The 225478-nt window shown below is 73.5% G+C and carries 218 protein-coding genes, 3 tRNA genes and 1 riboswitch (2 of these 222 cut by a window edge); of the genes, 139 read left to right on the top strand and 82 right to left on the bottom strand.

What is annotated here, in order from left to right:
* Positions 1 to 81, top strand: the end of a protein-coding gene (locus C1N71_RS10975; protein WP_137756436.1) for a cold-shock protein. 303 nt of this gene lie to the left of the window's left edge; 81 of the gene's 384 nt are visible here — the last part of the coding sequence; its start codon lies off the left edge, out of view; its stop codon occupies positions 79 to 81.
* Positions 81 to 599 carry a DUF3027 domain-containing protein gene (locus C1N71_RS10970; RefSeq protein WP_137756435.1) on the top strand — a complete coding sequence of 173 codons (519 nt, stop codon included), beginning with the start codon at positions 81 to 83 and terminating at the stop codon, positions 597 to 599. Before C1N71_RS10975 ends, C1N71_RS10970 begins: the two co-directional genes overlap by 1 nt.
* A gap of 40 nt (positions 600 to 639) precedes the next feature.
* On the opposite strand, the gene serC is transcribed toward C1N71_RS10970, so the two are convergent.
* Complete coding sequence (serC, locus tag C1N71_RS10965) at positions 640 to 1743, bottom strand: phosphoserine transaminase (protein WP_137756434.1); 1104 nt, start codon at positions 1741 to 1743, stop codon at positions 640 to 642.
* An 89-nt stretch (positions 1744 to 1832) separates the two neighbouring features.
* Here serC and C1N71_RS10960 point away from each other — a divergent pair, with 89 nt between their 5' ends.
* From C1N71_RS10960 to C1N71_RS10945, 4 genes are all read left to right on the top strand, one after another.
* Positions 1833 to 2507, top strand: coding sequence for a metal-dependent transcriptional regulator (locus tag C1N71_RS10960; RefSeq protein ID WP_137756433.1), 675 nt, complete (start codon positions 1833 to 1835; stop codon positions 2505 to 2507).
* A 166-nt stretch (positions 2508 to 2673) separates the two neighbouring features.
* A complete protein-coding gene (locus tag C1N71_RS10955; protein ID WP_175414191.1) occupies positions 2674 to 3453 on the top strand; it encodes a C40 family peptidase in 780 nt (259 codons plus the stop codon).
* 116 nt (positions 3454 to 3569) lie between these two features.
* Complete coding sequence (locus tag C1N71_RS10950; protein WP_217495991.1) at positions 3570 to 4337, top strand: NlpC/P60 family protein; 768 nt, start codon at positions 3570 to 3572, stop codon at positions 4335 to 4337.
* Between the two features lie 104 nt (positions 4338 to 4441).
* Positions 4442 to 4513, top strand: a tRNA-Arg gene (locus tag C1N71_RS10945).
* 34 nt (positions 4514 to 4547) lie between these two features.
* Here the strand turns inward: C1N71_RS10945 and C1N71_RS10940 are convergent.
* Entirely contained in the window at positions 4548 to 5909 is a 1362-nt protein-coding gene (locus C1N71_RS10940) for a sn-glycerol-1-phosphate dehydrogenase (RefSeq protein WP_137756431.1), read from the bottom strand.
* Between the two features lie 141 nt (positions 5910 to 6050).
* On the opposite strand from C1N71_RS10940, the gene C1N71_RS10935 reads away from it, so the two are divergent.
* From C1N71_RS10935 to C1N71_RS10920, 4 genes are all read left to right on the top strand, one after another.
* The gene (locus tag C1N71_RS10935) at positions 6051 to 7091 is read left to right on the top strand and encodes a lipid II:glycine glycyltransferase FemX (RefSeq protein ID WP_137756430.1); all 1041 of its coding nucleotides are present in this window, start codon (positions 6051 to 6053) and stop codon (positions 7089 to 7091) included.
* 99 nt (positions 7092 to 7190) lie between these two features.
* On the top strand, positions 7191 to 11078 hold the full coding sequence (locus C1N71_RS10930) for a DEAD/DEAH box helicase (RefSeq protein WP_137756429.1): 3888 nt from the start codon (positions 7191 to 7193) through the stop codon (positions 11076 to 11078).
* Positions 11075 to 11287, top strand: coding sequence for a hypothetical protein (locus C1N71_RS10925; RefSeq protein ID WP_137756428.1), 213 nt, complete (start codon positions 11075 to 11077; stop codon positions 11285 to 11287). Before C1N71_RS10930 ends, C1N71_RS10925 begins: the two co-directional genes overlap by 4 nt.
* Before the next feature lie 53 nt (positions 11288 to 11340).
* A complete protein-coding gene (locus C1N71_RS10920; protein WP_137756427.1) occupies positions 11341 to 12360 on the top strand; it encodes an LLM class flavin-dependent oxidoreductase in 1020 nt (339 codons plus the stop codon).
* A 144-nt stretch (positions 12361 to 12504) separates the two neighbouring features.
* Here the strand turns inward: C1N71_RS10920 and mscL are convergent, their stop codons facing one another.
* Genes mscL through C1N71_RS10905 form a run of 3 tightly spaced genes read right to left on the bottom strand, consistent with a single transcriptional unit; the run spans position 12505 to position 13846 of the window.
* Positions 12505 to 12906, bottom strand: coding sequence for a large conductance mechanosensitive channel protein MscL (gene mscL, locus C1N71_RS10915; RefSeq protein ID WP_368074096.1), 402 nt, complete (start codon positions 12904 to 12906; stop codon positions 12505 to 12507).
* A gap of 39 nt (positions 12907 to 12945) precedes the next feature.
* Entirely contained in the window at positions 12946 to 13260 is a 315-nt protein-coding gene (locus C1N71_RS10910; RefSeq protein ID WP_137756425.1) for an FmdB family zinc ribbon protein, read from the bottom strand.
* Positions 13261 to 13273: 13 nt separating this feature from the next.
* Positions 13274 to 13846 (bottom strand): 5-formyltetrahydrofolate cyclo-ligase, encoded by a 573-nt coding sequence (locus C1N71_RS10905; RefSeq protein ID WP_137756424.1) that lies wholly within the window; start codon positions 13844 to 13846, stop codon positions 13274 to 13276.
* A gap of 86 nt (positions 13847 to 13932) precedes the next feature.
* Here C1N71_RS10905 and C1N71_RS10900 point away from each other — a divergent pair, with 86 nt between their 5' ends.
* From C1N71_RS10900 to C1N71_RS10875, 6 genes are all read left to right on the top strand, one after another.
* The gene (locus tag C1N71_RS10900) at positions 13933 to 14520 is read left to right on the top strand and encodes a GNAT family N-acetyltransferase (RefSeq protein ID WP_254678165.1); all 588 of its coding nucleotides are present in this window, start codon (positions 13933 to 13935) and stop codon (positions 14518 to 14520) included.
* 68 nt (positions 14521 to 14588) lie between these two features.
* Positions 14589 to 15557, top strand: coding sequence for a hypothetical protein (locus C1N71_RS10895; RefSeq protein WP_137756422.1), 969 nt, complete (start codon positions 14589 to 14591; stop codon positions 15555 to 15557).
* A 57-nt stretch (positions 15558 to 15614) separates the two neighbouring features.
* Positions 15615 to 15690, top strand: a tRNA-Ala gene (locus C1N71_RS10890).
* Positions 15691 to 15782: 92 nt separating this feature from the next.
* Positions 15783 to 16676, top strand: coding sequence for a UTP--glucose-1-phosphate uridylyltransferase GalU (gene galU, locus C1N71_RS10885; protein ID WP_175414190.1), 894 nt, complete (start codon positions 15783 to 15785; stop codon positions 16674 to 16676).
* Between the two features lie 79 nt (positions 16677 to 16755).
* The gene (locus tag C1N71_RS10880; RefSeq protein ID WP_137756420.1) at positions 16756 to 17403 is read left to right on the top strand and encodes an arsenate reductase/protein-tyrosine-phosphatase family protein; all 648 of its coding nucleotides are present in this window, start codon (positions 16756 to 16758) and stop codon (positions 17401 to 17403) included.
* 49 nt (positions 17404 to 17452) lie between these two features.
* Entirely contained in the window at positions 17453 to 19066 is a 1614-nt protein-coding gene (locus C1N71_RS10875) for a polysaccharide biosynthesis tyrosine autokinase (RefSeq protein WP_137756419.1), read from the top strand.
* A gap of 7 nt (positions 19067 to 19073) precedes the next feature.
* Here C1N71_RS10875 and C1N71_RS10870 read toward each other — a convergent pair whose 3' ends face one another.
* From C1N71_RS10870 to C1N71_RS10820, 11 genes are read right to left on the bottom strand one after another with little or no spacing between them, the layout of a single operon-like run.
* The gene (locus C1N71_RS10870; protein ID WP_137756418.1) at positions 19074 to 20264 is read right to left on the bottom strand and encodes a glycosyltransferase family 4 protein; all 1191 of its coding nucleotides are present in this window, start codon (positions 20262 to 20264) and stop codon (positions 19074 to 19076) included.
* The gene (locus C1N71_RS10865; RefSeq protein WP_137756417.1) at positions 20222 to 21478 is read right to left on the bottom strand and encodes a hypothetical protein; all 1257 of its coding nucleotides are present in this window, start codon (positions 21476 to 21478) and stop codon (positions 20222 to 20224) included. Before C1N71_RS10865 ends, C1N71_RS10870 begins: the two co-directional genes overlap by 43 nt.
* Positions 21475 to 22605, bottom strand: coding sequence for a non-hydrolyzing UDP-N-acetylglucosamine 2-epimerase (gene wecB, locus C1N71_RS10860; RefSeq protein ID WP_137756416.1), 1131 nt, complete (start codon positions 22603 to 22605; stop codon positions 21475 to 21477). Before wecB ends, C1N71_RS10865 begins: the two co-directional genes overlap by 4 nt.
* Entirely contained in the window at positions 22602 to 23690 is a 1089-nt protein-coding gene (locus C1N71_RS10855; RefSeq protein ID WP_137756415.1) for a polysaccharide biosynthesis C-terminal domain-containing protein, read from the bottom strand. Before C1N71_RS10855 ends, wecB begins: the two co-directional genes overlap by 4 nt.
* Positions 23690 to 24733 carry a polysaccharide biosynthesis protein gene (locus tag C1N71_RS10850; protein ID WP_137756414.1) on the bottom strand — a complete coding sequence of 348 codons (1044 nt, stop codon included), beginning with the start codon at positions 24731 to 24733 and terminating at the stop codon, positions 23690 to 23692. The genes C1N71_RS10855 and C1N71_RS10850 overlap by 1 nt, the downstream gene beginning before the upstream one ends.
* Positions 24730 to 26085, bottom strand: a complete 1356-nt coding sequence (locus C1N71_RS10845; RefSeq protein ID WP_137756413.1) for a glycosyltransferase family 4 protein — start codon at positions 26083 to 26085, stop codon at positions 24730 to 24732. The genes C1N71_RS10850 and C1N71_RS10845 overlap by 4 nt, the downstream gene beginning before the upstream one ends.
* The gene (locus tag C1N71_RS10840) at positions 26082 to 26747 is read right to left on the bottom strand and encodes a sugar transferase (protein WP_137756412.1); all 666 of its coding nucleotides are present in this window, start codon (positions 26745 to 26747) and stop codon (positions 26082 to 26084) included. Before C1N71_RS10840 ends, C1N71_RS10845 begins: the two co-directional genes overlap by 4 nt.
* Positions 26744 to 28891 (bottom strand): aminotransferase class I/II-fold pyridoxal phosphate-dependent enzyme, encoded by a 2148-nt coding sequence (locus C1N71_RS15515; RefSeq protein WP_217495990.1) that lies wholly within the window; start codon positions 28889 to 28891, stop codon positions 26744 to 26746. The genes C1N71_RS10840 and C1N71_RS15515 overlap by 4 nt, the downstream gene beginning before the upstream one ends.
* On the bottom strand, positions 28888 to 30867 hold the full coding sequence (locus C1N71_RS10830) for a polysaccharide biosynthesis protein (RefSeq protein WP_137756411.1): 1980 nt from the start codon (positions 30865 to 30867) through the stop codon (positions 28888 to 28890). Before C1N71_RS10830 ends, C1N71_RS15515 begins: the two co-directional genes overlap by 4 nt.
* 11 nt (positions 30868 to 30878) lie before the next feature.
* Positions 30879 to 31856 carry an LCP family protein gene (locus tag C1N71_RS10825; RefSeq protein WP_137756410.1) on the bottom strand — a complete coding sequence of 326 codons (978 nt, stop codon included), beginning with the start codon at positions 31854 to 31856 and terminating at the stop codon, positions 30879 to 30881.
* A complete protein-coding gene (locus C1N71_RS10820; protein ID WP_137756409.1) occupies positions 31853 to 32995 on the bottom strand; it encodes a GNAT family N-acetyltransferase in 1143 nt (380 codons plus the stop codon). The genes C1N71_RS10825 and C1N71_RS10820 overlap by 4 nt, the downstream gene beginning before the upstream one ends.
* Before the next feature lie 381 nt (positions 32996 to 33376).
* On the opposite strand from C1N71_RS10820, the gene C1N71_RS10815 reads away from it, so the two are divergent.
* Positions 33377 to 33721: a histone-like nucleoid-structuring protein Lsr2 gene (locus tag C1N71_RS10815; protein ID WP_137756408.1), complete on the top strand. Its 345-nt coding sequence runs from the start codon at positions 33377 to 33379 to the stop codon at positions 33719 to 33721.
* 19 nt (positions 33722 to 33740) lie between these two features.
* Here the strand turns inward: C1N71_RS10815 and C1N71_RS10810 are convergent, their stop codons facing one another.
* From C1N71_RS10810 to C1N71_RS10775, 8 genes are all read right to left on the bottom strand, one after another.
* Positions 33741 to 35009, bottom strand: coding sequence for a maltokinase N-terminal cap-like domain-containing protein (locus C1N71_RS10810; RefSeq protein WP_137756407.1), 1269 nt, complete (start codon positions 35007 to 35009; stop codon positions 33741 to 33743).
* 53 nt (positions 35010 to 35062) lie between these two features.
* The gene (locus tag C1N71_RS10805) at positions 35063 to 36322 is read right to left on the bottom strand and encodes a hypothetical protein (protein ID WP_137756406.1); all 1260 of its coding nucleotides are present in this window, start codon (positions 36320 to 36322) and stop codon (positions 35063 to 35065) included.
* 4 nt (positions 36323 to 36326) lie between these two features.
* Entirely contained in the window at positions 36327 to 37214 is an 888-nt protein-coding gene (locus tag C1N71_RS10800; protein WP_137756405.1) for a DUF4349 domain-containing protein, read from the bottom strand.
* A 74-nt stretch (positions 37215 to 37288) separates the two neighbouring features.
* Positions 37289 to 38248, bottom strand: a complete 960-nt coding sequence (locus tag C1N71_RS10795; protein WP_137756404.1) for a TetR/AcrR family transcriptional regulator — start codon at positions 38246 to 38248, stop codon at positions 37289 to 37291.
* Positions 38245 to 39060: an aldo/keto reductase gene (locus tag C1N71_RS10790; RefSeq protein WP_137756403.1), complete on the bottom strand. Its 816-nt coding sequence runs from the start codon at positions 39058 to 39060 to the stop codon at positions 38245 to 38247. Before C1N71_RS10790 ends, C1N71_RS10795 begins: the two co-directional genes overlap by 4 nt.
* 59 nt (positions 39061 to 39119) lie before the next feature.
* Entirely contained in the window at positions 39120 to 40322 is a 1203-nt protein-coding gene (locus C1N71_RS10785) for an MFS transporter (RefSeq protein ID WP_137756402.1), read from the bottom strand.
* 154 nt (positions 40323 to 40476) lie between these two features.
* Positions 40477 to 41214 carry an SDR family NAD(P)-dependent oxidoreductase gene (locus C1N71_RS10780; protein ID WP_137756401.1) on the bottom strand — a complete coding sequence of 246 codons (738 nt, stop codon included), beginning with the start codon at positions 41212 to 41214 and terminating at the stop codon, positions 40477 to 40479.
* A gap of 39 nt (positions 41215 to 41253) precedes the next feature.
* Positions 41254 to 42423: a thiolase family protein gene (locus C1N71_RS10775; RefSeq protein WP_441297054.1), complete on the bottom strand. Its 1170-nt coding sequence runs from the start codon at positions 42421 to 42423 to the stop codon at positions 41254 to 41256.
* A 146-nt stretch (positions 42424 to 42569) separates the two neighbouring features.
* Between C1N71_RS10775 and C1N71_RS10770 the strand changes: the two genes are divergently transcribed.
* A complete protein-coding gene (locus C1N71_RS10770) occupies positions 42570 to 44345 on the top strand; it encodes a carboxylesterase family protein (RefSeq protein ID WP_254677984.1) in 1776 nt (591 codons plus the stop codon).
* 62 nt (positions 44346 to 44407) lie between these two features.
* Here C1N71_RS10770 and hrpA read toward each other — a convergent pair whose 3' ends face one another.
* The gene (gene hrpA / locus C1N71_RS10765) at positions 44408 to 48145 is read right to left on the bottom strand and encodes an ATP-dependent RNA helicase HrpA (RefSeq protein ID WP_137756399.1); all 3738 of its coding nucleotides are present in this window, start codon (positions 48143 to 48145) and stop codon (positions 44408 to 44410) included.
* Positions 48146 to 48192: 47 nt separating this feature from the next.
* Here hrpA and C1N71_RS10760 point away from each other — a divergent pair, with 47 nt between their 5' ends.
* A complete protein-coding gene (locus C1N71_RS10760; protein WP_137756398.1) occupies positions 48193 to 48783 on the top strand; it encodes a hypothetical protein in 591 nt (196 codons plus the stop codon).
* A gap of 6 nt (positions 48784 to 48789) precedes the next feature.
* Here C1N71_RS10760 and C1N71_RS10755 read toward each other — a convergent pair whose 3' ends face one another.
* Positions 48790 to 48975 (bottom strand): hypothetical protein, encoded by a 186-nt coding sequence (locus C1N71_RS10755; protein ID WP_137756397.1) that lies wholly within the window; start codon positions 48973 to 48975, stop codon positions 48790 to 48792.
* A 57-nt stretch (positions 48976 to 49032) separates the two neighbouring features.
* Positions 49033 to 49470 (bottom strand): SRPBCC family protein, encoded by a 438-nt coding sequence (locus C1N71_RS10750; protein WP_175414189.1) that lies wholly within the window; start codon positions 49468 to 49470, stop codon positions 49033 to 49035.
* A 102-nt stretch (positions 49471 to 49572) separates the two neighbouring features.
* On the opposite strand from C1N71_RS10750, the gene C1N71_RS10745 reads away from it, so the two are divergent.
* Together C1N71_RS10745 and C1N71_RS10740 are read left to right on the top strand one after the other, a co-directional pair.
* A complete protein-coding gene (locus C1N71_RS10745) occupies positions 49573 to 50058 on the top strand; it encodes a GNAT family N-acetyltransferase (RefSeq protein ID WP_137756395.1) in 486 nt (161 codons plus the stop codon).
* Positions 50059 to 50167: 109 nt separating this feature from the next.
* Entirely contained in the window at positions 50168 to 51859 is a 1692-nt protein-coding gene (locus tag C1N71_RS10740; protein ID WP_137756394.1) for an ABC-F family ATP-binding cassette domain-containing protein, read from the top strand.
* Positions 51860 to 51869: 10 nt separating this feature from the next.
* Here C1N71_RS10740 and C1N71_RS10735 read toward each other — a convergent pair whose 3' ends face one another.
* Both C1N71_RS10735 and C1N71_RS10730 read right to left on the bottom strand, forming a co-directional pair.
* A complete protein-coding gene (locus tag C1N71_RS10735) occupies positions 51870 to 52526 on the bottom strand; it encodes a response regulator (protein WP_217495988.1) in 657 nt (218 codons plus the stop codon).
* The gene (locus C1N71_RS10730; protein ID WP_137756393.1) at positions 52523 to 53644 is read right to left on the bottom strand and encodes a sensor histidine kinase; all 1122 of its coding nucleotides are present in this window, start codon (positions 53642 to 53644) and stop codon (positions 52523 to 52525) included. Before C1N71_RS10730 ends, C1N71_RS10735 begins: the two co-directional genes overlap by 4 nt.
* Positions 53645 to 53756: 112 nt before the next feature.
* On the opposite strand from C1N71_RS10730, the gene C1N71_RS10725 reads away from it, so the two are divergent.
* Together C1N71_RS10725 and C1N71_RS10720 are read left to right on the top strand one after the other, a co-directional pair.
* Complete coding sequence (locus tag C1N71_RS10725) at positions 53757 to 54524, top strand: ABC transporter ATP-binding protein (protein ID WP_137756392.1); 768 nt, start codon at positions 53757 to 53759, stop codon at positions 54522 to 54524.
* Entirely contained in the window at positions 54521 to 55267 is a 747-nt protein-coding gene (locus tag C1N71_RS10720; RefSeq protein WP_137756391.1) for an ABC transporter permease, read from the top strand. Before C1N71_RS10725 ends, C1N71_RS10720 begins: the two co-directional genes overlap by 4 nt.
* Before the next feature lie 15 nt (positions 55268 to 55282).
* Here C1N71_RS10720 and C1N71_RS10715 read toward each other — a convergent pair whose 3' ends face one another.
* Complete coding sequence (locus tag C1N71_RS10715; RefSeq protein WP_137756390.1) at positions 55283 to 55630, bottom strand: hypothetical protein; 348 nt, start codon at positions 55628 to 55630, stop codon at positions 55283 to 55285.
* A 100-nt stretch (positions 55631 to 55730) separates the two neighbouring features.
* Here C1N71_RS10715 and C1N71_RS10710 point away from each other — a divergent pair, with 100 nt between their 5' ends.
* A complete protein-coding gene (locus C1N71_RS10710; protein ID WP_137756389.1) occupies positions 55731 to 57491 on the top strand; it encodes a DEAD/DEAH box helicase in 1761 nt (586 codons plus the stop codon).
* Positions 57492 to 57512: 21 nt separating this feature from the next.
* Here C1N71_RS10710 and C1N71_RS10705 read toward each other — a convergent pair whose 3' ends face one another.
* Entirely contained in the window at positions 57513 to 58196 is a 684-nt protein-coding gene (locus tag C1N71_RS10705; RefSeq protein WP_137756388.1) for a hypothetical protein, read from the bottom strand.
* 190 nt (positions 58197 to 58386) lie between these two features.
* Here C1N71_RS10705 and C1N71_RS10700 point away from each other — a divergent pair, with 190 nt between their 5' ends.
* The 4 genes from C1N71_RS10700 (at position 58387) to C1N71_RS10685 (ending at position 61197) form a co-directional block, all read left to right on the top strand.
* On the top strand, positions 58387 to 58674 hold the full coding sequence (locus tag C1N71_RS10700) for a DUF1540 domain-containing protein (RefSeq protein ID WP_137756387.1): 288 nt from the start codon (positions 58387 to 58389) through the stop codon (positions 58672 to 58674).
* An 85-nt stretch (positions 58675 to 58759) separates the two neighbouring features.
* A complete protein-coding gene (locus C1N71_RS10695) occupies positions 58760 to 59392 on the top strand; it encodes a hypothetical protein (protein ID WP_137756386.1) in 633 nt (210 codons plus the stop codon).
* A gap of 1 nt (position 59393) precedes the next feature.
* Positions 59394 to 60266 carry an alpha/beta hydrolase family protein gene (locus C1N71_RS10690; protein WP_217495987.1) on the top strand — a complete coding sequence of 291 codons (873 nt, stop codon included), beginning with the start codon at positions 59394 to 59396 and terminating at the stop codon, positions 60264 to 60266.
* A gap of 100 nt (positions 60267 to 60366) precedes the next feature.
* Positions 60367 to 61197 (top strand): aldo/keto reductase, encoded by an 831-nt coding sequence (locus C1N71_RS10685; RefSeq protein ID WP_137756385.1) that lies wholly within the window; start codon positions 60367 to 60369, stop codon positions 61195 to 61197.
* A gap of 60 nt (positions 61198 to 61257) precedes the next feature.
* Here the strand turns inward: C1N71_RS10685 and C1N71_RS10680 are convergent, their stop codons facing one another.
* Complete coding sequence (locus C1N71_RS10680; RefSeq protein ID WP_137756384.1) at positions 61258 to 61923, bottom strand: alpha/beta hydrolase family protein; 666 nt, start codon at positions 61921 to 61923, stop codon at positions 61258 to 61260.
* A gap of 55 nt (positions 61924 to 61978) precedes the next feature.
* Positions 61979 to 63544: a dolichyl-phosphate-mannose--protein mannosyltransferase gene (locus C1N71_RS10675; RefSeq protein ID WP_137756383.1), complete on the bottom strand. Its 1566-nt coding sequence runs from the start codon at positions 63542 to 63544 to the stop codon at positions 61979 to 61981.
* Between the two features lie 368 nt (positions 63545 to 63912).
* Between C1N71_RS10675 and rsmI the strand changes: the two genes are divergently transcribed.
* The 4 genes from rsmI to C1N71_RS10655 all read left to right on the top strand — a co-directional run bounded on the left by rsmI (position 63913) and on the right by C1N71_RS10655 (position 67288).
* Positions 63913 to 64761, top strand: coding sequence for a 16S rRNA (cytidine(1402)-2'-O)-methyltransferase (gene rsmI, locus C1N71_RS10670; protein ID WP_137756382.1), 849 nt, complete (start codon positions 63913 to 63915; stop codon positions 64759 to 64761).
* 10 nt (positions 64762 to 64771) lie between these two features.
* A complete protein-coding gene (gene metG / locus C1N71_RS10665; RefSeq protein WP_137756381.1) occupies positions 64772 to 66310 on the top strand; it encodes a methionine--tRNA ligase in 1539 nt (512 codons plus the stop codon).
* Positions 66307 to 66747: a gamma-glutamylcyclotransferase family protein gene (locus C1N71_RS10660; protein ID WP_254677983.1), complete on the top strand. Its 441-nt coding sequence runs from the start codon at positions 66307 to 66309 to the stop codon at positions 66745 to 66747. Before metG ends, C1N71_RS10660 begins: the two co-directional genes overlap by 4 nt.
* A 73-nt stretch (positions 66748 to 66820) precedes the next feature.
* Positions 66821 to 67288, top strand: coding sequence for an SRPBCC domain-containing protein (locus tag C1N71_RS10655; protein WP_137756380.1), 468 nt, complete (start codon positions 66821 to 66823; stop codon positions 67286 to 67288).
* 26 nt (positions 67289 to 67314) lie between these two features.
* Here C1N71_RS10655 and C1N71_RS10650 read toward each other — a convergent pair whose 3' ends face one another.
* Both C1N71_RS10650 and C1N71_RS10645 read right to left on the bottom strand, forming a co-directional pair.
* Positions 67315 to 67692 carry a hypothetical protein gene (locus C1N71_RS10650; protein ID WP_137756379.1) on the bottom strand — a complete coding sequence of 126 codons (378 nt, stop codon included), beginning with the start codon at positions 67690 to 67692 and terminating at the stop codon, positions 67315 to 67317.
* Complete coding sequence (locus C1N71_RS10645) at positions 67692 to 68219, bottom strand: hypothetical protein (RefSeq protein ID WP_137756378.1); 528 nt, start codon at positions 68217 to 68219, stop codon at positions 67692 to 67694. Before C1N71_RS10645 ends, C1N71_RS10650 begins: the two co-directional genes overlap by 1 nt.
* A 240-nt stretch (positions 68220 to 68459) precedes the next feature.
* Between C1N71_RS10645 and C1N71_RS10640 the strand changes: the two genes are divergently transcribed.
* From C1N71_RS10640 to C1N71_RS10620, 5 genes are all read left to right on the top strand, one after another.
* Positions 68460 to 69284 (top strand): TatD family hydrolase, encoded by an 825-nt coding sequence (locus C1N71_RS10640; protein WP_137757308.1) that lies wholly within the window; start codon positions 68460 to 68462, stop codon positions 69282 to 69284.
* Entirely contained in the window at positions 69281 to 70114 is an 834-nt protein-coding gene (rsmA, locus tag C1N71_RS10635) for a 16S rRNA (adenine(1518)-N(6)/adenine(1519)-N(6))-dimethyltransferase RsmA (protein WP_441297053.1), read from the top strand. Before C1N71_RS10640 ends, rsmA begins: the two co-directional genes overlap by 4 nt.
* 82 nt (positions 70115 to 70196) lie before the next feature.
* Positions 70197 to 71117, top strand: coding sequence for a 4-(cytidine 5'-diphospho)-2-C-methyl-D-erythritol kinase (locus tag C1N71_RS10630; RefSeq protein ID WP_137756376.1), 921 nt, complete (start codon positions 70197 to 70199; stop codon positions 71115 to 71117).
* A 28-nt stretch (positions 71118 to 71145) separates the two neighbouring features.
* The gene (locus C1N71_RS10625; protein ID WP_137756375.1) at positions 71146 to 71418 is read left to right on the top strand and encodes a DUF3467 domain-containing protein; all 273 of its coding nucleotides are present in this window, start codon (positions 71146 to 71148) and stop codon (positions 71416 to 71418) included.
* A 44-nt stretch (positions 71419 to 71462) separates the two neighbouring features.
* Positions 71463 to 73259, top strand: coding sequence for an ABC-F family ATP-binding cassette domain-containing protein (locus C1N71_RS10620; RefSeq protein WP_137756374.1), 1797 nt, complete (start codon positions 71463 to 71465; stop codon positions 73257 to 73259).
* 6 nt (positions 73260 to 73265) lie between these two features.
* On the opposite strand, the gene C1N71_RS10615 is transcribed toward C1N71_RS10620, so the two are convergent.
* The gene (locus C1N71_RS10615) at positions 73266 to 73832 is read right to left on the bottom strand and encodes an ArsR/SmtB family transcription factor (protein ID WP_137756373.1); all 567 of its coding nucleotides are present in this window, start codon (positions 73830 to 73832) and stop codon (positions 73266 to 73268) included.
* Between the two features lie 66 nt (positions 73833 to 73898).
* On the opposite strand from C1N71_RS10615, the gene C1N71_RS10610 reads away from it, so the two are divergent.
* The 8 genes from C1N71_RS10610 to C1N71_RS10575 all read left to right on the top strand — a co-directional run bounded on the left by C1N71_RS10610 (position 73899) and on the right by C1N71_RS10575 (position 84253).
* Positions 73899 to 75164, top strand: coding sequence for an MFS transporter (locus tag C1N71_RS10610; RefSeq protein WP_137756372.1), 1266 nt, complete (start codon positions 73899 to 73901; stop codon positions 75162 to 75164).
* Between the two features lie 49 nt (positions 75165 to 75213).
* Positions 75214 to 75894, top strand: a complete 681-nt coding sequence (gene mtrA / locus C1N71_RS10605; RefSeq protein WP_137756371.1) for an MtrAB system response regulator MtrA — start codon at positions 75214 to 75216, stop codon at positions 75892 to 75894.
* Between the two features lie 10 nt (positions 75895 to 75904).
* Positions 75905 to 77509: an MtrAB system histidine kinase MtrB gene (gene mtrB / locus C1N71_RS10600; protein ID WP_137756370.1), complete on the top strand. Its 1605-nt coding sequence runs from the start codon at positions 75905 to 75907 to the stop codon at positions 77507 to 77509.
* Between the two features lie 135 nt (positions 77510 to 77644).
* Positions 77645 to 79306, top strand: a complete 1662-nt coding sequence (locus tag C1N71_RS10595) for an LpqB family beta-propeller domain-containing protein (protein WP_137756369.1) — start codon at positions 77645 to 77647, stop codon at positions 79304 to 79306.
* Positions 79307 to 79411: 105 nt separating this feature from the next.
* Positions 79412 to 80035, top strand: coding sequence for a ComF family protein (locus C1N71_RS10590; protein ID WP_137756368.1), 624 nt, complete (start codon positions 79412 to 79414; stop codon positions 80033 to 80035).
* 112 nt (positions 80036 to 80147) lie between these two features.
* Positions 80148 to 80783, top strand: a complete 636-nt coding sequence (gene hpf / locus C1N71_RS10585) for a ribosome hibernation-promoting factor, HPF/YfiA family (RefSeq protein ID WP_137756367.1) — start codon at positions 80148 to 80150, stop codon at positions 80781 to 80783.
* 127 nt (positions 80784 to 80910) lie between these two features.
* Positions 80911 to 83775: a preprotein translocase subunit SecA gene (gene secA, locus C1N71_RS10580; RefSeq protein WP_137756366.1), complete on the top strand. Its 2865-nt coding sequence runs from the start codon at positions 80911 to 80913 to the stop codon at positions 83773 to 83775.
* Position 83776: 1 nt separating this feature from the next.
* Positions 83777 to 84253, top strand: a complete 477-nt coding sequence (locus C1N71_RS10575) for an FBP domain-containing protein (RefSeq protein WP_137756365.1) — start codon at positions 83777 to 83779, stop codon at positions 84251 to 84253.
* Positions 84254 to 84301: 48 nt separating this feature from the next.
* Here the strand turns inward: C1N71_RS10575 and C1N71_RS10570 are convergent, their stop codons facing one another.
* Both C1N71_RS10570 and trhA read right to left on the bottom strand, forming a co-directional pair.
* Complete coding sequence (locus tag C1N71_RS10570) at positions 84302 to 85405, bottom strand: trypsin-like serine peptidase (RefSeq protein ID WP_137756364.1); 1104 nt, start codon at positions 85403 to 85405, stop codon at positions 84302 to 84304.
* Between the two features lie 113 nt (positions 85406 to 85518).
* On the bottom strand, positions 85519 to 86265 hold the full coding sequence (gene trhA / locus C1N71_RS10565) for a PAQR family membrane homeostasis protein TrhA (protein WP_137756363.1): 747 nt from the start codon (positions 86263 to 86265) through the stop codon (positions 85519 to 85521).
* Positions 86266 to 86337: 72 nt separating this feature from the next.
* On the opposite strand from trhA, the gene uppS reads away from it, so the two are divergent.
* Entirely contained in the window at positions 86338 to 87111 is a 774-nt protein-coding gene (gene uppS / locus C1N71_RS10560) for a polyprenyl diphosphate synthase (RefSeq protein WP_137756362.1), read from the top strand.
* A gap of 197 nt (positions 87112 to 87308) precedes the next feature.
* Here uppS and C1N71_RS10555 read toward each other — a convergent pair whose 3' ends face one another.
* Positions 87309 to 88679: an HNH endonuclease signature motif containing protein gene (locus C1N71_RS10555; RefSeq protein WP_175414188.1), complete on the bottom strand. Its 1371-nt coding sequence runs from the start codon at positions 88677 to 88679 to the stop codon at positions 87309 to 87311.
* Between the two features lie 983 nt (positions 88680 to 89662).
* Here C1N71_RS10555 and C1N71_RS10550 point away from each other — a divergent pair.
* The 9 genes from C1N71_RS10550 to C1N71_RS10510 all read left to right on the top strand — a co-directional run bounded on the left by C1N71_RS10550 (position 89663) and on the right by C1N71_RS10510 (position 98611).
* On the top strand, positions 89663 to 90988 hold the full coding sequence (locus C1N71_RS10550) for a PhoH family protein (RefSeq protein ID WP_254677982.1): 1326 nt from the start codon (positions 89663 to 89665) through the stop codon (positions 90986 to 90988).
* Between the two features lie 130 nt (positions 90989 to 91118).
* Positions 91119 to 91673: a prepilin peptidase gene (locus tag C1N71_RS10545; protein ID WP_137756360.1), complete on the top strand. Its 555-nt coding sequence runs from the start codon at positions 91119 to 91121 to the stop codon at positions 91671 to 91673.
* Between the two features lie 188 nt (positions 91674 to 91861).
* A complete protein-coding gene (locus C1N71_RS10540; protein WP_137756359.1) occupies positions 91862 to 92761 on the top strand; it encodes a MetQ/NlpA family ABC transporter substrate-binding protein in 900 nt (299 codons plus the stop codon).
* 66 nt (positions 92762 to 92827) lie between these two features.
* Entirely contained in the window at positions 92828 to 93859 is a 1032-nt protein-coding gene (locus tag C1N71_RS10535) for a methionine ABC transporter ATP-binding protein (RefSeq protein ID WP_137756358.1), read from the top strand.
* The gene (locus C1N71_RS10530; RefSeq protein WP_137756357.1) at positions 93856 to 94527 is read left to right on the top strand and encodes a methionine ABC transporter permease; all 672 of its coding nucleotides are present in this window, start codon (positions 93856 to 93858) and stop codon (positions 94525 to 94527) included. Before C1N71_RS10535 ends, C1N71_RS10530 begins: the two co-directional genes overlap by 4 nt.
* A gap of 35 nt (positions 94528 to 94562) precedes the next feature.
* Positions 94563 to 94952, top strand: a complete 390-nt coding sequence (locus tag C1N71_RS10525; protein WP_137756356.1) for a hypothetical protein — start codon at positions 94563 to 94565, stop codon at positions 94950 to 94952.
* An 80-nt stretch (positions 94953 to 95032) separates the two neighbouring features.
* The gene (locus C1N71_RS10520) at positions 95033 to 97267 is read left to right on the top strand and encodes a carbon starvation CstA family protein (RefSeq protein WP_137756355.1); all 2235 of its coding nucleotides are present in this window, start codon (positions 95033 to 95035) and stop codon (positions 97265 to 97267) included.
* Positions 97267 to 97479: a CstA-like transporter-associated (seleno)protein gene (locus C1N71_RS10515; protein ID WP_137756354.1), complete on the top strand. Its 213-nt coding sequence runs from the start codon at positions 97267 to 97269 to the stop codon at positions 97477 to 97479. The genes C1N71_RS10520 and C1N71_RS10515 overlap by 1 nt, the downstream gene beginning before the upstream one ends.
* Positions 97480 to 97573: 94 nt before the next feature.
* Positions 97574 to 98611: a hypothetical protein gene (locus C1N71_RS10510; RefSeq protein ID WP_137756353.1), complete on the top strand. Its 1038-nt coding sequence runs from the start codon at positions 97574 to 97576 to the stop codon at positions 98609 to 98611.
* 22 nt (positions 98612 to 98633) lie between these two features.
* On the opposite strand, the gene C1N71_RS10505 is transcribed toward C1N71_RS10510, so the two are convergent.
* The 6 genes from C1N71_RS10505 to C1N71_RS10480 all read right to left on the bottom strand — a co-directional run bounded on the left by C1N71_RS10505 (position 98634) and on the right by C1N71_RS10480 (position 106081).
* The gene (locus C1N71_RS10505; RefSeq protein ID WP_137756352.1) at positions 98634 to 100958 is read right to left on the bottom strand and encodes a PhoX family protein; all 2325 of its coding nucleotides are present in this window, start codon (positions 100956 to 100958) and stop codon (positions 98634 to 98636) included.
* Between the two features lie 146 nt (positions 100959 to 101104).
* Entirely contained in the window at positions 101105 to 101602 is a 498-nt protein-coding gene (locus tag C1N71_RS10500) for a tetratricopeptide repeat protein (protein WP_254677981.1), read from the bottom strand.
* A complete protein-coding gene (locus tag C1N71_RS10495; protein ID WP_137756351.1) occupies positions 101599 to 103671 on the bottom strand; it encodes a prolyl oligopeptidase family serine peptidase in 2073 nt (690 codons plus the stop codon). The genes C1N71_RS10500 and C1N71_RS10495 overlap by 4 nt, the downstream gene beginning before the upstream one ends.
* An 86-nt stretch (positions 103672 to 103757) precedes the next feature.
* Positions 103758 to 105155 (bottom strand): class II fumarate hydratase, encoded by a 1398-nt coding sequence (locus C1N71_RS10490; protein ID WP_137756350.1) that lies wholly within the window; start codon positions 105153 to 105155, stop codon positions 103758 to 103760.
* A gap of 66 nt (positions 105156 to 105221) precedes the next feature.
* On the bottom strand, positions 105222 to 105848 hold the full coding sequence (locus tag C1N71_RS10485) for a DUF4245 domain-containing protein (RefSeq protein ID WP_137756349.1): 627 nt from the start codon (positions 105846 to 105848) through the stop codon (positions 105222 to 105224).
* Complete coding sequence (locus C1N71_RS10480; RefSeq protein ID WP_254677980.1) at positions 105845 to 106081, bottom strand: exodeoxyribonuclease VII small subunit; 237 nt, start codon at positions 106079 to 106081, stop codon at positions 105845 to 105847. Before C1N71_RS10480 ends, C1N71_RS10485 begins: the two co-directional genes overlap by 4 nt.
* Positions 106082 to 106178: 97 nt before the next feature.
* Here C1N71_RS10480 and argE point away from each other — a divergent pair, with 97 nt between their 5' ends.
* Both argE and C1N71_RS10470 read left to right on the top strand, forming a co-directional pair.
* A complete protein-coding gene (gene argE / locus C1N71_RS10475; RefSeq protein WP_254677979.1) occupies positions 106179 to 107348 on the top strand; it encodes an acetylornithine deacetylase in 1170 nt (389 codons plus the stop codon).
* Between the two features lie 32 nt (positions 107349 to 107380).
* On the top strand, positions 107381 to 108667 hold the full coding sequence (locus C1N71_RS10470; RefSeq protein WP_137756347.1) for an MFS transporter: 1287 nt from the start codon (positions 107381 to 107383) through the stop codon (positions 108665 to 108667).
* A gap of 168 nt (positions 108668 to 108835) precedes the next feature.
* Here the strand turns inward: C1N71_RS10470 and xseA are convergent, their stop codons facing one another.
* Positions 108836 to 110050, bottom strand: coding sequence for an exodeoxyribonuclease VII large subunit (xseA, locus tag C1N71_RS10465; protein WP_137756346.1), 1215 nt, complete (start codon positions 110048 to 110050; stop codon positions 108836 to 108838).
* A 296-nt stretch (positions 110051 to 110346) separates the two neighbouring features.
* Between xseA and C1N71_RS10460 the strand changes: the two genes are divergently transcribed.
* The 3 genes from C1N71_RS10460 (at position 110347) to C1N71_RS10450 (ending at position 111709) form a co-directional block, all read left to right on the top strand.
* Entirely contained in the window at positions 110347 to 110682 is a 336-nt protein-coding gene (locus C1N71_RS10460) for a hypothetical protein (protein WP_137756345.1), read from the top strand.
* A 101-nt stretch (positions 110683 to 110783) separates the two neighbouring features.
* Positions 110784 to 111143, top strand: a complete 360-nt coding sequence (locus C1N71_RS10455) for a DUF2834 domain-containing protein (protein ID WP_137756344.1) — start codon at positions 110784 to 110786, stop codon at positions 111141 to 111143.
* A 50-nt stretch (positions 111144 to 111193) separates the two neighbouring features.
* Entirely contained in the window at positions 111194 to 111709 is a 516-nt protein-coding gene (locus C1N71_RS10450; RefSeq protein WP_137756343.1) for a hypothetical protein, read from the top strand.
* 60 nt (positions 111710 to 111769) lie between these two features.
* Here the strand turns inward: C1N71_RS10450 and fbaA are convergent, their stop codons facing one another.
* Positions 111770 to 112798 (bottom strand): class II fructose-bisphosphate aldolase, encoded by a 1029-nt coding sequence (fbaA, locus tag C1N71_RS10445; protein ID WP_137756342.1) that lies wholly within the window; start codon positions 112796 to 112798, stop codon positions 111770 to 111772.
* A gap of 125 nt (positions 112799 to 112923) precedes the next feature.
* On the opposite strand from fbaA, the gene C1N71_RS10440 reads away from it, so the two are divergent.
* From C1N71_RS10440 to C1N71_RS10425, 4 genes are read left to right on the top strand one after another with little or no spacing between them, the layout of a single operon-like run.
* Positions 112924 to 114660, top strand: a complete 1737-nt coding sequence (locus tag C1N71_RS10440; protein WP_137756341.1) for a dihydroxyacetone kinase family protein — start codon at positions 112924 to 112926, stop codon at positions 114658 to 114660.
* Positions 114657 to 115115 (top strand): ribose-5-phosphate isomerase, encoded by a 459-nt coding sequence (locus tag C1N71_RS10435; RefSeq protein WP_137756340.1) that lies wholly within the window; start codon positions 114657 to 114659, stop codon positions 115113 to 115115. Before C1N71_RS10440 ends, C1N71_RS10435 begins: the two co-directional genes overlap by 4 nt.
* 2 nt (positions 115116 to 115117) lie before the next feature.
* Complete coding sequence (locus tag C1N71_RS10430; RefSeq protein WP_137756339.1) at positions 115118 to 115885, top strand: triose-phosphate isomerase family protein; 768 nt, start codon at positions 115118 to 115120, stop codon at positions 115883 to 115885.
* Positions 115882 to 116571 (top strand): GntR family transcriptional regulator, encoded by a 690-nt coding sequence (locus tag C1N71_RS10425; RefSeq protein WP_137756338.1) that lies wholly within the window; start codon positions 115882 to 115884, stop codon positions 116569 to 116571. The genes C1N71_RS10430 and C1N71_RS10425 overlap by 4 nt, the downstream gene beginning before the upstream one ends.
* A 38-nt stretch (positions 116572 to 116609) precedes the next feature.
* Here the strand turns inward: C1N71_RS10425 and C1N71_RS10420 are convergent, their stop codons facing one another.
* From C1N71_RS10420 to C1N71_RS10410, 3 genes are read right to left on the bottom strand one after another with little or no spacing between them, the layout of a single operon-like run.
* A complete protein-coding gene (locus C1N71_RS10420; RefSeq protein WP_137756337.1) occupies positions 116610 to 117320 on the bottom strand; it encodes a cyclase family protein in 711 nt (236 codons plus the stop codon).
* Positions 117317 to 118255 (bottom strand): amidohydrolase family protein, encoded by a 939-nt coding sequence (locus C1N71_RS10415; protein ID WP_137756336.1) that lies wholly within the window; start codon positions 118253 to 118255, stop codon positions 117317 to 117319. Before C1N71_RS10415 ends, C1N71_RS10420 begins: the two co-directional genes overlap by 4 nt.
* A complete protein-coding gene (locus tag C1N71_RS10410; protein ID WP_175414187.1) occupies positions 118252 to 119520 on the bottom strand; it encodes an MFS transporter in 1269 nt (422 codons plus the stop codon). Before C1N71_RS10410 ends, C1N71_RS10415 begins: the two co-directional genes overlap by 4 nt.
* Positions 119521 to 119682: 162 nt before the next feature.
* Between C1N71_RS10410 and C1N71_RS10405 the strand changes: the two genes are divergently transcribed.
* The 20 genes from C1N71_RS10405 to C1N71_RS10310 all read left to right on the top strand — a co-directional run bounded on the left by C1N71_RS10405 (position 119683) and on the right by C1N71_RS10310 (position 137305).
* On the top strand, positions 119683 to 120672 hold the full coding sequence (locus C1N71_RS10405) for a 4-hydroxythreonine-4-phosphate dehydrogenase PdxA (RefSeq protein ID WP_137756334.1): 990 nt from the start codon (positions 119683 to 119685) through the stop codon (positions 120670 to 120672).
* A gap of 71 nt (positions 120673 to 120743) precedes the next feature.
* Positions 120744 to 121703 (top strand): tripartite tricarboxylate transporter substrate binding protein, encoded by a 960-nt coding sequence (locus tag C1N71_RS10400; RefSeq protein WP_137756333.1) that lies wholly within the window; start codon positions 120744 to 120746, stop codon positions 121701 to 121703.
* Positions 121700 to 122275, top strand: a complete 576-nt coding sequence (locus C1N71_RS10395; protein ID WP_137756332.1) for a tripartite tricarboxylate transporter TctB family protein — start codon at positions 121700 to 121702, stop codon at positions 122273 to 122275. The genes C1N71_RS10400 and C1N71_RS10395 overlap by 4 nt, the downstream gene beginning before the upstream one ends.
* Positions 122275 to 123786: a tripartite tricarboxylate transporter permease gene (locus tag C1N71_RS10390; RefSeq protein WP_137756331.1), complete on the top strand. Its 1512-nt coding sequence runs from the start codon at positions 122275 to 122277 to the stop codon at positions 123784 to 123786. Before C1N71_RS10395 ends, C1N71_RS10390 begins: the two co-directional genes overlap by 1 nt.
* 68 nt (positions 123787 to 123854) lie before the next feature.
* Positions 123855 to 124811 (top strand): sugar phosphate isomerase/epimerase family protein, encoded by a 957-nt coding sequence (locus C1N71_RS10385; protein WP_137756330.1) that lies wholly within the window; start codon positions 123855 to 123857, stop codon positions 124809 to 124811.
* Positions 124808 to 125788, top strand: coding sequence for a 3-hydroxyacyl-CoA dehydrogenase family protein (locus C1N71_RS10380; RefSeq protein ID WP_137756329.1), 981 nt, complete (start codon positions 124808 to 124810; stop codon positions 125786 to 125788). Before C1N71_RS10385 ends, C1N71_RS10380 begins: the two co-directional genes overlap by 4 nt.
* Positions 125785 to 126552 (top strand): SDR family NAD(P)-dependent oxidoreductase, encoded by a 768-nt coding sequence (locus C1N71_RS10375; protein WP_137756328.1) that lies wholly within the window; start codon positions 125785 to 125787, stop codon positions 126550 to 126552. Before C1N71_RS10380 ends, C1N71_RS10375 begins: the two co-directional genes overlap by 4 nt.
* A 152-nt stretch (positions 126553 to 126704) precedes the next feature.
* The gene (locus tag C1N71_RS10370) at positions 126705 to 128069 is read left to right on the top strand and encodes an MFS transporter (RefSeq protein ID WP_137756327.1); all 1365 of its coding nucleotides are present in this window, start codon (positions 126705 to 126707) and stop codon (positions 128067 to 128069) included.
* 185 nt (positions 128070 to 128254) lie between these two features.
* Positions 128255 to 129253: a class II fructose-bisphosphatase gene (gene glpX / locus C1N71_RS10365; protein ID WP_254677978.1), complete on the top strand. Its 999-nt coding sequence runs from the start codon at positions 128255 to 128257 to the stop codon at positions 129251 to 129253.
* 156 nt (positions 129254 to 129409) lie between these two features.
* Positions 129410 to 130036, top strand: coding sequence for a SipW-dependent-type signal peptide-containing protein (locus tag C1N71_RS10360; protein WP_137756326.1), 627 nt, complete (start codon positions 129410 to 129412; stop codon positions 130034 to 130036).
* Positions 130037 to 130043: 7 nt separating this feature from the next.
* Complete coding sequence (locus C1N71_RS15005) at positions 130044 to 130706, top strand: SipW-dependent-type signal peptide-containing protein (protein WP_175414186.1); 663 nt, start codon at positions 130044 to 130046, stop codon at positions 130704 to 130706.
* Positions 130706 to 131299, top strand: a complete 594-nt coding sequence (locus C1N71_RS10350; protein WP_137756325.1) for a hypothetical protein — start codon at positions 130706 to 130708, stop codon at positions 131297 to 131299. Before C1N71_RS15005 ends, C1N71_RS10350 begins: the two co-directional genes overlap by 1 nt.
* Positions 131296 to 131784, top strand: a complete 489-nt coding sequence (locus C1N71_RS10345) for a hypothetical protein (RefSeq protein WP_137756324.1) — start codon at positions 131296 to 131298, stop codon at positions 131782 to 131784. The genes C1N71_RS10350 and C1N71_RS10345 overlap by 4 nt, the downstream gene beginning before the upstream one ends.
* Positions 131781 to 132383 (top strand): signal peptidase I, encoded by a 603-nt coding sequence (locus tag C1N71_RS10340; protein WP_137756323.1) that lies wholly within the window; start codon positions 131781 to 131783, stop codon positions 132381 to 132383. The genes C1N71_RS10345 and C1N71_RS10340 overlap by 4 nt, the downstream gene beginning before the upstream one ends.
* A gap of 176 nt (positions 132384 to 132559) precedes the next feature.
* Positions 132560 to 133171 (top strand): TetR/AcrR family transcriptional regulator, encoded by a 612-nt coding sequence (locus C1N71_RS10335; RefSeq protein WP_137756322.1) that lies wholly within the window; start codon positions 132560 to 132562, stop codon positions 133169 to 133171.
* Positions 133168 to 133914, top strand: coding sequence for a 3-hydroxybutyrate dehydrogenase (locus C1N71_RS10330; protein WP_137756321.1), 747 nt, complete (start codon positions 133168 to 133170; stop codon positions 133912 to 133914). Before C1N71_RS10335 ends, C1N71_RS10330 begins: the two co-directional genes overlap by 4 nt.
* Positions 133899 to 134807 carry an alpha/beta fold hydrolase gene (locus tag C1N71_RS10325; protein ID WP_137756320.1) on the top strand — a complete coding sequence of 303 codons (909 nt, stop codon included), beginning with the start codon at positions 133899 to 133901 and terminating at the stop codon, positions 134805 to 134807. Before C1N71_RS10330 ends, C1N71_RS10325 begins: the two co-directional genes overlap by 16 nt.
* On the top strand, positions 134804 to 135574 hold the full coding sequence (locus C1N71_RS10320) for a CoA transferase subunit A (protein ID WP_137756319.1): 771 nt from the start codon (positions 134804 to 134806) through the stop codon (positions 135572 to 135574). The genes C1N71_RS10325 and C1N71_RS10320 overlap by 4 nt, the downstream gene beginning before the upstream one ends.
* A gap of 1 nt (position 135575) precedes the next feature.
* A complete protein-coding gene (locus C1N71_RS10315; RefSeq protein WP_175414184.1) occupies positions 135576 to 136205 on the top strand; it encodes a CoA transferase subunit B in 630 nt (209 codons plus the stop codon).
* On the top strand, positions 136202 to 137305 hold the full coding sequence (locus C1N71_RS10310; protein WP_137756318.1) for an alpha/beta fold hydrolase: 1104 nt from the start codon (positions 136202 to 136204) through the stop codon (positions 137303 to 137305). Before C1N71_RS10315 ends, C1N71_RS10310 begins: the two co-directional genes overlap by 4 nt.
* Positions 137306 to 137619: 314 nt before the next feature.
* Here C1N71_RS10310 and rmuC read toward each other — a convergent pair whose 3' ends face one another.
* The 3 genes from rmuC to C1N71_RS10295 all read right to left on the bottom strand — a co-directional run bounded on the left by rmuC (position 137620) and on the right by C1N71_RS10295 (position 140896).
* Positions 137620 to 139206 (bottom strand): DNA recombination protein RmuC, encoded by a 1587-nt coding sequence (gene rmuC, locus C1N71_RS10305; protein WP_137756317.1) that lies wholly within the window; start codon positions 139204 to 139206, stop codon positions 137620 to 137622.
* A gap of 413 nt (positions 139207 to 139619) precedes the next feature.
* Positions 139620 to 140240, bottom strand: a complete 621-nt coding sequence (locus tag C1N71_RS10300; protein ID WP_137756316.1) for an exonuclease domain-containing protein — start codon at positions 140238 to 140240, stop codon at positions 139620 to 139622.
* Positions 140241 to 140410: 170 nt separating this feature from the next.
* Entirely contained in the window at positions 140411 to 140896 is a 486-nt protein-coding gene (locus C1N71_RS10295) for a DUF3515 domain-containing protein (RefSeq protein WP_137756315.1), read from the bottom strand.
* A 23-nt stretch (positions 140897 to 140919) separates the two neighbouring features.
* Between C1N71_RS10295 and thiL the strand changes: the two genes are divergently transcribed.
* On the top strand, positions 140920 to 141915 hold the full coding sequence (gene thiL, locus C1N71_RS10290; RefSeq protein WP_137756314.1) for a thiamine-phosphate kinase: 996 nt from the start codon (positions 140920 to 140922) through the stop codon (positions 141913 to 141915).
* Between the two features lie 64 nt (positions 141916 to 141979).
* Entirely contained in the window at positions 141980 to 142645 is a 666-nt protein-coding gene (locus C1N71_RS10285) for a hypothetical protein (RefSeq protein WP_137756313.1), read from the top strand.
* A 223-nt stretch (positions 142646 to 142868) separates the two neighbouring features.
* On the opposite strand, the gene rsmD is transcribed toward C1N71_RS10285, so the two are convergent.
* Entirely contained in the window at positions 142869 to 143438 is a 570-nt protein-coding gene (rsmD, locus tag C1N71_RS10280) for a 16S rRNA (guanine(966)-N(2))-methyltransferase RsmD (RefSeq protein WP_137756312.1), read from the bottom strand.
* A gap of 164 nt (positions 143439 to 143602) precedes the next feature.
* Here rsmD and C1N71_RS10275 point away from each other — a divergent pair, with 164 nt between their 5' ends.
* The 6 genes from C1N71_RS10275 (at position 143603) to C1N71_RS15465 (ending at position 151687) form a co-directional block, all read left to right on the top strand.
* Complete coding sequence (locus C1N71_RS10275) at positions 143603 to 145804, top strand: ATP-dependent DNA helicase RecG (protein WP_368074095.1); 2202 nt, start codon at positions 143603 to 143605, stop codon at positions 145802 to 145804.
* 165 nt (positions 145805 to 145969) lie between these two features.
* Entirely contained in the window at positions 145970 to 146452 is a 483-nt protein-coding gene (gene coaD / locus C1N71_RS10270; protein WP_137756311.1) for a pantetheine-phosphate adenylyltransferase, read from the top strand.
* A 10-nt stretch (positions 146453 to 146462) separates the two neighbouring features.
* The gene (gene cofE / locus C1N71_RS10265; RefSeq protein ID WP_137756310.1) at positions 146463 to 147302 is read left to right on the top strand and encodes a coenzyme F420-0:L-glutamate ligase; all 840 of its coding nucleotides are present in this window, start codon (positions 146463 to 146465) and stop codon (positions 147300 to 147302) included.
* A 91-nt stretch (positions 147303 to 147393) separates the two neighbouring features.
* Complete coding sequence (locus C1N71_RS10260) at positions 147394 to 148323, top strand: AAA family ATPase (RefSeq protein ID WP_137756309.1); 930 nt, start codon at positions 147394 to 147396, stop codon at positions 148321 to 148323.
* Positions 148323 to 149393, top strand: a complete 1071-nt coding sequence (locus C1N71_RS10255) for a DUF58 domain-containing protein (RefSeq protein ID WP_254677977.1) — start codon at positions 148323 to 148325, stop codon at positions 149391 to 149393. The genes C1N71_RS10260 and C1N71_RS10255 overlap by 1 nt, the downstream gene beginning before the upstream one ends.
* Positions 149390 to 151687 carry a transglutaminase-like domain-containing protein gene (locus tag C1N71_RS15465; protein WP_175414183.1) on the top strand — a complete coding sequence of 766 codons (2298 nt, stop codon included), beginning with the start codon at positions 149390 to 149392 and terminating at the stop codon, positions 151685 to 151687. The genes C1N71_RS10255 and C1N71_RS15465 overlap by 4 nt, the downstream gene beginning before the upstream one ends.
* A 1423-nt stretch (positions 151688 to 153110) precedes the next feature.
* On the opposite strand, the gene C1N71_RS10245 is transcribed toward C1N71_RS15465, so the two are convergent.
* The 5 genes from C1N71_RS10245 to C1N71_RS10225 all read right to left on the bottom strand — a co-directional run bounded on the left by C1N71_RS10245 (position 153111) and on the right by C1N71_RS10225 (position 157381).
* Entirely contained in the window at positions 153111 to 153401 is a 291-nt protein-coding gene (locus C1N71_RS10245; protein ID WP_137756306.1) for a GIY-YIG nuclease family protein, read from the bottom strand.
* Positions 153402 to 153761: 360 nt separating this feature from the next.
* A complete protein-coding gene (locus C1N71_RS10240) occupies positions 153762 to 154550 on the bottom strand; it encodes an ABC transporter ATP-binding protein (protein ID WP_137756305.1) in 789 nt (262 codons plus the stop codon).
* Positions 154547 to 155563, bottom strand: a complete 1017-nt coding sequence (locus C1N71_RS10235; RefSeq protein WP_137756304.1) for a putative F420-0 ABC transporter permease subunit — start codon at positions 155561 to 155563, stop codon at positions 154547 to 154549. Before C1N71_RS10235 ends, C1N71_RS10240 begins: the two co-directional genes overlap by 4 nt.
* Positions 155564 to 155591: 28 nt before the next feature.
* Complete coding sequence (locus C1N71_RS10230; protein WP_137756303.1) at positions 155592 to 156569, bottom strand: putative F420-0 ABC transporter substrate-binding protein; 978 nt, start codon at positions 156567 to 156569, stop codon at positions 155592 to 155594.
* A gap of 146 nt (positions 156570 to 156715) precedes the next feature.
* Positions 156716 to 157381 (bottom strand): hypothetical protein, encoded by a 666-nt coding sequence (locus tag C1N71_RS10225; RefSeq protein WP_137756302.1) that lies wholly within the window; start codon positions 157379 to 157381, stop codon positions 156716 to 156718.
* A gap of 160 nt (positions 157382 to 157541) precedes the next feature.
* On the opposite strand from C1N71_RS10225, the gene C1N71_RS10220 reads away from it, so the two are divergent.
* The 11 genes from C1N71_RS10220 to C1N71_RS10170 all read left to right on the top strand — a co-directional run bounded on the left by C1N71_RS10220 (position 157542) and on the right by C1N71_RS10170 (position 167825).
* Entirely contained in the window at positions 157542 to 158390 is an 849-nt protein-coding gene (locus C1N71_RS10220) for a nitrilase-related carbon-nitrogen hydrolase (protein ID WP_137756301.1), read from the top strand.
* Between the two features lie 10 nt (positions 158391 to 158400).
* Positions 158401 to 159837, top strand: coding sequence for a dihydropyrimidinase (hydA, locus tag C1N71_RS10215; protein WP_137756300.1), 1437 nt, complete (start codon positions 158401 to 158403; stop codon positions 159835 to 159837).
* Between the two features lie 9 nt (positions 159838 to 159846).
* Positions 159847 to 160863 (top strand): TIGR03842 family LLM class F420-dependent oxidoreductase, encoded by a 1017-nt coding sequence (locus C1N71_RS10210; protein ID WP_137756299.1) that lies wholly within the window; start codon positions 159847 to 159849, stop codon positions 160861 to 160863.
* Positions 160860 to 161723, top strand: coding sequence for an ABC transporter permease (locus C1N71_RS10205; protein ID WP_137756298.1), 864 nt, complete (start codon positions 160860 to 160862; stop codon positions 161721 to 161723). The genes C1N71_RS10210 and C1N71_RS10205 overlap by 4 nt, the downstream gene beginning before the upstream one ends.
* The gene (locus C1N71_RS10200; RefSeq protein WP_137756297.1) at positions 161720 to 162529 is read left to right on the top strand and encodes an ABC transporter ATP-binding protein; all 810 of its coding nucleotides are present in this window, start codon (positions 161720 to 161722) and stop codon (positions 162527 to 162529) included. The genes C1N71_RS10205 and C1N71_RS10200 overlap by 4 nt, the downstream gene beginning before the upstream one ends.
* A complete protein-coding gene (locus C1N71_RS10195; RefSeq protein WP_137756296.1) occupies positions 162526 to 163287 on the top strand; it encodes an ABC transporter permease in 762 nt (253 codons plus the stop codon). The genes C1N71_RS10200 and C1N71_RS10195 overlap by 4 nt, the downstream gene beginning before the upstream one ends.
* 9 nt (positions 163288 to 163296) lie before the next feature.
* Positions 163297 to 164442 carry an ABC transporter substrate-binding protein gene (locus tag C1N71_RS10190; protein ID WP_137756295.1) on the top strand — a complete coding sequence of 382 codons (1146 nt, stop codon included), beginning with the start codon at positions 163297 to 163299 and terminating at the stop codon, positions 164440 to 164442.
* Between the two features lie 98 nt (positions 164443 to 164540).
* The gene (locus tag C1N71_RS10185; protein WP_254678161.1) at positions 164541 to 165860 is read left to right on the top strand and encodes an aspartate aminotransferase family protein; all 1320 of its coding nucleotides are present in this window, start codon (positions 164541 to 164543) and stop codon (positions 165858 to 165860) included.
* Positions 165857 to 166567, top strand: a complete 711-nt coding sequence (locus tag C1N71_RS10180; RefSeq protein ID WP_175414181.1) for a Type 1 glutamine amidotransferase-like domain-containing protein — start codon at positions 165857 to 165859, stop codon at positions 166565 to 166567. The genes C1N71_RS10185 and C1N71_RS10180 overlap by 4 nt, the downstream gene beginning before the upstream one ends.
* Complete coding sequence (locus tag C1N71_RS10175) at positions 166564 to 167238, top strand: uracil-DNA glycosylase (RefSeq protein ID WP_137756292.1); 675 nt, start codon at positions 166564 to 166566, stop codon at positions 167236 to 167238. The genes C1N71_RS10180 and C1N71_RS10175 overlap by 4 nt, the downstream gene beginning before the upstream one ends.
* Before the next feature lie 2 nt (positions 167239 to 167240).
* Positions 167241 to 167825: a GNAT family N-acetyltransferase gene (locus C1N71_RS10170; protein WP_137756291.1), complete on the top strand. Its 585-nt coding sequence runs from the start codon at positions 167241 to 167243 to the stop codon at positions 167823 to 167825.
* 524 nt (positions 167826 to 168349) lie between these two features.
* On the opposite strand, the gene C1N71_RS10165 is transcribed toward C1N71_RS10170, so the two are convergent.
* The 4 genes from C1N71_RS10165 to C1N71_RS10150 are packed head-to-tail and all read right to left on the bottom strand — an operon-like array spanning position 168350 to position 172027.
* On the bottom strand, positions 168350 to 169000 hold the full coding sequence (locus C1N71_RS10165) for a response regulator transcription factor (protein ID WP_137756290.1): 651 nt from the start codon (positions 168998 to 169000) through the stop codon (positions 168350 to 168352).
* Positions 168997 to 170253, bottom strand: a complete 1257-nt coding sequence (locus C1N71_RS10160; RefSeq protein ID WP_137756289.1) for a sensor histidine kinase — start codon at positions 170251 to 170253, stop codon at positions 168997 to 168999. The genes C1N71_RS10165 and C1N71_RS10160 overlap by 4 nt, the downstream gene beginning before the upstream one ends.
* An 11-nt stretch (positions 170254 to 170264) precedes the next feature.
* Positions 170265 to 171116, bottom strand: coding sequence for an ABC transporter permease (locus C1N71_RS10155; RefSeq protein ID WP_137756288.1), 852 nt, complete (start codon positions 171114 to 171116; stop codon positions 170265 to 170267).
* Complete coding sequence (locus tag C1N71_RS10150; RefSeq protein WP_137756287.1) at positions 171113 to 172027, bottom strand: ATP-binding cassette domain-containing protein; 915 nt, start codon at positions 172025 to 172027, stop codon at positions 171113 to 171115. The genes C1N71_RS10155 and C1N71_RS10150 overlap by 4 nt, the downstream gene beginning before the upstream one ends.
* Positions 172028 to 172191: 164 nt before the next feature.
* Here C1N71_RS10150 and C1N71_RS10145 point away from each other — a divergent pair, with 164 nt between their 5' ends.
* The 4 genes from C1N71_RS10145 to C1N71_RS10130 all read left to right on the top strand — a co-directional run bounded on the left by C1N71_RS10145 (position 172192) and on the right by C1N71_RS10130 (position 175300).
* Positions 172192 to 172590, top strand: coding sequence for a hypothetical protein (locus tag C1N71_RS10145; protein ID WP_137756286.1), 399 nt, complete (start codon positions 172192 to 172194; stop codon positions 172588 to 172590).
* Positions 172591 to 173143: 553 nt separating this feature from the next.
* Positions 173144 to 174568 carry an amidase gene (locus C1N71_RS10140; protein ID WP_137756285.1) on the top strand — a complete coding sequence of 475 codons (1425 nt, stop codon included), beginning with the start codon at positions 173144 to 173146 and terminating at the stop codon, positions 174566 to 174568.
* Positions 174569 to 174614: 46 nt separating this feature from the next.
* Positions 174615 to 174914, top strand: a complete 300-nt coding sequence (locus tag C1N71_RS10135; protein ID WP_137756284.1) for an ArsR/SmtB family transcription factor — start codon at positions 174615 to 174617, stop codon at positions 174912 to 174914.
* Positions 174911 to 175300: a VOC family protein gene (locus tag C1N71_RS10130; RefSeq protein WP_137756283.1), complete on the top strand. Its 390-nt coding sequence runs from the start codon at positions 174911 to 174913 to the stop codon at positions 175298 to 175300. The genes C1N71_RS10135 and C1N71_RS10130 overlap by 4 nt, the downstream gene beginning before the upstream one ends.
* Here C1N71_RS10130 and C1N71_RS10125 read toward each other — a convergent pair.
* Positions 175297 to 175752 carry a hypothetical protein gene (locus C1N71_RS10125; protein WP_137756282.1) on the bottom strand — a complete coding sequence of 152 codons (456 nt, stop codon included), beginning with the start codon at positions 175750 to 175752 and terminating at the stop codon, positions 175297 to 175299. The two genes, C1N71_RS10130 and C1N71_RS10125, sit on opposite strands and share 4 nt — an antisense overlap.
* Before the next feature lie 48 nt (positions 175753 to 175800).
* Between C1N71_RS10125 and C1N71_RS10120 the strand changes: the two genes are divergently transcribed.
* Both C1N71_RS10120 and C1N71_RS10115 read left to right on the top strand, forming a co-directional pair.
* The gene (locus tag C1N71_RS10120; RefSeq protein ID WP_137756281.1) at positions 175801 to 176316 is read left to right on the top strand and encodes an AAA family ATPase; all 516 of its coding nucleotides are present in this window, start codon (positions 175801 to 175803) and stop codon (positions 176314 to 176316) included.
* A 43-nt stretch (positions 176317 to 176359) separates the two neighbouring features.
* Complete coding sequence (locus C1N71_RS10115; RefSeq protein WP_175414180.1) at positions 176360 to 177556, top strand: glycosyltransferase; 1197 nt, start codon at positions 176360 to 176362, stop codon at positions 177554 to 177556.
* 745 nt (positions 177557 to 178301) lie between these two features.
* Here the strand turns inward: C1N71_RS10115 and C1N71_RS10110 are convergent.
* The 5 genes from C1N71_RS10110 to C1N71_RS10090 form a co-directional block, all read right to left on the bottom strand.
* A complete protein-coding gene (locus tag C1N71_RS10110) occupies positions 178302 to 179087 on the bottom strand; it encodes a PspA/IM30 family protein (RefSeq protein ID WP_137756279.1) in 786 nt (261 codons plus the stop codon).
* Positions 179088 to 179158: 71 nt separating this feature from the next.
* Positions 179159 to 181225 (bottom strand): TPM domain-containing protein, encoded by a 2067-nt coding sequence (locus C1N71_RS15460; protein WP_137756278.1) that lies wholly within the window; start codon positions 181223 to 181225, stop codon positions 179159 to 179161.
* Between the two features lie 105 nt (positions 181226 to 181330).
* The gene (locus C1N71_RS10100) at positions 181331 to 182053 is read right to left on the bottom strand and encodes a hypothetical protein (protein WP_137756277.1); all 723 of its coding nucleotides are present in this window, start codon (positions 182051 to 182053) and stop codon (positions 181331 to 181333) included.
* Positions 182050 to 182559, bottom strand: coding sequence for a sigma-70 family RNA polymerase sigma factor (locus C1N71_RS10095; protein WP_137756276.1), 510 nt, complete (start codon positions 182557 to 182559; stop codon positions 182050 to 182052). The genes C1N71_RS10100 and C1N71_RS10095 overlap by 4 nt, the downstream gene beginning before the upstream one ends.
* Positions 182560 to 182570: 11 nt before the next feature.
* Positions 182571 to 183254, bottom strand: a complete 684-nt coding sequence (locus C1N71_RS10090) for an FMN-binding negative transcriptional regulator (RefSeq protein WP_175414179.1) — start codon at positions 183252 to 183254, stop codon at positions 182571 to 182573.
* A 90-nt stretch (positions 183255 to 183344) separates the two neighbouring features.
* Here C1N71_RS10090 and C1N71_RS10085 point away from each other — a divergent pair, with 90 nt between their 5' ends.
* The gene (locus tag C1N71_RS10085) at positions 183345 to 183737 is read left to right on the top strand and encodes a single-stranded DNA-binding protein (protein WP_175414178.1); all 393 of its coding nucleotides are present in this window, start codon (positions 183345 to 183347) and stop codon (positions 183735 to 183737) included.
* A 178-nt stretch (positions 183738 to 183915) separates the two neighbouring features.
* Here C1N71_RS10085 and C1N71_RS10080 read toward each other — a convergent pair whose 3' ends face one another.
* Complete coding sequence (locus tag C1N71_RS10080) at positions 183916 to 185802, bottom strand: phosphoenolpyruvate carboxykinase (GTP) (protein ID WP_137756274.1); 1887 nt, start codon at positions 185800 to 185802, stop codon at positions 183916 to 183918.
* 83 nt (positions 185803 to 185885) lie between these two features.
* On the opposite strand from C1N71_RS10080, the gene C1N71_RS10075 reads away from it, so the two are divergent.
* Both C1N71_RS10075 and C1N71_RS10070 read left to right on the top strand, forming a co-directional pair.
* Positions 185886 to 187346 carry a helix-turn-helix domain-containing protein gene (locus C1N71_RS10075; protein ID WP_254677976.1) on the top strand — a complete coding sequence of 487 codons (1461 nt, stop codon included), beginning with the start codon at positions 185886 to 185888 and terminating at the stop codon, positions 187344 to 187346.
* 3 nt (positions 187347 to 187349) lie between these two features.
* On the top strand, positions 187350 to 187973 hold the full coding sequence (locus C1N71_RS10070) for an arsenate-mycothiol transferase ArsC (RefSeq protein ID WP_137756272.1): 624 nt from the start codon (positions 187350 to 187352) through the stop codon (positions 187971 to 187973).
* Positions 187974 to 188247: 274 nt separating this feature from the next.
* Here C1N71_RS10070 and C1N71_RS10065 read toward each other — a convergent pair whose 3' ends face one another.
* From C1N71_RS10065 to C1N71_RS10055, 3 genes are read right to left on the bottom strand one after another with little or no spacing between them, the layout of a single operon-like run.
* The gene (locus tag C1N71_RS10065) at positions 188248 to 190428 is read right to left on the bottom strand and encodes a heavy metal translocating P-type ATPase (protein WP_137756271.1); all 2181 of its coding nucleotides are present in this window, start codon (positions 190426 to 190428) and stop codon (positions 188248 to 188250) included.
* Positions 190428 to 190751: a heavy-metal-associated domain-containing protein gene (locus tag C1N71_RS15345; RefSeq protein WP_254677975.1), complete on the bottom strand. Its 324-nt coding sequence runs from the start codon at positions 190749 to 190751 to the stop codon at positions 190428 to 190430. The genes C1N71_RS10065 and C1N71_RS15345 overlap by 1 nt, the downstream gene beginning before the upstream one ends.
* 17 nt (positions 190752 to 190768) lie before the next feature.
* The gene (locus C1N71_RS10055; protein ID WP_137756270.1) at positions 190769 to 191062 is read right to left on the bottom strand and encodes a metal-sensitive transcriptional regulator; all 294 of its coding nucleotides are present in this window, start codon (positions 191060 to 191062) and stop codon (positions 190769 to 190771) included.
* A gap of 101 nt (positions 191063 to 191163) precedes the next feature.
* Here C1N71_RS10055 and C1N71_RS10050 point away from each other — a divergent pair, with 101 nt between their 5' ends.
* From C1N71_RS10050 to C1N71_RS10040, 3 genes are read left to right on the top strand one after another with little or no spacing between them, the layout of a single operon-like run.
* The gene (locus C1N71_RS10050; protein ID WP_137756269.1) at positions 191164 to 192444 is read left to right on the top strand and encodes an acyltransferase family protein; all 1281 of its coding nucleotides are present in this window, start codon (positions 191164 to 191166) and stop codon (positions 192442 to 192444) included.
* Positions 192445 to 192494: 50 nt separating this feature from the next.
* Complete coding sequence (locus tag C1N71_RS10045) at positions 192495 to 193901, top strand: NAD(P)/FAD-dependent oxidoreductase (protein WP_137756268.1); 1407 nt, start codon at positions 192495 to 192497, stop codon at positions 193899 to 193901.
* On the top strand, positions 193898 to 194224 hold the full coding sequence (locus tag C1N71_RS10040) for a cupin domain-containing protein (protein ID WP_137756267.1): 327 nt from the start codon (positions 193898 to 193900) through the stop codon (positions 194222 to 194224). The genes C1N71_RS10045 and C1N71_RS10040 overlap by 4 nt, the downstream gene beginning before the upstream one ends.
* Here the strand turns inward: C1N71_RS10040 and C1N71_RS10035 are convergent.
* Positions 194212 to 194856, bottom strand: a complete 645-nt coding sequence (locus tag C1N71_RS10035; RefSeq protein ID WP_137756266.1) for a DNA-3-methyladenine glycosylase — start codon at positions 194854 to 194856, stop codon at positions 194212 to 194214. The two genes, C1N71_RS10040 and C1N71_RS10035, sit on opposite strands and share 13 nt — an antisense overlap.
* Entirely contained in the window at positions 194853 to 195548 is a 696-nt protein-coding gene (locus C1N71_RS10030; protein ID WP_137756265.1) for a TetR/AcrR family transcriptional regulator, read from the bottom strand. The genes C1N71_RS10035 and C1N71_RS10030 overlap by 4 nt, the downstream gene beginning before the upstream one ends.
* Positions 195549 to 195672: 124 nt before the next feature.
* Here C1N71_RS10030 and C1N71_RS10025 point away from each other — a divergent pair, with 124 nt between their 5' ends.
* Positions 195673 to 196908, top strand: coding sequence for an MFS transporter (locus C1N71_RS10025; RefSeq protein WP_137756264.1), 1236 nt, complete (start codon positions 195673 to 195675; stop codon positions 196906 to 196908).
* A 321-nt stretch (positions 196909 to 197229) separates the two neighbouring features.
* Here C1N71_RS10025 and C1N71_RS10020 read toward each other — a convergent pair.
* Positions 197230 to 197302: transfer RNA gene (locus C1N71_RS10020), tRNA-Arg, on the bottom strand.
* A gap of 74 nt (positions 197303 to 197376) precedes the next feature.
* Here C1N71_RS10020 and C1N71_RS10015 point away from each other — a divergent pair.
* A complete protein-coding gene (locus tag C1N71_RS10015) occupies positions 197377 to 198183 on the top strand; it encodes a transglutaminase-like domain-containing protein (protein ID WP_175414177.1) in 807 nt (268 codons plus the stop codon).
* Positions 198184 to 198186: 3 nt separating this feature from the next.
* Here C1N71_RS10015 and C1N71_RS10010 read toward each other — a convergent pair whose 3' ends face one another.
* On the bottom strand, positions 198187 to 198738 hold the full coding sequence (locus tag C1N71_RS10010) for a hypothetical protein (protein WP_137756262.1): 552 nt from the start codon (positions 198736 to 198738) through the stop codon (positions 198187 to 198189).
* 22 nt (positions 198739 to 198760) lie between these two features.
* Between C1N71_RS10010 and argS the strand changes: the two genes are divergently transcribed.
* From argS to C1N71_RS09955, 11 genes are all read left to right on the top strand, one after another.
* Entirely contained in the window at positions 198761 to 200410 is a 1650-nt protein-coding gene (argS, locus tag C1N71_RS10005) for an arginine--tRNA ligase (protein ID WP_137756261.1), read from the top strand.
* A 4-nt stretch (positions 200411 to 200414) separates the two neighbouring features.
* Positions 200415 to 201173 carry an LmeA family phospholipid-binding protein gene (locus C1N71_RS10000; protein WP_137756260.1) on the top strand — a complete coding sequence of 253 codons (759 nt, stop codon included), beginning with the start codon at positions 200415 to 200417 and terminating at the stop codon, positions 201171 to 201173.
* A gap of 173 nt (positions 201174 to 201346) precedes the next feature.
* Positions 201347 to 202696, top strand: a complete 1350-nt coding sequence (gene lysA / locus C1N71_RS09995; protein WP_137756259.1) for a diaminopimelate decarboxylase — start codon at positions 201347 to 201349, stop codon at positions 202694 to 202696.
* A complete protein-coding gene (locus C1N71_RS09990) occupies positions 202693 to 203994 on the top strand; it encodes a homoserine dehydrogenase (RefSeq protein WP_137756258.1) in 1302 nt (433 codons plus the stop codon). The genes lysA and C1N71_RS09990 overlap by 4 nt, the downstream gene beginning before the upstream one ends.
* Positions 203995 to 204011: 17 nt before the next feature.
* Positions 204012 to 205082 carry a threonine synthase gene (thrC, locus tag C1N71_RS09985; RefSeq protein ID WP_137756257.1) on the top strand — a complete coding sequence of 357 codons (1071 nt, stop codon included), beginning with the start codon at positions 204012 to 204014 and terminating at the stop codon, positions 205080 to 205082.
* Positions 205079 to 205996 carry a homoserine kinase gene (gene thrB / locus C1N71_RS09980; protein WP_137756256.1) on the top strand — a complete coding sequence of 306 codons (918 nt, stop codon included), beginning with the start codon at positions 205079 to 205081 and terminating at the stop codon, positions 205994 to 205996. The genes thrC and thrB overlap by 4 nt, the downstream gene beginning before the upstream one ends.
* Before the next feature lie 150 nt (positions 205997 to 206146).
* Complete coding sequence (gene rho, locus C1N71_RS09975; RefSeq protein WP_137756255.1) at positions 206147 to 208117, top strand: transcription termination factor Rho; 1971 nt, start codon at positions 206147 to 206149, stop codon at positions 208115 to 208117.
* A gap of 5 nt (positions 208118 to 208122) precedes the next feature.
* Positions 208123 to 209202, top strand: coding sequence for a peptide chain release factor 1 (gene prfA, locus C1N71_RS09970; RefSeq protein WP_137756254.1), 1080 nt, complete (start codon positions 208123 to 208125; stop codon positions 209200 to 209202).
* A gap of 33 nt (positions 209203 to 209235) precedes the next feature.
* A complete protein-coding gene (locus C1N71_RS09965; RefSeq protein WP_137756253.1) occupies positions 209236 to 209682 on the top strand; it encodes a GNAT family N-acetyltransferase in 447 nt (148 codons plus the stop codon).
* Positions 209683 to 209717: 35 nt separating this feature from the next.
* Positions 209718 to 209782, top strand: a riboswitch (guanidine-III (ykkC-III) riboswitch).
* A 13-nt stretch (positions 209783 to 209795) separates the two neighbouring features.
* On the top strand, positions 209796 to 210110 hold the full coding sequence (locus C1N71_RS09960; protein WP_137756252.1) for a DMT family transporter: 315 nt from the start codon (positions 209796 to 209798) through the stop codon (positions 210108 to 210110).
* Positions 210111 to 210112: 2 nt separating this feature from the next.
* The gene (locus C1N71_RS09955) at positions 210113 to 210475 is read left to right on the top strand and encodes a DMT family transporter (RefSeq protein WP_137756251.1); all 363 of its coding nucleotides are present in this window, start codon (positions 210113 to 210115) and stop codon (positions 210473 to 210475) included.
* A gap of 3 nt (positions 210476 to 210478) precedes the next feature.
* On the opposite strand, the gene C1N71_RS09950 is transcribed toward C1N71_RS09955, so the two are convergent.
* The gene (locus C1N71_RS09950; protein WP_137756250.1) at positions 210479 to 211291 is read right to left on the bottom strand and encodes an SDR family NAD(P)-dependent oxidoreductase; all 813 of its coding nucleotides are present in this window, start codon (positions 211289 to 211291) and stop codon (positions 210479 to 210481) included.
* Between the two features lie 72 nt (positions 211292 to 211363).
* Here C1N71_RS09950 and C1N71_RS09945 point away from each other — a divergent pair, with 72 nt between their 5' ends.
* The 6 genes from C1N71_RS09945 (at position 211364) to C1N71_RS09920 (ending at position 217881) form a co-directional block, all read left to right on the top strand.
* Positions 211364 to 211963 (top strand): TetR family transcriptional regulator, encoded by a 600-nt coding sequence (locus C1N71_RS09945; RefSeq protein ID WP_137756249.1) that lies wholly within the window; start codon positions 211364 to 211366, stop codon positions 211961 to 211963.
* A 164-nt stretch (positions 211964 to 212127) separates the two neighbouring features.
* Positions 212128 to 213180: an extracellular solute-binding protein gene (locus C1N71_RS09940; protein ID WP_137756248.1), complete on the top strand. Its 1053-nt coding sequence runs from the start codon at positions 212128 to 212130 to the stop codon at positions 213178 to 213180.
* A gap of 67 nt (positions 213181 to 213247) precedes the next feature.
* Positions 213248 to 214240, top strand: coding sequence for an ABC transporter ATP-binding protein (locus C1N71_RS09935; protein ID WP_137756247.1), 993 nt, complete (start codon positions 213248 to 213250; stop codon positions 214238 to 214240).
* On the top strand, positions 214237 to 216015 hold the full coding sequence (locus tag C1N71_RS09930) for an ABC transporter permease (protein ID WP_254677974.1): 1779 nt from the start codon (positions 214237 to 214239) through the stop codon (positions 216013 to 216015). The genes C1N71_RS09935 and C1N71_RS09930 overlap by 4 nt, the downstream gene beginning before the upstream one ends.
* The gene (locus C1N71_RS09925; protein ID WP_137756246.1) at positions 216008 to 217003 is read left to right on the top strand and encodes a LacI family DNA-binding transcriptional regulator; all 996 of its coding nucleotides are present in this window, start codon (positions 216008 to 216010) and stop codon (positions 217001 to 217003) included. The genes C1N71_RS09930 and C1N71_RS09925 overlap by 8 nt, the downstream gene beginning before the upstream one ends.
* Positions 217000 to 217881, top strand: a complete 882-nt coding sequence (locus tag C1N71_RS09920) for a phosphodiesterase (RefSeq protein WP_137756245.1) — start codon at positions 217000 to 217002, stop codon at positions 217879 to 217881. The genes C1N71_RS09925 and C1N71_RS09920 overlap by 4 nt, the downstream gene beginning before the upstream one ends.
* A 2-nt stretch (positions 217882 to 217883) precedes the next feature.
* On the opposite strand, the gene C1N71_RS09915 is transcribed toward C1N71_RS09920, so the two are convergent.
* Genes C1N71_RS09915 through C1N71_RS09905 form a run of 3 tightly spaced genes read right to left on the bottom strand, consistent with a single transcriptional unit; the run spans position 217884 to position 221499 of the window.
* A complete protein-coding gene (locus tag C1N71_RS09915; protein WP_137756244.1) occupies positions 217884 to 218801 on the bottom strand; it encodes a hydroxymethylglutaryl-CoA lyase in 918 nt (305 codons plus the stop codon).
* Positions 218798 to 219997 (bottom strand): CaiB/BaiF CoA transferase family protein, encoded by a 1200-nt coding sequence (locus tag C1N71_RS09910; RefSeq protein WP_254677973.1) that lies wholly within the window; start codon positions 219995 to 219997, stop codon positions 218798 to 218800. Before C1N71_RS09910 ends, C1N71_RS09915 begins: the two co-directional genes overlap by 4 nt.
* Positions 219998 to 220035: 38 nt before the next feature.
* Entirely contained in the window at positions 220036 to 221499 is a 1464-nt protein-coding gene (locus tag C1N71_RS09905) for a GntP family permease (RefSeq protein ID WP_137756242.1), read from the bottom strand.
* Positions 221500 to 221618: 119 nt separating this feature from the next.
* Between C1N71_RS09905 and C1N71_RS09900 the strand changes: the two genes are divergently transcribed.
* The 4 genes from C1N71_RS09900 to C1N71_RS09885 are packed head-to-tail and all read left to right on the top strand — an operon-like array spanning position 221619 to position 224439.
* Positions 221619 to 222377 (top strand): IclR family transcriptional regulator, encoded by a 759-nt coding sequence (locus C1N71_RS09900; protein ID WP_137756241.1) that lies wholly within the window; start codon positions 221619 to 221621, stop codon positions 222375 to 222377.
* Between the two features lie 29 nt (positions 222378 to 222406).
* Positions 222407 to 223105 carry an MSMEG_4193 family putative phosphomutase gene (locus C1N71_RS09895; protein ID WP_137756240.1) on the top strand — a complete coding sequence of 233 codons (699 nt, stop codon included), beginning with the start codon at positions 222407 to 222409 and terminating at the stop codon, positions 223103 to 223105.
* Between the two features lie 9 nt (positions 223106 to 223114).
* A complete protein-coding gene (locus C1N71_RS09890; RefSeq protein WP_137756239.1) occupies positions 223115 to 223675 on the top strand; it encodes a DUF3090 family protein in 561 nt (186 codons plus the stop codon).
* Positions 223675 to 224439 (top strand): SCO1664 family protein, encoded by a 765-nt coding sequence (locus C1N71_RS09885; RefSeq protein WP_137757298.1) that lies wholly within the window; start codon positions 223675 to 223677, stop codon positions 224437 to 224439. Before C1N71_RS09890 ends, C1N71_RS09885 begins: the two co-directional genes overlap by 1 nt.
* 517 nt (positions 224440 to 224956) lie before the next feature.
* Here the strand turns inward: C1N71_RS09885 and C1N71_RS09880 are convergent.
* Positions 224957 to 225424, bottom strand: a complete 468-nt coding sequence (locus tag C1N71_RS09880) for a hypothetical protein (RefSeq protein ID WP_137756238.1) — start codon at positions 225422 to 225424, stop codon at positions 224957 to 224959.
* 46 nt (positions 225425 to 225470) lie between these two features.
* Between C1N71_RS09880 and C1N71_RS09875 the strand changes: the two genes are divergently transcribed.
* Positions 225471 to 225478, top strand: the 5' end (the start) of a protein-coding gene (locus tag C1N71_RS09875) for an AAA family ATPase (protein ID WP_137756237.1). The gene runs 460 nt beyond the window's last position; only the first 8 of its 468 coding nucleotides appear in the window; it begins with the start codon at positions 225471 to 225473; its stop codon lies beyond the right edge, outside the window.

The following is a 225478-nucleotide window of genomic DNA, read 5'->3' as shown; positions in this document are numbered from 1 at the left end:
CACGGGCGCTACCCGAGCTCGGAGCAGGCGCGCAAGGTCGCGACCGTCCTGCGCCGCGTCGCCGACGACCTGGAGGCGTGATGACGACGGTGCCGAGCGCGGATGCGCTGCGTCTGGCGGAGGCGGCGCTCGACGAGGTCGCGCCCGTCGGCGCGGTCGGCGAGGTCGTCGACGCCGTCGACGAGCACGGCGTGCTCGCGCTGCGCTACCGCTCGCAGCTCTCGGGCTACCCCGACTGGCTGTGGACCGTGACGCTCGCGACGGACGACGAGGGTGCGCAGACGGTCCTCGAGGTCGCGCTGCTGCCCGGCGAGGGCTCGCTCGTCGCGCCCGACTGGGTGCCGTGGGCCGACCGTCTCGCCGAGTACCTCGCGGCCAAGGAGGCCGCTGGGGACGACGATGCCGAGGACGAGGCGGATGCCGACGGATCGGACGACGACGAGTCGGACGACGACGCCGAGGACGAGGACGACGACGAGGAGGGCTTCGGCGACTTCGACGAGCGCGACCTCGTGAGCGACGACGCCGACGATGACGGTCTGGACGTCGACCAGCACGCGGCGTCGGACGGCGACGGCGAGGAGGCGCCGGGCCGCTGACGCGCCCTGCGTCCCGGCCTGAGGCGGGGCCGCGAGCCGGTCAGCGCTCGATGCGCTCGAGCACGTGGTCGAGGCATGCGACGAGCGCCTCGACGTCGGCGGGATCGATGCTCGCGAAGGTCGCGACGCGGATCTGATTGCGGCCGAGCTTGCGGTACGGCTCGGTGTCGACGATGCCGTTGGCGCGCAGCGCCCTCGTCACGGCCGTGGCGTCGACGGACTCGTCGAAGTCGATCGTGACGACGACCTGCGAGCGGTGCTCGGGGTCGGCGACGAACGGCTGGGCATCGGCGCGACCCTCCGCCCATGCGTAGAGCGTGTCCGACGACGTGCGCGTCCGCGCGGCCATGGCGGTCAGGCCCCCCTGCTCGAGCATCCAGCCCAGCTGCTCGTCGAGCAGCACGAGCGTGGCGATCGCCGGGGTGTTCAGCGTCTGCTCGAGCCGGGAGTTGTCGAGCGCCTGCTTGAGGCTGAGCGAGTCCGGCACGTAGCGGTCGGAGGCCGCGATCGACTCGATGCGCTCGATGGCGGCGGGCGAGACGAGCGCGAGCCAGAGGCCGCCGTCCGAGCCGAGGTTCTTCTGCGGCGCGAAGTAGTAGACGTCCGCCGCGCTCGCGTCGAGGTCGATGCCGCCCGCGGCGCTCGTCGCGTCGACGACCGTCAGGCCGTGCTCGGCGCGCACGACGGGGTGCATGACGCCCGTCGAGGTCTCGTTGTGGGGATACGCGACGACGTCGACGCCGCCCACGGGCTCGAGGGTGGGCCGACCGCCTGCGGGCGCGCTCGCGACGCTCGGCGCCTCGAGCCAGGGCGTGCTCACGGCCTTCGCGAACTTCGCGCCGAACTCGCCGAAGGCGAGGTGGTGCGAGCGGCGCTCGATCAGGCCGAACGCCGCTGCGTCCCAGAAGGCGGTCGAGCCGCCGTTGCCGAGGATCACCTCGTAGCCGTCGGGTGCCGAGAGGAGGTCGGCGATGCGCGAGCGCACCGACGCGACGAGACCCCGCACCGGCGCCTGGCGGTGGCTCGTGCCGAGCAGCCCGGAGGCCGCGAGCGCCTCGACCTGGGCGGGCCGCACCTTGGCGGGGCCGCACCCGAAGCGTCCGTCGGCGGGCAGCAGGGAGGCGGGGATCACGAGGTCGCTCACCGGCTCAGTCTACGAGCGCTCGTCGCGTCGCTCGCGTGCAGCCGCGCTCACTAGGGTTGGGAGCATCCGCGCGGGAGAGGAGGTGCCGCATGACCGATCTCGTCGATACCACCGAGATGTACCTGCGCACGATCCTCGACCTCGAGGAGGAGGGGTTCGTGCCGATGCGCGCCCGCATCTCCGAGCGCATCGGCCACTCCGGACCGACCGTCTCGCAGACGGTCGCACGCATGGAGCGCGACGGCCTCGTCGTGGTCGCCGAGGACCGGCACCTGCGGCTGACGGAGGAGGGCCGCGCGCTCGCGATCCGCGTGCTGCGCAAGCACCGCCTCGCCGAGCGACTGCTCACCGACGTCATCGGCCTCGACTGGACGCTCGCCCACGACGAGGCGTGCCGGTGGGAGCACGTCATGAGCGAGCAGGTGGAGCGGCGCCTGCTCGACGTCCTCGATCGGCCGACGGAGTCGCCGTACGGCACCCCCATCCCGGGCCTCGACGAGCTCGGCCTCGAGCGCGCCGACGCGTTCCTCGACGGCGTGCGACGCGCGACCGAGGTCGAGGGGGCGTACGTGGTGCGCCGGCTCGGCGAGCCCATCCAGTTCGAGATCGCGACCCTCGAGCGCCTGCGGGACGCGGGCCTCGTGCCCGGTGCGGCCGTGACGATCGGCGCGGCGGACCGCGGCCGGGCCTTCGCGGTCGACGGCGGCGGCGAGGTGGCGCTGCCGACCGAGCTCGCGCAGCACGTGTACGTCGCAGCCCGCTGAGCCGCGACGGCCGTCGCGGTCAGGGTCCGTCCGAGCGGCGTCCAGGGTTCCATACGAGCCTGAGCCCCACCGCGTGGGGAAGATGACAATCGTGCAACGGTGTCGTACGGTGGCACGAGCACCGCAGCGCCCTCGTGGCGCCCCGACGAGCAGGAACCCTCACCGCATGCAGCACCGCACGACCAGCACCGAGATCGTCGCGCAGCCGACGCCGCGCCCCGGGACCGGAGCCCGTCGCTCGCTCGCCAAGCGCCTCGGCGTCGGCGCCGTCGCCATCGCCCTCCTCGGCACCGTCGCGCTCCCCGCGGCAGCGCTGCAGCAGGCGCAGGCGCAGCCGGCGACCATCGACGGCTCGATCGCCGAGATCCTCGCGCAGTCGCAGCAGACCCTCGAGGTGCAGCAGTCGCCGCTCGTGGAGGAGATCGCGCAGAACGGCCTCGCCGCCACGACGCCCGAGGAGCTCGCGCAGGCGCAGGCCGCCGCGGCCGCCGCCGAGGCCGAGCGTCAGGAGGCGGCGCAGGCCGCCGCTGCCGCCGCCAGCGCGACGGCAGCGAGCCCCGCAGCCTCCGCCGCGTCGACCTCGTCCGTCCCCTCCGCGGCGTCCGGCTCGATCGTCGGCATCGCGCAGTCGCAGCTCGGCGTCCCGTACGTGTGGGGCGGCGCCAGCCCGTCCGAGGGCTTCGACTGCTCCGGCTTCACCCAGTGGGTGTACGGCCAGGTCGGCGTGTACCTGCCGCACTCCGATCGCGGCCAGCTCGGCTACGGCACCCCCGTGTCCGTCTCGAGCATCCAGCCGGGCGACCTCGTCATCTGGGGCGGCCACACGGCGATCTACGTGGGCGGCGACCAGATCATCCACGCCGCGACGGCGGGCAAGCCCGTGAAGTACTCGAGCTTCTCGGCCATGGTCGCCGCGATGGGCACGCCGCAGGTGCGCCGCTTCTAAACCGAGACCGCGACCGATGTCCCGAGCGCGGTAGCGCTGGAACGTAACGTTTTGGTAACATCGGTCAGTCATGCTGCCGGACAGGCGCATGCCGTAGGACCCCAGGAGACTGATTCGTGACCCGAAGCACCGAGATCGCCGAGACCGTCGTCGGCACGACCGACGAGACCACCGAGGCGAACCGGGCCTCCCGCGCCACCCGCATCCGCCGCATCGGCGTCGCCGGCGTCGCCGTCGCCCTCGTCATGCCGCTCGCGCTGCCTGCCTTCGCCAGCACGCAGGGTGAGACGCAGGAGCCCGGCTTCGCCGCCTCCGCCGTCGACGAGCAGTCGGTGACCGCGACGTCGACCGCCGGCTCGCCGGAGCAGGAGGCGGAGCGACAGGAGCTGTACGCGACGACGCCCGCCGAGCTCGCGCAGCTGCAGGCCGACCTGCAGGCGCAGGCCGATGCCGCAGCAGCCGCGGAGGCGGAGGCCCAGGCCGAGGCGGCCGCCCAGCAGCAGGCGGCGTCCGGCTCCGCGACGGCCAATGCCGGTGCAGCGGTGCCGATCGGAGCCGGGGGCAGTGCCGTCGCCAGCGCTGCCCTCGCGCAGATCGGCGAGATCCAGACCTGCACGCAGCTCGTCGCCGACTCGCTGGCCGCGGTCGGCATCCCCTACACGGGCATGGGCAACCTCTTCAACCTCGGCCCCACCATCCCGGGCTCGCAGGCGACGCCTGGCGACATCGTCTACTACTCGAACGGCGGCTTCGGCTCGGCGCACGTCGCCGTGTACATCGGCAACGGCCAGGCGGTGCACGGTGGCTGGAACGGCAATCAGACGGTCGTCTCCGGCGTGAACATCCCCGGCGCATCGGCCCCCGTCTTCATCGACATCGGCTGACGCTCGACGCATCGATCGACGCCCGCGACCGCATCCGGTCGCGGGCGTCGTCGCATGCGCGGGCTTCGCTAGGCTGGGTGTCGCGTCGCGCGATGCGCGACCCGGCCTCTGTAGCTCAATGGAAGAGCAGCTCCGTCCTAAGGAGAGGGTTGGGGGTTCGAGTCCCTCCAGGGGCACCGCAGCGCCTCGGGGCGGCGTCCTCGACGCGGCTCAGCGCGAGGGATGCGGGCGACGGCCCCAGAATCCGTCCGGTGCGAAGAGCGCGTCGACGCAGCGCTCGAGCAGGCCCGCCTCGTGGAGCGCGTCGAGCAGCGTCCACCGGCTGCGGATGCGCATCGCCCGCACGTACGTCGCGCGGAACCGCTGGGGGTCGAGCCCGATCTGCGCGGGATGCGTGACGGCGCCGACGGCGTCGAGCAGTCGCTCGACGTCGCTCGCGGGCAGCAGCTGCGCCCGCAGGAGCTCGGCGACGTCGGGCCAGCCATCGCGCAGGGTCTCCAGTCGATGCCGCAGCACGTCGGGCGCCGGATGCTTCGCACGCGACTGCTCGAGCGCCGCCGTCAGCAGGGCCGGCGAGAAGCCCTCGGCCAGGATGCGCGCCTCCACCTCGGGCCACGAGGGGAACGCGCCGAGGGCCGCGTCGACGTCGAGGCGTGCGAGGTCGTGCCGCAGCGCCTCCTCGTAGAGCGCCGTGAGCATCACGGTGCCGAGCCCGACCTTGAGGCCGTGGGGGAGCGGCGGGTCGTCGTGCATGCCGAGCCCCTCCATCTCCCACAGGTGCGAGCACTGGTGCCCCGCGCCCGACGCCGGCCGCGACGAGGCGTACGCCTGCATCGCGAGGCCCGACGCCACGAGGCCCTCGACGAGGCCCGCGATCGCCGCTGGATCCCCGGCGCGCATGCCGTGGGGATCGGCGAGCGCGCCGCGCAGGGGGTCCTGCACGAGCGCCCACACGTCGGCGTCGATCGGCTCGACGCCGACGGCGTCGGCGAGGATCCAGTCGGCCCCGCCGGGCAGCTTCTCCACGAGGTCGCCCACGCCCGACGCGAGCATCCGCGCCGGCGCGGCTGCGAGCACGTCGAGGTCGGCGACGACGGCGATCGGCGCGGGGCAGGCGATGGTCTGCTTGTAGCCGTCGCGCACGATCGAGGCGCCGAAGGCTGCGTAGCCGTCCATCGATGGGGCGGTGGCCACGCACGCGTAGGGGCGGCCCAGCTCGTGCGACGCGAGCTTCACGACGTCGCCGAGCGTGCCCGCGCCGACGACGACGGCGACGGCGTCGACGGCGCGCAGGCCCTCGCGCACGTGCTCGACCGTGTCCCACGACGCGTACGGGGGAGGCGCCGCGGGCAGGACGAGCGGCTCGGCGAGCGCCACGCCCGACGCGCGCAGCGACGCGGTCGTCGCCTCCCCGGCCGCCGCCCACGTCGTGCCGTCGGCGACGACGATCGCCGCACGCCCCGGCAGCAGGTCGGACACGATCGGACCGACGCGGTCGAGCGCGCCCTCGCCGATCGCGATCGCGCGCGTGTCGGTCGCACGCGCCACCGCGTGCTCGAGGGGCGTGGCCATCGGCGTCCTCCGTCCGCGCGTCGTCGGCGCTCGATGCCACCCTGGCACGCCGCGCATGCCCGGTAGCCTTGACCAGCGTCGCCGTGCCCACGGCGACCGCGGCCGCCGTCGCCCGGCCGCGGCACTCGACCAGAGGATCGCATGACCGTCATCGAGCCCGCCGAGGCACGCACGCAGGACGCCGAGGCGTGGGACGCCGAGGTGCTCGCAGCCCAGGAGCGCGCGCACTACATGCAGTCGTCGGCGTGGGCGCGCACCCGCGAGGGGACGCCGTGGCGCGCGCTGCGCGACCGCATCCCGGTCGACGGCGGCGAGTACCCGGTGCAGCTGTTCGCCAGGAAGGCGCCGCTCGCCGGCACGATCTACCACGCGGCACGCATCGCCGGCGTGACGCCGAGCCACGTCGCGGCCCTCACCGAGCGCGCCCGGTCGTACCCGAAGGGTGTCTTCGCCGTGAAGGCCGAGGTCTTCCAGCCGTACGACCAGGCGCTCGTCGACGCGTTCGAGGCGGCCGGCTGGGTGCGCTCCGTCTCCAGCCAGTACGAGCACGCCGTCATGGTCGACCTCTCCGGCTCGCTCGACGAGGTGGCCGCGCGCTTCAAGAAGCGCGCACGCAACTCCTATCGCTCCGCCGCGAAGCAGGGCGTGACGATCGACGAGGTGCCGATGACGCCGGCGTCGACCTCGCGCATGCACACCCTCATCGACGAGGTTCGCACCCGCACGGGCGGCTACTTCCGCCCGCACTCGTACTTCCAGCGCATCTGGGACGTCTACCAGGACGAGGGGCAGGGGCGCTTCTTCTTCGCGATGCACGAGGGGGAGTCGGTGGCGAGCGCCTTCGTCATCCGCTTCGGCGACACCGCCTGGTACAAGGACGCGGGCTCGCTGCGCGAGAACCCGAAGCTCTTCGCGCCGTACGCGATGCAGTGGGCGATCATGCAGCGCCTCCACGAGGAGGGCGTCACGGGCTACGAGCTCGCGAACATCCCCGACCCCGACGAGTGGGAGTCGAGCGACATTCGCGGACTCTACGTCTTCAAGACCGCATGGGCGCCCGAGCCCGTGCGGTACATGCCGTCGTTCGAGCTGCCGCTGAACGGCCGCCATGCGCTGTGGCAGCGCGCCGGTCGGTACCTGCGCGCGCTGTACACGCGGCGCACGAAGGACGCCTGGTACTGACGCCCGCGCTCGCCGGATGCGCGGCGCCCGCGGGCCCGATGCATCGACACCCCGGGCGCATGCCGCGGATCGGAGGCTCGGCGCTCCTATCGTGAGGACGTGCGGCGAGAGAACCAGGATGCGAGCGGGCGCGGCGACGACGCCGCCGACCGCGCAGCGCACGCCGAGCAGCCCTTCTGGACGACCGAGCAGGACGCCGTCCTGGCGGACGACGACGTGCGCGTCGACGCCGACGCGCCGGCGCCCGCGCCGCAGCACGCCGGGGACGAGCTGGTCGGAGCCTCCGCCCCCGCGCCGGCAGCGGCTCCCGTGGCCGCACCCGTGACCGCCACCGCGACCGCCGAGGACGCGGCCGAGCAGCCGACCGCGGGCGTAGCGCCGAGCGAGGCCGCGCCGCCGACGGGACAGGGCGCGCGCCGCCGCGACTGGCAGTCGTGGCGCCTCGAGGTCGAGCGCATCGGCGGCCGCTCGCCGCTGGCGTCGTTCGTCGACACCACCGCCACGCGCATCGAGCTCTCGACGACGCACCCCGGCGGCCTCGCCCAGTTCATCACGGGGCGGCCCACGGCGCTGTCGAGCCTCATCCGCGACGACCTCGCGCTGCGCGCCGCTCGCAACGCAGCGGCGGCCATCGCGTCGAAGGGCATCGACCTCGCCGCCTCGCGCAGCATCGACGCCGTGCACCTCGGCATCGGGATCGCTCGCTTCGCCTCCGAGCACGGCGAGATCCACGGCCCCGTGCTGCTGCGCCCTCTCGTCGTGCGGCGGCGCGGTCGCGACTTCGAGCTGCAGCTGCAGGGCAGGCCGTTCCTCAACCCGCGCCTCGCGCACGTGCTGCGCACCGAGCACGGCGTCGAGCTCGACGAGCACGCGCTCGTCGCCCTCGCCGACCACGAGGGCACCTTCACGCCGAACCCCGTGCTCGACCGCATCCGCCTCGCCTCGGCGCACGTGCCCGGGTTCCAGGTGCTGCCGCGCCTCGTCGTGTCGACCTTCGCCGAGGTCGGCCCCGCCATGGCCACCGACCTCCGCCCCATGCCGCACACGGTGCTCGACGCCGTCGCCGGCGACGAGGCCGCCCGCTGGCGGCTGCGCGAGGGACGCTCGGCCGTGTCGCGGCTGCCGCTCGACGAGCGCGCGCCGCAGGCGGACCGGCTCGTGCTCGACGCGGATGCCGAGCAGGATGCGGTGGTCGGCGAGATCGTCGCGGGCAACTCCATCGTCGTCGAGGCGCTGCCCGGCTCGGGCGTGACGCAGACGGTCGTCAACGCGATCGGCGCGCTCGTCGACGAGGATCGCCGCGTGCTCGTCGTGAGCCCGCGGCGCGCGACGACGCAGGGCATCGTCGACCGGCTCGCCGCGACGGGACTTCCGGGCCTCGCCGTGCGCACGCAGACGCTGCGCCGCGACCTCATCGCCGCCATCACGCGCAGCGAGCAGGCCGAGCGGCCGGACACGACCGAGATCGACGACGCGCTCGAGCGGCTGCGCAAGGTGCTGCTCGACTACCGCGGCGCGCTGCGACGCGTCGACGACGACCTCGGCGTCTCGGTGCTCGACTGCTTGAAGGAGCTCTCGCGCCTGGCGATGCTGCCGACGCCGCCGCAGACGCAGGCGCGCCTGTCCGCGGACACCGTGCGCCGGCTCGCGCAGGACCGCCCGCGCACCGCGGCGACGATGGTGCAGGCCGCCGAGCTCGGGCAGTTCCGATTCGGTCCGGAGGACACGCCCTGGTACGGCGCCAACTTCACGAACGACGGCGACGCCGCCGCCGCGCGCGCCGACGCCGAGCGGCTCGCGCACGGCGCGCTCGCCGCGCTCGTCGCCGAGGGCCGCACGGTGCTCGGCGGCACGAAGCTGCGCCCCTTCGCCTCCGTCGCCGAGCTCGGCGGGCAGCTGCGGCTCCTCGCCGACATCCGCGACACGCTCGACCGCTTCGTGCCCTCGGTCTTCGACCGGCCCCTCGGCGAGCTCATCACCGCGACGGGCCCCAGGCGCGAGGCCAACGCCGCGCTCGGCGGCATGCAGCGTCGACGCCTGCGCAAGCACGCGCTCGAGTACGTGCGCGCCGGCGCGACGATCCCCGACCTCCACGCGGCGCTCGAGGGCGTGCAGCGCCAGCGCAAGCAGTGGACGCGCTGGGCGCCCGACGGTGCCGTGCCGAGCGTGCCGACGGGCCTCGGCGCGCTCGAGGCGCTGCACCGCGACGCACTGACGGCGCTCGAGCGCATCGACGCCGCGCTCGTCGGCACGGATGCGCCGAGCCTCGTCGACCTGCCGCTCGACGCCCTGCAGGAGCGCCTCGACGAGCTCGCGGCACCCTCGGAGGCCCTCGACAGCATCCAGGAGCGTGCCGCGCTCATGTCGACGCTCGCCGAGCTCGAGCTCGAGCCGCTCGTCGCCGACCTCGCCACGCGGCACGTCGAGCACGTCGAGGTCGCGCACGAGCTCGACCTCGCGTGGTGGCAGTCGGCGCTCGAGCTGCTGCTGCAGCGCGAGCGCGCGCTGCTGCGCGGCAACACGACCGTGCTCGAGCGGCTCGAGTCGGACTTCGCCCTGGTCGACGAGGCGCACGTCGACGCCGCCGCTGCCCGACTGGCGTGGCAGCTCGCGCAGTCGTGGCGCCTCGCGATCGCCGACCATCCCGACGAGGCGGAGGCGCTCCGCTCGATGCTGCGCGGCGGCGGGCTCGACCCGGCGACCCTCCAGGGGCGAGCGCCGCACGTGTCGCGGACGATCGCGCCCGTGTGGCTCGCGAGCCCCTACGACGTGCACCGCATCGCCCGCTCCATCCCGTTCGACGTCGTCGTCGTGCTCGACGCGGGCGCCGTGACGCTCGCCGAGGTCGTCGGAGCCATGACGCGCGCGCCGCAGGTCGTCGCGATCGGCGACCCGGCGACGCAGATCCCGTCGCCCTTCGACGTCGGCATCTCGGCCCTCGGCGTCCGACCCTCGATGGAGCTCGGCAGCCCCGACGAGCTGCACGGCGAGTCGGCGCTCGCGCGCCTCGCCGAGGTCCTGCCCGTGCATCGCCTGACGCGCACGTACCGCACCGGCGGCGCGGACCTCATCGAGGCCGTCTCGCGGCGCTTCTACGACGGCGCCATCGAGACGCTGCCGTGGGCGGGCACGTTCCTCGGCCACGCATCCCTCACGGTCTCGACCGTGCAGGACGCGTTCGGCCTGCCCGACCAGCGATCCGCGCTCGTCGAGAGCCCCGATGCCGAGGTCGAGCGCGTCATCGCCCTCGTCACGCACCACGCGCGGTCGCGCCCGCACGAGTCCCTCATGGTCGTGACGGGCAACGAGCGGCACGAGGTGCGCGTGCAGCAGGCGGTCGTGCAGGCACTCGGGCAGCCCGGCGCCTTCGCCGACTTCGTCGTCGCCGAGCGCGACGAGCCCTTCGTCGTCGCGGACGTCGCCCACGCGAACGCGCTGAGCCGCGACCGCGTCATCTTCTCCGTGGGCTACGCGCGGACCCGCTACGGTCGCGCCATCGACCTCGGCCGGCTCGCGCAGCCCGGCGGGGACCGCATGCTCGCCGTCGCCATGACGCGCGCGCGCAAGGCGATGACGCTCGTGGCGGCGTTCCAGGCGTCCGACCTCGACGACCAGCAGCTCGAGCACGGCGCCGCGGTGCTGCGCGACGTGCTGCTCGAGGCCGAGCGCCCGCACGTGACGCGGTCGACGCGCGGCGGCGATCCGCTGCTCGTCGATCTCGCGCGGCGTCTCGAGGCGCGCGGCCTGCGGACGTCCGTCGACCACGCCGGCCTGCCGCTCGTCGTCGCCAACGGCGGCGTCTGCGCCGCGATCGAGACGGACCACGACGACGACCGACCGCTGCGGGAGAGCCTGCGCGTGCGGCCGGAGCACCTGCGACGCCTCGGCTGGCACACCATGCGCGTGCACGCGTTCGAGCTGTTCACCGATCCCGACGCCGTGGCTGGCCGCATCGCCGAGCTCGTCGGCGCCGACGCCGACGCGTGAGCGAGGCCAGCACGGGCGAGGAGCCTCGCATCCGCGAGGACGGGCTCGTGGAGGACGCGGCGACCGAGCCGCTCGTCGTGCGTCGCCGCGGCCGACGCGTGTCGACGGGACCGGTCGACGGCGCCTCGCGCGAGCCGGCGCCCGAGCCGCGGCAGTCGACCGAGAACGACGACCGCCTGCGCGGCGACCGGCCGCCGCACTGGGGCTGAACGCCGTCGGCGGACGTGGGCGACCGCTACGGATTCCGGAGTAGGCTGGAGTCGTGCGACGCTTCGGCACCCTCTCCTTCGGCCACTACGGACCCCTCGGCGGCGGCCGCGAGCTGACCGCGCAGGACACCCTGCTGCAGGCGATCGACCTCGCCGTGGCCATGGACGAGCTCGGCGTCGACGTCACGGCGATGCGCGTGCATCACTTCGCGCGCCAGCACGCGGCACCCATGCCCCTGCTCTCGGCGATCGCGGCGCGCACGCAGCGCATCCACGTCGGCACGGGCGTCGTCGACATGCGCTACGAGAACCCGCTCTACCTCGCGGAGGAGGCGGCGGCGCTCGATCTCATCGCCGGCGGCAGGCTCATGCTCGGCATCTCGCGCGGGAGCCCCGAGACGGTCGTGCGCGGCTACGAGCACTTCGGCTACCACGGTGACGACGAGCGCGGCGCCGACCTCGCCGCGCGGCACCTCGAGACGTTCCTCGCCGCCATCGAGGGCGAGCCGATCGCCGAGCGCGACCCCGACAGCCCCTTCGGCGGCGGCCGCGGCAGGCAGCGCATCGAGCCGCACTCGCCGACGCTGCGCGGCAACGTGTGGTGGGGCGCGGGGTCGACCGAGACGGCGATCCGCACCGGCACCCAGGGCATGCACCTCATGTCCTCGACCCTGCTGACGGAGGATCGGGGCATGCCGTTCGGCGACCTGCAGGCGGAGCAGCTCGCCGCCTTCCGCGCGGCATGGCGGGCCGCCGGGCACGCAGGGGAGGGACGCACGTCGGTGAGCCGCTCGATCTTCCCGATCACGTCGCAGCAGGAGGCCCTCATGTTCGGCGGCGCCGCCGGCCGGGATCAGGTCGGCGTCATCGACGGCTTCCGCTCGACGTTCGGCAAGACCTACGCCGCCGAGCCCGACGTGCTGATCGAGCAGCTGCGCGCCGACCGCGCCGTGATGGAGTCGGACACGCTGCTGCTGACCATCCCGTCGCAGCTGGGCGTCGCCGCGAACCTGCGCATCGTCGAGTCGTTCGCGCGGCACGTCGCGCCGGCGCTCGGGTGGCACGCCGGCTGACCGGCCCGCGACGGGCGTCCTGACGCGCGGAGCCCGGGCGCTGGCTCGTGTCTCGTGACGCGTGCTCGCGTTCGCTCGCGCTCCTCGACCGACTGGTGCGATGCGCAGCCGGCGCCGAGCTGCTGCTGCGTCGCCGGCGGCGGGCTACTGCTGCGTGGTCGCCGGGGGCGCGGTGCGCGCCTGCTGGCGCAGCAGCTCGCGGATGTCCTGCAGCACGTCGACGTCGGTCTCCTTCGCGGCCTCCTCCGTCGTGCCGCGGCGCTTCGCCTGACGCTCCTTGAACTTCGCCATCGGCATGACCATGGCGAAGTAGACGACCGCGGCGATGATGAGGAAGTTGATGATCGCCCCGATGACGAGGCCGATCTTGAAGATGCCGAGCTCGACGTCCGAGAAGTCGCTCTGCCCGGCGATCGCCGCGATGAGCGGATTGATGAGCCCCTCGACGATCTGGGTCACGATGTTCGTGAACGCGGTGCCGATGACGACCGCGACCGCCAGCTCCACGACGTTGCCGCGGAGGATGAACTCCTTGAATCCCTGCACGATGCCTGTCCCTTCGTGATGCGTCCGGTAGACGCGGTGTCAGCTGGAGGCGGTCGAGCTCGACGACGAGGTGGAGGGGCTGCTCGTCGACGACGGCTTCGCCTCCTTGGCCGTGCTCGAGGACGATCCCGAGTCGGAGCCGCCGCCGGAGCCGCCGCTCGCGGCGCCCGTCGTGCCGGCGCGCGAGTCGGTGCGGTAGAAGCCCGAGCCCTTGAACGTGACGCCGATGGCGTCGAAGCGCTTGCGCAGGCGGCCCCCGCACGTCTCGCAGACGGTGAGGGCGTCGTCGGTGAACGACTGGCGCACCTCGATGGCGGTGCCGCAGGCGGTGCACTGGTAGGCGTAGACGGGCATGGCGTGGTCCTTGTCAGAAGGTGCGTCGGCCGGACGGCGAGAGGATGCCGTCGACGGGCTGGTCGTGCGCCTCGGCGGGCACGGCATCCAGGATCTCATCGTCGTGGACGAGCGCGTACACCGGCGGCCTGCGGCCGAGCGCGCCGAGCGCCTTGTCGAAGTAGCCGCGGCCCCATCCCATGCGCATGCCGCGCGCGTCGACGGCGGATGCGGGCGCGAGGATGACGTCGACGTCGCACAGCACGGTGGGCGGCAGCACCTCGCCGGTCGGCTCCGGGAGCCCGAACGCGCCCTCGACGATCGCCTCGCCCTGCTCCGCCCAGTCGAGCAGCCCGTCCTGTCGTGCGATCGGCAGCAGCACGCGGACGCCGTGGTCGCGCGCCCACGCGAGGATGGCATCCGTGCCCGGCTCGTCGGGCAGCGAGAGGTAGGCGGCGACGTCGCGCGCGCCGAGCTCCTCGAGCAGCGCGATGGCGGCGTCCGCGATCGCCGCGTCGTCGGCGCGACGCTCCTCGTCGCTGCGCGCGCGGCGGGATGCGCGCACGCGCTCGCGGATCGCCCGCTTCTCGCCCACCACGTCCACCATCCGCCCATCGTAGGCATAGGCTCGGGCGCGTGATCGGCAGCACGCCTCGGCTCGAGGACGACGGCGTCGTCATCCGCGGCATCCGGATGCGCGATGCGCGTGCGCTCGAGCGCGAGCTCGTCGACAATCGGGCGTGGCTGCAGCGCTGGGAGGCGACGCTGCCGGGGCGCGCGCCGACGGGTCGGTTCGACACGCGCTCGAGCATCCGCAGCCTGCTCGACTCGGAGCGCGAGGGCACGGGCATCCCCTTCGTCATCGAGGTCGACGGCGAGCTCGCGGGGCAGCTGAACGTATCGGGCATCGCCGGCGGCGCGCTGTCGAGCGCGACGCTCGGCTACTGGGTGTCGGAGCGCTTCGCTGGGCGCGGGGTGACGCCGACGGCGGTGGCGCTCGCGACCGACCACTGCATGGTGGGGCTCGGCCTGCACCGGATGGAGATCTGCATCCGACCCGAGAACGTCGCGTCGCTGCGCGTGGTCGAGAAGCTGGGGTTCCGCTACGAGGGCCTGCGCGTGCGCTACATCCACATCGACGGCGACTGGCGCGACCACCTGTGCTTCGCGCTCGTGCGCGAGGAGCTCGCCGAGACGGTGCTCGCGCGCTGGCGCGGCGGTCGCGTGCCGCCGTTCGACCGCTCCGTCTACCCCGTGCCGGTGGGTCCGCAGCAGAGCTGATCGAGTCGCGTGCGCGACGCGCGGCGCGGCGCGCGGCCCATCGCGCATGCCGGTCGTACCGTCGTCGCATGCAGCTCGCGGGACTCGGCACCACCGTCGTGTTCGCGCTCGCCGCGCTCGTCTGGATCGCGTACCTCGTGCCCGTCTGGGTACGTCGCCGCGAGTACCTCGCGACCGAGCGCAACGCCGTGCGCCTGCAGCAGACGCTGCGCATCATGGCGGAGACCGCGCAGGCGCCGCCCGAGGTCGAGATCGCCGCGACGGCGCGCGAGATCGCCAGGCAGCAGCGCGTGCTGGCGAAGGAGGCGCGCCTGCAGCAGGCGATCGCGCGCGCGGAGGCGGTCGCGAAGGCGCGCGAGCTCGACGAGCAGATCAAGCGCGTCGAGCGCGAGGTGCGCGCGGCGGTCGCGGGCAGCGTCTCGCGCCGGCAGCGGCTGCGTCGCACGCGCCTGGCCTGCACGCTCATGCTCGTCGCGTCGATCGCCGTCGGCGTCGCGGGCGCGCTGCTGCCGCAGGCGACGCTGCTGCTCGCGTTCGCCGGCGTCGTCGCGACGCTCGCCGTCGGCGGGCTCGTCGCCGTGAATCGCACGAACGCGACGATCCGCGACGTCGCGCAGACCATGGAGCACGAGCCGCTCGTCGACGAGCGCCGCGCCGCGGCATCGCTCGAGTCGGAGCTCGCGTCCCGCGCGTGGACGCCGGTGCCCGTGCCGGCGCAGCGCCCCGGCCGTGCGCCGATCGACGTGCTGCGCGACCATGCCAGGCGGATCGTCGCGGAGGGCGAGGGCGCGACGATCACCCCGATCGGCGCGTCGTTCGAGCAGCTCGTCACCGGCGAGGTCGAGGTCGAGGAGCGCACTGGGAGCGTCGTCGCCGCGTCGACGACGGCCGAGCCCGAGCGCCTCGCCGCCGCGGCCGCCGAGCCGGCGCACGTGCCCGTCCCCGCGCCGCCGTCGCGCTTCGCCGCCATGGGGCGCGTCGACGACGACGAGGCCGGCTTCGACGTCGCCGCCGCGTTCCGACGCCGCGTCGGCTGACGACCCGCGGGCGATTTCGTCGTCGCCCGCATCTGGGGCTATGCTCGTCCATGGTCCGGGCCCGTGGCGCAGTTGGTAGCGCGTCTCGTTCGCAATGAGAAGGTCGGGGGTTCGATTCCCCCCGGGTCCACCATCCGAAGGCCTCCGCGATGCGGGGGCCTTCGTCGTGCCGCCCCGGTGGCGATGCGGCACGGGCGCGTCATGCCGGGTGGATACGATGCGGCCATGCACCGCGTGACCAAGGCCGTCCTCCCTGCAGCCGGCCTCGGCACCAGGTTCCTGCCGGCGACGAAGGCCCTGCCGAAGGAGATGCTGCCGGTCGTCGACCGGCCGGCGATCCAGTACGTCGTGACGGAGGCGGTCGAGGCCGGGCTGCACGACGTGCTCATGGTCACCGGACGCAACAAGAACGCGCTCGAGAACCACTTCGACCGCGCCACCGAGCTCGAGGCGACGCTCATCGCCAAGGGCGACGTCGACCGGCTCGCGGAGGTGCGGCAGTCGACGGGCCTCGCCCAGATGCACTACGTGCGCCAGGGCGATCCGCTCGGCCTCGGCCACGCGGTGCTGCGCGCGCGCTCGCACGTCGGCGGGCAGTCGTTCGCCGTGCTGCTCGGCGACGACATCATCGACGCCGCGACGCCGCTGCTGCAGCGCATGCTCGAGGTGCACGCCATCCACGGCATGAGCGTCGTCGCACTCATGGAGGTCGAGCCGGACCAGGCGCATCGCTACGGCGTCGCGACGGTCGAGGCGACGGATGCGGAGGACGTCGTGCGCGTGCGCGGCCTCGTCGAGAAGCCGGCGCCCGGCACCGCACCGTCGAACCTCGCCGTCATCGGCCGGTACGTGCTGCGTCCGGAGATCTTCGACGTGCTCGAGGACACGCAGCCGGGCGTCGGCGGCGAGATCCAGCTCACGGACGCGCTCCGCGTGGCCGCCGCCGACGAGGCGCACGGGCTGCTCGGCGTCGTCTTCCGCGGTCGACGCTTCGACACGGGCGACCGGCAGGGTCTGCTCGAGGCGACCGTGACGCTCGCGAGCGAGCGCGAGGACCTCGGTGCCGAGTTCCGCGCCTGGCTGCGTGCGTTCGTGGCGACGCTCGACGATCGCCCGTAGTCCCGACGCGTCCCCCAGGGGCTGAGGAGCCCTCATCTCGAGGGGGACGTGCTGCGACGCGCACGCCTACCATCGGCGCATGCCGCTGCCCAGCAGCCCGCGGGACGCACGTGACGAAGGGCCGTTCCGCATCCTCGTCGTGTGCACGGGCAACGTGTGCCGATCGCCGCTCGCGGCCGCGGTGCTCCGCGCGCGGCTCGCCCAGGGCACGGACGCGATCGCCGTCGCGAGCGCCGGGCTGCAGCCGCGCGAGGGCGAGCCGGTCGACCCCGCGGTCGCTCGGGAGGCTGGGCGTCTCGGCGTCGACGTCGCCGGGCATGCCGCGCGTGCGCTGAGGCTGGACGAGGTGATGACGAGCGATCTCGTGATCGTCGCGACGCGGCGGCAGCGCGCGGTGGTCGCCGAGCTCGCGCCCGCCGCCGCGTCGCGCACCTTCACGCTGCTCGAGCTCGACGCGACGCTCGCGCAGCTCGACGCGGGCGACGTCGCGACCCCTGCGCCGCCGGTCGCGCGGGACAGGCTGACGCAGGTGGTGCGCGCGGCGGCGCGTGCGCGGGGGCCCGCGGCGCGCGGCCTCGCGATCGACCTGCCCGACCCGTACCGAGGTTCGGCGGAGGTGCACCGCGGGGTCGCCGACCTCGTGGCGTCCGCCAGCGATCGCATCGCCGAGCGACTGCTCGCGCTCGGGGCGTCCACGCCGTCCGCGCAGGAGTCGGCGGCGCCATGAGCCGCGTACGACGGACGCCGCGCGTGCGGCTCGACCAAGGGGGATGCGCATGGAGCTGACGGATCTCGTGAGGATCCTGCGTCGACGATGGATCCCCATCGTCGCCGCAGGCGTCGTCGGCGTGGGGGGCGCTGCCGGCGTGTCGGCGCTGCAGGCGCCGTCGTACGAGTCGGCGACGCAGGTCTTCGTCTCGACCCAGACGGGAGAGACGAGCAGCGACCTCGCGCAGAGCAACGCCTACACGCTCTCGCGCGTGCTGACCTACGCCGAGCTCGCGAGCAGCGAGCGCGTGCTCGACGGGGTGATCGGCGAGCTCGGGCTCGACGTGGATGCCCGCGAGCTCGCCAGGCGCATCTCGGCGGCGCCCATCCCGGACACCACGATCATCCAGATCGTCGCGACCGACGATGACCCGGATCGCGCGGCCGCGATCGCGAACGCGACGGCGACGAGCCTCGCAGGCGTCGTCGCCGACGTCGAGGGCACCTCGACGCAGGCGAGCCCCGTGCGTCTCACGACCGTCGAGGAGGCGCGTCCCCCGGAGTCGGCGAGCAGCCCGAGGTGGGTGCTGAACCTCGTGCTCGGCGGCCTGCTCGCGCTCGCGCTCGCGACGGCCGTCGCGGTGCTGCGCGACGTGCTCGACACGCGCATCCGCTCGCCGCACGACGTCGAGCTCGCGACCCATCACCCCGTGATCGGCACCATCGCGTACGACGCGCGCGCTGCCGATCGTCCGCTCGTCGTGCACGACGCCCCGCACGACTTCCGCGCCGAGGCGTACCGATCGCTGCGCACGAACCTGCTGTTCGTCGAGGTCGAGGGCGGCCAGCGCACCTTCGTCGTGACGTCGTCCGTCGCGGGGGAGGGGAAGACGACCGCGACGGCGAACCTCGCGATCGCCCTCGCGCAGTCGGGCCAGACCGTGCTGCTCGTCGACGCCGACCTGCGCAAGCCGCGCGTCGCGGACGTGCTGGGCATCGAGGGCCGCGTCGGCCTCACGACGGTGCTCATCGGGGACGCGGAGGTCGACGACGCCGTGCAGGACTGGGGCGGCACGGGGCTCTTCGTGCTGCCCGCCGGCCGCGTGCCCCCCAATCCCAGCGAGCTGCTGGGCTCCCGCGCCATGGAGTCGTTGCTGCGCAGGCTCGAGGGCGAGTACGACTGGATCCTCGTCGACGCGCCGCCGCTGCTGCCCGTGACGGACGCCGCGGTGCTCGCGACGCGCACGTCGGGCGCGATCGTCGTCGTCGCCGCGGGGTCGACGACGCGCGGCCAGCTCGACGGGGCCCTCGCACGCCTCGGCACGGTCGACGTCCGCGTCGCCGGCGTGCTGCTGACGCGGCTGCCGACGACCGACGGGCATGCCTACGCGTACGGCTACGGCTACGGCCCGGGCGCTCCGCTCGACGACGAGCACGCCGCGATGCACGTCGCCGCGACGCGGGACGCTCGCGCGGCGCGCGCCGCGCGGCGTCAGGAGCAGGGCGACGACGATGCCGGCGCGCTGCAGGCACGGCTCGACGGCGACGCCGACGGCGATCCCGGTGGCGACGCCGCCGAGCGGGCGAACGCCCCCGACGCGGAGGCGACGGCACCGCGGGCGCCGCGCACGCCGCGGCCGCGACGCTCGAAGCGGGAGCGCGCGGGCGGCACCGGACGCTGAGGCGTCGTCAGCCGCGCGCGAGCCGGTCGCGCAGGATCGCGAGCACGTGCGGTGCCGCCTCGTCGCGCCACGCGTCGAAGGCGTCGGCGGCGAGCGCGCGCCTCCGGGTGCGCTCCGCGGCGCCCAGCCGAGCCCACGCCGCGATGCGCTCGGCCCACGCGTCGGGATCGAGCCCGCCCACGACGTCCCCCGCGCCCGCCGCGAGTCGCGAGGTCCACGGGGTCGTGTCGGCGGCGAGCACGGGGCATCCCACCGACAGCGCCTCCGCGATCACGTGGCCGAAGTTCTCGAAGGCCGTCGGGAAGGCGAAGAGGTCGTGGCCGGCGAAGGCGTCGCGCACCGCGTGCGGCTCGAGCGCGCCATGCATCCGCACGCGACCGGCCAGCGGGGGCGCCGCGGCGAGGGCGCGGCAGCGCGCGGCGTGCTCGGCATCCTCGGCGATGCCGTGCACGTCGAGGGTCCAGGGCTCGTCGACCCGCGCGAGCGCCGCGAGCAGCACCCCGAGGCCCTTGTTGGGCACGAGCCTGCTCACGAACGCGAGCCGCAGCGGGCCGTCGTCGGCGTGCGAGCGCATCGCGCGCTGCGGCAGCGCGTGGTCGTCCTCGCGGACGACGACGGTCGCCTCGTCGCCCATCACGGCGCGCACGTCGCGCGCCTCGCGCTCGGTCGAGGCGTGCCACACGACGCCCTCGTCGAGGCGGGCCGCGGCGGCGAGGCGGAGGAACGCGCGCTTCCTGCCGGCGCGCAGCGCGAGCGCGGCGGGCGCGAGCTCGCCGCGCGGCGCGAGCAGCACGGGCAGCCGCCGCGCCCGCGCCCAGCCGCGCACGAGGATCGAGAAGACCGGATCGAACAGGCCGTTGACGTAGACGAGGTCGGGCGGCGGCGCGCTCGCGAGCGCACGCAGCACGGCGTCCGGGCGGCGGCGATCGACGTAGTGGATGCGTGCGCGGCCCTGCGGCAGCCAGGCGCGGCGCGGCACGGGCAGCCGCTCGTCGCCGCCGAGGTCGCGATCGCCGCACACCACGGCCACCTGGACGTCGTCGGGCGCGGTGTCCACGAGCGCGGCGAGCGTGCGGATGGGGCCGCCGCCCCGGAAGGCGGGTGGGAAGAGCGGGGCGCTCACGAGCACCCGCAGCCGCACGCGCGTCGCCGCGCTCACGGCGCCGCCGGCCGATCGACGGGCGCCGGGCTGCGCCATGCCGCGCCGACGACGATCGCGAGCGCTGCGAGGGTGCCGCCGAGCATCGCGAGCGGCACGAGGACGAATGGCGCGGCGACGAGCGCGAGCGCGGCGGTGCTGCCGAGCACGACGACGCACGCGGCGAGGCGCGCAGCGACCATCGCGCCGCCGACGTCGCGCACCTTGAGCTCGAGCGTGACGACGGAGACGGCAGCGGCGAGGGCGTACTCCGCGCTCACGAGGGCGAGGATCGCGTGGGCGCCGTGCCAGGTGGAGCCCAGCAGGGCCTCGCCGAGCGCCTCCGGCAGCGCGAGCAGCAGCGCCGTCCACGCCGCCTGCACGACGAGGAGCGATGCGAGGACCACCGCGAGCAGCCGCGCGCGACGCGGCGGCGGCAGCGCCACGAGGCGACCGAGCACCGCGAGGTCGAGGAGCGCCAGCAGCAGGTTGACGGGGCCGAGCAGCGAGCCGGCGCCGAGCAACGCGCCGCTCGCGGCGGCGCCGAAGCCCGCCGCGACGAGCGTCGACAGGGCGAGGGCGGTGCCCGAGGCGACGAGCGCGACGACCGTGGAGCCGCCGCGAGCGCCGCCGCCGCGCACGACGAGCCTCCGCGCATGGCGCAGAGACGCGACGGGGCGCGTCAGCGCGAGGCCGGTCGCCGCGCTCGCCGCGACGATGCCCGCCCACCACACGAGCGCGCTCCACTCCGCGAGCGATGCGGGTGCCACGAGCAGGGCGGCGACGCCGACGAGCCAGACGAGGTCGGATGCGAGCGCACGGGCGGGCCGGTCGGCTGCGACGGCGGCGTAGCGCGTGAGGTCCTGCACGCAGGCGAGCACCGCCGCGACGCCGACGACGACGAAGGTCGTCCGCGACGCGGCCTGGCCGGTCGCAGCCAGCACCGCGGGCAGCACGACGCCGATCCCGAGCACGACGAGCGGCGACGCCGCCGCGACGAGGAGGCACGCGCCGCCGAGCAGTCGCCGGCGCTCGTGCGCATCCGCCCCTCGCGACAGCGCGAGCGGCAGCCCCAGCCAGGCACGGCAGCACGCGAGCACGAGCACGAGCCCCGCGAACGCGATCGCGAAGCCGCCGAACGCCTCGGGCGAGAGCCGCCCCGCGATCGCGACGACGACGAGCAGGTTCGCGCCGCTCGAGGCGGCCTGATCGACGAGCGTCGTGCCGATGGCGCGCGCCGCGGGGGCGCGCGCCCGGATCCGCGTCGCGCTCACCGCCGCAGCCCGGCGCGCTCCCGGTGGGATCGCGTGCTGGAGAGGATGAACGAGGCGACGCGCCGCGAGACGTCGTCGGGTGCGTAGTCGACCGGCGCGGTCGGCGGGCCCATCGCCGCGTGCAGCGCGAGCGTCGCGCGCACCGCCTCGACGACGCCCTCGGGATCGACGCCGCTCGTCACGATCGCGCCGACGTCGAGCGCCTCCGGCCGCTCGATCGCGTCGCGCAGCGTCACGGCGGGGAAGCCGAGGATGCTCGACTCCTCCGCGATCGTGCCGCTGTCCGACAGCACGACGAGGGCCGAGCGCTGCAGCGCGACGTAGTCGTGGAAGCCGAAGGGCGCGTGCAGCGTGAGCCGTCGCAGCAGCTCGGGCGCCTGCTCGGCGAGGCGCCTGCGCGTGCGCGGATGCGTCGACACGAGCACGGGCGCATCGTGCTCGGCGCCGAGCGCGTCGAGCGCCCGCAGCGCGCGCTCGAGCCGCACCGGATCGTCGACGGTCTCCTCGCGGTGCAGGCTCACCAGCAGGTAGCCGTGCCTCGCGAGCCCCTGCCGCTCGAGCACGTCGCTCGCCTCGATGCGCTCGCGGCTCTGCGCGAGCACCTCGCGCATCGGCGAGCCGGTGACGACGACGCGGGAGGGATGCAGCCCCTCGGCGAGGAGGTTGCGCCGCGCGTGCTCCGTGTAGGCGAGGTTGTAGTCGGCGACGTGGTCGACGAGCCGGCGATTCGTCTCCTCGGGCACGTTCTCGTCGAACGCTCGATTGCCCGCCTCCATGTGGAAGACCGGCACGCGCATCCGCCTGCCCATGACCGCGGCGATGCAGCTGTTCGTGTCGCCGAGCACGAGCATCGCATCCGGCCGCTCCTCGGCGATCGCCGTCTCGACGCGGGCGAGGATCGTGCCGAGCGCGGCGCCGAGCGACGACGTGTCGGCTGCGAGGAAGCGGTCGGGCCGACGCAGCTCGAGGTCCTCGAAGAGCAGCTCGTTGAGCTCGTAGTCGTAGTTCTGGCCCGTGTGCACCACGACGTGGTCGACGAGCCGGTCGAGCAGCCGCATCGTCGCGGCGAGGCGGATGATCTCGGGCCTCGTGCCCACGACCGTCATGACCTTCAGGCGCGCGCTCATGCCAGCACCGGCTCGGCGATCGTGTCGGGACGCGTCGGATCGAAGAGGTCGTCGGTCCAGAACGACGTGTGCAGCGGCACGTCGCCGACGTTCTCGATGCTGTGGCTCCAGAGCGTCGGCATGTCGACGGCGACGGGCGCGTCGCCGTCGACGGGGATCTCGACGACGTCGGTCGTGAGGATGCGGCGCAGCCGGATGACGGCGCGACCGGAGACGACCGCGAAGCGCTCGAACTTGCGGCGATGGAAGTGGTCGCCGCGCGTCACGCCGGGCGCGGTCGTCGACGACGACGCCTGACCGCTGCCGCCGCGAGCGCGCACGAGCTCGACGAACGTGCCGCGCGCGTCGGTGCGGCTCGTGAGCGGGATCGCCGGTCGCCGCGTCACGAGGTGGGAGCGGTAGGTGTTGAACAGGTCGCGGTCGAGCCGCTCGCCGATGTCGGGCACGTCGCCGGCGTCGTAGGCGCTCGCGATGCGCTCGAGCCGGGCGAGCAGCCCGGCGACGCTCTCGCGGTGCGCGCGCTCGCGGGCCGCGTCGTCCCCGAGCAGCAGGTCCGCCGCGTCCTGCGCGTGCAGGAGCTCGAGCGTGCGATCCTCGTGCACCTCGGGTCGCCCGCCGGTCGCGAGCAGGTGGCAGAACGTCGCCGTGACCGAGTTCGCGAAGGGCCGGCCGTGCTCGCCGAAGAGGTTGGGCAGCCGGTGCTCGACGAAGCGCGCGCCGATCGACGTCGCCGCCTCGCGCAGCACGTCGCCGGCGCGCTCCTTCGCCTCGCCGTACGCCGTGCCGTTGCCGACCTGGGTCGTGCTGGCGTAGCCGATGGTGGCGGGCGGGGTGCGCACGGCCAGCAGCACGTCGCGCAGCTGGTCGGCGAGCAGCGCGTTGCCCTCGTGCACCTCCTCGTCGGGCGCACGATGCACGCCCGCGAGGTGCAGCACGGCATCCGCGCCGTCGACGGCGGCGACGGCGGCAGCCTCGTCGAGCCGATCGCCCAGCGAGACGGGCATCGCGGTCGCGCCCGCCTCGCGGAGGGCGGCGCGCACGTGGAGGCCGAGGAAGCCGCCGGCGCCCGTGACGGCGACGCGCATCACGCGTGCGTGCGCGCGAGGCCCGCCTGCGCGAGCTCGGCGCGGATCTCGGGCAGCGTGAGCAGCAGCTCCTCGACCTCGGACACGGTCATGCGCGGCACCGTGTGCGAGTCGTAGTCGAGGAACTCGGCCTGCCTCGCGTCGCCCTCGTGGACGTAGAGCTCGTAGTCGAGCCCGCGGGAGTCGAGCGGGATGCGGAAGTAGTCGCCCATGTCGATCGCCTTCGACAGCTCCTCGCGGCTCGCGAGCGCCTCGGACACCTTCTCCGCGTGGCGCGTGCCGATGATCTCGATCTGCGAGTCGGAGCGGAACAGCCGCAGCATCGCCGTCGCGAGGTCCTGGATCGTGCACGCCTGCGCCTTGCGGATGAACAGGTCCCCCTGCCGCGCGTGGTGGAATGCGAACTCCACGAGGTCGACCGAGTCGGCGAGCGACATCATGAACCGCGTCATGTGCGGGTTCGTGATCGTGATGGGCTTGCGGGCGCGCATCTGCGACAGGAACAGCGGGATGACGCTGCCGCGCGAGCACATGACGTTGCCGTAGCGCACGCACGCCATCGTGGTCGTGGTCGTGGGGTTGTTGAGGCCGTGCGAGCGGGCCACCTTCTCCATGAGCGCCTTGCTCATGCCCATGGCGTTCACGGGGTAGACGGCCTTGTCGGTGCTGAGGAACACCGCCGAGCGCACGCCGGCGCGGTCGGCGCACCGCACGACGTTCTCGCTGCCCTGCACGTTCGTGCGCACCGCCTCCATGGGGAAGAACTCGCACGAGGGCACCTGCTTGAGCGCCGCGGCGTGGAAGACGTGGTCGACGCCGGTCATCGCCCTCGCGACGCTGCCCTCGTCGCGGACGTCGCCGATGTAGAAGCGCAGCCGCGGGTCGTGCATGGCGTGGCGCATGTCGTCCTGCTTGGCCTCGTCGCGGCTGAGGATGCGCACCTGGCCGACGCCGTCGCGCAGGAGCCTCGCCGCGACCGTCCTGCCGAACGATCCCGTGCCTCCCGTGATGAGGACCGTCGCGTCCTCGAGTCCTGTCGTCATCGCTGCCTCGCCTGCTCTCGTGGTGCCGGGCGGCCGCTGCCGCGACCGCCGATGCCGGATGGGTGGGATGCGCGACGGTGCATCGCGCCAGGTCTGCCGACGTCCTCGCGCACGACGTCGTGGAGGATCGCCTCGATGGCGTCGACGCCCGCGGCGAGCGACATCGAGCGCTCGTACGCGGACCGCGCGCGCCTCGACATCGCCGCGCGCTCGTCGTCGCCGAGGTCCATGGCGACGCGGAACGCGGCGGCGATGCCCTCCGCGTCGACGGTGGGCGCGACGACGCCGGCGCCGTGCTCCGCGACGATGTCCGCAGCCGCGCCCCGCACGGCTGCGACGACCGGAACGCCGTGCAGGAGGCTCGTGGGCAGCTTCGACGGCACGGTCGTGCGCAACGCCGGGGTCTCGGCGAGCGACACGACCTGGAAGTCGTGGTCGCGGTAGATCTCGGCCATGCGATCGGTTCCGACGCGTCCGTGGAATCGCACGGAGCGAAGGCCGAGCAGCGTCGCGAGCGCTCGCAGCCGATCCTCCGCCGTGCCGGTGCCGTACACGTCGAGCGAGAAGCGCGGATCGCCGTCGACCATCGCCGCGGCGCGCAGCACCTCGTCGAGTCGCTGCGCGTCGCCGAGGTTCCCCGCGTAGAGGAACGACGTCGAGCGTCGGCCGCGGCGCGCGGGGCGTTCGAGCGCGGGCGACCGACGCTCCTCCGCCCAGTTCGACACGGCGTGCACGCGCGAGCGCGGTGCGCCGCGCTCGACGAGCGTGGCCGCCATCGGCCGCGAGATGCCGATCGTCGCGGACGCCTGGGCGTACGCGCGGCGCAGCAGCGGCTCGAGCGCGCCCGCGATGAGGTGCCCCGCCCCGGATCCGACGAACGAGGCGCCGACGATCGAGTCCGGCCAGAGGTCCTGCACGTGCAGCACGAACGGCGGTCCGCCGCGTCGCCGCCACAGCGCGGGGCCGAGCGCGGGCGTCATCTGCGTCGCGTAGACGTAGACGACGTCCGCGGACATGCCGAGCCTGCCGCGCAGCGCGCTCGAGAGCGCGAAGCTCGCGTAGCTCGCCGCGCGCCGCAGGGTGCGCTCCGAGCGGTCGAGCAGCATCGGCACGCGATGCACGCGCACGCCCCGCACCGTCTCGACGACGTGCGCCCGCTGCCGCTGACCCTCGGGGAGCCGCCCCGTGGGGTAGTTCGGGAACGTCGTCAGCACGCGCACCTCGTGGCCGCGTCGCTGCAGCTCCTCGGCGAGCAGCGTGGGGATGGAGGCGGGCTCCGGCCAGTAGTACTGGCTCACGACGAGCACGCGGAGCCGGCGCGCCGCGCCTGCGACGGATGCGGTGGCGGTCATCGGCTCGTCTCCTCGGTCGTCGCGCCGCGCGATGCGCCGCTGGTGCCGTCGCCGAGGTCGTCGATGTCCTCGGGCGTCTGGTGCTGCACGATCCCGTCGCGACGCAGCACCGCGCCCGCGGTCGCGGCGAGGAGCCGCAGGTCCGTCGCGAGGCTCAGCGTGGCGACGTACTCGAGGTCCGACTCGATGCGCACCGACCACGGCGCGGCATCGCGGTAGCGCAGCTGCGCGAGCCCGGTGATGCCCTGCGGCACCGAGACGCGGCCGCGCTGGCGCGCCGTATAGCGCTCGTACTGGTCGGGGACGGTGGGGCGCGGCCCGACGAAGGCCATCTCGCCGCGCAGGATGTTCCACAGCTGCGGCAGCTCGTCGAGGCTCGAGGCGCGCAGCACGCGACCGAGCGGGGGCACGAGGTCCATGCCGGGCAGCACGTAGCCGTCGCCGAGCCGCTCGGCGTCGCGCACGAGCGTGCGGAACTTCACGATCGCGAAGCGTCGCCCGTGCAGCCCCACGCGCTCCTGGCGGAACAGCACGGGCCTGCCCATCGAGGCGAGGATCGCGAGGGCGATGGCGAGCATGACCGGGGAGGCGACGACGAGGCCGACGCCGGCGACGATGCGGTCGGCCACGCCCCGCGCCGCGAGGTAGCGCGCGGCGCTCATCGCAGCACCCGCGCGAGCTCGCGTGCGATGCGCCGCATGTCCTGCGCGTCGTAGCGATGGTCGACCGGCAGCGACAGCAGGTCGTCCGGCCATGCCTCCTGGGTCGCGAACCCGGCCGGTCGCGGCCAGTGGATGGGGCAGTAGACCTCCGCGCGGGCGAGCGCCGACTGCGTCGCGAGGGGGTCTGCGACGCGCACCGGCAGGTGCGAGGGCACCTCGAGGGAGCCGACGGGCACGGCCGTCGCGATGCCGACGTCGTCGAGCGCCGCAGCGAGCACGTGCGCGTTCGCGATCCGCCGCTGCGCGAGCGCGCCGAGGTCGAGCGCGTCGAGCACGGCGTGCCCCCGCCTGCTCATGCGTCGGGGCGCCCAGTCGCGCTCGAGGAGGGCCTTGGAGGCGTCGAGCATGATGCGCGAGTGCGGGGTGACGCCGCGCTCCACGTCGAAGGACGCCATGGCGGCGTACCTGCCCGTCTCCCGCGCGCGTCGCAGCACGGGCGGCTCGACGTCGTCGGGCATGTGCAGGTAGGCGCCGTCGGTCGTCGGCAGCACCTTGCGCAGGCTCGCGTACGCGAAGTCCGCGCCCCACTGGTTCATCGTGAAGGGCAGGTGCGTCTCGTCGGCGATGACCGCGACGCCCTCCGCCCGCATCGCCGCGACGTCGCCGAGGTCCGCGAACGTCGGCGCGGCACCGAAGTAGCGCATGACGAGCACCGCATCCACCTCTCGCGCCTGCGCCATCCGCAGCGCGGCCGCGAGATCGGGGGAGAGGTCGTGGTGCACCGGGTAGTCGCGGATCTCCCAGCCGCGGTCGCGGAACGGCGCGAGGATGCTCTCGCACAGGAAGGCGGGCACCGCGACGCGGCTCGCGCCCGAGCGCTCGAGCACCATGGCCGTCGCGGCGATCGCCTGCCTGCCCGTCTCGAGCATGAGCGTGGCGGGAGTCCACGGCCGCCGCGACGGCGTGCGGGTCGTGACGCCGACGTCGATGGGGAAGTCGGAGCCGATGGGCCTGCGGCACGAGCGCGGAGCGATGGCGGCGCGCAGCGCCTCGAGCACGCGGTCGACGCTCGCGTCGTCGAGCGACGAGCCGCTCGGCAGCACGACGCCCGTGCGGAACAGCCGCTCGCTCGCGCCGGAGACGAACGCCCGCTCGTGCGCGAACGCCGGCTGCAGGTGCATCGGCTTCCACAGCGGCCTCGTGTCGATGCCGCGCTCGTCGAGCACGCGTCGCACGGCGGCGGCGTCGACGCGGGCGAGGCTCGCGTCGACGACGATCGCGGTCAGCCATGCGTTGTCGCCCATGGCGTCGCCGAGCAGCTCGACGCCGTCCAGCCCGGCGACGAGCGCGCGATAGCGCTCGCGGATCGCGCGTCGGCGCGCGATCATCGCGTCGAGCCGAGCCAGCTGCGCCCGGCCGAGCGCGGCCAGCACGTTCGACAGCCGGTAGTTGTAGCCGACCTCCTCGTGCTCGTAGTGCTCGACGGGCATCCTCGCCTGCGTCGACAGGTGGCGCACGCGGTCGGCGATCGCGCGGTCGTCGGTGAGCAGCATGCCTCCACCCGACGTCGTCATGACCTTGTTGCCGTTGAACGAGACGATGGACGCGTCGCCGAAGGAGCCGGCGGGGCGACCGGCGCGCGTCGAGCCGAGCGACTCGGCCGCGTCGACGAGCATGCGGGCGCCGTGGCGCTCGGCGATGGTCCGGATCGCGTCGTGGTCGGCGACGCGGCCGAGGAGGTCGACCGGCACGATCGCGGAGGCGGGCGTGCCCTCGCGCTCGAGCGTCGCCATCGCCTCGGCGACGAGGCCGACGTCGACGTTGCCGCTCGACGGGTCGGCGTCGACGAGCACCGGGTGCGCGCCGACGTAGGCGATGGCGTTGACCGTGGCGGCGAACGTCATCGACGACGTCACGACGCGGTCCCCAGGCCGGACGCCGAGCGCGAGGAGCCCGAGGTGCAGCGCCGCCGTGCCCGACGAGAGCGCGACGCCGTGCGCCACCCCGACGCGGGCCGCGACCCCGCGCTCGAACGCGTCGACCTCGGGGCCGAGCGGTGCGACCCATCCCGAGCGCAGGGCCGCGACGACCGCGCGCTCCTCGAGCATGCCGACGTCGGGGGCGGACAGCAGGACGCGGGTCATCGCACGCGCTCCGTTCGGTCGAGGGCGTCGCGCCGGGACGGTGCGAGCGCGGGGATGGGCGGGCAGTCGGCGGTGATGGGCGCGATGCTCGGAGCCTCGGACGACTGCGTCGCCCGTGGGCTCGCGGCAGCCCGGCGCCAGCGCGCGTCCCACGCCTCCTTGTCGAGCGCCGTGTGCTCGAGGGGCGGCACGGGCGCCTGCGTGATGAGGGGGTGCAGCGGCCGCGCGCCCTGCTCGTCGGGGCCGACGAGCTCCTCGTGCAGCTTCTCGTGGGGTCGCAGGCCCGTGAAGACGATGTCGACGTCCTTGCCGGACATGGCGATCATGCGGCGCGCGACGTCGAGGATGCGCACGGGCTCGCCCATGTCGAGGATGAGCACCTCGCCGGGGCTGCCGATCGCCGCGGCTTGCACGACGAGCTGGCACGCCTCCGGGATCGACATGAAGTACCGCGTGACGTCGGGATGCGTCACCGTCACGGGGCCGCCCGCCTCGATGAGCGCGGCGAAGACGGGCACCATCGAGCCGCGGCTGCCGAGCACGTTGCCGAAGCGCACCGACAGGAATCGCCCGCTGGCGCGTGCGGCGCTCGCCGCCGTGAGTCGCTCGGCGAGCCGCTTCGAGTGGCCGAGCACGCTCGTGGGGTTCGCGGCCTTGTCGGTCGAGATGTTCACGAACGTCTCGACGCCGACGGCCTCCGCGGCGGCGAGCACGGCGCGCGTGCCGAGCACGTTCGTCTTCCACCCCTCGTCGGGGTACTGCTCGAGCATCGGCAGGTGCTTGAGCGCCGCGGCGTGGAACACGACCTCGGGGCGCCGGTCGGCGAAGATGTCGGCGATCGCCTCCGCGTCGCGCACGTCGGCGAGCACGACGTCGCGCGTGGAGAGCAGGCCGTTGCCGTGCACGTCGAGCTGCACGGCCTGCAGCGCCGACTCGTCGCGGTCGAGCATGATGAGCTCCGCGGGCGCCCAGCGGGCGAGCTGCCTGCACAGCTCGGCTCCGATCGATCCGCCCGCGCCCGTCACGAGCACACGACGCCCGGTGACGCATCCCGCGACGCGCTCGACGTCGGTGTCGATGGGGCGTCGGCCGACGATGTCCTCGATGCTGAGCCGACGCAGATCCGTCACCTGCGCCGTGCCGCGCATCATGTCCGCGAAGGGCGGCATGACGAGCACCTCGAGGCCGAGGGCGCTCGTCTGCGCCTCGATGGCGCCGAGCAGCTCGGCGTCGGCGCGCGCGATGGCGACGACGAGCCGCGTGGCGCCCGTCTCGGCCACGATCCGAGCCAGCTCGGCGCGCGTGCCGAGCACGCGCACGCCGCAGCGCACGGCGCCGCGCAGCCGCGGGTCGTCGTCGACGAGGCCGACGGCGCGCAGCGGCGAGTGCTCGTCGGTGCGCATGCGACGCACGAGGTGGGTCCCCGCGTAGCCCGCTCCGAGCACGAGCGCCGGCTCGGCCGCGGGGGCGGGTCGGTGGCCGCTCTCGAGCAGGATCCGCACGCCGTAGCGCATGCTGCCCATCGCGAGCAGCGCGATGGGGCCTGCGATGACGACCGCGGTGCGCGGCAGGTGCAGCTCGGCGGCGAACGCGATGGTCGGCAGCCCGATCGCGACGAGGGCGACGGCGACGACGCCGACGAGCGTCGTCAGCTCCTCGAGGCTGCCGTATCCGTGCCGCCCGCGGTAGAGGCCGAGCGCGTGGCCGAGCAGCAGCTGCGCCAGCACGAGCAGCGCCACGACGCCGAGGACGCCGAGCGGTCGCACGGCGCCGACCGCGAGATCCTCCCGGAGCCAGATCGCGAGGGGCACGGCGATGGCCCAGGCGAGGCCGTCGCCCGCCATCGCGGGCGCGGGACGCGCGACGCCGTCGCGCAGGAGCATCCGCTCGGCGAGCGACCGCAGCCGGGCGGCGGCGCCCGAGAGGTCGTGGCGCGCAGGAGCGTCCATCGTCGCGGTCCATCGCATCGCAGCCATCCCGCCCTCCCTCACCGCTCCGCCGGAGGCGCGAAGCCCGTCATGGACGGCTGCTGGAGCGCTGCCTGCACGACCGCGAGCCCGGCCGCGTCGAGCAGCACGACCGACTGGTCGCCGATCATGGCCGTGCCGTCGGTCGGCAGCGTGAAGGTGCCGACCTCGGGCGTGCCCTGCGCCGCGAGCTCGCCGGCGAGCCCGACGAGCGCGTCGGTCGTGAGGCCGTCGGTCGCGGCGACGTGGCCGGCGACCGCATCCGCGAGGTCCGCGATCGCGAAGGGATTCGCGAGCACCGATGGCTGCAGCACGGCGTCGAGGAGGCCGCGGAGGTACGCCTGCTGGTTGCGCACGCGCTGGTAGTCGCCGTCGGGGAACGAGTACCGATCGCGCACGTAGGCGAGCGCGTCCGCGCCCGTGAGGCGGATGGCTCCCTGCGCGAACTGCATGTCGTCGACCGAGAACGCGACCTCGTTCTGCACCGTGACGCCGCCGACGGCGTCGGTGATCGCGCCGAACCCGGCGAAGTCGACGATCGCGACGTCGTCGATCCGCTGCCCGACGAGCGACTCGACGACCTGCACCATGAGCGGCACCCCGCCGTACGCGAGCGCGGCGTTGATCTTCGCCTCGCCGTGCCCGGGGATCGTGACCCACAGGTCGCGCATGATGGAGATGACCTGCACCGAGCGACGATCCGCAGGCACGTGGACGAGCAGGATCGCGTCGGCGCGATCGCCGAGGCTCGTCAGCAGCGAGCCGCCCTCGCCGCGAGCGTCGCTGCCCAGCAGCAGGTAGTTCCGGGGTGCGGGGGCGCCCGTCGGATGCGGCGCCGGGCGATCGGCCTCGGCGGGGAACGCGTCGGGCACCCGCTCGACGCCGTCGACCGCCGCGTCGATGCGCGCGGCGACGGTGCCGAGCGTCGCGACGACCGCGATGACCACGCCCGCCGCTGCGAGCGCGACGATGCGGCGCACGCGCGTCGCGCGCGTCATGCTCGGCGCCCCGTCGTCACGACGCCCGCGCCCGTCTCGCCGCGATAGGCGGGGAACGACGCCGTCGCGCAGCCCTGCGACAGCCGCGACTCCTCCTCGGGGTCGAGCACGAGCTCGAGGGTGCGGAAGGGGCGCGCCCCCGTCGGCGCGAAGGCGCGCTTGTAGCGCTCGATCCCGTCGCCCGGCGTCGCGCCGCCGCCGAGCACGTAGTCGGCGATGCCCTGCTCGCGGCACCAGCGCACGACGGCGAGCTTCAGCAGCTCGTTCGGCCGGCTCGCGAAGGCGCGCTCGTCGGTGCCGCCGAGGAACGAGTACGCGTGGCGCTCGGAGTGCAGCACGAGCTCGCTCGAGACGACGCGGCCCCCTTGCGTCGCCGTCGCGTACACGAAGCTGCCGGCCAGCTCGCGATGCAGCCGGTCGAAGAACGCGGACTCGAAGCGGTAGCGGGCGTCGGCGCCGCGGCGCTCCATCGTCGCGGCGTAGATGCGCGCGAACGCGTCGGCGTCGTCGAGCGACGACGTGACCCGCACCTCGATGCCGTCGTCGATCGCGCGGCGCACGTTCTTGCGGACCTTGCGGTCCGCGTCGGCGAGCACGGCCTCGTCGTCGGCGAGCACCGTGCGCACGACCGTGACGCTGCGGTCGACGAGGCACGACGACGGCGGCTGCACGACCTCGTCGTCGAACGGGTGCATGCGCGAGAAGGCGGTCACGACCTGGTGCCTGCGCGCCCAGCTCGCGACCGCCGACCACAGCTCGGGCTGGCGTCCCGCGGCGTGCGCCGGCCGGTACGCACCGCCGTAGCCGTACGGACCCGTCGCGTCGAGCATCCCCATCGCGCCGGGGATGGCGCGGAGGCGGAGCGGCATGAGCACGCCCGCGTCGGTCGTGAGGGCGACGACGTGGTCGCCGGGCTCGGCGAACAGCTCGCCGAACGCCGGGTGCGCGAACGGCTCGCGCCCCGCGGCGCGCCATCGGCGGAGCCAGACCGCGCGATCCGAGGCGTGCGCGGCGTCGAGGCTCCGCAGCCCGGTCGTCGTCGCGATGGGCGAGCGCCACGGCAGTCGATCGCTCGCGATGCGCACCTCGGCGCCCGGCTCGAGTCGCACCCGAGCCCGCGCATCCGTCACGTCCTGCACGGCGAAGCCCCCTTCGCATCCGGTAATGCGGACTGAGGGGCTCCGTGAGCCTTGCTCAGTCCGCAGCGAACGCGGCAACCATCGCAGCCGGGCGGGCCGACGACGGCGGGAGGGTACGAACCTGTCGATTCCGTCGGTGTGCGCGTCTCAGAACGATGGGATGGAAAGGGGACGCCGTACCCCGCGCGCCCTTCCGAGCGTTCGAGCCGTGCTCATCGAACGCTCCGACAGCCGCTGCGATCCCGGGTGCCCGATGCGACCGGCGGGCACCCCCTCAGCGCGTGCGCATCGTGGCCGCGTCCTGCATTCGAGAATGTCGGAATGCGCGCGCAATTGCGAATGGAATTCGCATTCCGTGTCGAATGCATTACCATTCCCAGCATGGCGAAGCAGACCATCGTCGAGATCGTCGACGACATCTCCGGGGAGCGGCTGGCGGACGGCGCGGGGCGCACGGTCGCCTTCTCGCTCGACGGTGCCCAGTACGAGATCGACCTCACGCACGAGCACGCCGACGAGCTGCGCGCTGCGCTCGAGCCGTGGATCGCGGCGTCGCGTCGCGTCTCGAGCTCCTCGAGCACGCGCTCGTCGTCGCGACGCTCCGGCTCGTCCCGCGCGTCGAAGGACGTCCAGGCGATCCGCGAGTGGGCGGCCGCGAACGGCTACCAGGTCGCCACTCGCGGACGCATCCCCGCGAACGTCGTCGAGGCCTACGAGGCTCGCTGACGCTGCGCGTCGCTCGCGATCACGCGAGCAGCCGCTCGAGCGCCGAGCGTGGGATCGGCACCCAGTCGGGTCGGCTGCGCACCTCGTAGACGACCTCGTAGAGCGCCTTGTCGACGAGGAGCGCGCGGATGAGCGCGGGGTCGCCCTCGCCGCGCACCGTGCGGTAGCCGGCGAGGAACGCGGCCTCCGTGCTCGCCGTCCATGCCGCGGCGCTCGCGACGTCGACGCCGACCTCGATCGCGGCCGCTCCCGCCGCGTAGTCGAAGGAGCGGAGCATCCCGGCGACGTCCCGCTCGGTCGGCTCGGGCAGCAGACGCTCGGCGAGCGGTCGCAGCGGCTCGCCCTCGAAGTCGAGCAGCAGGTAGCCGCGTCCGTGCTGGCGCAGCACCTGCCCGAGGTGCAGGTCGCCGTGGATGCGCTGCACGAGGCCGACGCGCAGCGCGTCGAACGTGCCGACGTGCGCGTCGATGGCGTCGTCGAGGTGCGCGAGGGCGCCGCGCGACTGCTCTCGCGCCCACCGCACGCGGGACCGCAGCGTCTCGACGAACGCATCCGACGCCGCCTGGTCCGCGCCGCGCGCGCCGAGCGTCTCCGCGAGCGCGACGTGGACCTGCGCGACCGCGCGGCCGAGGTCCTCGATCGCGAGGTCGTCGCGCGCCTCGCCGCGCAGCGCGCGCACGGCATCGTCGCGCACGAGGGTCCACGCGTCGTCGGCGCCCGCGACGAACTCGGACACCGCGGCGAGGCCGGCGGAGCGGGTGACGCCGCCTGCGCTCCACGTGGCGCGCGACGCGGCGAGCAGCGCGGGCACGCGGTCGCAGCCCGCGCGCGTGAGGGCTCCCGTGACCGCGACGTCGGGGTGCTCGCCGTCGTCGACGACGCGGAAGACCTTCGCGATCCACGGCGGCTCGGCCGTGCCGATCACCGAGGTGTTCGACTGCTCGGACGTGATGACGCGCACGGCGTCGACGGGCGGCACCCGGCCGTCGACGGCGAGGGCGTCCGACGGGCGCAGCATCGCCTGCAGCGCCGCCGCGTCGTGCGTCGCGTCCACGAGCCAGCGCCCGTCGACGACCCCGATCGGGGCGTCGCCCGGCTCGTCCCGCAGCGCGACGGGCACCTGCAGCGTCGCGTCGCCGGCGCGCACGAGCACGATCGCGACCTCGTCCTCGACGGGCAGCAGCGCCTCGAGCGTCAGCGCGGCATCCGAGCCCTTGAGGGGATACCACCGGCGTCCGGGCGCCCAGTCGGCGATCGCGGCGAGCACGGCATCCGGGTCGAGAGGCATGTCTCCACCCTTGCGAGCCGCACGCGGTGCGGCAAGGGGATGCGCGCGGCGCGTCAGACCGTCACGGCCCGCAGCTGCACCCCGGGCAGCACGCGCATGAGGTCGGCGATGGGTGCGAGGTACCCGAGGGTCGAGCACCGGTCGCCCGCTGCGGCGAGGCGCACGCCGCTCACGACGCCGGCGGCGAGCACCGTGCCGCCGTCGCCCCACGTGTAGACGGGGCCGCCGGAGTCGCCCAGGCAGAAGGCCGTGCCGCTCGTGGACGTGACGCGCACGATGTCGACGCACTGCGCTCCACCGCCGGCGAGGCCGTAGCAGGCGACGCCGGGGCCCGTGACCTGCAGGTTGCAGACGTTGCCGGAGGTCGTGCCCGACTTGCACAGGTAGGTGCCGGCGGGCAGCGACCGCAGCCAGCCGCTCACCCGCAGCGAGGTGGAGTCGCTCGTGTAGATGTCGGGACGGTTGCGCACGTCGAGGCCGAGCCGCACGAGCTGGAGGTCGTAGGAGTCGGCGCCGCGCACGAGCGTGCTCGCCCCCGTGGTGACGCCGAGCGTCTGGCCGCCCGACGCGAGCGCGGCGAGGCCGTCGGCCCAGTTGCTGCAGTGCGCCGCGGTGACGAAGTGCTGGAAGTGCCCGGAGACGGCCTGGAAGCCGCTCGTGCACCACTGGTTGGCGCCGGAGGGCAGGCGCGTCGCATACGTCGAGCCGCCCAGCAGGTCCTGCACGTCGCCGCGTCGCGCGGTCGTGTCGGGCACCTCGTCGACCGCCTCGACCTCCACGGACGCGCCGCCCGTCGCCTGAGCGACGGCGTCCTCGATCGCGGCGACGCCCGCGGCGTCGAGCGGCAGCGCCTCCACGCCGGCGGCGGCGGCGGCCTCCGGCGTCGGGACGGCGACCGTGACCTCCTCGCCGTCGACCTCGAACGTCACGGGCGCATCGTTCGGCAGCGATGCCGCTGCGTCGAGGAGGCCCGACGCGAGCTCCTGCGCGCTGCGCTCCTCGGCGACGAACGCCACGGCGACGCCGGGAGCCGCCGCGAGGTCGCGCACCTCGGCGGGCACGTCGCCGACCCAGCCCACCGTGACCTCGCCGGTCTCCGGCACGATGGCGGTCGAGCCGAGCGCCGAGACGGGCTGGAGCGCATCCCAGCGCGCGATCTCGTCGAGCACCTCGAGCTGCAGGCGCTGCGTCGCCTCGACGTCGGCCGTCGCGACGGGCGGCGCGGCCGGCGCGGGCGTCGCGGTCGCGGGCACGACGAGGGCTGCGACGAGCGCAGCCGTCGCGAGCGTCATCCACCTGGTCGCACGCCGCACGCCGTCATGCTAGGCGCGCCGCGTCGTCCCCGGGCGGAGGCGCGCTGGGGGACGGCGCCGACGTGCGGCGCCGTGCACGCACGACGAGCACGACGACGGCGACGGGGATGGCGAGGGCGACGATCCACGGCAGCGCGGCGCCTGCGACGACGGCGGCACCGGAGGCGGTGGCGGCGAGCGCCGACCAACCGGTGAGGAGGCCGTCGACGAACGTGGCGGGCGGCTCCTCGGGCGCGACCGCGACGGATGCGATCGAGACGGTGATCGTCGACAGCGCCACCTGGTCGGCGAGCGCCGACTGCTGCGCGAGGAGCGACTCGAGCTCGCTCGTGCGCGTCGTGAGCTGTCCCTCGATCTCGAGCAGCGTCGCGGTGTCGGCGGCGGTCGCGAGCAGCGCCGTCAGCCGATCGACCGAGGCGCGCGCCGACGCGACCCGCACGTCGAGGTCGAGGACCTCCTGGCTCACGTCGACGCTCGTGACGTCGACGTCGCGCACGTCGCCGACGTCGCGCAGGTCGTCGAGCAGCGCGTCGACGGCGTCGGCGGGCACGCGCAGCGTGAGCTCCGCTCGCTCGGGCACGTCGCCGGAGCCCGCCGACTCGGACCGGGACGAGACGGACCCGCCCGCGTCCTCGGCGAGCGCGGCCGCGGCATCCGCGGCCTCGGCGGGCGCCTCGGCGACGAGCTGGACCCAGCCGGTGACGATCACGGCCTCGTCGGCGTGCGCGGCCGAGGGCTGCGACGCGCCCTGGCCGTCGCCGCCCGCGACGTCGGGAGCGGGCTGGGCGGGCGCGGGCTGCGGCGCCGACTCGGCGCTCGCGCCGCCGAGCGGAGCCGCGCAGCCGGCCAGGAGGAGCGCCGCGACGGCGGCGAGGGGAGCGAGGAGGCGCATCCTCGCACGGTAGGGCGATGCAGTGGGCGTGCGCAGCCCAACCGCAGCCGCCTCTCGCACGTCCGAGCGGTGCGTCAGGAGCGCTTGCGCGCCTTCGCCTCGGCCTTCTCCTGCGCCCTGGCCTCGCGTTCGCGCGCCTTCTCCTCGGCAGCGGCCTCGCGCTCGATCGCCCGCTCGGCCACCTTCTGCGCCTCGCGTCGAGCCTCGGCGAGCCGCGCCTCCGCTCGCGCCACGTCCTGCATCGCCTCCTTGACCTTGCGATCCGAGGTGGCGGCTGCGGGGATGCGATCGATGGCCGCGTCGTCGTGCCCGCCGCGGTCGATCCACGCCTGCAGGCCGTCGAGCAGCCGGTTGAGGCCGAAGAAGAAGGCGCGGTCGGTGCTCGCGAGGGGCTCGTCGAGGATGCCGTCGCGAACGGCGCCCGCGAGGTGCGGGAAGCGCTCGTCGGTGACGAGCTCGCGCAGCGCCGTGCGCATGCCGTCGTCGATCCGCGTCTCGTGGCCGGCCTCGCCGAAGAGGCCGATGTAGCCCATGAGCAGCAGCGCGATCGAGACCTTCGACTCGTCCGGCAGGTGCAGCTCGCGCATCGCGCCGAGCGCGCCGTCGAGGATCGCGAGGCGGTTCGGCGTCGTGGGCGTCGCCGACGGCGGCATGCTCGCGAGCCACGGATGCCGCTGATAGCCGGCGCGCACCGCGGTCGCCCACGTGCGCAGCCGTGTGCGCCAGTCGCCCTCGGTCGACGTCGTCGGGATGGCGGAGGCCGTGTCGGCCATGAGCAGCAGCAGGTCGTCCTTGCCCGTCACGTAGCGGTAGAGCGACATGGGCGTGAAGCCGAGCGCCGTCGCGACCTTGCCCATGCTCACGGCCTCGAGGCCGTCGGCGTCGGCGATGCGGATGGCGGCCTCGACGATGCGCTCGGTCGACAGCTCGCGCTTCGGGCCGCGCTGCGGCAGCTCGGCGACGCCCCATGCGATCGCGACGGCGTGCGGCAGCACGGGGGCGCCGGGCGTCGGGACGGAGGCGGGCTGGCTCATGGGCGATCCTCGGGCGCGGTGCCGGTGCGCTCGCCGGACTCGAGCGAGGCGATGCGGGCCATCGCGGCGTCGTCGAGGGGCGCGATCTCGGCGAGGTTCTCGGCGAGCCGGGCCGCGCGCAGCGACTTCGGCACGGCTGCGCCGCCGAGCTGCAGGTGCCAGCGCAGCACGACCTGCGCGGGCGTCGCATCCATCTCCTCGGCGATCGCGACGATCGTCGGGTCGGCGAGCAGGCGTCCGCGACCCAGCGGGCTCCAGGCCTGCGTGACGATGCCGTGCTCGGCGTGGAACGCCCGCAGCGCACGCTGCGGCAGCCACGGATGCGACTCGACCTGGTTGACGGCCGGCCACTCGCCGGTCTCGTCGGCGAGGCGCTGCAGCTCGTCGATGCCGAAGTTGGCCACGCCGATCCAGCGCACGCGGCCCTCGTCGCGCAGCGTCTGCAGCGCGCGCCACGTCTCGACGTACGTGCCGCGCGGCGCGCGGGGCCAGTGGATCATGTAGCCGTCGATCACGTCGAGCCCGATGCGCGCCTCGGAGGCCGCGAAGTCGGCGAGCGCGGCGTCGAACGACTGCACGGGGTCGCCCCAGAACTTCGTGACGACCTGCAGCTCGTCGCGCAGTCCGCTCGCGCGCACGGCGGCGCCCATCTCGGCCTCGTTGCCGTAGAGCGCTGCGCCGTCGACGAGCCGGTACCCCGCCGCGATCCCGTCGGCGACGACGCGCGCGGCCTCCTCGGGTGGCACCTTGTAGAGCCCCAGGCCGATCGCCGGGATGCTCGACCCGTCGAGCAGGGGGATGCGGGGGACCATGCACCCATCCTGGCAGCGCCCGCCGCCGCGTGCGCCGGATGTCCGCGGGCTCCGAGCGGTCAGCGCGGCAGCTCCACCGGCGCGGTCTCGGGCGGCTCGCCGATGCCCTGCGTGAGGTCGGGCTGCCGATGTCGCAGCACCCATGCGACGAGGGCAGCGGCCGCGGCGAGCACGAACGCGACGGCGAAGCCGCCGATGGGGCCCTGCCAGTCGATGAGGATGCCCGCGGCCGCCGAGCCCACCGCCGCGCCGATGAGCTGACCGGACCCGATCCATCCGTACGCCTCAGGGGTGTCCGAGAACCGCACGGTCGCGGCCACGATCGACGACATCGCCGACAGCGCCGGCGCGATGCCGATGCCCGCGACGAAGAACATGAGCGCGAGCCACCAGAAGTCGAGCAGGATGCACGCCAGGCCGAACCCCGCGGCGGATGCGGCGATGCGCAGCGCGAGCGAGCGGCGGTGGATCGTGAGCCCGCCGAGCGCGAGCCCGCCGACGAGCGAGCCGAAGGCGTTGGCGGCGATGACCATGCCCGCCTCGAAGCCGTCGTGGCCGAAGACGGACACGACGGCCGCCTCCGACGCCGCGAACCCGCCGATGAGCAGCATGCCCGTGACGACGACGAGGACGACGGGCACCTTCCGCAGCACGCCGCCGATGCGCTTCGCCGACGGCGGGATGCGCATGCGGCCGACCTCGGGGGAGAGCACGAACCAGAGGCCGCCGAGCAGCTGCACGGCGGCGGCGACGAGCAGGCCCTCGACCGTGCCGATCTGCGTCGAGACGAACGTGATCGCGACGGGGCCGACGACCCAGATGATCTCCTGCAGCGTCGCGTCGAGGGAGAAGAGCCGCGTGAGGAGCCGCTGCGTCACCATCGTCGGGTACAGCGTCCGCACCGCGGGGGTGATGGGCGGCATCGCGAGGCCCGCGACCGCGCCGACCGCCGTCATCGCCAGCAGCCCGAGCGGCAGCAGCGCGATGGCGAGGATGCTCGCGGCGGCGACGGTGAGCGTCACGAGCAGCACGGGGCGCGTGCCGAACCGGCTCATCCATCGTGTCGTGAGCGGACCGGCGACGCCCTGGCCGATCGAGAGCGCGGCGAGCACGAGGCCCGCTGCGGCGTAGGAGTCGAAGGTGCGCTCGACGTGCAGCAGCAGGCCGAGCGAGTACATGCCTTGCGGGAAGCGGGCGACGAGCTGCGCGGCCATGATGCGTGCGACGCCGGGAGCCTGCAGGACCTCCCCGTACGCGCGCATGCCCGCGATCCTATCTCGCGGCTGTCCGTCCGCTGGGTGCAGTGGTCGTCGCAGGCGGCCAGCATCCGGGACTGGCCACCGACGGTCAATCGGTGGCCACGAAGGGCGACCCTTCGTGGCCGATGGTCGCCCTTCGTGGCCAGTCGGGTGAGGGTCAGCGCGGCGCCATGCGGATCGCCCCGTCGAGGCGGATCGTCTCGCCGTTGAGCATCGGGTTCTCGACGACGTGGCGCACGAGCGCCGCGTACTCGGCGGGGTCGCCGAGTCGCGAGGGATGCGGCACCTGCTCCGCGAGGGAGGCCTGCGCAGCCTCCGGCAGCCCCGCCATCATCGGCGTGCGGAAGATGCCGGGCGCGATCGTCATGACGCGGATGCGCGTGCGGGCGAGCTCGCGCGCGAGCGGCAGCGTCATGGCGGCGACGCCGCCCTTCGACGCCGAGTACGCCGCCTGTCCGATCTGCCCGTCGAACGCCGCGACGGATGCGGTGTGCACGAGCACGCCGCGCTCCTCGCCGACCGGCTCGAGCTCCTGCATGCGCGACGCGGCGAGCCGCGCGACGTTGAAGGTGCCGACGAGGTTCACGGCGACGACGCGGCTGAAGCGCTCGAGCGGCAGCGGCCCCTCCTTGCCGACGGCGCGCTCGGCGGTCGCGATGCCCGCGCACTGCACGACGATGCGCAGCGGACCCGCCTCGCTCGCGGCGTCGATCGCGGACTGCACCTGCTGCTCGTCGGTGACGTCGGCCTCGACGTAGTGGATGCGCTCGTCGTCGCCCGCGCGCATGTCCGCGACGACGACGGCCGCGCCCGCATCCCGCAGCATCGCGGCGGTCGCGGCGCCGAGTCCGCTCGCGCCGCCGGTGACGAGCGCGCTGGTGCCTGCGATGTCCATGGGTCCTCCTCGTGGGCGGTGGGTGGTGCCTGGTCGGGGTCAGAGCCGCTCGACGAGGGTCGCGTTGGCCATGCCGCCGCCCTCGCACATCGTCTGCAGGCCCAGGCGGCCGCGCGAGCGCTCGAGCCCGTGCACGAGCGTCGTCATGATGCGCGTGCCGCTCGAGCCCAGCGCGTGGCCGAGGGCGATGGCGCCGCCGCGGGCGTTGAGGCGGTCGCCGTCGCCGCCGATGGCGGCGAGCCACGCGAGCGGGATCGAGGCGAACGCCTCGTTGACCTCGACGAGGTCGACGTCGTCGATGCGCATCCGGTTGCGCTCGAGGATGCGCTGGGTCGCCGGGATGACGCCCGAGAGCATCTCGACCGGGTCGGAGCCGACGACGACGGAGTCGACGATGCGCACGCGCGGCCGCAGCCCGTGGCGCTCGGCGAACGCCTCGCTCGTCACGAGCACCGCGGAGGCGCCGTCGGTGAGGGGCGAGGCGTTGCCCGCCGTCACCGTCCAGGCCATGCCAGGGTGCCGGGCGGCGAGCGCGTCGGTGCGGAAGGCGGGCTGCAGCCCCGCGAGGCCGTCGACGGTCGTCGCCGGGCGGATGGTCTCGTCGGTCGCGTGCGTGCCTGCGATGCCGGCGACGGGCAGGATCTCGTCGCCCCACGTCACCGCGGCGGCGCGCGCATGGCTGCGCGCGGCGTACGCATCCTGCGCCTCGCGGCCGATGCCGAACCGCGTCGCGACGAGCTCGGCGGCGACGCCCTGGTGGGTGAGCGCGGGGAAGCGGCCGTGCACCTGCGCGGGGATGGGGTCGCGATCCAGCGCGGCCGACCCGATGGGATGCGTCGACATGAGCTCGACGCCGCAGGCGACGACGCACTCGGCGAGGCCCGCGGCGACGGCGGCGTGGGCGAAGTGGATGGCCTGCTGGCTCGAGCCGCACTGGCGATCGACCGTCGTGCCCGGCACCGTCACCGGCAGGCCGGCGGCGAGCGCGGCTGTGCGGGCGACGTTCTGCGTCTGCTGGCCGACCTGGCTCACGCAGCCGGCGACGACGTCGTCGACGAGCGCGGGGTCGATGCCCGCCCGGTCGACGAGCTCGGCGATCACGGTGCCGAGCAGCGCGGCGGGATGCCAGGCGGACAGCGCACCGCCGGGCTTGCCTCTGCCCGATGCGGTGCGCAGGACGTCGACGATGACGGCGCTCACGCGTCCCAACCTACCCGCGGCGCTCGCTCGATGATTGGCCACTTGTGCCGCTCGATTGGGCAGTAGTAGCTCGCGACACGCCGCGTGACGAACCACTACTGCCCAATCACCGCCACCACAGGCCCGACAGAGGAGGGATGCGTAGCGTCGAGCGAGTGAGCGGGGAGCGGATGGGTGCGGATGCGGGCAGCGCTCGCGGTACCGACGAAGAGGGCCGCGGCGCTCACGACCGGGGCGTAGCCGAGCGAGCCGGCGCCGACGAAGGCGTCGACGTCGTCGTCCCCACGCCCTCCGGGCGGGTCCGCGGCCGGTGGGAGCCGGTCGGCTCGCCGACGAGCCTGGCGCTCGGCCGCCCGCGCGCCACCGTCGCCGCCTTCCGCGGCATCCCGTACGCCGAGGCGCCCGTCGGCGACCTGCGCTTCGCGGCGCCGGTGCCGATCGCCCCGTGGGACGGCGTCCGCGACGTCCGCGAACCCGGCCCGACGCCGCAGCGCGTCGGCGATCCGCGGGCGCTCATCCCCGAGCCGAGCGTGCCCGGCGACGAGATCCTGAACGTCACGGTGCTGACGCCCGACCCGAGCCCTGCCGCCCGCCTGCCGGTGCTCGTGTGGATCCACGGCGGCGGCTACACGACCGGCTCGCCCGCGAGCCCCTGGTACGGCAACGGCGCCTTCGCGCGCGACGGCGTCGTCACGGTGCTCGTCTCGTACCGGCTCGGCTTCGACGGCTTCGGGTGGATCGAGGGCGCGCCGCAGAACCGCGGCGTGCGCGACTGGCTATGCGCGCTCGAGTGGGTGCAGCGGCACGTCGCGGCGTTCGGCGGCGATCCCGATCACGTGACGGTGGCCGGGCAGTCGGCCGGCGGCGGTGCCGTGCTGACGCTGCTCGGGATGCGCGCCGCCGCCGGGCTGCTCGCGCGGGCGTGGGCGGCGTCCCCGGCGCTCGCCGACGTGCCCGAGCAGACGGCGCGCGCCCTCGCGGCGCGGCTGGGCGATCGGCTCGGCATCGGCGCGCACGGCGGCGTGCCGACGCTCGAGGTGCTGCGTCGAGCCGGCGAGCGCGACGTGCTGCGAGCGCAGCCGGGCGCGCGACGCGGCGCGGGCCGCGGCCTCTACCGGCTCGCCGACGAGCTGCTCGCACTCGGCCCCGTCGTCGACGGCGACCTCCTCGAGCAGCCGACGCTGGATGCGCTCGCGGCAGGAGCGGGCCGCACGGTGCCGCTCGTCGTCGGCGGCATGCACGACGAGCTGCTGCTCACCGACGCGCTCGCGCCGCGGTGGCTGCGCGTCGCGCTGCGCGCGATCCCGCCCGCCGTGACGCTCGGTGCCGCGCACGTCGACCGCGCCACGCGGCGCGCGTACGTCGCCGCGAATAGCGATGCGGCCGACGAGGGCGCGGGCGGGCTCGCCGCCCGCTACCTGTCGGATCTCGTCTTCGGCGGCACGATCGTGGGGGCGGCATCCGCGCGCGAGCGCGCCGCGCATCCGCACGCGCAGGAGCGGCGGCGCCTCGAGCATCCCGACGCGGCCGTGCGCGCCGGCGTCGCGGAGCCGCCGCCGGCGGGGCCGACCGCGGCGACGTGGACGTACCGCTTCGACTGGGCGTCACCGACGCGCGGCGGCGCCGTGCACTGCGTCGACGTGCCCTTCGCGTTCGACGCGCTCGGCGACGACCACGCCGATCGGCTCGTGGGCGCCGACGCACCGCAGGCCCTTGCCGACGTCGTCCACGGTGCGATGGCACGGTTCGCCGAGCACGGCGATCCGGGCTGGCAGCCGTGGTCCGAGGCGCCCGGCGCGACGCGCATCCTCGGCGCGTCCGACGCTCTCGCGCCCGGCGCCCGCGCACCGATCGTCGATGCGGCCGGCTGGTCGCGCGTCGCCCCGCTCATCGCGTCGGGCATCGCCCCGCGCCGTCCTCGCGCGCACTGAGGGCGGGCCGCCGGCCGGATGCGGCCTCGCACCGAGCCGAGGATCTCGACGTCGCGACGCGCTCAGCCCTGCAGCACGCGCCGGATGCGCTGCACCGAGATGGGGCCGCGCGCGCCGAGGGTCTGCGCGAAGAGGCTCACGCGCAGCTCCTCGATCATCCACCGCGCCTCGACGAGGTGCGGCGCGGCGGTCGAGGGCAGCGGGATCGACCCGCCCGCGGCGCGCAGCGCGGCCACGGCCTCCGACACCTCCGCCATCCACTGCACGTCGCGGTGCGCCGCCTCGGGCAGCCGCCGCACGCGGTGCTCGACCGCCTTCACGTACACGGGCAGGCGCGCGAGGCGCGCGACGCCCGCGGCCACGACGAAGCCGTCGTGCGCGAGCCCGTCCAGCGTCGCACGTGCGTCGGCGAGCTGCGCCATGTACGCCATCGACGACGTCTCGCGGATCGCCGCGTCCGCGGCCCGTGCCGCCGTGAGCACGGCGGCGACGCGCGCGGTGACGTCGAACATGCGCTCCACGAGGCCGAGCGAGACGGCGGTGCGGATGCGCGCGAAGTCCTGCGCCGAGCGCACCGGCCCGCCGAGCCCGAGCTCCTCGTCGACGATCGCGAGCAGCACGTCGTCGAACAGTCGCGCGGTCGACGGGTAGGGAGAGGCGCCGAGCGCGAGCCGCTCCGCATTCGAGAGGTTCGCCTGCACGTACGACTGCGGCGACTGCACCGCGTCGGCGAGCATCCGGCGCACCGCCGCGTGCTCGGCCGCGTCGCGCTCGGCCTCGGTCGAGAAGAGCGCGACGTCGACGCGGCCGCCCTTCGCGAGCCGGTGCCCGGGGTAGGCGCGCACGGTGCCCTGCCCCTGCCGCACGTCGACGAAGCGGGGCAGGTCCGCCTGGAAGCCGTCGACGCCCTGCCGCTCGAGGTCGTGGGACACGGCAGCGGCGACCTCGACCGTCGCGCGCTGGGCGAGGCGCGCCTGCAGCGCGGCCAGGTCGCGGCCGGCGCCGACGACCGCGCCCTTCGCGCCCTCGACGACGAACCGCGGCAGCAGGTGGCCGGGCACGCGGCTCCAGTCGACGTCGGACGCGTCGGCCGGCGTGTGGGCGACGCTGCGGATGCGGTCGGCGAGCACCTGCGCGAGCGGCGCGTCCGTCGGCTCGGCGGGCAGGTCGGCGAGCATCGACCGCGCCCAGTCGGCAGCGGGCACGACGTGCCGCCGCACGTGCTTCGGCAGCGCCTTGATCATCGCCGTGAGCAGCTCCTCGCGCATCCCGGGCACGAGCCAGTCGAAGCCCGCAGGGCTCAGCCTCGGCAGCAGCGCGATCGGCACGTGCACCGTGAGCCCGTCGTCGTCGGCACCGGGCTCGAACCGGTACGTCAGACGGAGCGTCTGGTCGCCCTGCCGCCACGTCGTCGGGTAGGCGTCCTCGTCGGGGCCGTCCTCGCGGCCCAGGAGGTCGTCGCGCGTGAACGTGAGCAGATCCGGCGTCTCGGCCTTCGCATCCCGCCACCAGCGCTGGAAGCCGCGCGCGTCGGTGACGTGCATGGGGATGCGGGCGTCGTACAGCTCGACGATGCGCTCGTCGTCGAGCAGGAGGTCGCGGCGCCGCTGGCGCTCCTCGAGCCGCTCGATCTCGGCGATGAGCGCGCGGTTGGCGTCGAGGAAGCGCTCGCGCACCTGCCACTCGCCGGCCACGAGCCCGTGGCGGATGAGCAGGTCGCGCGCGAGCACGGGGTCGACGCGCGAGAGCTGGATGCGTCGCTGCGGCACGATCGGCACGCCGTAGAGCGTGACGCGCTCGGTGGCGATCGCGGCGCCGGCGCGCTTCGACCAGCGCGGCTCGAACCATTGCCGCTTCGCGAGGTCGCCCGCGAGCGGCTCGGCCCACGCGGGGTCGATGCCCGCGACGACGCGCGCGAACAGCCGCGAGGTCTCCACGAGCTCCGCGGCCATCACCGCCTGCGGCTGCTTCCGCCCGAGCGTCGACGAGGGGTGGATGTGGAAGCGCACGCCGCGACCGCCGAGGAAGTCGCGCCGCTCGGCGTCCCGCACACCGATCTGGCTGAGCAGGCCGGCGAGCAGCGCCTTGTGGATCTCGCTCGCGCTCGTCGAGAACGGCTCGGCGCTCGTCTCCCGCCCACGACCGCGCGGCGGCTGCGCATCCTTCGGCAGCGAGCGCTCGAGCTGGCGGACGACGTCCTGCCACTCGCGTACCCGCAGGAAGTTCAGGTGCTCGTCGCGGCACATGCGCCGGAACTGGTTGCCCGACCGCTGGCGCTGCTGCTCGCGCAGGTAGCGCCACAGGTTCAGCAGCGAGACGAAGTCGCTCGTGGGATCGGCGAAGCGCGCGTGCAGCTGGTCGGCGCGCGCACGATGCTCGAGCGGCCGCTCGCGCGGATCCTGGATCGACAGGGCGGCGACGATGGGGATGACGGCGTCGGCGACCCCGGCATCGACGCCCGCGAGCACCATGCGCGCGAAGCGCGGGTCGACGGGGAGCCTGGCGATGCCGCGCCCGACGCGCGTGACGGCGCCGGAGCGCTCGATGGCCCGCAGCTCGCGCAGCAGGTCGGTGCCGTCGGCGATCGCACGCCGCTCGGGCGGCTGCAAGAAGGGGAAGTCCTCGAGGGGGCCGAGGCCGAGCGTCGCCGCCTGCAGGATGACGGAGGCGAGGTTCGTGCGCAGGATCTCCGGATCCGTGAACGCCGGCCGTCTCGCGAAGTCCTCCTCGGCGTAGAGCCGGATGGCGATGCCGGGCGCGACGCGGCCCGCGCGGCCGGATCGCTGGTTCGCCGACGCCTGGCTGATCGCCTCGATCGGCAGCCGCTGCACCTTCGCGCGCGTGGAGTAGCGCGAGATGCGCGCGGTGCCGGTGTCGACGACGTGGCGGATGCCGGGCACCGTGAGGCTCGTCTCGGCGACGTTCGTCGCGAGCACGACGCGCCGCTGCACGCCCGCCGGGCGGCGCTCGAAGACGCGGTGCTGCTCGGCGGCCGACAGCCGCCCGTAGAGGGGGAGCAGCTCCACGCCCGCGCCGAGCCTGCCTGCGAGGGCGTCCTGCGCATCCCGGATCTCCGCCTCGCCGGAGAGGAAGACGAGCACGTCGCCGGCGTCGTCGCGCCAGATCTCCTGGATGGCGTCGTGGATGCCGTCGATCGGGTCGACGTCGTCGTGCGCGTCGTCGTCGCCGTCGTCGTCCGTCATCGCCTCGCGCGTCAGCGGCCGGTAGCGCACGTCGACGCCGTACGTGCGCCCGGAGACCTCGATGATCGGCGCGCCGCCGAAGTGCCGCGAGAACGACTCGGGGTCGATGGTCGCCGACGTGACGATGACGCGCAGGTCGGGGCGGCGGGGGAGGAGGCGCTGCAGGTAGCCGATGAGGAAGTCGATCGTGAGCGAGCGCTCGTGCGCCTCGTCGATGACGATCGTGTCGTACTGCGCGAGGTCCGGATCGCGATGGATGCGGTTCAGCAGCACGCCGTCCGTCATGACGGTGAGCATCGTCGCGGCCGACGCCTTGTCGCTGAACCGCACCTGGTAGCCGACCTCGGCGCCGAGCTCGACCTGCAGCTCCTCGGCGACGCGCTCGGCGATCGTGCGCGCGGCGATGCGCCGCGGCTGCGTGTGCGCGATCGCCGTGCGGCCGAGCTCGAGGCAGATCTTCGGCAGCTGCGTCGACTTGCCCGAGCCGGTCTCGCCGGCGACGATGACGACCTGGTGCTCCTGGATGGCGGCCGCGATCTCGTCGCGGCGCGCGGAGACCGGCAGGTCGTCCGGATAGGCGATGTGCATCGCCTCCATCCTCTCGCGCCCAGGCCGCGTCGAGCACGCGTCCATAGGGTGCCGGGATGATCGTGCGCCATCGGCGGATCCAGATCGTCCGCTCCATCGTCGGCTCGGTCGTGCTGACGGTGCTGTCGCTCGCCGGCCTCGGCCTCGTGCTGTGGCTCGCCGTGACCGACGGGAACGTGCTGCTCGGCGTGGTGGGGTGCATCCTGGTCGGCGGGCTCGCCGCGCTCTGCGCGATCGCCGGCGTGACGGCGCGACGTCGCTGGGCGGCGGCCGACGACGGCATCGCGCTCGCGATCGAGGACGGCGGCGTGCTGCTCGGCGGCGTCGGGCGCATCCCGTGGGAGGAGATCGCGGCCGTCGCGGCGCGATTCGTCACGATGCGCATCCGCACGGTGTCGACGTTCGATCGAATCCTCGGCGCCGGCGACGGACGCTGCGTCGTCGTCGTCGGCGTGCGCGATGCGAAGGCAGTCCTCGCGCGCAGGCCGAGCGCGAAGGAGCTGCGCGCCCCGCAGGGCATCCTGCACGGCCGCGGATTCACGGCCGTGCACGTGCCGGGCGTCTCGCCCGACGAGCACGCGCAGGCGAGCGCCGCGCTGCTCGACGCCGCGAGGCGTCGTGGCATCCCGGCGACCGAGGTGCGCTGAGCGGCGCTACTCGGGCAGCTCGCCCGGCGCGAGGCGTTGCTGCTGGCGCCACAGGTCGCCGTAGCCGAGGCGCTCCATGTAGCGCTCGACGAGCTGCTCCTCGTCGAGCTGCCCCTTCGTGTACATGTCGAGGTCGGCTTGGAACTCGGGCGTCACGGGCGGCATCTCCGCCGGGATCTCGGGATCGGTCATGGCATCGCCTTCCGTCGTGGGGATGCTAGCGAAGGGTCTCCGGCGTCGCCTGTGCGCTCAGGGCCCGGTCTCCAGCAGGATCCGCGCCCGCGCGAGGCCCGCGGCGAGGGTCGAGGGCGCCGCCTCGGCGACGACGGGCTCGACCATGCGCAGCATGCCGCCCGGCTCGGCATGGATGCGTGCGATCACGCGGCATCCCGCATCCGTCGCCTCGAACGCGAAGCGCAGGGTCGTGGGCATCGTGCCGGAAACGCTGCGCGCGCCCATGGCGTGCGGCGGGTCGAGCTCGGTGACGCGCCACTCGAACGCGACGTCCCTGCCCATGACGCGCATCCGCGTGCGCACGGTGCTGCCGACCTTCACGGGGGCGGGCGAGACGAGGGTCTCCGACACGACGGAGCGATCCCACTCGGGCCGATGCTCGGGGCTCGTGAGGAAGGCGAACACGTCGTGCGGGTCGCGTGCGACGTCCACGCGCTCCTCGAGTGCGAACACGGGCTGCTCCTGACGATACGGGCGGTCAGCGTCGCACGGCGCGGGACCGCTCGACAGGGGGTGGACGCCGGGCCTCGTCCGGGGTGCTGGCACCATCGGGGCATGACCGATGCGACCCGACCCGCCGTCTCCGTCCGTCCTGTGCGCGTCGACGACCAGGAGCGGTGGGCGACGCTCTTCCGCGCGTACCGCGACTTCTACCGGCTCGAGCCGGACGACGCGGTCGTCGAGCGCGTCTGGTCGTGGCTCATGGATGCGGCGCACGAGGTCCGCGGACTCGTCGCGGAGGTCGACGGCACGGTCGTCGGCATCGCGCACCATCGAGCGTTCGCGCGCCCGTCGACCGGCACGACCGGCGTCTGGCTCGACGACCTCTACGCCGACGCGTCCGTGCGCGGCGCGGGCGTGGGGCGCGCGCTCATCGCCCATCTCGGCGGCGTCGCCGCGCTCGAGGGCGCCTCGGTCGTGCGCTGGATCACCGCCGACGACAACGTCGTCGCGCAGCGGCTGTACGACCGCGTCGCGACCCGGACGCGCTGGCTCACGTACGACGCGGTGCCCGGCGCCTCGCTCGGCGCCGGCTCCTGACGCGGCGCGAGGCCCCTGCGGTGCGCGCGGCGTCGCCGATGCCGTAGCCTGGTCGGCTGCCCATCGCGAGCAGCCGGGCCCGGCCCGACCCGCAGATCCAGGACGCATCATGGGCTTCATCGACGTCGGCGGCGTCTCGTACGCGCTGCCGGACGGCCGACCGCTGCTGACGGACGTCGGATTCCGCGTGCCCGAGGGCCGCACGACCGCCCTCGTCGGCGCCAACGGCGCAGGCAAGTCGACGCTGCTTCGCATCGTGCGCGGCGCCCTCGCGCCGCACGCGGGCAGCGTGCAGGTGCAGGGCGGCCTCGGGGTCATGGATCAGACGATCGGCGTCGCCGACCGCGAGGACGCGACGGTGGAGGATCTGCTGATCGCCGTCGCGCCCGAGCGCATCCGGTCCGCCGCGCTCGCGCTGCAGCGTGCCGAGGCCGCGATGCTCGAGCGCGACGACACCGCGGCGCAGCTCGCGTACGCCATCGCGATCGCCGACTACGCGGAGGCGGGCGGGTACGAGCACGAGGTCGTGTGGGACCGCTGCACGATGGCGGCGCTCGGGCTGCCGTTCGAGCGCGCCCGCTGGCGGACGCTCGCCACCTGCTCGGGCGGCGAGCAGAAGCGGCTCGCGCTCGAGGCGCTGCTGCGCGGGCCCGAGGAGGTGCTGCTGCTCGACGAGCCCGACAACGCGCTCGACGTACCCGGCAAGCGCTGGCTCGAGGAGCGGCTGCGGCAGACGCCGAAGACCGTGCTGCTCGTCTCGCACGACCGCCAGCTGCTCGCGAACGCGGCCGACCGCGTCGTCACGCTCGAGGCGAGCCCCGCCGGCTCCTCGGCGTGGGTGCACGGCGGCGGGTTCGCGACGTACCACGAGGCGCGCGAGGCGCGCTTCGAGCGGCTCGACGAGCTGCGGCGCCGCTGGGACGAGCAGCACGCGCAGCTGCGTCGTCTCGTCACGACGCTGCGGGCGCAGGCCGCCAGCAGCGACGACATGGCCTCGCGCTACCGCGCGGCGGTCACGCGGCTGGAGCGCTTCGAGGCCGCAGGGCCGCCGGAGGCCCGGCCGCCGTCGCAGGAGCTGTCGATGCGGCTGCGCGGCGCGCGCACCGGCAAGCGCGCCGTCGTGTGCACGGGCCTCGAGCTCACGGGCCTCATGCGACCGTTCGACCTCGAGGTCTGGTTCGGCGATCGCGTCGCGGTGCTCGGCGCCAACGGCTCCGGGAAGAGCCACTTCCTGCGCCTGCTCGCCCACGGCGGCACCGACCCGGATCCGTCGCTCGGCCACGTCACGAGCGTCGGCGCGACGATCGCCCGCGTCGAGCACCGAGGTCGCGCCGTGCTCGGTGCGCGCGTCGTGCCCGGCTGGTTCGCGCAGAGCCACGCCGTGGCGGGGCTCGAGGGGCGCACGCTGCTCGAGATCCTCCATCGCGGGGACGACGAACGGCAGGGGATGCCGCGCGAGCCCGCGAGCGCCGCGCTCGACCGCTACGGCCTCGCCCACGCCTCCGAGCGACGCTACGACGAGCTCTCGGGCGGGCAGCGAGCGCGCTTCCGCATCCTGCTGCTCGAGCTCGCGGGCGTGACGCTCCTGCTGCTCGACGAGCCGACGGACAACCTCGACCTCGTCTCCGCGGAGTCGCTCGAGGAGGCCCTCGGCAGCTTCGAGGGCACGGTGCTCGCGGTGACCCACGACCGATGGTTCGCCCGCACCTTCGACCGCTTCCTCGTGTTCCAGGAGGACGGCGAGGTCGTCGAGGCGGATGCGCCGGTGTGGGACGAGGGCCGCGTGGCTCGCGCGCGCTGACCGGGAGCGGTCAGCCCGCGTCGATGAGCCGCTCGCGCAGCGCTCGCAGCACCGCGTTCGTGCGGTCGGCGGTGCCGAGCTTCGCGAGCACGGCCGAGACGTGGTTCTTCACGGTGCCCTCGGCCAGCACGAGGGAGGCGGCGATCTCGCGGTTCGTGAGCCCGGCGGCCATGAGGCGCAGCACCTCTCGCTCGCGCGGCGTGAGCTGCGCGGCGCGCACGCGCGCCGCATCCTGCTCGGGCGCCGTCGCACGGAGCAGCGTCTCCGTCACGGCGGGGTGCAGGTACGTGCCGCCTGCCGCGAGCGCGCGGATCGCCGCCTCGAGCGTCTCGAGCGACACGTCCTTCAGCAGGTAGCCGCGCGCGCCGGCCCTGAGCGCGCGCACCAGCAGGTCGTCGTCGTCGAAGGTCGTGAGCACGAGGCACGGGGTGCCGTCGCCCGCCGCGCGGAGGGCCTCGAGCATCCCGATCCCGTCGACGCGCGGCATCCGCAGGTCCAGCAGCACGACGTCGGGGGCCGCCTCGGCCACGAGCGCCGCACCCTCCGCGCCGTCGGCGGCCTCGCCCACGACCTCGACGCCCGGCACGAGCGCGAGGAGCGTGCGGATGCCCTGGCGCACGAGGGTCTGGTCGTCGACGACGACGACGCGCACGGCCGCTGCCGTCACGCCGGCACCCGCGCGGTCACGCGGAACCCGCGCCCGCCATCGATCGTCAGGGTGCCGCCGAGCGCCTCGACGCGCTCGCGCACGCCCGTGAGGCCGTTGCCCGGTCGCACGACGGCGGCGCCCACGCCGTCGTCGTGCGCGTCGAGCACGAGCAGCCCGTCCTCGCGACGCACCTCGAGCAGCAGGTGCGTGGCCCGCGCGTGCCGCAGCGCGTTCGTGACGAGCTCCTGCGCGCCGCGCAGGATCGCCTCGGCCTGCGCGGGGGCGACGGCGGCGACGTCGTCGGCGACGCGCACCTCGAGGTCGATGCTCGCGACGTCGTCGGCGATCGCGCGCAGCGACGCGGCGAGGTCGCCGCGCGGCGCGCGCAGCGCGGAGACGGTCGCGCGCACCTCGCCGAGCATCCCCTTCGCGACGTCGCGGGCGCGCACGACCTGCTCGCGCGCGTCGCCCGTCGTCAGGTGCGACGCCGCCTCGAGGTCGAGCGCGAGCACCGTGAGCTGGTGGCCGAGCACGTCGTGCAGCTCTCGTGCGATGCGCACGCGCTCGTCGGCGCGCGACGACTCGGCCAGCATGGCCTGCGCCGCGCGCAGGCGCACCGTCGTCAGCTCGAGCTCCTGCCGGAGCTCCGTCTCGCGCACGAAGATGCGCACGAAGACGACGGCCATCGCCTGCAGCACGACGTAGATGCCGGTCGTGAGCGCGAGCGCTGCGGGCGACGCGCCCTGCAGGAGCGACGCCGCGACGACGCCACCGCAGTTCGCCAGCACGACGACGACCGGCAACCACAGCGGGCCGAGGTACGCCGAGACGAGCGCCGTGAAGACGAGCACGATCATGATCCACGAGGCGCCGGGCGCGAGCACGACGAGGGCGATGCCGCCCGCGACCGCCACGGCGAGCAGCGGATGCACCGCCGCCTCGGGCACGCGCTCGACGGCGATCGAGACGCTCGCGAGCGCGGCGAGGAAGGCCGCGAGGATCACGGCCCATGCGGAGAGCGGCACGAGAAGGCCGCCTGCGCCACCGAGCGCGGTCGCGACGACGAGTCCGCCGACGATCGCGGAGACCGCGACGGGCACGGCGTCGACGAGCCGCGCCGCCCGTCGCCCGTCCATGTCGCCAGGCTAGGCGCGCGTCCTGGGGGTCCGCCCGTGCCGTTCGTCATGGATCGCGATCGTGGCCGGCGGCACGCGCGCGGCGCGCATCCCGATCCATAGCGTCGAGCGCATGGACGACACGCCCCGGACGCATCCCGCCATCGACGTCCGCGACCTCGTGCGCAGACGCGGCACCACCCTCGCCCTCGACGGCGTCGACCTCGTCGTGCGCCACGGCGAGATCGTCGGCCTGCTCGGGGCCAACGGCGCCGGCAAGTCGACGCTCGTGGCCGCCATCGCCGGCCTCGACCGCCCGCAGGCGGGCACGGTGCGCGTCGACGGCCTCGATCCGCGCGCCGACGGCGCCCGCATGCGACGCATCCTCGGGGTGCAGCTGCAGGACGCCGTGCTGCACCCCGCGCTCACGGTGCGCGAGGTGCTGCGCATGGTCGCGGCCGCCCACTCGCATCCCTGGCGCGTCGACGACCTCGTCGCGAGCGTCGGGCTCGAGCGACGATCCGGCACGCGGGTCGAGTCGCTCTCCGGCGGCGAGCACCAGCGGCTCGCGCTCGCGATGGCGCTCGTGGGACGCCCGAGCATCCTCGTGCTCGACGAGCTGAGCACCGGCCTCGATCCCGCGGCCCGCCGCAGCATCTGGGCGCTCGTCGAGCGCCTGCGCGACGAGGGCGCGAGCATCCTGCTCGTCAGCCACGCCATGGACGAAGTCGAGCGGCTGTGCGACCGCGTCGTGGTGCTGCGCGAGGGTCGCGTCGTGGCAGAGGGCGCCGTCGACGAGGTCGTCGCGCACGCAGCCGAGCGGGATGCGTCGATCGCGACGCTCGGCGACGCGATGCTGCACCTCGCCGGCGTCGACGTCGAGACGGAGGACGCGGCATGAGCGCCCGCGCGATGGGAGCCGTCGTGGTCGCCGAGGCCCGCATGACGATGCGCGACGTCTCCGGCCTCGTCGTGCCGCTCGCCCTCCCCATGCTGCTGCTCGTGGTCAGCGCGGTGCAGCCGACGACGTCGCAGGTCGCGAGCGCCTCCGGGTACACGATCCTCGAGGCGTACACGGTGCCGTCGACGATCGCGATGGTCGCCGCGATGATCGCGATCGTGAACATGCCGAGCTTCCTCGCGACCTACCGGCGCACCGGCGTGCTCCGCACGCTCGCGACGACGCCCATCCGGCCCGTGCAGGTGCTCGCCGCCCAGGTCGTCGTGAGCGCGGCGCAGCTGCTGCTCGGCGTCGGGCTCATGCTCGCCGTCGCCGTGGTCGCGTTCGGCGCGCGCCTGCCGGATCGACCGTGGGCGGCGCTCGGGGTCGGGGCGCTCGGCGTCGTGGCGATGTACGCGGTGGGGATGCTGGTCGCCGCGCTCGCGCCGTCGCCGAACGCCGCCGTCGCGCTCGGGCTCGTCGCCTTCCTCGGCCTCGGCGCGCTGGGCGGCATGCTCGGCCCGAACGACGCCTATCCGGAGGGGCTGCGGCTCGTCGGCGACGCGCTGCCCTTCGGCGCGATGCTGCAGGGCCTGCAGGCGACGTGGGTCGGCCAGACGGTCGAGCCGGGGACGCTCGTGGCGCTCGCGATCGCCGCGCTCGTCGGCGCGCTCGCTGCCGCCGCAGCCGTGCGCGTGCGGTGACGACGGACGCGACGGCTACGGCAGGTCGCGCGTCGGCCGCGGATCGTCGGCGTCGTCCGTGTCGCCGTCGAACGGGTTGTCGCCGATCAGCGGCGGCGCCTCCTCGCCGCCCGGCCCGCGGCGTTCGAGCACGAGCAGCGCGGCGAGCATCGTGACGATGCACAGCCCGACGTAGATCCAGCCGACCGTCGCGAGCACGATGCCGCCGAACGCGACGGTGATGCCGAGGATGCCGAGCACGCTCCAGACGAGCCCGACGACGATGAGCGCGCCGACGGTCACGACCCACCAGCGCGGACGCGTGCGCCATGCGGCGATCGAGATGGCCACCGCGATGGCGAGCAGTCCGATGGGGAAGTGCATGACGCGGATGGTACGCCGCGCAGGTGGGAGGCGAGCCGGAGCGCGCCGGGCGCCGGAGCCGTTCGTGTCGCGTCGGTCGTCCCGGCTACCGTGGACCGTCATGTCGAGCGAGCCCCAGCACTACGGTTCCTGGGCCGCCGACCATCTGAGCCCCGCGTATCCTGAGCGCGCGGCCTGGGGCACGACGCAGACGCTGCGCGCCTGGCAGCAGGAGGCGCTCGAGCGATACTTCGATCGCGAGCCGCGCGACTTCCTCGCAGCCGCGACGCCCGGCGCCGGCAAGACGACCTTCGCCCTGCGACTCGCCTCCGAGCTGCTGCGCCGCGGGTCCGTGCGACGCGTCACGGTCGTCGCGCCCACCGAGCACCTCAAGACGCAGTGGGCGGACGCCGCAGCCCGTGCCGGCATCCGCCTCGATCCCGGCTTCCGCAACGCCCACGGCGAGGCCGCGAGGCACTACCACGGCGTCGCCGTGACGTACGCGCAGGTGGCGGCGAGGCCCGCGCTCCATGAGCGCATGACGCGCTCGGCCGACACGCTCGTCATCCTCGACGAGGTGCACCATGCGGGCGATGCGCTGTCCTGGGGCGATGCGGTGCGAGAGGCGTTCGGGCCCGCGACCCGGCGCCTGTCGCTCACGGGCACGCCGTTCCGCAGCGACGACGCGCCGATCCCGTTCGTCGAGTACGCGCCCGCCGAGGACGGCGTGCGCTACTCGGCGACCGACTACGACTACGGCTACGCCCGAGCGCTCGCCGACCACGTCGTGCGACCCGTGCTCTTCATGGCCTACGCCGGCACGATGGAGTGGCGCACCTCGATGGGCGAGGAGATGCGCGCGACCCTTGGCCACGAGGACGCGAAGGACATCACCTCCGCCGCGTGGCGCACCGCGCTCGATCCCGGAGGCACCTGGATCCAGCAGGTGCTGCGCAGCGCGGACGCGCGGCTCACGCAGGTTCGCGAGCAGGTGCCGGATGCGGGCGGCCTCGTCATCGCGACCGACCAGGCGCAGGCGCGCGAGTACGCGCAGATCCTCGAGGGCATCTGCCGCGAGCGCGTCACGGTCGTGCTCTCCGACGACGCGGGCGCCAGCGCGCGCATCGAGGAGTTCTCCGCCGACGAGTCGCGGTGGATGGTCGCGGTGCGCATGGTGTCGGAGGGCGTCGACGTGCCGCGCCTCGCCGTCGGCGTCTACGCGACGTCGTCGGCGACGCCGCTGTTCTTCGCGCAGGCCATCGGGCGCTTCGTGCGCTCGCGGCGCCGCGGCGAGACCGCCACCGTCTTCCTGCCCTCGGTGCCCGTGCTGCTGCAGCTCGCCGCCGAGCTCGAGCGGCAGCGCGACCATGCGCTCGGGAAGCCCACCGACGACGACCAGCTGCTCGACGACGAGCTCATGGCGGCGGCCGGGAAGCCCGACGCGGAGGACCGCGAGGAGGCGCCGTTCACGTGGCAGCCGCTGTCGTCCGCCGCGACGTTCGACAAGGTGCTCTTCGGCGACCAGGAGTTCGGCCAGCTCGTCGAGCCGGGCACCGACGAGGAGCACGACTTCATCGGCATCCCCGGCATCCTCGAGCCCGAGGAGGTGTCGGACCTCCTCCAGCGCAGGCAGCGCAGGCAGGCGGCGCGCCTCGCCGAACGGCCGGCGCCGCCGCAGCCCGACGCGCTGTTCCGCTCGCTGCGCGAGGATCGCCAGCTGCTCAACGCCCTCGTGACGATCGTCGCGAAGAAGCGCGGGCAGACGCACGGCATGGTGCACGCCGAGGCGCGGCGCGTCTGCGGCGGACCCGAGGTGGCGAAGGCGTCGATGCAGCAGCTGCGCGACCGCATCCACTACCTCCGCCGCGCGATCGACGCCTGACGCGCCGACCGCGAGCGAGGGTCAGCCCTGCGGGATCGTGAAGTCCGAGTGCGACACCATCAGCGTGTCCAGAGTGACGGGGACGCCGACGAGCTGCGACCACTCCTCGGCGCTGAGCGCGTCCGGGCCTCCGAACCGCGACAGCGGGGAGAAGAGGATCTTCCTCGTGGTGTCGCCGTTCGCCTCGGCCGGCTGGGATCGTTCGGCGTAGGGCGTGCTCATGTCGTACGGCTCGTACCCGTTGGCGCTCGCCCAGGCGGCCAGCTGCGCCTCCGCCTCCGGGCCCGGTGCGACGAACGCCACCGAGATCTCGACGATCCCCGGCCCGCCGCTCGTCGGCGCCAGGTACGTGACGGCGCACAGCACGTCGAGGGATGCCAGCGCGTCGGGATGCACGAAGCCGCCGCGAGGCTGCGCCTGAGCGAGCACCTCCTGCTCGCTCCCCTGGAAGTTCGCGAAGCCGTTCTGCGACGTCTGCCGCACGACGTACGCGTCGCTGCACTGCGCGGGCTCGGCGGCGGGCTCCTGGCTCGGCGACGGCGTGGGCGTGGGCGTCGGGGTCGGGGAGGCGCTCGCTGCGGCGGAGGGCGACGCGCTCGTCTCCTGGGCGCCCGGATCCTGCGCCGTCGCGCATCCCGCCAGCATCGCAGCGAGCGCGGCGAGGCCGATCGCGATGCCGTGCCGCCGTCGCGTCGTCCAGGTCATGGATCCGTCCCTCCGTGCGGCGCGTGCCGCTCATGGTGGCATGTCCGCCTCGCGGCGACGGTGACGCGTCCACTCGCGGCGCGTCGGGCGTTCCACGTCGGGCTGACGCCGCCGGTCAGGGCAGCCTGGCCTTGCTGGACAGCCGCACGGGGCGGGTGCATCCTGTCGGCACGAGCCCGAGGAGGACGCCATGACCATCGAGCAGCTCCCCACCGTCACGTCCTGCAGCGCCACCGAGTGCGGCTACAACCACGACGGATGCCACGCCCCCGCGATCACCGTCGGCGGCGACGGCGCGGGCTGCGCCACCTTCCTGCCGCTCGGCATCGACGGAGGTCTGCCGAAGGTCGTGAGCCACGTCGGCGCCTGCCAGCGCACCGAGTGCGTGCACAACCAGTCGGCGCTGTGCCTCGCCGGCGAGGTCCGCATCGCCGGCGGGCAGGGCACGGCGCACTGCGAGACGTACGAGGCCGCCTGAGTCGAGCCGCCTGCGGTCGGCGTCGCGCACCGGGGCCGTCCCTCGCGTCAGCGCGCATCCAGCCCCCGGTGCTTCGCTGCCTGCCATGAGCATCCCCACGCCGCCGCCCACCGCGCAGACCATCGCGCTGCCCGCGCGCCCCGGCACGCCGCTCGAGCCGCTGCGACCGGAGCGCAGGCGCGGCAGCCTGCTCGCCGCCGGCGCACTGGGCATCGTGAGCGGTGCGCTCCTGCTCACCTACGTCGGGCAGGCGGGCGTCTGGCTGGCGCCTGCCGGGCCACCCGACGTCGATCAGCTGATCTACCCGGCCGCGATGCTGCTCCTCGCGGTGACGGGCGCGGTCGTCGCGTGCCTCGCGGCGCCCGGCAGCGTCGTCCGGCGCGTGCTCGGAGCCCTCGTGATGGTGGCGGGCGCGATCGCGGCGATGGCGTACCAGGCGTCGCTGTACAGGCAGCTCGTCCCGTTCGACGCGCAGCTCTCCTGGGTCATCACGCCGTTGACGGTGCTGCTCGGGTTCGGCGTGCTCGGATGGCTCCTGGCGTCGGGCGCACGCGCGCTCGCGTTCCTCGTGCTGCTGCTGACCCCGCTGCCGGCCGTGGCCGAGACCGGGGCGCGGCTCGCGGGCATCGGCGGAGGTCTCGTCTTCGCCCTCATCGGCCCGCTCGCCCTCGTGATCGCCGTGCTCGCGCTCGTCGTCAGCCGGCGCAGGCGCCGCTGAGGTGCTGCGACGCCGCACCCTGCTCGTCGGCTCCCTCGCGCTCGCGGCGACGCTCGCGGGCTGCGTGTCGGATCCCGTCGACGAGGTCGTCGAGGAGGATGGTGCGGTGACGACCACCCACGCCTACGGCGACGATCCGGCCCAGGTCTGCGACCTCATCCTCCCCGCCGGCGAGGTGCGTGCGACGGTGATCCTCGTGCACGGCGGCTACTGGCAGTCGGGCTACGACCGGTCGCTCGAGGATGCCGTCGCCGCCGACCTCGTCGCCGACGGCTACGCCGTGTGGAACGTCGACTACCGCGGCGTCGGCGCGGGCGGAGGCACCCCCGCGACGTTCGACGACGTCGCCGCAGCGGTCGACCTGCTGGCGACGGTCGGCGCCGACGCGGGACTCGACCTCGGCCGGGTCGCCATCGTCGGGCACTCGGCCGGCGGGCAGCTCGCGTTGTGGGCCGCCGGGCGCGCGACGCTGCCCGAGGGCGCACCCGGCGCCGGCCCCGCCCTCGTGCCCGTCGCGGCGGCGAGCCAGGCGGGCGTCAACGACCTCGTGACAGCGCAGGAGCAGTCCCTCGGCGGCGGCGCCGTCGCATCGCTGCTCGAGATCGACCCGGACCGGCCGGTGCCCGCGGAGCTCGCCGCGATCACCTCGCCCGCGCAGATGGTGCCGCTCGGCGTGCCGCAGCTGATCGTCACCGGCGACGAGGACGTCACGGTGCCGCCGTCGCAGAGCGAGACGTACGCGGATGCCGCGACCGCGGCGGGCGACGACGTGCGCCTCGAGATCGTCGAGGGGGAGGAGCACTTCGCCCACCTCGACCCCGCGAGCCGCTCGTGGGCGGTCGTCAAGGCCTGGCTCGTCGAGGTCGTCGGCTGAGCGCCCATCGCTAGGCTCGTCGACGGCGAGCGCATCGCCTCCCGACGGCCCGCGGCGATCCCGCGCGGCTCGCGACGCTCGCAGACGAGAAGGAGCATGCATGACGTCCATCCCCACCGTCGCCCTCAACGACGGCACGTCCATCCCGCAGCTCGGGTTCGGCGTGTTCAAGGTCAACCCGGCCGAGACCGAGCGCATCGTGACCGACGCCCTCGAGGCCGGCTATCGCCACATCGACACCGCAGCCGTGTACGGCAACGAGGAGGGCGTGGGCCGCGCGATCGCCGCCTCCGGCATCCCGCGCGACGAGCTCTACGTCACGACGAAGTGCTGGAACGACGACCAGGGCCGCACCGCGTCGCGCGACGCGATGGCTTCGAGCCTCGAGAAGCTCGGGCTCGAGCGCGTCGACCTCTACCTCATCCACTGGCCCTGCCCCGAGAAGGGTCTGTGGCAGGAGACCTGGACGACCTTCCAGGAGCTGCGCTCGGAGGGCCTCACGACCTCCATCGGCGTGTCGAACTTCGACCACCGCTACCTGCCGCAGCTCCTCGCCGAGGGCGGTGCGAAGCCCGTCGTCGACCAGATCGAGCTGCACCCGCAGTTCCAGCAGCGCGAGACCGCCGCGATCGCCGCCGAGCACGACATCCTGCTCGAGGCGTGGGGCCCGCTCGGCCAGGGCAAGGTCGACTACGCGTCGCAGGTGGCCGGCATCGCCGAGGCGCACGACAAGACGTGGGCGCAGGTCGTGCTCCGCTGGCACCTGCAGCACGGCCACATCGTCTTCCCCAAGTCGAACCGTGCTGCGCGCATGCGCGAGAACGCCGAGGTCTTCGACTTCGAGCTCACCGCCGACGAGATGGCGACCATCGACGCCCTCGACCAGGGCGCGGCGGGCCGCGTGTCGGCAGACCCGGCCGAGGTCAACTGACCCGACGCTACGAGGGCCCCGGCGCGCGCTGCGCCGGGGCCCTCGTGCGTGATCGCGCCCTCAGCCGACGGTCGCACGCAGCCACGCGACGACGCGCGGCGCGAGCTCGGCGGCGACGACGTCGGGTGCGCGCCTCCTGCCTGCGACCTCGAACGAGTGGCCGCCGCCCTCGACCGGGTCGATCGACGCCGACGAGCCGATGCGCGCCACGACGCCCTCGAGCAGGTCGCCGGACGAGAACGGATCGTTCGTGCCCTGCACGATGCGGTGCGGCGTCGTCATGCCGTACAGGTGCTCGTCGCGCAGCCGCTCGTGCTTGCCCGGCGCGTGCAGCGGGTAGCCGAGGGAGACGAGCGCGTCGACCTGCATCCCCTCCGCGACGGCCATGGTCGCCATGCGACCGCCGAACGACTTGCCGGCGGCGACGAGGGGCACGTCGTCCAGGGTGCGTGCCGCATCCGCGACCGAGCGCCACGCGGCGATCGCCGCCGGAGCGCGGTCGGGGAAGCGCCTGCCCGCCGTGACGTACGGGAAGTCGAAGCGCACGACCCGCATCCCCGCCTCGGCGAGCGCGTGCGCCATGCCGACCATGAACGCATGATCCTTGCCGGCGCCTGCGCCGTGCGCGAGCACGACCGTGACCCACGCCTCGCCGTCGGGCTCGGAGACCACCGCCTCGATCGCGGGGCCGTCGGCGTGCGGGATGGCGAGGGGCGCGTCGGTCACGCATCCATCCTGCCGTGCGGCATCGCCCGCAGTGCCGCCGCCCGCGGACTGAGGGTCAGCGCCAGCCGGGCAGCCAGTACCGCAGCCGCAGCAGCGACTCCGGCTCCCAGACCCCGTACCAGATCGGCGCGAAGAAGATCGTGGCGGCGATGGCCGTCACGACGAGGGCGACGACCGTGATGCGGCCGACGCGCGCGACGACCGGGCGCACGCGCCCGTGCACGAGACGCCACAGCAGGTACGCGAGCCCGATCACGAGGAACGGCTCGAAGACGATCGTGTAGAAGGCGAAGATCGTGCGGTCGGGGAAGGCGAGCCACGGCACGTAGCCGGCGGCGACCGCGACGACGAGGAACGCGGCCGAGCGGTCGAGGCGCGCACCCATTCGGTAGAGCAGCACGCCGAGGCCCGCGACCGCGGGGAACCAGACGATCGGGTTCGGCAGCGCCGTGATGAACGTCATGAGGTCGCCGTCGGCGTGCAGCAGGAAGGCGGTGGGGCGCAGCAGCAGCAGCCACTGCCACGCGGGGCTCTCGAACGGATGGTCGTTCGTCAGGCCGACGTGGAACGTCCACATCTGCTCGTGGTAGTGCCACAGCGACTGCAGCCGCTCCGGCACCCACGCGAGCGCGCCCGTGAGCAGCTCGTCGGGATGCTCGCGCGCCCACGATGAGCCGTAGCCGCCGCCGAACCATCCCGTCCACGATGCGAGGTAGACGGCGAGCGCGGGGAGCACGACGAGCACGAGGCTCGTGGGCGCCTGCGTCAGCAGCGTGCCGACGTGCCAGCCGCGGATGCCGGCGCGACGGCGGTCGAGCGCGTCGAGCGCGACGCTCAGGAGTCCGAACGCCGCGACGAAGTACAGGCCCGACCACTTCACGGCGCACGCGGCACCGAGCAGCGCGCCGGCGGCGACGAGCCACGGTCGTGCCCAGAGCGCCGGCCCCAGCCAGGAGCCGGGATGCGCATGCCGCCAGCGCACGATGCGCGCCGGCGCGCCCCGGCGATCGAGCAGCATCGCGCCGGCGCCGGCGAGCACGAAGAGGGCGAGGGTCTGGTCGAGCAGCGCCGTCCGGCTCATGACGATCGCCTGCCCGTCGATCGCGAGCAGCAGGCCCGCGAGCGCGCCGAACGACCAGGAGCGCGTGAGACCGCGGGCGACGAGCATCGTGAGCACCACGACGAGCACGCCCACGAGCGCGGCGGGCCATCGCCAGGCGACGGGGTCGTCGATGCCGCCGAGCCCCATGCCGATGCCGAGGATCCACTTGCCCAGCGGGGGGTGGACGACGAACGCGGGTGTCGACTCGAGGGTCGAGACCCCGTCGACGAAGGCGGCGTTCGCGTCGTCCGGCCAGCGTCCCTCGTAGCCCAGCTGGTACAGCGAGAAGGCGTCCTTGACGTAGTACGTCTCGTCGAAGACGAGCTCGTGCGGCGACCCGAGGTTCGCGAAGCGCAGCGTCGCGGCGAGCGCGATGACGCCGATGGGGGCTGCGACGTCGACGATGCGACGTGCGCGCGGCGTGCGCAGCGGCGCGAGGAGGTCGCGGCGAGGGCGAGCGGGCTCCGGGGGCTCCGGCCGCGCGTCCGGATGCTCGGGGCTGGCATCCGTGAGCGTCACCCGCCGATCCTCCCACGCGCGGCCACCGGCGCCGTGCCGGGGGAGCCCGCCTTCGAGGCTCGCTGCGCTCGCATGTCGGGCAGAGCGGTGGGAGGGCACCCTTGAAGGCTCGCTGCGCTCGCACCTCAGGGAGCGGTGGGAGGGCACCCTTGAAGGCTCGCTGCGCTCGCACCTCGGGGAGCGGTGGGAGGGCACCCTTGAAGGCTCGCTGCGCTCGCACCTCGGGGAGCGGTGGGAGGGCACCCTTGAAGGCTCGCTGCGCTCGCACCTCGGGGAGCGGTGGGAGGGCACCCTTCGAGGCTCGCTGCGCTCGCACCTCAGGGAGCGAAGCGGAGCCGGCATCCGAGGGGGGCTGGTTGGATGACGGGATGCTCCTCGTAGCCGCCACGCCGATCGGCAACCTCGGCGACGCCACCGGCCGCCTGCGCGACGCGCTCGCCGCGGCGCCCGTCATCGCCGCCGAGGACACGCGCACGGCGCAGCGTCTGCTCGCCGCGCTGGGCATCGAGCGCGCCGAGCGCCCGACGCTCGTCGCGGTGCACGAGCACACGGAGGACGCGCTCGCCCCCGAGCTCGCCGAGCAGGCGCGTGAGCAGGACGTGCTCGTGCTCACGGACGCCGGCATGCCGACGGTCTCCGACCCGGGCTTCCGCCTCGTGCAGGCGGCGATCGCCGCCGACGTGCCCGTGACGGTGCTGCCCGGCGCATCCGCCGTGCTCACGGCGCTCGCGCTCTCGGGCCTGCCGACCGACCGCTTCGCCTTCGACGGCTTCCTGCCGCGCAAGCAGGGCGAGCGCCGCGCCGCCCTGCGCGCCCTCGCCGACGAGCGGCGCACGGTCGTGCTCTTCGAGTCGCCGCATCGACTCGCGGATGCGCTCGCGGACGTCGCGCACGAGCTGGGCGACCGCCGCGTCGCCGTCGCGCGCGAGCTCACGAAGCGCTTCGAGGAGGTGCGGCGCGGCACGGCGGCAGACCTGGAGCCGTGGGCGCGCGAGGGCGTGAAGGGGGAGATCGTGCTCGTGATCGGCGGCGCGAGCCCGGCGCCCGCATCCCTCGACGACGCCGTCGCGGCGGTGCTCGCCCGCGTCGAGGGCGGCGAGCGGCTCAAGGATGCGACAGGCGCGGTCGCCGAGGTGACGGGGCGCGGACGCCGCGAGCTCTACGAGGCCGTGCTCGCCGCGCGAGCAGCGGCGTCACACGGGTCGGCGCCTTCGTAGGATGGAGACCATGCCTGAGCGGTTCACGGTCACGACGCCGATCTACTACGTCAACGACGTGCCGCACATCGGCCACGCCTACAACGAGGTCGCGACCGACGCGCTCGCCCGCTGGCACCGCATGCGCGGCGACGACACCTTCATGCTCACGGGCACCGATGAGCACGGCCAGAAGATCATGCGCACGGCGATCGCGCACGAGACGACGCCGCAGGAGTGGACGGATCGGCTCGTCGAGACGGCGTGGAAGCCGCAGCTCGAGCTGCTCGACATCGCCAACGACGACTTCATCCGCACGACGGAGGCGCGTCACGAGGCGGGCGTGCGCATCTTCCTGCAGCGCCTGTACGACGCCGGCTGGATCTACCACGGCGAGTTCGAGGCCGAGTACTGCGTCGGCTGCGAGGAGTACAAGACGGCCGGCGACCTCGTGCCCGGCACGGGCGAGTACGAGGGCCAGCTCGTGTGCGCCATCCACTCGCGCCCCGTCGAGACCGTGCGCGAGGCGAACTACTTCTTCAGGCTGTCCCACTTCCAGCAGCAGCTGCTCGACCTGTACGAGTCGCGCCCCGACTACGTGCAGCCCGAGCACGTGCGCAACGAGGTGCGCGCGTTCGTGGCGCAGGGCCTCACCGACCTGTCGATCAGCCGCTCGACGTTCGACTGGGGCGTGAAGGTGCCGTGGGACGACACCCACGTCGTCTACGTGTGGTTCGAGGCGCTGCTCAACTACGTGACGGCGATCGGCTACGGCGTCGACGACGAGCGGTTCGCCTCGCGGTGGCCCGCGACGCACATCGTCGGCAAGGACATCGCCCGCTTCCATGCGGTCATCTGGCCCGCGATGCAGATGGCGGCAGGCATCGAGGTCTCCGAGCACGTCTTCGGCCACGGCTGGCTGCTCGTCGGCGGCGAGAAGATGTCGAAGTCGAAGGCCACGGGCATCGCGCCGCAGCAGATCACCGACGTCTTCGGCGTCGACGCCTTCCGCTACTACTTCATGCGCGCCATCGCGTTCGGCTCCGACGGGTCGTTCTCGTGGGAGGACCTCGACGCCCGCTACCACGCGGAGCTCGCGAACGGCCTGGGCAACCTCGCCTCGCGCGCGATCGCGATGGTGCAGAAGTACCGCGACGGCGTCGTGCCCGACGCGGCGGCCGTGCCGGAGGTCGCCGAGCTGCTCGAGGCGGCGGTCGTGCGTGCGGATGCCGCGATCGACCGGTTCCAGATCCACGAGGCGATCGACCAGGCCATGCGCGTCGTCGACCGCCTGAACGGATTCGTCACCGAGCGAGCGCCGTGGGTGCTCGCGAAGGACGAGACGCGCAGCGACGAGCTCGACGGCGTGCTCGCGACGCTCGTGCAGGGCATCGGCACCGTCGCGATCCTCCTCGCGCCGGTCATGACGCGGTCGACGCAGGCGCTGTGGGAGGCCGTCGGCGGCGAGGGCGCCGTCGCAGCGCAGGACGTCCGCGCAGCGCACGCGTGGCGGGGCACGGGTCGCGTCACGACGATCCCCCCGCTGTTCCCGCGCGTCGAGGCGCAGTGACGAGCGTCGACGGGTTCGCCGCAGGCGGCCCGACGGGCGACGAGCCGCTGCTCGACCAGCCGGGCGTCGACGACGACGCGGCGCGCACCACGCACGACGTCTTCTCGTTCGGCACGCTCCGCCAGGGCTCGGTGCAGCAGGCGATCTATGGCGGCCCCGTGCCGACCGTGCCCGACTCGCTCGTCGGCTGGCGTCTGACGACGGTGCGCATCACCGACCCGGCCGTCATCGCCGCGTCCGGCAGCGACGAGCATCCTGGCATCGAGCGCTCGGGCGACCCCGCCGATCGCGTCGACGGCGGCGTGCTGACGCTCGACGACGGCGGCCTCGCCGCGACGGACCGCTACGAGTCGGTCGGCTACGAGCGCACGTCGGTCGTGCTCGCCTCCGGCCGCGAGGCGTGGATCTACGTGCCGCGTCCCGGCGTCGACGCCTGACGGGCCTCGCCACGGCGAGGTCGGCGGCGCTAGCGTCGACGTCGGCGCACGTGGCGCCGGCGAGGAGGCATCCGTGACCAGCACGACCCACGAGCGCGTCGGCGAGCAGAGCATCGTCCATCGTCGGACGTTCGACGGCTCGGTCGAGGACCTGCACCGCGTGCACACGACCGCCGACCTCTTCGTGCGCTGGATGGGGCCACGCGGCTCGCGCGTGCGCATCGATCGCTTCGACGCCGTCACGGGCGGCGCGTTCGACTACACGGTCGAGGTCGGCGAGGGGCGCTACCGCTTCTGGGGCGCGTACCACGAGGTGCTGCCGACGCGGATCGTGCACACGTGGCAGTTCGACGGCGAGCACGACGTGACGCTGGAGATCCTCGAGCTCGCCGAGACGGCCGACGGCCGCTGCGAGCTCACGATCACGTCGACCTACGCGACGAGGGAGGCGTGCGACCGCATGGTCGAGTCCGGCCTCGACGAGGGCGGCATGGACTCGGACTTCGAGCGGATCGACGAGCTGCTCGCGCAGCTGGCCTGACGCCCGACTGCCCTCCGCGCAGCGGCTCAGCGCGGCGGGACGGCGAGGTCGACGTCCGCGTCGAAGCCCAGCCCGACGACGCGCACGACGAGGGGGTCGTCGAGCCCGACCGCGTCCGGCAGGCGCAGCACGTGGTGCCACGGCACGCCCGCGCCTCGCGGCCCCTTCACGATCGTCGGCTGGAAGACGGCGTGGACGACGGCGCCGTGGCGCCTCGTGGCGATCGCGACGGGCGGCGCGTCGGCGGGGGCGAGGAGCGCGACGACGATCCGCTCGGCGTCGAGCCTGCGCACGACCGGGCCGCGCTCCAGCGCGTCGCGGTCGACGCCGTCGGGAAGGCCGCGCCGGGCGGTGCGCTCGACGGGCCTCCCCTCGACGATGCGCGGCTGGTGCTCGTCGACCACTACGGGGCCAGCGGCACGACGGTCGGCTCGCCCTGCTCGGTGAGCCCATCGACCGTGACCTCGATCGTCTGCGTTGCGTCGACCTCGCCCGTGAGCGGGATCTCCCAGCCGTAGACGCGGAAGTCGGCGGTGCACATCATGTCGCCGTCCGGCGGCGTGAACTCGACGGTGATCGCCGTCGCGCTCTCGACGGTCGCGCCCACGGGCGACGGCACGCACGCCGCCGACCCGGAGCCGCCGACGAGCACGGCGATCGTCGTGCCCTCCTCGGCCCACTCGACGATCGGGAAGGTCTGCGAGCCCATCGCATCCGACAGGCGCGGGTCGTCGTCGGGGATGGGCGTGGGGTCGCCGGCGGCCGGGGGCGCGGAGTCGATGGGGCTCGGGCTCGTCGACGACGTCGGCTCGTCGGTCGGGTCGCCGGACGCCCCGGGGCTCGTGGTCGACGAGCAGGCGGCGGTGAGCGCGAGTCCGGCTGCGGCGAGCAGCGCGAGCGCGGTGCGGGTCGTGCGCGATGCGGTGGTCATGTCGGCCTCCTTCGACTGCCTCGAGCATGACGCAGGCGGATGGGAGGCACCACACAACCGGGTGCGCGAGTCGTTCGTCAGCCCGCGCCGTGAGGCATGCCGTGCGCTGGGCCGCGCCCGAGGATCGGGAGGGCGCGGCGGACCTAGGCTGGAGCGGTGACGCTGCCCGACGAACCCGGACCCCATGCGCTGCCCGGCGGCGAGTACGTGCGCGAGCGCGCGGCGAGCCCCGGCCGCGACATGACGCGGCCGCCGGAGCCGGCGCCGCTCGGCGTGCCCGTGTACGACAACCACACGCACCTCGAGATCAAGGACGGCGAGGCCTTCGGCTACCGCGAGGCGCTGGATGCCGCCGAGCGCTCGGGCGTCGCCGGCGTCATCCAGGTGGGCGGCGACGTGCCATCGTCCGAGTGGTCGGCCGCGCTCGCCGCGGCCGATCCTCGCGTGCTCGCCGCCGTGGCGCTGCATCCCAACGAGGCGCCGGGCTACGCCGACGCCGACACGCTCTTCGACGCGCTCGGCCGCATCGACGAGCTCGCCGCGCAGCCCCGCGTGCGCGCCGTCGGCGAGACGGGGCTGGACTTCTTCCGCACGGGCGAGGACGGCAGGCGCGCGCAGCACGAGTCGTTCGAGGCGCACATCGACATCGCCAAGCGGCACGGGATCGCGCTGCAGATCCACGACCGCGACGCGCACGACGCCGTCGTCGAGACCCTCCTGCGGGTCGGCGCGCCCGAGACGACCGTGTTCCACTGCTTCTCCGGCGACGAGGACCTCGCTCGCATCGCGAACGAGCACGGCTGGTACATGTCGTTCGCCGGCACGGTCACGTTCGGCAACGCGAGGAACCTGCATCGCGCCGTCGCGGTCGCCGATCCGGCGCTGCTGCTCGTCGAGACCGACGCGCCCTTCCTCACGCCCACGCCGCACCGCGGGCAGCCGAACAGCCCCTACCTCATCCCCGTCACCGTGCGGGCGATGGCCGAGCGCCGCGGTGCGGATGCCGACGAGCTCGCCGCGCAGCTCACCGAGAACACGCACCGCGCGTACGGGACGTGGGCATGAGCCTGCTCGGCGCCACCGAGATCCGCCGCCTCGCCGCCGAGCTCGACCTCACGCCGACGAAGCGGTGGGGGCAGAACTTCGTGCACGACGCCAACACCGTGCGCCGCATCGTGCGCACCGCCGACGTCGACGGTCGCGCCGTGCTCGAGGTCGGGCCGGGCCTCGGCTCGCTCACGCTCGGCCTCACGGAGGCCGGCTGCGCCGTCACGGCCGTGGAGATCGACCCGCGTCTCGCCGAGCGGCTGCCGCGCACCCTCGCGCAGCATCAGCCGGAGGCCTCGCTGACGGTCGTCGCGAAGGATGCGCTGCACCTGTCGGCCGACGACGTCGCCGTCGCGCCCGAGGCGGTCGTGGCGAACCTGCCCTACAACGTGTCGGTGCCGGTGCTCATCCACCTGCTCGAGACGTTCGACTCGATCGAGCGCATCCTCGTCATGGTGCAGGCGGAGGTCGGGCATCGCCTCGCGGCGCCGCCGGGATCGAAGACGTACGGATCACCGAGCGCGAAGGTCGCGTGGTGGGGCGCATGGGCGCTCGAGGCCGACGTCTCCCGACAGGTCTTCTGGCCCGTGCCGAACGTCGACAGCGTGCTCGTGGGCTTCCGCCGCGGCGAGCTGCCCGGCGACGAGACGCTGCGCCGCGCGACCTTCCGGGTGATCGACGCCGCGTTCGGGCAGCGACGCAAGATGCTGCGGCAGGCGCTCTCGAGCGTCTTCGGCTCGTCGGCCGAGGCGTCGAGCGCGCTCGAGTCGGTCGGCATCGACCCCATGCTGCGCGGCGAGCAGCTCGACCTCGCCGCCTTCACGCGCGCGGGCTCGCTGCTCGCCTGACGACGCGGATCGCTCGCGAGGCGGTGCCCGCGCTGGGCGGACGTGGAGGATCGGCGCCCGCCGCGCGGATAGGGTCGAACGCGTGCAGCCGAGCGTCGTCAGAGCGAAGGCGCCCGGGAAGATCAACGTCTACCTCGGCGTCGGATCGCTGCAGGACGACGGGTACCACGAGATCGCCACGGCCTACCACGCGGTGAGCCTGCTCGAGATCGTCGAGGCGCGCGAGGCCGACGACTTCTCGGTGACGTTCACGGGCCCCGTCGACGTCTCCGGGCTGTCGACGGGCGCCGACAACCTCGCCGTGCGCGCCGCGATGCTGCTCGCGCGGCACGCGAAGATCACGAGCGGCGTCGCGCTGTCGATCGAGAAGCACGTGCCCGTCGCGGGCGGCATGGGCGGCGGATCCGCGGATGCGGCGGCGACGCTCGTCGCATGCGCCGAGCTCTGGGGACTGCGGCTCGGCCGCGACGAGCTGCACCGGCTCGCGGCGCGTCTCGGCGCCGACGTGCCGTTCGCGCTGCAGGGCGGCACCGCCGTCGGCACGGGGCGCGGCGACGAGCTGAGCCCTGCCCTCGCGCAGGGTCAGCTGCACTGGGTCCTCGCGTTCGGCGACGAGGGCCTGTCGACGCCGGACGTCTACGCCGAGCTCGACGAGCACCGCCTGCGCCACCGCGCCGACATCATGCCGGCCGTGCGCAGGCCCGAGGTCGATGCGCGCGTGCTGCAGGCGCTGCGCCTCGGCGACGCGCACATGCTCGCCGAGGTGCTCTCGAACGACCTGCAGCCCGCGGCGCTGCACCTCGCGCCGCGGCTCGCCGGCACGCTCGAGCTCGGCGAGCGCAACGGCGCCCTCGCGGGCATCGTGTCCGGCTCCGGCCCCACGTGCGCCTTCCTCTGCGCCGACCTCGACGCGGCGCTCGAGCTGCAGATCGCGCTGTCGGCGGCGCGCATCACGGCGACGAAGGTCACGGGTCCCGTGCCCGGCGCGCGGCTCATCGACTGAGCGGGGCGTCCTGCGGGATGCTGGGGGCATGAGCGACGATCCCGCCATCCGCCTGCACGTGCCCGAGTCCATCGCAGGCGGCGTCCTCGCCGACTTCGTCGCCGTCGGGCAGAACGGGCACTACTTCACCCTCGACTTCGCCGCGATCACGGGCCGCTCGCCGGAGCGCCTCGACGCGCAGGTCGTGAGCCGCGTGAAGGTGCTGCCCGACCAGATCTTCCAGCTCATGCGTGCGCTCAACGAGCAGCTCGCGCACTACGAGCGCGCCGCGAAGCCGCGCGAGGAGCCGCTCGGCGACTGAGCGGCGCCCGGCGACCGCCGCCGCCGCGCCTACCCTGGAGGGACATGGCACACCTCCTCGGCGCTGAGCGCATCCGCCTCGCGCATCCCAATCGCGTCGTCTTCGAGTCGGTCTCGCTCGGACTCGACGACGGCGATCGCATCGGCATCGTCGGCCGCAACGGCGACGGCAAGTCGACGCTGCTGCGTCTGCTCGCGGGCACGCTGCAGCCCGACGACGGCCGCGTCACGCATCGCGGCGGCCTGCGCGTCGGCATGCTCGACCAGCGCGACGTGCTCGATCACGAGGGCACGGTCGGCGCGACGATCGTCGGCGACCGCGAGGAGCACGAGTGGGCAGGCGACGCCCGCATCCGCGAGATCGTGGCTGGGCTCGCCGGCGACGTGCCGTGGGATGCCACGATCGCGTCGCTCTCCGGCGGCCAGCGACGTCGCGTGGCGCTCGCGCGGCTGCTCGCAGGCGACTGGGACGTGCTGCTGCTCGACGAGCCGACGAACCACCTCGACGTGCAGGGCATCGCCTGGCTCGCCGACCACCTCGTGCGGCGGCTCGGCTCTGGGCGCGGCGCGCTCGCGGTCGTGACGCACGACCGGTGGTTCCTCGACGCGGTGTGCACCGACACGTGGGAGGTGCACGACGGCATCGTCGAGCCCTTCGAGGGCGGCTACGCCGCATACGTGCTGCAGCGCGTCGAGCGCGACCGCATGGCGCGCGTCACGGAGGCGAAGCGTCAGAGCCTCATGCGGAAGGAGCTCGCGTGGCTGCGCCGCGGCGCGCCGGCGCGCACGTCGAAGCCGAAGTTCCGCATCGACGCCGCGACGCAGCTCATCGAGGACGTGCCGGAGCCGCGCGACCGCGTGGCGCTCGCCCAGCTCGCCGTGACGCGCCTGGGCAAGGACGTGGTGGACCTGCGCGACGTGTCGGTGTCGTTCGGCGAGCGGCAGGTGCTCGACGACGTCACCTGGCTCATCGCGCCGGGGGAGCGCACGGGCATCCTCGGCCGCAACGGTGCGGGCAAGTCGACGCTGCTGCAGCTCGTCGCCGGCACGATCCAGCCGACGAGCGGCCGCGTGAAGCGCGGCGCGACCGTGAAGGTCGCGCAGCTGAGCCAGGAGCTCGCCGAGCTGCGCGACGTCGAGCACGAGCCCGTGCGCACCGTCATCGGCCGCCTGCGCACCTCGTACGGCTCCGGCTCGGAGGAGCTGACGCCCGGGCAGCTGCTCGAGCGGCTCGGCTTCCAGTCGGACGAGCTCTCGACGCCCATCCGCGACCTCTCGGGCGGCCAACGGCGCCGCCTGCAGCTGCTCCTCATCCTGCTCGACGAGCCCAACGTGCTCATCCTCGACGAGCCGACGAACGACCTCGACACCGACATGCTCGCGGCGCTCGAGGACCTCCTCGACTCGTGGGCGGGCTGCCTCATCGTCGTCAGCCACGACCGGTACCTCATCGAGCGCGTCACCGACCAGCAGCGCGCCGTCGTCGACGGTCGGCTGCAGCACCTGCCGGGCGGCGTCGACCAGTACCTCGCGATCGAGGCCGAGGCGGCCTCGCAGCGCGGGCGGGCGGCCACGCCGCTCGACGCGCAGGGATCGGCGCCCGCGACGCAGCGACTATCGGGCGCCGAGCGCCGCCAGCTCGAGCTCGAGGTGCGCAGCCTCGAGCGTCGCGTCCAGAAGGCCACCGAGCAGCGGGAGGCGATGCTCGCGGCCTTCGCGGTCGTCGACCAGGGCGACTACGACCGGCTGCTCGAGATGCAGCGCGAGCTCGCCGAGGTCGAGGAGCGCCTCGCCGAGCTCGAGGAGGCCTGGCTGGAGGCGGCCGACCGACTGGAGGGCTGAGGCGCGTCAGCGTCGCTCGTCGCCCTCGGCGGGCGCGCCGTCCTGCTGCCGGTCGGGATGCACGGCGAGGAAGACCGACCACGAGGTGCGCTCGACGTTCGGCTCCGTCACGCGGCGGGCCATGAGGTCCTGCACGATGTCGTGGCTGCGACGCCAGAACTCGTCGAGCTCCGCCTGCGAGAGCCGCAGACCCGCCCGGAGGAGGCCGAGGTCGTCCGGCGCGAGTCCCTCGATCTCCTCGAGGAACGTCCGCACGATGACGTCGGACGTCGACGTCTGCTCCTCCTCCGACCATGTCAACCGCGTCGCGAGGTAGGGGATCTCGCGGGCGCCGCGCGTGCCGCGGCGCGGCTCCTGCGGTGCGAGGTAGCCGGCGTCGACGAGGGTGCGCACGTGGTGCAGCATCGTCGCGGGGTTGCGGTCCAGCAGCGCGGCGAGCTCGCGGTTCGTGCGCGGCTCGTGCAGGCACAGGCGCAGGATGCGCCAGCGGATGGGGGAGCCGAGCGCCTTCGCTCGCGCCTCGAGGCTCGCCTCGGACGCGGTGGCGTCGGGCGTCGTCGTCGGCTCGGTCACGGCCCCATCGTCGCACGTCGCACGAAGTGATTGGGAAAACTCAATCGGTGTGCGATCATCGTCGACATGGGACGCAGCACCGTGTGGAGGCAGCCGGGATTCGTGCTGCTGTGGGCCGGCGAGGGCACGAGCCAGCTCGGCACGCAGCTCGCGGGGCTCGCGATGCCGATCGTCGCCGTCACGATGCTGCAGGCGACCGATGCCGAGATGGGCTACCTGAACGCGGCGCAGACCGCCGCCTTCCTCATCGTGGGCCTCCCCGCCGGCGCGTGGCTCGACCGCATGCGCAAGCGCCACGTCATGATCGTCGCCGACCTCGTGCGCGCCGCGGCGATCGCGGTCATCCCGCTGCTCGCCCTGCTCGGCCACCTCGAGATCTGGCACCTCGTCGCCGTCGGCGCTGTCGTGGGGGTCGCGACCGTCTTCTTCGACGTCGGCTACCAGTCGTTCGTGCCCGTGCTCGTCGACGACGAGCACGTGGGCGACGCCAACGGCGTGCTCGAGGCGACGGCGCAGACCATGCGGCTCGGAGGGCCCGCCCTCGCCGGTGCGCTGCTCGGCATCCTCTCGGCGCCGGTCGTGCTCCTCGCGAACGTCGCGGGCTTCCTCGTGTCGGTCCTCGCGCTGTGCGGCATCCGCGACCGCGAGGTGGTCGCGCCCAGGCAGGATCGCCGGCCGTTGCACCTCGAGATCGCCGAGGGCATCCGCTTCGTCGCAGGCGAGGACCTGCTGCGCCGGGTCGTCGCGACGGTCGCGCTGTCGAACCTCGGCTCGATCATCGTCTACACGCTCCTGCCGATCGCGATCCTGCGCATCCTCGGCATCGACCCGTTCCTGTTCGGCGTCATCCTCTCGATCGGCGCCGTCGGCGCGCTCGCGGGCTCGCTGCTCGCGATGCCGCTCGCACGACGGATCGGCGAGGGCACCACCATCACGTGGTCGACCGTCGTCTTCGCGGCGGCCTCGACGCTGCTGCCGCTCGCGGTGCTGCTGCCGGACGCCGCGGTCGTGCTGCTCGTCGTCGGCGAGTCGCTCTTCGGCTTCACCGTCGTCGTCTTCAACATCGTGCAGGTCACCGCGCGGCAGCGGCTGTGCCCCAAGCCGCTGCTCGGTCGCATGAACGCGTGTATCCGCACCGTGGTCTGGGGGATCATGCCGATCGGCGCGCTGCTCGCCGGCGCGCTCGGCACGGCGTTCGGCACGGTGACCGCGATGTGGATCGGCGTCGCGCTCGGGGCGCTCGCCATCGTCCCGTTCATGCTCAGCCCCTTCCGCACGATGCGCGCCCTGCCGACTCGGCCGTCCGAGGCTGCGCACGTGTCGGAGCCGTGAGCCGACGCTGAGCCTCGCTCGGGTATCGTGGCCCGGCGAGAGGAGCCCGATGCCCACGATCCTGGTCGTCGACGACGACACCGCCCTGGCGGAGATGATCGGCATCGTGCTGCGCGCCGAGGGCTTCGACCTCGAGTTCTGCCCGGACGGCATCGACGCGCTCGACCGCTTCCGCGCGGTGCAGCCGGATCTCGTGCTGCTCGACCTCATGCTCCCCGGCCTCGACGGCATCCAGATCTGCCAGCTCATCCGGGCCGAGTCCGGCACGCCGATCATCATGCTCACCGCGAAGGGCGAGACGACGGACGTCGTGCGCGGCCTCGAGGCCGGCGCCGACGACTACATCGTCAAGCCGTTCAACCCCAAGGAGCTCGTCGCGCGCATCCGCACGCGACTGCGTCCCGGTCGCGAGCCCGAGCAGACGACGCTGCACGTGTCCGACCTCACGATCGACGTGCCCGGCCACGAGGTGCGCCGGGGCGACGAGCGCATCCAGCTCACCCCCCTCGAGTTCGACCTCCTCGTGACGCTCGCCTCGAAGCCGTCCCAGGTCTTCAGCCGCGAGATGCTCCTCGAGCAGGTGTGGGGCTACCAGTACAAGGCCGACACGCGGCTCGTGAACGTGCACGTGCAGCGCCTGCGCTCGAAGGTCGAGCTCGACCCCGACGAGCCTCGCGTCGTCACGACCGTGCGCGGGGTCGGCTACCGCGCCGGCGCCGTCGCCGCGTAGGGATCCGAGCATGGCGGCGGTGCGGCGCTCGCTGCCACAGCGCGTCGCGAGCGTGTGGCGCCGGTCGCTGCAGCTGCGCATCGTCGCGACGAGCGTGCTGCTGTCGCTGCTCGCGATGGTCGTCGTCGGCGGCTACATGTCGATCTCCATCGGGGCGAGCATCTTCGAGCAACGTCGCGACGAGGCGCTGCTCGAGTCCGTGCGCGCGACCGAGGCAGCGCAGCAGGTGTTCACGGATGCCGCGGGCTCGTCGACGACGGCGGAGCTCGCGCAGCTGCAGGAGAGCGCGCTGCAGGCGGCGGCGGGCTTCATCTCGAACCCCGCGCTGGCCGCGTACGCCATGCTGCGCACGACCGACCAGGCGCAGTCGGCCGTCGACCTCGGCGACACGCGCGTGCGCGGCTTCGACGACTCGCTGCTCACGCCCGAGCTGCAGGAGCGCGTCGCTGCGTCGGACGGGGAGCCGTACTTCCAGTCCGTGCGCCTCTCGACGCCCGACGGGTCGGCGCCGGGGCTCATCGTCGGCACGCTCCTCGAGGTGCCGAACGCGGGGCAGTACGAGTTCTACATCGTGCACAGCCTGCAGGAGGCGCAGGAGACGCTGCAGCGCATGCAGACGACGATGGTCATCGGCGGCATCGCGCTGCTCGCGCTCGTCGCGCTCGTGACGGTCGTCGTCGTGCGGATGGTCGTCGCGCCCGTCGAGCAGGCGGCTGCGACGAGCGCGAAGCTCGCCAGCGGCAGGCTCGACGAACGCATGGCGGTGCGCGGCGACGACGTGCTCGCGCGGCTGGGGCGGTCGTTCAACCACATGGCCGACTCGATGTCGTCGCAGATCACGCGGCTCGGTGCCCTGTCGAACCTGCAGCAGCGCTTCGTCTCGGACGTGAGCCACGAGCTGCGCACGCCGCTCACGACGATCCGCCTCGCGGGCGACGTGCTCTACGACCGCCGGGAGTCGCTCGACCCCGTCGCGGCGCGCACGGCGGAGCTGCTCCACACCCAGATCGACCGCTTCGAGGTCATGCTCGCCGACCTGCTCGAGATGTCGCGGTTCGACGCCGGCGCAGCGACGCTCGAGATCGAGCCGACGAACGTCGTGCGGCTCGCCGAGAACGAGATCGAGTCGGTGCGGCTGCTCGCCGAGGAGCGCGGCTCGGCCGTGCGGCTCGTCGCCCCCGGCGGGCACTTCGACGCCGACGTCGACCCGCGCCGCATCCGCCGCATCCTGCAGAACCTGCTGGGCAACGCGATCGACCACGGGGAGGGCAGGCCCATCACGGTCACCGTCGACTCGAACCAGGAGGCGGTGGCGATCGCCGTGCGCGACCACGGCGTCGGCATGACGCCAGAGGAGGTCGGGCGCGTCTTCGACCGCTTCTGGCGCGCGGACCCTTCGCGGCAGCGGCGCACGGGCGGCACGGGCCTCGGGCTCGCGATCAGCCAGGAGGACGCGGCGCTGCACGGCGGCACGCTCGACGTGTGGTCGCGGCTCGGCGAGGGCACCGCCTTCCGCCTCACGATCCCGCGCGGCACGCAGTCGGACGTCGCCTCGCCGATCGCGCTCCCGCCGGACGACACGGGCGCGATCGAGATCGTGGAGGGCCGAGCATGAGGGGCTGTCTCGTCGTCGTGGCTGCCGTCGCCTCGCCGATCGCGCTCCCGCCGGACGACACGGGCGCGATCGAGATCGTGGAGGGCCGAGCATGAGGGGCTGTCTTGGTGCCATCGAGCTCTCGGAGGGCCGAGCATGAGGATCCGCAGGGCGACCGTCGCCACCACCGCCGTCGCCACCCTCCTGGTCGCGGGATGCGTCGGCCTGCCCGACTCCGGCCCCGTGACGGCCGGCGAGGTGCAGGAGGGCACCGGCCTCGGCGACGTGGAGTTCATCGCCGAGGGCCCCGTCGCGGGCGCGTCGCAGGACGAGATCGTGCAGGGCTTCCTGCAGGCGGCGCTGAGCCCGGCGGACGACTTCTCGATCGCCCGCGAGTACCTCGCGGACGGCGCGATCTGGGATCCGCTCGCGAGCGTCACGCTGCGCTCGGGCCAGCCGCAGCTGACGTCGTCGGGCGGCGCGACCGTCGACGCCGTGGTCGACGTCGTCGGCGAGGTCGACGAGCACGGATCGTTCACGAGCGTCGCCGACGACGCGACGCGGCTGTCGTTCGTGCTCATCGAGCAGCGAGGGGAGTGGCGCATCGCCGAGGCGCCGCCCGGCCTCGTGCTCTCGCGCTTCAGCTTCGAGCGGCTCTTCGATGCGCAGACGCTCGCGTGGTTCGCGGACGATCGGTCGATCCTCGTGCCGGACGTGCGCTGGTTCCCCCGCACGTCGGCCGACCTCGCCGGCGACGTGGTCGACGCGGTGCTCGCCGGCCCCGTCGCGTGGCTGGCCCCCGCCGTCTGGTCGGCGGCCGACGCCGACGCCGTGCGCGTCGGCGACGTCGTCCTCACCGACGAGACCGCGGAGATCACGGTGTCGTTCGAGCAGGTGCAGGAGTCGTCGAGCGTCGAGCTGAGCCTCCTCGCGCTGCAGCTCCAGCAGGCGCTCGCGCGCCTCGGGGTGACGGAGGTCGTGCTGGGCGTGGACGGCGTCGACGGCTACTCGGCGTCCTCCCTCGACGCGCCCGAGGCGGCATTCCCGACCGTCGACGCGAGGCCGTTGGTCCTGGCGGACGGCGCGCTCGCCTTCGTCGGCCAGGGCGCGCCCTTCGAGGCCGACTGGGGCGTCGACCTCGACGCGATCGACGCGACGTCGCTCACCGTGCGCGACGCGGACGGACTCGGCGTCGCGCTCGCCTCCGGCCAGGTGCTGCGGCTGACCTCCGGCGCCTCGCCGTCCGTCCTCGACACGGGGGTCACGGTGGCGCCCTCGCTCGACCGCGCCGGCTGGGCGTGGTGGGTGCCCGATCCTGCGATCCAGGCGATCGTCGCGAGCGACGGCACGCGAGAGATCGTCCTGGCGCTGCCCGAGCTGGAGGGGCGGATCAGCTCCATCGCGGTCTCGCGCGACGGCGCGCGCATCGCCGTCGCCACGGATGCCGGCGGCGGCACGGCCACGTGGGTCGCCGGCATCGTGCGCGAGGAGGGCGTCCCGACGAGCATCGCGTCGCCGCAGCGCATGCCGCAGGCGACGGGCACCGCGGTCGACCTCGCGTGGGCGACGGCGACGTCGCTCGCGGTGCTCACCTCGACGACCGATGGCGGCCAGCAGCTCGTGCAGCTCGCCCTCGGAGGCACGACGCAGCAGCTCGCGACGCCGCAGGACGCGATCACGCAGCTCGCCGGCGGCGTGGGTGCGTCGTCGTCCCTGCGCGCTCGCTCGGCGGACGGCGAGCTGCTCGTGCTGCGCGGCGGGCAGTGGCAGGCGGCCTCGAGCGTGACCGACGTGCGGCTCGTCGCGATCCAGATCTGACGGCCCGCGGACCGGCGGGCGCGCGCGGGCTCCACAGCCGGCCGCGGTGCACGCCGCGCGCCGGCCGGTCCGCCTCCGTCGGACGCACCGGAGCATCCTCGCGGCATGCACGCGATCGTGAGGGAGGCGCTCGGCGTGCTGTGGCCGCGGGCGTGCGCGGGCTGCGGCACGCCGGACCACGGGGTCTGCCGCGACTGCGCCGCGACGTTCGCCGCGACGCAGCGTGCGTCGCTCGGCTCGGTGCCGCTCGTGTGGGCGGCGACGTACGACGGCGCGGCGCGAGCGGTCGTGCTCGCCGCGAAGGAGGAGGGTCGCGGGTCGGCGACGCGCCTGCTCGCCACGACGCTGCGGCGCCTCGTCGACGAGGCGATGGCCGACGAGGCGGAGGTGCCGCTCGCCGTGCTCGTGCCGGCGAGCCGTGGGGGCACGAGGCGGCGCGGCTTCGTGCCGGTCCGGGTGCTCGCCAGGGGGGCGCGCCTGCGCTCGATCGAGCTGCGCCAGGCGGCCGACGGCCAGCAGAAGCGACGTGGGCGCGAGGAGCGGCTGCACCGCGGCGCGCTGCGCGCGCGAGCGGGCGACGCGCGTCTGCTCGACGGGGCGCGGGTCGTCGTCGTCGACGACGTCGCGACGACGGGGGCCACGCTCCGCGAGGCCGTCGCGGCGTGCCGCGCGGCGGGCGCGCACGTCGTCGCCGCCATCGTCGTCGCGCGCGTGCCGCGTCATGGCTGATGCACCGATCGCGCCTGGACACGGGACCGGTGCGTGCAGATAGGCTGGCCCGCACCCAAGGCGCATCCGCCACCGACCCGGGGCGGATCGCCCCGTCAGGTTGGAGGTCACCGTGGACGTCGAGATCACCGCCCGAGGGGCACGCATCACCGATCGCTTCGAGTCGTACGCCGAGGAGAAGCTCGACAAGATCGCGTTGCTGCTGCCCCGTGCCACCTCGATCGCAGCGCGCGTGTCGCGCCACGCGGAGCCGAACGGCGCCGCGGGCGACCGCGTCGAGATCACCGTGCTCGTGCCCGGCAGCGTCATCCGCTCCGAGGCGGACGGGCCGGACAAGTACATCGCGTTCGACGCGGCGTTCCACAAGCTCATGGAGCGGGCGCGGCGCATGCACGACAAGCGCACCGACCGCAGCGCGAAGCGCGCCTCGGTGCGCGAGGTCGCCTCTGGCGACTTCCGCGGGCTCGACGTCACGCCCGCCGACGCCTCCGTGCTCACCGCCGTCGCGACCGGCGAGGTGCCGATCGTCGACGAGGAGCAGGAGTGGTCGCCCGTCGTGATCCGGCGCAAGGAGTTCCCGTCGAAGCGGATGACGACGCGCCAGGCCGTCGACCAGATGGAGCTCGTCGGGCATCCCTTCTACCTCTTCGTCGACGCCGAGACGGATCAGTGCGCCGTCGTCTACCGCCGCAAGGGCTGGTCGTACGGCGTCATCACGCTCGGGGGCGAGACGACCGACCTCGAGTGACGCCCGCTCGCACCGGCGCCGGCGTTCCGCCCATGGCGGACGCCGGCGCCCGTGCGTCCAGGCCGACCGGGGTAGCATGGACCCCCGGTTATCGAACCGTTACATCCATCGAACGGGAGAGACATCCGTGGCGAACGTCTTCGAGCGAGTCCTGCGCGCAGGCGAGGGAAGGATCCTGCGACGCCTCCAGAGGATCGCGAAGGACGTCGACGCCCTCGAGGCCGGCTTCGCGGACCTGACCGACGAGGAGCTCGCGGAGGAGACCAAGGAGTTCCGCGCCCGCTACGAGCTCGGCGAGTCGCTCGACTCGATGCTGCCGGAGGCCTTCGCCGCCGTGCGCGAGGCCGCGAGCCGGACGCTCGGCATGCGGCCCTACCCCGTGCAGATCATGGGCGCCGCGGCGCTGCACCTCGGCAACATCGCCGAGATGAAGACCGGCGAGGGCAAGACGCTCGTCGCCGTCGTCGCCGCGTACCTCAACGCCATCCCGGGCAAGGGCGTGCACGTCGTCACGGTCAACGACTACCTCGCGAGCTACCAGGCCGAGCTCATGGGTCGCGTGCTGCGCGCCCTCGGCATGACGACCGGCTGCATCGTCGCCGGCCAGACCCCCGACGTGCGCCGCGAGCAGTACGCGGCCGACGTCACGTACGGCACGAACAACGAGTTCGGCTTCGACTACCTCCGCGACAACATGGCCCATCAGAAGGAGGCCATGGTGCAGCGCGGGCACCACTTCGTCGTGGTCGACGAGGTCGACTCGATCCTCATCGACGAGGCCCGCACGCCGCTCATCATCTCCGGACCCGCAGCGGGCGAGGCGAACAAGTGGTTCGGCGAGTTCGCCCGAATCGCGAAGCGCCTGAAGCCGGACGTCGACTACGAGGTCGACGAGAAGAAGCGCACCGTCGGCGTGCTCGAGCCCGGCATCGAGCGCGTCGAGGACATCCTCGGCATCGACAGCCTCTACGAGTCGGCGAACACGCCGCTCATCTCCTTCCTCAACACGGCGCTCAAGGCGAAGGCGCTGTTCAAGCGCGACACCGACTACGTCGTGCTGAACGGCGAGGTGCTCATCGTCGACGAGCACACCGGCCGCATCATGCAGGGCCGTCGCTTCAACGAGGGCATCCACCAGGCGATCGAGGCGAAGGAGGGCGTGCAGATCAAGGCCGAGAACCAGACGGTCGCGACGGTCACGCTGCAGAACTACTTCCGCCTGTACGAGAAGCTCTCGGGCATGACGGGCACGGCCGAGACCGAGGCCGCCGAGTTCATGTCGACCTACAAGCTCGGCGTCGTCCCCATCCCGACGAACAAGCCGATGCAGCGCAAGGACAACCCCGACCTCGTGTACGCGACGGTCGAGGGCAAGTTCCGGCACGTCGTCGAGGACATCGTCGAGCGGCACGAGGCCGGCCAGCCGGTGCTCGTGGGCACGACGAGCGTCGAGAAGAGCGAGTACCTGTCGACGCAGCTGAAGAAGCGCGGCGTGCGGCACGAGGTGCTCAACGCCAAGAACCACGCGCGCGAGGCCGCGATCATCGCGCAGGCCGGCCGCGTCGGCGCCGTGACGGTCGCGACGAACATGGCCGGCCGAGGCACCGACATCATGCTCGGCGGCAACGCCGAGCACCTCGCCGTGCAGCGCATGGAGGAGCGCGGCCTCAGCCCCGTCGAGACGCCCGACGAGTACGAGGCCGTCTGGGACGAGGTGTTCGAAGAGGTCAAGGCCGAGGTCGCCGCCGAGGCCGAGAAGGTGCTCGCGGTCGGCGGCCTCTACGTGCTCGGCACCGAGCGTCACGAGTCGCGCCGCATCGACAACCAGCTGCGCGGACGCTCCGGACGTCAGGGTGACCCGGGCGAGAGCCGCTTCTACCTGTCGATGCAGGACGACCTCATGCGCCTGTTCGGCGGACCCGTCGCGCAGCGCTTCATGTCGCTCGGCGCCGACGAGGACGACGACGTGCCTCTCGAGTCGAAGGTCTTCTCGCGAGCGATCCGCTCCGCGCAGGGCCAGATCGAGGCGCGCAACGCCGAGATGCGCAAGAACGTCCTCAAGTACGACGACGTCATGAACCGGCAGCGCGAGTCGATCTACGCCGACCGCCGCCACATCCTCGACGGCGACGACCTGCAGGGGCGCGTGCAGGGCTTCCTGGAGGCGACCATCCGCGACCTCGTCGCCGAGCACACGGCCGCCGGCAACGCCGACGACTGGGACCTCGAGGCGCTCTGGACGGAGCTGCGCACGATCTACCCCGTGGGCATCACGATCGACGAGGTCGTCGCCGAGGCGGGCCCGCGGCTGACGAGCGCCTTCATCGCCGACGAGCTGCTCTCGGACGCGCGCCTCGCGTACGCGCGCCGCGAGGAGCAGCTGACGCCCGCCGCGATGCGCATGCTCGAGCGCCGCGTCGTGCTCAGCGTCATCGACCGCAAGTGGCGCGACCACCTCTACGAGATGGACTACCTGCGCGAGGGCATCGGCCTGCGCACCATGGCGCAGCGCGACCCCGTCATCGAGTACCAGAACGAGGGCTACACGCTCTACCAGCAGATGATGGCGGCGATCCGGGAGGAGTCGGTCGGCTTCCTCTTCAACCTCGACGTCAAGGTGCAGCAGGGCGCCGGCGGCACGCCTGCGGCCGTCGAGGGCGGCGGTCTGGACGAGGGCGAGGACGACCAGTCGAAGCTCACCTACTCCGCGCCCGACGAGGACGGCGAGGTCGCCGTCTCGGACCAGCGCGGACGCACGCTGCAGGGCGCCACGAACCTCGCGAAGCAGCGCTCCGGCAACCCTGCGACCGCGGCGGCGGCGCAGGCGCAGGGCCAGTCGAGGCAGCAGCGTCGTCAGGCGCCGAAGGCGGCGCCGCAGCGACCGCAGCCCGTGCAGAAGGGCGCCTTCGGCCAGGCGGAGCCCGCGGAGGGCGCGGCAGCGGCGCCGAGCGGCAACCGCGCGCAACGACGGGGCCAGGGCAAGAAGCGCTGACGTGCAGCCGCTCAGCGAGGCGCAGATCCGCTCGTCGTTCGTGAACGCGACCGAGCAGCAGCTCGCACGCCTGCCGATGCCGGGCCTCCACGAGACGATCTGGGAGGAGCGCGAGTACCTCGGCTGGCGCGACCCGCACTCGGCGCGGCTCGGCTACATCGTGCAGTGGCTCGGCGGCGAGCCCGTCGGCATCGTCGTGCGCGCATCCACGTCGACGCTGCGCGCGGGCATCGCGGCGATGTGCGCCCTGTGCCATTCGACGCAGCCGGCGACGCAGGTGCGGCTGTTCACGGCGCCGCGGGCGGGGGAGAAGGGCCTCGCGGGCGACTCGCTCGGCACGTACATCTGCGAGTCGCTGTCGTGCTCGCACTCGATCCGCATCGTGCCGCCCCACCTCGCGAGCCCCGAGCGCATCCAGGAGCGCGGCGAGCAGATGCTCGAGCGGCTCGGCGCCTTCACGCGCCGCGTCATGGCCTGAGCCCGACGCGGCAGGGCTCGTCCCGCGGGCGTGCGCGCGGTCGGTGCGTCAGCCGCCCGACTGCAGGGCGACGAGCCCGTCGTACGCCGTGACGCCCAACGGTGGACCGTACGCCTCGTCGCTGCCGCCGTTCGAGTAGACGGCGATCACGTAGCCCGCGCCCGTGGCCGGGTCGACGTCGGTCACCCAGCCGCTGCCCGAGGCGCCGGAGCCCATGACGCAGTCGACCCCGAGGTTGGGGTCGCCGCCGACGCCGTAGGTCACCGTCGAGTCCGCGCAGAAGCGCTGCACCTCCGCGTCGAAGGGCGCCGGGTCGCCCGGGTAGCCGGCGAGCACGACGCCGTTCGTCTCGGCCTGGAAGCTCACGCCCTGGCCGCCGACGACGTCCTCGATCTCCTGTCCCTGCGCGTTCGGAGCCAGGCGCAGGAAGGCGAAGTCGAAGCCCATCCATCCGTTGTCGTCCTGGCCGTCGAGCCAGCGGTCGTTCGCGGTGATGTACTGCTCGGGGTACCACCAGTCCTCCGCCTCCCAGACGCCGAACGGCGCGTCGCCGTCGTCGTACGCCGGGGTGAAGGTGATGGACGCCATCTCGCTGCGGGTGTCGTCGCTGAAGACGCAGTGCGCCGCGGTGACGACGATGTCCTGCGTCTCGGCGTTGATGACCGTGCCGGAGCACGTGTACTGGCCGCCCTCGTCGTCCGTCATGTCGAGCCGTCCGACCGTGGACTGGATGAGGTCGCCCGTGAGCGAGGGCGCGACGTCCGGCAGGTACTCGTCGCCCGCGGTCGCGTCCGGCAGCCCCGCCGCCTCCTGTACGAGCGGCGTGCCGCGCGTGGGCTCGAGGATCACGTCGGTCGCGGCGTCGGGGAAGTAGCCGGCGCTCGTGATCGGCGCCTCGCCCGCGTAGTACGCCCCGATGTCCTCGGGTGTCGGGTCGGTCTCGGAGATCGGCTCGTCCGGCTGCACGAACTGGCTCGGGTCGACGCTCTCGGTGGGCTCGGCGCTCTGCGTGGGCTGCGGCTGGGGCTGCTGCGTCGTCGGCGCGGGTGGCGCGGGCTGCGGCAGCGGGGGCGGGAGGATGACGCAGGCGCTCAGGCCGAGGGTGGCCAGGATCGCGACGCCGGCGGCGCGCACGCGAGGGGCGTTGGACATGGCACTCCCATCCATCACGGACGGATGCATCGTACGTCCGCGAGGTCGGGAGCTTGCCGCGTGCGCGCTGCGCGAGGACCGCGCGTCACCCGGCGCGTGCCGGTGTCGAGGCGTCAGATCGCGACGAGCAGGATCGCCGTCCAGTGGCAGAGGAAGGCCACGACCGTGCAGGCGTGGAAGAGCTCGTGGAAGCCGAAGTGCCCGGGAACGGGGTTCGGCCGCTTCAGCGCGTAGAAGACCGCGCCCACCGTGTACGCGAGGCCGCCGACGGCGATGAGGATCGCGGTCGCCGCGCTCACCGCCCAGATGGCGGGGAGGTACATGACGGCGGCCCAGCCGAGCGCGACGTAGAGCGGCACGTACAGCCAGCGGGGCGCGGTGACCCAGAGCACGCGGAAGGCGATGCCGAGCGCGGCGCCGCCCCACACGATCGAGAGCAGGATCGTGGCCTGCGTCGTCGAGAGCGTGAGCACCGCGAGGGGCGTGTAGGTGCCGGCGATGAGCAGGAAGATGTTCGAGTGGTCGAGGCGCTTGAGCGTCATGCGCACCCGGTCGCTCCAGCGGAAGCGGTGGTAGGTCGCCGAGACGCCGAAGAGCAGGAGGCTCGTGGCCATGAAGACGGCCGACGCCACCTTGCCGGCGACCGTGTCCGCGAGCGCGACGAGCACGATGCCGGCGACGAGCGCGATGGGGCCCATGACGAGGTGGATCCAGCCGCGCCAGGAGGGCTTGGCGTCGTGGGCGCTCGCGGCCTCGGCATCGCCGGCGGCCTCGATGATCGGGAGATGGGGGAGCGATGCGCCCTCGAGGTCGCGGGGCGTCGCGGCTGCGGTCGCGGTGCGGGTCGAGTCGTGCTGCATGTCTTTAGCGTACGGCGTACGCAATGCGACGACCAGCATGGAGCGGTAGCTCATGGGTCGTACATTGGAAGAATGGCGGCGAGCAGGCGAGGCGGCACGGGCATCCTCTATCGCGCGTACGAGCGCCATCTGCGGCGAGAGCTCGCCGGGGCGCCCGTGCCCACCCACATCGGCATGATCATCGACGGCAATCGCCGCTGGGCGCGGCTCAACGCGCTCGACAGCGTCGGGCACGGGCACCGTGCCGGTGCGCGCAAGATGCACGAGTTCCTCGAGTGGTGCGACGAGCTCGGCGTCGAGGTCGTGACGCTCTATCTGCTCTCGCACGACAACCTCGCGGGTCGGGACGCGGCCGAGCTCGACGAGCTGTGCGCCATCATCGCCGACCTCGCGGACGCCCTCTCGACGGGCACGGGCTGGCGCATCCGTCACGTCGGATCCGCGGCCGACCTGCCCCCCGAGCTCGCGGCCGCGGTCGGGGCAGCCGTCGAGCGCTCGAAGGACGCGCCGGGCATGCAGGTCAACCTCGCCGTCGGCTACGGCGGCCGCCACGAGGTGGTCGAGGCGATCCGGCGCATCCTCGAGACGCACGAGGGGTCGACGCAGGAGCTCGCCGAGCGGCTGAGCCCCGAGCTCATCGGCGAGCATCTGTACACGACGGGCCAGCCGGACCCCGATCTCGTGATCCGCACGTCGGGCGAGCAGCGGCTGAGCGACTTCATGCTCTGGCAGTCGGCGCGCAGCGAGCTCTACTTCATGGAGGCGCTCGGGCCCGACATGCGCGAGGTCGACTTCCTGCGCGCCGTGCGCGACTACGGGCAGCGCTCGCGCCGCTTCGGTCGCTGACGACTGGCTGCGCCCTCGCCGGCTCGGTCGTCGCTGATCGGATGCGCGGTCGCCGGTGATCGGATGCGCGGTCGTCGGCTCGGTCGTCGGTCATCGCATGCGCGGGCACCGCGCAGGTCGTCGCGATCTCGTCGTCGCGCGGCGCGCGTCAGGACGAGACGCACTCCCGGAGGCGTCGTGCGACGCCGCGTCGGCCGTCAGAAGATGGTGCCGGCGTCGGTGGCGGAGGTCGGTGGTCCCCATGCGTCGTCGGCTGGGATGGCCGCGGTCGGGTCGGATGCGTCGGTGAAGACGGGTCCAGTGGGTGGTGGTCGGTCGAGGTAGGTCTGGCCGCGTGGTGATCGCCAGGTGAGGTGGCCGGGTCGTGGTTGGTGGACGGTCCAGGCGGTGGCGTGCTTGAGGGTGTGGTGGCGTCGGCAGAGGTGGGCGAGGTTGCCGAGGCTGGTGGTGCCGCCGTGGTCCCAGGCGATGGTGTGGTCGAGGTCGGCGGTGCGGGCGTGGGATGCGCAGCCGGGGAATCGGCAGTGCTGGTCGCGGGCGATCAGCAGCCTGCGCTGCGCGGCGGTCGGCTGGTAGGTGTCGACCTCGACGACGGTGCCGCGGATCGGGTCGGTGAGCAGCCGCTCCCAGGTCGCTGCGACGCCGGCGAGGATGCGGGCGGTCTCGGCATCGATGGGCTGGGCGCCGTCGAGCGTGCCGGGTGCGTCGTCGTGTCCGGTGAGGGTGGTGACGGGGATCGTGACCTGCACGACCGGGCGGATCGTCGAGAGCAGCCTCGCGTGCTCGGTCGCATCGTCGGCGCCGACGCTCTGGGTGGCGCCATCCGGCGCTCCGCTGCTGGTGAGGAGGAGCTCGCAGAATGCGTCGGCGCGCCATTGGTCGATGGTGCGCGGGTCGTCCTTGGGCTTGGCGCGGGCGCCTGCGCGCAGGCGATGGTCGATGCCGTGCGCGAGGACCGCGGGCACGTAGGCGCCGATCCACGCCATCCCGTCGTCGGCCGCCTCGATCGTCACCCGGCGGTCGTCGCGGGCGGCGCGGTGGCGGTCGACGAGCGGCTCGACCAGCTGCGCGTCCGCTGCCTTCCGTGCAGCTTTCGCGACGTGGGCGGGCGTGGTCGTCTCGGCGAGGGCGACCATGCGCTCCTCGTACGCGGTCCGTTGCTCGGCGGTGACGTCGGTGGAGGCGAGGACGGATCCTGCCTCGGTGATGGCGCGCACGTGCCCGTGGCCGATGCGGCCGTCGGCGAACGCGTCGAGCACGAGCGGCCACGTGTCGACCAGGTGCATCGCGTCGCCGATCTGCCGCTCGATCGTGCGATCGGACATGCGTGCGTGGACGCCGATCTCGGCGGCGATCGCGCGGAGCTCCATCGTCGACCGCTCGCTCGACCCACTACCGGCACGCTCGAGCGCGAGATGGCCGAGGGACGCGAGCAGCCGCAGCTCGTAGGCTTCGAGCGCCTGCCTGCCGGAGCGGAGCGCGGAGAGCTGGGAGAGGGCGTTCGCCTCGATCGCAGCGAGCGCGGCAGGGTCAGAACCCGGTGCCGTGCTGTCGATCTCCTGCGCCATGACCCGACTCTGCCAGGAACCACCGACACGGAATCCGCGCGTGGATGGCCGGTTCGGGAGCATCGCGTGCTCCTTTCGAGGCTCGCTGCGCTCGCACCTCAAGGGGCGGTTCGGGGACGCGCAGCCATGCGGGCGGTCGCGTCGGGCGGGCGGGTCGCGTGGTCTCGTGACGGCTCCTCGCCCAAGGGCTCGGGGCCTCCTCGACCGGCTGGTGGGGGAACACCCACCATGGGGATGCCGCCCACGTGCAGCTGGTCGAGGAGCGCGCGAGCGAGAGCGAGCACGCGTCACGAGACCACGCGACTGCCGCTCCTGCGCAGCCATGCGGGCGGTCGCGTCGCGAGGGCGGGTCGCGTGGTCTCGTGACGGCTCCTCGCCCGGGGCTCGGGGCCTCCTCGACCGTCTGCCGAGGGATCGCCCACGATGCGAGGCCCAGCCCGCAGAAGGCCGATTCGGGAGCATCGGGTTCCCTTCGAGGCTCGCTGCGCTCGCGCCGCAGGGAGCGGATGGGGGAGCGAGGGGAGGGGTGGCGGGGAGCGTGGGGCTCGGGCGGCACCGGCAGCCGGTCGAGGAGCGCGCGAGCGAGGGCGAGCACGCGTCACGAGACCACGCGAGTGCCGCTCCCGCCCGGTGATGCGCGTGGTCGCGTCGGGCGGGTGGGTCGCGTGGTCTCGTGACGGCTGCAGCCTGCGGCTGCGGCCTCCTCGACCAGCTGCTGGGGAGACCACTCGCGACGGGATCCTGCCCGCCGGCAGCCTGGCCAGGAGGGTCGGACGCGTCGCGGATCCGCCGCCGATCGCTTCGGCCGACCGTCGCGTTACGAGCGTGTGAACGCGCCGTGCGTCCCGCGTGTCGCTGCGAGCCGTGTCGGTGGCCGGGCGTAGCGTCAGCCTCAGTCGAGCACCCGCTCGGCACCCACCGCGGCCGCGACGCCGTGAAGGGAGGCGGCCGCCGATACCCGACCGAGTCGGTGAGGAGCCCACGTGCCTGAGGCCATCCACGCCCCCGAGATCGTCGACGAGCTGCAGACCGCGCAGCGCACCTACGTGCTGGACACGTCCGTGCTGCTGTCGGATCCCGGTGCGATCCACCGATTCGCCGAGCACTCCGTCGTCATCCCGGTCGTCGTCATCGCCGAGCTCGAGAAGAAGCGGCACGACCCCGAGATCGGGTACTTCGCACGCAAGGCGCTGCGCAACCTCGACGACCTGCGCGTCGCGCACGAGCGGCTCGACTTCCCCGTGCCGACCGACGGCGGCGGCTCCCTGCGGGTCGAGCTCAACCACTCCAACCAGCAGGTGCTGCCCTCGGGCCTGCAGCTGGGCGACAACGACTCGCGCATCCTCGCCGTCGCGTGCAACCTCGCCAACGACGGCCTCGACGTGTGCGTGGTGTCGAAGGACATGCCCATGCGCGTCAAGGCGGCGTCGATCGGCCTCGCCGCCGAGGAGTACCTCGCCGAGCAGGCCGTGGAGTCGGGATGGACGGGCACGGCCGAGATCGCGCTGTCCGGCGACGAGATGGCGACGCTCTACGACCAGGAGCGCCTCACGACGGACCTCGTCGACGGGCTGCCGCTCAACACGGGCCTCGTCATCACCTCCGAGCGCGGCTCCGCGCTCGGCCGGGTGACGTCGCCCGGCACGCTGTCCCTCGTGCGCGGCGACCGCGACGTCTTCGGCGTGCACGGCCGCTCGGCCGAGCAGCGCCTCGCGATCGACCTGCTGCTCGACGACGAGGTGGGCATCGTCTCGCTCGGCGGCTCGGCTGGCACCGGCAAGTCCGCGCTCGCGCTCGCCGCCGGCCTCGAGGCCGTGCTCGAGCGGCGGCTGCACAAGAAGGTCATCGTCTTCCGCCCCCTCTACGCCGTCGGCGGCCAGGAGCTCGGCTACCTGCCTGGCGACAAGGACGAGAAGATGAACCCCTGGGGCCAGGCGATCTACGACACGCTCGGCGCGCTCGTCTCCGACAACGTGCTCGAGGAGGTCGCCGACCGCGGCATGCTCGAGATCCTGCCGCTCACGCACATCCGCGGCCGCTCGCTGCACGATGCGTTCGTGATCGTCGACGAGGCGCAGTCGCTCGAGCGCAACGTGCTGCTCACGGTGCTCAGCCGCATCGGCCAGAACTCGCGGGTCGTGCTCACGCACGACGTCGCGCAGCGCGACAATCTCCGCGTCGGCAGGCACGACGGCGTCGCGAGCGTCATCGAGACGCTCAAGGGCAACGCGCTCTTCGGGCACGTGACGCTCATGCGCAGCGAGCGCAGCCGCATCGCCGCGCTCGTGACGAGCCTGCTCGACTCCTGATCCGTCCATCCATCCACCGACCTCACCCCGAGGACCCGCATCCGACGGATGCGGGTCCTCGGCCGTGCAGCGTGCACGCGCCTGTGGATGACGCACGACGCGATCGTGCGCGCACGGCTACCGTGCCCGCATGCTCGTCGCCGTCCGCACGCCAGCCGCCCCCTTGGGGCTGACCGCGACCGACGGCATCCTCGGCGTCGCCCTGGCCGGCGGCGTCGTCGCGCTCGCGATGCACGCGGGCTGGATGGGCTCGGCGGGCGCCGCGACGATCGCACTCGTCGTCGCGGCACTCGTCGCGCCCGCCCTCGCCCGCATCGACGTCGCCGAGCGGCGCCTGCCGAATCTGCTGACCGTGCCGCTGCTCGGCATCGCATCCGCATGCGCACTCGTCGGCGCGATGCTCGGCACGTGGGTCGGGGCGCTCGTCGGGCTCGGCGTCGCCGTCGTGCTCGTGGCGATGTGGTGGCTCGGCGGCATGGGAGCCGGCGACGTGAAGCTCGGCGCGGGCCTCGCGCTGGCGGCCGCGCCGATCGAGTGGTGGCTGCCGCTCAGCGGCATGGCGTGCGCGTTCCTGCTCGGCGGCGCCGTCGGGCTCGTCGCGAAGGTGCGAGGCGCGGATTCGGTGCCGTTCGGGCCGTGGCTGCTCGCGGGCACGGGCGTCGCGGTGGTGCTCGCGGCGGTGTGACCGCTTCGGTGGGCTCCTTTCGAGGCTCGCTGCGCTCGCACCTCGAGGAGCGGTCTGGGGAGGCTCCGCGGCGGTGCGACGTTGCGCACAAGGCGCGCATGTCGTCATGTGACGGCCCGATTGGTCGGACCGCGTGCGCCCTTCCTAGCGTGGAGGCGACCCCCAAGGCACGTCCCAGGAGCACCACCATGCCGACCATCGCCCGATCCCTCGCCGCGGCCGCTGCCGCATCCACCCTCCTGCTCGCCGGCTGCGCGGGTGCCGCGAGCGGTGGCTCCGACGCCGAGCTCGGCACGGAGGAGAACCCTGTGCGCCTCGGCGTCGTGGGCGCCTCCGACCCGTACTGGTCGACCTACGAGGATGCGGTGACCGACGCGGGCATCGCGATCGAGATCGTCGACTTCACCGAGTACACGCAGCCGAACCCGGCGCTCTCCGAGGGCGACCTCGACATCAACCAGTTCCAGCACATCCAGTACCTCGCCGACTACAACGTCTCGTCGGGTGAGGACCTGCAGCCGATCGGCGCGACGGCGATCTACCCGCTGGGCCTGTACTCGACGCAGTACGACTCGGCCGACGACATCCCCGACGGTGCGACCGTCATCGTGCCGAACGACACCGTGAACCAGGCTCGCGGCCTGCTCGTGCTGCAGTCGGCGGGCCTCATCGAGCTCGCAGACGGCGGCTCGCCGTTCTCGACGCTCGAGGACGTCGAGGACGGCTCGCGCGTCGAGGTGCAGGCGCTCGACGCCGCGCTCACGGCAGGGTCGCTGTCGGAGGCCGCCGCGGCGATCGTGAACAACGACTTCCTCGACCAGGCGGACCTGGGCGACGACGAGGAGATCGCTGCCGACGACCCGTCGGACCCCTCGGCCCTCCCGTACGTGAACATCTTCGCCGTGCGAGCGGACGACGTGGACGATGACGTGCTGCAGCAGCTCGTCGAGATCTACCAGACGACGCAAGCCGTCACCGACGGCGTCGTCGAGCAGTCGGGCGGCACGGCGGTGCTCGCGACCACGCCCGCCGACGAGCTGCAGGCGTCGCTGGCCGACGTCGAGCAGTCGATCCGCGACCAGCAGTAGCAGCGACGCGTCCGCGGGCACCGATCCACCGGTGCCCGCGTTCGCGCGTCCCACGAGAGGAGCAGCATGGCGCACATCGCGATCCGCGACGTGACGAAGACCTATCCGGGTCGGCGACGCTCGGACGCGGCCGTCACCGCCGTCGACGCGGTCTCGCTCGACGTCGAGCGCGGCGACGTGTTCGGAGTCATCGGGTACTCGGGCGCGGGCAAGTCGACGCTCGTGCGGCTCGTGAACGGCCTCGAGCCCGCGACGAGCGGCTCGATCGAGATCGACGGCGTCGACGTGACGCGCCTGGACGCCAAGGCGCAGCGCGAGCTGCGGCAGGGCATCGGCATGATCTTCCAGCGCTTCAACCTCCTGCGCTCCCGGACGGTGCGGGCGAACGTCGCCTACCCGCTGGAGGTCGTCGGGACGCCGCGCGCCGAGCGGCGCGAGCGGGTCGACGAGCTGCTGCGCTTCGTCGGGCTCGAGGACAAGGCCGACGCCTACCCCGAGCAGCTCTCGGGCGGCCAGCAGCAGCGCGTCGGCATCGCTCGGGCGCTCGCCGCGAACCCGTCGATCCTGCTCGCGGACGAGGCGACGAGCGCGCTCGACCCCGAGACGACCGACGAGGTGCTCGACCTGCTCGCGCGCGTCAATCGCGAGCTCGGCGTCACGATCGTCGTCATCACGCACGAGATGGACGTCATCGCGCGCATCGCCACGAAGGTCGCCGTCATGGAGGCCGGCCGCGTCGTGGAGGCGGGGCCGACGTACGACGTCTTCACCCGTCCGCAGACCGACACGGCGAAGCGCTTCGTGCGCACGGTCGTGCGCGCGCTGCCCGAGGGCGACGCCCTCGTCGAGCTGCGCGCGCGCACGAGCGGCAGGCTCTTCACGATCGCCTTCACCGACGAGGGCGCGAGCGAGGCACGCGTCTTCGGCGCCCTCGCGCGCGCCGGCGTCGACTTCCACCTCGTGCACGGCGGCGTCGACGACATCCAGGGCCGCGTCTACGGCCTGCTCACCATCGCGGTCGACGGCGACGACGCCGCGATCCGCGACGCCCTCGCCGGCATCGGCGCGGGCGTGACCGTGACGGAGGTACCGGCATGAGCGATCTCGTCGCGGAAATCCAGGAGCTGCTCCCCGCGCTGCTCGAGCAGACGGGCATCACCCTGTGGCTCGTCGCGGTCTCGCTGCTCATCGGAGGTGCGCTCGGCCTCGTGCTCGGCACTGCCGTCTACGTCACGCGTCGCGGCGGCGTGCTGCAGCAGCCGGTCGTGTACTGGGTGCTCAACGTGCTGGTGAACACGTTCCGACCCGTGCCGTTCATCATCCTGCTCGCGGCGCTGCAGCCCGTCGCCAGGGCGACGATCGGCACCGGCCTCGGCAACGCCATGGCGATCTTCGCGATCTCCTTCGCCGCGACGTTCGGCATCGCGCGCATCGTCGAGCAGAACCTCGTCTCCGTCGACCCCGGGGTCATCGAGGCGGCGCGCGCCATGGGAGCCGGGCCGTGGCGCATCATCGGCACGGTCATCCTGCCGGAGGCGTTCGGGCCGCTCGTGCTCGGCTACACGTTCGCGGTCGTCGCGATCATCGACATGTCGGCCGTCGCGGGCATCATCGGCGGCGAGGGCGTGGGCAACTACGCCATCGCGTACGGCTTCCGCCAGTTCAACCCGGTGGTCACGTTGAGCGCCCTCGTGATCATCGTCGTCGTCGTGCAGATCGTGCAGGCGCTCGGCAATCTCCTCGCCCGCCGCATCCTGCGGCACTGACCGAGCGTCCAGGCGTCGTCGCTAGCGTTTCCGGCATGCAGCGACGACGCCTGGCCCTGCTCGCCTCGATCGGAGCCGCGGGGATCGTGCTCGTGGGGTGCGCAGCGTCCGAGCCGCCCTCGGTGACGACGGCGGACCCAGCGACGCTGCCCGGCTGGGTCGAGCCGCCCACGCCGATCGCTGCCGAGTACGCGGTGGGCGAGCGGGACGGCGTCGTGTTCACGGCGCTCGAGGCGGAGTCGGGCGAGTGGTGCCTCGCGATCCACGATCCCGACGAGCAGACCGAGTACGTCGTCGCCTGCTCGGAGGGGCCGATCGTCACAGCCGGCTCGGATGGCCTCGCGACCGCGCGCCTCGAGATCGACGGCGTCGGCGACGCCTCCGACGGCGAGGCGGTCTCCGACTGGGTCGTCGTCGTCGACTGACGCGCGCGCATCGAGGATGCTCGGCGCGCGCATCGCCTACGCTGGGGGACGCCCCACCTTCGTCATAGGAGACGACGCGCATGAGCACCGACACGACCCCCAAGCAGGATCGCGAGCTGCCCCCGGCGGCCGTGCCGATGACGAGGACGCGGTGGACGCCCGCGAAGATCGCGCTCTGGGCGGGGATCGCCCTGCTGGGCGGTCTCGCGTGGGTCATGCTCGCCGTCGTCCGCGGCGAGACCGTCAACGCCATCTGGTTCGTCTTCGCGGCGGTCTGCACCTACCTCATCGCGTACCGCTTCTACTCGAAGGTCATCGAGCGGCACATCGTGAAGCCCGACGACCTGCGGGCGACGCCGGCCGAGCACCTCGCGAACGGCAAGGACTACGTGCCCACCGATCGGCGCGTCCTCTTCGGCCATCACTTCGCCGCCATCGCCGGCGCCGGTCCGCTCGTCGGTCCCGTGCTCGCGGCGCAGATGGGCTACCTGCCCGGCACGATCTGGATCATCGTCGGCGTCGTGCTCGCCGGCGCGGTGCAGGACTACCTCGTCATGTTCTTCTCGATGCGCCGCGGCGGCCGCTCGCTCGGACAGATGGCGCGCGACGAGCTCGGGCGGATCGGCGGCACCGCCGCGATCGTCGCGACGCTGCTCATCATGATCATCATCACGGCGATCCTCGCGCTCGTCGTGGTCAACGCCCTCGGCGAGAGCCCGTGGGGCGTCTTCTCGGTCGCGATGACCATCCCCATCGCCCTGTTCATGGGGGCGTACCTGCGGTGGATCCGCCCGGGTCGCATCACCGAGGTGTCGATCATCGGCTTCGTGCTGCTCATGGCCGCGATCGTCGGCGGCGGCGCCGTCGCCGAGACGCAGTGGGGGCAGGACGTCTTCACCCTCGACCGCACGACGCTCGCGTGGGGCATCATCGTCTACGGCTTCATCGCCGCCGTGCTGCCCGTGTGGGTGCTGCTCGCGCCGCGCGACTACCTCTCGACGTTCATGAAGATCGGCGTCATCGTCATGCTCGCCGTCGCGATCGTCTTCGTGCGCCCCGAGATCACGGTGCCCGCGTTCACGGAGTTCGCGAGCGGCGAGACGGGGCCCGTGTGGTCCGGCAGCCTCTTCCCGTTCCTCTTCGTCACGATCGCGTGCGGCGCCCTGTCGGGCTTCCACGCGCTCATCTCGTCGGGGACGACCCCGAAGATGGTCGAGAAGGAGCGTCAGACGCGCTTCATCGGCTACGGCGGCATGCTCATGGAGTCGTTCGTCGCCATCATGGCGCTCGTCGCCGCCGTCTCGATCGACCGCGGCATCTACCTCGCGATGAACGCGTCGGCGGCCGCGACGGGCGGCACGGTCGAGGGCGCAGCGGAGTTCGTGAACGGCCTCATGCTCGCCGGCGTGCAGACGAGCCCCGAGGTGCTCGCGCAGGCGGCGCAGGACGTCGGCGAGGAGTCGATCGTCTCGCGCACGGGCGGTGCGCCGACCCTCGCGTACGGCCTCGCCCACATCCTGCAGCAGTGGATCGGCGGGGCGTCGATGATGTCGTTCTGGTATCACTTCGCGATCATGTTCGAGGCCCTGTTCATCCTCACCGCCGTCGACGCCGGCACGCGCGTCGCCCGCTTCATGCTGCAGGACTCGATCGGCAACGTCGCGAAGCGCTTCAAGGACACGTCGTGGAGGCTCGGCGCCTGGATCTGCACCGCGATCATGGTCGCGGGCTGGGGCGCGGTGCTGCTCATGGGCGTCACGGATCCGCTCGGCGGCATCAACACGCTCTTCCCGCTGTTCGGCATCGCGAACCAGCTGCTCGCGGCCATCGCGCTCGCGGTCGTGCTCACGATCGTCGCGCGCCGCGGCACGTGGCGCTGGCTGTGGATCGTCGGGCTGCCGCTCGCGTTCGTGTCCGTCGTGACGATCACGGCGTCGATCTTCAAGATCTTCTCGCCCGTGCCCGCGGTCGGCTACTGGGCCAACCACATGGCGTTCCGCGAGGCGCTCGCATCCGGCGAGGAGCAGTTCGGCACGGCGCCGACCGTCGCGGCGATGGAGGCGGTCGTGCGCAACACGGCCGTGCAGGGCACGCTGTCGATCATCTTCGTGTCGCTCGCGATCGTCGTGATCACGACGAGCCTCCTCGCGGTGCTGCGCGCGTGGCGCACGCGCGAGATCGTCGACCAGGAGGACCCGCCGGTGCCCTCGCGCCGCTTCGCCCCGGCCGGGTTCCTCGCCTCCAAGGAGGAGAAGGCGCTCGAGCGCGAGTGGGCGGCGCTGCCCGAGGACCAGCAGCCGTCGCGGGGCCACTGATGCCCGACCGCGCCGCCGCCGCGCACGCCCTGCGGCGTGCGTGGCGGGCGGCCGCCTGGTACGCACGAGGCCTCACGGGGGAGTCGCGCTACGAGGCGTACCTCGCGCACGAGCGCGCCGCCCATTCCGAGCGGCCGCCGCTCGACCGTCGTGCGTTCTGGCGCGACTACCACCGCTGGCAGGACGCGAACCCGCAGGGCCGCTGCTGCTGACGTCGTCGCGCCCCGGGAGGCGGCGCGCGAGCATCCATGACGCCGCGTTGCGGCGCCGCTGGGAGCGGCGGCGCCGCGCGCGCATGATGGGCGCATGAGCAGCCCGTGTCCCACCCATCTCGTCGGCAGCGTCTCCCAGCCCGACGCCGCATCCGTCTTCCGCACCGTCGTCGAGCATCTCGACGTCGTGCCCCGCATCCCCGACGGCGAGGTGGGCGAGCGCTTCTACTGGATCCAGTTCCAGACCCTGCGATTCGATCGGACGCCCGGCCTCGAGCGCGTCGGCGAGCCCGGGTACCGCATCCGCGACCGCTTCGACGTGCGCCCGTTCCGCGTCGTCGGCGACGTCGAGCTGCCGGATCTCGGCTACGCCGACGCGGCGATCGCGTCGTACGCGACGTTCCGCGACCTGCAGCAGGACGGCGTCGTGCCTCAGGGCACGCGCTTCCAGGTCTCGCTGCCGACGCCGATCGCGATCGTGGGCGCCTTCCTCGAGCCGGGCTCGCGGGCGGCGTTCGAGCCGATCTACGCCGCGGCGCTGCACGCGGAGCTCGATCGCATCCTCGAGGCGATCGACCACGACGCGCTCGCGGTCCAATGGGATGCGGCGGTCGAGTTCGCGATCCTCGAGCGGCACCGGGAGCCGGCCATCGTCATCGACCCCTGGTGGGAGGGCGACGCGCTCGAGGGCATCGTCGACCGGCTCGTCGAGGTCGGCGGATGGGTGCCGACCGACGTCGAGCTCGGCTACCACCTCTGCTACGGCGACGTCGAGGAGGCGCACTTCGTGCAGCCCGAGGACGCGGGCACGCTCGCCGCCGTCATCGCGGGGCTGCTGGGCGCTGCGACGCGGACGGTGTCCTTCCTGCACCTGCCCGTGCCCATCGAGCGCGACGACGCGGCGTACTTCGCGCCGCTCGCCGACGTCCGCTGGGGCGCGACGCTGCCGATCCTCGGGCTCGTGCACCACGAGGACGGCGTCGAGGGCGCGCTGCGTCGCGCGTCGGCGGCCGCGGGCGCGGTGCCGCCCTTCGCCATCGCGACGGAGTGCGGCTTCGGTCGCGGGCCGCAGGAGCGCACCGTGCCGTTGCTCGAGCTGCACCGGGAGGTCGCGGCGGCGCTCGCCCGCTGACGCGCGCCGCCGCTGCACCCGGCTACGCCTCCTGGTCGTCCGCACCCTTCGAGCGCAGGCGCGCCAGCAGGCCCGCGCCGACCGCTGCAGCGGCGGACGCGGCGGCCACGAGCGGCGCCGTGATCCCGGCACCCGTCTGCGGGAGCGAGCCCGACCCGCCGGAGCCCGACGCGCCACCGGCGCTGCCGGAGGGAGCGGTGGAGACCGACGGGCTCACGCCGTCGCTCGGCGACGGTGCCGTGCTCGGAGGCACGCTCGGCTGCCCCGACGAGGGCGGCGTCGAGGGCTCCGGGCTCGGCTCGACCGGGATCGGCAGCACCTGCACGACCGTCGGACGCGGGCCGTGGAACGTGCCGTCGACGCCCGTCGCGCCCGCCGGCGCGTAGTCGGGCCACAGCGAGCTCGGGGCGTCGAACAGGCCGTCCTCGCCGGGATGCTGCACGGCCACGAACACGTGCCACTCGTCGTCGTGGATCACGGGACCGCACGTCTCCGACTGCACGGGCACCGAGAGGAACTGCTCGACGAGGCCGCGCTGCTCGCCCTCGAGGCGCACGCGGAAGAGGCCGTCGTTGTAGCCGATGCCGCTCGGTGCGCCGTCGGTCGAGACCCACAGGTTGCCCTCCGAGTCGAACGCGAGGTTGTCGGGGCAGGAGATGGGGGAGACCTGGTCGACGGGAAAGCCTGCGAAGTACGTCTGGTCGCCCTGCGCCGGGTCGCCGCAGAGCATGAGGATGCTCCAGCGGAACGTCGTGCCGGTGTGGTCGCCGCCGTCCTCGGCGATCTCGATGACGTGGCCGTCGCGGTTCTGCGTGCGCGGGTTCGCCTCGTCGGCAGGGGCGTTGGCGCCGACCCCGCGGTTCGAGTTGTTCGTGCACGCGACGTAGATCAGCCCGGTCAGCGGGTTCGGCTCGACGTCCTCGCAACGATCCATCTTCGTCGCGCCGACGAGGTCCGCGGCGCCGCGCGTGTTGACGAGCACCTCGTCGGCCGCCCAGCCCGCGACCTGCGAGACGCCGCCCACGACGAGCGGCAGCCAGCGGCCCACGCCGTCGAAGGCGCCGTCGGAGGGCAGCCTGCCCGAGCCGTCGATCTCGACGGTCGAGTTGCCCTCGAACTGCGCGACGTAGAGGTCGCCGGTCTCGAGCAGCGTCATGTTCGACGCGCGGTCGCCCTCGACGTAGGTGCCGGCCGACACGAACTTGTACAGGTAGTCGAAGCGCTCGTCGTCGCCCATGTACGCGGCGACGCGGCCGTTCGCGGCGACGTGCACGTTCGCGCCCTCGTGCTTCATGCGACCCATGGCGGTGTGCTTGCGCGGCGTCGAGGTGGGGTCGAACGGGTCGACCTCGACGATCCAGCCGAAGCGGTTCGCCTCGTGCTCGTAGCCGGGGGTGCGGATGTCGAATCGCGGGTCGTCGAGCTCCCAGCCGCGCGCCGTCGTCGGCGACGTCAGCCCGTAGCGCCGGTCGGCCGCGGTGGCGCCGGACGCGGCGAAGTAGCCGTTGAAGTTCTCCTCGCCCGAGAGGATGGTGCCCCACGGCGTCGTGCCGCCCGCGCAGTTGCCGAGCGTGCCGAGCACGACCGTGCCCGTCGGGTCCGCGACCGTCTGCAGCAGGGGTGAGCCCGCAGCGGGGCCCGTGAGCCGGTAGGGCGTGTCGTCGAGGAAGCGGCGGTTGCGCGCCGCGCCCACGACGGGCTCCCACGGATCCGCGTCGCTCGCGCGCGCGAGCTCGACGACCGAGAGGCCGTGCGCGGCGCGTCCGACGGCGCGAACGCGCGCGGGATCGTCCGCGATCTGGGCCGCGGGGAACATGATCGGCTCGTTCGTGTACTCGTGGTTCACGAACAGCAGCGCCGTCGTCGCGTCGATGCGCAGGATGTCGGTGTAGTCGCAGTTGTAGCCGAACTGGCGACGCTGCTTCGCCTCGGTCTGGTCGAGCGCGTCGAAGGCGGGGGAGTCGAGGAAGAGCGGGTCGCCCCAGCGCAGGATCGGCTGGTACGTGAAGCCCTCGGGCACCGTGAGCTCGTCGACCGTCGCCGCCACGGGGGCGATGGGCGTGAAGCCGAACGCGGCGCCCGGCACGGGCGCGGCCGCCTGCGCGGGCGCGGCGGCGCCGATCGCCTGCGTCGTGAGGAGGGCGACGGTGCCCGCGACGCCGGCGCCCAGCAGCGTACGGCGCGAGAGCTCGGCGTCGATGATGTCGCGCAGGTACGCGTTCCTCGACGTGTTGCACACGTCGCCGAGGCACGCGTTCGCGCACTTCAGGTGGCACGTGACGGCGCTGCGCTTGCCGCGCACGTGCGCGGCCATCGGCAGCAGTGGACGGCGTTCGACATCGACCATGCGGGAGCCCCTCCTCGAGCGCCCGTCGACCCGAGCGGTCCGGCGCACGCGAGCCACGCAACCCGCTCGGGGTGGACGGCAGGTGTCGTGTCGGTTGCGTCGCGGGGGCGCGCCGACGGCGCGCGGGCGAACGCGCCGCCCGGACGTCAGCCGTCGTGGCGCGGCGGCTCCGGCAGCGTCTCCGCGTACGCGCGCACCGAGCGCCGGTACCGGGGCAGGCCGGGCTCGAGCGCCTCGACCAGCACGCGCACGGCCTCGCCGCTGCGACCGGCGTCGTGCAGCGCGAGCGCGAGGAAGATCGCGCGGGCGTCGCCGACGGCGTCGTGGTCGGGTGCGTGCGCGAGCACCTCGATCGCCTCGTCGATCCGACCGAGGTTGCGCAGCGTCGATCCGTGCTGGATGGCGAGGCGCGCGGCGCGCTCGTCGTCGAGCCCGAGCTCGAGCGCCCGTCGGTAGTGCGCCGCGGCGATCTCCTCCATGCCCAGCGAGTCGAAGACGCCGCCGAGCTCGAACGGCCCTCGCGCATCGTCCGGACCGAGCTCGGCGACGAGCGCGCGCATCCGCCGGATCATCTCCTGGGGGCGCTCCTCGTCGAGGGCGGCCCAGAACGCATCGATCCGCTCCTGCCAGTCCGTCTCCGTCACGGCAGCGCGTCCTCGTCGACGGCGAGCCCCGTGTGGCGCGCGGCGAATGCGAGCTGGTCGGCGAACTCGAGCGCAGCGGCATCCTTCGGCTTGCCCATGCCGTGTCCCGCGCGGGTGTCGACGGACAGCAGGATGGGGGCGTCGGCACCCGTCGCAGCCTGCGCGCGCTGCAGCGCCGCGGCGAACTTGAACGAGTGCGCCGGCACGACGCGGTCGTCGTGGTCGCCCGTCGTGACGAGGGTGGGCGGGTAGGCGACGCCTTCGCGGATGGCGTGGAGCGGCGAGTAGGCGAGGAGCGCCGCGAAGTCGTCGGCGTCGTCGGGATCGCCGTAGTCGCTCGTCCACGCCCAGCCGATCGTGAAGCGATGGAACCGCAGCATGTCGAGCACGCCGACGCCCGGCAGCACCGCAGCCCACAGCTCGGGTCGCTGCGTCAGCGCCGCGCCGGCGAGCAGGCCGCCGTTCGATCGCCCGTGGAGCGCGAGCTGCGCCGGCGTCGTGACGCCCGTGGCGACGAGGTGCTCGGCGATGGCGTAGAGGTCGTCGAAGACCTGCTGCTTGGCGCCCTTCGTGCCCTGCTTGTGCCAGTCGGAGCCGAACTCGCCGCCGCCGCGGAGGTTCGGGACGACGAGCACGCCGCCCGCATCCACCCACGCGGCGAGCACGGCGCGGAAGCCCGGGTTCATGGGGATGTTGAAGCCGCCGTACGCCCAGATCAGCGTCGGGCGGGGCGCGGTGCCGTCGTCGCCAGCGGGGCGGACGAGGAAGGCGGGCACCTCGGCGCCGTCGGAGCTCGTCGTGCGGATGCGCGTCGTGGTCGCGGCGGGTGCGGCGGGGCCGGGGGTGGGGAGCGTGCGGTGCGCCACGAGTCGCGGGCCGTCCGTCTCGACGACGTGGCGCGTGCCGCGGTCGACGAACGACGAGGTGGTGGCGAACACGGTGGGCGAGGTCGCACGAGCGCTGAGCCCCGTGAGGCTCACGCCGTCGCCGATCGGCACGTCGTCGCCGAGCGTGCCGTCGTCGGCGGCGAGCTGCACGCGATGGGAGGCGTCGTGCGAGTACTCGAGCACGAGGCCGCCGGCGGTGAGCGACGCGCCCAGCAGCACGTCGGTGGCGTGCTCGGCCACCACGGTGGAGCGCTCGCCCGAGACGAGGTCGAACGCGTCGAGCCGGTAGCGCGGTGCGCCCTCGTCGGTGACGAAGAGCAACCGGCCGTCGCGCACGCCGATGGCGTTGCGCTCCACGTCGTGCCCCTCGACGAGCTGCCGCAGCGCCGTGACCGGCTCGTCGTGCCTGCGCACGTGCAGGTCGTTGCCGCTCGACGCACCCGTGTCGGTCTGCAGCACGAACCACTCGTCGTCGCGCGGCCAGTGGCGCGCGAAGAGGCGCGGCTCCTCGGGTCGCGAGAAGAGCACGGCGTCGTCGGCGGGATCCTCGCCGACGACGTGCACCATGAGCCGCCCCGCGCCCATCTCGTCGGTGAGGCCGTTGCCGTTCGGCGCGTCGTAGCGCCAGTACGTGAACGAGCGCCCGTCCGGCAGCCACACGGGCTGGTTCCACTTCGTCCACGGGATCTCGTCGGCGAGGTCGACGCCCGTCACGACGTCGCGCACCTTGAGCACGCGCCAGTCGGATCCGCCGTCGGCGACCCCGTAGGCGAGCAGCTGGCCGTCGGGGCTCACGGAGGCCGTGGTGACGGAGACGGTGCCGTCGGCCGAGAGCAGGTTCGCGTCGAGCACGACGCGCGCGTCCTCGAGCTCGTCGACCGAGTCGGCGACGGTGAGCACGTCCTGGTTCTGCCCGTCGTTGCGCCACGCGAAGACGCGGCCGCCGCGCTCGAACGGGCAGCCGCGCGTCGGTGCCGTGAGCAGCGCCGTCACGCGCGCGCGGAACGCGTCGCGGCCGGGGAGCGCGGCGAGCACGGGCTCGGCGAAGGCGTTCTGCGCGGCGACGAACGCCGCGGTCTCCTCGGAGTCCGCATCCTCGAGCCACCGGTACGGGTCGGCGATGCGCACCCCGTGCAGCTCGTCGACCGTCTCATCTCGTCTCGCCTCGGGGTACGCACGCATGTCCCCCACCCTCTCAGAAACGAAATGAGGTTTTCGGCCCTTTCTGACATCAGAATCGGCCGAAAACCTCAGATCGTTGAGCGGGGCTACTTGGCGACGCCCGGGTGCGTCATCGAGAGGAGGTCGAGCGCCTTGTCGAGGTCGGCCTCCGTCAGATCGCCGCGCTCGACGTAGCCGAGGTCGACGACGGCCTCGCGCACCGTGATGCCCTGCGCGACGGAGTGCTTCGCGATCTTCGCCGCCGCCTCGTAGCCGATGAGGCGGTTGAGCGGCGTCACGATCGACGGGCTCATGCCGGCGAGTGCGGCGGCGCGCTCGACGTTGGCCTCGAGGCCGTCGATCGTCTTGTCCGCGAGCACGCGCGACGCATTCGACAGCAGGCGGATCGACTCGAGCAGCGCGGTGCCCATGACGGGGATCTGCACGTTCAGCTCGAACGAACCCGACGCGCCCGACCACGCCACCGTCGCGTCGTTGCCGATGATGCGCGCGCAGACCATGAGCACGGCCTCGGGCACGACGGGGTTCACCTTGCCCGGCATGATCGACGAGCCGGGCTGCAGGTCGGGGATCGCGAGCTCGCCCAGCCCCGTGTTCGGGCCCGAGCCCATCCAGCGCAGGTCGTTGCAGATCTTCGTGAGCGAGACCGCGATCGTGCGCAGCGCGCCCGACGCCTCGACGAGACCGTCGCGGTTCGCCTGGGCCTCGAAGTGGTCGCGCGCCTCGGTGATCGGCAGACCGGAGGATGCTGCGAGCTCGGCGATGACGCGCTCGGGGAAGCCGATCGGCGTGTTGATGCCCGTGCCGACCGCCGTGCCGCCCTGCGGCACCTCGGCGACGCGGGGGAGCGCCGCCTGGATGCGCTCGATGCCGTACCGCACCTGCGCGGCGTAGCCGCCGAACTCCTGGCCGAGCGTCACGGGCGTCGCATCCATGAGGTGCGTGCGGCCCGGCTTCACGGCGCCCTTCCACAGCTCGGCCTTCGCCTCGAGCGCCGCGGCGAGGTGCTCGAGCGCGGGGATGGCCTGCTCGACGAGCGCGCCCGTGACGGCGACGTGCACCGAGGTGGGGAAGACGTCGTTCGACGACTGCGACGCGTTGACGTGGTCGTTGGGATGCACGGGAGCGCCGCGGTGCCGCGAGGCGAGGGTCGCGAGGACCTCGTTCATGTTCATGTTCGACGACGTGCCGGAGCCCGTCTGGTACGTGTCGACGGGGAACTGGTCGTGGTGCGCGCCGCCCACGACCTCGTCGGCGGCGGCGACGATCGAGTCGGCGACGTCGGCCTCGAGGATGCCGAGCTCCTTGTTCGCCAGGGCAGCGGCGCGCTTGATGCGCGCGAGCGCGACGATCTGCGCCGGCTCGAGGCCGGAGCCCGAGATGGGGAAGTTCTCGACGGCGCGCTGCGTCTGCGCGGCGTACAGCGCGTCGACGGGGACGCGCACCTCGCCCATCGTGTCGTGCTCGATCCGGTACTCGGTCATGCTCGTCGGCCTCTCTGCTCGGTGGTCGTGGCGGTGCCGCTCGATGGAGCGGGGGGGAGTGATGGGTCAGTCGATCTCGGCCGTGACGGCCTCGACGAGCGCCTGCATCTCGGCGTCGCTCGCTGTGCCCGCGACGACGAACGTCGACGTGTCCGTCTGCGTCCACGCGACCCAGGCCAGGTTGCCGGGGTCGTCCATGTCGCGCTGGTCGGCGACCGTCCACTCGACGCCGTCGACGTCGAGGGAGCCCGTCTCGGAGGCGTCGCGCGTCGTGGCGGCGAGCCAGCTCGCGTCCGCGCCGACGCCCTGCGTGAGCGAGGCGAACGCATCGTCGGCGGTGATCCAGCCGACGTACCACTGCGCGATGCCCGCGGGGCCGTCGCGCAGCTCGGCCGCGTTCGCGCGCCATCCCTCCGGCAGGTCGGGGCTCACGACGGTCGTGCCGAGCGCGGCGGACGCGTCGGCGGCGGCGGCGGGCACGTCGATGGGCTCGGGCGGCGCCGGGTCGGCGCGCATGACGAACAGCACGACGACGAGCACGATGCCGAGCGTCGCGAGCATCGCCGCGACGAGGTTGACGAGCGTCTTCGAGCCTCGGTAGCGCGCGCTCGAGGCGGCCTTGCGCTCGGCGATCTCCTCGGGCGTCTCGGGACGACCGAGCTCGGCGACGACGCGCGGCTGCTTGGGGCTCACGAGGCGTCGGCCTCCGTGCCGCGTGCGGCGTCGAGGCGCGCGCGCGCGCCCTGCAGCCACTGCTCGCAGCGCTCGGCGAGCGCGTTGCCGCGCTCCCACAGCGCGAGCGACTGCTCGAGCGTGACGTCGCCCGACTCGAGGGCCTGCACCACGCGCACGAGCTCGTCACGCGCGGCCTCGTAGCCCAGCTCGTCGGCGGGCGTCTGCCCGATGGGCGCAGCGGTCTCGCTCACGGTCCCGATCCTACCGCCGCCGCATCGGACGCGATCCGACGTGCAGTCGGTGCAAGGATGGACCAATCCCCCCACCGCGTGATCGAGAGGATCAGCCGTGCCCGCACCGTCCGACGCCGCCATGGAGGAGATCCGCACCCTCGTCGCCTTCGACACGACGAGCCGCGACTCGAACCTCGAGCTGATCGCGCACGTCGAGCGCCGGCTCGACGCGCTCGGCATCGCCTCGACGCGCATCCCGAACGCCGAGGGCACGAAGGCGAACCTGCTCGCGACGATCCCCGCCGCCGACGGGTCGACCGACGGCGGCATCGTGCTGTCGGCGCACACCGACGTCGTGCCCGTCGACGGGCAGGCGTGGTCGAGCGAGCCCTTCGCGCCCGAGGTGCGCGACGGCCGGCTCTACGCGCGCGGCTCCGCCGACATGAAGTCGTTCCTCGGCGTCGTGCTCGTGCAGGCGGCCGACATGGTCGCGCAGCCGCTCGCCGAGCCCATCCACCTCGCCCTCTCCTACGACGAGGAGGTGGGATGCGTCGGTGCCGTCGACCTCGTCGACGAGCTCGCGCGTCGCGGTGGCCTGCCGCGCGGCTGCGTCGTCGGCGAGCCGACGAGCATGCGCATCGTGCGCGGCCACAAGTCGATGAACGTCTTCCGGATCGACGTGCGCGGCGTCGCGGCGCACTCGTCGCTCACACCGCAGGGCGAGAACGCGATCGTCGCGGCCGCCGAGCTCGTGCGCTTCGTGCAGTCGGTCGCCGACGAGATGCGCGAGCAGGGTCCGTTCGACGACGGCTACGTCGTGCCGTACACGTCGGTGAGCGTCAACCGCATCGACGGCGGCATCGCCGTGAACACCATCCCGGCCGAGTGCTCGATCCACTTCGAGTTCCGCGCCCTCACGACCGTCGACCACCCGGCGCTCGTGCAGCGCTTCGTCGACGAGTGCGCGCGCGTCGAGGCCGACATGCGCTCCCGCTTCCCCGAGGCGTCCGTCACCCTCACGACCACCGCGGCCGCGCCCGGCGTCGACACGCCCGCCGACGCCGAGATCGTCGCCCTCGCCGCCGAGTGGGGCGCGGTGCCGAGCGACGACAAGGTCACCTACGGCACGGAGGCCGGGCTCTTCGCGAACGCCGGCATCCCCACGGTCGTCTGCGGCCCGGGCGACATCGCCCAGGCGCACGCGCCCGACGAGTTCATCGCGCTCGACCAGATCGCGGCGTGCGAGGCGTTCGTCTCGCGCCTCGTGGCATCCCTGCGCGCCTGACGCGCCCGCACCCCATCCATCCCAGGAGCATCGTGAGCACCAGCACCGCCCAGCCCCCGCGCGAGGTGTCGCCCGAGCGGCTCGCCGCCGCGCGCAAGGCCGTCATCTCGTCGTCGATCGGCGCCGCGCTCGAGTGGTTCGACATCATCGTCTACGCCTCGTTCGCCGTCGTCATCACGCGCATCTTCTTCCCCGACGCCGGCGAGTACGGCCTGCTGTACACGTTCGCGACGTTCGCGACGACCTACCTCATCCGTCCGCTCGGCGGCTGGCTGCTCGGCTCCTACGCCGACCGCAAGGGCCGCAAGAACGCGCTCACGCTCACGCTGCTGCTCATGATGATCGGCACGCTGCTGATGGCGGTCGCCCCGACCTACGCGATGGTGGGCGTCTGGGGTGGCGCGATCATCCTGCTCTCGCGCCTCATCCAGGGCTTCTCCGCCGGCGGCGAGTTCGGCACGGCCACGACGTTCCTCGTCGAGACGGCGCCGCACAAGAAGATGTTCTACGCGTCGTGGCAGATCGCCGCGCAGGGCGCGTCGATGCTGCTCGCGTCGGCGTTCGGGTTCGCGCTCAACACGTACCTCACCGCCGAGCAGCTCGACGCGTGGGGCTGGCGCGTGCCGTTCTTCGTCGGCCTGCTCATCGGCCCGGTCGGCCTGTACATCCGCGCCCGACTCGCGGAGCCCGAGGAGCTCGGCGCGCACGAGCGACGGAAGTCCCCGATGGGCACGCTGCTCACGCAGCACCTCGGCCGCATGCTCGCCGGCTCGGCGGTCATCGGCGTCGCGACGATCTCCGTCTACATGATCCTGTTCATGCCGACGTTCGCGGTCGCGAACCTCGACGTCGCGCCCGAGGCCGCGTACCTCGGCGGCGTCGTCGCGGGTGCCATCGCCCTGTTCGGCTCGCCGCTCGTGGGCAGGCTCGCCGACCGGGTGGGACCGGCGCGCGTCATGACGTGGGCCGCGGTGGCGGCGCTCGTGCTCGCGTGGCCGATCTTCCAGGTCATCGTGACCCTGCGCAGCGTGCCGGCGCTCATCATCTCGATCGGCCTGCTCGGCCTCATCATGGCGTTCTACTTCGCGCCGCTGCCCGGGCTCCTGTCGTCGATGTTCCCCGCCGAGATCCGCGGCACGGGCCTGTCGATCACGTACAACGTCGGCGTCACGCTGCTCGGCGGCATCGCGCCGCTCGTGCTGACGTGGCTGCTGCAGGTCACCGGCAACCTCAACGCGCCTAGCCTCTACTACATGGCGATCGCCGTGCTGTCGCTCGTCGGGCTCTTCTTCGTGCGTCGGACCTTCCGCCAGCGCTGAACGCAGCAGGACGAGCCGCGACCATGACGTATCGCAGGTGATCTCGCCCCGGGAGGGGAATGCTCCCTCGTGCGCCGGGATCGCCTGCGAGACGCAGCAGGTCGGGACTCCTGCGAGACGCAAGAGGGCGGACCGCTGCGCGTCGCGTCTCGCAGGAGACGCAGCGCGTCAGACCGCCGGGCGCGCCTCGGTGACCGTCGCGCCGAGCGTGCCGGCGGCCAGGGTCACGAGCACCGCGTCGCCGGGCGCCGCCGCGCCGGCGTCGCGCAGCACCGCGCCGCTCGCCGTCTGCACGACGGCGTAGCCGCGGTCGAGCGTCGCCTGCGGGCTGAGCGCTCGAAGACGGTCGGCGAGCCGATGGATGCCGTGCTCCGCTCGCTCGAGCGACCGGCCGGCGAGGTCGTCGGCGCGCACGGCGAGCTGCCGCACCTCCGACAGGTGCGCGTCGATCAGCGTCTCGGGTCGCGCGAGCGACGGGCGCGAGCGCAGCGACGCCAGCCGCTCGACCTCGTGCGCGACGCGCTGCGTGACGCGCGTGCGCAGTCGGGCGCGCGCCTGGGAGACCATGTCGAGCTGCTCGGCGACGTCGGGCACGACGCGCTTCGCCGCATCCGTCGGCGTCGAGGCGCGCAGGTCGGCGACGAGGTCGAGCAGCGGGCGGTCGGCCTCGTGGCCGATGGCCGACACGATCGGCGTCGATGCCGCGGCCGCCGCGCGCAGCACGCGCTCGTCGCTGAAGGCGAGCAGCGCCTGGAAGTCGCCGCCGCCGCGAGCCACGACGATGACGTCGACGTCCGGATGCGCGTCGAGCGTCTCGATCGCGCGCGCGACCTCGCGCGGTGCGGCGTCGCCCTGCACGGCCGCGTGCACGACCTCGAACCGCACGCCCGGCCAGCGCAGCCGCGCGTTGCGCAGCACGTCCTGCTCCGCATCCGAGTCCTTGCCCGTCACGAGGCCGACGCAGTGGGGGAGGAAGGGCAGGCGGCGCTTGCGCGCGGGATCGAAGAGCCCCTCCGCCGCGAGCCGCTGCCGCAGCTCCTCGAGCCGGGCGAGCAGCTCGCCCAGGCCGACGTGGCGCATGGCCCGCACCTGCATCGACAGCGTGCCGCCCTTCGCCCAGTACTCGGGCTGCACGAGCGCGACGACGCGATCGCCCTGGCGGAATGGCTCGCGCAGGCTCGACGTGAACGCCTTGGCGTCGATGGTGAAGTCGCCGTCGACGTCCTTGACCTTGCCGAACACCATCCCCCGCCGCACGTTCCACTGCGTGAGCTCGCCCTCGACCCAGACGGCGCCGAGACGGGCGACGTACGACTGCAGCTCGGTCGCGAGGCGGGCGACGCTCCAGGGCTCCTCGGGCGTGCCCGTGACGCGATCGCCCATGCGGCCTCCGAACGTAGGATCACTCGTGTCACGACCTCGAACGGCCGGATCCCGCTGGATCCGCCGCACTCGCCGATCGTCCGCCACAGGCTAGTCGACCCCGGCGACGCCGAGCCCCCTCCGCCGACGGGAAGCTCGTCCTCTCGCTGCCGAAGGAGCTGCGTCCCTCCAGGCGCTGACGGCGGCGGACCCTACCCGCCCGAGCGTGCGCGCGCACGTCGCTGCGTGCTCGCGCGAGCCGGGGCATGCTGGATGCACGCCGTCGATCGCACGGCGAGGACGACGCTGGAGGGACCATGAGCGACGAGACCGTGCAGGACGCCGGGGTCGAGAGCACCGACGAGTGGACCGAGGAGGTCGCCGCGGGTGCGGACTACGACGAGACGCTCGGCGAGGGCGTCGAGGAGCCCGAGCCCGTGGGCGTCGACGACACCGACTCCATCACGGTGCAGGATGTCCCCGAGGGCTACGAGGACCGTGACGAGGACGTCGCCGAGGACGACCCGGCCGATGTGCCCGACGAGCACGGCGGCGCGAGCTGGGCCATCGACACCGACGGGAACGGCGTCGACGACACCGTGCTGCCCGAGGGCACCGACTCGATCGTCGACGAGAACGCCGACTGGGAGTAGCCACCGTCATCGAGGGCGCCTGCGACGCTCCTGCGCCGCGCGGGCGCCCTCGTCGCGGGCCGGACGCATCCGCGCCTCGCGCATCCTCGATCGGAGTCGCCATGCAGCACCGCGTCCTCGCCGCCGTGCTCCTCGTCCTCGCAGCCGTCGGCGCGGTGGGGACCGGGATCCACAACCTCGCGTACTTCGGGTCGGCGGATGCGAGCGTCGCCGGCTACCTCGAGGGATGGTTCGTCAACGCCGCCTCGTCGTCGGCGGCCGTCGACCTGCTCGTCGTCGCGTCGGCGGCGAGCATCGTGATCCTCGTCGAGGGCGCGCGCATGGGCTGGGCGCGCTGGGCCTGGGTGCTCGTCGTGCTCGGCGGACTCGTCGCGATCGCCTTCGCCTTCCCGCTCTTCCTCGCGCTGCGCGAGCTCGCGCTCGACCGGCGCGAGCGCGCGACCGCGCGATCGGACGCCTGACTCGGCGCGTCCCGATCCCGCTCCCAGGCTCGCGGGTGCAGGATGACGGCGTGCGACGACAGCCCATCCTCCTCCGCCTCGCGATCCTCTGCTTCGTGCTCGGCGGCTTCGCCCTGTTCCGCAACCTGGTCTCGACGTGGTCGACGCTGCAGGACTACCCGAGCGCGCAGTTCCTGCCGGTCTTCCTCTCGACTCGGTCGGCGTCGGGCGGCGTCGACCCGATCCTCGTGTACTTCGTCTGGGGCCCGCTCGTCTTCGGGGGCCTCGGCGTCGTGCTGCTCGTCGTCCACCTGCTCACCCGCGCCGGTGGGGCCGTGGCCGTCGGCGCAGGCGCCGCGACCGCCGCAGGGTGGCAGCAGCCTCAGCAGCCGGGCGGATGGCAGCCGCAGGAGCCGCAGGGATGGATGCCGGAGCAGACGCAGCAGCAGCCCGGCGGCTGGCAGCCCGAGCAGCAGCAGCCCGGATGGCAGCCGTCCCCGCCGTCGGCGCCGCAGCCCGGGCCGGTGCAGCCGCTCGGCGGCACGCAGCCTCCGCCGCCGAACGCGAGCGACCGCATCCAGCCGTAGCGGATGCGACGACGGCCCCCGGCGCGATGCCGGGGGCCGTCGTCGTGTCGCGCGATCGCGTCAGCGCGACGACCAGCCCGCCGAGCCGAGCTGCTGCGTCGCCTCGACGACGCGAGCCGCCATCGCCGTCTCGGCCGCCTTGCCCCATGCGCGCGGGTCGTACTGCTTCTTGTTGCCGACCTCGCCGTCGACCTTGAGGAAGCCGTCGTAGTTGCGCAGCACCGAGTCGGCGACCGAGCGCGAGTACGCGTACTGCGTGTCGGTGTCGATGTTCATCTTGATGACGCCGTTGCGCACGGCCTCGGCGATCTCGGCGTCGGTCGAGCCGGAGCCGCCGTGGAAGACGAGATCGAGGGGCTTCTCGCCCGTGCCGTGCTTCGCCTGGATGCCGGCCTGGATCTCGCCGAGCAGCTCGGGGCGCAGCTTGACGTTGCCCGGCTTGTAGACGCCGTGCACGTTGCCGAACGTCAGCGCCGCGATGTAGCGGCCCTGCTCGCCGAGGCCGAGGGCGTCGACGGCCTGCTCGACGTCGCCGAGCGTCGTGTACAGCGCATCGTTCGAGCCCTCGTGCTGCACGCCGTCCTCCTCGCCGCCGACGACGCCGATCTCGACCTCGAGGATCGCGTCGATCGCGCGCATGCGCGGCAGCAGCTCCTTCGCGATCTCGAGGTTCTCGGCGAGCGGCACGGCCGAGCCGTCCCACATGTGCGACTGGAAGAGCGCGGGGCGGCCGGCGGCCACCTCCTCCTCGCTCGCGGCGACGAGCGGCAGGAGGAAGGAGTCGAGCGCGTCCTTGGGGCAGTGGTCGGTGTGCAGCGCCACGGTGATCGGGTACGCCTTCGCGACCTCGGTGACGTACCGCGCGAACGCGATCGCGCCACCGGCGCGGTTCTTGACGCTCTGGCCGGCGAAGAAGTCGGCACCGCCCGTCGTGACCTGGATGATGCCGTCCGAGCCGGCCTCCGTGAGTCCCTGGAGGACCGCGTTGATGGTCGACGACGACGAGACGTTGATCGCGGGGTAGGCGAAGGCGTTGGCCTTGGCCTTGTCGAGCATCTCGGCGTACTGGTCGGGCGTTGCGACGGGCATGGGCATCTCCTTCGAGCGGATGGCGTCGCCCCGAGTCTAGGAGCGTGCGGGGTCGCCGCGCCCTCGTCCTGCGAAGCCGACTTCCTATAGGATCGTGACGTCGCACCGAACGGGAAGGGGACGCGATGACGCGTCTGTTCAACGATCCATCGGCGTTCTCCGACGAGATGATCGAGGGCTTCGCCGCAGCCTCCGCTCGCTGGGTGACCGCCGTGCCGGGCGGCGTCGTGCGCTCGACGCGTGCACCCGAGGACACCGTCGCCCTCGTCATCGGCGGTGGCAGCGGGCACTACCCGGCCTTCGGCGGCCTCGTCGGCCCCGGCATCGCGCACGGCGCGGCCATGGGCAACCTCTTCGCCTCGCCCTCCACGCAGCAGGTCTACGCCGTGGCGAAGACCGCCGACCAGGGCATGGGCGTGCTGCTGTCGTACGGCAACTACGCCGGCGACGTGCTGAACTTCACGGAGGCGCAGGAGCGGCTGCGGTCCGAGGGGCACGACGTGCGCACCGTGCTCGTCACCGATGACATCTGGAGCGCGCCGGCCGAGCGCAGGCACGAGCGTCGCGGCATCGCCGGCGACCTCGCCGTCTTCAAGGTCGCGGGCGCCGCCGCCGAGGCGGGGGCCTCGCTCGACGAGGTGGAGCGCCTCGCGATCAAGGCCAACGAGCGCACGCGGTCGTTCGGCGTCGCGTTCGGCGGCTGCACGTTCCCGGGCGCGGACGAGCCGCTCTTCACGGTGCCCGAGGGACGGATGGCCGTCGGGCTCGGCATCCACGGCGAGCCGGGCATCGACGAGGTCGACGTGCCCACGGCCGACGAGCTGGCTGCGCTGTTCGTCGAGAAGCTCCTCGACGAGGTGCCCGACGGCGTCGAGGTCGACGGCGCGCGCGTCGTGCCGCTGCTCAACGGCCTCGGCTCGGTGAAGTACGAGGAGCTCTTCGTCGTCTACCGCGCCGTCCACCGGCTGCTCGGGGAGCGCGGCATCGTCGTCGTCGACCCCGACGTGGGCGAGCTGTGCACGTCGCTCGACATGGCCGGCTGCTCGCTGACCCTCGTGTGGCTCGACGACGAGCTCGAGGAGCTGTGGAGCGCACCTGCCGACACCCCCGGATACAGCAAGGGATCCGTCGCTCCGCAGGAGCGCGTGGAGGTCGTCGTCGAGGGCGTCGAGGAGGCCGCGATCCCCGAGGCGTCCGACGCGTCGAAGGCGGTCGCCCGCACGATCGGCACGGCGTTCGTCGAGATGGCCGAGGCGATCGACGAGGCCGCCGACGAGCTGGGCAGGCTCGACGCGATCGCCGGGGACGGCGACCACGGCATCGGCATGCAGCGCGGCGTGCATGCGGGCCGCGACGCGGCGGTGGCCGCGGTGGATGCGGGCGCGGGTGCGGAGACGACGCTGCGCCGGGCCGCGGACGCGTGGGGCGACCGCGCCGGCGGCACCTCCGGCGTCATCTGGGCGACGATGCTGCGCGCCGTCGCCGCCGCGCTGGGCGACGAGGCGCGCGTGACGCGCACCGAGGTCGCCGCGGGCGTCGACGCCGCGCGCGACGCCGTCACGTCGTTCGGCAAGGCCAAGGTCGGCGACAAGACCATGATCGACGCGATCGTGCCCTTCGCCGACGAGCTGCGCGACCGCGTCGCCGCCGGCGACTCCCTCGTCGACGCGTGGAGCCACGCGGCGGGCGTCGCCGAGGAGGCCGCGCAGGAGACCGCGGCGCTCGCCGCCACGCTCGGCCGTGCGAAGTCGCATGGCGAGAGGTCCATCGGCACGCCCGACCCCGGCGCGGTGTCGTTCGCGCTCATCTGCACGACCGTCTCGGACGTGCTCGCACAGACCCTCGAGGAGGACGCATCGTGACGCTTCGGCTCATCATCGGATCGGACAAGGCCGGCTTCGACTACAAGGAGATCATCAAGGCCGACCTGGAGGCGAACCCGGGCGTCGCGAGCGTCGTCGACGTCGGCGTGCCGTCCGACTCGGATGCGACGAGCTACCCGAACGTCGCCATCGAGGCCGCCGAGCGCATCGCGCGCGGCGAGGCCGACCGGGCCATCCTGCTCTGCGGCACGGGCCTCGGCGTCGCGATCTCGGCGAACAAGGTCAAGGGCATCCGCGCCGTCACGGCGCACGACTCCTTCTCGGTCGAGCGCTCGATCCTGTCGAACGACGCGCACGTGCTGTGCATGGGTCAGCGCGTCGTCGGCATCGAGCTCGCCCGGCGTCTCGCCAAGGAGTGGCTGACGTACACGTTCGACCCGTCGAGCCATTCGCAGGCGAACGTCGACGACATCTGCGCGTACGAAGGCGTCTGACGATGGCGAGGTTCGCGATCGGCTCGAGCCTCAAGATGTACTTCGGCAAGGGCGCGACCGAGCGGTGGACCCGCGACGTCGCCGCCATCTGCCGCATGCACGAGGCCGTCGCCTCCGGCGTCGTCGAGCCATTCGTGATCCCCACGTTCCCGTCGATCCCGGCCGTGGTCGACATCGCCGTGCCCGCGGGCATGACGGTCGGCGCGCAGGACGTGCACTGGGAGCCCTCGGGGGCCTTCACGGGCGAGGTGAGCGCGCCCGAGCTCGTCGAGCACGGCGTGCGGATGGTCGAGATCGGGCACGCCGAGCGTCGTGCGATGTTCGGGGAGACCGACGAGACCGTCGCGCGGAAGGTCGTCGCGGCGCTCGACGCGGGCCTCGCGCCGGTGCTCTGCATCGGCGAGGCCGTGCGCGACGACCCGTCGGCCGCTGCGGCTGCGTGCGTGCAGCAGCTCGAGGCATCGCTGCGGCTCGCACGCGAGCGCGGCGTCGGAGGACGGCTCGTCGTCGCCTACGAGCCCGTGTGGGCGATCGGCGCTCCCGAGCCGGCCGGGGACGCGCACATCCGCGGCGTGACGAGCGTGCTGCGCGACCACCTCGCAGGCGACGCCCTGCTGCCTCGGGCGCAGGTCATCTACGGGGGATCCGCGGGGCCGGGGCTCCTGCCGCGCATCGCGCCCGACGTCGACGGCATGTTCCTCGGCCGCTTCGCGCACGACCCCGCCGCCTTCGGTCGCATCCTCGACGAGGCGCTGGAGGTCGCGGCATGAGCCGCCCGCTCGACGTGCAGCGCACGGCGCTGCGCGATCAGGTCCACGACCGGATCCTCGCCGACCTGCTGGACGGCACGGTGCAGCCGGGGGAGCGGCTCTCGATCGACACGCTCGCTCGCGAGCTCGCCGTCTCGCCGACGCCCGTGCGCGAGGCGCTCGTGCAGCTCGAGCGCACGGGCCTCGTCACCCGGGAGGCGCTCAAGGGCTACCGCGTCGCGCCGCTGCTGGATCGCGAGCAGCTCGCCGAGCTGTTCGACGCTCGGATGCTGCTGGAGGTGCACGCCGCCGAGCTCGCGGCGCCGCACGCGCTCGCGATGCTGCCGGACCTCCGGCAGGCGCACGAGTCGCACGAGGCGGCGAGCCACGACGTGCTGCACGCGCACGCGGCCGGCGAGGTGCCGCTCGAGGTCACGCAGCGCTACTTCGACGCCGACGGCGCCTTCCACGAGGTGATCTTCGCGAACGCCGGCAACCGCTACCTGCGGGACATGCACGCGTCGCTCGGCGCGCTGACCCACCGGCTGCGTCAGGCGGCGCTGCGAGGGCCCAGCGACGTCATCGAGGCCATCGCCGAGCACCGCGCGATCCTCGACGCCTTCGCATCGGACGACCCCAGCGCTGCCGTCGACGCGATGGCACGGCACATCGACGGCGTGCGCTCGAGGTCGCTCGCCGATCGGTGATGGCCCGGAGCGTCTCGCAGCCCGCCCGTACGCGGTCGTCAGGTGCCTCGGTCGTCGTCGAGCGGCACGAAGGCGACGGCGCGCACCGGAGCGCCGTCGGACTCCGTCAGGCGCAGGGGCATGGCCGCGAAGACGCAGCGGCCGTGCGGGATGCGGTCGAGGCCCTGCAGGTACTCGATCTGCAGCACGCCGGCGGCGAGCAGGATCCGGTGGCACGGCCAGTCGTCGACCGGGTCGGCTGCGGGAGCCCACGCCGCGTCGTGCTCGGCGCGGATGCCTCGGTCCTGCGGGAAGTCGAACCCGATCGCCGTGACGCCCGCATCGAGCACCCACGCCGCGGCGTCGCGCGTCATGAAGGGCGCCCGCGTCCAATGCTCCGGCGTCGTCGTCGGCCAGCGCGACGCGTGGTCGCTGCGCACCAGGAGGATGTCGCCTGCGCGGACGTCGGCCGTGGCCAGGTGCTCGGCGCGGATGGCCGCATCGTCCCCGAGCCAGGAGACGTCGGCGATCGCTGCCTCGCCCGTGACGTCGGCCAGCGCGACGGAGGACATCCGCGCGCCATCGTCGGCGACGTGCCACGGCGCGTCGACGTGCGTGAAGGCGTGCGCACCCATCTCGAGCCTCGTCGAATGGAACCGGCAGCCGCCCGCGGCCATGACGGTGGCGTGCTCGATCGTCGGCGCGAACCGCCAGTGCGGCTCGATCGGCATCGAGCAGTCGACGACGCGGTGGCCGAGCAGCTCGGTCATGCCGCGTCCGTGCCGCCGGAGCCCAGCGCGACGTCGAGGCGATAGCGCTCGATGGCGTTGCGCGCGAACATCGCCTCCTGCTCGTCGCGCGAGCACCCCGCGACGATCTCGGCGAATCCGCCGAGGATCTCGGCGTAGGTGCCGACGAGCGAGTCGACGGGGAAGTTGCTGGCGAACATGATGCGTGCGGGGCCGAAGGCATCGATCGCGCGCAGCACGATCTCGCGGTTCGCGTCGACGGTCCAGGGTTCATCGGGCACGCCGATGCCCGACACCTTCATCCAGACCCGATCGAGCGAAGCGATGCGCCCGATGGCCGCCGACCAGCCGTCGATCGCCTCGCGGGACCGGTCGGCGGGCAGCGCGGTGTGGTTGATCGTGAGCGCCGTCTCGGGATGCGCGCGCACGAGATCAGCCGCCTCGTCGAGATGCCACCAGGCGGTCTGCAGCTCGAAGTCGAGACCGAGGGGTGCCAGACGGGAGTAGCCGTCGCGCCACGTCGGGTCGGACAGCAGCGTCCTGCCCGGCTCGCTCGGCGACGCCGTCTGTCCGGGCTTGTGACGGATGCCGCGCACGATGCTGCGCTCCGCCATGGCCTCGAGGGTGGCGGCCGCATCGCTCCGATGCAGCTGCACGCGCCCGATGGCCGCGCTCGGCAGGCCGAACCTGGCGCGCACCGACTCGATGTGATCGATCTCGCCGAGCGGATCCGCATCGTCCCACTCGGTCTCCATCGTGACGCACCCCACGAGGCGCATCCCGGCGCTCGCGGCGTCGCGACGCAGGTCGTCCGGCAGGTAGTCGCGCTTGATCGACTCGTAGTCCCCGTAGCGGAACGGGATGCGCGCTCCAGGTCGCAGCCACGGCTGCCGTCCCTCGCCCGGCTCCCAGAAGTGGTGGTGCGCGTCGACGAGGTCTCCGCGGTAGGCGCTCATGCGCGCGCTCGCGCGAGGGGACGCTCGAAGTCGACGAGCATCGACCCGACCAGGTAGACGACCGCGGCAGCGCCGAGGAACACGAAGGCGCCGCCGAACCCGCCGCCGGCCGCGCCGATGGCGAAGCCCATGACGATGGGGGCGAGGCCGCCGCCGCCCGACGAGGCCACGTTCATGACGCCGCCGACGCGACCGACCTGCGGGCCGGGCACGAGGAGCGCCGGGATGGTCCAGTAGAGGCCGCCGAAGTTGATGAAGAAGACGGCGGTGGACAGCAGCGCCAGGGCGACGATGCCGTCGGTCACGGGCGGGATGGCGAAGATCGCGACCGCCGTGCCGACCCCCGAGACGCCGAGGATCGTGCGCATGACGACGTTGTAGCGCGTCGTGGCCGCTCGCCAGCGGTCCGCGACGAATCCGGCGACGAGCTGCCCGAGGACGCCGGAGCCGTAGACGAGGAACGTGCCCCAGCCGAGCGCGGCGAGGTCGAAGCCGAGGGCCTGCGAGAGGTAGGACGGCGTCCACGAGATGATGCCCCACCAGATGGTCGCCCAGCCGAGCCGGCCGACCATCATGCCCCAGAACGACCGTGACGCGAGGTAGTCGACGGCGCGGGGGAGGGGGCCGGTCGCCGTCGACGACGTGCCGGCGACGACGGCGGTCTCGTCCTCGATGCGCGCGAGCTCGGGCGCGCCGACGCCAGGGTGCTGCTGCGGCGTGTCGCGCAGGTAGAGCCAGTAGAGCGCCGCGACGAGGATCGTGAGCCCGCCGGTGACGATGAAGGCCCAGCGCCAGTCGCCCAGCGCGCCGATGAGCGCGACGACCACGAGGCCGCCGACCGCCGAGCCGAACGGCCCGGCGGCGTCGACGAACGTCGCGCCACGGGCGCGCTCCTTCGGCGGGAGCCACGCGGCGTTGAGCTTCGCCGCGGCGGGGAAGACGGGCGCCTCGCTCGCGCCGAGGCCGAGGCGCGTCAGGACGAGGAAGATGCCACCCGTCGCGAGGCCGCCGAGCAGCTGGAACGCACCCCAGACCACGCCGGCACCGCCGACGATGGCGCGGGGTCCGAACCGGTCGAGCAGCCAGCCTCCGGGGATCTGGAAGAGGAGGTAGGTCCAGAAGAACGACCCGAGGATGACGCCCTGCAGCTCGGGCCCGAGGTCGAACTCCTCCGCGATGAAGGGCATCGCGATCGACAGCGTCGCGCGGTCGATGAAGTTCAGCAGCACGAGGATCCACAGGATGGCGAAGATCTGCCATCGCACCCAGGTCCGACGTGTCGGTCGGTTCGTCGTCGCGGTCATCGTGACTCCCTCGTCCAGCGGCGTTGCCGTCGTAGATCCTATAGGATATCGTTCGATCGGTGCAGCGGAGCCCGCGGCACCAGACCGACACGACGACGTGGCCGCACGGCCGAGGAGCAGCACATGAGCACCCGACCCCGCATCGCACTCACCCTCGGCGACCCCGGCGGCGTCGGGCCCGAGCTCGTCGCGCGCTGGCTCACGAGCGACGATGCCACCCGCGACGCCGACCTCGTGATCGTGGGGGACGAGGAGGAGCTGCGCGACGCCGCGATCGACGCCGGGGTCGATCTCGACCTGTCGACGATCGACGGTGCCCGCCTCGTCGACAACGGCGGCACGCGTCCGGACGGCGGATTCGAGCGGAAGGTGGCGACCGAGGCCGGCGGCCGGTGGGCGATGGCGAGCCTGCGCACCGCGCTCGAGCTGTCGAAGGCGGGCGAGGTCGACGCCATCGTGTTCGCGCCGCTGAACAAGACGTCCCTCCACCTCGCGGGCATGACCGAGAACGACGAGATGTCGTGGTTCGAGACCGTCCTGGACGACGGCACGAGCGCCACCGAGCTCAACATCCTGCCCTCGCTCGTCACTGCGCGCGTCACCTCGCACTGCTCGATCGCGGAGGTCGCGGACCTCATCGAGCTCGACCTCGTCGTCGAGCGCGGCGAGCTGCTCGAGCGCGTGCTGCGATCGCGCGGCATCGACGCACCGCGCATCGGCGTGTGCGCTCTCAACCCGCACGCGGGCGAGGGCGGCAAGTTCGGCAGGCACGAGATCGACGTCATCGCACCCGCGATCGAGCAGCTGCGCGCTCGCGGCATCGACGCCTCCGGTCCCTTCCCGAGCGACACCATCTTCCTCAAGGCCCGCGACGGCGCGTTCGACGGCGTCCTCACGATGTACCACGACCAGGGCCAGATCGCCGTCAAGCTCATCGGCTTCGACCGCGGCGTGACCATGGCGGGCGGCCTCTCCGTGCCGGTGTGCACGCCCGCCCACGGCACGGCCTTCGACCTCGTCGGCACCCGCTCCGCCGGCATGGGCGCCTACGAGCACGCCGTCCGCACGGCGATCGGCGTCGGTGCCCAGCGCCGCGCAGCCGCCGCGGCCTGAGCCACGAGCGCCCCCATCCGCATCCGACCCACCCACCACCCCATCCGCATCACAGCACCAGGAGATCGACGATGACCTCACGACCCACCGCCCTCGTCGCGACGGCCGCCGCCGCCGCGTTCGCCCTCGCCGCCTGCTCGAGCGGCACGACCGCAGCCGACGGCCCCGTCTCCGGCAACGTCACGATGGTCGTGCCGTTCTCCGCCGGTGGTGGCTCCGACGCCTCGGGCCGCGCCATCGCGAGCGGCCTGGAGGGCGTCACGGGCCTCACCATCACCACCGAGAACCGCGAGGGCGGCTCGGGCGCGGTCGGCTACTCGTACTTCCTCGGCGAGGAGGGCAACCCCAACGTGCTGCTCGCCGCCGAGACGAGCCTCATCTCGATCCCGCTCTCCCAGGACGTGGAGTTCGAGTCCACGTCGTTCACGCCGATCATGAAGCTCGGCGACGACTACACGCTCATGGTCGTGCCCGCCGACAGCCCGTACGAGACGTGCACCGACGTCATCGAGGCGGCCGAGGACGGCCGCGTGGTCGCAGCCGTCTCGGGTGCCGTGAGCCTCGACGAGGTCGTGTTCAGCCTCGTCGAGGAGGATCAGGGCGTCGAGTTCGATCGCGTGCCCTTCGAATCCGGCGCCGAGGTCATCGCAGGCGTGCTCGGCGGCCAGGTCGACATCGCGAGCCTCAACCCCGGCGAGGTCGTCGGCCAGCTCGAGTCGGGCGACATGCGCGCGCTGTGCGCCTTCAGCGAGGAGCGCTACGAGTACGAGGCGATCGCCGACGTGCCGACGGCCACCGAGCAGGGCATCGACGTGGCCTTCGCGCAGTTCCGTGGCTTCATCGCTCCCGGTGGGCTCACCGAGGAGCAGACGCAGTTCTGGATCGACGCTGCCGAGGAGTTCGCCGAGACCGAGGCGTACGACGAGTACATCGAGGCGAACCTCATGCAGCCGAACGTGCTCTACGGCGAGGAGTTCGCCGAGTACGTCGCCGGCAACGAGGCCGACCTCGAGACGGCGCTCGGCCAGTGAGGATCTCCGTCCGAGCTGCGGGGACGGGGTTCAGCCTCGTCCTCGCAGCCGTCGGGCTCGCCGCGGCGATCGTCGGCTCGACCTACGGCTTCACCGGCGAGGACGGGCGCATCGGGCCCGGCTTCCTGCCCGTCGTCTTCGGCGGCGCCGTCGCGCTGCTCGCGGTCGTCGACGTCGTGCAGCGCGTCCTGCGCCGCGATCGCGGCGTGACGATCGAGGACCTCGCGACCGACCTCGCGGCGAGCGACGCCGAGCCCGAGGTCGCGCCCGAGGACGAGCCGCTGCGCAACGAGGCGGGCGAGGAGGTCGACATCTTCGGCCGCACGCAGCGCCAGCGCACCCGCATCCTCATCTCGGTCATGGTCGGCCTCGTGGGCGCCGTGCTGCTCACGCCGCTCATCGGCCTGCTGCTGTCGTTCACGCTCCTCATGGCACTCGTCGCCATCGTCCTCGAGCGGCGCCCCGTCGTGCCCTCGCTCATCATCTCCGTCGTCGCCGCCGCGGTGATCTGGCTCGTGTTCCGCGAGCTGCTCAGCGTGCCGCTGCCGACCGGCCTGCTCGGACTCATCTGATGCTCGACAACCTCATCCTCGGCTTCTCGCAGGCGCTCACGCCCGAGAACCTCCTCTGGTGCCTCATCGGCGTCGTCGCCGGCACGGTCATCGGCCTGCTGCCGGGCCTCGGCGCCACGACCGGCGTCGCGGTGCTGCTGCCGCTCACCTTCGCGCTCGAGCCCATCACGGCGCTCATCATGCTCGCGGGCATCTACTACGGCGCCCAGTACGGCGGCACGATCACGAGCGTCCTGATCTCGACGCCCGGCGAGGCCTCCAGCGTCGTCACGACGCTCGACGGCTACCAGATGGCGCGGCAGGGCAGAGCGGGACCCGCGCTCGCCATCAGCGCGATCGGCTCGTTCGTCGCGGCGATCATCTCGCTCGCGCTGCTCGTGACGCTCGCGCCGCCGCTCGCCGACCTCGCGCTCGGCTTCGGCCCCATCGAGCAGCTCGCGATCATGCTCCTCGGGCTCGTGATCGTCGTGACCTTCCAGGGCGGGGCGCTCGTGCGCGGCGCCATGATGGCTGCCGTCGGCCTCCTCATCTCGACCGTCGGCGTCGCGTCGGGCTTCACCACGGCGCGCTTCACGTTCGGCAACGTCGACCTGCTCTCGGGCATCCCCTTCGTCGAGGTCATGATCGGCCTCTTCGCCCTCGGCGAGGTGCTCTACCAGATCCGCGTCGGCGCCGCCGCGCCCATCCGCGCGCGCTTCAAGGACATGGTCATCCGTCGCACGGACATCACGCGATCGATGCCCGCCATCCTGCGCGGCAGCGGCATCGGCTTCCTGCTCGGCATCCTGCCCGGCGCGGGCTCGACGCTCGCTTCGTTCATGTCCTACGGCATCGAGAAGCGCGTCTCGAAGAATCGCGCGAACTTCGGCAAGGGCGCCATCGAGGGCGTCGCGAGCCCGGAGTCGGCGAACAACTCCGCCGCGAACGCGAACTTCGTGCCCACGCTCGCGCTCGGCATCCCGGGTGGAGCGACCACCGCCGTGCTCCTGGGCGCCTTCACGATCTTCGGCCTGCAGCCTGGTCCGCTGCTGTTCGAGACGCAGCCGGCGCTCGTGTGGGGCCTGCTCGTGTCGTTCTTCATCGGCAACGTGCTGCTGCTCGTCCTGAACCTGCCGCTCGCGCCGGTGTTCGCGCAGATGCTGCGCATCCCGTACGCGTACCTGTACCCGATCATCCTGCTGACGAGCGTCGTCGGCGCCTTCGCCGTGAGCAACAACCTCTTCAGCGTCTGGCTCGTCGTGCTCTTCGGCATCCTCGGCTGGATCCTCAAGGAGCTCGACCTGCCCATCGCTCCGCTCGTGCTCGGCCTCGTGCTCGGCCCGCTGCTCGAGAAGTCGCTCGTGCAGACGAGCGCCCTCGGCCAGGGCAACCTCGGCGTGATCTTCACGAGCCCCGTCGCGATCGTCGTGCTCGTCTCGGCCATCGCGCTCGTCGTGCTGCCGAAGGCCGTCGTCGCGATCCGGCCGCGCGTCGCCGCGGCCCGGGAGCGCGCCAAGGAGACGGCCCGATGAGCACCGCCTCCGATCCGTCAAGGACCTCCTCGGCGACCGCCGAGCGGCCTACCCTCCCAGGAGCCATCATGGACACCGCACGATCGACGACGACGCCCGCCTTCACGGCGGAGACCTGGCCGATCGCGACGTGCCTGCACGGCATCCCGACGGTGGGTCCCGATGGCGTCGCCCTGCACGACGCCACCGCCGAGACGTGGGACGACATGCTCGCGGAGGTGCAGGACGTCGGGTTCGACCGGATCGAGCTGGCCGACAGCCACATCCGCCCCGCGGACCTGGAGCCGGCGCGGCGGGACGAGCTGCTGGCGATGGCGCGTGAGCGGGGGATCGCGATCTCGAGCGTGCATCTGCAGCGGCAGAGCGTGATCATGCCCGGCCACGAGGAGCGCAACCTCGCCTACGCGCATCGCACGATCGACGCGGCGGCCGAGTGGGGCATGGAGGTGTTCTCGACCGGCCTGCATCAGCCGTTCTCCGAGTCGCAGCGGCAGGCGCTGTGGTTCTGGACGGCCCAGGGGCCGAAGGATCCCGACGACCCCGAGGTGTGGGATGCGGCGGTGACGCGCCTGCGCGAGCTCGGCGCCCACGCGGCCGAGGTGGGGCTGCGGATGTCGCTGGAGATGTACGAGGACACCTACCTCGGCACCGCCGACTCCGCCGTGCGGCTCGTGGAGGAGATCGGCCTGGCCAACGTCGGCCTCAACCCCGACATCGCCAACCTCATCCGCCTCCACCGGCCCATCGAGGACTGGCGGGAGATGCACGCGAAGACCCTGCCGTACGCGAACTACTGGCACGTGAAGAACTACACCCGCGACGAGGCCGCCGACGGCTCCTGGGCCACGAGCGTCCCCTCGTCGATGGAGGCGGGCCTCATCAACTACCGCCAGGTCGTGCGCGACGCCATCGCGCTCGGCTTCGACGGCATCTTCCTCATGGAGCACTACGGCGGCGACAGCCTCGGCAACTGCGCCACCAACCAGCGCTACCTCCGATCGCTCCTCCCGAAGGGACACGCATGACCACCACCCGCGACATCGCCGTCGTCGGCTCCGGCTACATGGGCGGCGGCATCGCCCAGGTGCTCGCGCTCGCGGGCCACCGCGTCGCGATCGCCGACGTCTCCGCCGAGGTCGCCGCGTCGAACCTCGAGCGGCTCGTCGGCGAGGCCGAGCAGTTCGTGACCGACGGGCTGTTCCCCGCCGACGCCGTCGAGCGCATCCGCGCCGGCATCACGGCGGCCGACTCGATCGAGGAGGCCGTCGCGGACGCCGCCTTCGTCGAGGAGGCCGTGCCCGAGCGCATCGAGATCAAGCACGAGACGCTGCGCCGCATCTCGGCCGCCGCTCGGCCCGACGCCGTCATCGGCTCGAACACGTCGACGATCCTCATCGGCTCGCTCGCCCAGGCCGTCGAGCGCCCCGAGCGCTTCCTCGGCGTCCACTTCTCGAACCCCGCGCCGTTCATCCCCGGCGTCGAGCTCATCTCGCACGCCACGACCGACGAGTCCGCGGTGTCGCTCGCCGAGGAGGTCGTCGCCTCCACGGGCAAGGTGACGGCGCGCGTCGGCGACGCGACGGGCTTCGTCCTCAATCGCCTGCAGTACGCGCTCTTCCACGAGGCGACGCAGCTCGTCGACGAGGGCGTCGCGACGCCCGAGGACATCGACACGATCGTGCGCACGACGTTCGGCTTCCGCCTGCCGTTCTTCGGGCCCTTCGCGATCGCCGACATGGCCGGGCTCGACGTCTACGCCTTCTGCTACGCATCGCTGCAGACGCGCTGGCCCGAGCGCTTCGCGACCCCCGCATCCCTCGCAGAGCACGTCGAGGCGGGCCGCTTCGGCACCAAGACGGGGTCCGGCTACCTCGACGTGCCCGCCGAGCGCACGCCCGAGCTCGTCGCGTACCGCAACCGCGCCTACGTGGCGATGCAGCGCCTCCTCGACGAGCTCGGTCCCGCGCCGATCGCCGCCGAGCCGACGGGGGAGCGCGCATGACCGTCTTCCCCGCCGAGCGCACCGTCATCCTCACCGGCGCGGCGTCGCCGCGCGGCATCGGCCGAGCGACCGCCCACTTCCTCGCCGAGCGCGGCTGGCACGTCGGCATCCTCGACCTCGACGCGGAGGCGTCGCGGGCGGTGGCCGCCGAGGTCGCCGAGCAGCACGGCGTGCGCGCGGCGGGCGCGGGGGCGAACGTCGCGGACGCCGCGCAGGTGCGCGCGGCGATCGACGAGCTCGAGGCGGCGCTGCCGCAGCTCGTCGCACTCGTGAACCTCGCGGGCGTCTCGAGCCCCGTGCCCTACCTCGAGGTCACCGACGAGGAGTGGCATCGCGTCATGTCGATCAACATGGACGGCGTCCACCACGCGACGCGTCGTGCCGTGGAGTCGATGGTGCAGCACGGCGTGGGCCGCGTCGTGAGCCTGTCGTCGGTCTCGGCGCAGCGCGGCGGCGGCACCTTCTCCAAGACGGTCTACTCGGCCGCGAAGGCGGGCGTCATCGGCTTCTCGCGATCCGTCGCGCGCGAGCTCGGGCACCACGGCATCACCGTCAACGTCGTCTCGCCGGGCCCCATCGACACCGACATCATGGGCGGCACCCTCACCGAGGAGCGCAAGGCCGCCATGGCCGGCGACGGCGTGCTGCCGCGCATCGGCACGCCTCGCGACATCGCGGCTGCCATCCACTACCTGATCTCCGAGGACGCCGGATTCGTGACGGGGCAGACCCTGAACGTCGACGGTGGCCTCTACATGCACTAGGAGGCACTGATGTCCAAGTGGTCGAGGTCCCGCATCGCCTTCCTGCTGCTCGGCATCGGCTGCCTCGTGCTGGGCGGCTGGTTCCTCTCGACCTCCCTCTGACCCACCCTCGACAGGGCGGCCGCGGCCGCTGGCACGCAAAGGAGCGCACCATGTCCGATCTCTCGAAGGCGATCGACCAGTCGGCCGACTCGCCGGCGCTGTCGTCCGCCATCAAGAAGGCGGCACGGCACCTCATGCCGATGCTGATCATCCTGTACTTCGTCGCCTTCCTCGACCGCACGAACGTCGGCTTCGCCGAGGAGGCGCTCGAGATGGATCGCGGCATCTCCGCCGCGGCCTTCGCGTTCGGCGCCGGCGTGTTCTTCATCGGCTACGCGATCTTCGAGATCCCGTCGAACCTGCTGCTGAAGCGCTTCGGCGCCCGGTTCTGGCTCGCGCGCATCGCGATCACGTGGGGCATCGTCGCGTCGGCGTTCGCCTTCACGACGAACGACACGATGTTCATCGTGCTGCGCTTCCTGCTCGGCGTGACCGAGGCGGGGCTCTTCCCGGGCGTGATCATGTTCCTCGCGGAGTGGTTCCCGAACAAGGTGCGCGTGCAGATGTTCGCGCTGTTCTACCTCGCGCAGCCCTTCTCGCAGATGCTCGGGGCGCCGCTGTCCGGCGGCCTCATCTCCTTCGGCGACCAGGTCACGCCATTCCACGGATGGCAGGTGATGTTCTTCGTCGAGGGCATGATGGCGGTCGTCGCCGGCATCGCGGCGATCTTCCTCCTCACCGACTCGCCGCAGAAGGCGAAGTGGCTCGACGACGACGAGAAGGCGGCGCTCACGCGCGTCATGGAGCAGGAGGACGAGGTGCGCAGCGCCGACGGCCCATCGGGCGTCTGGAAGGCGATGGCGAACTGGAAGGTCTGGTACTTCACGATCATCTACTTCTGCCTGCAGATCGCCGTCTACGGCACGACGTTCTACCTGCCGCAGCAGGTGGCGGGGCTCCTCGGGCAGTCGGTCGGCTGGCAGGTCGGCCTCGTCTCGGCGATCCCGTGGCTCGTGGGCCTCTTCGCCTGCTACCTCTTCGGCCGTCGCGCGAACACGGTGCGCCGTCGGCGTGGCTACGGCACCGTCTTCTTCCTGCTCACGGGCGTCTTCATCCTCGGATCCGCGCTCGCCGGCGCCGCCGGCCAGCCCATCCTCGGCATCCTGTGCATCACGATCGCCGTGGCGAGCTTCCTCTCGGTCGGTCCGATCACGTGGTCGTTCCCGACCGCGTTCCTCACCGGGGCGGCCGCCGCCGCGGGCATCGGCCTCATCAACTCGCTCGGCAACCTCGGCGGCTTCGTCGCGCCGATCATGCGCACCGCGGTGAACGAGGCGGTGCCGACCGACTCCGGCGCGTGGGGCGTCGTCTCGCTCGGCGTGTTCGCCTTCCTCGCTGCGGCGATGTTCTGGGCGACGCGGTTCTTCCGGGCGAAGGCGGATGCGCTGCTCGAGGAGCCCGCACCGCAGCACTGATCCGAGCTCCGGCGCGGCATCCGCGCCGGATCCCCAGCCCTCGGCGCCGAGCGGGTCCCAGCGACACCCCGCTCGGCGTCGAGCCATGTCCGCGCATCCGGACGAGCGGCGCAGACGTCCGCGACGGCGCGGGCGATAGCCTGGGGGCAGCTGGCCCCTGCCACCACTGCCGAAGGAGCCACACGATGGCCGAGACCGTCTTCCAGCATCCCGATCGCAACCTCGCCATGGAGCTCGTGCGCGCGACGGAGGCCGCCGCCATCCGCGCCGTGCCCTTCATCGGACGAGGCGACAAGAACGCCGCCGACAAGGCCGCCGTGGACGCCATGCGCACCTTCCTCGGCACCGTCGCGTTCGACGGCGTCGTCGTGATCGGCGAGGGGGAGAAGGACGAGGCGCCGATGCTCTTCAACGGCGAGCACGTCGGCAATGGTCGCGGCCCCTCGTGCGACATCGCCGTCGACCCCATCGACGGCACGTCGCTCACGGCCGCAGGTCGGCAGAACGCGCTGAGCGTCATCGCCGTCGCCGACCGGGGCACGATGTACGACCCCGTGGACGCCTTCTACATGGACAAGCTCGTCTGCGGACCCGAGGGCAAGGGCGTCGTCTCCCTCGCGCAGTCGATGGGCGACAACATCCGCGAGCTCGCGAGGGCCAAGGGCAAGGACGTCGCCGACATGGTCGTGGCCGTGCTCGACCGCCCGCGCCATGCGGCGCTCATCGACGAGATCCGCGCGGCGGGCGCCGGCACGCGCCTCATGCTCGACGGCGACGTCGCCGGCGGCATCAACGCCGCACGCTGGGAGTCGCGCATCGACATGTGCGTCGGCACGGGCGGCACGCCCGAGGGCGTCATCACGGCGTGCGCCGTCAAGGCGCTCGACGGCGTGGTCGAAGGGCGCCTCAACCCGCAGTCGGCCGACGAGCACGCGAAGGTGCTCGCCGCCGGCCACGACCTCGACCGCATCCTCACCGTCGACGAGCTCGTCACGAGCGACAACACGTACTTCGTCGCGACGGGCGTCACCGACGGCGGCCTGCTCGACGGCGTGCGTCGCAAGGGACCGCTCATCCGCACGGAGTCGCTCGTGCTGCGCTCCAAGACGGGCACCGCCCGCCGCGTGATCGCCGAGCACCTCGCATCGAAGTGGCTCGAGCGCGACGCCGAGCGCGCGTCCTGACGCGACGCAGCGCGCGGACGGATGCCGTCGAGCCTGGGGCTCGGCGGCATCCGTCGGCTGCCGCCCGAGCGACGATCCCTGCGAATGGTCTTGACGTGGGGTACACGGTCCCACACACTTGAAGTGTCCTCACCTTGCGGCAGAGCGGAGCCTTCGATGTCCACCACCACCGAGGCTCACGCCTCGACCGACCGCGGTGCTCGACGCCGCAAGATCCGCGCCATCCTGGCCGGAGGCCTCGTCCTCGGCGTCGGGGCCGCCATCACGCTCGCCGCCTGGAGCGACAGCGAGTTCGCCACCGGCACGTTCACGGCCGGCACCTTCAACCTCGAGGGCTCGACCGACGGCACGGCGTTCACCGACCACGCCACGTCGCCGGGTGCGGCCCTGACCTTCACGGCTCCGGCTTCGAACCTCTCGCCCGGCCAGTCGGTCGCGACGCCGTTCTGGGTGCGGCTCGCAGCCAACACGACGACCGGGGCGACCCTCGACCTCACGGAGGTGACCTCGACGGGCGCGAACGCGGCGAACCTCACGTTCCACGCGTACGCGATCGGCGCGGCCGCATCGTGCACGACCGCCACGACGGGCACCGACCTCGCCACGGGCGGGCCGCTCACGACCGGCACCGTCGCCGGTGCGACGACGTCGCTCCCGAACGGCACGCCGACCACGAATCCCGGCACCGCGACGCAGGTCTGCCTCGTCGTGACCGCGGGGTCCGGACTCGTGCAGGGCGGCGCCGTGACGTCGACCTGGCACTTCGTCGCCACCTCGAGCTGATCCCCGGATGGGGAGGCACGCGGCACGGCGACGCAGCCGCGGCAGCGCATGGCTGCTGCGGCTGCGTGCCGTGCTCGCGGGCGGACTCGTGCTCGGCGTCGGCGCCACCGCGACCCTCGCGGCATGGAACGACTCGGAGCACGCGTCCGGCACCGTGACCGCGGGCAGCTTCGGCATCGTGGGATCGACGAACGGCACCACCTTCACCGAGAACCCCTCCGCGCCGGGCGCGACGCTCGCATGGACGTACTCGCCGGCGCTCGGCCTGCTCGCTCCGGGGTCGACGGCGACGACGCGCACGAGCGTGCGCCTCGCAACCGGGTCCGTCGCCGGCACGGTGACGCTGCAGCAGCCCACCTTCGCCGCGATCGACACGCCCGCCGACACCGTCATGCAGTCCGAGCTGCGCTACTCGGTCCGCGTCGTGACCGGCACGACCGCCACGGCCGTGCCCGACTGCAGCGCGGTCTTCTCGGGCTCGACGGGCACGCTCATCGTGAGCTCGTCGCCGCTCACGAGCGCCATCACGCCCGGCTCGCAGACGCTCGTGCAGGGCGCCACGCCGACGGTGCTGCACTACTGCGTGCAGGTGCAGCTGCCCACGACGGCGACGAACGGATCGCAGAACGCGAGCTTCGACATCCGCTTCCAGCTGCTCGGCTCGACGTGATGCACGCGGTGCTCGCATCGCTCGTCGCCGCGGCGCTCGCGCTCGGCCCCTTCATGCCGCACGCCGCGACGACCGTCGAGGTCGTCCAGGGGCAGGTGCTGCGCCTCGAGTCGGTGCAGGACGTCGACGCGATGCGCTCGATGGTCGTCGGCGTGCCGGTCGCGTGGGACGTGGGCGTCAGCGCCTCCGAGCCCGACGGCACGATCGCGATCGCCCTGCAGGTCGCAGCCACCGACGGCGCCTTCCGCGGTGACGTGCGCGCCTGCCCCGTCGCGTGGTCGGCGGATGGATGCGCGGCCCAGGAGATGCTCTTCTCCGGTCCGCTGCAGGACGGCACGCTCGCCCTCGGGACGCAGGCCGCCTCGCAGACGCGCTGGTACCGGGTCCAGGTCGAGCTCGTCGCCGAATCGCCGGGCGCCCGCTCGGACCTCGTGGTCGTCGCGAGCGGCTCGGGCGAGACCGTCGCGAGCGACGGCGCCACGCTGCCGCGCACCGGCAGCGCGCCGCACGGCTGGCTCGTCGCGGCGGCGCTGCTCGCCTGCGCGGCGGGCGCCGCGGCGATCGCTCGGCCGTCGAGGCGGCGATCGCCATGACGCGCCGCCTGCTCGCCCGCCTCGCCGTCGTCGCGGTCGCCGCCGTCGCGCTCGTCGGGATGCTCGCGTCGACGAGCACGACCGAGGCAGCCTGGAGCGACGCCGAGTGGGTCACCGCGCCGGCGACGTCCGGCTTCGTGCAGCGCCCCAACCCCGCGGCGGCGTGCTCGATCGGGCTGGCAGGGCTCGACGTGACCTTCCACTGGGCGCACGGCACGGGTGGCGTGCCCCGCACCGGCTACGTGCTCACTGCCTACCGCCCAGACGGCTCGGTCGCCGGGACGCAGACGGTCGGGGCCACCGTCACGACGACGTCGACGACCGGACTGCTCACGAGCCTCCTGAACTCGACGACCTACCGTGTCGAGATCCAGGCGTACGCACCCTCGACGAGCTCGTGGCGTTCGACGCCGCTCGTCGGCACCATCACGACGACGGCCCTGGGACTCATCACGTCGTGCTCGGGCTTCTCGGTGCCGGCATGACCGCCGTCGCACCGCCGCAGCATGCCGAGGGGGCTCGGCACGGCCGCGCCGCCGAGCCGACCCGAACGTCCCCGCCGGTCCGTCGGCGGGTAGCCGCGCTCGCGGGACGTCTCGCGCTCGACGCCCTCGCGCTCGCGGGGCTCGCCTGCATCCTGCTCGTGGTCGCATCCTTCGTCTTCAAGGTGTCGATCATGCTCTTCGCCACCGGATCGATGTCGCCGACGATCCCCGCGGGCTCGATCGCGGTGGTGCGCGAGATCCCCGCGACCTACATCGCGGTCGGCGACGTCGTCACGGTCGACCGCGACCCGGAGCTGCCCATCACGCACCGCGTGGTCGCGATCGACGCGATCGACGGGGATGCGGTCACGTTCACGATGCAGGGCGACGCGAACGCCGACGCCGATCCCTACCCGTACACCGAGACGACCGTGCGGATCGTCGTCTGGTCGGCGCCAGGACTCGCGAGCGCGATCGTCGCGCTCAGGGATCCGCTCGTGCTCGGCGGCATCACCCTCGGTGCGACGGCGCTCGTCACGTGGGCCTTCTGGCCCCGGACGCGACGCGTCGAGCCCGAGGCCGCCCACGCCGCCGACTGAGGGATCGCGCCGGCGCCGCGGCCGCGAGCCGGTCGACCGCCGCGCGGGCGCATCGACCTTGACACCGCGTCGAGCGCTCCGGCATCCTCGTCTTGCAACCTGAACCGCATGTCAGGTTCCTCCTGCTCGACGACGAGAGGCGGCCGATGCCCAGCGCGCCAGAGCCGGCTCCCGCGGTGAGCGAGCCACGGACCGCACGCGGTGCTGAGACGAAGCGGCGGATCGTCGCCGCCGCCGAGGAGGTCTTCAGCGAGCAGGGCTACCAGCAGGCGTCGGTCCTGCGCATCACCGAGCGCGCCGGCGTCGGCCAGGGCACCTTCTACCTCTACTTCGCCTCCAAGCTCGACCTGTTCGAGGCGCTCGTCGACGACCTGAACCGACGCGTGCGGCAGGCGATGAGCGAGGGCGCGGCGCGCGGCTCCACGCGCGCGGAGGCGGAGGCGGCGGGGTTCCGCGCCTTCTTCGCCTTCGCGGCGGAGCACCCCGCGGTCTTCCGCGTCATGCGCGAGGCCGAGCAGGTGGCCCCCGCTGCGATGCGCCGGCACTACGAACGCATCGCGGCGAGCTACGCCGAGGGCCTCGAGGCCGCGAGGGTCGCCGGCGAGATCGGCGACGTCGATCCCGAGGTCGCCGCATGGGCACTCATGGGCATCGGCGAGATGGTGGGCATGCGTTGGGTGCTGTGGCCGCACCAGGACGGCGAGACCGCGCCGCAGGTGCCGAAGGCCGTGCTCGATCAGATGATGCGCCTCATACACGGGGCGCTCGACGCGAAGGAGGACGCATGAACGAGCTCGAGGGTCGCAGGGCGCTCGTCACCGGCGGCGCGAGCGGCATCGGCGCCGCGATCGCGCACGCCTTCGCCGACGCGGGCGCGCACGTCATCGTCGCCGACCTCGACGCCGACGCCGCGGCGCGCACCGCCGAGGACGTCGGCGGCGAGCCCTGGCACGTCGACCTGTCGGACGTCGCCGCGCTCGAGACGCTGCGCCTCGACGCCGACATCCTCGTCAACAACGCCGGCATCCAGCGCGTCAGCCCCATCGTCGACTTCGACCCGGCGGACTTCCGGCGCATCCTGCAGCTCATGCTCGAGGCGCCGTTCCTGCTGATCCGCGCCGCGATGCCCGGGATGGTCGAGCGGGGCTTCGGCCGCGTCATCAACCTCTCGAGCGTGCACGGCATCCGCGCGTCCGCCTTCAAGTCGGCGTACGTGGCGGCGAAGCACGGGCTCGAGGGCCTGTCGAAGGTGACGGCGCTCGAGGGCGCGCCGCACGGCGTCACGAGCAACTGCATCGATCCCGGCTACGTGCGCACGGCGCTCGTCGAGCGGCAGATCGCCGACCAGGCCCGCACGCACGGCATCCCGGAGTCGGAGGTCGTCGAGCGCATCATGCTCACCGAGATGGCCGTGAAGCGCCTCGTCGAGCCGGAGGAGGTCGCCTCGCTCACGCGGTGGCTCGCCGGACCGCACGCGGGCATGGTCACGGGAGCGTCGTACACGATGGACGGCGGATGGAGCGCACGATGACGGATGCGGCGGCGTCGGCCGCGGCATCCGAGCGCCCGCTCGCCGTGCCCGTCGCGGGCGGCGAGCTCGTCGGCACCGACTGGCGAGCGGACGCATCCGGACCCGTGGTCGTCGGGCTGCACGGCATCACGGCGAACCACCGCTCGTTCCACGGCCTCGCCGATCGCCTGCCCTTCCGGCTCGTCGCGTTCGACCTGCGCGGCCGGGGTCGCTCCCGCGGGCTCCCTGGGCCGTACGGCCTCGACGCGCTCGCCACCGACGTCGCCGCGGCGCTCGACGCGCTCGGCATCGCCTCGGCGATCGTCGTCGGCCACTCGATGGGCGGCTTCGTCGCCGCGCGGCTCGCCGCCTCCAGACCCGACCTCGTCGCCTCGCTCGTGCTCGTGGACGGCGGGCTGCCGCTCGCGCCGGTCGAGGATCCCGCGGCGCTGCTCGGGCCCGCGGTCGAACGCCTGTCGATGACGTTCGACTCCCGCGACGCGTACCGCGCGTTCTGGCAGGGCCACCCCGCGTTCGCCGAGTGGACGCCGCTCGCCGAGGAGTACGTCGACCACGACCTCGCCGAGATCGACGGCGCGCTGCGCCCCTCCGCGAGACCCGACGCGGTGCGCGAGGCCATGCTGGAGCTCGCCGACGCCGACGCGGCGCTGGCCGCGCTCGACGCCGTCGCCGCACCCATCCGCCTGCTCACGGGCCCGCTCGGCCTGCTCGCGGAGCCGCCTGGCCTGTACGGCGGACGCATGGAGCGGCTGCTCGCGCGCCTGCCCGCCGTGCGCGCACGCGAGGTCGCGGGCACGAACCACTACACGATCCTGCTCGGCGCCGGCCTCGATGCCGTCGCCGAGACCATCGAGGAGGTCGCCCACGAGGCGGCCGGAGGAGGGATGCGATGAGCATCGACAAGACGGTCGCGTCGGCGGCGGAGGCGGTCGCCGACATCGGCGACGGGGCCACGCTCGCCGTCGGAGGCTTCGGGCTGTGCGGCAACCCGATGGCGCTCATCCAGGCGCTCGTCGAGCGCGGCGTCACGGGGCTGCAGGTCGCGTCGAACAACTGCGGCGTCGACGACTGGGGGCTCGGACTGCTGCTGCGCGCCGGCCAGATCGACAAGATGACCTCGTCGTACGTCGGCGAGAACAAGGAGTTCGAGCGGCGCTACCTCTCGGGCGAGCTCGAGCTCGAGCTCACGCCGCAGGGCACGCTCGCCGAGCGCCTCCGCGCGGGCGGCTCAGGCATCGCCGCCTTCTTCACGCAGACGGGCGTCGGCACGCAGGTGGCCGAGGGCGGCCTCCCTCGGCGCTACCACCCCGACGGCTCCGTCGCCGTCGCGTCGGAGCCGAAGCAGGTGCAGCAGTTCGAGGTCGACGGCGAGCTGCGCGACTTCGTGCTCGAGGAGGCCATCCGCACCGACTTCGCGCTCGTGCACGCCATGGTCGGCGACCGGCACGGCAACCTCGTCTTCAACAAGTCGGCGCGCAACTTCTCGCCGCTCGCCGCCATGGCGGGCCGCGTGTGCATCGCGCAGGTCGAGCGCCTCGTCGAGCCCGGCGAGCTCGACCCCGACGCCATCCACCTCCCCGGCGTCTTCGTGCACCGCGTGATCGAGGTGGGCACCGACATCGAGAAGCGCGTCGAGCGACGCACCGTGCAGGAGGCATGACATGGCCCTCACCCGCAACGAGATGGCTGCCCGCGCCGCCGAGGAGCTCGAGGACGGCGCGTACGTCAACCTCGGCATCGGCCTGCCGACCCTCGTGCCGAACTTCGTGCCCGAGGGGCGCACCGTGGTGCTGCAGAGCGAGAACGGCATCCTCGGCGTCGGACCGTATCCGACGGAGGATGCGCTCGATCCCGACCTCATCAACGCCGGCAAGGAGACGGTGACGACGCTGCCGGGCACCGCCTTCTTCGACTCCGCGACCTCGTTCGGCATGATCCGCGGTGGCAAGATCGACGCCGCGATCCTCGGCGCGATGCAGGTGTCGGTCGCCGGCGACCTCGCCAACTGGATGATCCCCGGCAAGATGGTGAAGGGTCCCGGCGGCGCGATGGACCTCGTGCACGGAGCCAAGCGCGTCATCGTGCTCATGGAGCACGTCGCGAAGGACGGCTCGGCGAAGATCGTCTCCGAGTGCTCGCTGCCGCTGACGGGTCGCGGGGTCGTCGACCGCATCATCACCGACCTCGCCGTGCTCGACGTCACGCCCGACGGGCTGCGCCTCGTCGAGCTCGCGCCCGGCGTCACGCTCGACGAGGTGCGTGCCGCGACCGAGCCGGAGATCCTCGCATGAGCGACTCGGGCGCTGCGGCCGAGGGCGAGGCCGTGGTCGCGTCGGCGGCGCGGCCCTGGCTCCTCGACGGCGTCGCGGCGCGCGTCGTCGCCACGCCCAGGCTGCGTGCGAACGTCCTCTCGGCCGGCTCGGGCGACGCGCTGCCCGTCGTGCTCGTGCACGGCAACGTCTCGTCGTCGCACCTCTACCAGGAGACGATGCTCGCGCTGTCGGGGCCGTCGATCGCGATCGACCTGCGCGGCTTCGGCGACTCCGAGACGCTGCCGGTCGACGCGACGCGAGGCCTCGGCGACTACGCCGACGACGTCGCCTCCGTGCTCGACGAGCTCGGCATCGCGCGCGCGGTGCTCGTGGGCTGGAGCATGGGCGGCGGCGTCGTGCTGCGCCTCCTGATCGATCGCCCCGACCTCGTCGCGGGCCTCGTGCTCGAGTCGCCCGTGTCGCCGTACGGCTTCGGCGGCACGCGTCTCGACGGCTCGCTGGTGCATCCCGATGCGCCCGGCACGGGCGGCGGGGGAGCGAACCCCGACTTCGTCGCTCGCCTCGCCGCTGGGGACACCACGGCGGAGGTCGCGACGAGCCCGCGGTCGGTGCTGCGCGCGGCCTACGTCGCACCCGGCTACGCGAGCGACCTCGAGGACCTCTGGGTCGCCTCGATGCTCACGACGTCGACCGCGCCCGGCTGCTATCCGGGCGATGCGACGACGATCGAGGCGTGGCCGGGCTTCGCGCCCGGCACGGTCGGCGTGCTGAACACGATGGCGCCGACCGTCTGCGACCTGACGGGCATCGTCGACGGTCCCGTGCATCCGCCGATCGCCTGGGTGCGCGGCGAGGCCGACGCGATCGTCTCCGACGCGTCCTTCTTCGATCTCAACATGCTGGGCAAGGCCGGCGTCGTGCCCGGCTGGCCGGGCGACGACGTGGCGCCGCCGCAGCCGATGGTGTCGCAGATGCGCGCCGTGCTGGCGCGCTACGCCGATGCCGGTGGCTCGGTCGAGGAGCACGCGTGGGAGGGCGTCGGCCACGCGCCGCACCTCGAGCGCGTCGAGGAGTTCGCACGCATCGTGGAGGCGATGCGGGCCCGCGCCGCAGGCTGACGCTGCGCCGGCGACCTCGACGGCGCCGCCGGGCTCGCGCTTCGACGCCATCGTTCCGAGGTACGCATCTCGTCGCGAGGGACGCATCCTGCTCGACCGGGTACGCATCTCGTCGCGAGAGACGCATCCTGCTCGACCGGGTACGCCTCTCGTCGCGAGGTACGCCAGGTGCGGTACCTCGTTGCGAGCGGCGTACCTCGCAACGGGTCGAGCGACCGGCCGCGTCGATGGCGCCGGCGCCAGCGCCCGGCGCCGCCACGACGAACGCCGCCCCCCTGCACGGGGGCGGCGTTCGTGACTGCGGCTGCGGCGCGTCAGCCGACGCGGGACTCGGATGCGTCGTCGTCGTGGGCGACCGCGCGAGTCGACTCGTCGCGCAGCAGCTCGTCGATCGCGAGGTCGGCGTGCGTCGGCGGCGTCTCGCGCTCCTCCGCCGCCGCACCGTCGGCGACCGGCTCGCTGGTCGCATCCGCCTCGACGACCTCGCCGTCGAGGACCTCGTCGGCCTCCGCGCCCGACGTCGCCGCGGGCGGCTCGATGGCGAGGTCGGTGAACTCGGCCGCCGTGAGCGGCTTCGGCGCCTGCTCGATCTCGGTGGGCTCGACGATCTGCTTCGGCGCATCCAGCCGTGCGAGCTTGCGTGCGGAGACGAGCACGCGGGACTCGAGCGACGACGAGAACGCGTTGAAGTGCCTGACCGACGACTCGAGCGACGAGCGCACCCGCTCGACGTGGCCCGCCATGGTGGCGATGCGGTCGTAGAGCTCCTGGCTGAGGTCGTGCACGCGTGCGGCGTCCTCGGCGACGGCTGCCTGGCTCCACGTGATCGCGACGGACTTCAGCAGCGACCAGAGCGACACGGGGCTCGAGAGCGCGACGCGCTTGCCGAACGCGTAGTCCATGATCCCCGGGTCGGCCTCGAGCGCCGCCGAGACGAGCGACTCGGACGGGATGAAGGCGACGACGAACTCGGGGCTGTTCGCGATGCCCGCCCAGTACTGCTTGCTCGAGAGCTGGTCGACGTGCGCGCGCAGCGCCTTCACGTGCTCCTGCATGAGCGAGGCGCGGCGCGCGAGCTCCTCGTCGGATGCGGTGAGCGGGATGCGCGACGCCTCGAGGTAGGCGCGGAACGGCACCTTCGCATCGAGGGCGAGGTGCTTGCCGCCGGGCAGGTGCACGACCATGTCGGGACGCTGACGGCGGTCGTCCGAGGTGAACGACGTCTGCGTGTCGAAGTCGACGCGCTCGAGGAGGCCCGCCGCCTCGACGACGCGGCGCAGCTGCGTCTCGCCCCACACGCCGCGCGTGGAGTTGGACGACAGCGCGCTCGCCAGCGAGTCCGCCGTCGCGCGCAGGCGCTCCTCGGACTGCAGCGACTGCTGCAGCTGCTGCGCGATCGAGCCGTGCTGCTCGCTGCGCTGACGCTCGAGCTCGACGAGCTGCGTCTGCAGCTTCGTGACCGCCTCCTTCATCGGGGCGATCTGCTCGGCGACGCGCGACTCGCGCCGCTCGCGCTGCGTCGACTCCTCCGCGGCCGCCTTCGCGACCTCGAGCTGCTCGCGCAGCGCCTCGACCGTGGCGGCGAGCGCGGCGCGCTCCCGCTGCGCCGCGTCGCGGGCATCGACGGCCTCGCGGTGCTGCGAGGCCAGCGACTCGTGCGCCGCATGCAGGCCGGCGAGCTCGGCGTCGACGCGCTCGCGCTCGCGCACCTCCTGCTGCCGTGCGAACGCCTCCGCCTGCAGCCGCTCCTGCTCGGCGAGCGCGCGCTCCTGCGCGGCGCGCTCGTCGGCGAGCGCTGCCTCCGTCGCCTTGGCGCGTGCGACGAGACGGCTCGCGAACCAGCCCGCGGCGCCTCCGACCAGGAGGGCGACGAGCAGGGCGAGGGTGGTGCCGAGGTCCATGCGTCCAGTGTGTCGAGCACCCCCGACACGGGGCGGCTGCCGCGCCGTCGCCGCTCGCGACGCGCCGAGGCGCGTGGATGCCGTGGTGCGCGCTCCGGCGGACGCGTGGCGCCGCGGCCTCGTCGCGAGGTGCGGCGGCCCCGTCGCGAGGTGCGGCTGCTGCATCCAGGTGCTGTTGCAACCGCACCTGACTGCAGCACGCGCACCTGGCACGAGCCCGGGGCGCAGCAGTCCCACCCGAGTGCAGCATCCGCACCTCGGAGGAGCTCGGGGCGCAGCAGCCGCACCCGAGTGCAGGGTCCGCACCTCGGAACCCGCGGCGGAGCCGCGCGCGGGTCGGCCAGGACGCCGTCCCGCGCTCGTCGGACGACCGCGGCTCGACCCCGGGTCCGCGTCGCGTCGGCCCGCTCGCGCTACGGCCGCCACCACGCGTCGGCGGGCTCGCGCACGAGTCGCCGGTCGTCGTCGGGCCCGAGATGCTCGATCCGCGTCGAGCAGATGCGCGCGAGGTGCTCGAGGTCGGACGCCCCGTGGCGTGCGGCTGCGTGCGTGACGATCGTCGCGCACGCCTCGGCGTCGGCGGCCGCGTCGTGGTGGGCGAAGTCCTCGAAGCCCGCCGCCATCGCGGCGACCGGCAGGCGGTACGAGTCGAGGTGGTACGTCCTGCGCGCGATGCGCAGGGAGCACGTCCAGCGCGAGTCGGGCACGGCGAGGCCGCTCGCGAGCGACGCCGCCTTCAGCACGCCCTTGTCGAAGCCGACGTTGTGCGCCACGAGCACGTCGCCGCCGACGAAGTCGAGCAGGCGGTCGTGCTGGTCGACCCACCGCGGCGCGTGCGCCACGTCGACCTCGCGGATGCCGTGGATGCGCACGTTCCAGTGCGAGAACGCATCGTGCCCCAGAGGCGGACGGATGAGCCAGGAGGCGCGGTCGACGATGCGCGAGTCGCGCACCTTCACGAGCCCGACGGAGCAGGCGGATGCGGGCGAGCCGTTCGCGGTCTCGAAGTCGATCGCGGTGAAGTCGATCGCCATGCGCTCAGCCTGGCAGCGACCGCAGACAGCGATCGCCAGCGGCCTCGGCGGGTCGAGCGACGCGTCGGGCCAGACGCGACGCCGACGGCCGATGGCGCGGTCGCGTCCGGCATCCACGGGCGCACGCTCGCGTCACCGAGAGGTGAGCGGCGGTCGGGCCGCCGCCGCCGTCAGGGCGCGTCGGCGGGGGAGATGCACGCGCCGACCTCGTCGGTGCGGCTGACCATCGAGCCGAGCTCGCCGAGCACCGTGCCGCCCGAGATCACCTCGGGGTCGATGACGACCTCGACGGCGGGGTCGCGGCCGTACGTCACGTACGTCTGCGCCTCGGAGCCCTCCTCGGTCACGTCGATCCAGTCGACGCCCGAGATCGTGAGGCAGGTCGCCGTCGAGGGGCCCGGCACGGGCACGCCGCAGCGCAGGGTCACGGCGGTCGGCTCGCCCCACGCCGCGGTCGCCTGCGCATCCGTCGGGCGCTCGGCGAGCGGTCCGCCCACCTGTCCCTCGGCCAGCACGTCCGGCAGCGCGACGATGACCGAGGCGCACTGCGGAGCCGTCGCGTCGGGCGCCGGCTCGAGCGAGACCGTGGAGGCGCAGGCCGAGAGCGTCGCGGCCGCGAGCCCGGCGAGGGCGAGGGCGATCGGCAGGCGGCGCATCGCCTCCAGGCTATCGTCGTGGCGTGCCGACGACCGACGCCCGAGCGCCCCAGGCCGACGCCGCAGCGACGGTCGCGAGCGTCGGCGAGCGCGGTGCCCTCGCACGCATCATCCCGCGGCTGCCGCGCGGCGACGACACCCTCGTCGGCCCCGGCGACGACGCCGCGGTCGTGCGCGCCGACGGGTCGTTCGTCGTCACGACCGACACGATGCTCGAGGGCCCCGACTTCCGCGCCGCCTGGTCGACGTGGGCCGACCTCGGCGCGAAGGCCGCCGCGACGAACCTCGCCGACGTCGCCGCGATGGGCGCGCGACCCACCGCGCTCGTCGTCGCGCTCGCGGTGCCCGGCGCGACGCTCGTCGCCGACCTCGAGGCGTTCGCCGACGCGCTCGCCGCTGCCGTCGCGTCCCTCGCCCCCGGCTGCGGCGTCGTCGGCGGCGACCTCACGACGTCCGACCGCACCGTGATCGCAGTGACGGCGTTCGGCACGCTCGACGGACGGGATCCCGTGCTGCGCTCGGGCGCGCGCGTCGGCGACCGCGTCGTCGTCGCGGGCGAGCTCGGGTCGGCGGGCGAGGGCATCGCGCTGCTCTTCGCGCAGGCGATCGTCGACGGGGTCGAGTCGTCGGCGGAGGCCGCACGCCTGCGCGCCGAGCACCCCCGTGCCGTCGAGGCGCAGCTCGCGCCCGCGCCGCCCGTCGCGATGGGACCGGTGCTCGCGGCTGCGGGCGCCACCGCCATGCTCGACGTCTCCGATGCGCTCGCGCTCGACGCCTCCCGCATCGCCGATGCCTCCAGCGTGCGCATCGCGTTGCGCTCGGCACCGCTGAGCGCATTCCCGGCGCCGCTCGAGCACGTGCTGCACGGCGGCGAGGACCACGCGCTCCTCGCGACCCTGCCGGCATCCGCGCCGATGCCGGACGGCGTCGTCGAGATCGGCGTCGTCGAGCCCGGCGCCGGCGTGACGCTCGACGGCGAGCCGCTCGCGGCACGCGGCTGGGATCCGTTCGCGGGCTGAGTCGAGCGGTGCGCGTCCGTCCGCACCCCTTCCGCGCGCCGACGCGTCGTGCTCGACTGGGGCGATGGATGCGGCGGCCTGGCGACGACGACGCCGACGCGCGACGATCGGCGGCCTGGCGCTGCTGACCGTCGTCTGCGCGCTCGGCGTGCTGCTGTGGAGCCTCGACGCGTGGCGATGGCTCTTCATGCTGTGGTTCGTGCCGGCGCTCGTGCTGCACCTCCTGGTCCTCGCGCAGCGGCGGCCGCGACGCCTGCTGCAGCGGCTCGGCATCGTGCTCTCGGCGATCGACGACGATGCGACGGGCACCGTCGTCGGCGTCGACGAGCGGCAGGCGCCGTGGTGGCTGGGCATGCGCGGATGGCGCACGACCTTCCTCGTGCTCGTCGACGATCCCCGCGGGTACGGGCTGTGGGACGTGCGGCGCGGTCGCGCGGTCGAGGTCATGCGCTGCCCGTGGGATGCGGTCGCCGACGCCGTCGTGCGCGACGGCGGCGCGCACGTCGAGCTGCTGCCGGCCGCACCCGGCGACCCCGTCGTGCGGCTCGCACCTGCCGGCTTCCGCGACGAGCCGCCCCAGCTCATGCAGACGCCGAGCCGCGCGCTCGCGTTCGCCGTCCGCATCCGCGACCGGCTGCACGCGCACGATCCGATGGCGCGTCGGCGCCCGCCGCGTCGGGCGGACGACGTCGGGGGATGGGGTGGATGGGATGGCGGCGACCTCGGGTGACCGGGGTCCCGCATCGTCCTTCCTCGCCCGCGCCGACGCCGACGATGCGGGCGTTGCGAGGTACGCATCTCGCCGGCGGGTACGGCGATCGCGGTACCTCGCGTCGGGATGGGTACCTCGCGTAGCGAGATGCGTACCTCGGAACGAGATGCGTACCTCGGAACGAGATGCGTACCTCGGAACGACAGCGCCCCCAGCGGTGGACGCCGCGGGTCGACGGGCGCTACCCGGCGGCGCCGGGGCGGCGCTCGAGCCAGTGCACGGCGGTGTCGCCGTGCCGACGCGTGCGGACGAGCGCGAGGTCGCTCGGCGGCTCGGGCTCGCCGGCGCGCGACGCCTGCTCGAGCACGACGACGGCATCCTCCACGAGCGTCGGCACGAGCGCCTGCAGCACGGCCGCGACCTGCGCGGGCGGCAGGTCGTAGGGCGGGTCGAGGAAGACGAGGTCGAAGGTGCGCGTCGTCTGCGCGAGGTAGGCGAGCGCCGGCTGCGCGACGACCGTCGCGCGCTCGGCGCCCGCCTTCGCCACCGCATCCGCGTTCCGCTGCGCGACCTTCGCCGCCTGCCGCGCCGAGTCGACGAGCACGACCGATGCGGCGCCGCGGCTCGCGGCCTCGAGGCCCAGGGCTCCGGAGCCGGCGAAGAGGTCGAGCACGTGCGCGCCGTCGCAGAGGCCGCGTGCGTCGAGCGCCGAGAAGATCGACTCGCGCATCCGATCCGACGTCGGCCGCGTGCCGGCGCCCGGCACCGCGAGGGTCAACGATCCGGCCACCCCGGCGATGATGCGCGTCACCGCTCCATCCTCGCGCACGCGACCTCGTCGAACCCGCACGCCACGGCCCGCTCGTGCGCAGGGTGCACGCGAGGCCGCGCTGGCGTGCGGGTTCGACGAGCACCGGCAGCACCGGCCGCCCGGTGCCCCGGCCGCCGTCGCACGTGTCGCCTACGCTGGCAGCCGTGACCGACCGCCCCGCCGACGACGCCGGCGTCTCCGACGGCGCCGTGCCCGACGGGCTGGAGCGGTCGCTGCGCAACGCGGTCGGCCAGAAGACCGCGGATCGGCTGCGGCGCGCGTTCGGCTACGAGCGCGTCGGCGACCTCGTCATGCACGTGCCGCGCCGCTACGTGACACGCGGCGAGCTCACCGACCTGTCCGAGCTGCAGGTCGGCGATCACGTCACGGTCGTCGCCGAGGTGCGCGGCATCGACACGCGCGAGACCGGCAAGCGCGACCGCCGCGGTCGGCCGCTCAAGGTCACGACCGTCGACATCTCCGACGGCACCGACACCCTCCAGCTCACCTTCTTCAACTCGCCGTGGATCACGACCGAGCTGCACCCGGGCGTGACGGGCATGTTCTCCGGCACCGTCAGCGTGTTCCGCGACCGACGGCAGCTCACGCATCCCGAGTACGAGACGTTCGCGGAGGAGGGGGCGGATCCGACGGCGTGGGCCGCCGAGGTGATCCCGATCTATCCCGCGACAGCGACGCTGCCGTCGAAGGACATCCGCGCCCTCATCCGGCAGGTGCTGAGCGACCTCGGGCCCATCGCCGATCCCGTGCCGGACGACGTGCGACGCGAGCATCGGCTGCTGCCGCTACGCGCGGCGCTCGACCGACTGCACGCGCCCGACTCGGAGGAGTCCGGGCGCATCGCCATGCACACGCTGCGCTGGCACGAGGCCTTCCTGCTCGAGACGTACCTGCTCGCGACGCGCGCATGGATGCAGTCGCTGCCGTCGACGCCGCGGCACGCGGGCGCGCTGCTCGCGCGGCTCGACGCATCGTTGCCGTACGAGCTCACGCCCGACCAGCGCGCCGTGGGGGATGAGGTGCAGGCCGACCTCTCGAGCCGCACCTCCATGCATCGGCTCGTGCAGGGCGAGGTGGGATCCGGCAAGACGCTCGTCGCGATCCGCGCCATGCTCGCCGTCGCGGAGTCGGGCGGGCAAACGGCGCTCCTCGCGCCCACCGAGGTGCTCGCGAGCCAGCACCTGCGATCGATCGTCGCCACCCTCGGTCCCGACCTCGCCGCCGAGCTGCATCCCGTGCTCCTCACCGGTCAGATGCCCGCGGCCGAGCAGCGGCGGGCGCTGCTGGCGATCGCGGCGGGCCAGTCGCGCATCGTCGTCGGCACCCACGCGCTGCTGTCCGATCGCGTGCAGTTCGTCGACCTCGGCCTCGTCGTCATCGACGAGCAGCACCGGTTCGGCGTCGAGCAGCGCGAGACGCTGCGGCAGAAGGGCGTCGCGCCGCACACGCTCGTGCTCACGGCGACGCCGATCCCGCGCACGATCGCGATGACGGCGTTCGGCGACCTCGACGTGTCGACGATCCGCACCCTCCCGCCCGGACGCACGCCGATCCAGACCCACGTCGTCGGGCCCGAGGCACCGCCCGCCGTCGGCCAGCGGGTGTGGCATCGCGTCGCCGAGGAGGTCGCGAAGGGGCGGCAGGCATTCGTGGTCTGCCCCGCGATCGCGCCCGGCGACGTCGAACGGGGCATGCCCGAGGCGGAGGATGCGGAGGGCGCCGTGCCGGCGGCGCTCGCGGACGTCGAGACGTGGACGCGGCTGCTGCGCACGCATCCCGGGCTGCAGACGACGCGGGTGGAGTCGCTGACGGGCGCGATGTCCGCCGACGAGAAGGACGCCGTCATGCGCGCCGTCGTCGCCGGCGAGGTGGGCGTGCTCGTGGCGACGACCGTCATCGAGGTCGGCGTCGACGTGCCCAACGCGACGACGATGGTGGTCAACGACGCCGATCGCTTCGGCGTGTCGCAGCTGCATCAGCTGCGCGGTCGCGTCGGCCGCGGCGCGCACCCCGGCCTCTGCCTGCTGCGCACGGACGCCGAGGAGGGCACGCTCGCGCGGGAGCGGGTCGATGCGGTCGCCGCGACGCTCGACGGGTTCGCGCTCGCCGAGATCGACCTCGAGCATCGTCGCGAGGGCGACGTGCTGGGCACGACGCAGTCGGGTGGCCGGTCGAGCCTCAGGCTGCTGCGCGTGACGCGCGATCGCGCCGTCATCGAGGCGGCGCGAGACGCTGCGCTCGGCGTGCTCGCCGCCGACCCGCGCCTCGAGCGCCACGCCGCGCTGCGGCTCGCGGTGCATCGCCGCCTCGATCCCGATGCGCGAGCGGCGCTGACGTCGGCGTAGGGCCGGTGCGCGAGCTGCCCCGTCGTGGCGTTCCGAGGTACGCATCTCGCGCGCAGGTACGGCGATCGGCGTACCTCGCGGCGGGATGCGTACCTCGCAAGCCAGGGCGCGGCACGGGCGGCCACGAAACATGACCGTCACGTCACCGTCGGTAGGATCGATCCCATGCCCCGCATCGCCGTCGTGCCCGGCTCCTACGACCCCGTGACCCTCGGTCACCTGGACGTCATCTCGCGCGCCGCGCGCATCTTCGACGAGGTGCACGTGCTCGTCGTGCACAACCCCGACAAGAACGCGTTCCTCCCGGCGCCCGATCGCCAGCTCCTCATCGAGCGCTCGATCGAGGAGGCGCGCATCGAGGGCTCCATCACGGTCGCGACGTGGTCGATGGGCCTGCTCGTCGACTACTGCCAGCAGGTCGGGGCGGAGGTGCTCGTGAAGGGCATCCGCTCGCAGATCGACCTCGCGTACGAGACCCCCATGTCGATCGTGAACCGCGACCTCGCGGGCGTCGACACCGTCTTCCTGCTGCCGAATCCCGAGAACGCGCACGTCTCGTCGAGCCTCGTACGCCAGGTGGCCGAGCTCGGCGGCGACGTGAGCCCCTACGTGCCGCGCGCCGTGGCGACCTTCCTGCAGCGCTCGTGACGCGTCGCCGATGAGCCGGCTCGAGGCGTTCGCGGTCGACGGGATCGGCGAGGTCGCGGCCGGCGACGACCTCGCGCGCCTCGTGGGCGACGCCATCGCGCCGCACGCGCCCGCCGACGGCGACGTCGTCGTCGTCACGAGCAAGATCGTCTCGAAGGCGGAAGGGCGGATGCGCCTGGCCGCCGACCGCGAGCAGGCGATCACCGACGAGACCGTGCGCGTCGTCGCGAGACGCGCGCACGCGCACGGCGTCACGCGCATCGTGCAGGACCGCAACGGCTTCGTCATGGCGGCGGCCGGCGTCGACGCGTCGAACACGCCCGACGGCACGATCCTGCTGCTGCCGCTCGATCCCGACGCGTCGGCGCTCGCGCTCGCCACGGCGCTGCGCGACCGGTTCGGCGTCGCGCTGGGCGTCGTCGTCACCGACACGTTCGGCAGGCCATGGCGCGCCGGGCAGACCGACGTCGCGATCGGCGCGGCGGGCATCCGCGTCATCGAGCCGCTCGCGGGCAGCGTCGACACGCACGGGAGGCCGCTCGTCGTCAGCGCCGCGGCGATCGCCGACGAGATCGCCTCGACCGCGGAGCTCGTCGCGGGCAAGACGAGCGGCCGACCCGTGACGATCGTGCGCGGGCTCGGCCGCCACGTCGCGAGCCTCGACGAGCCGGGCGCTCGCCGGCTCGTGCGGGATGCCGACAGCGACATGTTCCGACTCGGCTCGGCCGAGGCGCACGCGGAGGGGTACGCCGAGGGCTACGCGGCCGGCCTCGCGGCGGCTTCGGGCGACCCCGCGCTCTGCGCCGATCGCGAGCCCGCCGAGGCCGAGCGCGTGCACGGCGACGCCTGACGCGACGCGCTCGCCGTCGCGACCGCCGCGTCCGGCACGACCGCAGGAGCCCACAGGCAGGCATGCCAGACTGACCGGCCAAGGGGGTGCGATGACCGAGCTCGCAGAGGCCATCGAGGGTGCCGTGGGGACCGTGATCGACGGCAAGCCCGACGAGATCCGCACCGTCCTGACGGTGCTGCTCGCCGAGGGGCACATCCTCCTCGAGGACGTGCCGGGGGTCGGCAAGACGCAGCTCGCGCGCGCGTTCGCCGCCGCGATCGGCGGCAGCGTGCACCGCATCCAGTTCACGCCCGACCTGCTGCCGAGCGACATCACGGGCGTGTCGATCTACGACCAGCGCGTCGGCCGCTTCGAGTTCACGCCCGGCCCGGTGTTCTCGAACATCGTCATCGCCGACGAGATCAACCGCGCGAGCCCCAAGACGCAGTCGGCGCTGCTGGAGTGCATGGAGGAGGGCCAGGTCACCGTCGACGGCGTGACGCACGAGCTGCCGCGGCCCTTCATGGTCATCGCGACGCAGAACCCCATCGACATGGACGGCACGTACGCGCTGCCCGAGGCGCAGCGCGACCGGTTCATGGTGCGTCTGCAGCTCGGCTATCCGGATGCGGACGCCGAGCTGCGGATGGTGCAGGCCCGCAAGACGCACACGCCGCTCGCCGACCTGCGCACCGTCGTCTCGAGCGACGAGTTCCAGCGCGAGATCGACGTCGCGCACGCCGTGCGCGCCCACGAGCTCGTCGAGCAGTACGCCGTGCGACTCGTGCGCGCCACGCGCGAGCAGCAGGTGGTGCGCATCGGCGCGAGCCCGCGCGCGACGCTGCAGCTGCTGCGCGCGGCGAAGGCGCGCGCGCATCTCGCGGGTCGCGACTGGCTCTCTCCCGACGACGTGAAGTCGCTCGCGCGGCAGGTGCTGCCGCACCGCATCCTGCTGCACGACCAGGCCGCGTCGATCGACGACGCTCGCGCCGTCGTGGATCGCGTGCTCGACACGACGCCCGCTCCCAGGGCTCGATGATGCGGCTGCGGCCCACGGTGCGCGGCCTCGCGCTCGCGTGCGCCGCCGCGGGCCTCGCGATCGCCGCCTACTGGACGCTGCAGGCCGCCTTCCTCGTGCCTGCGGTGCTCGCCGGCGGGGTCGTCGTCGCGGGCCTCGTGCTGCTGGCGGTCTCGCGGCCGGGGCGCGACGTCGTCTGGTCGCCGCCCGCCGTCGCGGTCGAGGGCGTCGACCTCGACGTGCCCGTGCGCCTGCCCGAGGCCTACGCGGGCGGGTGGTGGCGTCCGCAGACGTCGCTCGATCCCATCACGTTCACGTGGGACCGGCTCGACGCGGCGGCGACGCACCTGCGCGTCTTCTCGCCGCATCGCGGCGTGCATCGCCTCGGGCCCGTGCGCGCCCGACGCCGCGACCCCCTGGGCGCGTGGCTCGCGACGACCAGGCTCGACGACGTCGGCGAGCTCGTGGTCGGGCCCCGCGTCACGCCGCTGCCCGCCTCGGCGGTGCTGGGCCATGGCATCGACGCCGCGACGAGCAGGATCGGGCAGGGCGACCTCGTCGACCAGCTCGTGCGCGACTACCGCCCCGGGGATCCGGTGCGCCGCATCCATTGGCGGCAGACGGCGCGGCACGGGGACCTCATGGTGCGGCAGGAGCAGCCGCCCGCGACGCCGCGCGTCCTCATCGTGCTCGACACGCTCGCCGCCGGGTGGCGCGACGAGGACGAGTTCGACGAGGGCGTGCGCGCCTTCGCGTCCCTGTGCCTCGCGGTCGCGTCGCAGGGGCTCGACGTCGAGGTGCGCGAGACGGGGGCTGCGCAGCTCGGCGAGCAGGCGTTCACGAACCGCACCGCCCTGCTCGACGCGTGCGCACGCCTCGAGCCCGCGCGCATGGCGGTCGAGCGCACCGCGGACGGGCCGACGATCGTCGTGGCTGGGATGGGCAGCCCGCCGCTGCGGCGCATGTTGGAGGAGCTCGCTCCCGGCTCGACCGTCTGGTCGGTGACCGACGACGAGCGCACCGTGGGCCGCACCGTCCGCCACGTGCGATGGAACGCGGGACACCCGTACGACGCGAGGCGGCCGGCATGACGCGCGCCCCGGAGATGGTCGCGCCCGTCGAGGCGCCCGCGGCGCCCGACGAACGGGTCGAGCGCCACGGCGACGGAGCGTCGATCGGCATGCGCGCCGTGCTCGTCGCCGGCGGCCTCCTCCTCTCCCTCGTGCCGTGGCTCGGCCTGCTGGAGGGCGGGTGGCAGACCGTCGTCGCGGCCTTCGTCGTCACGCTCGTCGGCGTCACGAGCATCGCGCGAGCGCTCGGAGCGCGCGCGCTCGCGATGCTGCCCGCGCTCGTCGTCGCCGTGCCGTGGCTCACGCTCGCCACGGCTCCGCAGGAGGCCCTCCTCGGCCTCGTGCCCACGCGCGCATCCCTCGTCGCGTCGTGGGCGTCGCTCGAGTCCGGCATCACGCAGCTGCTGTGGACGCCCGGCATCCCCGTACCGATGACGCCCGACGTCGTAGGCGTGCTGCTGGTCGCCGTGCTGCTGCTGTGGCTGCTCGTCGATGCGCTGCTCGCGCTCGGCGTGCCCGCGCTCGCCGCCGCGCCGCTGCTGCTGCCGACGCTCATGACCATGGCCTACCGCGTGGAGGTCGACCCGATGGAGGTCGTGCCCGTCGTCGCGGCCATGGCCGGCTTCCTCGTGCTCGGGCGGCGCGAGCGATCGCGCGCCAGGGCGCTCGCGGCGGGCGTGCTCGTCATCGTCGCGGCCGTCGTCGCCCCCGCCGTGGCGCCATCGCCGCGCGAGGTCGACATCGACTGGCCCGCATGGATGGAGGGGCCAGCCGTCGCGCAGGGCGGCTCCGGTCCGCCGATGCTCTCGACGGGCATCGACCTCGCCGCCGACCTCCAGCGCGCCTCCCCGGTGCGCATCTTCGACTACGCGCCGAGCGACGGGCTGCCGATGCTGACGCGGCTCACGTCGCTATCGGGCATCGGTCCCGACGGCTTCGTCGAGGAGCGCGGCGAGCTGACGACGTCGTTCGACGACCTGGGCGCCCGCACGCCCGGCACGCCCATCACGACGCAGTTCACCCTCGGTCGCGCCTTCATCGGCAACGTGCCGATCCCCGTGCTGGCGACCTCGACGAGCGACTTCTCGGGCACGTGGCGATGGGATCCTGCATCGCAGTCGATCGGCTTCACGGATCCCGACCGCATCGTCTCGCTGAACGACCAGACGTACGCCGTCGAGAGCGTGCGCCCGACGCCGATCCCGGAGGGCGAGTCGCCGACGGCCGACGGCGCCCAGGAGGCGCGGGAGGTGCCGCCCGGGGCCGCGTTCTTCGACGACCTCGCGCTCGACATCGTCGACATGAGTGCACCACCGCTCGAGCGCGCGCAGCAGATCGAGGCGTACATGACGGACGACTCGTGGACGTACTCCGAGCGCGTGCCGCTCGAGGGCTTCGGCACCGCGGAGGGCGGCCAGTGGGGCGCGCTCATGGCGTTCATGGATGCGCGCTCCGGCTACTGCGTGCACTACGCGTCGGCGACGGCGATCCTCGCGCGTGCCGCAGGCATCCCGGCGCGCGTCTCGATCGGCTTCCTCCCGGGCACGGATCCGAACGCCGACGGCACGTACACCGTCACGACGAACGACATGCACGCGTGGGCGGAGCTGTGGTTCGACGGCTACGGCTGGGTGCCCTTCGACACGACGCCGGGCATCGCGGGCGGCGGCACGGTCGCGTCGGCGGAGGACGACGACGAGGCGGGCGCGACGGAGCAGCCGACGCTGCCGTCGCCCACCGCTGCCGCGCCGTCGCCGTCGGCCTCGGCGTCGCCGTCGCCGAGCGCGGCCCCGACTCCGTCGTCGTCGGCCGACGCGGGAGCGGCGCCCACGGCGACCGGTCCGCCCGGTGCGGGCGCACCCATCCGATGGGACCTCGTGGCCCGTCCGATCCTCGTGCTCCTCGCGCTGCTGCTCGTCGTCGCGACGCCGGCGACGGTGCGCGAGGTGCTGCGTCGCCGCCGGATCGCCGAGGGCGCGGGCGGCGCGCTCTGGGAGGTGCAGGCGACCCTCGCCGACGCCGGCGAGCGCGTGCCGACCTCGCGGACACCCGGCGAGATCGCAGCGGCCGTCGCGGCGTTGCCGCTGCGCGAGCGGGAGCGGCGTGCGCTCGACCGCCTGCGCGACGCGGCCGAGCGCGAGCGCTTCGCCGGCGAGCCGTCGACCGGTCACGCGAAGGATGCGCGCGCGGTGATCGCGGGCATCCGCCGAACGATCCCGCGTCGTGAGCGGTTGCTGCGCGCACTCGCACCGCCGAGCCTCGTGCGCGTCTGGCGCCGCGACCGCGCGGACGACGACGAGCACGTCTCGGCCTGACGCGTCTCCGGAACCTCTCCGTGAGGTGCGAGCGGAGCGAGCCTCGAAGGGAGCCCGTAGGGGACCGCGAGCGGTGCCCCCGCGACCGCTCCGCCGCATGACCGCGCTGCTACAGAGCCGCTCCGTGAGGTGCGAGCGGAGCGAGCCTCGAAGGGAGCCCGTAGGGGACCGCGAGCGGTGCCCCCGCGACCGCTCCGCCGCATGACCGCGCTGCTACAGAGCCGCTCCGTGAGGTGCGAGCGGAGCGAGCCTCGAAGGGAGCCCGTAGGGGACCGCGAGCGGTGCCCCCGCGACCGCTCCGCCGCATGACCGCTCTGCTACAGAGCCGCTCCGTGAGGTGCGAGCGGAGCGAGCCTCGAAGGGAGCCCGTAGGGGACCGCGAGCGGTGCCCCCGCGACCGCTCCGCCGCATGACCGCTCTGCCACAGAGCCGCTCCGTGAGGTGCGAGCGGAGCGAGCCTCGAAGGGAGCCCGCAGGGGACCGCGAGCGGTGCCCCCGCGACCGCTCCGCCGCATGGCCGCGCTGCCACGGAACCGCTCCGTGAGGTGCGAGCGGAGCGAGCCTCGAAGGGAGCCCGCAGCGGATCGTGAGCGGTGCCCCCGCGACCGCTCCGCCGCATGACCGCTCTGCCACAGAGCCGCTCCGTGAGGTGCGAGCGGAGCGAGCCTCGAAGGGAGCCCGCAGGGGACCGCGAGCGGTGCCCCCGCGACCGCTCCGCCGCATGGCCGCGCTGCCACGGAACCGCTCCGTGAGGTGCGAGCGGAGCGAGCCTCGAAGGGAGCCCGCAGCGGATCGTGAGCGGTGCCCCCGCGACCGCTCCGCCGCATGACCGCTCTGCCCCAGAACCGCTCCGTGAGGTGCGAGCGGAGCGAGCCTCGAAGGGAGCCCGCAGGGGACCGCGAGCGGTGCCCCCGCGACCGCTCCGCCGCATGGCCGCGCTGCCACGGAACCGCTCCGTGAGGTGCGAGCGGAGCGAGCCTCGAAGGGAGCCCGTAGGGGACCGCGAGCGGTGCCCCCGCGACCGCTCCGCCGCATGACCGCTCTGCCACAGAGCCGCTCCGTGAGGTGCGAGCGGAGCGAGCCTCGAAGGGAGCCCGCAGGGGACCGCGAGCGGTGCCCCCGCGACCGCTCCGCCGCATGGCCGCGCTGCCACGGAACCGCTCCGTGAGGTGCGAGCGGAGCGAGCCTCGAAGGGAGCCCGCAGCGGATCGTGAGCGGTGCCCCCGCGACCGCTCCGCCGCATGACCGCTCTGCCCCAGAACCGCTCCGTGAGGTGCGAGCGGAGCGAGCCTCGAAGGGAGCCCGCAGGGGACCGCGAGCGGTGCCCCCGCGACCGCTCCGCCGCATGGCCGCGCTGCCACGGAACCGCTCCGTGAGGTGCGAGCGGAGCGAGCCTCGAAGGGAGCCCACAGCGGATCCACGCCTAGACGTCCGCCGGCCCTCGACGCCTCGACGCCCTCGAGATCGCGGTCCAGTCCCCTCGGATCAGCGCCTCCCGCTTCGCTCGCCCCCAGCCGTGCAGCCGACGCTCCATCGCCCACGCCTCGTCGACGCGCTCGTACTCCGCGGCCCACACGAGCTCGACGGGCAGGCGGCTCGACGTGTACACCGCGCCCTTGCCGGAGGCGTGCTGCTGCATCCGCGCGTCGAGGTTGCGCGTGCTGCCGACGTAGAGAGAGCCATCGGCGCATCGGAGCATGTAGACGTGGGGCATGCAGATCATCGTGCGCTCGGGCGGTCACCGATGCCGCGAGTCGCCGGGCAGTCGTGGACGGGGTCGAGTTGTGCGGGAGCGGTGCTCCTTTCGAGGCTCGCTTCGCTCGCACCTCAAGGAGCGGTTGGGTGGGCGCGGTCGGAGTGGGAGCGGGAACGGTTGGGAGGGGTCGGGTCGTGCGGGAGCGGTGCTCCTTTCGAGGCTCGCTTCGCTCGCACCTCGAGGAGCGGTTGGGTGGGCTCGGCCGTAGCGGGAGCGGTTGGGTGGGCGCGGTCGGACCGGGAGCGGGAGCGGTTCGGGTGGGCGCGGGCGCAGCGGGAGCGGGAGCGGTTCAGAAGGCGCTGTCGGGTGGGACGGTGGCTAGGGGAGCGCGACCGTCACGGCGAGGCGACCCGTCAGCGGGTCGGGGCCGACGTGCGCGCGGACGTCGTAGACCTCGGCGATGCGCTCCGCCGTCAGCACGTCGGCGACCGGTCCGGCAGCCGCGAGCCGCCCGTCGGCCAGCAGCGCGACGTGATCCGCCCAGCCGGCGAGCGTCAGGTCGTGCAGGGCCGCGACGACCGTGACGCCGTCGTCGGCGAGCGCGCGCAGCAGCGCGATCGTCTCGAGCGACGCGCGCACGTCGAGGTGGTTCGTCGGCTCGTCGAGCACGAGGATGCGCGGCTCCTGCGAGAGCGCCGCGGCGAGCCTGACGCGCTGGCGCTCGCCGCCCGAGAGCGACGCGAACGAGCGATCGGCCCACGCGGCAGCCCCGGCGCGGGCGAGCGCATCCATCGCGATCGTGCGATCCTCGCGGCTCGTCGACCCCAGCAGTCCCTGATGCGGCATGCGACCGAGCAGCGCCACCTCGAGGCACGTGAGCGCGAGCTCGCTCGCCGCCTCCTGCTCGACGACCGCGATGCGGCGTGCGCGCTCGCGACGACCGAGCGCGTGCAGGTCGTCTTCGCCGAGCCGCACCGTGCCCGCGCTCGGCGACTCGACGCCCGACAGCTGCCGCAGCAGGGTGGACTTGCCCGAGCCGTTCGGCCCGACGAGCGCCGTGAGCCCCGTCGACGGCACCGCGAGGTCGATGCCGTGCAGGATGCGGGTGCCATCGACCTCGACGACGAGCCCCGACGCGACGAGGCTCGCAGTGCTCGACCCGCTCACGCCGACCTCCGCTGCCGCAGCAGGATGAGCGCGAACGCAGGCGCGCCGACGAGCGCCGTGACGATGCCGACCGGCAGCTCCCGCGGCTCGAACGCCGTGCGCGCGATCGTGTCGGCGGCGAGCAGCACGATGCCGCCCGCGAGCGCCGACAGCGGCAGCAGCGATCGATGCCCCGGCCCCGTGAGCAGTCGCACGGCGTGCGGCACGATGAGGCCGACGAAGCCGATGGATCCCGACACCGACACGAGGATGCCGGTGAGCAGCGCCGTCGCGCCGAGGAGCAGGATGCGCGTGCGACCAGGATCGATGCCGAGGGATGCCGCGTGCCGGTCGCCGAAGGCGAAGGCGTCGAGGCGGCGCGCGACGAGCGCGATCGGCACGACGATCACGACGACGCCCGCCCAGGTGAGCCCGACGGCGGGCCAGCGCGCCGCGGCGAGCGTGCCCATGAGCCAGCCGAGGATCTCGCGGTACGAGTCGCCCGTGACGGTCCAGAAGATCACGAGGCTCGTGACGGCGCCGAGCATCGACGAGACGGCGAGCCCCGCGAGCACCGTGCGCGTCGGCGTCACCTGGCCGATGGCGGTCGCGAGCCCGATCGTCATCGCCAGCGCGAGCGCGGCGCCGGCGAACGCGGCGACCGGCAGCGGCACCGCGACGCCGAGCAGGAGCGCGCACACGGCGCCGAGCGACGCACCCGACGACAGCCCGAGGAGGTAGGGATCGGCGAGCGGATTCCGCGTCACCGACTGCATGACCGCGCCGCACACCGCGAGGCCTGCGCCGCACGCGATCGCGACGAGCACGCGCGGCACGCGACGCTGCCACACGATGCCGTCGTCGATGCGCGACAGCACCGGCTCGCCGAGGCCCAGGTGCGCGCCGATCGTCGCCCACACGTCGCCGAACGACAGGTCGGCCGCACCGAGCACGACCGCGAGCGTCGCGAGCAGCGGCGTCGCGACGGCGAGCACGATCGCGGCGACCGCGACGCGCCCGCGTCTCGCCGTCATCCGCATCCGTGCGCGACCGTTCCGCGCGTCAGAGCGCGATCTCGGAGACCTGCAGCGCCACGGATGCCGCCGCCTCGGCCGTGCGCACGCCCGCCTCCGACGCCGCGAACGGCACGATGACGTAGCGATGCTGCTGCACGGCGGTGAGCTGCGAGAGCGTGGGGTCGGACTCGAGGTAGTCGATCTTGTGGTCGGCGGTGTTCCAGGCGCTGTCGACGATGACGATGACGTCGGGGTCGGCGGCGAGCACAGACTCCCAGCCGTACGGCGACCATCCGCCCTCGAGGTCGCTCGCGACGTTCGTGAGCCCCGCGGTCTCGAGGATGAGCTCCGGCGCGCCCTGCCCGGCGCCGACGTACGGCGTCTCGGTGCCCGACGACCACCACAGCGCGCTCAGGCCGCGGTCGTCGGCGGTGATGCCGTCGAGCATCTCCTGCTGGTCGGCGACGACGCCCGAGGCGTCGACGTCGAAGATGTCGGCGAGCTGCTCGACCTCGGCTGCGATGTCGTCGAAGGTCACCTCGGTGGGTGCGTCGGCGCTCATGCACGCCGTCGGCCACACGTAGGTGCCGACGCCGAGGTCGGCGAGCTCGTCGCGCGTGCCGACGGCGTCGGCGGCGAACGCCGACTCCCAGCCGGAGAAGATCAGGTCGGGCTCGAGCTCGAGCACCGACTCGGCGCCCGGCATCCGCTCGTCGATGACGGGCAGCGGCTCGTCGACCGTCAGCGAGTCGGGCAGCGGGCCGTCCTGGAACGCGGTGCCGACGATGCGGTCGCCGAGACCGAGCGCGATGAGCGCCTCGGTCGTCGTCGACTTGATCGTCACGACGCGCTCGGGCGGCGTCTCGAACGTCGCGTCGAACCCGCAGTTCGACACGGTGACGCCCTCGGCGGATGCGGATGCCGACGGCGCGGGGGAGGAGGACGACGCGGGCGACTGGCTCGACGCGCAGCCGGCGAGGGCGAGCGCGGCGACGAGGGCGACGGCGGGGAGGGAGCGACGCATGGAGAGGACCTTCCGGGCATGCTGGCGCGAACGTGGATGAAGGGTTCGCGCGCGGAGATGGTGCCCGGCGCAGGGTCGATCCTATCCCGCACGTGCAGTGCCGAGCGTCGTGCTGGGCGGCGTCGGCGCGCAGCGACGGCCGGGGGCTAGCCGTCCTCGAGCAGCCGTCGCTGCTCGCCCAGCACCGTCGCGACGTCGTCCTCCAGATCGGTGGCGAGACGCCCGCTCGACGGGCGCGCCTGCACCACGGCGAACCGGTCGTCGACGACGATCCAGTAGGTGCGCCCATCGTGGAAGTCGGGATCGCTCGACAGCGAGGCCTCGATCCCCGTCCACCCCTGCTCCGACAGCGGCGTCCAGGTGCCCGTCGGCGGGGCGCACGCTGCGACGAACGCGTCGAGCGACGCGATGGCCTGGGCGCCCCCCGAGTCGAACGCGGCTACGGCGATCGTGCCGTGGCTCGACGTCGCGGGCTCGGCGACCTCGAGCGTGATCGAGCCCGCGCGCGCTGGCTCGATGGCGTCGTAGAAGGCGGCCATCTCGAGGTCGCAGACGGCGTCGCGATCGGGATCGCCGGGCATCTCGACGATCGCTTGGAACAGCGAGACCCGCCAGGCCGCACCGTCGACGTCGCAGAGCATCGCCGGGGTGACGAGGAGGTCGGGCACCTCGACGTCGATCTGCGACGTCGCGCATGCGGTCGGAGACGGCGCCGCGCTCGGCTCGGGGGTCGGCGCGGGCGCCGGGGTCGCGCATCCCGCGAGCAGCATGGCCACGGTCGCGGCCGCGAGGACGATCGGCGTCGTACGCATGGTCGGAGGCTAGCTGCGGCGACTGCACGACAGCCGGGAGCGGACGACCGCGGATCCCGCGGCGCGGGGCACGATCGGGTCACGATCCTGATCGTGACTCTGGCGAAACGTCGCCGAAACGCGCGACCCTCAGAGTCAACGCAAGGGAGCGGAGGGTCACGTGACCACGGTCAGAGCAGCCATCACCCAGACGACGTGGACGGGCGACAAGGAGTCCATGCTGGATCGCCACGAGGCGTTCCAACGCGAGGCCGCCGAGCAGGGGGCGCAGGTCATCTGCTTCCAGGAGCTGTTCTACGGGCCCTACTTCGGCATCACGCAGGACAAGGCGTACTACCGCTACGCCGAGCCCGTCGACGGCCCCATCGTGCAGCGCTTCGCCGCGCTCGCGAAGGAGCTCGGCATGGTCTCCATCCTGCCGATCTACGAGGAGGAGCAGACGGGCGTGTACTACAACACGACCGTCGTCGTGGATGCGGACGGCACGGTGCTCGGCACCTACCGCAAGCACCACCTGCCGCATCTCGACCGCTTCTGGGAGAAGTTCTACTTCCGCCCCGGCAACCAGGGCTACCCGGTGTTCGACACCGCGGTCGGCAAGGTCGGCACCTACATCTGCTACGACCGCCACTTCCCGGAGGGGTGGCGCGAGCTCGGCCTGAACGGCGCCCACATGGTGTTCAATCCCAACGCGACGAAGCCGGGGCTCTCGAACCGCCTGTGGGAGGTCGAGGGGCCGGCCGCCGCCGTCGCGAACGGCTACTTCGTGCTGCAGCCCAATCGCGTCGGCCGCGAGGACAACGAGTACGGCGACCTCGCCGTCGACTTCTACGGCACGAGCCAGGTCATCGACCCGCGCGGGAACTTCGTCGGCGAGCGCGGCTCGAGCGAGCACGAGGAGCTGCTCGTGCGCGACCTCGACATGGACATGGTCCAGGAGATGCGGGACGACTGGCAGTTCTACCGCGACCGCCGACCCGACTCGTACACGCGGATCGCGCAGCCGTAGGGGGACGGGCATGACCACCACGCTCATCACCGGCGGCACCGTCGTCTCCTCCACGGGTCGCGCCGCCGCCGACGTGCTCATCGACGGCGAGATCATCCGCGCCGTGCTCGAGCCCGGCTCCGTGCTGCTCGGGCACGACCTCGCCGCATCCGTCGACCGCGTGATCGACGCGACGGGGCGCTACGTCATCCCCGGCGGCATCGACGCGCACACCCACATGCAGCTGCCGTTCGGCGGCACGTTCGCCTCCGACACCTTCGAGACCGGCACGCGCGCCGCCGCATGGGGCGGCACGACGACGATCGTCGACTTCGCCGTGCAGCGCACCGGCGAGCGCGTGCAGGACGGCCTCGCCGCGTGGCACGAGCTCGCGGCGGGCGAGTGCGCCGTCGACTACGGCTTCCACCAGATCGTCGGCGGCGTCGACGACGACTCGCTCGCCGCCATGCGCGGGCTCGTCGACGAGGGCATCTCGAGCTTCAAGCTCTTCATGGCCTACCCGGGCGTCTTCTACTCCGACGACGCGCAGATCCTCAAGGCCATGCAGGTCGCGGCCGACACCGGGCTCATGACGATGATGCACGCCGAGAACGGCCCCGCGATCGACGTCATCGCCGAGCAGCTCGTCGCCGAGGGCAAGACGGCGCCGTACTTCCACGGCATCGCCCGCGCATGGCAGATGGAGGAGGAGGCGACGCATCGCGCGATCATGCTCGCCAACTACACCGGCGCGCCGCTCTACGTCGTGCACGTGAGCGCGAAGCAGGCGGTGCAGCAGCTCGCGATGGCGCGCGACGCCGGCCAGCAGGTCTTCGGCGAGACGTGCCCGCAGTACCTGTACCTCTCGCTCGAGGAGCAGCTGGGCGCGACGAGCGGCGAGTGGGGCGAGTTCGAGGGTGCGAAGTGGGTGTGCTCGACGCCGCTGCGCAGCCGCGAGGAGGGTCACCAGGACCACATGTGGCAGGCGCTGCGCACGAACGACATCCAGATGGTCTCCACCGACCACTGCCCGTTCTGCATGAAGGACCAGAAGACGCTCGGGCTCACCGACTTCCGTGCCATCCCCAATGGCATCGGGTCGATCGAGCACCGGATGGACCTCATGTACCAGGGCGTCGTGACGGGCAGGATCACGCTCGAGCGCTGGGTGGAGCTCACGTCGACGACGCCGGCGCGCATGTTCGGCATGCACGGCCGCAAGGGCGTCATCCAGCCGGGCGCCGACGCCGACGTCGTCATCTACGACCCGAACGGCCACACGTCGATCGGCGTCGAGAAGACGCACCACATGGCCATGGACCACTCGGCCTGGGAGGGGTACGAGATCGACGGACACGTCGACACCGTGCTCTCCCGCGGCAAGGTCATCGTCGACGAGGGCGCGTACCTCGGATCCAAGGGCGACGGGCGCTTCGTCAAGCGCGGCCTGTCGCAGTATCTGGCGTAGGGGGCGGGCATGGACTTCGGAGCCGTCTTCCAGACCAACCCGCCGTCGGCGCGCGTCGTGCAGCTCTCGCAGCTCGCCGAGGCGCACGGGTTCACCCACGTGTGGACGTTCGACAGCCACCTGCTGTGGCAGGAGCCGTACGTGCTGCACTCCGCGATCCTCGGCGCGACGCGCAAGGTCACGGTCGGGCCGTTCGTCACGAATCCCGCGACCCGCGACTGGACCGTGACGGCCAGCGTCTTCGCGACCCTCAACGAGATGTACGGCAACCGCACGGTGTGCGGCATCGGCCGCGGCGACTCGGCGGTGCGGGTCACGAACGGCGCGCCCACGACCCTCGCGACGCTGCGCGAGGCCGTGCACGTCATCCGCGAGCTCGGCTCGTCGCGCAGCGTCGAGCACAATGGCGCGACGCTGCGGTTCCCGTGGTCGAAGGGGTCGCAGCTCGAGGTGTGGGTCGCGGCGTACGGGCCGAAGGCGCTGCAGCTCGCCGGCGAGGTCGCCGACGGGTTCATCCTGCAGCTCGCCGACGTCGACATCGCGCGCTGGATGATCCAGGCGGTGCGGGATGCGGCCGCCAACGTTGGGCGGGACCCGGACGACATGACGATCTGCGTGGCAGCCCCCGCGTTCGTCGGCGACGACGTCGCCGACCAGCGCGACCAGTCGCGGTGGTTCGGCGGCATGGTCGGCAACCACGTCGCCGACATCGTGGCCCGCTACGGCGACTCGGGCGCGGTGCCGCAGGCGCTCACCGACTACATCGCGGGGCGCACGGGCTACGACTACAACAGCCACGGCCGGGCCGAGAACGACCACGTCGACTTCGTGCCCGACGAGATCGTCGACCGCTTCTGCATCCTCGGCACCGTCGACGACCACATCGCGAAGCTGCGCGCGCTCGCCGACCTCGGCGTCGACCAGTTCGCCGCCTACGTCATGCACGACGACAAGGAGGAGACGCTGCGGCTGTACGGCGAGCGCATCATCCCCGCGCTCTCCGAGCACGTGGTGGCCAAGTCGTGACTCGCGCGCGCCCGCTCGTCCGGTCCGTCCTGCTCGGGCTCGTCGGCGTGCTGGCGCTCGCGGCGCTGTGGGAGGCGTACAAGGCGCTCGGCCCGGCCGAAGGGTGGCGCATCGGCGACGTGTCGGTGCTGCCGCGCACGACCGACCTCGCGATGCCGCACGTGTGGGACATGGCGGCTCGCGCGTTCGCGCCGGTGCGCGGCGGCTCCGACGAGCTCGTCGTGCAGGCGGTGCTCGCCGCGTGCCTCACGACGGCGGCGACGGCGCTCGCCGGGCTGCTCGTCGGCGCGGTCGTGGGCGTCGGCCTCGCGCTCGTCATGCAGGCGCTGCCGATCGCGCAGGCGGCGATGCTGCCGTGGCTCATCCTCAGCCAGACCGTGCCCCTCATCGCCCTCGCGCCGATCGTCGTGTCGTGGGGCGGACGCATCGACGGGTGGGAGCGGTGGATGAGCGTCGCCGTCATCGCCTCGTACCTCGCCTTCTTCCCCGTCGCGGTCGGCACGCTGCGCGGCCTGCAGTCGCCCACGGCGGCGCAGGTCGACCTCCTGCGGTCCCAGGGCGCGTCCTGGTGGTCGACGATCCGCTACCTGCGGATGCCCTCGGCCGTGCCGTACGCGCTGAGCGCGCTGCGCCTCGGCGCGGCCGCTGCGATCGTCGGTGCCGTCGTGGCGGAGGTCTCGACGGGGTCGCGCGGCGGCATCGGTCGGCTCATCGTCGAGTACGCGCAGGCGGGCTCGTCCGACCCGGCGCGCGGGTGGTCGCCGATCTTCGGGGCCGTGCTCATGGGCCTCGCCGTGGCGGGGCTCGTCTCGCTCGCGGGGCTCGCGCTCGCCCGCTACCGACGACTGGAGGCGGCATGACCGCGGTGGAGGTGCGCGGCGCGACCAAGGTGTTCGCGACGCGGCGGGGCGAGGTGCGCGCGCTCGACACCGTCGACCTCACGGTCGCGGACGGCGAGTTCGTCTCGCTCATCGGCCCGTCGGGCTGCGGCAAGTCGACGCTGCTGCGGCTCGTCGCCGACCTCGACGAGCCGACGGCGGGGGAGGTGTCGGTCTTCGGGCGCAGCGCCCGGGCGGCGCGGCTCGACCACGCGTACGGCATCGCCTTCCAGCAGGCGGGCCTCCTGCCGTGGCGCACCGTGCGGCAGAACGTCGAGCTGCCGCTGCAGCTGCACGGCGTCGCGGCCGCCGCGCGACGCGCGCGGTCGACGGAGCTGCTCGAGCTCGTCGGCCTCGGCGAGTTCGCCGACCGGCATCCCGACCAGCTCTCCGGCGGCATGCAGCAGCGCGTCGCGATCGCCCGCTCCCTCGCCGAGCATCCTCGCCTGCTGCTCATGGACGAGCCCTTCGGCGCCCTCGACGAGATGACGCGCGAGCGGCTGCAGGGCGAGCTGCGGCGCATCGTGGCCGAGACCGAGGCGGCCGTCGTGTTCGTGACCCACTCCATCCCCGAGGCGGTGTACCTCTCCGACCGCGTCGTCGTCATGTCGCCCAGGCCCGGGCGCATCACGGACGTCATCGCCATCGAGCGCCGGCGGATGGATGCGGCGGAGGACATCCGCGAGGCCGACGCGTTCTTCGCGTCGGTGACGGCCGTGCGCGAGGCGCTGCACGGCCCCGAGGCCGCCCCGGACGGGACGGCTGCGCGCGGGGTGGAGACGCGATGAGCGCCGCGGCACGGGTGCTGGCGCCGATCGCGCTGGGGGTCGTGCTGCTCGTCGTCTGGGAGGCGGCGGTCGCCCTGCTCGACATCCCGCCGTACCTGCTGCCGGCGCCGTCGGCGATCGGCGCGCAGGTCGCGATCATCCTGCCCGGCCTCGTGCAGGCGGGCCTCGCGACCGGCACGAACGCGCTCGTGGGCCTCGTGGGCGGAGCGATCCTCGCGATCGCGATGGCGGCGCTCGCCTCGCGCATCCGCTGGCTGCAGTCGATCGTCGAGCCGCTCGTCGCCGCGATCGCCGTCGTGCCGATCGTCGCGCTCGCGCCCGTGCTCGGCACGATGTTCGGCGCCGCGAGCGAGACGCCCAGGCAGGTCGTCGTCGCGATCGCCGCCTTCGTGCCGATCTTCGTGAACACGCTCCGCGGCCTGCGGCGCTCGGATCCCGTGCACCGCGACCTGCTGCGGGCGAACGGCGCGTCGGGGTGGCAGGTCACGTGGCACCTCACGCTGCCGGGCGCCCTGCCGTACGTCTTCACCGGCCTCAACGTCGCGTCGTCGCTCGCCGTCATCTCGGCGGTCGTCGCCGAGTACTTCGGCGGCCTCCAGAACGGCCTCGGCTCGCGCATCGCCTCCGCCGCCGCCCAATCCGGCTACGCCCGCGCGTGGAGCTACGTGCTCGCCGCGGTCGTGCTGGGCCTGATCTTCTACTGCGCCACCCTCCTGCTCGAGCGTTCCCGCGCTCGAGCGACCAGCACCGTGAGATAGGGGAGACCCATGCACCGCACATCCACCAGGGCGTTCGCCGTCCTCGCCGCCGCGAGCGCCGCCGCGCTCGTGCTCGGCGCCTGCTCGAGCGGCGGCGACGACGCACCCGAGGAGGGCGCCGACGGGCTCACGCCCGTCACCCTCCAGCTCCAGTGGTTCGCCCAGGGGCAGTTCGCCGGCTACTACGCCGCGATCGACCAGGGCTTCTACGAGGACCACGGCCTCGACGTGACGATCCAGGAGGGCGGTGCCGACATCGTGCCGCAGACCGTGCTCGCCGACGGCCAGGCGGACTTCGCGATCGCCTGGGTGCCGAAGGCGCTCGCCTCGATCGAGGCCGGTGCCGGCATCACGAACGTCGGTCAGATCTTCCAGCGCTCCGGCACCCTCCAGGTGTCGTTCGCCGATGCGGGCATCGAGGATCCCGCGGACCTCGCCGGCCGGAACGTCGGCTCGTGGGGCTTCGGCAACGAGTTCGAGCTCTTCGCGGGCATGGGCGAGGCGGGCCTCGATCCCATGACCGACGCGACGCTCGTGCAGCAGGCGTTCGACATGTCGGGCCTGCTCTCCGGCGACATCGACGCGGCGCAGGCGATGTCGTACAACGAGTACGCGCAGCTGCTCGAGACGGTGGACCCCGACACGGGCGAGCTCTACACGGCCGACGACTTCACGGTCATCGACTGGAACGAGGTCGGCGTCGCCATGCTGCAGGACGCGATCTGGGCGAACACGGAGGCGCTGCAGGACGAGGCGTTCCAGGAGACGACCGTCGCCTTCCTCGAGGCGTCGCTCGAGGGCTGGATCTACGCGCGCGACAACCCCGAGGAGGCGGCGCAGATCGTCGTCGACGCCGGCAGCCAGCTCGGCGCGAGCCACCAGCTGTGGATGGTGAACGAGGTCAACGCGCTCATCTGGCCGTCGCCCGGCGGCATCGGCATGCTCGACCAGGACGCGTGGGACCAGACGGTCGAGATCTCGCTGTCGACGCCGAACCAGGACGGCTCGACCGTCATCACGACCGACCCGCCGGACACGGCGTACGACACGACGTACGTCGAGCAGGCGATCGCGAACCTCGAGGACGAAGGGGTCGACGTGACCGGCGCCGACTACGAGCCCATCGAGGTCACCCTGAACGAGGGCGGCCAGTAGGCCGCATGTCCTAGCGTGGGAGGGGCGGGCGATGCCCCGCCCCTCCCGCATGGCCCTTCGAAGGAGCATCCATGACCGACACGGTGCTGAACGACGCGATGCCCTCGGGCCACGAGGCGGATCCGAGCGCGGGGGACCGTGCCCGCGCGCTCGATGCGCACGTCTTCCACTCCTGGTCCGTGCAGGGCCAGACGAACCCGTTCGCGATCGCCGGCGGCCTCGGCACCCGCGTGTGGGACCACGAGGGGCGCGAGTACCTCGACTTCTCGAGCCAGCTCGTGAACACGAACATCGGCCACCAGCATCCGAAGGTCGTCGCCGCCATCCGCGCGCAGGCCGAGGTGCTCACGACCGTCGCGCCGGCGACGACGAACCTCGTGCGGGGCGAGGCGGCCGCGGCGATCCTGTCGCACGCACCCGGCTTTCAGAGCGTGTTCTTCACGAACGGCGGGGCGGACGCGATCGAGAACGCCATCCGCATGGCGCGCCTGCACACCGGCCGCGACAAGGTCGTCTCGCTCTACCGCTCGTACCACGGCAACACCGGTGCGGCCGTGGTCGCGACCGGCGACTGGCGGCGCGTGCCCAACGAGTTCGCGCGCGGGCACGTGCACGCGTTCGGACCCTTCCTGTACCGCTCCGAGTTCTGGTCCGAGACGCTCGAGCAGGAGTGCAAGCGCGCGCTGCACCACATGCGCCGCGTCATCGAGGCGGAGGGGCCCGAGTCCGTCGCCGCGATCCTCGTCGAGGCCATCCCCGGCACCGCGGGCGTCATCGTGCCGCCGCCGGGGTACCTCGCGGGTCTGCGCGAGCTCGCCGATCGCTTCGGCGCGATGCTCATCATGGACGAGGTCATGGCGGGCTTCGGCCGCACCGGCCAGTGGTTCGCGCACGACGCCCACGACGTGCGTCCCGACCTCATCGCCTTCGCGAAGGGCGTGAACTCGGGCTACGTGCCCGTCGGCGGCGTCGTCGTGAGCCCCGAGATCCACGACACCTTCACGCGCCGCGTCTTCCCGGGCGGCCTCACGTACTCCGGCCACCCGCTCGCGGCGGCCTCGATCGTCGCGACGCTCGACGCCATGGAGTCGGAGGGCATCGTCGACCACGCGCACCGCATCGGCGAGGACGTGCTCGGGCCGGGGCTCGCAGCGCTCGCCGAGCGGCACCGCATGATCGGGGAGGTGCGCGGCGTCGGCGTCTTCTGGGCGCTCGACCTCGTCGCCGACCCCGAGACGCGCGAGCCGGTCGGCGCCGACGTCATCGGCGCGCTCAAGGGCGCGCTGCTGCGGCGCGGGCTGCTGCCGTTCGCGGCGGACAACCGCATCCACGTCGTGCCGCCGTGCGTCGTGACCGAGGACGAGGCGCGCCAGGCGCTCGCGATCTACGACGAGGCGCTCGCCGAGGTCGCCGCGTGAGCGTGCACCTCATCGGCGGTGGATGGGCCGAGGACGAGTCGGCCTGGACGGGACGCTTCGTCGAGGAGGCGCGGGAGCGCGCGGGCGGCACGCCCACGATCGTCGTCGTGCTGTGGGCCGAGACGGTCGCCGAGGGCGAGGGCTGGCACGACGAGTATCGCGCCGACCTCGCGAAGCACGGCTGCGAGCTCCGCTTCGTGCAGCTCGCCGCCGACCGCGTGCTCGCCGCCGACGACCTCCTGGGCGGCGACGCCATCTTCGTCGGCGGCGGCCTCACGCCGGGCTACCACGCCGCGGTCATGCCGGCCGCGCAGGCCATCCGCGAGCTCGTCGCCGACGGCACGCCCTACGCGGGCTTCTCGGCGGGCGCGATGATCGCGGGCGACGTCGCGCTGCTGGGCGGCTGGCGCATCGGCGGCGTCGAGGTGACGCAGCAGCCGTCGTCGGAGGGGCTCGACGAGGTGACGCTCGAGGAGGGCCTCGGCCTCGTCGACGTCGTCGTCGACGTGCACGCCGCGCAGTACGGGAACCTCGGCCGGGCCGTCGCGATCGTCGACGCCGAGCTCGCCGAGCGCACCGTGGCGATCGACGAGCGCACGTCGCTCGTCGCGGGCGCACAGGCGCTCGTCGCCGCCGGCGAGGGCAACGTGTACGTGTGCACCAAGGACGGCCCGCACGTGCAGGTCGCGGTGCTGGGCGGCCGATGACGCGTCCGCTCGCCGAGCTCGTCGACCGCGGCTGGGCGGAGGCGCTCGCGCCCGTCGAGCCGACGATCCGCGAGCTCGGCGAGCGACTGCGCCAGGAGGTCGCCGAGGGCCGGCCGTACGTGCCGGAGGGGCCGCGCGTCCTGCGCGCCTTCGAGCGCCCGCTCGCCGACGTGCGCGTGCTCGTCGTCGGGCAGGATCCCTATCCCACGCCCGGCCACGCCGTCGGGCTGTCGTTCTCGGTCGACCCCGCCGTGCGGCCCGTGCCGCGCTCGCTGCAGAACATCTACCGCGAGCTCGAGGCCGACCTCGGCATCCCCGCGCCCGTGCACGGCGATCTCAGCCGCTGGGCCGATCAGGGCGTGCTGCTGCTGAACCGCGTCCTCACGACGCGCGCCGGCACGAGCGACGCGCACCGCGGATGGGGCTGGGAGGCGGTGACCGACGCGGCGATCTCAGCGCTCGCGCGCAGCCCGCAGCCGCTCGTCGCCGTGCTCTGGGGCGCGAAGGCGGGGGCGCTCGCGCCGCTGCTCGCCAGCACCCCGATCGTCGCGAGCCCGCATCCCTCGCCCCTGTCGGCGTCGCGCGGCTTCTTCGGCTCCCGGCCCTTCTCGCGCGTGAACGAGCTGCTGCAGCAGCAGGGCGCCGCCCCCATCGACTGGCGACTGGAGTAGGCATGCTGCCCGAGGAGTACGAGCCGCGACGCGTCCTGCCGCGACACCTGCGCACCGTGCGAGCCGAGCCCGAGTTCTCGTACGTCATCCGCCCCGCGACCGTGCGCGACATCCCCTCGGTGCGCGCCATCCACGCCCACTACGTGCTGAACTCGTCGGTCACGCTGGAGGACCGGCCGAAGACGCTGCAGGAGTGGCGCCGCACGTTCGACGGGCTCGAGCGGCTGCGACTGCCGTTCCTCGTCGCCGAGTCGGGCACGCGCACGATCCTCGGCTACGCGCTCGCCGAGCCGTGGAAGCCGCGCAGCGCCTACCGCACGATCGTCGAGCACTCCATCTTCCTCGCGCCCGCATCCACGGGCCGCGGCCTCGGCAAGGCGCTGCTCGTCGCGCTCATCGATGCGGCGACCCTCGCGGGCTGCAAGGAGATGATCGCGGTCATCGCCGACGAGAAGGCGGAGGCGTCGGTGGCGCTGCACGAGCGCCTCGCCTTCCGCGAGACGGGACGGATGGGCAAGGTCGGCTTCAAGTTCGATCGCTGGCTCGGCACCATCACGATGACGAGGCGCCTGAAGCGGCGTCGCTGACGCGGGCGTCACTGAGGCGGCGTAGCTGAGGCGGCGTCGGACCGGGGTCGCGGCTGCGGCCCGTCCCCGCGCGGTGTGCGTTTCGCAGGCGATCCCGCCTCACGAGGGCGATGTTCCCTCGTGGCGCTGGATCGCCTGCGAAACGTGGTGGGGACGCGCGCGTGGAGAGCGTTTCGCAGGCGATTCGGGGTGGCGGAGGGGCATCTTCCCTCGACCAACGCGGATCGCCTGCGATACGTGAGCGGACCGCATCCGTTTCGCGTTTCGCAGGCGATCTCGCCTCACGAGGGCGATGTTCCCTCATGACGCCGAATCGCCTGCGAAACGTGGTGGGGACGCGCGCGTGGAGAGCGTTTCGCAGGCGATTCGGGGTGGCGGAGGGGTAGCTTCCCTCGACCCATCCTGATCGCCTGCGAACCGTGAGCGGACCGCATCCGGTTCGCGTTTCGCAGGCGATCTCGCCTCACAGGGGCGATGCTCCCTCGTGGGCCGGAATCGCCTGCGATACGTGAGCGACCGAAGGGTCAGCGGCCGACGAGGCCCAGGTCGTAGGCGAGGATCACGAGCTGCACGCGGTCGCGCGCATCGAGCTTGCGGAGCAGCCGACCGACGTGGGTCTTCACCGTCGACTCCGACAGCACGAAGCGCCTGGCGAGCTCGTCGTTCGTGAGCCCCTCGGCGATCGCCACGAGGAACTCGCGCTCGCGCGGCGTCAGCACGTCGAGCACCGACGCGTCGGCGCTCGCGGGCGCGGCGGAGGCGAAGTGCTCGAGCATGCGCCGCGTCACCGTCGGGGCGAGCGCGGCGTCGCCCGCGTGCACCGCGCGGATCGCCGCGATGAGCTCCGCAGGCCGCGCATCCTTCAGCAGGAAGCCGCTCGCGCCCGCTCGCAGCGCCGCGTAGGCGTACTCGTCGAGGTCGAACGTCGTGAGCACGAGCACCTTCGGATGCTCGGGTCGCGCCGTGATGCGCTCGGTCGCTGCGATGCCGTCGACGCCCGGCATGCGCACGTCCATGAGCACGACGTCGACGTCGCCGCGCGCCGCGAGCGCCGCGCCCGCGGCGCCGTCGCCGGCCTCGCCGACGACCTCGACGTCGTCCTCCGCCTCCAGCACCATGCGGAAGCCGAGGCGCACGAGCTCCTGGTCGTCGACGAGGGCGATGCGGATGGTCATGCGGGCCGCTCCTGCACTGGGGACGGGGACTCGTGGAGGGTGGCGACGACGCGCCATCCGGAGGGCTCTCGTGGGCCGGCTGCGACGTCGCCGGCGAAGAGCGCCGCGCGCTCGCGCATGCCGACGATGCCGCGGCCGGCGCCGGTGGTGGATGCGGGGGCTCCCGAGCCGTCGTCGACGATCTCGACCCGAACGACGCCTGCGCCGTGCCGCACGTCGACCTCGACGCGGCCCGCGTCGGAGGCGTGGCGCATGGCGTTCGTGAGCGCCTCCTGCACGATGCGGTGGACCGTGAGCGCGAGCGCCGAGTCGGCGATCGCAGGGCCGGACGTCGTGAGCCGCACGGGCATGCCGACGTCGCGGAATGATGCGACGAGCGCCTGCAGGTCGCCCGCGGCCGGCTGCGGCGCGAGCTCGGCGCCGTCGCCCGGCTCGCGCAGCACGCCGAGGAGCCTGCGCATCTCGGCGAGCGAGTCGCGTCCGGCGTCGGCGACGCGCCGCATCGTGGCACCCGCCCGCTCGGGGTCGCGCGCGACCTGCGCCGCGGATCCCTCCGCGAGCGTGACCATGACGGTGAGGCCGTGGCTCACGACGTCGTGCATCTCGCGAGCGATCCGAGCGCGCTCGGCGGCGACGGCGAGCTGCGCCTGCCGGTCGCGGTCGCGCGCCATGTCGTCGGCGCGGGCGATGAGGGCGGCGACGTAGGCGCGCCTGGCGCGCACGGACGTGCCGAGCAGCACGGCGACGACGAAGGATGCGATGCCGACGAGGTTGATCGACACCACGGGCCCGACGTCCATCGTCTCGATGGCGGGCACGACCAGCGTCGACACGAGCGAGGCGACCGCTGCACCGGCGACGCCGAGCCACACGTGCAGGGTGCGCCCGTACGCGCCGAGGGAGTAGAGCGCGACGTACACGGCGACGAACGCGCCGACGACGACGTGCGTCGGCAGCGCGAGCAGCGCGCTGATGACGAGGACGACGGCGAGCGGCCAGCGCCGCCGCCACAGCAGGGCGCCGCCCGCGACGACGGCGGCCGCGACCATGAGCAGGCCGTCGATGCGCTGCGTGAGGTCGACTGCGGCGATGACGATGCCGATCGCGAGCACCGGCAGCTGCGTGCCGATGGCGAGCGTCCAGTCGACGAGGCGCGGGTGGCGCGCCGTGAAGCGCCGCAGCACGCCGGGAGGGCGAGGGAGCGCGACGGCACCCCCGACGCTGACGTCGGGGGTGCCGGTCACGCTCGTCACGATGCTCGACCCTACGCGTCGCGGCGCACGAGGGCTGCGGCGGCGCCGACGAGGGCGACGGCGGGCCAGGCGATCGTCACCGCGAGCGCCCGCCAGAAGTCCTCGCCGGGGTCGGCGCCGGGCATCGACATCGTCATGCCCGCGTTCGGCAGCAGGTACGGCGACGCATCCTGCACCCACTCGAGGGGGATGAGGCCGACGATCGTCGGCAGCACGAGCAGCACGCCGAGCGCGATGGCGATGGCGCCGGCACCGGAGCGCACGAGGGTGCCGATCGCGAGCGAGAAGACCGTCAGCAGCGCGAGGTAGACGGCGCCGGCGAGCACCGCGAAGGGCACGGATGCGTCGATGTCGATCGTCGATGCCTCGACGCCGAACGCGAGGGCGATGCCGACCGTCGCGAGCATCCCGATCGTCAGGGCGACGGCGCTCGCGACGAACGCGATGAGCCCCAGGACGAGCGCCTTCGCGGCGAGCACGGGCGTGCGGGCGGGCACGGCGGTGAGCGAGGATCGGATCTGCCCGGATCCGTACTCGCCGGTCATGGCGATGACGCCGAGCACGGCGAACACGAGCTGCGACACGAGCAGTCCGGATGCGCCGAGCGACGCGAGCGGGATCTCCTGGAACAGACCCTGCTCGATCGCGCCTTCCGGGGCCGTCGCGAGGGTCGCGAACGTCACGAGCGCGCCGAGCCCCGCCGTGATGACGACGGCGATCGCGATCGCCCAGCCGATCGAGCGCACGCTCGTGAGCTTGATCCACTCGGCACGCACGGCACCGCCGAAGGTCACGCGGTGCGAGGTCTCGCGGTAGGTGGCGCGACGCGCGTCGGCGGCGTCGGTCGTGGCTGCGGTGGTCATCGGATGCCTTCCGTCCTGTACTCGACGGCGTCGCTCGTGAGCGCCATGTAGCGCTCCTCGAGCGTCGCCTTGCGGGGCGCGAGCTCCTCGATGCCGATGCCGGCGCCCACGGCGACCTCGGCGATGCGTGGCGCGGGCACGCCGGACACCTCGACGGCGTCCGGAGCGACCTGCGTCGTGGTGACGTCGTCGCCTGCGAGCAGGTGCGCGAGCCGGTCGACGCCGGAGCCGCGCACGAGCACGACCTGCCGGCTGCCCTGCGCGCCGAGCATCTCCTCGATCGACTGGTCGGCGAGCACGCGGCCCTTGCCGAGCACGACGACGCGGTCGGCGACCTGCGCCATCTCGCTCATGAGGTGCGACGACAGCAGCACGGCGCGTCCCTCCGACGCGAGCCCGCGCAGCAGCCGGCGCACCCAGGCGACGCCCTCGGGGTCGAGGCCGTTGACCGGCTCGTCGAGGATGAGGGTGTGGGGGTCGCCGAGCAGCGCCGCCGCGATGCCGAGGCGCTGGCCCATGCCGAGCGAGAAGCCGCCGACGCGCTTGCGGGCGACCGACTCGAGGCCCGTGAGCTCGAGCACCTCGCGCACGCGGTCGCGGCCGATGCCGTGCGTGGCGGCGAGGCCCAGCAGGTGGCGCTCGGCGGTGCGGCCCGGGTGCCACGCCTTCGCGTCGAGCAGCGCGCCGACCTCGGTGAGGGGGGAGCGCAGCTCGCGGTAGGGGACGCCCGAGACGGTGACGGATCCGGCGTCGGGGCGGTCGAGCCCGACGATCATGCGCATCGTCGTCGACTTGCCCGCGCCGTTGGGGCCGAGGAAGCCGGTGACGAGGCCCGGCCGGACCTCGAAGCCGACGTCGTCGACCGCGACCTTCGCGCCGTAGCGCTTGGTGAGATGCTCTGCAACGATCATGCATCCACGGTGCCGCGAAGGGTCCGTCGGTCGCGTCGTCGCGAGGGAGGAACCTTGCCCGCTGCACGTCGTACCCGGGTGCCACGGCGAGCGGTACCGGGGATGCGAGCGCGCGGGATGCGCCGCCCGCCTGCCGTGTTGGTGCCGGGTGCCATGCTCGCGGCATGGCGACGTACGACGAGTGGCGCACGGCCCGCATCGAGGCCGAGGCGAAGGCCGCCGCCGCCGCGGATGCCGCCGGGGCGCAGGCGACGGTGACCCCGATCGGCGACGGTCTGTGGCTCGTCTCGGTCGCGGGTGTCAGCCGGGGCACGGTCCGGCGGATCGTCGTGCAGGGGAGGCAGCGCTTCGAGGCGCGACTGCGGCACATCGACCCCGGGCACGGCACGCGCATCGGCGAGTACTTCGAGCTCGCGAAGGCGGTCGCGGCGCTGCGCGCCGAGGTGCCGCGGTTCGTCGGGCGCGACCCGTTCAAGGAGCTCACGAACTACGTCTCCCGGGAGCAGATGCGCCAGCGCACCGAGCGCATGCGGCAGCAACGGCGGTCGGGTCGCTACTCGTAGGTCGGCTCGAGGCCGTGCGTGGAGCGGGAGGGGTCGCGGCCGACGCTCTGCGGTGACTCGGGTCTCGTGACGCGTGCTCGCTCGCGCTCGCGCGCTCCTCGACCAGCCGGTGGTGGGCGCCGGGGTCCGCTCGGCGCCCCTCCGACTGGTCGGGGAGGCCGCAGCCGAAGGCTGCAGCCGTCACGAGATCCGAGTCATCGCGAGCACGCGTCACGAGACCACGCGAGCGCTGCTCCCGCCCGACCATGCGCACGGTGGCGTCGGGCGGGAACGTCGCGTGGTCTCGTGACGGCCCGTCGCTGCGCTCGGGGCCTCCTCGACCGGCTGGCTGCGAGCGGGCACGGCGCCCCTCCGGCTGGTCGAGGAGGCCGCAGCCGAAGGCCGCAGCCGTCACGAGACCCGAGTCATCGCGAGCACTCCGAGCCGCACGACGCCCGTGGGGCCGGCAGGTCTCGTGACGCGTGCTCGCTCGAGCTCGCGCGCTCCTCGACCCGCTGAGGGGACAGCCCCGAGGACCGCGGCTCGCGGCTCGCCCTGCGCGTAGGCTCGATCCGTGACGGCGCTGCACGAGCTCACGGCCATCGACCTCTGGGACGCCCTGCACCGTCGGCGCGTCTCGGCGCGGGAGGTCGCCGAGCACTACCTCGGCCGCATCGCGCGCGACACGACGAACGCGTTCGTGACCGTCACCGCCGACGCCGCCCTCGCGCGCGCCGATGCCCTCGACGCCGCCGACGACCGCACGCCCGTCATGTTCGGCCTGCCCTTCGCGGACAAGGATCTCGTGCAGCGCGCCGGCGTGCGCACGCAGTTCGGGTCGCGGGCGCGCGAGGGCTTCGTGCCGAGCGTCTCGGATCCGATCGTCGAGGTGCTCGACGCCGCGGGCGGCGTGAGCCTCGGCAAGACGGCGACGCCGGAGTTCGGCTTCTCGGGTCACACCTCGAGCGCGCTCACGGGGCACACGACGCTGCCCGGGCGCCCGGACCTCGGTGCGGGCGGCTCCTCGGGCGGCGCGGCGGCCGCGGTCGCGGCGGGTCTGCTGCCCTTCGCGCCCGGCAGCGACGGCGGCGGGTCCATCCGCATCCCCGCATCCATCTGCGGGCTCGTGGGGCTCAAGCCGTCCCGAGGGCGCGTGCCGGCGCACTCCGGCCTCGGGCAGATCGGCGGGCTGTCGGTCTCGGGCCCCATCGCGCGCACGGTGCGCGACGCGGCGCTGCTGATGGAGGCGATGCTCGGGCGCGTCAACGGCGTCGTGCCGCACCGCACGACGCTGCGCTCGCCCGAGCCCGACGGCGGCTCGCTGCTCGCCGCCGCGACGCGCGGCGAGGGTCGATTCCGCATCGCCGTGCTCGAGGGCACGCCGTGGGACGACGCCGTCGACGTGACGATCTCGCAGGATGCGCGCGACGCCGTGGCCGTGGCGGTGCGCGAGCTGGACGCCGCCGGGCACGGCATCGACGAGCTCGCGATGCCCGCACTGCCGGGCTACGCGGACACGTTCGCGACGCTCTGGCGGTACGGGGCCGCCGGCATCCCCTTCACCGCGGAGGAGCGCGAGCGCGTGGAGCCGCTCACGCGCTGGCTCGCGGATGCAGGCCGCACGCTGACGCCCGGCGAGGTCGCGCAGGCCGTCGCCCTCTTCACGGCGTACGAGCGCACGGTGCTCACGGCGTTCGCACCGTTCGACGCGGTGCTGACGCCGACGACGGCGCTCCCGGCGCGTCCGCTCGACTGGTACGGCGACGATCCCGAGGAGTCGTTCCGCCAGCAGGTGCGACACACGCCGCACACGTCGTTCGTGAACGTGTCGGGGCTGCCGGCGATCACCCTGCCGGTGCACGAGACCGCCGACGGGCTGCCGATGGGCGCCCACCTCATCGGGCGTCCGGGGGAGGAGGCGACGCTCCTCGCCATCGGCAGGCAGCTCGAGCGGCGCATCCCGTGGGAGCACGTCGGCAGGCGTCGGTTCGCGCCGTAGCCTCGTGCCCTTGACATGCAAGCCGCGGCTTGCATAATCTCGCGACGTGCCCGACGTGTACCGAGCCCTCGACGACGAGACGCGTCGCACGGTGCTCGACCTGCTCGCCGAGCGCGACGAGCAGACGCTCTTCGAGCTGTGCGGCGCGCTCGCGATGCGGCACGGCGTGACGATGACGCGCCAGGCGATCTCGCAGCATCTCGCGGTGCTCGAGGAGGCCGGGCTCGTGCGTGCCGAGCGTCGCGGGCGCACGAAGGTGCACTCCTTCGACCCCGCGCCCCTCGCCGCCATCGTCGAGCGCTGGCGCATCCCGCATCCCACGCGAGCCGAGAGGACCGACCCATGAGGATCCGACTGACGAGCGTCTTCGTCGACGACCAGGACGCCGCACGCACCTTCTACACCGAGACGCTCGGCTTCGCGGTCAAGCACGACGTGCCGCTGGGCGACGACGCGTGGCTCACGCTCGTCGAGCCCGGCGACGTCGACGGCATCGAGCTGCTGCTCGAGCCGAGCAGCCACCCGGCGGTCGCGCCCTATCGCGACGCGCTGCGCGAGGACGGCATCCCGTCGCTCGTGCTGCACGTCGACGACCTCGCGGCCGAGCACGCGCGCCTCGCAGCCGCCGGCGTCGTCTTCACCCAGCCACCCGTCGACGCGGGCACGGTGCACGTCGCCGTCTTCGACGACACGTGCGGCAACCTCGTGCAGCTGCTGCAGCCCAAGGGCTAGGAGGCGGTGGGGCGGCGGCGCGGTCGCGTCGCCCGGCGCGGCAGGTAGCCGCCGCGCTCGAGGCCCGCCTCGATCTCGAATCGGTTCGCGTGCGCGTCGATGCCGGCGGCGTAGTACATCGGGATGAACGCGAGGCCGTAGCGCAGCCACTGCTGCCGGTGCACCTCCTCGTGCGCGAGGACGTCCGTCGAGACGTTGGACCGGGTGAGGAAGGTCGCCCCGACGGTCGTGCCGCCACGCCCGAACGCCCACTCGGGCAGGCCGCTCACCACGCGCAGGTCGCCCTCGCGGCGCACGTCGCCGCCGAGGAGCCTGCCCCACGCGAGCGCCGCCTGCGTCGCGAGGTGGTAGCCGGGCACGGCGACGGCCCTCGACCACAGCACGCGCTGCACCGGCTGCATCGCGGCGTGCGCGACGCGTCCCGTCGCGAGGCCGATCGAGCGCAGACCCATGGCCGCGAGCCTATCGACGCCGCGGCTGCGGCTGGCAGGATCGAGCGCATGCTCGTCGTCCTCGCCGGTCTCCCCGGCACCGGCAAGACGACGATCGCGGCCGCGCTCGCCGCCGAGGTGGGCGCGACGCTCGCGTCCGTCGACGACGCGGAGGCGGCCATGCTCGCGGCGGGCATCGACGCCGCGCAGCCGACGGGGCTCGCGGCCTACGTCGTCGTCGAGCAGCTCGCGCGGCGGCAGCTCGTCGCCGGACGCGACGTCGTGGTGGATGCGGTGAACGACGCACCCGAGGCGAGGGACCAGTGGCGCGCGCTCGCGGCGACCACGGGCGTGGAGCTGCGCTGGGTCGAGGTCCGGCTCGCCGACGAGGCCGAGCATCGGCGTCGCCTCGCCGAGCGCACGCGCGACCTGCCCGGCGGCTTCCCCGAGCCGTCCTGGGCGTCGGTCGTCGCCCGACGTGCGGCGCTCGAGGCGTGGGACGAGCCGCGGATCGTGGTGGATGCGAGGCAGGACGCGGTGGCGTCGGTCGCTGCGATCCGCGACGCGCTGCGTCACGCGGACTGATCGGCCCGGCGCGCGCCGCATCCCACGGGCTACGCTGACGCCCATGCGGATCGCGATGGTGTCGATGCACACGTCGCCCGCAGACCGCCCCGGCTCGGGCGACGCGGGGGGCATGAACGTCTACGTGCTCGAGACCGCGCGGGCGCTCGCCGCCCACGGCCATCGCGTCGACCTCTTCACGCGCGCCCACGGCACGCGCTGGACGAAGCGCGTCGCACCGGGCGTCACGCTCTTCGCGCTCGAGACCGGCGGCGGCGTCGTGCGCAAGCAGGACCTGCCGAACCTCGCCGACGACTTCGGCGAGGAGCTGCAGCGCGTCGCCGTCGACGCCGACGAGCCGTACGACGTCATCCACGCCCACTACTGGCTCTCCGGACTCGCGGCGCTGCCCGTGAGCCTCGCGCTCGGCGTGCCGCTCGTGCAGACGTTCCACACGCTCGCCGTGCAGAAGGCGGCGGGCGGCCAGGCCGAGCCCGAGCGGCGACGGCTCACCGAGCGGTACCTCGCGCTCGAGGCCGACGCGGTGGTCGCGGTCTCGAACGCCGAGGCGGACTGCGTCATCGACGAGCTGCACGTCGACGCCTCGCGCATCTGGCTCGTGCGGCCGGGCGTCGACGCCGACGCGTTCGCGCCGCCCGGCTTCGGCGTGCGCGACGACGTGCGCGCGAGGCTCGGCGTGCGCGACCACGAGGCGCTCGTCGTCGTCGCCGGACGCATCCAGTCGACGAAGGGCCAGGACCTCGCGGTGCGGATGCTCGAGCACCTCGACGACGCCGTGCTCGCCATCGCCGGCGAGCCGCCGCCGGGCGACGAGGCCTTCGTCGACGAGCTCGTGCAGACCGCGGCGTCGCTCGGCGTCGAGGATCGTGTGCGTCGCATCGGATCGCTCGACCGCCCCGAGCTCGCCCGGCTGCTGGGCGCTGCGAGCCTCGTGCTCATCCCGAGCAGGGCGGAGTCGTTCGGCATCGTCGCGCTGGAGGCGGCGGCGTGCGGCACGCCGGTCGTCGCCGCCCACGTGGGCGGCCTGCCGGAGTCGGTCGTGCACGGCACGACGGGCATCCTCGTCGAGGGTCGCGACCCCGAGCGCTGGGCAGCCGCGTGCCGCAGGCTCATCGACGACCCTGTCGCGCTGTCCGAGCTCTCGACGTCCGCGCGCGCCGAGATCGAGCGACGCACGTGGCAGGCGTCGGCGGCGCGCCTCGACCAGGTGTACCGGGCGCTCGGCGCCGATCCCGACTGACGCTCGAGCGGGCCACGCGGCGTGCCGCGCTCGTCGCTCGTCTCCGTTGGTCGGGCGTCGTTCGTCGTTCGTCTCCGTTGGTCGAGCGTCGCGCCTACCGCTCCCTGAGGTGCGAGCGCAGCGAGCCTCGAAGGGTGCACGGGGTCCTGTGGCGGTCCCTTTCGAGGCTCGCTGCGCTCGCACCTCAAGGGGCGGTCATGGGGTCCGCCTCGTTCTGCTTCCGCCTGTCGGGCGTCGCCCCTCCCGCTCCCTGAGGTGCGAGCGCAGCGAGCCTCAAAGGGTGCACGGGGTCCTATGGCGGTCCCTTTCGAGGCTCGCTGCGCTCGCACCTCAAGGGGCGGTCATGGGGATCCGCCTCGTTCTGCTTCCGCCTGTCGGGCGTCGCCCTTCCCGCTCCCTGGGGTGCGAGCGCGGCGAGCCTCGAAGGGTGCACGGGGTCCTGTGGCGGTCCCTTTCGAGGCTCGCTGCGCTCGCACCTCAAGGGGCGGTCTTCGGATTCGGCGAGCGTCCGCAGCCTCGAAAGGGTGCGCGCGGGTCGTGTGGCGGTCCCTTTCGAGGCTCGCTGCGCTCGCACCTCAAGAGGCGGGCCACGCGAGAAGCGGTCTCTGCAAGGGGCGGCCTCTGCGGGGGGCGGCCTCTCGACGGGGCGGCCTCTCGACGGGGCGGCCTCTGGATCCGGCGCGCACCCCGGACACGACGAAGGGGGCGCACCCGCAGGCGCGCCCCCTCCCATCCGTGCCGCGCGTCAGCGGTCGACGACCTCCGCGTCGACCGTGCCGTCGGTCACGGCCTGCTGCTGCTGCCCCGACGTGACCGCCTGCTGCTGGCCGCGCTTCAGTTCGGCGAGGCGCGCCTCGATCTCGATGTCGCGGTCGTGGTTCTCGAGCGCCTCGAACTGCGCGTCGAGGCTGGACGCGGCGAGCTCCTGCTGGCCGAGCACCTTCGCCTCCTCGCGGCGGATCTTCTCCTCGAAGCGGCCGATCTCGCTCGTCGGGTCCATGATGTCGATCGACTTGATCGCGTCGTGCACCTGCGACTGCGCCTGCGCGGTCTTCTGGCGCGCGATGAGCTCGGACCGCTTCGCCTTCAGCTCGTCGAGCTTCTGCTTCATGGTGTCGAGGCCGCCCTTGAGCCTGTCGACGACCTCGGTCTGCGAGCGGATCGACGGCTCCGCCGAGCGCGCCTCCGACTCCGACTGCATCTGCTTCGACAGCGCGACCTTCGCGAGGTTGTCGAACTTGTCGGCGTCGGGCGAGCCCTCGCTGCGCAGCTGGTCTGCCTTCTGGCTCGCCGCGAGCGCCTTGCGGCCCCAGTCCTGCGCCGCGCGCACGTCCTCCTGGTAGTCCTGCTCCTGCATGCGCAGGTTGCCGATCGTCTGCGCGATGGCCTGCTCGGCCTCGGCGATCGAGTTCGTGTAGTCGCGTACGAGCTGGTCGAGCATCTTCTGCGGGTCCTCGGCCTGGTCGAGGAGCGCGTTGACGTTGGCCCGCGCGAGCTGCGCGATGCGGCCGAGGATGGACTGCTTGGACATGGTCTGCCTTTCGAGTGCCGTCGTGGTCTGGATCGTGTGGATGGATGTCGCAGGTCGCGCGCCGCGTCGACTCAGAAGTCGCCGCCGCCGCCGTCGAAGCCGCCGAAGTCGCCGCCGCCGCCGAAGAAGCCGCCGAAGTCGCCCCCGCCGCTCGTGAACCCGCCGCCGTCGCCGCCGCCGAAGAATCCGCCGTCGCCGCCGGAGGCGGACGCTCCCCAGTCGCCGCCGCCGTGGTGCGAGCCGCCGCCCATGAGGATGTTGCCGAGCACCGAGCCCAGCACGCCGCCCATGACCGCGCCGCCGACGTTGCCCATGCCGCCGCCGAAGCCGCCGAGGTCGGGTCCGTCGAAGCCGCCGCGACGACCGCCGCGGTAGTAGGGGTTCCGCGGCGCGAATCCGCCGCCGCCGAAGCCGCGGACGTCCTCGTCCGCGTCGCGCATGGCCTGCTCGGCGCGCTCGGAGGCGCGCCGCGCCGCATCGGCGGCGGCGGCGACGTCGGTCGACTGCAGCCGCAGCGCCTGCGCGAGGTCCTCCTGCGCGAGCGCGAGCATCTGCCGAGCATGCGAGCCGACGGCGATGCGCCTCGTGGTGAGGAACTGCTCCGCGGCGTCGATGTTGGCGCGTGCCGACGCGAGCCAGCCCTGCAGCGAGGACGCCGCGCGACCCTGCCGCTCCGACTCCTCGCGCGACTGGCCCGTCGCCTGCTCGAGCGTGTCGTTCGCGCGCTGCAGCCTCGGCAGCACCTCGACGACGTCGACGGGCGTGCGCCGCGCGTCGGCGATCGCCTGCTCGGCGAGCTGGATGATCGGCGCGAGGTCGCCCGCGCCCCTCGGCAGCGAGCGCGCGACGGCGACGTCGGTCTCCGTGTCGTCGACGAGCGCGCGCAGCTGCTCCTCGGATGCCGCGAGGTCGTCGCCAGCGCGCTCGACCCCTGCGAGCAGGGACTGCGCCTGCGCGATCGCCGCCTCCGCCGCGTGCACCGCGATGGCCGCGCGGCCGGGCTCCGCGCCGCGCCCCTCGGCGACGGCCTCGTCGATCGCGGGCAGCAGGCGCTCGGCGCCGTCGATGTTCTGCTGCACGGGTGCGATCGACAGGCCCGTGTAGCGGTCGTCGAGCCGATCGAGGATCTGCTTCGCGCCCGCGATGCGGCGCTCGAGCTCGGCGCGGGCGCGTGCGGCGGCTTCGAGTGCCTGCGGCGCCGTGTGCTCGAGGTCTCGCAGCTCCTGGAAGCCCTTCGCCTGGCTTGCGAGCTCGGCGGTCGCACCCTCGGCGATCTGCAGGATGCGGCTCGACCAGTCGTGCCGCTCCTGGTCGGAGTCGGGGAACGCGTCGTCGAGCTGCTGCTGCAGCGTGAACGCCTCCTTGAGGCCGCCCTTCGCGCGCTCGACGGCCTGCGCGTACTGCGCGACGGGCTCGTCGCCGAACTGCGCCTGCGCGAACTGCAGCTCCTGCTCCGACTGCTGCACGGTGTCGTCGAGCTGCACGAGTGCGATGTCGGCGCGCTGCTTCAGCTGCTCGAGGCTCTGCTGCTGCTGCTCGATCTCGGCCTTCGCGGCGCGTGCCGTGCGTCGCCGACGCAGCACGAGGGCGCCGACGCCGACGGCGCCGCCGACGACGACGAGCCCGCCGACGACCGCGCCGCCGACGCCGAGGGCCTGCTGGCCGGGCGTCGCCGCGTCCTCCGCGATGCGATCGGCGAACGCGACGATCCCGCCCTCGATGTCGCCCTGGTTCAGCTCGGGCACGAGGTGGTTCTGGACCGCGTCGTCGATCTGCTCCGAGGATCGGTCCACGCCGGAACCCGTCGAGTACGCGTACTGGCCGTCGTCGAGCGCGATCGACAGGAGGACGGAGTCGGCGGGGAGTCCGGAGTCGACGGCCGACTGGTTCGACCAGTCGCCGGGCGCCGCGCCGTCGAACGACCGCACGACGACCGCGTACACGGGCACGGTCGACTCGGCGTTCGCGGCCTCGAGCGCCTCCGTCACGGCGGCGGCGTCGAGCGTGCCCGTCTCGTCGACGAACACGTCGCCGCCGAGGTCCACGGGATCCTCGGCGACGAGCGCCCCCGCGCTCAGACCGAGCCCCGCAGCCGCGGCGATGCCGACGGCCACGATCCCTCTGACGATGCTGGGCATCCATCCCCCCTCGGGTGGTCGCGTCACGGCGGGAGCCTACCCGGCGGGTCTACGCGAGAGCCGTGGGATTCGGGGGAGCGGGCGGGTGCTGTGAGCGAACGATCGTCAGGATGCGAACGGTGTGCCGGCGACGACGATGCGCGCGCCGCCCACGTCGAGCACGACGAGCGGCGACGGTGCGAGACCGGCCGGTCCGTACCCGCAGGCGACGGTCGAGCGAGCGAGGTCGATCGGCAGCTCGACGGTCGCGCCGGAGCCGATCGCGACCGGCCGCGTCGCCGCGTCCATGTCGAGCTCGGTCGAGGTCGCGACGAGGCCGCCGTCGAGCACGATGGTGCCGACCTCGCCGACGCCGACGTCGATCGTGATGGGGCTGGCGTTCGTCAGCACGAGCGCGGCATCCCCATCCGCCGGATCGTCCGAGAACGCGATGCCGAGGCCGGCGACGACCTCGCCTGCGGGCGTCGGCGGCGCGCACGCGTCCTGCGCGCCCCCTGCGGCCTCGGGCGCGCTGGACTGGAACGTCGACGCGTCCGGCTCCCCGCCGGAGGTCGCGGCCGGTGCCGGTGCGGCGGGCGCGCCGCTCGCGTCGCCCTGCTCCGCGGCGCCCTGCTCCTGCAGCGTCGACGTCACGGGATCCGGGCCGAGCAGCCCGGGCACGACCACGGGGGCGAGGAAGGCGAGGCAGCCGGCCACCGCCGCGACGCCCACGCCCACGACCTTCGGGCGGCGGCGGCGTCGCGCGTCGGCGACGACCGCGTCGACGTCGATCGTCGTCGTCGGCTCGGGCATCGCGCGCAGGCGCTCGCGCAGCTCGTCGTCGTTCACGACGCACCTCCCGCATCCTCGGTCGCGATCTGCTCGCGCAGCTTGCGCATCGCGTCGCTCACGTAGCGCTTCACGGAGCCGGGCGCGATGCCGAGCTCCTTCGCCGTCTCGTCGACCGAGCGATCCTCGTAGTAGCGCAGCACGATGCACGCGCGCTCGCGCGGGCTGAGGCGCTCGAGCCGCGCCGCCATGTCGAGGTGCGCGCCGGTGAGCGTCGAGCCGGAGTCGAGTCGCTCGTGGGGCACGACGAGCGGACGGATGCGCTGCCACCGCTGGCGGCGCCTGGCGCGGTCGAGGAAGCGGTTCGCGATCGCGCGGCGCACGTACGCCTCGGCCTGCTCGACCTCGAAGCCGTTGCGCAGGCGACCGAACGTCGCTGCGAGCGCATCCTGCACCAGGTCCCTCGCCTCCTCGTCGTCGCCGCACAGCAGCGCGGCGTATCGGGTGAGGGCAGCACCGCGCTCCGCGACCAGTCGGGTCACCACCTGCTCCCAGTGCGCAGCCATCCCTCCACCCTCTACGACGCCGAGCGGCCCGGATCGGTTGGGGCGGAGGCGAGATCGGCGTCGAGGGACGCCTGCATGCGTGCGGCGAGGCTGGGATGGTCGCCGCGCAGGTGGGCGATGACGCTCGCGCGGGTCTCGGGCGACTTGTTCTGCGAGAGCTTCGACTTCGCCGTCCACGATCGCACCGTCAGGCGCAGGCCCGTCGTGCCCATCGCGAGCCCGAGGTTCGTCTCGTCGTCGACGTCGAGACGCTTCGCGCCCGGCCGATCGCCCTCGAAGTGCGCCACGAGGCGCTCGAGGGTCGCGACGTTCTCGGCGTGGTCGACGACGGCGACGTCGCACACGGCGTGCACGGCCTCGAAGTTCCACGTCGGCACCTGGCCGGCGTCGGCGCCGACGTACCAGGAGGGCGACACGTAGTCGTGCTCGCCCTGGATCACGACGAGCATCGTGCCGAGGCCGGTCGCGCCGCCCCCGACGAGCCCGTGGAGGCGGGCGTCGGCGCGGCCGAGGTGCGTGACGAACGCGATGGCGTCGCCGTCGTTCGCGCCCGGGACCTCGTCGAGCAGCAGCGGGGTGTGGGAGGCGACGGGGTCGCCTGCGACGTGGCTGACGAGCGTCGCCCACGGATGCGCGACGACGAGGTCGCGCACGAAGCGGGGATCCTCGACGCGGTACTGGGGATTGGGCTGCACGCGTCGATCCTCGCATCCGCCCCGACGCCCGAGCGGCCGACGTCGCCGACGATCCAGCCTCGCACGCGGGATCGTGCGACGATCCGATGCATGGGACGTCGCACGATCCGAGGCAACCTGGCAGCCGACCCCGAGCAGCGCGCGGAGCACGCCGACGCCGTGACGACCTTCGTGGTCGTCGAGCGCACCGGGCGGTACGTGCGCGGGGAGCCGGTGTGGCACGAGGTGCCGACGACGCATCACGTCGAGGCGCGCTCGACGCTCGGCAGGCTCGCGGCGCGGACGCTGCGGCAGGGCCACGGCGTGACGGTGACCGGCAAGGAGCACACGGAGTCGTGGGAGGTCGACGGCAGGGCTCAGCAGCGTCGGGTCGTCGAGGCGACCACCATCGCCGTCGACCTCGCCCTGGGGCAGGAGGTCACGGTGGAGCTGCGTCGACCCGCCGGGGCGCTGGAGGCGGACTGGCCGGTCTTCGACGAGTAGGCGGGTCGTGCGACGGACCCCGTCGCGGAGGGTCGCGCTGCTCGGCGTGCTCGCGATGGCCCGGGTCGCGTGACGCGTGCTCGCCCTCGGCTCGCGCGCTCCCCGACGGCTGGTGGGGGAGACGCGACGGAGCCCCGACCGCCGATCGCGGTGGGGGCTCCGTGCTGGCGCGGTCGCGTCAGGCGGCGACGAGCGCGTCCGTCGCCTGGGCCGACGTCTGCTGCTCGAGGCGCCAGCGCACGTGGTTCAGCTGGCGACGCAGGCCGAACGGCAGACGCTCGAACTGGCTGAAGAACGCGTCGACGTCGACGAGCTCGGCGAGCCACGCCGGTGCGTCCACGGCGAGCAGCTCCTCGAGCACGCCCTCGGGCAGGTCGAGGCCCTCGACGTCGATCGCATCCTCGGTCGGCAGCACGCCGATCGCGGTGTCGACGCCGTCCGCCGTGCCGGCGATGCGGCCGGCGATCCACTCGAGCACGCGGGCGTTCTCGCTGAAGCCCGGCCAGAGGAACCCGCCGTCGGCGTCGCGGCGGAACCAGTTGACGCTGAAGATCGCGGGTGCGTTGCGGCCGAGGCGCTGGCCGACGTCGAGCCAGTGGCGGAAGTAGTCGCCCATGTCGTAGCCGCAGAACGGGAGCATCGCGAACGGGTCGCGGCGGATCTCGCCGACGGGGCCCTCGGCGGCCGCGGTCTGCTGGCTCGAGATCGTCGCGCCGACGTAGACGCCGTGCTCCCAGTCACGCGCCTGCATGACGAGCGGCACCTGCGTCGGCCGGCGTCCGCCGAACACGATCGCATCGATCGGCACGCCCTCCGGCGCATCCCAGTCGTCGGCGATCGACGGGCACTGCGAGGCGCGCACCGTGAAGCGGGCGTTGGGGTGCGCAGCGGGTCGGCCGGACTCCGGCGTCCACCGCTCGCCGCGCCAGTCGGTGAGCCCCTCGGGCGCGTGCTTCGTCATGCCCTCCCACCACACGTCGCCGTCGTCGGTGAGCGCGACGTTCGTGAAGATCGTGTCGCGGTCGAGCATGGCCATCGCCGTCGCGTTCGTCGCCTCGGAGGTGCCGGGTGCGACGCCGAAGAACCCGTTCTCGGGGTTGATGGCGTGCAGGCGGCCGTCGGCGCCGGTGCGCATCCAGGCGATGTCGTCGCCGATCGTCTCGACCGTCCAGCCCGGGATCGAGGGCTTCAGCATCGCGAGGTTCGTCTTGCCGCACGCGGACGGGAAGGCGGCGGCGAGGTGCAGGCGACGCCCGTCCTCGTGCGTCATGCGCACGATGAGCATGTGCTCGGCGAGCCAGCCCTCGTCGCGCGCCTGCACGGAGGCGATGCGCAGCGCGAAGCACTTCTTCGCCAGCAGCGCGTTCCCGCCGTACGCCGAGCCGAACGACCAGATCTCGCGCGTCTCGGGGAAGTGCGAGATGTACTTCGTCGTGTTGCACGGCCACGGGGAGTCGGCCCGGCCGGGCTCGAGCGGCGCGCCGACGGAGTGCACGGCGGGCACCCACTCGTCGCCCGCGGCGATCGCCTCGAGCACGCCGCCGCCGACGCGCGTCATGGCGTGCATGCTCGCCACGACGTAGGGGGAGTCCGTCAGCTCGATGCCGAGCTTGGAGATGGGGCCGCCGACGGGACCCATCGAGAAGGGGATGACGTACATCGTGCGACCGCGCATCGCGCCCTGGAAGAGGCCGCCGAGCGTCTCGCGCATCGCGGTCGGCTCGCGCCAGTGGTTCGTCGGGCCCGCATCCTCGTCGTCGACGGAGCAGATGAACGTACGGTCCTCGACGCGGGCGACGTCGTCGGGATGGCTGCGTGCGAGGTAGCTGCCGGGGCGAGCGGGCACCGGCACGATCGTGCCGGCCTCGAGCATGGTCTCGACGAGCGACGCGAACTCGGCGTCGGAGCCGTCGCACCACTGGATGGTCGCGGGCTCGGTGAGGCGGGCGACGCTCGCGACCCACGCGACGACCGACGGAGCGGTGCCGTCGGGGGCGCCGATGAGGGTGCGCGCGGCCTTGGCGGCGGATGCGCCGGCCGTCGGAGGCGGAGGAAGGATCGTCATGTCTTCCACCTTGCGCTGGCTTTCCCAACGATCCATGCAGATGGCGCACGAATGTTCAGTGGTTCTTTCGCTACGCTGCCGGTGTGAGCGATCTTGCAGTCCTCGGCCACCGCATCCGCCACTTCCGCACGCGCGCGGGCCTCACGCTCGACGGGCTGGGCGACCTCGTGGGGCTCGCGGGCAGCCAGCTGTCGCTCATGGAGAACGGCAAGCGCGAGCCACGTCTGTCGCAGCTGCAGGCCATCGCGGCCGCGCTCGAGGTGTCGACGACCGACCTGCTCTCGGAGGAGCCGCCCACCGAGCGCTCGCGGCTCGAGCTCGAGCTGCAGCGCCTGCAGGAGGGTGCCGTGTACTCGCGCCTCGGCCTGCCGACCGTGCGCGCGTCGAAGACGATGCCCGACGACGTGCTCGCCGCGCTCGTCGGGCTGCAGCGCGAGCTCGACCGGCGGTCGAGGGAGGCGATCGCGACGCCGGAGCAGGCGCGTCGCGACTCCACGGCGATCCGCCTGCAGATGCAGCAGGCCGACAACGCGATGCCCGAGCTCGACGCCCTCGCCGAGGAGCAGCTCGCCGCCGTCGGCCACGAGCGCGGCGCCCTCACGCACCGCGCCGTCGCCGACATGGCGCAGCGCATCGGCTTCGAGCTCGTCTTCGTCACCGACCTGCCGCACTCGACGCGCTCGGTGACCGACCTGGAGCACGGCCGCATCTACCTGCCGCCGGCGTCGATCCCCGGCGGGCACGGACTGCGCTCCATGGCGCTGCAGGCCATCGCCCACCGCCTGCTCGGCCACTCGGAGCCGACGTCGTACCGCGAGTTCCTGCAGCAGCGGCTCGAGATCAACTACTTCGCCGCCGCCACGCTCATGCCGCGTACCGCATCCGTCGAGTACCTGCGCCGCGCGAAGCAGGATCGCAACATCGCCGTCGAGGACTTCAGGGACGCGTTCGGCGTCACGCACGAGTCCGCGGCCATGCGCTTCACGAACCTCGCGACGGTCGACCTCGGGCTGCAGGTGCACTTCCTGCGCGTCGGCGACGACGGCGCCCTCATGCGCGCATACGAGAACGACGGGCTGCCGCTGCCGATGGATGCCTCGGGCGCGATCGAGGGACAGGTCGTCTGCCGCCACTTCGCGGCGCGCACGGCCTTCGACCGCGCCTCGCGCACGACGGAGTTCTACCAGTACACCGACACGCCGGCCGGCACATTCTGGTGCTCGTCGCAGACGGGCACGGGCACCGACGGCGAGTTCTCGATCACGGTCGGCGTGCCGTTCGACGCCGCGAAGTGGTTCCGGGGCTCGTCGACGCAGCGCCGCGACCAGTCGCGCTGCCCCGACAAGACGTGCTGCTCGCAGCCCGCGCCGGAGCTCGCCGAGCGGTGGCGGGCGAACGCGTGGGCGTCGGCCCGCATGCACCAGCACACGCTCGCGCCGCTGCCGTCGGGCACCTTCCCGGGTGTCGACGACGCCGAGCTCTACGACTTCCTCGAACGCCACGCGCCGGATCCGGCCGACGCCGACGCGACCAGGGCGGGCTGAGCGATGCTGCCGGGCAGGCGAGGCAGGCGCGATGCGCGCGGCGAGGCGCCCGTCTCCCTCGAGGAGGCAGCGAGCGCCCTCGCGCTCGCGCATCCGACGCTCGACGCCGGTACCGTGACGACGCTCGTGCACCACTCCCGCGACCTGCTGGCCGCGATCGACCCCGCGCACGAGCGGCTGCAGCAACGCGCCGTCGACCTCGCCGCAGCGCGTCTCGACGCGCTCGACGCGTCCGTGGCGCCCGGGGTGCCGCGCGTGCTGTTCCTCTCGACGCGCAACGACGGGATGTCGATCATCGCCGAGGCGCTCGTGCGGGCATCGGGCGCCGAGGTGCTGGCGTCGTCGGCGGGCGTGCGACCGGTCGCGGCGGTGCTGCGGTCGGTGACCGACGCGCTCGCCGAGGTCGGCGTCGACCACCCCGGCTTCCCGAAGCCGCTCACGAGCGAGGTGCTCGCGCGGGCGGACGTCGTCGTCACGATGCTCTGCGACGCGCCGCCGCTGCACGACGGGCAGCGCACGGAGGCGTGGGACCTCGCCGACCCCGCGGGGCTCGGCTCGAGCGCCGTGCGATCGCTGCGGGACGACATCCGCGTGCGCGTCGACGACCTGCTGGCGCGGCTGGCGTAGCGGCGGAGGCGCTGCGCGCCTGCGCTCCTCGACCAGCTGATGACGCAGCGGCTCCCACCGGACGCTCGACTCGGCTCACCCTCAGCTGGTCGAGGAGGCCCCGAGCGCAGCGAGGAGCCGTCACGAGACCCGTGGCAGCGTCGGACGTCGCGCTGCGTGCCGTGCCGCGCGGCGCGTCGGGTCTCGTGACGCGGAGGCGCTGCGCGTCTGCGCTCCTCGACCAGCTGGGGGTGCGGCGTCGCCGCGAGGGTCTGCCGGCCCAGAGGATCCGCCGCTACCGGCGCGGGCGGTACAGGCGCAGCGTCAGCGACGACGCGACGACGAGCACGCTCGACAGCGCCATCGCGAGGCCTGCGAGCATGGGCGTGAGCAGGCCGGCCATCGCGACCGGGATCGCGATCGTGTTGTAGGCGAAGGCCCACACGAGGTTCACGCGGATCGTCGTGAGCGTGCGGCGCGACAGCGCGATGGCGTCCGCCGCCGACTCGAGGTCGCCGTGGACGAGCGTGACGTCGGCGGCGTGCTGCGCGGCGTCGGTGCCCGTGCCCATCGCGATGCCGAGGTCCGCCGCGGCGAGCGCTGCGGCGTCGTTGACGCCGTCGCCGACCATCGCGACCGATCCGCGCGCCTGCGCCGCCCGCACGGCCTCGACCTTGTCCGCGGGCGTCGCGGCAGCGGTGACGTCGTCGATGCCGACCTCGGCCGCCACGGCGCGCGCCGCGCGCGGGTTGTCGCCGGAGACCATCGCGACGCGCACGCCCATGCGGGCGAGCCGAGCGACGGCCGCCGCGCTCGTCGGGCGCACCTCGTCGCGCACCGCGAGCACGCCGCGTGCCGCACCGTCCCACGCCACGACGACGGTCGTCGCGCCGCGCGACTGCGCCTCGTCGAGTGCCGCCGCGAGCGCGTCGGGCAGGGGAGCGGCCCACGCGCTCGCGACCCACGCCGCCGATCCGGCCTGCGCGGCGCGCTCGTCGACGACGCCTTGGATGCCGGCGCCGGCGTCGGCGCGCACCGACGCGGCGCCGGGCGCGTCCGGTGCCGCCGCGACGATCGCCCTCGCGATGGGGTGCTCGCTGCCGCGCTCGAGGGCCGCGGCGACGCGCAGCACGTCGTCCGCGTCCTCGCCGTCGGCGGCCACGACCGTCTCGAGCCGCATGCGGCCGGCGGTGATCGTGCCGGTCTTGTCGGCGAGCAGCACGCGCACGCGTCGAGCGGCCTCGAGGACGCGCGCGTCGCGGATGAGGATGCCGAGCTCGGCGCCCGTCGTCGTGCCCGCGAGCAGCGCCGTCGGCGTCGCGAGGCCGAGCGCGCACGGGCACGCGATGATGAGCGTCGCGATCGCGGCGGTGAACGCGCGCTGCACGTCGCCCGTCGCGACGATCCAGCCGACGAGCGTCAGCACCGAGAGCGCGACGACGACGGGCACGAACACCGACGAGATGCGGTCGGCGATGCGCTGCACCGCCGTCTTGCCCTCCTGCGCCTGCTCGAGCAGCCGCGCGATGCGCGCGAGCTCCGTGTCGCCGCCGACGGCCGTCGCGCGCACGACGAGCACCCCGGATCCGTTGATCGTCGCGCCGATCACCGCGGACCCCTCTGCGACCTCGACCGGCATCGACTCGCCCGTCACGAGCGACGCGTCGACGGTCGACGCGCCCTCGACGACGACGCCGTCCGCGGCGATCTTCTCGCCCGGCACGACGCGGATGCGGTCGCCGACGACGAGCGCGTCGACGGGCACCCGCTCCTCGCCCGCATCCGTGAGCCGGGTCGCCTCGCGGGCGCCGAGGCGCGCGACGGAGCGCAGCGCGTCCACCGAGCCGCGGCGCGCGCGGTGCTCGATGAGCCGCCCGGCGAGCAGGAAGGCGGTGACGGCGGCGACGACCTCGAGGTAGAGCCCCGCGTGCTCGCCGGTGGCGAGCAGCCCCTCCATGTGCATGCCCATCTCGCCGGCGCCGCCCCACACGAGCGCCCAGACCGACCAGAGGTAGGCGGCCGTGACGCCCATCGACACGAGCGTGTCCATCGTCGTCGCGCCGTGCCGCAGCGCCAGCACGGCGGCGCGATGGAAGGGCCACGCGGCGTAGACGGCGATCGGGGTCGCGAGCACGAGCGAGAGCCACTGCCAGCCCTCGACCTGCAGCGCCGGCACCATGCCCATCGCGACGACCGGGGTGCCGAGCACGACGGCGACGAACAGCCGCCACGTCAGCGGCGCGTCCGAGCGCTCCCGATCGGGCTCGGGCAGGGATGCGCCGTATCCCGTGGCCTCGACGGTCGCGATGGCGTCGGCGACGCTCGTGCCCTCGGGCAGCGTGACGTGCGCCACCTCGGTCGCGTAGTTCACGGTCGCCTCGACGCCGGGCATGCGGCCCAGGCGCCGCTCGATGCGAGCGGCGCACGACGCGCACGTCATGCCCTGGATCTCGAGGTCGACGACCTCGGCGGGCATCAGTCGACGAGCGTGTAGCCGGCCTCGTCGACCGCGGCGCGCACGGCGGCGAGGTCGAGCGGGCCGTCGGCGTCGACGCGCACCGTCGACGTGCCGCCCGCGACGAGGTCGACCTCGACGCCGCGGACGCCGTCGATGGCGCCGATCTCCTCGGTCACGGAGGCGACGCAGTGGCCGCACGTCATGCCGGTCACGGCGAAGGCCTGCGTGCCCGTCGGCGCGGCCGCCTCCGCGGCGCCACCGCCGCAGCATCCCCCTCCGCAGCACCCGCCCTGGTCGGCGGCGGCTGCGGGGGTCGTGGTGATCTCGACGTCCTGCTGCACGATGGTGCTCCCTCTCGTCACGAGCGGACGAGCCGGCCGATGGCCTGGCTCGCCTCGCGGATCTTGTCGTCGGCGACCGTGCCACCGGACCTCGCGGCCTCGGCGACGCAGTGCGCCAGGTGGTCGTCGAGCAGCTGCAGCGCGACGGTCTCGAGCGCCTTCGTGGCGGCCGACACCTGCGTGAGGATGTCGATGCAGTACTCGTCCTCCTCCACCATGCGCGCGATGCCGCGCACCTGGCCCTCGGCTCGCTTGAGCCTGCGGAGGATCGCCTGCTTGTCCTCGGCGTAGCCGTGGCTGTGCTGCTCCATGGTGCCACCATACCCCTTGGGGGTATCGGCGTCGACCCCTCCGCGCTCGACGACCTCGCGGCATCCCGGATCCGTCACCCTCCGAGCCGTACAGTGACCGCGTGACCACCGACGAACGCGCCGCCGCGGAGGCGAGGCTCGCGAAGCGCGACCTGACCCTCGACCTCGCCCGCGTCGTCTGCGTGCTGCTCGTGATCGTCGTGCACCTGCTCTTCGCGGGCGTGTCCGTGAGCGAGGACGGCATCGCCCTCGAGCGCACGCTCGAGCTGCAGCGCTGGTTCCCGGCCGCGACCTGGTTCGGGCTCATCATGCCGCTGTTCTTCGTCGTCGGCGGCTTCGCGTCGGCGGCGGGCTTCCGCAGCGCTCGCCGTCGCGGCGACGACCCCGAGGACTTCGCTCGCGTGCGGCTCGCCCGCCTCGCGCGGCCGTCGCTGCCCCTCTTCGTCTTCTTCGCCGTCGCGCTCGGCATCGCGGCGCTCCTGCCGGTCGACCCCGCGTTCGTCGACGGCGTCGCCGTCGGCGTCGGCTCGCCGCTGTGGTTCCTCGCGTCGTACATGCTCGTGCAGGCGCTCGCGCCGCTCATGATCGAGTGGCACGAGCGCCGCCCGAGGACGACGCTCGCCGTGCTCATCGCCGCCGCATGCTTCACCGACCTCGTGCGGATCCTCGTCGGCGAGCCGCTCGCGGGCCTGCCGAACGTCGCCTTCGTCTGGCTCGCCGTGCAGCAGCTGGGCTTCTGGATGCACGACGGCTGGTTCGCGGCGCGCCGCTGGTGGCAGCTCGTGCTCGTCGTCGTCGTGGCGTACGCGATCCTCGCGGTCGTCGTGCGCGTGGGCGACTACTCCACGAACATGCTGTCGAATCAGTTCCCGCCGACGGTGCCGCTGCTGCTGCTCGGCATCGCGCAGGCGTGCCTGCTGCAGCTGCTGCACCGGCCGCTCACGGCGCTCATGCGACTGCGCCCGGCGCAAGGCGTCGTCCTGCTGCTCGGATCGCGGCTCATGACGGTCTACCTCTGGCACCTGCCGCTCATCATGGTGCTCATCGGCGTGCAGCTCGTGCTGCCCTTCCCGCTGTCCTCGCCCGGATCGGGGCAGTGGTGGCTCGAGCGCATCCCCCTCTTCCTCGTCGTGCTCGCGCTCGTGTGCCTGCTGTCGATCCCGCTCGTGCGCTTCGAACGCGTCCAGCCGCTCGCGCCCGCGCCGCCGACGTGGCGCACGGTGCTCGCGATCGTGCTGTTCATCGCCCCGCCGTTCGCGATCATGACGTTCGGCATGGACCTCGCGCTCGCCGCGGCCGGCGTCGTCGGCACCGTCGCGGCGCTGCTGCTGGCCCGCATCCCGCTGCGCCCGGCGCCGTCAAGTCGCCTCATCCCTCGGTGAGCGCCGGCCCGCTCGGCTCCGGTCCTCGGTCGCTGCCCTAGGCTCCGGGCATGGAGACCACGTTCGACGCACCCGTCGACCCGGCGCTCGTCGCCCGCGCCCTCGCCCCCGCCCAGGAGGGCTCGGTCTGGCTCGACATGCCCGCCCCGCGGCATCCGCGGCTCACGGCGCACGTGCACGCCGACCTCGTCGTCGTCGGCGGCGGCTACCTCGGGCTGTGGACGGCGCTCAAGGCCGTGGAACGCGAGCCCGGCACGAAGGTCGTGCTCGTCGAGGCTCATCGGCTCGGCTGGGCGGCATCGGGCCGCAACGGCGGCTTCTGCGACGCGTCGCTGACGCACGGCCGTGCGAACGGAGAGGCCAGGTGGCCGGACGAGCTCGACGAGCTCGAGCGGCTCGGCATGGAGAACCTCGACGGGATGGGCGCCGACGTCGAGCGCCTCGGCCTGCAGGTCGAGTGGGAGCGCGCGGGCTCGCTCACCGTCGCGACCGAGCCGCACCAGGTCGAGTGGCTGCGCACCGAGGCCATCGAGGATCGCGGCGTCTTCCTCGACGCCGCGCAGACGCGCGCCGAGCTGGACTCGCCGACGTTCCTCGCCGGCTACCTCGATCGCCTCGGCACCGCGCTCGTGCATCCCGGACGTCTCGTGCACGAGCTCGCCCGCGCATGCGTCGACCGCGGCGTGGAGATCTTCGAGCGCTCGAAGGCGATCGCGCTCGACTCCGACGATCGCGGGGTCACGGTGCGCACGGGCGGCGGCAGCGTGCGCGCACCGCGCGCCATGCTCGCGACGAACGCCTTCCCGAGCCTGCTGCGGCGCGACCGGCTCTCCACGGTGCCGGTGTACGACTACGTGCTCGCGACGGAGCCGCTCACCGCCGAGCAGAAGGCGTCGATCGGCTGGGTGGAGCGTCGCGGCATCTCCGACGCCGCCAACCAGTTCCACTACTACCGGCTCACCGCGGACGACCGGATCGTGTGGGGCGGCTACGACGCCGTCTACTTCTACGGCGGACGGATCCGCCCCCACCACGAGCGCAGGCAGGCGTCGTTCGACCGCCTCGCCGCGCACTTCCTGACGACCTTCCCGCAGCTCGAGGACGTGCGGTTCGCCTACCGCTGGGCGGGCGTCATCGACACCTCGACGCGCTTCTGCGCCCAGTACGGGCTCGCGCGCGGCGGCAAGGTCGCGTACGCGAACGGCTTCACGGGCCTCGGCGTCGCGGCGACGCGCTTCGCGGCCGACGTATGCCTCGACCGGCTCACCGGGCTCGAGACCGAGCGCACGACCCTGCAGATGGTGCGCCAGCCGGCGATCCCGTTCCCGCCCGAGCCGTTCGCCTCGGCGGGCATCCAGGCGACGCGCTGGTCGCTCGACCGCGCCGACCACAACGCGGGCAGGCGCAACGCGCTGCTGCAGACGCTCGACGCGCTCGGCCTGGGCTTCGACTCGTGACGCGGGTGCGTCGCCTCGCGGACGTCGACGTGCCCGTCGAGGCGCTGCCCTCCGACGAGGTCGTCGCGGGTGCGCCGGCCGCGGGAACCGTCGCGCTCGCCACGATCGGCGGGGCCGAGGTGGGGCTCTGGCGCATGACGGAGGGCACCGCGACCGATGTGGAGGTCGACGAGGCGTTCGTCGTGCTCTCGGGTCGTGCGACGATCCGCTTCGCCGGCGGCGAGGCGATCGAGATCGCGTCCGGCGACCTCGTCACGCTGGTCGCCGGCGAGCGCACCGAGTGGACGGTGCACGAGGCGCTCACGAAGCTCTACGTGGCCTGACGTCGCCTGCGCGAGGCGGCCGCTCGATACGCCGACACGCTCGGCTCGCCGGGAAGCCAGAACCGCCACGGGAAGCGGCGGCCGTCGCCGCCGTCGCCGGAGACGCCGACGCGCGGTCCCGTGCGGTGCGGCATCGGCCGCGTGCGTGCGACGTCGTCGACCTCGAGCGTCCACGGACCGGTGCCCAGCAGGTCGGCGCCGTCGTCGGCGAGCGTGGCGCCGAGCGCCTGCGCCACGTTGCCGGGTCCTCGCGCGAGCTCGACGATGGGGGAGCGGCGCGGCCGCGCCTCGCGGCGCGCTCGCGCGAGCGGCTCGCCCTCGACGACGGCACCTGCACGCACGAGGATGCCGAAGCCCTCGCGGTCGCCGGCGACGACGTTGATCGCATGATGCATGCCGTAGGTGAAGTACGCGTAGAGGTGCCCCGCCTCGCCGAACATCGTCGCGTTGCGCCGCGTGCGCCCGCGGAACGAGTGCGCGCCGGGATCGTCGGCGCCGCGATACGCCTCGACCTCCGTGATGCGGATCGCGACGCGCCCCTCGGGGCTGGCATGGGCGAGCGTCGCGCCGAGCAGCAGCGGCGCGACGACGATCGGATCCCGTGCGAGCCAGGCGCGGTCGGGTCGCGTCATGGCGCGGGCCAGCCTCGCGCCCGCATCGCGTCGAGCCCGACGAGAGTCGTCTCGAGGATGAACGCGACGTACCAGGCCTCGCCGGCGCGCGTCGCCGCCTCGTCGCCGACGAACGGGTCGATCATCGACGACACGATGAGCTCGAGCACACCCTGGTCGGCGTCGGCCGCCCGCATGGCCGTGCGCATCGTCTCGAGGTCGCGCGGCCCGTCGTCCTCCACGAGGCGGCGATCGTCGCCCATGGCGAGCGCCGAGAGCGCGTTGTTCACGATCGCGGCGTAGGCCATGGCGGCGTGGTCGCCGAAGCCGTCGCGGAGCAGCACCTGCACGCCGCGCTCGACGGTGGGCAGCAGCGGCTCGAGCGTCGGTCCGTGCATGAGCAGCCACTTCGCGACGCCGTCGTGGGCGCCGATGATCTCGCGCGCGGGCAGCACGAGGGCTCGGTACCAGTCCTGCCACGGGAGGTCGGCGTCGGGGATCGAGATCTGGGCGATGACGTGCTCGACGACGCGGCGCACGATGACGTCCTTGCCGCCGACGTGGTGGTACAGCACCGAGGCGGCGACGTCGAGCCGGCGCGCGAGGTCGCGCACCGACCAGCCCATGAGGTGGGTCTCGCGCGTGAGGGCGACGGCCTCGGCGACGATGCGGTCGGGGGTCAGGCCCGCGTGGAAGGGCGCGTCGTCGGTCATGGGCCTCCGTCGTGACGATCGCTCCAGCATCGCGCATCTCGACGCGACAGCGTGACGCGACCGCCTCGACGCGGTAGCGTGGATTCGAACGCCGTTCTACCACCGATCGAGGGACGCAGGCTCCATGACCGCCGAGAGCTCCGTGGGAGGTCGCGCACCGCTCGTGGGCGCGCTCGCCGCCGTGCTGCTCGCTGCGGTCGCGCAGGTGACGATGCAGCCCGCATCCGCCCCGCTCGTGCTCGAGCTCGGGCTCGAGCCGTGGCACGTCGGCCTCGCGGTCGCCGCCTCGGCGGCGATGATGCTCCTCGCGGTACCGGCGTGGATGCGAGCCGTCGTGCGCTTCGGCGCGCGCGGGCCGATCGTGGGCGCGATGCTCATCGCGACGGCGGCCATGGCCGTCGTCGCGCTGCTCGTGATGCTCGCGACGCGCGTGGCGATCGACGCGTGGGTCCTCGTCGTCGCCCTCGTCGGGCTTCGCGGGCTCGCGCTCGGAGCGTGCCTCGCCGCCGTCGTCCCCGCGGCGCGCCTCGTCATCGACGCGACGCAGGACGACGCGTGGCGCATGCGCGGCCTCGCCGGCATCGCCTCCGTGCAGGGCTTCTCGATCGTGGTGGGCGTCGCCGTCGGCGGCGGCCTGTCGACGTTCGGCGCCCTCGTCCCGATCGCCGTGGCACCCGTGCTGCTCGGCGTCGGCGCCGCTGCCGTCGCGATCGCGGTCCCCGGCGGCGTCCGAGCGCCCGCTCGAGCGCGGCCCGGACGGTCGCCGCGCCTGGTCGACGCGCGCACCTGGCCCCTGTTCGTCGCGGCGCTCGCGGTGTGCGCAGCGATCGCGTGCGTGCAGATCGTCCTCGGCTTCGTGCTGCACGAGCGGTTCGCCCTCGGTCCCGCGACGACCGGCTTCGCGACCGGATGGGTGCTGCTCGCGGGCGGCCTGTCGGCGGTCGTCGCCCAGACGCGCCTCGCGCGCGCGGCGACGCGCGCGACGGCGCTCGCGCGCGTCGGCATCGCCGCGGCCGCCGTGGGCGTCGGTTGCCTCGCCCTCCCGTCCGGCTTCGTCGGGCTGCTCGTCGCGATCGTCGTCGCCGGCGTCGGCGTCGGGCTCGCGCTGTCGGGGATCGCGCGGGCTGCCGGCGTCGCGACGCGCGACCGCGCGCGCACGCAGCTGCTCGTGGGCACGGCGACGGTGCTCGGCGTCGTCGCCGGACCGCTCGTCGGCACCCTGCTGCTCGGGGTCGGGACCGCGGCACCGTTCGTCGCGTGCGCCGCGGCGCTCGTCGGCGCCTTCGCGCTCGCGCTCGCGCATCCGGCGTTCCGAACGGCAGCCGCGCCGACGCCGCTCGCGGAGACGGCGACGAGCTGAGTCGTCCTGGGCGGGGGCCTTGTGGGCCGCCGTCGAGGGCCGGGTCGCGTGACGTGGGTCATGCGGTGCTTGCGCCCTCGATGGGATGCGAACCCGCGCGGTGGGCCGCCGTCGCGAGCCGGGTCTCGTGACGGGGGCCATCCGGGTGTTGCGCCCTCGATGGGATCCGAACCCGCGGGGGCCCGGTGGGCCGCCGTCGCTGGCCGGGTCGCGTGACGCGGGTCATGCGGTGCTTGCGCCCTCGATGGGATCCGAACCCGCGGGGGTCCTGTGGGCCGCCGTCGCGAGCCGGGTCTCGTGACGCGGGTCATGCGGTGCTTGCGCCCTCGATAGGATTCGAACCTACGACCTTCTGCTCCGGAGGCAGACGCTCTATCCCCTGAGCTACGAGGGCAGGGGCTGGATCAGGCTAGCACCCGGGCGCGCATGCGCCGTCCACCCAATCCATCCCCGACGCGAGGAGCCGCCGTGGTGCGCACCGTGCACGCCGAGTTCGCGATGGACGTCGACGGCGAGGCGGAGTTCCTGCTGCTGCTGCTGCCGGCCGCCGGCCACGACGCCGACGAGACGCTCGTCGTGACCGTCGACGACGAGCCCGTCTCCTGGACGGAGCGCGCGGGCCGCCACGGCACGCGCGAGCTGGTGCTCACGGCGGGTCCCGGCCGCCTCGCCTGCACGTTCGACGCGACGATCGGCGAGCGCGCAGGAGCCGGCGCCGAGGAGGTCGAGGACGTCGAGCTCGATCGCTACCTCGCGGCCTCGCGCTACGTCGAGGTCGACGAGCTGCGCGACTTCGCCTCCGAGCGCTTCGGTCGCGCGGAGGGGTGGACGGCCGTCGACGCCGTCGTGCGCTACGTGGCCCGGCACCTCGAGTACGACATGGATCGCTCCGCGATCGACGACGGTGCGGTCGCGACGCTGCGCAAGGCCGGCGGCATGTGCCGCGACTACGCGCACGTCGTCATCGGGCTCTGCCGCGCGCTCGGCATCCCAGCGCGCTACGCCTCCGTCTACGCGCCCGCGCTGCAGCCGCCCGACTTCCACGCGGTCGCCGAGGTGCACCTCGACGGCGGATGGTGGGTCGTCGACGCCACGCATCTCGCGCCGCGCGGCAGCATGGTGCGCATCGCCACCGGCGTCGACGCCGAGGAGACGGCGTGGGCGACCAACTCGGGTGGATGGGTCACGCTCGACGGCCTCGAGGTCGAGGCCCATGACGACGCGCTGCCCGACGACGCCGCCGACGATCCCAGCGAGCGCATCCGCCTCGCCTGAGGCTCAGCCGAGGTTCGCCGCGACCTCGTCGAGGAGGGCCTGCGCTCCGGCGTCGTCGCCCTCGAAGTACCGCGAGGCGACGACGATGCCCCAGCCGTCGACGACGGCGGAGCGGCCGGGCAGCGACGTCGGCGACGGGGCGTCGTCGACGTCCTCGAGCACGCCCACGAGCAGCACGTCGCCGCTCGTCGCATGCTGCCAGGCGCACAGCACGCCCGACTCGGCGTAGGCGTCGAGGTCCGCCGGGATGCCGGAGGCCGGCGTCGCGGTCGCGAGCATCTCGGGATTGAAGGCGTAGACCTGGTCGGGCGTCAGCACGTCGTCGCATGCGAGGTCGAGGTCGCCCGCGACGGGACCGGGCGCGAGCGGGTCGGACGGCGCAGGGTCGAAGTTCGACGGATTCGGGTCGGAGGGGATGGGCTCCCCGCTCGCGTCGAGCGACGGCGATGGCGATGGCGGCTGGGGATCGGCGTCGAGCGCGCCCGGCGAGCAGGCGGCGAGCGCGAGCGCCGACGAGGCGGCCAGGACGGCGACGAGCGCGCGAGAGCGAGGCATGCGGCCAGCATAGGATCGAGGGATGCATCCCGCCGCGCTCGCCGAAGCCCTGCTCGCCGCCGTGCAGGCGGTCGTCGGAGACCGCGCGGAGGTCGCGGCCTCCGACATCGTGCTCGAGCGGCCCCGCAGCCGCGAGCACGGCGACTGGACGACGAACGCGGCGATGCGCCTCGCCAAGCGCGTCGGCGTCGCTCCGCGCGACCTCGCGGCGCAGCTGCAGGAGCGCATCGCGACGATCGAGGGCGTCGCGGCCGTCGAGGTCGCCGGCCCCGGCTTCCTCAACCTGCGGCTCGACGCGGCGGCCGCGGGCGAGCTCGCGCGCACGATCGTCGAGGCGGGCGGCGCGTACGGCCGCGGCGACTCGCTGCAGGGCCTCGCGATGAACCTCGAGTTCGTCTCCGCCAACCCCACGGGCCCGCTGCACCTGGGCGGCACCCGGTGGGCGGCCGTCGGCGACTCCCTCGCCCGCATCCTCGAGTCGCAGGGCGCGCGCGTGACGCGCGAGTACTACTTCAACGACCACGGCGCGCAGATCGACCGCTTCGCGCGCAGCCTCGTCGCCGCGTGGCGCGGGGAGGCGGCGCCGGAGGACGGCTACGGCGGCGACTACATCGGCGACATCGCAGCCCGCGTCGAGGCCGCGAGCGAGATCGACCTGCTCGACCTCGACGACGCTGCGCTGCAGGAGCACTTCCGCGAGCACGGCGTGCAGATGATGTTCGGCGAGATCAAGCAGTCGCTCGCCGACTTCGGCGTCGTCTTCGACGTCTACTTCCACGAGCACGACGTGCAGGCGAACGGCGACGTCGAGCGCGCGATCGAGCGGCTCCGCGAGCGCGGGCACGTCTTCGTCGAGGACGGCGCCACGTGGCTGCGCACGACGACGTTCGGCGACGACCGCGACCGCGTCGTCGTGCGCTCCAACGGCGCGCCAGCGTACTTCTCGGGCGACCTCGCCTACTACCTCAACAAGCGCGAGCGCGGCTTCGACCAGTGCCTCATCATGCTCGGCGCCGACCACCACGGCTACGTCGGCCGCATGATGGCGATGTGCGAGGCCTTCGGCGACGAGCCGGGGGTGAACCTGCAGATCCTCATCGGTCAGATGGTCAACCTCGTGCGCGACGGCAAGCCCGTGCGCATGTCGAAGCGCGCCGGCACGATCGTGACGCTCGAGGACCTCGTCGAGGCGGTCGGCGTCGACGCCGCCCGCTACTCGCTCGCCCGCTCGAGCGTCGACACGCCGCTCGACATCGACCTCGAGCTGCTGCAGAGGCGCTCGAACGACAACCCGGTCTTCTACGTGCAGTACGCCCACGCGCGCACCTCGGCAGTGGCGCGCAACGCGGCCGCCGCGGGCATCGACCGCTCGGCGTTCGACGCGTCGACGCTGGACCACGAGACGGAGGCCGCGCTGCTCGGCGCCCTCGCCGACTTCCCGCGCGTGCTGACGCAGGCCGCGCAGCTGCGCGAGCCGCACCGCATCGCCCGCTTCGCCGAGGAGCTCGCGGGCCTCTACCACCGCTGGTACGACGCGTGCCGCGTCGTGCCGCAGGGTGACGACCCGATCGACGACCGCAATCGGTCGCGCCTGTGGCTCAACGACGCCACGGGCCAGGTGCTGCGCACCGCCCTCGGCCACCTCGGCGTGAGCGCGCCCGAGCGGATGTAGCGCCGTGGCCAGGCGGCTGGTGCGGGTGGGCCTCGGCCTCGCGGGCATCGGCGCGCTCCTGGGCGCCACCGTCGTCGCCGACGTCGTCGTGCGCGGCGAGATGGAGCGCGTCGCCCGCGAGGAGATCGCCGTCGCGCTCGCGCTGCCCGACCCCGACGCGGTCGACGCCGAGATCGAGGGCGGCAGCGCCATCCTGCAGCTGCTGCTCGGATCCGTCGACCACGTCGTCATCACCGTCGACGATCTCGACCTCGGCGTCGCCACCGGCACGTTCCACGCCGAGATCTACGACCTGCCGACGAACCCCCTCACGCCCATCCCTCGCGTCTACTCCTACATCTCGCTCGACCACGACTCCGTCGTGCGCCTCACGGGCGAGTTCGTCGACGCACCCGTGCGCGACGTGACGCTGCGGCCGCCGGCGCTGCGCGTCGAGGTGTCGACGACGCTGCCGACGCGCATGGCTCCGACGGACGTGACCGTCGTCGTCGAGCCGGTGACGCGCGGGTCGCGCATCGTGCTCGTGCCGCAGACGGTGGAGGTCGGTGGGGCGGAGCTGTCGCCGTCCGAGTTCGAGGAGCGCTACGGCGTCGCGACGTCGGCGCTGTTCGACCAGACGGGCTTCTGCGTCGCCGACTCCGTGCCGACGACGATGGAGATCGCCGACGTGCGGGTGTCGAACGGCGCCGTGCTGCTCGTCTTCGCGATCGACCAGCGCTCGGTGCTGCAGCTGCAGTCGCCGCACGGCTCCTGCGTCGGCTGACGCGTCGACGTATGACGGGCGGGTCGGATGCGCCATGCCGCGCCCGGTAGGCTGGCCGCGTCAGGCTTCAGGGGCCAAGCCGGGTCCGCTCGCCTGCTGATCCGAGCGCGCAGGGCCATGCACGGCCCGCCGCTCGCACCGCAGGCGATCCCCACGCACCCACGGACCGATCCATGACCCACGCCATCGACGCAGACGCGCTCCAGCCCGCCATCTGGCCGACGAGCGCGCAGCGCGTCGACGGCGTCGTGCACGTCGCCGGCGCGAGACTCGACGCGCTCGTCGCCGACCACGGCACGCCGCTCATGCTGCTCGACGAGGCCGAGCTGCGCGGCCGCGCCCGCCGCATCCGCGACGCGTTCTCGGCGGTGCTCGACGACCCGCTCGTCTACTACGCCGGCAAGGCGCTGCTCACGGCGGACGTCGCCCGCTGGGTGACGGCGGAGGGGCTCTGCGTCGACGTGTGCTCGGCGGGGGAGCTCGCGCTCGTGCGTGCCGCAGGCGTCGACCTCGCCCGCGTCGGCTACCACGGCAACGCGAAATCCGAGGCGGAGCTGCGCGTCGCCGTCGCGGCCGGCGTCGGCACGATCGTCGTCGACTCCGAGATCGAGCTCGAGCGTCTCACGCGCATCGCGCGCGAGGCGGGCGTGCGGCAGGGCGTGCGGCTGCGCATCAACGTCGGCGTGCACGCCTCGACCCACGAGTTCCTCGCGACGAGCCACGAGGACCAGAAGTTCGGCGTGCCCATCGCCGACGCGACGGCGCTCGTGGAGCGCATCCGCGCCGACGACGTGCTGCGGCTGCGCGGCCTGCACACGCACATCGGCTCGCAGATCTTCGACGGCGCGGGCTTCGCCGCCGCGTTCGACCGCATGGTCGCGCTCCACGCGTCGCTGCTGCCGGGCGGCGACCTGCCCGAGCTGAACCTCGGCGGCGGCTTCGGCATCGCCTACACCGAGGCCGACGACCCGCAGCCGATCGAGCGCATCGCGCAGGACTTCGCGGATGCGCTGCGCGCCGCGTGCGAGCGCGAGGGCATCCCGATGCCGCGCATCGCGATCGAGCCGGGACGCTCGATCGCCGGGCCCGCGGGCATCACGGTCTACACCGTCGGCACCGTGAAGCGCGTCGAGCTCGCCGACGGCGAGCGCGTCTACGTCTCGGTCGACGGCGGCATGAGCGACAACCCCAGGCACGTGCTCTACGGCGCGCAGTACACCGCGCGCGTCGCGAGCCGCACGTCCGACGCGGAGCCCGTGCGCGCCCGCGTCGTGGGCCTGCACTGCGAGTCGGGCGACATCGTCGTCGAGGAGGTACGACTGCCGGCCGACGTCGCACCGGGCGACCTGCTCGCCGTGCCCGCGACCGGCGCGTACTGCGCGAGCCTCGCCTCGAACTACAACATGACGCCGAGGCCGCCGATCGTCGCGGTCGCCGACGGCGCATCGCGCGTGCTCGTGCGCCGGGAGACCATCGACGACCTGCTCGCGCGCGACGCGGGCCTGGGAGGGACCACCGCATGACCGCGTACCGCAGCCTCAAGGTCGCCCTGCTCGGCGCGGGCAGCGTCGGCGCGCAGGTCGCGCGACTCCTGCTCGAGCACGGCGACGAGCTCGCCGCTCGCGCCGGCGCCGGGCTCGAGCTCGTCGGCATCGGCGTGCGCGACGTCGACGCTCCCCGCGACGTGGACCTGCCCCGCGAGCTGCTCACGACCGACCTCGCCAGGCTCGCCGCATCCGCGGACATCGTCGTCGAGCTGCTCGGCGGCATCGAGCCCGCCCGCACGCTCGTGCTCGACGCGCTGAACGCCGGCGCCGACGTCGTCACGGCGAACAAGGCGCTCGTCGCCGCGCACGGGCCCGCGCTCTTCGACGCCGCCGAGCGGGTCGGCGGCCAGCTCGCGTTCGAGGCCGCGGTCGGCGGTGCGATCCCCATCATCCGCCCGCTCGAGGCGAGCCTCGCGGGCGACCGCGTCACGCGCGTCATGGGCATCGTCAACGGCACGACCAACTACATCCTCGACCTCATGCACCGCGAGGGCGCGAGCATGGAGGACGCGCTCGCCGAGGCGACGCGCCTGGGCTACGCCGAGGCCGACCCCACGGCCGACGTCGAGGGCTTCGACGCGGCCTCGAAGGCGACGATCCTCGCCTCCCTCGCGTTCCACACGACCGTGCCCGTCGACCAGGTGCACCGCGAGGGCATCCTGTCCGTCACGGCCGACGTCGTGCAGCAGGCGGAGCGCGACGGTCGCGTCGTGAAGCTGCTCGCGATCTGCGAGCGCATCTCGGGCGCGGACGGCGAGCGGATCTCCGCGCGCGTGCACCCCGCGCTCATCCCGAGCGACCACCCGCTCGCGGCGGTGCACGAGGCGAAGAACGCCATCTTCGTCACGGCCGAGGCCGCCGGCGACCTCATGTTCTACGGCGCGGGTGCAGGCGGCCCCGAGACGGCGAGCGCCGTGCTCGGCGACCTCGTCTCCATCGCGCGCCGCCACGTCATCGGCGGTCCCGGCGTCGCGGTGTCGAGCCACGCCAACCTGCCCATCGCGTCGATCGACGACGTGCCCACGCGCTACCAGCTGCGTCTGGCGGTGCTCGACCGGCCCGGCGTCCTCGCCGCGATCGCGACGGTGCTCGGCCAGCACGACGTGTCGATCGAGTCCATCGAGCAGCACGTGGCGGAGGGGCCGACGGCTAGCCTGGTGCTCGGCACGCACGCCGCCCCCGAGGGCAGGCTGCGGCAGGTCGTCGACGCGCTGCGGACGCATGAGGACGTCGCGAGCATCGATCACGTCATCCGCATCGAGGCGCAGGCCTGAGCGGGGAAGAGGGACGCATGGCACACCAGTGGCGCGGAGTCATCCGCGAGTACGCAGACCGGCTCGACGTCACCGACGCGACGCCCATCGTCACGCTCGGCGAGGGCGGCACGCCGCTCATCGAGGCGACCCGCCTCTCCGCACGCCTCGACGCGCGCGTCCTCGTGAAGTTCGAGGGCATGAACCCGACGGGCTCGTTCAAGGACCGCGGCATGACGATGGCGGTGTCGAAGGCCGTCGAGCACGGCGCGAAGGCCATCGCGTGCGCCTCGACCGGCAACACCTCCGCGGCGGCCGCCGCCTACGCGGCGCACGCGGGCATCACCGCGGCCGTGCTCGTGCCCGACGGCAAGATCGCGATGGGGAAGCTCGCGCAGTCCGTCGTGCACGGTGCTCGCATCCTGCAGGTGCAGGGCAACTTCGACGACTGCCTCGAGATCACGAAGGAGCTGTCGGAGCACTACCCCGTGCACCTCGTGAACTCCGTGAACGACGACCGCATCGAGGGGCAGAAGACGGCCTCGTTCGAGATCGTCGACGTGCTGGGCGACGCCCCCGACATCCACTGCATCCCCGTCGGCAACGCCGGCAACATCACGGCCTACTGGCGCGGCTACACGGAGGCGGCGCACCACGGCGACGCCACCCGCACCCCGCGCATGCTCGGCTTCCAGGCGCTCGGCGCGGCGCCGATCGTGCGGGGCGAGGTCGTCCGCGCGCCCGACACCGTCGCGACCGCGATCCGCATCGGCAACCCCGCGTCGTGGGAGCAGGCCCTCGCGGTGCGCGACGAGTCGCGCGGCGGATTCTGGGCGATCGACGACGAGCGCATCCTCGCGGCCCAGCGGCTGCTCGCGCGCGAGGAGGGCATCTTCGTCGAGCCCGCGTCCGCGATCAGCCTCGCGGGTCTGCTCGAGCGCCACGCCGCCGGCGAGATCCCGAAGGGCTCGACCGTCGTGCTCACCGTCACGGGCCACGGCCTGAAGGACGCGCAGTGGGGCCTCAAGGGCGACGACGGGCAGGATGCCTCGCCGCAGGTCGTGAAGGCCGAGACGAGCGAGGTCGCCAGCCTCCTGGGACTCGCGTGAGCCTCGTCGGCCGGCGGGTGCGCGTGCGCGTGCCCGCGACGAGCGCCAACCTGGGCCCGGGATTCGACACGCTCGGCCTCGCGCTCAACGTGCACGACGAGCTCGAGGTCGAGGCCATCGAGTCGGGCGTCGAGATCGTCGTCGAGGGCGTCGGCGCGGGGGAGGTGCCCACCGACGCGACGCACCTCGTCGCGCGCTCGGCGCTCCACGCCTTCGAGCGACTCGGCGTGCCGGCGCCCGGCCTGCGCATCCACGCCCGCAACGCCATCCCGCACTCGCGCGGCATGGGCTCGTCGGGAGCCGCGATCGTCTCGGGCGTGCTCGCGGCCGTCGGCCTCGTCGGCGACGACGCGCCGGTCGACGACGCCACGGTGCTGCGGCTCGCGACCGAGCTCGAGGGGCACCCCGACAACGTGGCGCCCGCGATCTTCGGCGGCCTCACGATCGCGTGGGTCGACGACGACGGCCCGCACCACACCGAGCTCGCGGTGCACCGCGGCGTCTCGCTGCTCGTGGCGGTGCCGGAGGAGCGCATGTCGACGTCGCTCGCGCGCAGCCTGCAGCCCGCCGACGTGCCGCATGCCGACGCCGTCTTCAACCTCTCGCGCGCGGCGCTGCTCATCGCAGCCCTCACGCAGACGCCCGACCTGCTCTTCGCGGCGACGGAGGACCGGCTGCACCAGCGCTACCGCGCCGCCGCGATGCCCTCGACGAACCGCCTCGTCGAGGCGCTGCGCGCGGCCGGCCATGCCGCCGTCGTCTCGGGCGCGGGGCCCTCGGTGCTCGTGCTCTCGAGCGATCCGGAGCAGCGGCTGGCCGCCGCCGAGATCGTCGCCGCGCAGGCCGACGCATGGGAGTCGCACCTGCTGGCCGTCGACATCAAGGGTGGTACAGTGGAGCGCAATCCCCGCTAGTCCCGGCCACGATCCGTGTCCGCTGCGGAGGATGACGAGACTCCAGTCGCAGCACCGCCCCATCATCCGGCGATGTCCTCTCGAACGCCGCGCGATGGAGCCGTGCGTCCACGGGCCGCCGCATGACGGCCCGCCCCGGAAAGGGAGAACATGACCAACGAGACCATCGACGTCGACGCTGCCGCCGCAGAGGGTGCAGCGCCCGAGCCGCAGGCCGACGCCGCCCCCGCCGCCGAGGCGCCCACCGCCCCCAAGGCGCGACGCTCGCGCCGTGCGCAGAGCGCGGCAGCGGCGCCGGAGGCCGCGACGCTCGACCTGCCGGCCGCCGAGACGCCGGCCGCCGAGACGCCGGCACCCGAGGCGGACGCTGCCCAGGCGCCTGCGGCGAGCGAGGACGCTCCCGTCGAGGCGCCGAAGCGCAAGCGCGCGACGCGCAAGAAGAAGGACGAGCCCAAGGCCGAGGAGGCTACCGAGGCCCCGGCCGAGGAGGCGACCGCGCCCGCCGAGGCCGAGGCGCCGCAGGCCGCGGCCTCCGAGGATGCCGCGCAGCCGGAGGGCGAGCAGCAGGCCGACGCCGGAGCGCAGGCCGAGGGCGACCAGGGTGCCGAGGCCGCGCAGCAGGACAAGGGCGAGCAGCCCGCCGACGATGGCGAGCAGCGCCCGAGCCGCCGCCGTCGCGGCCGCGGCAAGGGCGGCGCCAACGCCGACCAGCAGGACAAGGGCGAGCAGACCGCGGCCGGGCGTCAGCAGCAGCAGACGCAGCAGGCCGGCGACGACGACGAGGCGGCCGAGGGCGGCCGTCGCGGTCGCGGTCGCGGCAACGGCAACGGGAACGGCAATGGCACCGGCACCGGCGAGGGTCGCGGCCAGCGCGGCGGCGAGGCCGAGCTCGAGTCGCGGCGCAGCCGCACGCGCGATCGTCGTCGTGGCCAGGGTCGCGGCGACGACCTCGAGCCCGAGATCCTCGAGGACGACGTCCTGCTGCCCGTCGCGGGCATCCTCGACGTGCTCGAGAACTACGCGTTCGTGCGCACCACGGGCTACCTCCCGGGCTCGAGCGACGTCTACGTCTCGCTCGGCCAGGTCCGCAAGCACCACCTGCGCAAGGGCGACGCCGTCGTCGGCGCCATCAAGCAGCCTCGCGAGGGCGAGCACCAGGGTGCGCAGGGGCGGCAGAAGTTCAACGCGCTCGTGCGCGTCGACTCCATCAACGGGCAGCCCGTCGAGGAGGCCGCGAACCGACCCGAGTTCGCGAAGCTCACGCCGCTCTATGCGCAGGACCGCCTGCGCCTCGAGACCGTGCCCGGCAAGCTGTCGACGCGCGTCATCGACCTCGTCGCGCCGATCGGCAAGGGGCAGCGCGGCCTCATCGTCTCGCCGCCGAAGGCCGGCAAGACGCTCGTGATGCAGGCGATCGCGAACGCCATCGCCGAGAACGACCCCGACGTCCACCTCATGATCGTGCTCGTCGACGAGCGGCCCGAGGAGGTCACCGACTTCCAGCGCACCGTCAAGGGCGAGGTCATCGCGTCGACGTTCGACCGTCCCGCCGAGGACCACACGACGCTCGCGGAGCTCGCCATCGAGCGCGCCAAGCGCCTCGTGGAGCTCGGCAAGGACGTCGTGGTGCTGCTGGACGGCATCACGCGCCTCGGCCGCGCCTACAACCTCTCCACGCCCGCCTCGGGCCGCATCCTCTCGGGCGGCGTCGACTCGAGCGCGCTCTACCCGCCGAAGCGCTTCTTCGGCGCGGCGCGCAACATCGAGCACGGCGGCTCGCTCACGATCCTCGCCACGGCGCTCGTCGAGACCGGATCGAAGATGGACGAGGTGATCTTCGAGGAGTTCAAGGGCACCGGCAACATGGAGCTGCGCCTGTCGCGGCACCTCGCCGACAAGCGCATCTTCCCGGCGGTCGACGTCAACGCGTCCGGCACCCGCCGCGAGGAGATGCTGCTCGGCACCGAGGAGACCAAGGTCATGTGGAAGCTGCGTCGCGCCCTCGCCGGGCTCGAGCCGCAGCAGGCCACCGAGCTCGTGCTCAAGAACCTCAAGGACACCCAGTCGAACGTCGAGTTCCTCATGAAGGTCTCGAAGTCGACGCCGGGCGAGCAGGCCTGACGCCGGTGTTCGAGTCCGTCTCGGGGCTGCTGGCCGAGCACGCGGACCTCGAGCAGCAGCTCGCGGATCCCGCCCTGCACGCCGACGCGGGTCGCGCCAAGCGCGTCAACCGCCGGTACGCGGAGCTCAGCCAGATCAAGGCGGCCCACGAGCGGTGGACGGCGGCGGGGGAGGACCTCGCCGCCGCCCGCGAGCTCGCCCGCGAGGACGAGGCGTTCGCCGACGAGGTGCCCGCGCTCGAGCAGGCCGCGCACGACGCCGAGGAGCGGCTGCGCAGGCTGCTCATCCCGCGCGACCCCGACGACGGGCGCGACGTGATCATGGAGATCAAGGGCGGCGAGGGCGGTGAGGAGTCGGCCCTGTTCGCCGCCGACCTCCTGCGCATGTACGAGCACTACGCGACGAGCCGCGGATGGAAGACCGAGATGCTCGAGTCGACCCCGAGCGACATGGGCGGCTTCAAGGACGTCCAGGTCGCCATCAAGGGCTCGTCGAACGATCCCGCGCAGGGCGTGTGGGCGTCGCTGAAGTACGAGGGCGGCGTGCACCGCGTGCAGCGCGTGCCGGCGACGGAGTCGCAGGGCCGCATCCACACCTCCACGACGGGCGTGCTCGTCTTCCCCGAGGTCGACGAGCCCGAGGAGGTGCAGATCGATCCGAACGACCTGAAGATCGACGTCTTCCGCTCCTCGGGACCCGGCGGCCAGTCGGTGAACACGACCGACTCGGCCGTGCGCATCACGCACCTGCCCACGGGCATCGTCGTTTCGATGCAGAACGAGAAGTCGCAGCTGCAGAACCGCGAGGCCGGCATGCGCGTGCTGCGCGCGCGGCTGCTCGCGAAGCAGCAGGAGGAGCTCGACGCCGCCGCCTCCGATGCGCGCCGCTCGCAGATCCGCGGCATGGACCGGTCCGAGCGCATCCGCACGTACAACTTCCCGGAGAACCGCATCGCGGACCACCGCACGGGCTTCAAGGCGTACAACCTCGACAGCGTCATGGACGGCGCGCTGCAGCCCGTCATCGACTCGTGCATCGTCGCCGACGAGGAGGCGCGGCTCGCGGCCCTCGCCGACGAGTCCTGACGCCTGGCGGGGGTGCGGCGTAGCCTCTCGGCCATGACGCTGCGACTGGCCGAGCTCACTCCCGAGAACCTGGGCGCCGCGGTGCGCCTGCCGCCCAGGCCGGGAGAGCCGGCGAACGTCGCCCCCGTCGTCTTCTCGATCGCCGAGGCGTACGTCTCCGAGGCCGCCTGGCCGCGCGTCGTGCTCGACGACGACGAGGTCGTGGGATTCGTCATGGCGAGCTGGGATCCGGAGAACGAGCTCGAGGCGTTCCGTGCCGGAGTGTGGCGGCTCAACGTCGCCGAGGCGGCGCAGGGGCGCGGGGTCGGTCGCTTCGCGGTCGAGCAGGTCGCCGGCGAGGCGCGTCGGCGCGGCATCGACCGCATCACGGTGCTGTGGGAGCCCGGCGACGACGGCCCCGAGGGCTTCTACCGGCGCCTGGGCTTCGTGCCGACGGGCGAGATCCTCTTCGGCGAGGTCGTGGGCGCGCTCGACCTCTGACGCGCCTGCCAGCGGTGGCCATCCTTGCTACCCTGGAGGCACGCCGAGACAGGCGTGCGGACGAGGGCGCAGTACCCGCACAGCGACAAGACTGACCACATCGGAGGTCCGTCATGGACTGGGTCGTCCTCGTCGTCTCGGGGTTGCTGGAGGCCGTCTGGGCCACCGCGCTCTCGCGCACCAAGGGGTTCACGCGCTGGCGCCCGACGGTCGTCTTCGCCGTCGCGATCGTCGGCAGCATGGTCGGGCTCGCGATCGCGATGCTCACGATCCCCACCGGCACCGCCTACGCCGTCTGGGTCGGAATCGGCGCCGTGACGACCGCGGTCTGGGCGATGGTCACGCGCGCGGAGCGTGCGACCGTCGCCCGCGTCGTGCTGCTCGCCGTGCTCGTCGGCTGCGTCGTCGGCCTCAAGGTGGTGGCGTAGCCATGGCGTGGATCGTGCTGCTCGTCTCCGCGGTGCTCGAGGCGGTGTGGGCCACGGCGCTCGGCGCCTCCGAGGGCTTCACGCGGCCGGTCGAGTCCGTCGTCTTCGTCGTCGGCTGCATCCTGTCGATGATCGGCCTCGAGCGTGCCGCGCGCACCATCCCCATCGCGACGGCGTACGCGGTCTGGGTGGGGATCGGCGCGGCGCTCACCGTGACGTGGGCCATCGCCACCGGCGCGGAGGCGTTCTCGTGGTGGACGGTCGTGTTCGTCGCCGGCATCGTCGCGAGCGTCGTCGGCCTCAAGGTCACGGCACCGAAGGGCGCGGCGGGCGACGAGCGCTCCGACCCGGCTGCGAGCGGCTGACCGCTACGCGTTCGCGCGCGCGGCCATCAGCGCCGAGGATCGTGCGATGCGGGCGGTCACGAGCACGCGGGCACGGCGGGTGACGAAGGCGGAGAGCACGCCGAGCATGCCGTTGACCGGCCGTGCCATGGCGCTCGGGCCGGGATCGCGGCGGTCGAGCTCGCGCAGCAGCGCGTCCGCCACCTGCTGGGGCGTCTGCATCCTCCCCCCGTACTGCTCGGTGCCGAGCTCGTCGAAGAACTCGGTCGCCGTCAGACCGGGCGCGAAGGCGAGCACGCGCACGCCCGTGCCTCGCAGCTCGCCCCAGAGGGCCTCCGTGAAGGTCAGGGCGAAGGCCTTCGCGGCCGAGTAGACCGCCATTCCCGGGATCGGCTGATAGGCGGCCTCGCTCGTGATGGTCACGAGGATGCCCTCGGCTGCAGCGCGCACATCCGGAAGGAACGTGTGCGCGAGATCGACGACGGCACCGGCGTCCACGGCGATCTCGGCGGCCAGCCGGTCGGGGTCCTCGCGGTCGAACCGACCGTCCGTGCCGAATCCTGCGTTGCTGACGATGCCGGTGACGCGGATGCCGCGCGCCGCGAGCTCGGCACGGATCGCGGGACCGGGGCGAGGCGAGGCGAGGTCGGCGGCCACGGTCTCGACGCGGACGCCGTGACGCTGCCGCAGCCTGGCCCCCAGCGCATCGAGCCGATCCATGCGTCTCGCGACGAGGGCGAGGTCGGCGCCGCGCGCTGCGAGCGCCTCGGCGATGCTGGCGCCGATGCCGGCGCTGGCGCCGGTGACGAGGATGGTGTGCCGCGAGTAGTCGATCATGGGCACAGCATGACACGAGTGACACTCAGTGCCAAGTACGGCACCCGATGGCGTGTCGGATAGGGTCGGACCATGAGCCAGAGCGAGGTGCCGGTTCGCGACCGGGCACGAGTGGCCGTCCGTGAACAGATCGCACGCGTCGCGGTCGATCTCTTCGTGCGCGATGGCTTCGACGAGGTCTCCATCGACCGCATCGCCGCCGCCTCGGGCATCTCCCGACGCACGTTCTTCCGGTACTTCGCGACGAAGGAGGACGCCGCGATCGGAGACGTGGTCGAGCGCGGCAGGGTCGTCGCGGCTGCGATCGCTGCGCGTCCGCAGAGCGAGGGAGCGTGGGACGCCGTGCTCGCGGTCGCGAGCGAGAGCGTCGCCGCCTGGGACGACCCGGCGCAGGAGCTCGCGATCGGGCGCCTGATGCTCGAGGTGCCCTCGCTGCGAGCACGGCATCTCGAGAAGCAGCTCGCGTGGCGCGCCCTCATCGAGCCCACCCTCGCCACTCGGCTGCGCGACGGCTCCGGTCTCGCCGAGGGCGACGCCGTCTTCGAGGCGGCCGCCATCGCCTCGACGGCCCTCGCATGCCTCGACGTCGCCAGCGAGGCGTGGGTCCGCAGCGGCGGCGCAGGCGACCTGGGGGAAGGCTTCGCGCGCGCACTGGCCGCCGTGCGTCGCTGACCCCGACGCCAGCGGCGTCGTCGTCGTCGCACGTTCACCGGCTCCTCGGGCGTCGTTCACCCGCGCCGCCTAGCGTGGGTGCGGACGCGCGACCGCACCTATGGATTTAGCGCTCCGTTGTAGATACTCTCCATGGTGAGAGGTCGTTTCGACGAGGAGAGACCATGCAGGCACTTCAGGGGCGCGCGCTGCGCGCGACGGCAGGACTGGCGCTGGCGGGCATCGCGCTCGCGGGCTGCGCGAGCGGCGACGGAGGGTCGGGCGATGCGGGTGGACCGCTGATCGTCTACACGAACTCGAACGGCGACGGCCGCGGGGAGTGGCTCACGGCGCAGGCCGAGGAGGCCGGCTTCGAGATCGAGATCGTGGGGCTCGGGGGCGCCGACCTCACGAACCGCATCCTCGCCGAGGTGAACAACCCCGTCGGCGACGTCGTCTTCGGGCTCAACACGATGTTCTTCGAGACGCTGAAGGCCGAGGACGCCATCACGGCCTACGAGCCGTCGTGGTCGGACGAGGTGCCGCAGGATGCGGGCGACCCGGTCGACGGTGCCTACTGGCCCCTCGTCGACCAGGCCATCGTCACCGTCTATGACGCGTCGACCGTCACCGATCCGCCTGCCGACGCCGCCGACCTGTGGTCGTCGGAGGAGTACGCCGGCACCTACGAGGTGAACACCCAGCTCGGCCAGGCGACGCCGCAGCTCGTCGTCGCAGGCATCCTCGCGCCGTACGTCGACGACGAGGGCGAGGTGTCGGACGAGGGCTGGGAGGCCGTCGAGGCGTACTACGCCAACGGCAGCCCCGCCGTCGAGGGCACCGACCTCTACGCGCGGTTCCAGCAGGGCGACGTGCAGTACGGCGTGCTGCCCTCGGGCGGCATCGTCGCGCGCGACGCGGAGTACGGCACCGAGACGGCGATCCTGCCGCAGGCGGACGGCGTGCCGTTCGTGACCGAGCAGATCGGCGTCATCGCGGGCACGCAGCGCGAGGAGCAGGCGCAGGAGTTCATCGACTGGTTCGGCAGCGCCGAGGTGCAGGGCGCCTTCGCGCAGGAGTTCAACGCGATGCCGGTCAACGAGATCGCCGCGGAGCAGGCGAACCCCGAGGTCGTCGAGCTCGTCGGCTCGGTCGAGCGCGCCGACATCGACTACGCGCTCGTGCGCGAGCACATCGGCAGCTGGGTCGAGCGCATCCAGCTCGAGTACCTGCCCTGATCGCGACCCGATCCATCGAGCAGGGCGGGGGCCCGGGCGGCCCCCGCCCCTCCACGAAGGAGCATCCATGATCCGCTTCGACGGCGTCCGCGTCGCGTTCGGCGACCACATCGCGCTGCACGGGCTCGACCTCGAGATCGCCGAGGGGGAGTTCTGCACCCTGCTCGGACCCTCTGGCTGCGGCAAGACCACGGCGCTGCGTGCGCTCGCCGGCTTCGTCGAGCCCACGTCGGGCTCGGTGCACGTCGCCGGGCGCGACGTCACCCGCGTGCCGAGCGAGCAGCGCGGCGTCGGCATGGTCTTCCAGAGCTACGCGCTCTTCCCGAGCATGACGGTGCGCGAGAACATCGCGTTCGGCCTGTCGGTGCAGCGGGTCGCGAAGGCCGAGCAGCGCGAACGCGTCGACCGCGCCGCGGAGCAGGTGGGGCTGCGGCCCGAGCAGCTCTCGCGGGGCGTCGCGGAGCTCTCGGGCGGCCAGCAGCAGCGCGTGGCCATCGCCCGCGCGCTCGTGCTCGAGCCGTCGATCCTCCTGCTCGACGAGCCGCTGTCGAACCTCGACGCGAAGCTGCGCGTGCAGCTGCGCGGTGAGCTGCAGCGCCTGCAGCGCGACGTCGGCATCACCACGGTCTACGTCACGCACGACCAGGAGGAGGCGCTCGCGCTGTCGGACCGGATCGCGGTGCTCTCCGAGGGCAGGCTCGAGCAGCTCGGCTCGCCCCGCGAGGTGTACGAGCAGCCTGCGAGCGCCTTCGTGTGCGACTTCGTCGGCGAGGCGACGCGCCTGACGGCCGAGCAGCGGCGGGTCCTCGCCCCTGGCGCCCTCGACGACGTCGATGCCTGGGTGCGCCCCGAGCACGTCGCGATCGACGACGCCGGCGTGCAGGGGACCGTGCGCGAGCACGCCTATCGGGGCGCGTCGACGCTGCTCGAGGTCGACGTCGCCGGCGACGTGCTGCGCGTCGAGTCGGCGAGCGCCGACGCCGCGTCGCTCAGCCTCGGCGACGCCGTGCGCGTGCGGCTCGACGTCGACCGCGTGCACCGATTCCCCGTCGCCGCATGAGCGCCGTGCCCGCGAGCGCCGCGACCGCCGCACCCGTCCCCGAGGGGCCGTCGCCCGCGCGCCCGCGCCGGGGCGCGACGGCGCGCATGCTGCGCTCGCCGATGGGCATCGGCGTCGCGATCGGGACGATCTGGTTCGCCGCCACCTTCCTGGTCATGCCGAACGTCACGCTGCTGCAGGCGACGTTCGCGCCCGACGGTCAGCCGTCGCTCTCGGCGGTCGAGCGCCTGCTCTCGAGCGAGCGCGCCCTGCGCTCGCTGGGCAACAGCGTCCTGCTCGCCGCGACGCTCGCCGTCACGGTCAACGTCGTCGGCATCTTCATCGTGCTCGTGACCGGGTGGTTCCGGATGCACGGGCGGCGCGCGCTGTGGCTCGGCTACGCGACGACGTTCATCTACGGCGGCATCGTGCTCGCCACGGGCTACGCCTTCATCTACGGTCGGTACGGCTTCGTCACGAACGCGCTCGCGAACGTGTGGCCGGGTCTCGACCGCGACTGGTTCTCGGGCTTCGTCGCCGTCGTGCTCGTCATGACCTTCGCGACGACGACGAACCACATGCTGTTCCTCTCCGCGGCGCTCGCGAAGATCGACCACCAGTCGATCGAGGCGGCACGCCTCATGGGCGCGTCGAACTGGACGATCCTGCGCCGCATCGTGCTGCCGACGCTGCGGCCCATGATCTTCGCCGTCACGGTGCTGACGTTCCTCACGGGCCTCGGAGCCCTCACCGCGCCGCTCGTGCTCGGCGGGCAGGACTTCCAGACCGTCGCGCCCATGATCCTGTCGTTCTCGCGCTCGGCGACCTCGCGCGACGTCGCCGCGCTGCTCGCGATCCTGCTCGGCCTCGCGACGATCGTGCTGCTCGCGATCCTCAACCGCGTCGAGCGCGGCGGCACGTACTTCGCGGTCGCGAAGGTCGCCTCGCCGCTCGAGCCGCAGGCGTTCCGCACCCGCTGGGGCTCGGCGATCATGCACGTGCTCGCCTGGGCGCTCTGGCTCGTCTACGTCTTCCCGGTGCTGTGCGCCATCACGTTCTCGTTCGTCGACGCCTCGGCCGTGACGAGCGGCTCGATCACGCTCGAGGACCTCACGCTCGAGCACTGGGTCACCGTGCTCACCTCGGCCGACGCGCTGCGACCCTTCATCGTGTCCGTCGTGTACTCGGCCGTCGCATCCATCGTCGTCGTGCTGGGCCTCGTGCTCGTCGCGCGCTCGATCACCCGCTGGCGCGGATGGCTCTCGAGCGTCCTCGAGTACGTGCTGCACATCCCGTGGATCCTGCCGACGATCCTCATCGCGCTCGGCCTCGTCATCACGTTCGACCGGCCCCAGTGGCTCGTCGGCGGGCAGGTGCTGCAGGGCACGATCCTCATCCTCGGCATCGCCTACGTCATCGTGAAGATCCCCTTCACGCTGCGGCTGCTCAAGGCCGCGTTCGCGGGCGTGCCGGACGAGCTCGAGGACGCAGCCCGCATCCTCGGCGCCGGGCAGCTCACGACCATCCGCCGCGTCGTCGTGCCGATCATCGCGCCGACGATGGCGGCGGTCACCGCCCTCAACTTCACGAGCCTCGTCGACGACTACGATGCGGCCGTGTTCCTCTACCACCCGCTCGCGGAGCCGCTCGGCATCGCGATCCGGCGGGCGACGGAGGGCGAGGCGAACGTGCAGGCGATGTCGATCACGTTCGTCTACACGGTGCTGCTCATGGTCGTGCAGGGCCTCGTGCTCTGGCTCGTGTACGGCCGCGGCCTGCGGAGGCGGCGTGGCTGAGCGACAGCTCGGGGTGACGGTCGAGGACGTCGCGCGGGCAGCGGGCGTCTCGCGCTCGACGGCGACGCGCGCGCTGCGCGGCCACGGGCGCATCGCCGAGGCCACGCGCACCCGGGTCGAGGAGGTCGCCGAGCGGCTCGGATACGTGCCGAACCTCGCCGCGACCGACCTCGCCGCAGGCGGCACGGGCGTCGTCGGACTCATGCTGCGCGACGCCGCGAACCCCGTGTACGGCACGCTCTTCTCGCGCATCGAGCTCGCGGCGCGCGACGCGGACCTCGAGCTCGTCACCGTCACCATCGGCGCGGACCCCGATGGCGGTCAGCAGGTGCAGGCGCTGCGCCGCCTGCTCGGCATGCGGGTCGCCGGGCTGCTCGTCGCGACCGGCGGCGTCGCCTCCACCGCGCTCGAGCCGTTCGCGAGCGAGGTGCCCATCGTGCGGATCGGCCGCGACGAGCCGAGCGAGCGCATCCACGCCGAGGCGTACGACGAGGCCTGGCACGGCCGGCTGCTCGCCGAGCGCGTGCGCGCCCTCGGGCATCGCCGCGTCGTCGTGCTCGGCGCGGACGCCGCGACGTCGTACGGCGAGCACGCACGGGCCGAGGCGCTCGTCGCGCGACTCGACGGCGTGCGCGTCGACCGGGTGTCGACGCGCGCGGCGCCCGAGGACGGGGTCGCGCAGGCGCTCGCCGCCGTCGACGCCGGCGCGACGGCCGTGCTGTGCGCCTCCGACACCCGGCAGCTCGCCGTGCTGCGAGGCCTCGCCGCTGCGCATCGCACGTGCGCGACGACCGGCTGGGACGGCATCCTGCCGGGCGTCGACCTGCTGGGGCTCACGACGGTGCGCGTGCCCGTCGAGTCGGCGGCCGACGCGGGCGTCGCGCGGCTCGCCGCGCTGCTCGACGGCGACGTCGACGCCCCCATCCATCGGCGCTGGCGGGGCGAGCTCATCCCCGGGCGCACCCTGACACCCGCGGAGGATCGATGATCACCACCGAGTTCCCGGCACCGAGCGTCGTGCTGGCCCACCTCACCGACCTGCACGTCACGGGGGACGGCTCGCCCCTCTACGGTGCCGTCGACTCCACGGCGGCGCTCGAGCGCGCGCTCGCCCGGCTCGAGGCCTCCGGAGTCCGTCCCGACGCGCTCGTGCTCTCCGGCGACCTCGCCGACCGGGGGGAGCCCGAGGCCTACCGGCGTCTGCGCGCGCTCGTCGCGCCCGTCGCCGAGCGCCTCGGGGCCGACCTCGTCGTCGCGACCGGCAACCACGACGACCGCGCGGCGCTGCGCGAGCACCTGCTGGGCGACGACTCCGCTCCGGCCGACCGGCCGGTTCGCGCCGTGCACCGCGTCGGCGGCCTGCGCGTCGTCGTGCTCGACTCGAGCGTGCCCGGCGCGCACTGGGGCGCCGTCGACGACGAGCAGCTCGCGTGGCTCGCCGACGAGCTGCGCGAGCGCGCGCCGCTCGGCACGATCCTCGTGCTGCACCATCCGCCGGCGCCGACGATCCTCGATCTCGCGCTCACGGTCGAGCTGCGCGGACAGGAGCGACTCGCCGCCGTGCTGCGGGGGAGCGACGTGCGCGCCATCCTCGGCGGACACGTGCACCACACGACGTCGTCGACCTTCGCGGGCATCCCCGTCCACGTCGCTGCCGGCCTCGCCTACACGCAGGACCTGCTCGCGGAGGGCGGTGGCACGCGCGGCCAGGACGGCGAGCAGGCGCTCGCGATCGTGCACGTGCTGCCGGACACCGTCGTGCACGCCGTCGCGCCCGTCCGCGCCCACCCGACGGTCGGCGAGCGCGTGCCGCAGGCGGAGGTCGACCGGAGGCTCGCCGACGCCGGCATCGTGCGACGCGCCTAGCCTCAGGCGTCGACGACCCACTCGAACGCCGATGCGCCGCTGCGGGCGCCCGCCTGCGAGCGGGCGCGGTCCGGCTCGGCCAGCGTGCGCGTGACCTCCTCGCCGAGCCGCACGAGCTCGGCGAAGGTCGTCGTGCTCGCCCACGGGGGGCGCAAGCCGAAGACGAGGTCCTCGGTCGCGGTGTTGCCGGATGCGCCGGGTGCGAACGGGCAGCCGCCGAGTCCGCCGAGCGCGCCGTCGACCACGGTCGCCCCGCCCTCGACGGCGGCCAGCGCGTTGGCGACGCCGAGCCCCCACGTGTCGTGGCCGTGGAAGACGACGCCGAGGTCCGGGCGCAGGCGAGCCGCCTCGGCGATCCGACGACGCACCTCGCCCGGATGCGCCTGGCCGAGCGTGTCGGCGATGACGACGTCGACGGCGCCGTCGGTGCGCGGGTCGGCGACGATCGACAGCACGCGCTCGAGCGGCACCTCCCCGTCGAAGGGGCACGTGAAGGCCGTCGCGATGCACAGCTGCACCGTGCCGCCGACCGCCTGCGCGGCGGCGAGCGCGTCGGGGAAGGCGGCGACGGACGCCTCGGCGTCGCGGCCGACGTTCGCCCGATTGTGCGCGTCGGACGCCGACAGGCAGTACTGGAAGCGGCGGACGCCCGCGGCGGCGGCGCGCTCGACGTGGCGGGGCGTCGCCACCCACACCCACGCGCGCTCGCGCTCGTGCTCGTCGAGCGCGGCGACGACGTCGAGCGTGTCGGCGAGCGTCGGCACGAGGTCGGGACGCGCCATCGACCCGACCTCGACGTGCTCGACGCCGAGCGCGAGCAGCTCGCGCACGAGCCTCACCTTCCGCTCGGTCGGCAGGGGGCTGCCGACGAGCTGCAGCCCGTCGCGCAGCGTCACGTCCCGGATCTGCACCTGGGTCATCGCATCCGCTCCTCGTAGTCGGCGACGCGCGCGTCGCTCCATCCCAGCTCCCGCAGCACCTCGCCCGTGTGCGCCCCGAGGTCGGGCCCCGCGTGGCGGATGGGCAGCGAGCGCCCGCCGAGCACCGGCACGACGCCGGGGAAGGCCGTCGCGAACAGGGCGCGCTCGCCGTCGTCGACGTCGAGGTGCTGGATCATGTCGCGCGCGGCGAGCTGCTCGTCGCCGCACAGGTCCTCCGCGGTCGCGATGGGCCCCGAGGGCACGTCGGCGGCGTCGAGGGTGGCGAGCGCCTCGCGGCTCGTGCGCGCCGCCGCCCACTCGCCGATGGCCTCGTCGAGCGCGTCGCGCGCCGCCCAGCGGCCGTCGTTCGTCTGCAGCGCCGGGTCGTCGGCGAGGTCGGGCCGGCCGATCGCCCGCATGTAGCGCTGGTAGATCCCATCGCCGTTGCCGGCGACGACGATGCTGCGGCCGTCGGCGCACAGGTACGCGTTCGACGGCGCGATGCCCTCCATGCGGCCTCCGGTGCGCTCGCGGCGCACGCCGTACGCCGACCACTCGGGCACGAGCGACTCCGTCACCGACAGCATCGCCTCGTTGAGGGCGACGTCGATCGTGCGCCGATCGAGCGCGAGGTGCGCCTCGCCGCGCGCGGCGCGCGTCGTCTCGCGCTCGAGGAGGCCCATGACGGCGCCGAAGGCCCCGTAGAGCCCCGCGATCGTGTCGCCGATCGACACCCCGGTGCGGCTCGGCGCGCGCCCGGGCTCGCCGACGAGCTCGCGGAAGCCGCCCGCCGCCTCCGCGACGGCGGCGAAGCCGGGCCTGGGTGCCAGCGGACCCGTCTGCCCGAACGCCGAGATGCGCACGACGACGAGGTCGGGGTTCTCGGCGTCGAGCGCGGCTGCGTCGAGCCCCCAGCGCTCGAGCGTGCCCGGCCGGAAGTTCTCCAGCAGCACGTCGGAGCGGCGGACGAGGTCGAGCACGAGATCGCGGCCCTCGTCGCTGCGCAGGTCGGCGACGATCGAGCGCTTCGACCGGTTGATCGTGCGATGGAGCATCGACGTCGTGCCCGAGCGCAGCCGCCAGCGGCGCAGCTCGTCGCCCGTGCGCGGTCGCTCGACCTTCACGACGTCGGCGCCGAAGTCCGCGAGCAGCCGCCCGGTCGTCGGGGCGGCGATGTAGTTGCCGAGCTCGACCACCCGAACGCCTGACAGCGGAAGGGACGCGGCAGCGGTGCTCACAGGAACAGCGACAGGATCAGGGTCATGCCGAGGGCGATGACCGAGGCGACCGAGACGCCGACCGTGACGGTCTTCAGGGCGCCGCGCACCGACTGCCCGAGGAACGACTGCAGCAGCCAGAACGTGTTCGAGGTGACGTGGATGCAGAAGAGCGCGCCCGCACCGGCCGCGAGGCCCACGAGCACGGGCTCGAGCCCGATCTGCGCCGCGACGGGGCCGAGGATGCCGGCGGCGGTCATCGCCGAGAGCGTCACGGACCCGACGGCGACGTGCAGGATCGCGGCGATGCCCCACACGAGCAGGATGGGCGCGACGGCGGATGCGCCGAGCCACTGCGTCAGCAGCGAGCCGAGGTCGCCCGCGGCGATGACCGCCGCGAGCGATCCGCCGACGCCCGTGAGGGCGAAGATCTGTCCGGCGTCCTTGAAGCCGTGCACGAGGGTGCGCTCGAGCTCGTCGGAGCCAAGGGCGCGGCGGCCGATGATCGCCGTGCCGACCACGCCGAGCAGCAGCGCGATGGCGGGAGCGCCGAGCAGCTGCATGGGCGCGATCGCGATCTCGAGGACGTCGAGCACGGCGCCGGCGGCGATGAGCAGCAGCGACAGCAGCAGCGGCGCGAAGAGCACGATGAGCGGCTGCTGGCGGCGCTCGCCGTCCTCGCGCTCGCGCAGCGCCGTGGCGCGCTGCGGGTCCGCGCCGGGCACGGCGATGGAGCTCGTGGCGCCCGACACCGAACGAGCCGGACGCGCGTCGTCGCGCCGCTGCGCGTCGTCGTCGGCGGAGCCGTCGGCGTCCGGCGTCTCATCGTCGATCATCCGCTGCTCGTCGCGCTCCGGGTTCCAGAAGCCGACCCGGAAGAGGAAGGTCATGACGGCGATCGCGAGCACGACCGTCGGCACGACGACGAGGAGGCCCATGAGCAGCATCTGCCCGAGCGGGACGCCGAGGTTCGCGGCGATCATGACGGCGCCGATGCCGGGCACCATGAGGGCGATGCCGACCTCGAGGCTGATGGCGAAGGTCGCGCCCATGATGCCGATGCCCGTGCGCCCCAGGCGCGGTGCGATCCGGCGCGCGAGAGGGGCGGCGATGACGATCATGACGTCGACGAAGATCGTCTGGAGGTAGGTCGCGAACGAGAGGCCGAGCGCGAACGGCACGCCGCGGCGACCGAAGAGGCGCAGCAGCGACTCGACGAGCCGGGTGATGGCGCCCATGCGGTTGAGCATGGAGCCGATGAGCACGCCCCAGGCGATGAGCAGGCCTGCCTCCATCATGACGTCGCCGAACCCCTGCGCCATCGTCGAGACCGTGTCGACGGCGCCGAGGCCCGTGGCGAGGCCGATGGCGGCGGCGCCGAGCGCGAGGGCGATGACGGGGTTCGTGCGGAAGCGGACGATCATGACGACCACCGCGAGGATGGCGACGCCGACCACGGCGAGCGTGTACCAGTCGGGCACTGCGGGACTCCTCTTCGTCGAGGTCGATCGCGCCTCGTCGCGCGATCGATTCCCACATCGTAGGAGGCTTCCCGTCAGATGGGTAGCCTCCCGGCGTGTCGGCCCGTACGATCGGCGTCATGGCAGAGCAGCCGCTCCTGGTGCTGGGCAAGATCCGCACGATCCTCGACGCGTTCACGCTCGCGGCGCCCGTGCAGACGGCGGCGCAGATCCGACAGGCCACGGGCCTGCCCTCGTCGACGGCGCATCGACTGCTCGGCAACCTCGTCGAGCACGGCTTCCTCGACCGGGATGGCGACGCCTTCCGCATCGGCGCGCGCATGGCGTACTGGGCCGGCCCCGCGACGCGAGCCCGCGACCTCGTCGACCTGCTCGCGCCGCAGCTCGAGGCGCTGCGCGACGCGACGGGGGAGACCGCGTGCTGCTTCCGCGCCGAGCAGGGGTCGCGCGTGTGCATCGCCGTGGCCGAGACGCGGCACGGGCTCAAGCGCGACATGTACGTCGGGCGCATCCAGCCGCTGCACGTCGGCAGCGCCGGTCGCGTCCTGCTGGCGTGGGACGAGGCGCTGCTCGACGAGGTCGCCGCCGGCCCGCTGCCCGCGCTCACGGACGCGACGATCACCGACGCCCGGGCGCTACGGGAGGCCGCCGCCGCGACGCGCGCCCAGGGCTACGCCATCACGATCGGCGAGCGCGTCGAGGCCGCCTCGGGCGTCTCGGCACCCGTCTTCGACGCTCACGCGCAGGTCGTCGGCGCCATCACGGTCATGGGTCCGACGCTGCGCATGCCCCTCGAGGTCTGCGCGTCGATGGTCGACGCGGTCGTCGACGCGGCCGCGGGCGTGACGGCGTCGCTCGGCGGTCGCACGCCCGCCTGACGCGCGCCGAGACGCCTAGGCTCGGGTGCATGCCCACCGTGCTGCTCGTCCGTCACGGCCGCACGACCGCGAATGCCGCGGGCGTGCTCGCCGGGCGCTCGCCGGGGGTGCACCTCGACGAGATCGGCATCGAGCAGGCGCGCGCCGCGGGCGAGCGGCTGCGCGACGTGCACCTCGCGCGCGTCGTGTCGAGCCCGCTCGAGCGCTGCCGCGAGACGGCCGACGCCCTGCTGGCGGCACGACCGGACGAGCCGATCGCGATCGAGCCCGCCCTCACCGAGTGCGACTACGGAGCATGGCAGGGCCGCCCGCTCTCGGAGCTCGCGGCGGAGGACCTGTGGCGCGTCGTCCAGACGACGCCGTCGGCCGCGACGTTCCCAGAAGGGGAGTCTATGCTCGCGATGCACGCGCGCGCTGTCGACGCGGTGCGCCGGCACGACGCGGAGGTGCTCGCGGCGCACGGGCCGGACGCCGTCTGGGTGGCCGTGAGCCACGGCGACGTGCTGAAGGCCATCCTCGCCGAGGCGCTCGGCACGCATCTCGACCTGTTCCAGCGCATCCACGTCGACCCCGCGTCCGTCTCGATCGTGCGCTACGGCGCCGGTCGGCCGACGGTGCTCGGCGTCAACACGCACGCCGGTGAGCTCGCATGGGTCGCGCCACGAGGCGGCGCCTCCGACGACGCCGTCGTCGGAGGGGGTGCGGGGCCGGAGGCGCCGCGCTCGTAGCATGGTGGCATGGCTCCCGTGGTGCACGGCTTCGACTGGCCCGACCGCTTCGTCGTGGGGACGATCGGCGATCCGGGCGAGCGCACGTTCTACCTCCAGGCGAAGGCCGGCCGGGAGGTCGTGAGCGTCGCCCTCGAGAAGCAGCAGTCGGCGCAGCTCGCGGCGGGCATCGACCACATCCTCGACGAGCTGCGCGCGCAGGACGGCAACCCGTACCACGTGCCGGCGGACATGCCCGAGGAGCTCCGCGACGACGAGCCGCTCGACGGCCCCGTGCTCGAGCAGTTCCGCGTCGGCACGATGACGCTCGGATGGGATCCGTCGACGTCGCAGATCGTCATCGAGGCCATGCCCATCACGACGATCGACGACGAGGACGAGGACGGGCTCGACGAGGAGCCCGAGCCCGACGAGCTGCTCGTGGTGCGCATCCCGGTCGGTTCGGCGCGTGCGTTCGCCCTGCGCACGCGCGAGGTCGTCGCGGCAGGGCGTCCGCTGTGCCCGCTGTGCGGCTCGCCCATGTCGCCCGATCGTCCCCACGAGTGCCGGCTGCCCGACGACCAGCCGTGATCGCCGACCCCGAGGCGGTCGGCGACCGGCTCGTCCTGACCGGACGCATCGTGTCGGCCTCGAACGCCGTGCTCGTCGGCGAGCTCGACGGCGAGGCCGTGGTCTACAAGCCCGTCGTCGGCGAGCGACCGCTGCACGACTTCCCGGACGGCACGCTCGCGCGGCGCGAGGTCGCCGCGTACGCCGTGTCGCGGGCGTCGGGCTGGGACGTGGTGCCGCCCACGCGGCTCGTCGACGGCCCGTACGGCGTCGGGATGCTGCAGCGCTGGATCGATGCCGACCTCGACCAGGACGCCGTCACCCTCGTCCCCGCGGACGCGGTCCCGAGCGGCATGCTGCACGTCCTCGACGGCGTCGGCGCCGACGACGAGCCGGTCTCGCTCGTCCACGAGGACACCCCGGTGCTGCGTCGCATCGCCGTGCTCGACGTCCTGCTCAACAACGCCGACCGCAAGGGCGGTCACGTGCTCGAGGTCGCGGGCGGCCACCGTCACGGCATCGACCATGGGCTCACGATGCACGTCGACCCCAAGCTCCGCACGGTCCTGTGGGGCTGGATCGGCGATCCGCTCGCCGACGAGGAGCTCGCGGGCGTGCGGCGCGTGCTCGACGCGCTCGATGCGGAGCTCGGGGAGGAGCTGGGAGCGCTGCTCCGCCCCGACGAGGTCGCCGCGCTCGCCGACCGCTGCGAGGCGCTGCTGCAGGCGCGCGCCTTCCCCGAGCCGCATCCCGGACTGCCCGCGGTGCCCTGGCCGCCGTTCTGACGAACGCCTCGGCCCGCGCGTCGTGCGACGCTCCCTCCCCGGCCCTCGTGCGGGGCACCCTTCGAGGCTCGCCCTTCGGGCTCGCACCTCAGGGAGCGGGTGGTGGGCGTCCTGCGGGAGGGGAGACGAGTCGTGCGGGGCACCCTTCGAGGCTCGCCCTTCGGGCTCGCACCTCAGGGAGCGGGTCGGTGGGCGTCCTGCGGGAGGGGAGACGGGTCGTGCGGGGTACCCTTCGAGGCTCGCCCTTCGGGCTCGCACCTCAGGGAGCGGGTCGGTGGGCGTCCTGCGGGAGGGGAGACGGGTCGTGCGGGGTACCCTTCGAGGCTCGCCCTTCGGGCTCGCACCTCAGGGAGCGGGTGGGTGGGCGTCCTGCGGGAGGGGAGACGGGTCGTGCGGGGTACCCTTCGAGGCTCGCCCTTCGGGCTCGCACCTCAGGGAGCGGGTGGGTGGGCGTCCTGCGGGAGGGGAGACGGGTCGTGCGGGGTACCCTTCGAGGCTCGCCCTTCGGGCTCGCACCTCAGGGAGCGGGAGGCTGCCGGCGCGCGAGCACCTGCAGCCGGTGGCCGCGCCATTGCCACAGCGCCCACAGCGTGGGCCACATCGCGGGCGCCGCCGCGCCGCCCACGTCGAGGCGGTCGCGGAAGCGGCTGCGGCCGTCCGGCAGCGGCGACACGGCCATGCGGTGCCGCCAGGTCGTGAGGGCGGCGAGCGGACCCGACTGCGGGCCGCCGCGATCGTGCACGATGCGCACGTCGCCGCGCAGCTCGTCGTGCAGCTCCACCGTCATGCGACCGGAGGGGAGGCCGAGCATCCGCGTGTCGAGCGCGACGGGCGTCGCCTGCGGCCAGCGGTCTGGCCACGTGCCGGACGCGGGCACGGGCTCGAGCACCGGCGCCATCGCGAAGCGCATCGCGGCAGGCGCGTGGAGGAGGTCCCAGGCGCGATCGACGTCGCAGTCGAGGACGAGATCGAGCACGACGCGCACGAGTCCAGCATCCCGCAGCGGACCGCGTGACGCATAGGCTCGCCGCATGCCGCT

The sequence above is a fragment of the Agrococcus sp. SGAir0287 genome, from assembly GCF_005484985.1.
Lineage (GTDB): Bacteria > Actinomycetota > Actinomycetes > Actinomycetales > Microbacteriaceae > Agrococcus.
This window is presented reverse-complemented; position numbering and strand designations above follow the sequence as displayed.

Coding starts and splice junctions, on each gene's coding strand:
- C1N71_RS10705 (WP_137756388.1), bottom strand. CDS start 58,196: ATGACCTGGACGACGCGACGGCGGCACGGCATCGCGATCGGCCTCGCC.
- C1N71_RS10710 (WP_137756389.1), top strand. CDS start 55,731: ATGTCGAGCGAGCCCCAGCACTACGGTTCCTGGGCCGCCGACCATCTG.
- C1N71_RS10620 (WP_137756374.1), top strand. CDS start 71,463: ATGGCACACCTCCTCGGCGCTGAGCGCATCCGCCTCGCGCATCCCAAT.
- C1N71_RS10720 (WP_137756391.1), top strand. CDS start 54,521: ATGAGCGCCCGCGCGATGGGAGCCGTCGTGGTCGCCGAGGCCCGCATG.
- C1N71_RS10010 (WP_137756262.1), bottom strand. CDS start 198,738: ATGCCTCGCTCTCGCGCGCTCGTCGCCGTCCTGGCCGCCTCGTCGGCG.
- C1N71_RS10085 (WP_175414178.1), top strand. CDS start 183,345: ATGGGACGTCGCACGATCCGAGGCAACCTGGCAGCCGACCCCGAGCAG.
- C1N71_RS10555 (WP_175414188.1), bottom strand. CDS start 88,679: ATGGCGCAGGAGATCGACAGCACGGCACCGGGTTCTGACCCTGCCGCG.
- C1N71_RS15005 (WP_175414186.1), top strand. CDS start 130,044: ATGGGGAGGCACGCGGCACGGCGACGCAGCCGCGGCAGCGCATGGCTG.
- C1N71_RS10130 (WP_137756283.1), top strand. CDS start 174,911: ATGAGGATCCGACTGACGAGCGTCTTCGTCGACGACCAGGACGCCGCA.
- rsmI (WP_137756382.1), top strand. CDS start 63,913: ATGCTCCTCGTAGCCGCCACGCCGATCGGCAACCTCGGCGACGCCACC.
- C1N71_RS10905 (WP_137756424.1), bottom strand. CDS start 13,846: ATGGTGGACGTGGTGGGCGAGAAGCGGGCGATCCGCGAGCGCGTGCGC.
- C1N71_RS10935 (WP_137756430.1), top strand. CDS start 6,051: ATGACCGTCATCGAGCCCGCCGAGGCACGCACGCAGGACGCCGAGGCG.
- C1N71_RS10510 (WP_137756353.1), top strand. CDS start 97,574: ATGAGCAGCCCGTGTCCCACCCATCTCGTCGGCAGCGTCTCCCAGCCC.
- C1N71_RS10530 (WP_137756357.1), top strand. CDS start 93,856: ATGAGCGATCTCGTCGCGGAAATCCAGGAGCTGCTCCCCGCGCTGCTC.
- C1N71_RS10145 (WP_137756286.1), top strand. CDS start 172,192: ATGGCGACGTACGACGAGTGGCGCACGGCCCGCATCGAGGCCGAGGCG.
- C1N71_RS10045 (WP_137756268.1), top strand. CDS start 192,495: ATGGAGACCACGTTCGACGCACCCGTCGACCCGGCGCTCGTCGCCCGC.
- C1N71_RS15465 (WP_175414183.1), top strand. CDS start 149,390: ATGACGCGCGCCCCGGAGATGGTCGCGCCCGTCGAGGCGCCCGCGGCG.
- C1N71_RS10785 (WP_137756402.1), bottom strand. CDS start 40,322: ATGCGCGCGTACGGGGAGGTCCTGCAGGCTCCCGGCGTCGCACGCATC.
- C1N71_RS10150 (WP_137756287.1), bottom strand. CDS start 172,027: ATGATCGTTGCAGAGCATCTCACCAAGCGCTACGGCGCGAAGGTCGCG.
- hydA (WP_137756300.1), top strand. CDS start 158,401: ATGACCACCACGCTCATCACCGGCGGCACCGTCGTCTCCTCCACGGGT.
- C1N71_RS10255 (WP_254677977.1), top strand. CDS start 148,323: ATGCGGCTGCGGCCCACGGTGCGCGGCCTCGCGCTCGCGTGCGCCGCC.
- C1N71_RS09920 (WP_137756245.1), top strand. CDS start 217,000: ATGATCACCACCGAGTTCCCGGCACCGAGCGTCGTGCTGGCCCACCTC.
- C1N71_RS10520 (WP_137756355.1), top strand. CDS start 95,033: ATGAGCACCGACACGACCCCCAAGCAGGATCGCGAGCTGCCCCCGGCG.
- xseA (WP_137756346.1), bottom strand. CDS start 110,050: ATGGGCGATCGCGTCACGGGCACGCCCGAGGAGCCCTGGAGCGTCGCC.
- C1N71_RS10325 (WP_137756320.1), top strand. CDS start 133,899: ATGGAGCGCACGATGACGGATGCGGCGGCGTCGGCCGCGGCATCCGAG.
- C1N71_RS10330 (WP_137756321.1), top strand. CDS start 133,168: ATGAACGAGCTCGAGGGTCGCAGGGCGCTCGTCACCGGCGGCGCGAGC.
- glpX (WP_254677978.1), top strand. CDS start 128,255: ATGGCCGAGACCGTCTTCCAGCATCCCGATCGCAACCTCGCCATGGAG.
- C1N71_RS10495 (WP_137756351.1), bottom strand. CDS start 103,671: ATGCGTGCGTACCCCGAGGCGAGACGAGATGAGACGGTCGACGAGCTG.
- mtrA (WP_137756371.1), top strand. CDS start 75,214: ATGCCCACGATCCTGGTCGTCGACGACGACACCGCCCTGGCGGAGATG.
- C1N71_RS10070 (WP_137756272.1), top strand. CDS start 187,350: ATGCTGCCGGGCAGGCGAGGCAGGCGCGATGCGCGCGGCGAGGCGCCC.
- C1N71_RS10590 (WP_137756368.1), top strand. CDS start 79,412: ATGCACGCGATCGTGAGGGAGGCGCTCGGCGTGCTGTGGCCGCGGGCG.
- C1N71_RS09940 (WP_137756248.1), top strand. CDS start 212,128: ATGCAGGCACTTCAGGGGCGCGCGCTGCGCGCGACGGCAGGACTGGCG.
- C1N71_RS10195 (WP_137756296.1), top strand. CDS start 162,526: ATGAGCGCCGCGGCACGGGTGCTGGCGCCGATCGCGCTGGGGGTCGTG.
- C1N71_RS09960 (WP_137756252.1), top strand. CDS start 209,796: ATGGACTGGGTCGTCCTCGTCGTCTCGGGGTTGCTGGAGGCCGTCTGG.
- argS (WP_137756261.1), top strand. CDS start 198,761: ATGCATCCCGCCGCGCTCGCCGAAGCCCTGCTCGCCGCCGTGCAGGCG.
- C1N71_RS10535 (WP_137756358.1), top strand. CDS start 92,828: ATGGCGCACATCGCGATCCGCGACGTGACGAAGACCTATCCGGGTCGG.
- C1N71_RS10645 (WP_137756378.1), bottom strand. CDS start 68,219: ATGACCACCGCATCGCGCACGACCCGCACCGCGCTCGCGCTGCTCGCC.
- C1N71_RS10540 (WP_137756359.1), top strand. CDS start 91,862: ATGCCGACCATCGCCCGATCCCTCGCCGCGGCCGCTGCCGCATCCACC.
- C1N71_RS10110 (WP_137756279.1), bottom strand. CDS start 179,087: ATGTCCAAGCAGTCCATCCTCGGCCGCATCGCGCAGCTCGCGCGGGCC.
- C1N71_RS10725 (WP_137756392.1), top strand. CDS start 53,757: ATGGACGACACGCCCCGGACGCATCCCGCCATCGACGTCCGCGACCTC.
- C1N71_RS10080 (WP_137756274.1), bottom strand. CDS start 185,802: ATGACGATCCTTCCTCCGCCTCCGACGGCCGGCGCATCCGCCGCCAAG.
- C1N71_RS10760 (WP_137756398.1), top strand. CDS start 48,193: ATGATCGTGCGCCATCGGCGGATCCAGATCGTCCGCTCCATCGTCGGC.
- C1N71_RS10385 (WP_137756330.1), top strand. CDS start 123,855: ATGGACACCGCACGATCGACGACGACGCCCGCCTTCACGGCGGAGACC.
- C1N71_RS10800 (WP_137756405.1), bottom strand. CDS start 37,214: ATGCGCCTCCTCGCTCCCCTCGCCGCCGTCGCGGCGCTCCTCCTGGCC.
- C1N71_RS10715 (WP_137756390.1), bottom strand. CDS start 55,630: ATGCACTTCCCCATCGGACTGCTCGCCATCGCGGTGGCCATCTCGATC.
- C1N71_RS10880 (WP_137756420.1), top strand. CDS start 16,756: ATGCCGCTGCCCAGCAGCCCGCGGGACGCACGTGACGAAGGGCCGTTC.
- C1N71_RS09990 (WP_137756258.1), top strand. CDS start 202,693: ATGACCGCGTACCGCAGCCTCAAGGTCGCCCTGCTCGGCGCGGGCAGC.
- C1N71_RS10440 (WP_137756341.1), top strand. CDS start 112,924: ATGACGCGTCTGTTCAACGATCCATCGGCGTTCTCCGACGAGATGATC.
- C1N71_RS10370 (WP_137756327.1), top strand. CDS start 126,705: ATGTCCGATCTCTCGAAGGCGATCGACCAGTCGGCCGACTCGCCGGCG.
- lysA (WP_137756259.1), top strand. CDS start 201,347: ATGACCCACGCCATCGACGCAGACGCGCTCCAGCCCGCCATCTGGCCG.
- C1N71_RS10405 (WP_137756334.1), top strand. CDS start 119,683: ATGAGCACCCGACCCCGCATCGCACTCACCCTCGGCGACCCCGGCGGC.
- C1N71_RS10830 (WP_137756411.1), bottom strand. CDS start 30,867: ATGGCTGCGATGCGATGGACCGCGACGATGGACGCTCCTGCGCGCCAC.
- C1N71_RS10120 (WP_137756281.1), top strand. CDS start 175,801: ATGCTCGTCGTCCTCGCCGGTCTCCCCGGCACCGGCAAGACGACGATC.
- C1N71_RS10640 (WP_137757308.1), top strand. CDS start 68,460: ATGACGCGGCCGCCGGAGCCGGCGCCGCTCGGCGTGCCCGTGTACGAC.
- thrC (WP_137756257.1), top strand. CDS start 204,012: ATGGCACACCAGTGGCGCGGAGTCATCCGCGAGTACGCAGACCGGCTC.
- mtrB (WP_137756370.1), top strand. CDS start 75,905: ATGGCGGCGGTGCGGCGCTCGCTGCCACAGCGCGTCGCGAGCGTGTGG.
- C1N71_RS10415 (WP_137756336.1), bottom strand. CDS start 118,255: ATGAGCGCCTACCGCGGAGACCTCGTCGACGCGCACCACCACTTCTGG.
- C1N71_RS10895 (WP_137756422.1), top strand. CDS start 14,589: ATGCAGCTCGCGGGACTCGGCACCACCGTCGTGTTCGCGCTCGCCGCG.
- C1N71_RS10375 (WP_137756328.1), top strand. CDS start 125,785: ATGACCGTCTTCCCCGCCGAGCGCACCGTCATCCTCACCGGCGCGGCG.
- C1N71_RS10190 (WP_137756295.1), top strand. CDS start 163,297: ATGCACCGCACATCCACCAGGGCGTTCGCCGTCCTCGCCGCCGCGAGC.
- C1N71_RS10425 (WP_137756338.1), top strand. CDS start 115,882: ATGAGCCGCCCGCTCGACGTGCAGCGCACGGCGCTGCGCGATCAGGTC.
- C1N71_RS10260 (WP_137756309.1), top strand. CDS start 147,394: ATGACCGAGCTCGCAGAGGCCATCGAGGGTGCCGTGGGGACCGTGATC.
- C1N71_RS10295 (WP_137756315.1), bottom strand. CDS start 140,896: ATGCGCCGCCTGCCGATCGCCCTCGCCCTCGCCGGGCTCGCGGCCGCG.
- C1N71_RS10320 (WP_137756319.1), top strand. CDS start 134,804: ATGAGCATCGACAAGACGGTCGCGTCGGCGGCGGAGGCGGTCGCCGAC.
- C1N71_RS10460 (WP_137756345.1), top strand. CDS start 110,347: ATGAGCGACGAGACCGTGCAGGACGCCGGGGTCGAGAGCACCGACGAG.
- C1N71_RS10840 (WP_137756412.1), bottom strand. CDS start 26,747: ATGAGCGCCGCGCGCTACCTCGCGGCGCGGGGCGTGGCCGACCGCATC.
- C1N71_RS10875 (WP_137756419.1), top strand. CDS start 17,453: ATGGAGCTGACGGATCTCGTGAGGATCCTGCGTCGACGATGGATCCCC.
- C1N71_RS10810 (WP_137756407.1), bottom strand. CDS start 35,009: ATGCCTCTCGACCCGGATGCCGTGCTCGCCGCGATCGCCGACTGGGCG.
- C1N71_RS10910 (WP_137756425.1), bottom strand. CDS start 13,260: ATGCCCGTCTACGCCTACCAGTGCACCGCCTGCGGCACCGCCATCGAG.
- C1N71_RS09965 (WP_137756253.1), top strand. CDS start 209,236: ATGACGCTGCGACTGGCCGAGCTCACTCCCGAGAACCTGGGCGCCGCG.
- C1N71_RS10545 (WP_137756360.1), top strand. CDS start 91,119: ATGCTCGTCGCCGTCCGCACGCCAGCCGCCCCCTTGGGGCTGACCGCG.
- C1N71_RS09950 (WP_137756250.1), bottom strand. CDS start 211,291: ATGATCGACTACTCGCGGCACACCATCCTCGTCACCGGCGCCAGCGCC.
- C1N71_RS09895 (WP_137756240.1), top strand. CDS start 222,407: ATGCCCACCGTGCTGCTCGTCCGTCACGGCCGCACGACCGCGAATGCC.
- C1N71_RS09900 (WP_137756241.1), top strand. CDS start 221,619: ATGGCAGAGCAGCCGCTCCTGGTGCTGGGCAAGATCCGCACGATCCTC.
- C1N71_RS10430 (WP_137756339.1), top strand. CDS start 115,118: ATGGCGAGGTTCGCGATCGGCTCGAGCCTCAAGATGTACTTCGGCAAG.
- C1N71_RS10795 (WP_137756404.1), bottom strand. CDS start 38,248: ATGAGCCAGCCCGCCTCCGTCCCGACGCCCGGCGCCCCCGTGCTGCCG.
- C1N71_RS10755 (WP_137756397.1), bottom strand. CDS start 48,975: ATGACCGATCCCGAGATCCCGGCGGAGATGCCGCCCGTGACGCCCGAG.
- C1N71_RS09935 (WP_137756247.1), top strand. CDS start 213,248: ATGATCCGCTTCGACGGCGTCCGCGTCGCGTTCGGCGACCACATCGCG.
- C1N71_RS10200 (WP_137756297.1), top strand. CDS start 161,720: ATGACCGCGGTGGAGGTGCGCGGCGCGACCAAGGTGTTCGCGACGCGG.
- C1N71_RS10780 (WP_137756401.1), bottom strand. CDS start 41,214: ATGGACATCGCAGGCACCAGCGCGCTCGTCACCGGCGGCGCGAGCGGA.
- C1N71_RS09930 (WP_254677974.1), top strand. CDS start 214,237: ATGAGCGCCGTGCCCGCGAGCGCCGCGACCGCCGCACCCGTCCCCGAG.
- galU (WP_175414190.1), top strand. CDS start 15,783: ATGCACCGCGTGACCAAGGCCGTCCTCCCTGCAGCCGGCCTCGGCACC.
- C1N71_RS10155 (WP_137756288.1), bottom strand. CDS start 171,116: ATGACCACCGCAGCCACGACCGACGCCGCCGACGCGCGTCGCGCCACC.
- C1N71_RS10345 (WP_137756324.1), top strand. CDS start 131,296: ATGACGCGCCGCCTGCTCGCCCGCCTCGCCGTCGTCGCGGTCGCCGCC.
- uppS (WP_137756362.1), top strand. CDS start 86,338: ATGGCGGCGAGCAGGCGAGGCGGCACGGGCATCCTCTATCGCGCGTAC.
- C1N71_RS10960 (WP_137756433.1), top strand. CDS start 1,833: ATGACCGATCTCGTCGATACCACCGAGATGTACCTGCGCACGATCCTC.
- rsmA (WP_441297053.1), top strand. CDS start 69,281: ATGAGCCTGCTCGGCGCCACCGAGATCCGCCGCCTCGCCGCCGAGCTC.
- C1N71_RS10610 (WP_137756372.1), top strand. CDS start 73,899: ATGGGACGCAGCACCGTGTGGAGGCAGCCGGGATTCGTGCTGCTGTGG.
- C1N71_RS10490 (WP_137756350.1), bottom strand. CDS start 105,155: ATGACCGAGTACCGGATCGAGCACGACACGATGGGCGAGGTGCGCGTC.
- C1N71_RS10625 (WP_137756375.1), top strand. CDS start 71,146: ATGAGCGACGATCCCGCCATCCGCCTGCACGTGCCCGAGTCCATCGCA.
- C1N71_RS09945 (WP_137756249.1), top strand. CDS start 211,364: ATGAGCCAGAGCGAGGTGCCGGTTCGCGACCGGGCACGAGTGGCCGTC.
- C1N71_RS10595 (WP_137756369.1), top strand. CDS start 77,645: ATGAGGATCCGCAGGGCGACCGTCGCCACCACCGCCGTCGCCACCCTC.
- C1N71_RS10360 (WP_137756326.1), top strand. CDS start 129,410: ATGTCCACCACCACCGAGGCTCACGCCTCGACCGACCGCGGTGCTCGA.
- C1N71_RS10420 (WP_137756337.1), bottom strand. CDS start 117,320: ATGACCGAGCTGCTCGGCCACCGCGTCGTCGACTGCTCGATGCCGATC.
- C1N71_RS10855 (WP_137756415.1), bottom strand. CDS start 23,690: ATGCGCGTCGCCGTCACGGGCGCCGGCGGCTTCCTCGGCCTCCACGTG.
- C1N71_RS10225 (WP_137756302.1), bottom strand. CDS start 157,381: ATGCGTACGACGCCGATCGTCCTCGCGGCCGCGACCGTGGCCATGCTG.
- C1N71_RS10055 (WP_137756270.1), bottom strand. CDS start 191,062: ATGGAGCAGCACAGCCACGGCTACGCCGAGGACAAGCAGGCGATCCTC.
- C1N71_RS10900 (WP_254678165.1), top strand. CDS start 13,933: ATGCGCGATGCGCGTGCGCTCGAGCGCGAGCTCGTCGACAATCGGGCG.
- C1N71_RS10315 (WP_175414184.1), top strand. CDS start 135,576: ATGGCCCTCACCCGCAACGAGATGGCTGCCCGCGCCGCCGAGGAGCTC.
- C1N71_RS10525 (WP_137756356.1), top strand. CDS start 94,563: ATGCAGCGACGACGCCTGGCCCTGCTCGCCTCGATCGGAGCCGCGGGG.
- C1N71_RS10740 (WP_137756394.1), top strand. CDS start 50,168: ATGGGCTTCATCGACGTCGGCGGCGTCTCGTACGCGCTGCCGGACGGC.
- C1N71_RS10115 (WP_175414180.1), top strand. CDS start 176,360: ATGCGGATCGCGATGGTGTCGATGCACACGTCGCCCGCAGACCGCCCC.
- C1N71_RS10390 (WP_137756331.1), top strand. CDS start 122,275: ATGCTCGACAACCTCATCCTCGGCTTCTCGCAGGCGCTCACGCCCGAG.
- C1N71_RS10790 (WP_137756403.1), bottom strand. CDS start 39,060: ATGGTCCCCCGCATCCCCCTGCTCGACGGGTCGAGCATCCCGGCGATC.
- trhA (WP_137756363.1), bottom strand. CDS start 86,265: ATGCAGCACGACTCGACCCGCACCGCGACCGCAGCCGCGACGCCCCGC.
- C1N71_RS15515 (WP_217495990.1), bottom strand. CDS start 28,891: ATGACCCGCGTCCTGCTGTCCGCCCCCGACGTCGGCATGCTCGAGGAG.
- C1N71_RS10940 (WP_137756431.1), bottom strand. CDS start 5,909: ATGGCCACGCCCCTCGAGCACGCGGTGGCGCGTGCGACCGACACGCGC.
- C1N71_RS10515 (WP_137756354.1), top strand. CDS start 97,267: ATGCCCGACCGCGCCGCCGCCGCGCACGCCCTGCGGCGTGCGTGGCGG.
- C1N71_RS10955 (WP_175414191.1), top strand. CDS start 2,674: ATGCAGCACCGCACGACCAGCACCGAGATCGTCGCGCAGCCGACGCCG.
- C1N71_RS10700 (WP_137756387.1), top strand. CDS start 58,387: ATGACCATCGAGCAGCTCCCCACCGTCACGTCCTGCAGCGCCACCGAG.
- C1N71_RS10185 (WP_254678161.1), top strand. CDS start 164,541: ATGCCCTCGGGCCACGAGGCGGATCCGAGCGCGGGGGACCGTGCCCGC.
- C1N71_RS10695 (WP_137756386.1), top strand. CDS start 58,760: ATGAGCATCCCCACGCCGCCGCCCACCGCGCAGACCATCGCGCTGCCC.
- C1N71_RS10210 (WP_137756299.1), top strand. CDS start 159,847: ATGGACTTCGGAGCCGTCTTCCAGACCAACCCGCCGTCGGCGCGCGTC.
- hrpA (WP_137756399.1), bottom strand. CDS start 48,145: ATGGAGGCGATGCACATCGCCTATCCGGACGACCTGCCGGTCTCCGCG.
- C1N71_RS10125 (WP_137756282.1), bottom strand. CDS start 175,752: ATGGGTCTGCGCTCGATCGGCCTCGCGACGGGACGCGTCGCGCACGCC.
- rmuC (WP_137756317.1), bottom strand. CDS start 139,206: ATGGACCTCGGCACCACCCTCGCCCTGCTCGTCGCCCTCCTGGTCGGA.
- C1N71_RS10340 (WP_137756323.1), top strand. CDS start 131,781: ATGACCGCCGTCGCACCGCCGCAGCATGCCGAGGGGGCTCGGCACGGC.
- C1N71_RS10065 (WP_137756271.1), bottom strand. CDS start 190,428: ATGCCCGCCGAGGTCGTCGACCTCGAGATCCAGGGCATGACGTGCGCG.
- C1N71_RS10455 (WP_137756344.1), top strand. CDS start 110,784: ATGCAGCACCGCGTCCTCGCCGCCGTGCTCCTCGTCCTCGCAGCCGTC.
- C1N71_RS15460 (WP_137756278.1), bottom strand. CDS start 181,225: ATGCCCAGCATCGTCAGAGGGATCGTGGCCGTCGGCATCGCCGCGGCT.
- C1N71_RS10505 (WP_137756352.1), bottom strand. CDS start 100,958: ATGGTCGATGTCGAACGCCGTCCACTGCTGCCGATGGCCGCGCACGTG.
- fbaA (WP_137756342.1), bottom strand. CDS start 112,798: ATGCCCGTCGCAACGCCCGACCAGTACGCCGAGATGCTCGACAAGGCC.
- C1N71_RS10165 (WP_137756290.1), bottom strand. CDS start 169,000: ATGACCATCCGCATCGCCCTCGTCGACGACCAGGAGCTCGTGCGCCTC.
- C1N71_RS10870 (WP_137756418.1), bottom strand. CDS start 20,264: ATGGCGCAGCCCGGCGCCCGTCGATCGGCCGGCGGCGCCGTGAGCGCG.
- C1N71_RS10235 (WP_137756304.1), bottom strand. CDS start 155,563: ATGACGGCGAGACGCGGGCGCGTCGCGGTCGCCGCGATCGTGCTCGCC.
- C1N71_RS10685 (WP_137756385.1), top strand. CDS start 60,367: ATGACGTCCATCCCCACCGTCGCCCTCAACGACGGCACGTCCATCCCG.
- C1N71_RS10035 (WP_137756266.1), bottom strand. CDS start 194,856: ATGACGCGACCCGACCGCGCCTGGCTCGCACGGGATCCGATCGTCGTC.
- C1N71_RS10170 (WP_137756291.1), top strand. CDS start 167,241: ATGCTGCCCGAGGAGTACGAGCCGCGACGCGTCCTGCCGCGACACCTG.
- C1N71_RS10030 (WP_137756265.1), bottom strand. CDS start 195,548: ATGACCGACGACGCGCCCTTCCACGCGGGCCTGACCCCCGACCGCATC.
- rho (WP_137756255.1), top strand. CDS start 206,147: ATGACCAACGAGACCATCGACGTCGACGCTGCCGCCGCAGAGGGTGCA.
- coaD (WP_137756311.1), top strand. CDS start 145,970: ATGCCCCGCATCGCCGTCGTGCCCGGCTCCTACGACCCCGTGACCCTC.
- C1N71_RS10350 (WP_137756325.1), top strand. CDS start 130,706: ATGCACGCGGTGCTCGCATCGCTCGTCGCCGCGGCGCTCGCGCTCGGC.
- C1N71_RS10175 (WP_137756292.1), top strand. CDS start 166,564: ATGACGCGTCCGCTCGCCGAGCTCGTCGACCGCGGCTGGGCGGAGGCG.
- C1N71_RS10245 (WP_137756306.1), bottom strand. CDS start 153,401: ATGCCCCACGTCTACATGCTCCGATGCGCCGATGGCTCTCTCTACGTC.
- C1N71_RS10380 (WP_137756329.1), top strand. CDS start 124,808: ATGACCACCACCCGCGACATCGCCGTCGTCGGCTCCGGCTACATGGGC.
- C1N71_RS10845 (WP_137756413.1), bottom strand. CDS start 26,085: ATGACCGCCACCGCATCCGTCGCAGGCGCGGCGCGCCGGCTCCGCGTG.
- C1N71_RS09890 (WP_137756239.1), top strand. CDS start 223,115: ATGGCTCCCGTGGTGCACGGCTTCGACTGGCCCGACCGCTTCGTCGTG.
- C1N71_RS10230 (WP_137756303.1), bottom strand. CDS start 156,569: ATGCGTCGCTCCCTCCCCGCCGTCGCCCTCGTCGCCGCGCTCGCCCTC.
- C1N71_RS10730 (WP_137756393.1), bottom strand. CDS start 53,644: ATGGACGGGCGACGGGCGGCGCGGCTCGTCGACGCCGTGCCCGTCGCG.
- C1N71_RS10970 (WP_137756435.1), top strand. CDS start 81: ATGACGACGGTGCCGAGCGCGGATGCGCTGCGTCTGGCGGAGGCGGCG.
- C1N71_RS10825 (WP_137756410.1), bottom strand. CDS start 31,856: ATGACGCGCGCGACGCGCGTGCGCCGCATCGTCGCGCTCGCAGCGGCG.
- C1N71_RS10850 (WP_137756414.1), bottom strand. CDS start 24,733: ATGACGACAGGACTCGAGGACGCGACGGTCCTCATCACGGGAGGCACG.
- metG (WP_137756381.1), top strand. CDS start 64,772: ATGCCTGAGCGGTTCACGGTCACGACGCCGATCTACTACGTCAACGAC.
- C1N71_RS10285 (WP_137756313.1), top strand. CDS start 141,980: ATGGATGCGGCGGCCTGGCGACGACGACGCCGACGCGCGACGATCGGC.
- C1N71_RS10570 (WP_137756364.1), bottom strand. CDS start 85,405: ATGTCCAACGCCCCTCGCGTGCGCGCCGCCGGCGTCGCGATCCTGGCC.
- C1N71_RS10310 (WP_137756318.1), top strand. CDS start 136,202: ATGAGCGACTCGGGCGCTGCGGCCGAGGGCGAGGCCGTGGTCGCGTCG.
- C1N71_RS10745 (WP_137756395.1), top strand. CDS start 49,573: ATGACCGATGCGACCCGACCCGCCGTCTCCGTCCGTCCTGTGCGCGTC.
- C1N71_RS10400 (WP_137756333.1), top strand. CDS start 120,744: ATGACCTCACGACCCACCGCCCTCGTCGCGACGGCCGCCGCCGCCGCG.
- C1N71_RS10025 (WP_137756264.1), top strand. CDS start 195,673: ATGACCGCCGAGAGCTCCGTGGGAGGTCGCGCACCGCTCGTGGGCGCG.
- wecB (WP_137756416.1), bottom strand. CDS start 22,605: ATGAGCGCGCGCCTGAAGGTCATGACGGTCGTGGGCACGAGGCCCGAG.
- C1N71_RS09955 (WP_137756251.1), top strand. CDS start 210,113: ATGGCGTGGATCGTGCTGCTCGTCTCCGCGGTGCTCGAGGCGGTGTGG.
- C1N71_RS10095 (WP_137756276.1), bottom strand. CDS start 182,559: ATGGCTGCGCACTGGGAGCAGGTGGTGACCCGACTGGTCGCGGAGCGC.
- cofE (WP_137756310.1), top strand. CDS start 146,463: ATGAGCCGGCTCGAGGCGTTCGCGGTCGACGGGATCGGCGAGGTCGCG.
- C1N71_RS10815 (WP_137756408.1), top strand. CDS start 33,377: ATGGCGAAGCAGACCATCGTCGAGATCGTCGACGACATCTCCGGGGAG.
- C1N71_RS09915 (WP_137756244.1), bottom strand. CDS start 218,801: ATGACCCAGGTGCAGATCCGGGACGTGACGCTGCGCGACGGGCTGCAG.
- C1N71_RS10300 (WP_137756316.1), bottom strand. CDS start 140,240: ATGGCGATCGACTTCACCGCGATCGACTTCGAGACCGCGAACGGCTCG.